The sequence below is a fragment of the gamma proteobacterium symbiont of Lampromicra miyakona genome, from assembly GCF_059730895.1.
In genome coordinates, this window is the sequence record NZ_AP035932.1 from 344,279 (window position 1) to 569,026 (window position 224,748).

At 57.2% G+C, this 224,748-nt stretch carries 226 protein-coding genes, 7 tRNA genes, 4 rRNA genes, 1 other RNA gene, 1 pseudogene and 1 riboswitch (2 of these 240 only partly in view); of the genes and pseudogenes, 152 read left to right on the forward strand and 87 right to left on the reverse strand.

Annotated elements, in window-relative coordinates:
- Nucleotides 1-52 carry the 3' portion of a LysE family translocator gene (locus AC6I8P_RS01530; protein ID WP_031279689.1) on the forward strand. The gene continues 551 nt to the left of window position 1, outside the view, so 52 of the gene's 603 nt are visible here — the last part of the coding sequence; its start codon lies off the left edge, out of view; it ends in the stop codon at nt 50-52.
- 1 nt (nt 53) lies between these two features.
- On the opposite strand, the gene AC6I8P_RS01535 is transcribed toward AC6I8P_RS01530, so the two are convergent.
- On the reverse strand, nt 54-1,034 hold the full coding sequence (locus AC6I8P_RS01535; RefSeq protein WP_021507445.1) for a LacI family DNA-binding transcriptional regulator: 981 nt from the start codon (nt 1,032-1,034) through the stop codon (nt 54-56).
- Nucleotides 1,035-1,269: 235 nt separating this feature from the next.
- Between AC6I8P_RS01535 and tauA the strand changes: the two genes are divergently transcribed.
- From tauA to tauD, 4 genes are read left to right on the forward strand one after another with little or no spacing between them, the layout of a single operon-like run.
- Complete coding sequence (gene tauA / locus AC6I8P_RS01540; RefSeq protein ID WP_040679688.1) at nt 1,270-2,250, forward strand: taurine ABC transporter substrate-binding protein; 981 nt, start codon at nt 1,270-1,272, stop codon at nt 2,248-2,250.
- A 10-nt stretch (nt 2,251-2,260) separates the two neighbouring features.
- On the forward strand, nt 2,261-3,028 hold the full coding sequence (tauB, locus tag AC6I8P_RS01545) for a taurine ABC transporter ATP-binding subunit (RefSeq protein ID WP_021507447.1): 768 nt from the start codon (nt 2,261-2,263) through the stop codon (nt 3,026-3,028).
- Nucleotides 3,025-3,855, forward strand: a complete 831-nt coding sequence (gene tauC, locus AC6I8P_RS01550) for a taurine ABC transporter permease TauC (protein ID WP_021507448.1) — start codon at nt 3,025-3,027, stop codon at nt 3,853-3,855. Before tauB ends, tauC begins: the two co-directional genes overlap by 4 nt.
- On the forward strand, nt 3,852-4,691 hold the full coding sequence (gene tauD / locus AC6I8P_RS01555) for a taurine dioxygenase (protein WP_498030926.1): 840 nt from the start codon (nt 3,852-3,854) through the stop codon (nt 4,689-4,691). Before tauC ends, tauD begins: the two co-directional genes overlap by 4 nt.
- Nucleotides 4,692-4,854: 163 nt before the next feature.
- Here the strand turns inward: tauD and AC6I8P_RS01560 are convergent, their stop codons facing one another.
- Nucleotides 4,855-6,759: an ABC transporter ATP-binding protein gene (locus AC6I8P_RS01560; protein ID WP_498030927.1), complete on the reverse strand. Its 1,905-nt coding sequence runs from the start codon at nt 6,757-6,759 to the stop codon at nt 4,855-4,857.
- Nucleotides 6,760-6,873: 114 nt separating this feature from the next.
- Between AC6I8P_RS01560 and kefG the strand changes: the two genes are divergently transcribed.
- From kefG to slyD, 4 genes are all read left to right on the forward strand, one after another.
- Nucleotides 6,874-7,425, forward strand: coding sequence for a glutathione-regulated potassium-efflux system ancillary protein KefG (gene kefG, locus AC6I8P_RS01565; protein ID WP_021507451.1), 552 nt, complete (start codon nt 6,874-6,876; stop codon nt 7,423-7,425).
- The gene (kefB, locus tag AC6I8P_RS01570) at nt 7,425-9,227 is read left to right on the forward strand and encodes a glutathione-regulated potassium-efflux system protein KefB (protein ID WP_021507452.1); all 1,803 of its coding nucleotides are present in this window, start codon (nt 7,425-7,427) and stop codon (nt 9,225-9,227) included. Before kefG ends, kefB begins: the two co-directional genes overlap by 1 nt.
- A 44-nt stretch (nt 9,228-9,271) precedes the next feature.
- Nucleotides 9,272-9,466, forward strand: a complete 195-nt coding sequence (locus tag AC6I8P_RS01575; RefSeq protein WP_021507453.1) for a YheV family putative zinc ribbon protein — start codon at nt 9,272-9,274, stop codon at nt 9,464-9,466.
- A 195-nt stretch (nt 9,467-9,661) separates the two neighbouring features.
- The gene (slyD, locus tag AC6I8P_RS01580) at nt 9,662-10,225 is read left to right on the forward strand and encodes a peptidylprolyl isomerase (RefSeq protein WP_021507454.1); all 564 of its coding nucleotides are present in this window, start codon (nt 9,662-9,664) and stop codon (nt 10,223-10,225) included.
- A gap of 55 nt (nt 10,226-10,280) precedes the next feature.
- On the opposite strand, the gene AC6I8P_RS01585 is transcribed toward slyD, so the two are convergent.
- Nucleotides 10,281-10,499: a SlyX family protein gene (locus AC6I8P_RS01585; protein ID WP_010616434.1), complete on the reverse strand. Its 219-nt coding sequence runs from the start codon at nt 10,497-10,499 to the stop codon at nt 10,281-10,283.
- 280 nt (nt 10,500-10,779) lie between these two features.
- Between AC6I8P_RS01585 and fkpA the strand changes: the two genes are divergently transcribed.
- The 42 genes from fkpA to AC6I8P_RS01795 all read left to right on the forward strand — a co-directional run bounded on the left by fkpA (nt 10,780) and on the right by AC6I8P_RS01795 (nt 34,195).
- Nucleotides 10,780-11,610: an FKBP-type peptidyl-prolyl cis-trans isomerase gene (gene fkpA / locus AC6I8P_RS01590; protein ID WP_021507456.1), complete on the forward strand. Its 831-nt coding sequence runs from the start codon at nt 10,780-10,782 to the stop codon at nt 11,608-11,610.
- A gap of 186 nt (nt 11,611-11,796) precedes the next feature.
- Complete coding sequence (locus AC6I8P_RS01595) at nt 11,797-12,519, forward strand: helix-turn-helix transcriptional regulator (protein ID WP_021507457.1); 723 nt, start codon at nt 11,797-11,799, stop codon at nt 12,517-12,519.
- Nucleotides 12,519-12,905: a sulfurtransferase complex subunit TusD gene (gene tusD / locus AC6I8P_RS01600; protein WP_021507458.1), complete on the forward strand. Its 387-nt coding sequence runs from the start codon at nt 12,519-12,521 to the stop codon at nt 12,903-12,905. The genes AC6I8P_RS01595 and tusD overlap by 1 nt, the downstream gene beginning before the upstream one ends.
- Nucleotides 12,905-13,264: a sulfurtransferase complex subunit TusC gene (gene tusC / locus AC6I8P_RS01605; RefSeq protein WP_021507459.1), complete on the forward strand. Its 360-nt coding sequence runs from the start codon at nt 12,905-12,907 to the stop codon at nt 13,262-13,264. The genes tusD and tusC overlap by 1 nt, the downstream gene beginning before the upstream one ends.
- 9 nt (nt 13,265-13,273) lie before the next feature.
- A complete protein-coding gene (gene tusB / locus AC6I8P_RS01610; protein ID WP_058759912.1) occupies nt 13,274-13,561 on the forward strand; it encodes a sulfurtransferase complex subunit TusB in 288 nt (95 codons plus the stop codon).
- A gap of 124 nt (nt 13,562-13,685) precedes the next feature.
- A complete protein-coding gene (rpsL, locus tag AC6I8P_RS01615; protein WP_010616440.1) occupies nt 13,686-14,060 on the forward strand; it encodes a 30S ribosomal protein S12 in 375 nt (124 codons plus the stop codon).
- A 96-nt stretch (nt 14,061-14,156) separates the two neighbouring features.
- Nucleotides 14,157-14,627, forward strand: coding sequence for a 30S ribosomal protein S7 (gene rpsG, locus AC6I8P_RS01620; RefSeq protein WP_007886246.1), 471 nt, complete (start codon nt 14,157-14,159; stop codon nt 14,625-14,627).
- Nucleotides 14,628-14,720: 93 nt separating this feature from the next.
- Nucleotides 14,721-16,835 carry an elongation factor G gene (fusA, locus tag AC6I8P_RS01625; protein ID WP_021507461.1) on the forward strand — a complete coding sequence of 705 codons (2,115 nt, stop codon included), beginning with the start codon at nt 14,721-14,723 and terminating at the stop codon, nt 16,833-16,835.
- 69 nt (nt 16,836-16,904) lie between these two features.
- Nucleotides 16,905-18,089, forward strand: coding sequence for an elongation factor Tu (gene tuf / locus AC6I8P_RS01630; RefSeq protein WP_058770981.1), 1,185 nt, complete (start codon nt 16,905-16,907; stop codon nt 18,087-18,089).
- Between the two features lie 177 nt (nt 18,090-18,266).
- A complete protein-coding gene (gene bfd / locus AC6I8P_RS01635) occupies nt 18,267-18,461 on the forward strand; it encodes a bacterioferritin-associated ferredoxin (protein ID WP_021508212.1) in 195 nt (64 codons plus the stop codon).
- A gap of 103 nt (nt 18,462-18,564) precedes the next feature.
- Nucleotides 18,565-19,047 (forward strand): bacterioferritin, encoded by a 483-nt coding sequence (gene bfr / locus AC6I8P_RS01640; protein ID WP_021508213.1) that lies wholly within the window; start codon nt 18,565-18,567, stop codon nt 19,045-19,047.
- A 306-nt stretch (nt 19,048-19,353) separates the two neighbouring features.
- Nucleotides 19,354-19,665 carry a 30S ribosomal protein S10 gene (gene rpsJ / locus AC6I8P_RS01645; RefSeq protein ID WP_006120582.1) on the forward strand — a complete coding sequence of 104 codons (312 nt, stop codon included), beginning with the start codon at nt 19,354-19,356 and terminating at the stop codon, nt 19,663-19,665.
- Between the two features lie 32 nt (nt 19,666-19,697).
- Nucleotides 19,698-20,324 (forward strand): 50S ribosomal protein L3, encoded by a 627-nt coding sequence (gene rplC / locus AC6I8P_RS01650; RefSeq protein WP_021508214.1) that lies wholly within the window; start codon nt 19,698-19,700, stop codon nt 20,322-20,324.
- 10 nt (nt 20,325-20,334) lie between these two features.
- A complete protein-coding gene (rplD, locus tag AC6I8P_RS01655; protein WP_021508215.1) occupies nt 20,335-20,940 on the forward strand; it encodes a 50S ribosomal protein L4 in 606 nt (201 codons plus the stop codon).
- A complete protein-coding gene (gene rplW, locus AC6I8P_RS01660; protein WP_010618574.1) occupies nt 20,937-21,239 on the forward strand; it encodes a 50S ribosomal protein L23 in 303 nt (100 codons plus the stop codon). Before rplD ends, rplW begins: the two co-directional genes overlap by 4 nt.
- A 17-nt stretch (nt 21,240-21,256) precedes the next feature.
- Nucleotides 21,257-22,078 carry a 50S ribosomal protein L2 gene (rplB, locus tag AC6I8P_RS01665; protein WP_010618573.1) on the forward strand — a complete coding sequence of 274 codons (822 nt, stop codon included), beginning with the start codon at nt 21,257-21,259 and terminating at the stop codon, nt 22,076-22,078.
- A gap of 16 nt (nt 22,079-22,094) precedes the next feature.
- Entirely contained in the window at nt 22,095-22,373 is a 279-nt protein-coding gene (rpsS, locus tag AC6I8P_RS01670; protein WP_001138115.1) for a 30S ribosomal protein S19, read from the forward strand.
- A 13-nt stretch (nt 22,374-22,386) separates the two neighbouring features.
- Nucleotides 22,387-22,719: a 50S ribosomal protein L22 gene (rplV, locus tag AC6I8P_RS01675; protein WP_007891659.1), complete on the forward strand. Its 333-nt coding sequence runs from the start codon at nt 22,387-22,389 to the stop codon at nt 22,717-22,719.
- Between the two features lie 17 nt (nt 22,720-22,736).
- Entirely contained in the window at nt 22,737-23,435 is a 699-nt protein-coding gene (rpsC, locus tag AC6I8P_RS01680) for a 30S ribosomal protein S3 (protein WP_021508216.1), read from the forward strand.
- A gap of 12 nt (nt 23,436-23,447) precedes the next feature.
- Entirely contained in the window at nt 23,448-23,858 is a 411-nt protein-coding gene (gene rplP / locus AC6I8P_RS01685; protein ID WP_002438716.1) for a 50S ribosomal protein L16, read from the forward strand.
- Nucleotides 23,858-24,046 (forward strand): 50S ribosomal protein L29, encoded by a 189-nt coding sequence (rpmC, locus tag AC6I8P_RS01690; RefSeq protein WP_021508217.1) that lies wholly within the window; start codon nt 23,858-23,860, stop codon nt 24,044-24,046. The genes rplP and rpmC overlap by 1 nt, the downstream gene beginning before the upstream one ends.
- A complete protein-coding gene (gene rpsQ / locus AC6I8P_RS01695; protein ID WP_010618568.1) occupies nt 24,046-24,300 on the forward strand; it encodes a 30S ribosomal protein S17 in 255 nt (84 codons plus the stop codon). Before rpmC ends, rpsQ begins: the two co-directional genes overlap by 1 nt.
- 168 nt (nt 24,301-24,468) lie before the next feature.
- Nucleotides 24,469-24,840, forward strand: a complete 372-nt coding sequence (gene rplN / locus AC6I8P_RS01700; RefSeq protein WP_006120590.1) for a 50S ribosomal protein L14 — start codon at nt 24,469-24,471, stop codon at nt 24,838-24,840.
- Nucleotides 24,841-24,850: 10 nt separating this feature from the next.
- Nucleotides 24,851-25,165, forward strand: a complete 315-nt coding sequence (rplX, locus tag AC6I8P_RS01705) for a 50S ribosomal protein L24 (protein ID WP_021508218.1) — start codon at nt 24,851-24,853, stop codon at nt 25,163-25,165.
- Nucleotides 25,166-25,179: 14 nt separating this feature from the next.
- The gene (rplE, locus tag AC6I8P_RS01710; RefSeq protein ID WP_013510763.1) at nt 25,180-25,719 is read left to right on the forward strand and encodes a 50S ribosomal protein L5; all 540 of its coding nucleotides are present in this window, start codon (nt 25,180-25,182) and stop codon (nt 25,717-25,719) included.
- Between the two features lie 14 nt (nt 25,720-25,733).
- Nucleotides 25,734-26,039 carry a 30S ribosomal protein S14 gene (gene rpsN, locus AC6I8P_RS01715; RefSeq protein WP_010618564.1) on the forward strand — a complete coding sequence of 102 codons (306 nt, stop codon included), beginning with the start codon at nt 25,734-25,736 and terminating at the stop codon, nt 26,037-26,039.
- Nucleotides 26,040-26,071: 32 nt separating this feature from the next.
- A complete protein-coding gene (gene rpsH / locus AC6I8P_RS01720) occupies nt 26,072-26,464 on the forward strand; it encodes a 30S ribosomal protein S8 (RefSeq protein WP_021508220.1) in 393 nt (130 codons plus the stop codon).
- Between the two features lie 12 nt (nt 26,465-26,476).
- Complete coding sequence (rplF, locus tag AC6I8P_RS01725; RefSeq protein WP_007891676.1) at nt 26,477-27,010, forward strand: 50S ribosomal protein L6; 534 nt, start codon at nt 26,477-26,479, stop codon at nt 27,008-27,010.
- A 9-nt stretch (nt 27,011-27,019) separates the two neighbouring features.
- The gene (gene rplR, locus AC6I8P_RS01730) at nt 27,020-27,373 is read left to right on the forward strand and encodes a 50S ribosomal protein L18 (protein WP_013510760.1); all 354 of its coding nucleotides are present in this window, start codon (nt 27,020-27,022) and stop codon (nt 27,371-27,373) included.
- A gap of 14 nt (nt 27,374-27,387) precedes the next feature.
- Nucleotides 27,388-27,888, forward strand: a complete 501-nt coding sequence (gene rpsE / locus AC6I8P_RS01735) for a 30S ribosomal protein S5 (RefSeq protein ID WP_010618560.1) — start codon at nt 27,388-27,390, stop codon at nt 27,886-27,888.
- A 5-nt stretch (nt 27,889-27,893) separates the two neighbouring features.
- Nucleotides 27,894-28,073: a 50S ribosomal protein L30 gene (gene rpmD / locus AC6I8P_RS01740; RefSeq protein WP_013510758.1), complete on the forward strand. Its 180-nt coding sequence runs from the start codon at nt 27,894-27,896 to the stop codon at nt 28,071-28,073.
- Between the two features lie 3 nt (nt 28,074-28,076).
- Nucleotides 28,077-28,511 (forward strand): 50S ribosomal protein L15, encoded by a 435-nt coding sequence (rplO, locus tag AC6I8P_RS01745; protein WP_021508221.1) that lies wholly within the window; start codon nt 28,077-28,079, stop codon nt 28,509-28,511.
- A 7-nt stretch (nt 28,512-28,518) separates the two neighbouring features.
- Complete coding sequence (gene secY / locus AC6I8P_RS01750) at nt 28,519-29,850, forward strand: preprotein translocase subunit SecY (protein ID WP_021508222.1); 1,332 nt, start codon at nt 28,519-28,521, stop codon at nt 29,848-29,850.
- 32 nt (nt 29,851-29,882) lie between these two features.
- Nucleotides 29,883-29,999, forward strand: a complete 117-nt coding sequence (gene rpmJ, locus AC6I8P_RS01755) for a 50S ribosomal protein L36 (protein WP_071813610.1) — start codon at nt 29,883-29,885, stop codon at nt 29,997-29,999.
- Nucleotides 30,000-30,145: 146 nt separating this feature from the next.
- Nucleotides 30,146-30,502 (forward strand): 30S ribosomal protein S13, encoded by a 357-nt coding sequence (gene rpsM / locus AC6I8P_RS01760; RefSeq protein WP_021508223.1) that lies wholly within the window; start codon nt 30,146-30,148, stop codon nt 30,500-30,502.
- 16 nt (nt 30,503-30,518) lie between these two features.
- The gene (rpsK, locus tag AC6I8P_RS01765; RefSeq protein ID WP_004160563.1) at nt 30,519-30,908 is read left to right on the forward strand and encodes a 30S ribosomal protein S11; all 390 of its coding nucleotides are present in this window, start codon (nt 30,519-30,521) and stop codon (nt 30,906-30,908) included.
- A 33-nt stretch (nt 30,909-30,941) separates the two neighbouring features.
- Nucleotides 30,942-31,562 (forward strand): 30S ribosomal protein S4, encoded by a 621-nt coding sequence (gene rpsD / locus AC6I8P_RS01770; RefSeq protein ID WP_010618555.1) that lies wholly within the window; start codon nt 30,942-30,944, stop codon nt 31,560-31,562.
- A gap of 25 nt (nt 31,563-31,587) precedes the next feature.
- Nucleotides 31,588-32,577 (forward strand): DNA-directed RNA polymerase subunit alpha, encoded by a 990-nt coding sequence (locus tag AC6I8P_RS01775; RefSeq protein WP_007891688.1) that lies wholly within the window; start codon nt 31,588-31,590, stop codon nt 32,575-32,577.
- 40 nt (nt 32,578-32,617) lie between these two features.
- On the forward strand, nt 32,618-33,004 hold the full coding sequence (rplQ, locus tag AC6I8P_RS01780; protein ID WP_003850180.1) for a 50S ribosomal protein L17: 387 nt from the start codon (nt 32,618-32,620) through the stop codon (nt 33,002-33,004).
- A gap of 111 nt (nt 33,005-33,115) precedes the next feature.
- Nucleotides 33,116-33,487 (forward strand): DnaJ family domain-containing protein, encoded by a 372-nt coding sequence (locus AC6I8P_RS01785; protein WP_150360732.1) that lies wholly within the window; start codon nt 33,116-33,118, stop codon nt 33,485-33,487.
- 1 nt (nt 33,488) lies between these two features.
- Nucleotides 33,489-33,926, forward strand: coding sequence for a Zn(2+)-responsive transcriptional regulator (gene zntR, locus AC6I8P_RS01790; protein WP_498030928.1), 438 nt, complete (start codon nt 33,489-33,491; stop codon nt 33,924-33,926).
- Between the two features lie 50 nt (nt 33,927-33,976).
- Nucleotides 33,977-34,195, forward strand: a complete 219-nt coding sequence (locus AC6I8P_RS01795; protein WP_498030929.1) for an alternative ribosome-rescue factor A — start codon at nt 33,977-33,979, stop codon at nt 34,193-34,195.
- A gap of 18 nt (nt 34,196-34,213) precedes the next feature.
- Here the strand turns inward: AC6I8P_RS01795 and mscL are convergent, their stop codons facing one another.
- The 5 genes from mscL to def all read right to left on the reverse strand — a co-directional run bounded on the left by mscL (nt 34,214) and on the right by def (nt 38,951).
- Nucleotides 34,214-34,624 (reverse strand): large-conductance mechanosensitive channel protein MscL, encoded by a 411-nt coding sequence (mscL, locus tag AC6I8P_RS01800; RefSeq protein ID WP_021508227.1) that lies wholly within the window; start codon nt 34,622-34,624, stop codon nt 34,214-34,216.
- Nucleotides 34,625-34,732: 108 nt separating this feature from the next.
- The gene (gene trkA, locus AC6I8P_RS01805) at nt 34,733-36,109 is read right to left on the reverse strand and encodes a Trk system potassium transporter TrkA (RefSeq protein WP_021508228.1); all 1,377 of its coding nucleotides are present in this window, start codon (nt 36,107-36,109) and stop codon (nt 34,733-34,735) included.
- Between the two features lie 31 nt (nt 36,110-36,140).
- Nucleotides 36,141-37,427 (reverse strand): 16S rRNA (cytosine(967)-C(5))-methyltransferase RsmB, encoded by a 1,287-nt coding sequence (gene rsmB, locus AC6I8P_RS01810; RefSeq protein ID WP_127834653.1) that lies wholly within the window; start codon nt 37,425-37,427, stop codon nt 36,141-36,143.
- A gap of 45 nt (nt 37,428-37,472) precedes the next feature.
- Nucleotides 37,473-38,417 carry a methionyl-tRNA formyltransferase gene (gene fmt / locus AC6I8P_RS01815; protein ID WP_058759898.1) on the reverse strand — a complete coding sequence of 315 codons (945 nt, stop codon included), beginning with the start codon at nt 38,415-38,417 and terminating at the stop codon, nt 37,473-37,475.
- Nucleotides 38,418-38,438: 21 nt separating this feature from the next.
- Entirely contained in the window at nt 38,439-38,951 is a 513-nt protein-coding gene (gene def / locus AC6I8P_RS01820) for a peptide deformylase (RefSeq protein ID WP_021508231.1), read from the reverse strand.
- 115 nt (nt 38,952-39,066) lie between these two features.
- On the opposite strand from def, the gene dprA reads away from it, so the two are divergent.
- The 6 genes from dprA to AC6I8P_RS01850 are packed head-to-tail and all read left to right on the forward strand — an operon-like array spanning nt 39,067 to nt 42,853.
- Nucleotides 39,067-40,191: a DNA-protecting protein DprA gene (gene dprA / locus AC6I8P_RS01825; RefSeq protein WP_058782021.1), complete on the forward strand. Its 1,125-nt coding sequence runs from the start codon at nt 39,067-39,069 to the stop codon at nt 40,189-40,191.
- A complete protein-coding gene (gene smg / locus AC6I8P_RS01830) occupies nt 40,163-40,636 on the forward strand; it encodes a DUF494 family protein Smg (protein ID WP_031279836.1) in 474 nt (157 codons plus the stop codon). The genes dprA and smg overlap by 29 nt, the downstream gene beginning before the upstream one ends.
- 24 nt (nt 40,637-40,660) lie before the next feature.
- Entirely contained in the window at nt 40,661-41,209 is a 549-nt protein-coding gene (locus tag AC6I8P_RS01835; RefSeq protein WP_058782020.1) for a DNA topoisomerase family protein, read from the forward strand.
- A gap of 2 nt (nt 41,210-41,211) precedes the next feature.
- Nucleotides 41,212-41,787, forward strand: a complete 576-nt coding sequence (tsaC, locus tag AC6I8P_RS01840; protein WP_058782019.1) for an L-threonylcarbamoyladenylate synthase type 1 TsaC — start codon at nt 41,212-41,214, stop codon at nt 41,785-41,787.
- A gap of 2 nt (nt 41,788-41,789) precedes the next feature.
- Nucleotides 41,790-42,608: a shikimate dehydrogenase gene (aroE, locus tag AC6I8P_RS01845; RefSeq protein WP_058759901.1), complete on the forward strand. Its 819-nt coding sequence runs from the start codon at nt 41,790-41,792 to the stop codon at nt 42,606-42,608.
- Nucleotides 42,605-42,853: a DUF1488 family protein gene (locus AC6I8P_RS01850; RefSeq protein ID WP_058782018.1), complete on the forward strand. Its 249-nt coding sequence runs from the start codon at nt 42,605-42,607 to the stop codon at nt 42,851-42,853. Before aroE ends, AC6I8P_RS01850 begins: the two co-directional genes overlap by 4 nt.
- On the opposite strand, the gene AC6I8P_RS01855 is transcribed toward AC6I8P_RS01850, so the two are convergent.
- Nucleotides 42,829-43,383, reverse strand: coding sequence for a gamma carbonic anhydrase family protein (locus tag AC6I8P_RS01855; protein ID WP_058759903.1), 555 nt, complete (start codon nt 43,381-43,383; stop codon nt 42,829-42,831). The two genes, AC6I8P_RS01850 and AC6I8P_RS01855, sit on opposite strands and share 25 nt — an antisense overlap.
- Before the next feature lie 494 nt (nt 43,384-43,877).
- Between AC6I8P_RS01855 and AC6I8P_RS01860 the strand changes: the two genes are divergently transcribed.
- From AC6I8P_RS01860 to rrf (AC6I8P_RS01890), 7 genes are all read left to right on the forward strand, one after another.
- Nucleotides 43,878-45,419: ribosomal RNA gene (locus AC6I8P_RS01860) — 16S ribosomal RNA — on the forward strand.
- 74 nt (nt 45,420-45,493) lie between these two features.
- Nucleotides 45,494-45,570 (forward strand) — tRNA-Ile (locus AC6I8P_RS01865).
- A gap of 149 nt (nt 45,571-45,719) precedes the next feature.
- Nucleotides 45,720-45,795 (forward strand) — tRNA-Ala (locus tag AC6I8P_RS01870).
- 198 nt (nt 45,796-45,993) lie between these two features.
- Nucleotides 45,994-48,898 (forward strand): 23S ribosomal RNA (locus tag AC6I8P_RS01875).
- Nucleotides 48,899-49,095: 197 nt separating this feature from the next.
- Nucleotides 49,096-49,211, forward strand: a 5S ribosomal RNA gene (gene rrf / locus AC6I8P_RS01880).
- Nucleotides 49,212-49,225: 14 nt separating this feature from the next.
- Nucleotides 49,226-49,301: transfer RNA gene (locus AC6I8P_RS01885), tRNA-Thr, on the forward strand.
- 33 nt (nt 49,302-49,334) lie between these two features.
- Nucleotides 49,335-49,450, forward strand: a 5S ribosomal RNA gene (rrf, locus tag AC6I8P_RS01890).
- The 16S, 23S and 5S rRNA genes sit together here with 3 tRNA genes alongside, the layout of an rRNA operon.
- Nucleotides 49,451-49,601: 151 nt before the next feature.
- Here rrf (AC6I8P_RS01890) and AC6I8P_RS01895 read toward each other — a convergent pair.
- The 15 genes from AC6I8P_RS01895 to msrP all read right to left on the reverse strand — a co-directional run bounded on the left by AC6I8P_RS01895 (nt 49,602) and on the right by msrP (nt 63,600).
- Nucleotides 49,602-50,363: an amino acid ABC transporter ATP-binding protein gene (locus tag AC6I8P_RS01895; RefSeq protein WP_283342576.1), complete on the reverse strand. Its 762-nt coding sequence runs from the start codon at nt 50,361-50,363 to the stop codon at nt 49,602-49,604.
- Nucleotides 50,364-50,371: 8 nt separating this feature from the next.
- Complete coding sequence (locus AC6I8P_RS01900) at nt 50,372-51,472, reverse strand: amino acid ABC transporter permease (protein ID WP_058781108.1); 1,101 nt, start codon at nt 51,470-51,472, stop codon at nt 50,372-50,374.
- A 15-nt stretch (nt 51,473-51,487) separates the two neighbouring features.
- A complete protein-coding gene (locus tag AC6I8P_RS01905; RefSeq protein WP_021508165.1) occupies nt 51,488-52,666 on the reverse strand; it encodes an amino acid ABC transporter permease in 1,179 nt (392 codons plus the stop codon).
- A 66-nt stretch (nt 52,667-52,732) separates the two neighbouring features.
- Entirely contained in the window at nt 52,733-53,758 is a 1,026-nt protein-coding gene (locus AC6I8P_RS01910; protein WP_058759887.1) for an amino acid ABC transporter substrate-binding protein, read from the reverse strand.
- Nucleotides 53,759-54,295: 537 nt separating this feature from the next.
- Nucleotides 54,296-54,592, reverse strand: a complete 297-nt coding sequence (gene fis / locus AC6I8P_RS01915; RefSeq protein WP_003855228.1) for a DNA-binding transcriptional regulator Fis — start codon at nt 54,590-54,592, stop codon at nt 54,296-54,298.
- A 24-nt stretch (nt 54,593-54,616) separates the two neighbouring features.
- Entirely contained in the window at nt 54,617-55,582 is a 966-nt protein-coding gene (gene dusB, locus AC6I8P_RS01920) for a tRNA dihydrouridine synthase DusB (RefSeq protein WP_040679767.1), read from the reverse strand.
- 308 nt (nt 55,583-55,890) lie between these two features.
- Nucleotides 55,891-56,619, reverse strand: coding sequence for a carbonic anhydrase (locus tag AC6I8P_RS01925; protein WP_031279827.1), 729 nt, complete (start codon nt 56,617-56,619; stop codon nt 55,891-55,893).
- A 195-nt stretch (nt 56,620-56,814) separates the two neighbouring features.
- Nucleotides 56,815-57,696, reverse strand: coding sequence for a 50S ribosomal protein L11 methyltransferase (prmA, locus tag AC6I8P_RS01930; protein WP_264441915.1), 882 nt, complete (start codon nt 57,694-57,696; stop codon nt 56,815-56,817).
- A 12-nt stretch (nt 57,697-57,708) separates the two neighbouring features.
- Complete coding sequence (gene panF, locus AC6I8P_RS01935; protein WP_498030930.1) at nt 57,709-59,154, reverse strand: sodium/pantothenate symporter; 1,446 nt, start codon at nt 59,152-59,154, stop codon at nt 57,709-57,711.
- Nucleotides 59,144-59,386, reverse strand: coding sequence for a YhdT family protein (locus AC6I8P_RS01940; protein WP_058775720.1), 243 nt, complete (start codon nt 59,384-59,386; stop codon nt 59,144-59,146). The genes panF and AC6I8P_RS01940 overlap by 11 nt, the downstream gene beginning before the upstream one ends.
- 71 nt (nt 59,387-59,457) lie before the next feature.
- A complete protein-coding gene (gene accC, locus AC6I8P_RS01945; RefSeq protein ID WP_021508158.1) occupies nt 59,458-60,807 on the reverse strand; it encodes an acetyl-CoA carboxylase biotin carboxylase subunit in 1,350 nt (449 codons plus the stop codon).
- Between the two features lie 11 nt (nt 60,808-60,818).
- Entirely contained in the window at nt 60,819-61,286 is a 468-nt protein-coding gene (accB, locus tag AC6I8P_RS01950) for an acetyl-CoA carboxylase biotin carboxyl carrier protein (protein ID WP_058759883.1), read from the reverse strand.
- A 21-nt stretch (nt 61,287-61,307) separates the two neighbouring features.
- Nucleotides 61,308-61,760 carry a type II 3-dehydroquinate dehydratase gene (gene aroQ / locus AC6I8P_RS01955; protein WP_021508156.1) on the reverse strand — a complete coding sequence of 151 codons (453 nt, stop codon included), beginning with the start codon at nt 61,758-61,760 and terminating at the stop codon, nt 61,308-61,310.
- A 232-nt stretch (nt 61,761-61,992) separates the two neighbouring features.
- Nucleotides 61,993-62,595 carry a protein-methionine-sulfoxide reductase heme-binding subunit MsrQ gene (msrQ, locus tag AC6I8P_RS01960; RefSeq protein WP_021508155.1) on the reverse strand — a complete coding sequence of 201 codons (603 nt, stop codon included), beginning with the start codon at nt 62,593-62,595 and terminating at the stop codon, nt 61,993-61,995.
- Nucleotides 62,596-63,600, reverse strand: a complete 1,005-nt coding sequence (gene msrP, locus AC6I8P_RS01965) for a protein-methionine-sulfoxide reductase catalytic subunit MsrP (protein ID WP_211725550.1) — start codon at nt 63,598-63,600, stop codon at nt 62,596-62,598.
- Between the two features lie 306 nt (nt 63,601-63,906).
- Between msrP and csrD the strand changes: the two genes are divergently transcribed.
- The 8 genes from csrD to tldD all read left to right on the forward strand — a co-directional run bounded on the left by csrD (nt 63,907) and on the right by tldD (nt 76,433).
- Nucleotides 63,907-65,853: an RNase E specificity factor CsrD gene (gene csrD, locus AC6I8P_RS01970; protein WP_211725551.1), complete on the forward strand. Its 1,947-nt coding sequence runs from the start codon at nt 63,907-63,909 to the stop codon at nt 65,851-65,853.
- A 311-nt stretch (nt 65,854-66,164) separates the two neighbouring features.
- Nucleotides 66,165-67,208: a rod shape-determining protein MreB gene (mreB, locus tag AC6I8P_RS01975; RefSeq protein ID WP_003855260.1), complete on the forward strand. Its 1,044-nt coding sequence runs from the start codon at nt 66,165-66,167 to the stop codon at nt 67,206-67,208.
- A gap of 268 nt (nt 67,209-67,476) precedes the next feature.
- Nucleotides 67,477-68,511 carry a rod shape-determining protein MreC gene (mreC, locus tag AC6I8P_RS01980; protein ID WP_021508152.1) on the forward strand — a complete coding sequence of 345 codons (1,035 nt, stop codon included), beginning with the start codon at nt 67,477-67,479 and terminating at the stop codon, nt 68,509-68,511.
- Complete coding sequence (gene mreD, locus AC6I8P_RS01985; protein WP_031279826.1) at nt 68,508-68,996, forward strand: rod shape-determining protein MreD; 489 nt, start codon at nt 68,508-68,510, stop codon at nt 68,994-68,996. Before mreC ends, mreD begins: the two co-directional genes overlap by 4 nt.
- An 8-nt stretch (nt 68,997-69,004) precedes the next feature.
- Nucleotides 69,005-69,598 carry a Maf family protein gene (locus tag AC6I8P_RS01990; RefSeq protein ID WP_498030931.1) on the forward strand — a complete coding sequence of 198 codons (594 nt, stop codon included), beginning with the start codon at nt 69,005-69,007 and terminating at the stop codon, nt 69,596-69,598.
- Complete coding sequence (gene rng, locus AC6I8P_RS01995; protein WP_021508149.1) at nt 69,588-71,057, forward strand: ribonuclease G; 1,470 nt, start codon at nt 69,588-69,590, stop codon at nt 71,055-71,057. The genes AC6I8P_RS01990 and rng overlap by 11 nt, the downstream gene beginning before the upstream one ends.
- Before the next feature lie 47 nt (nt 71,058-71,104).
- Nucleotides 71,105-74,923, forward strand: coding sequence for an AsmA2 domain-containing protein YhdP (gene yhdP / locus AC6I8P_RS02000; RefSeq protein WP_498030932.1), 3,819 nt, complete (start codon nt 71,105-71,107; stop codon nt 74,921-74,923).
- A 64-nt stretch (nt 74,924-74,987) separates the two neighbouring features.
- A complete protein-coding gene (gene tldD, locus AC6I8P_RS02005) occupies nt 74,988-76,433 on the forward strand; it encodes a metalloprotease TldD (RefSeq protein WP_498030933.1) in 1,446 nt (481 codons plus the stop codon).
- Between the two features lie 326 nt (nt 76,434-76,759).
- Here the strand turns inward: tldD and aaeR are convergent, their stop codons facing one another.
- Nucleotides 76,760-77,677 carry an HTH-type transcriptional activator AaeR gene (gene aaeR, locus AC6I8P_RS02010; protein WP_058771467.1) on the reverse strand — a complete coding sequence of 306 codons (918 nt, stop codon included), beginning with the start codon at nt 77,675-77,677 and terminating at the stop codon, nt 76,760-76,762.
- 258 nt (nt 77,678-77,935) lie between these two features.
- Between aaeR and aaeX the strand changes: the two genes are divergently transcribed.
- From aaeX to AC6I8P_RS02035, 5 genes are all read left to right on the forward strand, one after another.
- Complete coding sequence (aaeX, locus tag AC6I8P_RS02015; RefSeq protein WP_021508145.1) at nt 77,936-78,139, forward strand: p-hydroxybenzoic acid efflux pump operon protein AaeX; 204 nt, start codon at nt 77,936-77,938, stop codon at nt 78,137-78,139.
- 8 nt (nt 78,140-78,147) lie between these two features.
- A complete protein-coding gene (aaeA, locus tag AC6I8P_RS02020) occupies nt 78,148-79,077 on the forward strand; it encodes a p-hydroxybenzoic acid efflux pump subunit AaeA (RefSeq protein WP_498030934.1) in 930 nt (309 codons plus the stop codon).
- Nucleotides 79,078-79,088: 11 nt separating this feature from the next.
- The gene (aaeB, locus tag AC6I8P_RS02025) at nt 79,089-81,041 is read left to right on the forward strand and encodes a p-hydroxybenzoic acid efflux pump subunit AaeB (protein WP_021508143.1); all 1,953 of its coding nucleotides are present in this window, start codon (nt 79,089-79,091) and stop codon (nt 81,039-81,041) included.
- Between the two features lie 111 nt (nt 81,042-81,152).
- Nucleotides 81,153-82,607 carry an NAD-dependent succinate-semialdehyde dehydrogenase gene (locus AC6I8P_RS02030; RefSeq protein WP_104188187.1) on the forward strand — a complete coding sequence of 485 codons (1,455 nt, stop codon included), beginning with the start codon at nt 81,153-81,155 and terminating at the stop codon, nt 82,605-82,607.
- A gap of 15 nt (nt 82,608-82,622) precedes the next feature.
- Nucleotides 82,623-82,892, forward strand: coding sequence for a barstar family protein (locus tag AC6I8P_RS02035; protein ID WP_104188189.1), 270 nt, complete (start codon nt 82,623-82,625; stop codon nt 82,890-82,892).
- A 59-nt stretch (nt 82,893-82,951) separates the two neighbouring features.
- Here AC6I8P_RS02035 and yhcN (AC6I8P_RS02040) read toward each other — a convergent pair whose 3' ends face one another.
- From yhcN (AC6I8P_RS02040) to argR, 4 genes are all read right to left on the reverse strand, one after another.
- Nucleotides 82,952-83,218 carry a peroxide/acid stress response protein YhcN gene (yhcN, locus tag AC6I8P_RS02040; protein ID WP_021508140.1) on the reverse strand — a complete coding sequence of 89 codons (267 nt, stop codon included), beginning with the start codon at nt 83,216-83,218 and terminating at the stop codon, nt 82,952-82,954.
- 103 nt (nt 83,219-83,321) lie between these two features.
- Nucleotides 83,322-83,588, reverse strand: a complete 267-nt coding sequence (locus AC6I8P_RS02045; protein WP_021508139.1) for a YdgH/BhsA/McbA-like domain containing protein — start codon at nt 83,586-83,588, stop codon at nt 83,322-83,324.
- A gap of 90 nt (nt 83,589-83,678) precedes the next feature.
- Entirely contained in the window at nt 83,679-83,942 is a 264-nt protein-coding gene (yhcN, locus tag AC6I8P_RS02050) for a peroxide/acid stress response protein YhcN (RefSeq protein ID WP_477530183.1), read from the reverse strand.
- A 492-nt stretch (nt 83,943-84,434) separates the two neighbouring features.
- Nucleotides 84,435-84,905, reverse strand: a complete 471-nt coding sequence (gene argR / locus AC6I8P_RS02055) for a transcriptional regulator ArgR (protein ID WP_021508137.1) — start codon at nt 84,903-84,905, stop codon at nt 84,435-84,437.
- A gap of 420 nt (nt 84,906-85,325) precedes the next feature.
- On the opposite strand from argR, the gene mdh reads away from it, so the two are divergent.
- Nucleotides 85,326-86,261, forward strand: a complete 936-nt coding sequence (gene mdh / locus AC6I8P_RS02060; protein WP_021508136.1) for a malate dehydrogenase — start codon at nt 85,326-85,328, stop codon at nt 86,259-86,261.
- A gap of 46 nt (nt 86,262-86,307) precedes the next feature.
- Here mdh and mscM read toward each other — a convergent pair whose 3' ends face one another.
- The 3 genes from mscM to rsgA all read right to left on the reverse strand — a co-directional run bounded on the left by mscM (nt 86,308) and on the right by rsgA (nt 91,700).
- The gene (gene mscM / locus AC6I8P_RS02065; RefSeq protein ID WP_058759873.1) at nt 86,308-89,643 is read right to left on the reverse strand and encodes a miniconductance mechanosensitive channel MscM; all 3,336 of its coding nucleotides are present in this window, start codon (nt 89,641-89,643) and stop codon (nt 86,308-86,310) included.
- Nucleotides 89,644-89,660: 17 nt separating this feature from the next.
- A complete protein-coding gene (gene asd, locus AC6I8P_RS02070) occupies nt 89,661-90,557 on the reverse strand; it encodes an archaetidylserine decarboxylase (protein WP_021508134.1) in 897 nt (298 codons plus the stop codon).
- A gap of 93 nt (nt 90,558-90,650) precedes the next feature.
- Nucleotides 90,651-91,700, reverse strand: a complete 1,050-nt coding sequence (gene rsgA / locus AC6I8P_RS02075; protein ID WP_031279822.1) for a small ribosomal subunit biogenesis GTPase RsgA — start codon at nt 91,698-91,700, stop codon at nt 90,651-90,653.
- A 102-nt stretch (nt 91,701-91,802) separates the two neighbouring features.
- Here rsgA and orn point away from each other — a divergent pair, with 102 nt between their 5' ends.
- The 4 genes from orn to AC6I8P_RS02095 all read left to right on the forward strand — a co-directional run bounded on the left by orn (nt 91,803) and on the right by AC6I8P_RS02095 (nt 93,105).
- The gene (gene orn / locus AC6I8P_RS02080) at nt 91,803-92,351 is read left to right on the forward strand and encodes an oligoribonuclease (RefSeq protein ID WP_021508132.1); all 549 of its coding nucleotides are present in this window, start codon (nt 91,803-91,805) and stop codon (nt 92,349-92,351) included.
- Between the two features lie 236 nt (nt 92,352-92,587).
- Nucleotides 92,588-92,663 (forward strand) — tRNA-Gly (locus AC6I8P_RS02085).
- Nucleotides 92,664-92,754: 91 nt separating this feature from the next.
- Nucleotides 92,755-92,830: transfer RNA gene (locus tag AC6I8P_RS02090), tRNA-Gly, on the forward strand.
- A 199-nt stretch (nt 92,831-93,029) separates the two neighbouring features.
- A tRNA-Gly gene (locus AC6I8P_RS02095) sits at nt 93,030-93,105 on the forward strand.
- Nucleotides 93,106-93,536: 431 nt separating this feature from the next.
- Here the strand turns inward: AC6I8P_RS02095 and queG are convergent.
- Complete coding sequence (queG, locus tag AC6I8P_RS02100; protein ID WP_152390393.1) at nt 93,537-94,676, reverse strand: tRNA epoxyqueuosine(34) reductase QueG; 1,140 nt, start codon at nt 94,674-94,676, stop codon at nt 93,537-93,539.
- Here queG and nnr point away from each other — a divergent pair.
- The 15 genes from nnr (at nt 94,675) to AC6I8P_RS02175 (ending at nt 112,691) form a co-directional block, all read left to right on the forward strand.
- Nucleotides 94,675-96,192 carry a bifunctional ADP-dependent NAD(P)H-hydrate dehydratase/NAD(P)H-hydrate epimerase gene (gene nnr, locus AC6I8P_RS02105; protein ID WP_072217103.1) on the forward strand — a complete coding sequence of 506 codons (1,518 nt, stop codon included), beginning with the start codon at nt 94,675-94,677 and terminating at the stop codon, nt 96,190-96,192. The two genes, queG and nnr, sit on opposite strands and share 2 nt — an antisense overlap.
- A gap of 3 nt (nt 96,193-96,195) precedes the next feature.
- On the forward strand, nt 96,196-96,672 hold the full coding sequence (gene tsaE / locus AC6I8P_RS02110; RefSeq protein ID WP_059012451.1) for a tRNA (adenosine(37)-N6)-threonylcarbamoyltransferase complex ATPase subunit type 1 TsaE: 477 nt from the start codon (nt 96,196-96,198) through the stop codon (nt 96,670-96,672).
- Entirely contained in the window at nt 96,672-98,327 is a 1,656-nt protein-coding gene (gene amiB, locus AC6I8P_RS02115; RefSeq protein WP_371824683.1) for an N-acetylmuramoyl-L-alanine amidase AmiB, read from the forward strand. The genes tsaE and amiB overlap by 1 nt, the downstream gene beginning before the upstream one ends.
- Nucleotides 98,328-98,369: 42 nt before the next feature.
- Nucleotides 98,370-100,226 (forward strand): DNA mismatch repair endonuclease MutL, encoded by a 1,857-nt coding sequence (mutL, locus tag AC6I8P_RS02120; protein ID WP_498030935.1) that lies wholly within the window; start codon nt 98,370-98,372, stop codon nt 100,224-100,226.
- The gene (miaA, locus tag AC6I8P_RS02125) at nt 100,219-101,160 is read left to right on the forward strand and encodes a tRNA (adenosine(37)-N6)-dimethylallyltransferase MiaA (RefSeq protein WP_031280158.1); all 942 of its coding nucleotides are present in this window, start codon (nt 100,219-100,221) and stop codon (nt 101,158-101,160) included. The genes mutL and miaA overlap by 8 nt, the downstream gene beginning before the upstream one ends.
- Nucleotides 101,161-101,270: 110 nt before the next feature.
- Nucleotides 101,271-101,585, forward strand: coding sequence for an RNA chaperone Hfq (gene hfq, locus AC6I8P_RS02130; protein WP_010618006.1), 315 nt, complete (start codon nt 101,271-101,273; stop codon nt 101,583-101,585).
- 80 nt (nt 101,586-101,665) lie between these two features.
- Nucleotides 101,666-102,946 (forward strand): ribosome rescue GTPase HflX, encoded by a 1,281-nt coding sequence (hflX, locus tag AC6I8P_RS02135; protein WP_021509763.1) that lies wholly within the window; start codon nt 101,666-101,668, stop codon nt 102,944-102,946.
- 79 nt (nt 102,947-103,025) lie between these two features.
- On the forward strand, nt 103,026-104,261 hold the full coding sequence (gene hflK / locus AC6I8P_RS02140) for an FtsH protease activity modulator HflK (RefSeq protein ID WP_021509762.1): 1,236 nt from the start codon (nt 103,026-103,028) through the stop codon (nt 104,259-104,261).
- A gap of 3 nt (nt 104,262-104,264) precedes the next feature.
- Nucleotides 104,265-105,269, forward strand: a complete 1,005-nt coding sequence (gene hflC, locus AC6I8P_RS02145; protein ID WP_021509761.1) for a protease modulator HflC — start codon at nt 104,265-104,267, stop codon at nt 105,267-105,269.
- Between the two features lie 57 nt (nt 105,270-105,326).
- On the forward strand, nt 105,327-105,527 hold the full coding sequence (locus tag AC6I8P_RS02150; protein ID WP_031280157.1) for a DUF2065 domain-containing protein: 201 nt from the start codon (nt 105,327-105,329) through the stop codon (nt 105,525-105,527).
- A 175-nt stretch (nt 105,528-105,702) separates the two neighbouring features.
- Nucleotides 105,703-107,001: an adenylosuccinate synthase gene (locus AC6I8P_RS02155; RefSeq protein ID WP_058759868.1), complete on the forward strand. Its 1,299-nt coding sequence runs from the start codon at nt 105,703-105,705 to the stop codon at nt 106,999-107,001.
- Nucleotides 107,002-107,196: 195 nt separating this feature from the next.
- Entirely contained in the window at nt 107,197-107,640 is a 444-nt protein-coding gene (gene nsrR, locus AC6I8P_RS02160) for a nitric oxide-sensing transcriptional repressor NsrR (protein ID WP_021509758.1), read from the forward strand.
- 16 nt (nt 107,641-107,656) lie between these two features.
- Nucleotides 107,657-110,095 carry a ribonuclease R gene (gene rnr, locus AC6I8P_RS02165; protein WP_058781120.1) on the forward strand — a complete coding sequence of 813 codons (2,439 nt, stop codon included), beginning with the start codon at nt 107,657-107,659 and terminating at the stop codon, nt 110,093-110,095.
- A gap of 137 nt (nt 110,096-110,232) precedes the next feature.
- Entirely contained in the window at nt 110,233-110,967 is a 735-nt protein-coding gene (gene rlmB / locus AC6I8P_RS02170) for a 23S rRNA (guanosine(2251)-2'-O)-methyltransferase RlmB (RefSeq protein ID WP_021509756.1), read from the forward strand.
- A 95-nt stretch (nt 110,968-111,062) separates the two neighbouring features.
- Nucleotides 111,063-112,691, forward strand: a complete 1,629-nt coding sequence (locus AC6I8P_RS02175) for an isovaleryl-CoA dehydrogenase (protein ID WP_021509755.1) — start codon at nt 111,063-111,065, stop codon at nt 112,689-112,691.
- Here the strand turns inward: AC6I8P_RS02175 and bsmA are convergent.
- Together bsmA and AC6I8P_RS02185 are read right to left on the reverse strand one after the other, a co-directional pair.
- Complete coding sequence (gene bsmA / locus AC6I8P_RS02180; protein WP_021509754.1) at nt 112,665-112,991, reverse strand: biofilm peroxide resistance protein BsmA; 327 nt, start codon at nt 112,989-112,991, stop codon at nt 112,665-112,667. The genes AC6I8P_RS02175 and bsmA overlap by 27 nt on opposite strands.
- A 55-nt stretch (nt 112,992-113,046) precedes the next feature.
- Nucleotides 113,047-114,978 (reverse strand): methyl-accepting chemotaxis protein, encoded by a 1,932-nt coding sequence (locus tag AC6I8P_RS02185; protein ID WP_058759865.1) that lies wholly within the window; start codon nt 114,976-114,978, stop codon nt 113,047-113,049.
- Nucleotides 114,979-115,137: 159 nt separating this feature from the next.
- On the opposite strand from AC6I8P_RS02185, the gene yjfP reads away from it, so the two are divergent.
- Nucleotides 115,138-115,887 carry an esterase gene (gene yjfP / locus AC6I8P_RS02190; protein ID WP_021509752.1) on the forward strand — a complete coding sequence of 250 codons (750 nt, stop codon included), beginning with the start codon at nt 115,138-115,140 and terminating at the stop codon, nt 115,885-115,887.
- A 51-nt stretch (nt 115,888-115,938) separates the two neighbouring features.
- Here the strand turns inward: yjfP and AC6I8P_RS02195 are convergent, their stop codons facing one another.
- Nucleotides 115,939-116,145, reverse strand: a complete 207-nt coding sequence (locus AC6I8P_RS02195) for a hypothetical protein (protein WP_021509751.1) — start codon at nt 116,143-116,145, stop codon at nt 115,939-115,941.
- 386 nt (nt 116,146-116,531) lie between these two features.
- On the opposite strand from AC6I8P_RS02195, the gene rpsF reads away from it, so the two are divergent.
- From rpsF to rplI, 4 genes are read left to right on the forward strand one after another with little or no spacing between them, the layout of a single operon-like run.
- Nucleotides 116,532-116,927, forward strand: coding sequence for a 30S ribosomal protein S6 (rpsF, locus tag AC6I8P_RS02200; protein ID WP_021509750.1), 396 nt, complete (start codon nt 116,532-116,534; stop codon nt 116,925-116,927).
- A gap of 6 nt (nt 116,928-116,933) precedes the next feature.
- Nucleotides 116,934-117,251, forward strand: coding sequence for a primosomal replication protein N (gene priB, locus AC6I8P_RS02205; RefSeq protein ID WP_031280155.1), 318 nt, complete (start codon nt 116,934-116,936; stop codon nt 117,249-117,251).
- A gap of 4 nt (nt 117,252-117,255) precedes the next feature.
- Complete coding sequence (gene rpsR, locus AC6I8P_RS02210; RefSeq protein ID WP_000135199.1) at nt 117,256-117,483, forward strand: 30S ribosomal protein S18; 228 nt, start codon at nt 117,256-117,258, stop codon at nt 117,481-117,483.
- A gap of 39 nt (nt 117,484-117,522) precedes the next feature.
- Nucleotides 117,523-117,972: a 50S ribosomal protein L9 gene (gene rplI, locus AC6I8P_RS02215; RefSeq protein WP_021509748.1), complete on the forward strand. Its 450-nt coding sequence runs from the start codon at nt 117,523-117,525 to the stop codon at nt 117,970-117,972.
- Nucleotides 117,973-118,027: 55 nt separating this feature from the next.
- On the opposite strand, the gene AC6I8P_RS02220 is transcribed toward rplI, so the two are convergent.
- Complete coding sequence (locus AC6I8P_RS02220; protein WP_150360361.1) at nt 118,028-118,687, reverse strand: OapA family protein; 660 nt, start codon at nt 118,685-118,687, stop codon at nt 118,028-118,030.
- A gap of 184 nt (nt 118,688-118,871) precedes the next feature.
- Between AC6I8P_RS02220 and bamJ the strand changes: the two genes are divergently transcribed.
- A complete protein-coding gene (bamJ, locus tag AC6I8P_RS02225) occupies nt 118,872-119,492 on the forward strand; it encodes a BamJ family beta-barrel-assembly machinery protein (RefSeq protein ID WP_021509746.1) in 621 nt (206 codons plus the stop codon).
- A gap of 35 nt (nt 119,493-119,527) precedes the next feature.
- Here the strand turns inward: bamJ and AC6I8P_RS02230 are convergent, their stop codons facing one another.
- A complete protein-coding gene (locus AC6I8P_RS02230) occupies nt 119,528-121,486 on the reverse strand; it encodes a bifunctional 2',3'-cyclic-nucleotide 2'-phosphodiesterase/3'-nucleotidase (protein ID WP_104188203.1) in 1,959 nt (652 codons plus the stop codon).
- 280 nt (nt 121,487-121,766) lie between these two features.
- Between AC6I8P_RS02230 and cysQ the strand changes: the two genes are divergently transcribed.
- Nucleotides 121,767-122,513, forward strand: coding sequence for a 3'(2'),5'-bisphosphate nucleotidase CysQ (gene cysQ / locus AC6I8P_RS02235; RefSeq protein WP_021509744.1), 747 nt, complete (start codon nt 121,767-121,769; stop codon nt 122,511-122,513).
- Between the two features lie 31 nt (nt 122,514-122,544).
- On the opposite strand, the gene AC6I8P_RS02240 is transcribed toward cysQ, so the two are convergent.
- Nucleotides 122,545-123,102, reverse strand: coding sequence for a YtfJ family protein (locus tag AC6I8P_RS02240; protein ID WP_058759862.1), 558 nt, complete (start codon nt 123,100-123,102; stop codon nt 122,545-122,547).
- 313 nt (nt 123,103-123,415) lie between these two features.
- Between AC6I8P_RS02240 and AC6I8P_RS02245 the strand changes: the two genes are divergently transcribed.
- Nucleotides 123,416-123,622 (forward strand): DUF1107 domain-containing protein, encoded by a 207-nt coding sequence (locus tag AC6I8P_RS02245; protein ID WP_031280153.1) that lies wholly within the window; start codon nt 123,416-123,418, stop codon nt 123,620-123,622.
- Between the two features lie 56 nt (nt 123,623-123,678).
- On the opposite strand, the gene paeA is transcribed toward AC6I8P_RS02245, so the two are convergent.
- The gene (gene paeA / locus AC6I8P_RS02250; protein ID WP_021509741.1) at nt 123,679-125,022 is read right to left on the reverse strand and encodes a polyamine export protein PaeA; all 1,344 of its coding nucleotides are present in this window, start codon (nt 125,020-125,022) and stop codon (nt 123,679-123,681) included.
- Nucleotides 125,023-125,476: 454 nt separating this feature from the next.
- Between paeA and tamA the strand changes: the two genes are divergently transcribed.
- Genes tamA through AC6I8P_RS02265 form a run of 3 tightly spaced genes read left to right on the forward strand, consistent with a single transcriptional unit; the run spans nt 125,477 to nt 131,339 of the window.
- Nucleotides 125,477-127,216: an autotransporter assembly complex protein TamA gene (gene tamA / locus AC6I8P_RS02255; RefSeq protein WP_058781125.1), complete on the forward strand. Its 1,740-nt coding sequence runs from the start codon at nt 125,477-125,479 to the stop codon at nt 127,214-127,216.
- The gene (tamB, locus tag AC6I8P_RS02260; protein ID WP_498030936.1) at nt 127,213-130,983 is read left to right on the forward strand and encodes an autotransporter assembly complex protein TamB; all 3,771 of its coding nucleotides are present in this window, start codon (nt 127,213-127,215) and stop codon (nt 130,981-130,983) included. Before tamA ends, tamB begins: the two co-directional genes overlap by 4 nt.
- A gap of 2 nt (nt 130,984-130,985) precedes the next feature.
- Nucleotides 130,986-131,339 (forward strand): gamma-glutamylcyclotransferase family protein, encoded by a 354-nt coding sequence (locus tag AC6I8P_RS02265; RefSeq protein ID WP_031280151.1) that lies wholly within the window; start codon nt 130,986-130,988, stop codon nt 131,337-131,339.
- Between the two features lie 80 nt (nt 131,340-131,419).
- Here the strand turns inward: AC6I8P_RS02265 and ppa are convergent, their stop codons facing one another.
- The 3 genes from ppa to AC6I8P_RS02280 form a co-directional block, all read right to left on the reverse strand.
- Nucleotides 131,420-131,950, reverse strand: a complete 531-nt coding sequence (ppa, locus tag AC6I8P_RS02270) for an inorganic diphosphatase (RefSeq protein WP_021509737.1) — start codon at nt 131,948-131,950, stop codon at nt 131,420-131,422.
- 100 nt (nt 131,951-132,050) lie between these two features.
- Nucleotides 132,051-132,500, reverse strand: coding sequence for a DUF441 domain-containing protein (locus AC6I8P_RS02275; protein WP_021509736.1), 450 nt, complete (start codon nt 132,498-132,500; stop codon nt 132,051-132,053).
- Between the two features lie 67 nt (nt 132,501-132,567).
- Nucleotides 132,568-132,981: a lysozyme inhibitor LprI family protein gene (locus AC6I8P_RS02280; protein ID WP_338670694.1), complete on the reverse strand. Its 414-nt coding sequence runs from the start codon at nt 132,979-132,981 to the stop codon at nt 132,568-132,570.
- Between the two features lie 172 nt (nt 132,982-133,153).
- On the opposite strand from AC6I8P_RS02280, the gene AC6I8P_RS02285 reads away from it, so the two are divergent.
- Entirely contained in the window at nt 133,154-134,713 is a 1,560-nt protein-coding gene (locus AC6I8P_RS02285) for a methyl-accepting chemotaxis protein (protein ID WP_498031149.1), read from the forward strand.
- 97 nt (nt 134,714-134,810) lie between these two features.
- On the opposite strand, the gene AC6I8P_RS02290 is transcribed toward AC6I8P_RS02285, so the two are convergent.
- On the reverse strand, nt 134,811-135,101 hold the full coding sequence (locus AC6I8P_RS02290; protein ID WP_021509733.1) for a helix-turn-helix domain-containing protein: 291 nt from the start codon (nt 135,099-135,101) through the stop codon (nt 134,811-134,813).
- A gap of 91 nt (nt 135,102-135,192) precedes the next feature.
- Between AC6I8P_RS02290 and AC6I8P_RS02295 the strand changes: the two genes are divergently transcribed.
- Nucleotides 135,193-135,456: a helix-turn-helix domain-containing protein gene (locus tag AC6I8P_RS02295; protein ID WP_021509732.1), complete on the forward strand. Its 264-nt coding sequence runs from the start codon at nt 135,193-135,195 to the stop codon at nt 135,454-135,456.
- Between the two features lie 178 nt (nt 135,457-135,634).
- Here AC6I8P_RS02295 and fbp read toward each other — a convergent pair whose 3' ends face one another.
- Nucleotides 135,635-136,642 (reverse strand): class 1 fructose-bisphosphatase, encoded by a 1,008-nt coding sequence (gene fbp, locus AC6I8P_RS02300; protein ID WP_021509731.1) that lies wholly within the window; start codon nt 136,640-136,642, stop codon nt 135,635-135,637.
- Nucleotides 136,643-136,810: 168 nt separating this feature from the next.
- On the opposite strand from fbp, the gene mpl reads away from it, so the two are divergent.
- Nucleotides 136,811-138,166, forward strand: a complete 1,356-nt coding sequence (gene mpl, locus AC6I8P_RS02305; RefSeq protein WP_481657271.1) for a UDP-N-acetylmuramate:L-alanyl-gamma-D-glutamyl-meso-diaminopimelate ligase — start codon at nt 136,811-136,813, stop codon at nt 138,164-138,166.
- A 213-nt stretch (nt 138,167-138,379) separates the two neighbouring features.
- Here mpl and yjgA read toward each other — a convergent pair whose 3' ends face one another.
- Nucleotides 138,380-138,922, reverse strand: a complete 543-nt coding sequence (yjgA, locus tag AC6I8P_RS02310; protein ID WP_058759857.1) for a ribosome biogenesis factor YjgA — start codon at nt 138,920-138,922, stop codon at nt 138,380-138,382.
- A gap of 115 nt (nt 138,923-139,037) precedes the next feature.
- On the opposite strand from yjgA, the gene pmbA reads away from it, so the two are divergent.
- From pmbA to AC6I8P_RS02365, 11 genes are all read left to right on the forward strand, one after another.
- Nucleotides 139,038-140,378, forward strand: a complete 1,341-nt coding sequence (pmbA, locus tag AC6I8P_RS02315) for a metalloprotease PmbA (RefSeq protein WP_058771332.1) — start codon at nt 139,038-139,040, stop codon at nt 140,376-140,378.
- A 72-nt stretch (nt 140,379-140,450) separates the two neighbouring features.
- Complete coding sequence (cybC, locus tag AC6I8P_RS02320; protein ID WP_021509728.1) at nt 140,451-140,837, forward strand: cytochrome b562; 387 nt, start codon at nt 140,451-140,453, stop codon at nt 140,835-140,837.
- 263 nt (nt 140,838-141,100) lie between these two features.
- Entirely contained in the window at nt 141,101-141,439 is a 339-nt protein-coding gene (locus AC6I8P_RS02325) for a glycine dehydrogenase (RefSeq protein WP_010617110.1), read from the forward strand.
- Between the two features lie 19 nt (nt 141,440-141,458).
- Complete coding sequence (locus AC6I8P_RS02330) at nt 141,459-141,815, forward strand: SFCGS family glycine-rich protein (protein WP_021509727.1); 357 nt, start codon at nt 141,459-141,461, stop codon at nt 141,813-141,815.
- 2 nt (nt 141,816-141,817) lie between these two features.
- Entirely contained in the window at nt 141,818-142,114 is a 297-nt protein-coding gene (locus AC6I8P_RS02335; protein ID WP_021509726.1) for a DUF4312 family protein, read from the forward strand.
- A 25-nt stretch (nt 142,115-142,139) separates the two neighbouring features.
- Nucleotides 142,140-142,916 carry a DUF4311 domain-containing protein gene (locus tag AC6I8P_RS02340; RefSeq protein WP_021509725.1) on the forward strand — a complete coding sequence of 259 codons (777 nt, stop codon included), beginning with the start codon at nt 142,140-142,142 and terminating at the stop codon, nt 142,914-142,916.
- 12 nt (nt 142,917-142,928) lie between these two features.
- Nucleotides 142,929-143,576, forward strand: a complete 648-nt coding sequence (locus tag AC6I8P_RS02345) for a DUF4310 family protein (RefSeq protein WP_021509724.1) — start codon at nt 142,929-142,931, stop codon at nt 143,574-143,576.
- A gap of 92 nt (nt 143,577-143,668) precedes the next feature.
- Nucleotides 143,669-144,802, forward strand: a complete 1,134-nt coding sequence (locus AC6I8P_RS02350) for an amidohydrolase/deacetylase family metallohydrolase (RefSeq protein WP_021509723.1) — start codon at nt 143,669-143,671, stop codon at nt 144,800-144,802.
- Entirely contained in the window at nt 144,786-145,907 is a 1,122-nt protein-coding gene (locus tag AC6I8P_RS02355) for a DgaE family pyridoxal phosphate-dependent ammonia lyase (RefSeq protein WP_498030937.1), read from the forward strand. Before AC6I8P_RS02350 ends, AC6I8P_RS02355 begins: the two co-directional genes overlap by 17 nt.
- Nucleotides 145,904-146,641, forward strand: coding sequence for a 2-dehydro-3-deoxy-phosphogluconate aldolase (dagF, locus tag AC6I8P_RS02360; RefSeq protein WP_159378459.1), 738 nt, complete (start codon nt 145,904-145,906; stop codon nt 146,639-146,641). Before AC6I8P_RS02355 ends, dagF begins: the two co-directional genes overlap by 4 nt.
- Nucleotides 146,642-146,665: 24 nt before the next feature.
- On the forward strand, nt 146,666-148,576 hold the full coding sequence (locus AC6I8P_RS02365; protein WP_021509720.1) for a BglG family transcription antiterminator: 1,911 nt from the start codon (nt 146,666-146,668) through the stop codon (nt 148,574-148,576).
- 207 nt (nt 148,577-148,783) lie between these two features.
- Here the strand turns inward: AC6I8P_RS02365 and AC6I8P_RS02370 are convergent, their stop codons facing one another.
- Nucleotides 148,784-149,683 carry a LysR family transcriptional regulator gene (locus AC6I8P_RS02370; protein ID WP_021509719.1) on the reverse strand — a complete coding sequence of 300 codons (900 nt, stop codon included), beginning with the start codon at nt 149,681-149,683 and terminating at the stop codon, nt 148,784-148,786.
- Between the two features lie 129 nt (nt 149,684-149,812).
- Here AC6I8P_RS02370 and AC6I8P_RS02375 point away from each other — a divergent pair, with 129 nt between their 5' ends.
- Nucleotides 149,813-150,514, forward strand: coding sequence for a pirin family protein (locus tag AC6I8P_RS02375; RefSeq protein WP_125309915.1), 702 nt, complete (start codon nt 149,813-149,815; stop codon nt 150,512-150,514).
- Between the two features lie 30 nt (nt 150,515-150,544).
- Here AC6I8P_RS02375 and dolP read toward each other — a convergent pair whose 3' ends face one another.
- From dolP to AC6I8P_RS02395, 4 genes are read right to left on the reverse strand one after another with little or no spacing between them, the layout of a single operon-like run.
- A complete protein-coding gene (gene dolP / locus AC6I8P_RS02380; RefSeq protein ID WP_021509717.1) occupies nt 150,545-151,117 on the reverse strand; it encodes a division/outer membrane stress-associated lipid-binding lipoprotein in 573 nt (190 codons plus the stop codon).
- A 14-nt stretch (nt 151,118-151,131) separates the two neighbouring features.
- Nucleotides 151,132-151,719, reverse strand: coding sequence for a DnaA initiator-associating protein DiaA (gene diaA, locus AC6I8P_RS02385; protein WP_021509716.1), 588 nt, complete (start codon nt 151,717-151,719; stop codon nt 151,132-151,134).
- Between the two features lie 14 nt (nt 151,720-151,733).
- Nucleotides 151,734-152,129 carry a YraN family protein gene (locus tag AC6I8P_RS02390; RefSeq protein WP_021509715.1) on the reverse strand — a complete coding sequence of 132 codons (396 nt, stop codon included), beginning with the start codon at nt 152,127-152,129 and terminating at the stop codon, nt 151,734-151,736.
- Complete coding sequence (locus AC6I8P_RS02395) at nt 152,087-154,132, reverse strand: penicillin-binding protein activator (RefSeq protein ID WP_262264694.1); 2,046 nt, start codon at nt 154,130-154,132, stop codon at nt 152,087-152,089. The genes AC6I8P_RS02390 and AC6I8P_RS02395 overlap by 43 nt, the downstream gene beginning before the upstream one ends.
- A gap of 62 nt (nt 154,133-154,194) precedes the next feature.
- Here AC6I8P_RS02395 and rsmI point away from each other — a divergent pair, with 62 nt between their 5' ends.
- The 4 genes from rsmI (at nt 154,195) to mdtI (ending at nt 156,734) form a co-directional block, all read left to right on the forward strand.
- The gene (gene rsmI, locus AC6I8P_RS02400) at nt 154,195-155,058 is read left to right on the forward strand and encodes a 16S rRNA (cytidine(1402)-2'-O)-methyltransferase (RefSeq protein WP_262264693.1); all 864 of its coding nucleotides are present in this window, start codon (nt 154,195-154,197) and stop codon (nt 155,056-155,058) included.
- A gap of 33 nt (nt 155,059-155,091) precedes the next feature.
- Nucleotides 155,092-155,468, forward strand: an RNA gene (rnpB, locus tag AC6I8P_RS02405) — RNase P RNA component class A.
- A 599-nt stretch (nt 155,469-156,067) separates the two neighbouring features.
- Nucleotides 156,068-156,418 carry a multidrug/spermidine efflux SMR transporter subunit MdtJ gene (gene mdtJ, locus AC6I8P_RS02410; RefSeq protein WP_058759849.1) on the forward strand — a complete coding sequence of 117 codons (351 nt, stop codon included), beginning with the start codon at nt 156,068-156,070 and terminating at the stop codon, nt 156,416-156,418.
- On the forward strand, nt 156,405-156,734 hold the full coding sequence (gene mdtI / locus AC6I8P_RS02415) for a multidrug/spermidine efflux SMR transporter subunit MdtI (protein ID WP_058771326.1): 330 nt from the start codon (nt 156,405-156,407) through the stop codon (nt 156,732-156,734). Before mdtJ ends, mdtI begins: the two co-directional genes overlap by 14 nt.
- Before the next feature lie 70 nt (nt 156,735-156,804).
- Here mdtI and AC6I8P_RS02420 read toward each other — a convergent pair whose 3' ends face one another.
- The 9 genes from AC6I8P_RS02420 to exuR all read right to left on the reverse strand — a co-directional run bounded on the left by AC6I8P_RS02420 (nt 156,805) and on the right by exuR (nt 162,174).
- Nucleotides 156,805-157,779: a glutathione S-transferase family protein gene (locus AC6I8P_RS02420; RefSeq protein ID WP_021509710.1), complete on the reverse strand. Its 975-nt coding sequence runs from the start codon at nt 157,777-157,779 to the stop codon at nt 156,805-156,807.
- Between the two features lie 81 nt (nt 157,780-157,860).
- Nucleotides 157,861-158,271 (reverse strand): DoxX family protein, encoded by a 411-nt coding sequence (locus tag AC6I8P_RS02425; RefSeq protein ID WP_010618799.1) that lies wholly within the window; start codon nt 158,269-158,271, stop codon nt 157,861-157,863.
- A gap of 206 nt (nt 158,272-158,477) precedes the next feature.
- The gene (locus tag AC6I8P_RS02430) at nt 158,478-158,762 is read right to left on the reverse strand and encodes a YqjK-like family protein (RefSeq protein ID WP_010618800.1); all 285 of its coding nucleotides are present in this window, start codon (nt 158,760-158,762) and stop codon (nt 158,478-158,480) included.
- A complete protein-coding gene (locus tag AC6I8P_RS02435; protein ID WP_058775749.1) occupies nt 158,759-159,154 on the reverse strand; it encodes a phage holin family protein in 396 nt (131 codons plus the stop codon). Before AC6I8P_RS02435 ends, AC6I8P_RS02430 begins: the two co-directional genes overlap by 4 nt.
- Before the next feature lies 1 nt (nt 159,155).
- The gene (locus tag AC6I8P_RS02440; RefSeq protein WP_021509708.1) at nt 159,156-159,461 is read right to left on the reverse strand and encodes an ElaB/YgaM/YqjD family protein; all 306 of its coding nucleotides are present in this window, start codon (nt 159,459-159,461) and stop codon (nt 159,156-159,158) included.
- A 34-nt stretch (nt 159,462-159,495) separates the two neighbouring features.
- Complete coding sequence (locus tag AC6I8P_RS02445; protein ID WP_136546454.1) at nt 159,496-159,870, reverse strand: DUF1090 domain-containing protein; 375 nt, start codon at nt 159,868-159,870, stop codon at nt 159,496-159,498.
- A 173-nt stretch (nt 159,871-160,043) separates the two neighbouring features.
- Nucleotides 160,044-160,412, reverse strand: a complete 369-nt coding sequence (gene mzrA, locus AC6I8P_RS02450; RefSeq protein WP_031280145.1) for an EnvZ/OmpR regulon moderator MzrA — start codon at nt 160,410-160,412, stop codon at nt 160,044-160,046.
- Nucleotides 160,412-161,086 (reverse strand): DedA family protein, encoded by a 675-nt coding sequence (locus AC6I8P_RS02455; RefSeq protein ID WP_021509705.1) that lies wholly within the window; start codon nt 161,084-161,086, stop codon nt 160,412-160,414. The genes mzrA and AC6I8P_RS02455 overlap by 1 nt, the downstream gene beginning before the upstream one ends.
- A gap of 335 nt (nt 161,087-161,421) precedes the next feature.
- Nucleotides 161,422-162,174, reverse strand: coding sequence for a transcriptional regulator ExuR (gene exuR / locus AC6I8P_RS02460; RefSeq protein WP_262264692.1), 753 nt, complete (start codon nt 162,172-162,174; stop codon nt 161,422-161,424).
- Nucleotides 162,175-162,472: 298 nt separating this feature from the next.
- On the opposite strand from exuR, the gene AC6I8P_RS02465 reads away from it, so the two are divergent.
- Both AC6I8P_RS02465 and AC6I8P_RS02470 read left to right on the forward strand, forming a co-directional pair.
- Entirely contained in the window at nt 162,473-163,921 is a 1,449-nt protein-coding gene (locus tag AC6I8P_RS02465) for a tagaturonate reductase (RefSeq protein ID WP_498030938.1), read from the forward strand.
- Nucleotides 163,922-163,925: 4 nt separating this feature from the next.
- Nucleotides 163,926-165,416, forward strand: a complete 1,491-nt coding sequence (locus tag AC6I8P_RS02470; protein WP_262264690.1) for a UxaA family hydrolase — start codon at nt 163,926-163,928, stop codon at nt 165,414-165,416.
- 46 nt (nt 165,417-165,462) lie between these two features.
- Here the strand turns inward: AC6I8P_RS02470 and sstT are convergent, their stop codons facing one another.
- The 3 genes from sstT to AC6I8P_RS02485 all read right to left on the reverse strand — a co-directional run bounded on the left by sstT (nt 165,463) and on the right by AC6I8P_RS02485 (nt 169,139).
- The gene (gene sstT / locus AC6I8P_RS02475) at nt 165,463-166,698 is read right to left on the reverse strand and encodes a serine/threonine transporter SstT (RefSeq protein WP_262257038.1); all 1,236 of its coding nucleotides are present in this window, start codon (nt 166,696-166,698) and stop codon (nt 165,463-165,465) included.
- Between the two features lie 227 nt (nt 166,699-166,925).
- Nucleotides 166,926-167,897 (reverse strand): TerC family protein, encoded by a 972-nt coding sequence (locus AC6I8P_RS02480; RefSeq protein ID WP_262264689.1) that lies wholly within the window; start codon nt 167,895-167,897, stop codon nt 166,926-166,928.
- 255 nt (nt 167,898-168,152) lie between these two features.
- A complete protein-coding gene (locus AC6I8P_RS02485) occupies nt 168,153-169,139 on the reverse strand; it encodes a Gfo/Idh/MocA family protein (protein WP_211726963.1) in 987 nt (328 codons plus the stop codon).
- A 137-nt stretch (nt 169,140-169,276) separates the two neighbouring features.
- On the opposite strand from AC6I8P_RS02485, the gene AC6I8P_RS02490 reads away from it, so the two are divergent.
- The gene (locus AC6I8P_RS02490; RefSeq protein ID WP_058771350.1) at nt 169,277-170,965 is read left to right on the forward strand and encodes a chloride channel protein; all 1,689 of its coding nucleotides are present in this window, start codon (nt 169,277-169,279) and stop codon (nt 170,963-170,965) included.
- Here AC6I8P_RS02490 and AC6I8P_RS02495 read toward each other — a convergent pair.
- Entirely contained in the window at nt 170,962-171,462 is a 501-nt protein-coding gene (locus AC6I8P_RS02495; RefSeq protein WP_021509697.1) for a M48 family metallopeptidase, read from the reverse strand. The two genes, AC6I8P_RS02490 and AC6I8P_RS02495, sit on opposite strands and share 4 nt — an antisense overlap.
- 81 nt (nt 171,463-171,543) lie before the next feature.
- On the opposite strand from AC6I8P_RS02495, the gene rlmG reads away from it, so the two are divergent.
- Nucleotides 171,544-172,662, forward strand: a complete 1,119-nt coding sequence (rlmG, locus tag AC6I8P_RS02500; RefSeq protein ID WP_058771320.1) for a 23S rRNA (guanine(1835)-N(2))-methyltransferase RlmG — start codon at nt 171,544-171,546, stop codon at nt 172,660-172,662.
- On the opposite strand, the gene AC6I8P_RS02505 is transcribed toward rlmG, so the two are convergent.
- The 4 genes from AC6I8P_RS02505 to AC6I8P_RS02520 all read right to left on the reverse strand — a co-directional run bounded on the left by AC6I8P_RS02505 (nt 172,663) and on the right by AC6I8P_RS02520 (nt 179,589).
- Nucleotides 172,663-174,669: an NADPH-dependent 2,4-dienoyl-CoA reductase gene (locus tag AC6I8P_RS02505; protein WP_152390413.1), complete on the reverse strand. Its 2,007-nt coding sequence runs from the start codon at nt 174,667-174,669 to the stop codon at nt 172,663-172,665.
- Nucleotides 174,670-174,987: 318 nt separating this feature from the next.
- Complete coding sequence (locus AC6I8P_RS02510) at nt 174,988-175,611, reverse strand: response regulator transcription factor (RefSeq protein ID WP_021509694.1); 624 nt, start codon at nt 175,609-175,611, stop codon at nt 174,988-174,990.
- 99 nt (nt 175,612-175,710) lie between these two features.
- Nucleotides 175,711-179,388 (reverse strand): ATP-binding protein, encoded by a 3,678-nt coding sequence (locus AC6I8P_RS02515; RefSeq protein WP_481657275.1) that lies wholly within the window; start codon nt 179,386-179,388, stop codon nt 175,711-175,713.
- A 27-nt stretch (nt 179,389-179,415) separates the two neighbouring features.
- Nucleotides 179,416-179,589 (reverse strand): hypothetical protein, encoded by a 174-nt coding sequence (locus AC6I8P_RS02520; protein ID WP_158252665.1) that lies wholly within the window; start codon nt 179,587-179,589, stop codon nt 179,416-179,418.
- Between the two features lie 299 nt (nt 179,590-179,888).
- On the opposite strand from AC6I8P_RS02520, the gene AC6I8P_RS02525 reads away from it, so the two are divergent.
- From AC6I8P_RS02525 to AC6I8P_RS02540, 4 genes are all read left to right on the forward strand, one after another.
- Entirely contained in the window at nt 179,889-180,590 is a 702-nt protein-coding gene (locus tag AC6I8P_RS02525) for a response regulator (protein ID WP_058759838.1), read from the forward strand.
- 169 nt (nt 180,591-180,759) lie between these two features.
- A complete protein-coding gene (gene idnD / locus AC6I8P_RS02530) occupies nt 180,760-181,791 on the forward strand; it encodes an L-idonate 5-dehydrogenase (protein ID WP_058771317.1) in 1,032 nt (343 codons plus the stop codon).
- Between the two features lie 9 nt (nt 181,792-181,800).
- Nucleotides 181,801-182,565, forward strand: coding sequence for a gluconate 5-dehydrogenase (gene idnO, locus AC6I8P_RS02535; RefSeq protein ID WP_058759836.1), 765 nt, complete (start codon nt 181,801-181,803; stop codon nt 182,563-182,565).
- A gap of 79 nt (nt 182,566-182,644) precedes the next feature.
- Nucleotides 182,645-183,964 carry a gluconate:H+ symporter gene (locus tag AC6I8P_RS02540; RefSeq protein ID WP_481657277.1) on the forward strand — a complete coding sequence of 440 codons (1,320 nt, stop codon included), beginning with the start codon at nt 182,645-182,647 and terminating at the stop codon, nt 183,962-183,964.
- A 31-nt stretch (nt 183,965-183,995) separates the two neighbouring features.
- Here AC6I8P_RS02540 and AC6I8P_RS02545 read toward each other — a convergent pair whose 3' ends face one another.
- Nucleotides 183,996-184,706 (reverse strand): purine nucleoside phosphorylase YfiH/LACC1 family protein, encoded by a 711-nt coding sequence (locus AC6I8P_RS02545; RefSeq protein WP_421039849.1) that lies wholly within the window; start codon nt 184,704-184,706, stop codon nt 183,996-183,998.
- Between the two features lie 109 nt (nt 184,707-184,815).
- On the opposite strand from AC6I8P_RS02545, the gene AC6I8P_RS02550 reads away from it, so the two are divergent.
- The 4 genes from AC6I8P_RS02550 to AC6I8P_RS02565 all read left to right on the forward strand — a co-directional run bounded on the left by AC6I8P_RS02550 (nt 184,816) and on the right by AC6I8P_RS02565 (nt 190,036).
- Complete coding sequence (locus AC6I8P_RS02550) at nt 184,816-185,625, forward strand: 5'-nucleotidase, lipoprotein e(P4) family (RefSeq protein ID WP_127834803.1); 810 nt, start codon at nt 184,816-184,818, stop codon at nt 185,623-185,625.
- 580 nt (nt 185,626-186,205) lie between these two features.
- The gene (locus AC6I8P_RS02555; protein WP_058771348.1) at nt 186,206-186,847 is read left to right on the forward strand and encodes a carbonic anhydrase; all 642 of its coding nucleotides are present in this window, start codon (nt 186,206-186,208) and stop codon (nt 186,845-186,847) included.
- Nucleotides 186,844-188,319, forward strand: coding sequence for a SulP family inorganic anion transporter (locus tag AC6I8P_RS02560; RefSeq protein ID WP_477530163.1), 1,476 nt, complete (start codon nt 186,844-186,846; stop codon nt 188,317-188,319). Before AC6I8P_RS02555 ends, AC6I8P_RS02560 begins: the two co-directional genes overlap by 4 nt.
- A gap of 292 nt (nt 188,320-188,611) precedes the next feature.
- On the forward strand, nt 188,612-190,036 hold the full coding sequence (locus AC6I8P_RS02565) for a GGDEF domain-containing protein (RefSeq protein ID WP_058771312.1): 1,425 nt from the start codon (nt 188,612-188,614) through the stop codon (nt 190,034-190,036).
- A gap of 16 nt (nt 190,037-190,052) precedes the next feature.
- Here AC6I8P_RS02565 and ddlA read toward each other — a convergent pair whose 3' ends face one another.
- Nucleotides 190,053-191,147 (reverse strand): D-alanine--D-alanine ligase, encoded by a 1,095-nt coding sequence (ddlA, locus tag AC6I8P_RS02570; protein ID WP_282955096.1) that lies wholly within the window; start codon nt 191,145-191,147, stop codon nt 190,053-190,055.
- Nucleotides 191,148-191,416: 269 nt separating this feature from the next.
- On the opposite strand from ddlA, the gene AC6I8P_RS02575 reads away from it, so the two are divergent.
- From AC6I8P_RS02575 to AC6I8P_RS02585, 3 genes are read left to right on the forward strand one after another with little or no spacing between them, the layout of a single operon-like run.
- The gene (locus tag AC6I8P_RS02575) at nt 191,417-193,729 is read left to right on the forward strand and encodes a type I secretion system permease/ATPase (protein ID WP_021509682.1); all 2,313 of its coding nucleotides are present in this window, start codon (nt 191,417-191,419) and stop codon (nt 193,727-193,729) included.
- Nucleotides 193,726-194,967, forward strand: coding sequence for an HlyD family type I secretion periplasmic adaptor subunit (locus AC6I8P_RS02580; RefSeq protein ID WP_021509681.1), 1,242 nt, complete (start codon nt 193,726-193,728; stop codon nt 194,965-194,967). The genes AC6I8P_RS02575 and AC6I8P_RS02580 overlap by 4 nt, the downstream gene beginning before the upstream one ends.
- Before the next feature lie 5 nt (nt 194,968-194,972).
- Nucleotides 194,973-196,826 carry a TolC family protein gene (locus AC6I8P_RS02585; RefSeq protein ID WP_264441945.1) on the forward strand — a complete coding sequence of 618 codons (1,854 nt, stop codon included), beginning with the start codon at nt 194,973-194,975 and terminating at the stop codon, nt 196,824-196,826.
- On the opposite strand, the gene AC6I8P_RS02590 is transcribed toward AC6I8P_RS02585, so the two are convergent.
- The 8 genes and pseudogenes from AC6I8P_RS02590 to AC6I8P_RS02625 all read right to left on the reverse strand — a co-directional run bounded on the left by AC6I8P_RS02590 (nt 196,823) and on the right by AC6I8P_RS02625 (nt 204,263).
- On the reverse strand, nt 196,823-197,968 hold the full coding sequence (locus tag AC6I8P_RS02590) for an MFS transporter (RefSeq protein WP_498027537.1): 1,146 nt from the start codon (nt 197,966-197,968) through the stop codon (nt 196,823-196,825). The genes AC6I8P_RS02585 and AC6I8P_RS02590 overlap by 4 nt on opposite strands.
- Complete coding sequence (locus AC6I8P_RS02595) at nt 197,965-198,498, reverse strand: TetR/AcrR family transcriptional regulator (protein ID WP_104188237.1); 534 nt, start codon at nt 198,496-198,498, stop codon at nt 197,965-197,967. The genes AC6I8P_RS02590 and AC6I8P_RS02595 overlap by 4 nt, the downstream gene beginning before the upstream one ends.
- 127 nt (nt 198,499-198,625) lie before the next feature.
- Nucleotides 198,626-199,930 (reverse strand): type II toxin-antitoxin system HipA family toxin YjjJ, encoded by a 1,305-nt coding sequence (yjjJ, locus tag AC6I8P_RS02600; RefSeq protein ID WP_498030939.1) that lies wholly within the window; start codon nt 199,928-199,930, stop codon nt 198,626-198,628.
- Between the two features lie 711 nt (nt 199,931-200,641).
- Nucleotides 200,642-201,631, reverse strand: a complete 990-nt coding sequence (locus AC6I8P_RS02605; protein ID WP_247656311.1) for a hypothetical protein — start codon at nt 201,629-201,631, stop codon at nt 200,642-200,644.
- Nucleotides 201,628-201,951 (reverse strand): annotated as a pseudogene (locus AC6I8P_RS02610) (tyrosine-type recombinase/integrase); the annotation flags it as partial. The pseudogene AC6I8P_RS02610 and the gene AC6I8P_RS02605, both read right to left, overlap by 4 nt.
- A gap of 598 nt (nt 201,952-202,549) precedes the next feature.
- Complete coding sequence (locus AC6I8P_RS02615) at nt 202,550-203,035, reverse strand: DUF2778 domain-containing protein (RefSeq protein WP_104188241.1); 486 nt, start codon at nt 203,033-203,035, stop codon at nt 202,550-202,552.
- Between the two features lie 170 nt (nt 203,036-203,205).
- Nucleotides 203,206-203,281 (reverse strand) — tRNA-Ile (locus AC6I8P_RS02620).
- Nucleotides 203,282-203,480: 199 nt separating this feature from the next.
- Nucleotides 203,481-204,263, reverse strand: coding sequence for an SDR family NAD(P)-dependent oxidoreductase (locus AC6I8P_RS02625; RefSeq protein WP_497998224.1), 783 nt, complete (start codon nt 204,261-204,263; stop codon nt 203,481-203,483).
- 136 nt (nt 204,264-204,399) lie between these two features.
- On the opposite strand from AC6I8P_RS02625, the gene AC6I8P_RS02630 reads away from it, so the two are divergent.
- The 3 genes from AC6I8P_RS02630 to AC6I8P_RS02640 all read left to right on the forward strand — a co-directional run bounded on the left by AC6I8P_RS02630 (nt 204,400) and on the right by AC6I8P_RS02640 (nt 206,350).
- A complete protein-coding gene (locus AC6I8P_RS02630; protein WP_498030940.1) occupies nt 204,400-204,987 on the forward strand; it encodes a TetR/AcrR family transcriptional regulator in 588 nt (195 codons plus the stop codon).
- Nucleotides 204,984-205,499: a G/U mismatch-specific DNA glycosylase gene (gene mug / locus AC6I8P_RS02635; RefSeq protein WP_283342634.1), complete on the forward strand. Its 516-nt coding sequence runs from the start codon at nt 204,984-204,986 to the stop codon at nt 205,497-205,499. The genes AC6I8P_RS02630 and mug overlap by 4 nt, the downstream gene beginning before the upstream one ends.
- 89 nt (nt 205,500-205,588) lie before the next feature.
- Nucleotides 205,589-206,350, forward strand: a complete 762-nt coding sequence (locus AC6I8P_RS02640; RefSeq protein WP_498030941.1) for a substrate-binding domain-containing protein — start codon at nt 205,589-205,591, stop codon at nt 206,348-206,350.
- Between the two features lie 48 nt (nt 206,351-206,398).
- Here AC6I8P_RS02640 and rpoD read toward each other — a convergent pair whose 3' ends face one another.
- From rpoD to rpsU, 3 genes are all read right to left on the reverse strand, one after another.
- On the reverse strand, nt 206,399-208,243 hold the full coding sequence (rpoD, locus tag AC6I8P_RS02645) for an RNA polymerase sigma factor RpoD (RefSeq protein WP_058759769.1): 1,845 nt from the start codon (nt 208,241-208,243) through the stop codon (nt 206,399-206,401).
- 378 nt (nt 208,244-208,621) lie between these two features.
- Complete coding sequence (gene dnaG / locus AC6I8P_RS02650) at nt 208,622-210,367, reverse strand: DNA primase (RefSeq protein ID WP_498030942.1); 1,746 nt, start codon at nt 210,365-210,367, stop codon at nt 208,622-208,624.
- 118 nt (nt 210,368-210,485) lie between these two features.
- Complete coding sequence (gene rpsU / locus AC6I8P_RS02655) at nt 210,486-210,701, reverse strand: 30S ribosomal protein S21 (protein ID WP_001144069.1); 216 nt, start codon at nt 210,699-210,701, stop codon at nt 210,486-210,488.
- A gap of 281 nt (nt 210,702-210,982) precedes the next feature.
- On the opposite strand from rpsU, the gene tsaD reads away from it, so the two are divergent.
- Nucleotides 210,983-211,996, forward strand: coding sequence for a tRNA (adenosine(37)-N6)-threonylcarbamoyltransferase complex transferase subunit TsaD (gene tsaD / locus AC6I8P_RS02660; RefSeq protein WP_031280133.1), 1,014 nt, complete (start codon nt 210,983-210,985; stop codon nt 211,994-211,996).
- A gap of 30 nt (nt 211,997-212,026) precedes the next feature.
- Here tsaD and plsY read toward each other — a convergent pair whose 3' ends face one another.
- The gene (gene plsY, locus AC6I8P_RS02665) at nt 212,027-212,626 is read right to left on the reverse strand and encodes a glycerol-3-phosphate 1-O-acyltransferase PlsY (protein ID WP_021509626.1); all 600 of its coding nucleotides are present in this window, start codon (nt 212,624-212,626) and stop codon (nt 212,027-212,029) included.
- 107 nt (nt 212,627-212,733) lie between these two features.
- On the opposite strand from plsY, the gene folB reads away from it, so the two are divergent.
- A complete protein-coding gene (folB, locus tag AC6I8P_RS02670; protein WP_021509625.1) occupies nt 212,734-213,093 on the forward strand; it encodes a bifunctional dihydroneopterin aldolase/7,8-dihydroneopterin epimerase in 360 nt (119 codons plus the stop codon).
- Between the two features lie 191 nt (nt 213,094-213,284).
- Nucleotides 213,285-214,103, forward strand: coding sequence for an undecaprenyl-diphosphate phosphatase (gene bacA / locus AC6I8P_RS02675; protein WP_031280132.1), 819 nt, complete (start codon nt 213,285-213,287; stop codon nt 214,101-214,103).
- Between the two features lie 18 nt (nt 214,104-214,121).
- Here the strand turns inward: bacA and AC6I8P_RS02680 are convergent, their stop codons facing one another.
- On the reverse strand, nt 214,122-215,354 hold the full coding sequence (locus AC6I8P_RS02680) for a multifunctional CCA addition/repair protein (RefSeq protein WP_498030943.1): 1,233 nt from the start codon (nt 215,352-215,354) through the stop codon (nt 214,122-214,124).
- A 141-nt stretch (nt 215,355-215,495) separates the two neighbouring features.
- Nucleotides 215,496-216,119 carry a TIGR04211 family SH3 domain-containing protein gene (locus tag AC6I8P_RS02685; RefSeq protein WP_104188252.1) on the reverse strand — a complete coding sequence of 208 codons (624 nt, stop codon included), beginning with the start codon at nt 216,117-216,119 and terminating at the stop codon, nt 215,496-215,498.
- Nucleotides 216,120-216,324: 205 nt separating this feature from the next.
- Between AC6I8P_RS02685 and AC6I8P_RS02690 the strand changes: the two genes are divergently transcribed.
- The 3 genes from AC6I8P_RS02690 to hldE all read left to right on the forward strand — a co-directional run bounded on the left by AC6I8P_RS02690 (nt 216,325) and on the right by hldE (nt 222,019).
- A complete protein-coding gene (locus AC6I8P_RS02690) occupies nt 216,325-217,635 on the forward strand; it encodes a CYTH domain-containing protein (protein WP_498030944.1) in 1,311 nt (436 codons plus the stop codon).
- Between the two features lie 33 nt (nt 217,636-217,668).
- Entirely contained in the window at nt 217,669-220,527 is a 2,859-nt protein-coding gene (glnE, locus tag AC6I8P_RS02695) for a bifunctional [glutamate--ammonia ligase]-adenylyl-L-tyrosine phosphorylase/[glutamate--ammonia-ligase] adenylyltransferase (RefSeq protein ID WP_498030945.1), read from the forward strand.
- Between the two features lie 67 nt (nt 220,528-220,594).
- Nucleotides 220,595-222,019: a bifunctional D-glycero-beta-D-manno-heptose-7-phosphate kinase/D-glycero-beta-D-manno-heptose 1-phosphate adenylyltransferase HldE gene (hldE, locus tag AC6I8P_RS02700; RefSeq protein ID WP_021509620.1), complete on the forward strand. Its 1,425-nt coding sequence runs from the start codon at nt 220,595-220,597 to the stop codon at nt 222,017-222,019.
- Between the two features lie 39 nt (nt 222,020-222,058).
- On the opposite strand, the gene ubiK is transcribed toward hldE, so the two are convergent.
- Nucleotides 222,059-222,364, reverse strand: coding sequence for a ubiquinone biosynthesis accessory factor UbiK (gene ubiK / locus AC6I8P_RS02705; protein ID WP_010618705.1), 306 nt, complete (start codon nt 222,362-222,364; stop codon nt 222,059-222,061).
- A 171-nt stretch (nt 222,365-222,535) separates the two neighbouring features.
- A riboswitch (FMN riboswitch) is annotated at nt 222,536-222,685 on the forward strand.
- 109 nt (nt 222,686-222,794) lie between these two features.
- Here ubiK and ribB point away from each other — a divergent pair.
- Nucleotides 222,795-223,451 (forward strand): 3,4-dihydroxy-2-butanone-4-phosphate synthase, encoded by a 657-nt coding sequence (ribB, locus tag AC6I8P_RS02710; protein ID WP_010618704.1) that lies wholly within the window; start codon nt 222,795-222,797, stop codon nt 223,449-223,451.
- Nucleotides 223,452-223,504: 53 nt separating this feature from the next.
- Here the strand turns inward: ribB and AC6I8P_RS02715 are convergent, their stop codons facing one another.
- Nucleotides 223,505-223,888, reverse strand: a complete 384-nt coding sequence (locus AC6I8P_RS02715) for a cell wall hydrolase (RefSeq protein ID WP_021509619.1) — start codon at nt 223,886-223,888, stop codon at nt 223,505-223,507.
- 144 nt (nt 223,889-224,032) lie between these two features.
- Nucleotides 224,033-224,748: the 3' portion of a zinc transporter ZupT gene (gene zupT, locus AC6I8P_RS02720; protein WP_021509618.1), read on the reverse strand. Its footprint extends 52 nt past the window's final position; the window shows 716 of its 768 coding nt (coding positions 53-768); its start codon lies beyond the right edge, outside the window; the stop codon is at nt 224,033-224,035.

The window sequence follows — 224,748 nt, forward strand, 5'->3', positions numbered from 1 at the left end:
CCTCGCCATGGGTGCGCTGACCGCAGCCTGCGTGCTGTTGATCTGGCACTGAGTCAGCTGGAGGCGCGCTCAATGCGCGTCCACGGCAGCACTTCATGCACCACGGCCGCCTGACGCTGGCGGATGCGTGCCAGCAGGAGCTGCACGCTGCGGGCACCCATCTGGTTCATCGGCTGGGCAATGGTGGTCAGCGGCGGGTTGATGCTGCTGGTGAACGGAATGCCGTCAAAGCCGACCACCGCCAGATCCTCTGGCACGCGCAGTCCGGCTTCCAGAGCAGCGTGAATCACGCCAACCGCCAGCACGTCTGATACCGCAAACACCGCATCCGGCCGCTCTGGCTGCGTTAGCAGTTCGCGCAGCGCCGCGCTGCCCGCTTCGCAGGAGATGTCGCTGGCGTAAGCGACGCCGTGCCAGTCAAGCCCCAGCTGCGTGATGGCGTCGCGATAGCCGCTTTCGCGCTGGTGCGAATAGAGATAGCGCATATCGCAGTTGACCAGCGCAATGCGCTGACGCCCTTTGCCGGCCAGATAATGCACCGTGTCATAGGCCGCCTGACGGTTATCGATGGTGACGCTGGAGGCGTTCACCGAGGGATCGTACTCCGCACACTGCACCCACGGCGCATCACCAATCAACTCTTTCAGTCCCTGCAGACAGGCCGCGGCGTCCATGGTGATCACCCCATCCACCACTTTGCCGGCCAGCAGCGCCAGATAGGCGGTTTCCCGCCGCAGCTGTGACGCGGAATTACATAACAGGATGTGATAGCCGTGCGCTTCGGCCTCCGCCTCAATGCCCTGCACCACCCGTGAACAGAACGGATTGGTGATATCGGAAATCAGCACCAGCAACATGTTGCTTTGCGCGGTACGCAGCTGGCGCGCCAGCAGGTTGGGCTGGTATTCGCACACATTAATTGCGGCCAGCACCCGTTTACGCGTATCTGGCCGGACGCCAGGATGCTGGTTCAACACCCGTGAAACCGTGGCTTTCGACACGCCCGCGAGGCGCGCAACTTTCTCAATCGACATGGAGGCCAGTACCGCTGTAAAAGGGGGAAAAAATCAAGACGAGATCAATACCACAGTCGGCATGTGAGCGCCTGACATATTTGTTCCGAACCAGCGGTTTTGTATTTGCACTTTTTGCATAGCGTTAACCGATGTTGATCTAAGAACCGATTTTTATTAGGGATAATTTTTAATTCCTTTATGAAATCATTGCTGCTGGCGACACTGCCGTCACGACTCAACATTGGGGTGCATGATGATGGCAGTAACCAAAACAATAAGCGCGGTAGCAGCCGCGTTAGCGCTGATGACCTTTCAGGCGCAGGCGGTCAATGTGACCGTGGCTTATCAGACGTCGGCGGAACCGGCCAAAGTGGCGCAGGCTGACAATACCTTTGCCAAAGAGAGCGGTGCCACGGTTGACTGGCGCAAATTCGACAGCGGCGCCAGCGTCCTGCGCGCGTTAGCCTCGGGCGATGTGCAAATTGGCAACATCGGTTCCAGCCCGCTGGCGGTGGCCGCCACGCAACAGCTGCCGATTGAAGCTTTCCTGCTGGCTTCACAGCTGGGCAATTCTGAAGCGCTGGTGGTGAAAAAAGGCATCAGCTCACCCAAAGATTTGATCGGCAAACGCATTGCTGTTCCCTTCATCTCCACCACCCATTACAGCCTGCTGGCTGCGCTGAAACACTGGGGCATCAAACCGACCCAGGTGCAACTGGTTAATCTGCAGCCACCGGCGATCATTGCTGCCTGGCAGCGCGGTGATATCGACGGCGCCTATGTCTGGGCACCCGCCGTCAATGAACTGGAGAAAGACGGCAAGGTGCTGACCGACTCGTCGCAGGTCGGGCAGTGGGGCTCACCGACGCTCGACGTCTGGGTGGTGCGCAAGGATTTTGCCCGGCAGCATCCTGAAGTGGTCACCGCTTTCGCCCGCAGCGCGATTGCCGCGCAGCAGGCCTATATCGCCAATCCGGAACAGTGGCTGCAGCAGCCGGATAACCTCAGCAAGCTGTCGCGCCTGAGCGGCGTGCCGGAAAGTGACGTTCCCGGACTGGTGAAAGGCAACACCTACCTGACGGCGCAGCAGCAGGTGGAACAGCTGGGCAAACCAGTCAACAAGGCGATTGTCGATACCGCACAGTTTCTGAAAGAGCAGGGCAAAGTGCCGGATGCCGCCAGTGACTACAGCAGCTTTGTCACCACGCGCTTTGTTGCCCCCTTAGCCAAATAACGGAGGCCTTATGCTCAGCATCACCCATCTCAACGCACGTTACGCCGGGCAACCGGCGCTGCAGGATATCAATCTGCAGCTGGCCAGCCGCGAATTGCTGGTGGTGCTGGGGCCGTCCGGCTGTGGCAAAACCACGCTGCTGAACTTGATCGCCGGCTTTCTGCCGCTGGAGTCCGGCAGTATCACGTTGGATGGCAAGCCGGTACGCGGACCGGGCGCAGAGCGCGGCGTGGTCTTTCAGAACGAAGGGCTACTACCGTGGCGTAACGTCATCGATAACGTGGCGTTCGGCCTGCAGCTGGCGGGCATGGCAAAAGCTGAACGGCACGCGATCGCCCGCCGTCTGATCCGTAAGGTCGGGCTCGAGGGCGCAGAAAAGCGTTTTATCTGGCAGCTCTCTGGGGGTCAGCGTCAGCGCGTGGGGATTGCCCGTGCGCTGGCCGCTGATCCGCAGCTGCTGCTGTTAGATGAGCCGTTCGGTGCGCTGGATGCCTTCACGCGCGAGCAGATGCAGACGCTGCTGCTGACGTTATGGCGCGATACCGGCAAGCAGATTCTGCTGATCACCCATGACATCGAAGAAGCCGTCTTTCTCGCCAGCGAACTGGTGCTGCTGTCGCCGGGTCCGGGTCGCGTGGTGGAGCGGCTGAAGCTCGACTTTGGTCAGCGCTTCGCCGCGGGCGAGCCGTGCCGCAGCATCAAATCCGATCCGGCATTTATCGAACGACGTGAGTATGTCCTGAACCAGGTATTCGCGCAGCGGGAGGCGTTTGTATGAGTGCCGTTATTGATGACAAGCGCCGGACGTCCCGCGTTCGTCGCCTGCGCTGGCCGTTTTCCCGCCAGCTGTCGCTGAGCCTGCTGAGCGTAGCCGTGCTGCTGCTGCTGTGGTGGGGCGTGACCGCGCTGGGGCTGATTGCGCCCTTGTTCCTGCCGCCACCACAGCAGGTGCTGCATAAGCTGCTGGTTATTGCCGGTCCGCAGGGCTTTATGGATGCCACGCTATGGCAGCACCTTGGTGCCAGCCTGACGCGCATGCTGGTGGCGCTGTTCTTTGCCGCGCTGATCGGCATTCCGGTGGGCATTGCCATGGGGCTTAGCCCGGCGGTGCGCGGGCTGCTCGATCCGCTGATTGAACTCTATCGACCGGTACCGCCGCTGGCCTATTTGCCGCTGATGGTGATTTGGTTTGGCATTGGCGAAACCTCAAAGATTTTACTGATTTATCTGGCAATTTTCGCGCCGGTGACTTTATCCACCCTGGCCGGCGTGAAGAATACGCAGCAGGTGCGGATCCGCGCGGCTCAGGCGCTGGGGGCGACGCGCGGGCAGCTGCTGCGTTTTGTCATTCTGCCCGGAGCGTTGCCGGAGATTCTCACCGGTCTGCGCATCGGCCTGGGCGTGGGCTGGTCCACGCTGGTGGCGGCCGAACTGATTGCCGCGACGCGCGGACTGGGCTTTATGGTGCAGTCGGCTGGGGAGTTTCTCGCCACCGATGTGGTGCTGGCGGGCATCGCGGTGATCGCCCTGATTGCCTTTAGTTTAGAACTGGGTTTACGTGCGCTACAGCGCCGACTGACGCCCTGGAATGGAGAACAGCAATGAACGAACGAGTGAATTTTACCGCGCTGGGTCCGTATATCGGGGCGCAGGTCAGCGATGTCGATCTCAGCCGTCCGCTGAGTGACGCGCAGTTTGAGCAGCTTTATCACGGTCTGTTGCGTCACCAGGTGCTGTTTCTGCGCGATCAGCGCATTACGTCGGAGCAGCAGCGCGCGCTGGCGATCCGCTTCGGCGATTTGCACATTCATCCGGTTTATCCGCATGCCGAAGGCGTGGAAGAGATTATCGTGCTGGATACGCATCAGGATAATCCGCCGGACAACGATAACTGGCATACCGACGTCACCTTTATTCAGACGCCGCCGGCGATCGCCATTCTGGCCTCAAAGCTGCTGCCGGAGAGCGGTGGCGATACGCTGTGGACCAGCGGAATTGCCGCTTACGAGGCGCTGTCAGAGCCGTTCAAACAGCTGCTGAGTGGCCTGCAGGCGGAACACGACTTTAAGAAATCGTTCCAGGAGTATAAGTACCGTAAGACGGAAGAGGAGCATCAGCGCTGGCAGCAGGCCGTGGCGAAGCATCCGCCGGTGCAGCATCCGGTGATCCGCACCCATCCGGTGAGTGGACGCAAGGCGCTGTTTGTTAATGAAGGTTTTACCACCAGGCTGCTGGGCGTAAGCGAGAAGGAGAGCGAGGCGCTGCTGGGCTATCTGTTTGCGCACGCCACCAAGCCGGAGTTTCAGGTGCGCTGGCGCTGGCAGCCGAATGACGTGGCAATCTGGGATAACCGCGTGACGCAGCATTATGCCAACGCGGATTATTATCCGGCGCGGCGCGTGATGCATCGCGCGACGGTGTTAGGGGATGTGCCGGTGTGATTTCGGAGCGTTGATTGCCCTCACCCCAACCCTCTCCCGCCAGCGGGAGAGGGGGCCGACCGTGCGTAGCAGGTAAGGCGGAGTAAGGTTTGTTCCCTCTCCCGTGGGAGAGGGTCAGGGTGAGGGCATCATCGCGCACCCTCTATGACATCATCGCGCACCTTTACCCTGCGAGCATCTGCTCCAGCTGCTCCTGCGCCTCCAGCCACGCCATTTCGACCTCTTCCAGCGCCGATTTGCTCTCCGCCTGGCGCTGCAGGGCGGCGGTTAAATCGGCCTTACGGTTTTGCTCGTAAATGGCGCTGTCGGCCAGCTGTGCTTCGGCTTCGCTGAGCTGCGTCTGCCATTTGGCCATCTGCTTCTCCAGCTTTTCGATCTCTTTGCGCAGCGGCTGCGTCTGCGCGCGCAGCTCGGCGTCGCGGCGCTTCTGATCTTTGCGGGACTGCGCGCTGTTGACGTTGTCCTGCTTTGGCGCGGCATCCTGCTGCGTTTCCTGCTTCTGCAGGTCGCTCAGCCACTGCTGATAATCATCCAGATCGCCCTCGAACACATCCACTTTGTGGTCGTGCACCAGGTAAAGATCGTCGGTGGTCGAACGCAGAAGATGACGATCGTGCGACACCACTACCAGTGCGCCTTCAAAGTCGATCAGCGCTTCGGTCAGTGCCTGGCGCATATCCAAATCGAGGTGGTTGGTCGGTTCGTCGAGCAGCAGCAGATTCGGCCGCTGCCAGACGATCAGCGCCAGCACCAGCCGCGCTTTCTCGCCGCCGGAGAAACGCTCGGTGGCTTCGCTGACTTTGTCGCCCTGAAAACCAAAGCCACCCAGGTAGTCACGCAGCTGCTGCTCCAGCGTTTTCGGGGCGATGCGCGCCAGATGCTGCAGCGGCGACTCATCGGCGCGCAGATACTCAAGCTGATGCTGCGCGAAGTAACCCAGCTTGATCCCTTTCGCCAGACCCACCTTGCCCGCCAGCGGCTCCAGCTCGCCCGCCAGCAGTTTGATCAGCGTGGATTTACCGGCGCCGTTACGCCCCAGCAGGCCGATGCGTGAACCTGGCACCAGGTTGAGTTTGATGGCATCCAGAATCACCCGCTCACCGTAACCCGCTGAAACCTGCTCCATTTTCAGGATCGGGTTAGGCAGGCTTTCTGGCGCGCGGAAGCTGAAGCTGAACGGGTTATCGACATGCGCTGGGGCAATCAGCTCCATGCGCTCCAGCATCTTGATGCGGCTCTGCGCCTGTTTGGCTTTGGTGGCCTGCGCGCGGAAGCGATCGATGTACTTTTGCAGGTGCGTTACTTTTTCCTGCTGGCTCTGGTACAGCGCCTGCTGCTGCGCCAGTTTGGCTACGCGCTGACGCTCGAACGAGCTGTAGTTGCCGGTGTATTCGAACATCGTCTGCTGTTCGATATGGATGATTTTGTCCACCACCGGGTCGAGGAAGTCGCGGTCGTGCGAGATCAGGATCAGCGTGCCGGTATAACTCTTCAGCCAGCGCTCCAGCCAGATCACCGCGTCGAGATCGAGGTGGTTGGTCGGTTCATCGAGCAGCAGCAGGTCGGAACGGCATACCAGCGCCTGAGCAAGGTTGAGACGCATACGCCAGCCGCCGGAGAAATCGCTCACCGGCCGCATTAATTGTTCCTGGCTGAAGCCCAATCCGTGCAGCAGACTGGCGGCGCGTGCGTGTATGCTCCACGCCTGAATAGCATCCAGCTTGCCGTGCAGCAGCGCAATGGCGTTGCCATCGTCGCGCGCATTGGCTGCCGCTAATTCGGATTCGAGCTGACGATATTCGCGGTCGCCGTCGATAACATATTCCAGCGCGGCTTTACTCAGCGCCGGGGTTTCCTGATTCACCCACGCCAGCGCCCAGTTGCCGGGAAAGGTGACGTTGCCGGCATCGCTGCTGATTTCACCCTTCAGCAGTGACAGCAGCGTGGATTTACCGCAGCCGTTTTTACCCACCAGGCCGACTTTTTGCCCCGGGTTAATGGTGGCCGTTGCGTTATCCAGCAGCACATTAGTGCCGCGACGGATTTGTAATGCGGAAAAGACAATCATAAGCGCCGTATCGTCAGAATATGTTAATTTATCGGCAACATAATTCGATAATGTTTGTTGCGTCGAGCATGGTAGCGGAATTCCGCCGCGGTGACGACGCTTTGGAGGGGAACGATGTCGCAGCCGCCCAAAATATTGCTGCTTTACGCCCATCCGGAATCACAGGATTCGATTGCTAATCGGGTTTTGCTGCAGTCGGCTATGGAACTGGACCACGTCACGGTGCACGATTTATACGCCCACTATCCGGATTTCTTTATTGATATTCATTACGAGCAGCAACTGCTGCGCGACCATCAAATCGTGGTGTTTCAGCATCCACTTTATACCTATAGCTGTCCGGCACTACTGAAAGAGTGGCTGGATCGCGTACTGTCGCGCGGTTTTGCCAGCGGCCAGGACGGTAATGCGCTGGAAGGTAAATACTGGCGCAGCGTGGTGACGACCGGTGAGCCGGAGACGGCGTATCACCACAGCGGCCTCAATCGCTACCCGATGAGCGACATTATGCGACCGTTTGAGCTGACGGCGCAGATGTGTCGCATGCACTGGCTGACGCCGATGGTGATTTACTGGGCGCGTCGTCAGACACCCGAGGTGCTGCGCAATTTTGCGCGCGCCTATGGCGACTGGCTGGCGTCACCGCTGCCGAACGGAGGAGTGTGATGCAAGGCGAAACGTTACTCACCGCCGGCGTGATTTATCTGGTGGCGGCGGTGCTGGTGGTGCCGATTGCCGCCCGGCTCGGCATTGGTGCGGTGCTGGGCTATCTGCTGGCCGGTATCGCCATCGGCCCGTGGGGGCTGGGCTTCATCAGCGATGTGGACGAGATTCTGCACTTCTCGGAGCTTGGCGTGGTGTTCCTGATGTTCATCATCGGGCTGGAGCTGAACCCGGCCAAGCTGTGGGCGCTGCGGCGCTCTATTTTTGGCGTCGGTGCCGCGCAGGTGCTGGTATCGGCAGCGATTCTCGGCGTGCTGCTGTGGCTGACCGACTTCAGCTGGCAGGCCGCGGTGATTGGCGGTATCGGCCTGGCGATGTCCTCGACCGCCATGGCGCTGCAGCTGATGCGCGACAAAGGCATGAACCGCAGCGAAGCGGGCCAGCTGGGCTTCTCGGTGCTGCTGTTCCAGGACCTGGCGGTGATTCCGGCGCTGGCGCTGGTGCCACTGCTGGCCGGCAGCGACAGTGGCCACGTCGACTGGCTCAAGGTGGGCATGAAGGTGCTGGCATTCGCCGGTATGCTGGTGGGCGGACGCTATCTGCTGCGGCCGATTTTCCGTTTCATCGCCGCGTCCGGCGTGCGGGAAGTGTTTACCGCCGCCTCGCTGCTGCTGGTGCTCGGTTCCGCGCTGTTTATGGATGCGCTGGGCCTGTCGATGGCGCTGGGGACGTTCATCGCCGGTATTCTGCTGGCAGAGAGTGAGTATCGCCACGAACTGGAAGTCGCCATTGAGCCGTTTAAAGGGCTGCTGCTCGGACTGTTCTTTATTTCGGTGGGCATGGCGCTCAACCTCGGCGTGCTTTATACCCACATTCTCGAAATTCTGATTGGCGTGGTGCTGCTGGTGGCGGTGAAAACGCTGGTGCTTTATGTGCTGGCGCGTATTTATGGTCTGCGCAGTTCGGAGCGTCTGCAGTTTGCCGGCGTGCTGAGTCAGGGCGGTGAATTCGCCTTCGTGCTGTTTTCGGCGGCGTCGTCGGCAAAACTGTTTAGCGGCGATCAGCTGCCGCTGCTGCTGGTCACGGTGACGCTGTCGATGATGACCACGCCGCTGCTGATGCAGGGCGTGGATAAGATTCTGGCGCGCCGCTTCAACGAACCGGAAGAGGACGGCGAAAAGCCGTTTGTCGAGGACGATCAGCCCCAGGTGATTGTGGTGGGCTTTGGCCGTTTTGGTCAGGTGGTCGGGCGTTTGCTGATGGCCAACAACAAGCGCATCACCGTGCTGGAGCGCGATATCTCGGCGGTCAGCCTGATGCGCAAATATGGCTACAAGGTTTACTATGGCGATGCCACCGAGCTCGAGCTGCTGCGTGCCGCCGGGGCGGAGAATGCGCAGTCGATCGTCATCACCTGTAACGATCCGGAAGATTCGATGACCATCGTGCACTTGTGCCAGCAGCACTTCCCGCAACTGGAGATCCTGGCGCGGGCGCGCGGTCGTGTCGAGGCGCATGAGCTGCTGCAGGCGGGCGTCACGCTGTTCTCGCGTGAAACCTTCTCCAGCGCGCTGGAGTTAGGCCGCAAAGCGCTGATATCGCTGGGCATGCATCCGCATCAGGCGCAGCGCGCGCAGCAGCACTTCCGCCGGCTGGATATGCGCATGCTGCGTGAGCTGGTGCCGAGCCACGACGACAGCGTGCAGGTTTCACGCGTGCGTGAGGCGCGACGCGAGCTGGAGGACATTTTCCAGCGTGAAATGCAGCATGAAAAACGGCAGTTTGACGGCTGGGATGATGAGTAAGGCTACACTTAACGTATCCGTTCTGATGACGGGCAGGAAAGACTATGCGTAAACGTTTTATTGCCGGTGCGGTTTGTCCGCACTGTCAGGAGAAAGACACGCTGGCGATGTGGCGTGAAAACAATGTCGATGTGGTGGAGTGCGTGAAGTGCGGCCACCAGATGCGTGAGGCGGACAAGCAGGCGCGCGATCAGGTTCGCAGCACTGAGCAAGTGATTGGCATTTTTCATCCGGAGTAGCGCGATGGCGCAGCTTTTTTTAAGCTTAGCCTTACAGCGGTATTGAATTCCGCTACAATCGGCGCCATTAACGCTGAGCAGTATGGTCCAACAGCACTGTTGGCATCCTCAGTACTGAACCTTTCTGGTTGGTTATTGCACGCGAGAATAGACCAATGAGACGGGATTCTTTGTTCTCAACGGTTAGGAGATATCATGAAAGTAGCAAAAGACCTGGTGGTGAGCCTGGCGTATCAGGTTCGTACCGAAGACGGTGTGTTGGTTGACGAGTCACCGGTGAGTGCGCCGTTGGATTATCTGCACGGTCATGGTTCCCTGATTTCTGGTCTGGAAAAAGCGCTGGAAAATCACGCGGTCGGCGACAAGTTTGACGTGCATATCCCGGCAAACGACGCGTACGGCCAGTACGATGACAACCTGGTGCAGCGTGTACCGAAAGACGTGTTCATGGGCGTTGACGAGCTGCAGGTTGGCATGCGCTTCCTGGCAGAAACCGACCAGGGCCCGGTGCCGGTCGAGATCACCGAAGTGGAAGATGAGCACGTGGTGGTTGATGGTAACCACATGCTGGCGGGTCAGAACCTGAACTTCAATGTGGAAGTTGTTGCTATCCGTGAAGCCACGGAAGAAGAGATCGCTCACGGCCACGTTCATGGCGCTGACGGCCATCATCACGATCATGACCACGACCATGGTCACGATCATGAGCACGGTCATGGCGGCTGCGGCGGCCACGGTGGTTGCGGCTGCAACCACTAAGCGTAAAAAGGCCACCTGCGGGTGGCCTTTTTATTGGGCAGCAAAGCGCGCGACATTAATAGTGCGGCGGCGGGGTCTCTTCCGCTTGCGAAGCGACCATGGACGGGGCGGCGGCCTTCACTTTATCCACCAGCAGACGCACCTGCTCACGCAGTTTACTCATTTCCAGCTCGTGCTGAACCACCGTCTGATTGAGCTGCTCAATGGTATGTTCCTGGAAAGCCAGCTTGCTCTCCAGCGCCTCAAGGCGTTGATCCCATTCTGGTTGTTGCATCATCACTCCTCCTGTCACGGTGCTGCGCGTTGATCTTGTCGGGCGTGATTCTACGGTCTTTCGTGTCAGAATCACCTGATATTTCACCTTCGGTCTGGCGTATGCATTGAATTCCCGCGTTGCGCCTATATCTCTGATGAAACTTCCTGAAGCAAAAAAGGTCGGAGGTTGACCGGGTAATTACACTGTGGGAGTGTTCGCCACTGCCACGTAAAGTTATAGTGTGGGCCACTGTCCGCAATGATTCCCGAGGTTTTGAAGCTTCGGTTTTGGAGAAAGGATGAAATCACTGTTTAAAGTCACATTGTTAGCTACCACCATGGCCGTCGCGCTGAATGCACCGCTGGCAATGGCAGCAGAAACCACTGCGGCACCGGCTGACGCAGCGCAGGCTGCGCCACAGGCGCCGAAAAATGCTGCCTTCAAAAACGAAGACCAGCAGTCAGCCTATGCGCTGGGCGCCTCCCTGGGTCGCTACATGGACAACTCTCTGAAGGAGCAGGAGAAACTGGGTATCAAACTTGACAAAGACCAGCTGATTGCCGGTGTTCAGGATGCGTTTGGCGGCAAGAGCAAGCTGTCTGACGAAGAGATTGAGCAGACGCTGCAGGCGTTTGAAGGCCGCGTGAAAGGGGCCGCTCAGGCGAAGATGGAAAAAGACGCGAAAGAGAATGCCGACAAAGGCACCGCTTACGCGGACAAGTTCGCCAAAGAGAAGGGCGTGAAGAAAACCGAATCTGGCCTGCTGTATCAGGTAGAGAAAGAGGGCAGCGGTGAAACCCCGAAAGACAGCGATACCGTGGTGGTTAACTACAAAGGTACGCTGATTGACGGCACCGAGTTCGACAACTCTTACACCCGCGGCGAGCCGCTGTCGTTCCGTCTGGACGGCGTAATCCCGGGCTGGACCGAAGGTCTGAAGCACGTGAAGAAAGGCGGTAAGATCAAGCTGGTGATCCCACCGAACCTGGCTTACGGCAAAAACGGCGTACCGGGTATTCCGGCCAACTCAACGCTGGTGTTCGATGTTGAGCTGCTCGACATCAAGCCGGCGCCGAAAGCCGATGAGAAAGCGCAGGCTCCGGCCGCTGCTGACAAGAAAGCGCAGTAAGCTGACTTGCACCGCCGCCTTCGGGCGGCGGTTTTGTTTTCGCTCATCCTGAATTTGCGGCGCGATGAGTAAAGCTCTGGCTAAAAACGGCGACATTTGCCAGACTAGCGCCTGCACAATGATCATAAGATGAGTCTGCCCCAATGCTGTCGAGACAGGCTCCAGCCATTTAGGGTAATGTCTTCGATGTCTAATCCATTCAATCCCGGCGAACTGACTGACTTCGATTTACTGGAGCAGCGTCCGTTCGAACAAGCAGACTACGATATTCTGAAATCCTACGAAGCGGTGGTCGACGGTCTGGCGATGCTGATTGGCTCGCACTGCGAAATCGTGCTGCACTCTCTGGAAGATCTTAAATGCTCCGCCGTGCGTATCGCCAACGGCGAACATACCGGCCGCAAAGTGGGTTCCCCGATTACCGATCTGGCGCTGCGCATGCTGCATGATATGCACGGCGCGGAGAGCAATGTGTCGCGCGCCTACTTCACGCGAGCCAAAAGCGGTGTACTGATGAAGTCGGTAACCATTGCCATCCGTAACCGGCAGCAGCGGGTGATTGGTCTGCTGTGCATCAATATGAACCTGGACGTACCGTTTTCGCAGATTATGTCGACTTTCATGCCGCCGGAAACGCAGCAGGTGGATTCCAACGTCAACTTTGCCAGCTCGGTAGAGGATCTGGTCACCCAGACGCTGGAGTTCACTATTGAAGAGGTGAGCGCCGATCGCAACGTGTCGAATAACGCCAAGAATCGCCAGATCGTCCTCAATCTGTACGAGAAGGGCATTTTCGATATTAAGGACGCCATTAACCAGGTGGCCGATCGCCTCAATATTTCTAAGCACACCGTGTATCTGTATATCCGCCAGTTTAAGAGTGGCGATCTGCAGGGGCAGGATCGCTAATGCGCTACACGCTGCTGGTGACCGGGCCGGCTTACGGCACACAGCACGCCAGTAGCGCGCTGCTGTTTGCCCGTGCGCTGCTGGCGCAGGGACATCAGCTGGAAAGCGTGTTCTTTTACCGCGAAGGCGTGCTGAATGCTAACCAGCTCAGCGCGCCGGCCAGCGATGAAGTGGACATGGTGCGCGCCTGGCAGCAGCTGCGCGACGACAGTGGCGCGGCACTGAATATCTGTGTGGCAGCCGCGTTGCGGCGCGGCGTGACCGATGCGCAGGAGGCAGCGCGCCTGCAGCTGGCGGGCAGCAATCTGCAGCCCGGATTTACCCTTAGCGGCCTGGGCGCACTGGCGGAAGCCGCCCTGAGCTGCGATCGCCTGGTGCAGTTCTGATGAACCGCGTGGCGTTTCTGTTTACGCAGGCTCCGCACGGCAGCAGTGCTGGCCGGGAAGGGCTGGATGCCGTGCTGGCGACCGGCGCGCTGAGTGAGGATATCGGCCTGTTCTTTATTGGCGACGGCGTGCTGCAGCTCAACCGCGATCAGCAGCCGGCGCAGATTCTGGCGCGTGACTATATTGCGACCTTTGGCGTGCTGGCGCTATACGACATCGATCGCTGCTATATCTGTCAGGCGTCACTGCTGGCACGTGGCCAGAGCCTCACGGCAGCGCGCGTGCTGGATGCGCAGCTGCTGGAACCTGCCGCGCTGCGCCAGACGCTGGCAACTTATGACCGTATCCTCCGTTTCTGAGAACTGACCATGCTCTACACCCTGCTGCACTCTCCCTGGCAATGCGATTTCGATAGCCTGCTGCTGCTGTTACAGGAGGGCGATGACGTGCTGCTGTTACAGGATGGTGTGACGGCCGCGCTGGCAGGCAGTGAGAAGCTGCAGCAGCTGCTGGCGTCGCCCGCCACGCTGTGGGTATTAGAAGAAGACGTGATGGCGCGCGGGCTGACTGCGCAAATTTCGACCAATGTGTCGCGTCTGAACTATACTGGTTTCGTTACGCTGACGACGAAGCATCCACAACAAGTGGCCTGGTGAAGGGTAAAACCTGGTTATTTCTTGACACCCTATGGGCACAGCCCTAAAATTCTGCCTCCTCGTAGTAATACGAGGCGATTTATTACGTGTTTACGAAGCAAAAGCTAAATCCAGGAGCTATTTAATGGCAACAGTTAACCAGCTGGTTCGCAAACCACGCGTTCGTCAGGTTGCTAAAAGCAACGTGCCGGCGCTGGAAGCTTGCCCGCAAAAACGTGGTGTTTGTACTCGTGTTTACACCACTACCCCGAAAAAACCAAACTCCGCACTGCGTAAAGTCTGCCGTGTGCGTTTGACTAACGGTTTTGAAGTCACCTCCTACATCGGCGGTGAAGGTCATAACCTGCAGGAGCACTCCGTGATCCTGATCCGTGGCGGTCGTGTAAAAGACCTGCCAGGTGTGCGTTACCACACCGTTCGTGGCGCGCTGGACTGCTCAGGTGTTAAAGACCGTAAGCAGGCTCGCTCCAAGTACGGCGTGAAGAAGCCAAAGGCTTAATGGTTCTCCGTTAAGTAAGGCCAAACGTTTTAACTTTAATGTCAAAATAAACTCGTAGAGTTTTGGACAATCCTGAATTAACAACGGAGTATTTCCATGCCACGTCGTCGCGTCATTGGTCAGCGTAAAATTCTGCCGGATCCTAAGTTCGGATCAGAGCTGCTGGCTAAATTTGTAAATATCCTGATGGTAGATGGTAAAAAATCTACTGCTGAATCAATCGTCTATACCGCACTTGATACCCTGGCTCAACGTGCTGGTAAAGATGGTCTGGAAGCTTTCGAAGTTGCACTCGAAAACGTACGTCCGACTGTCGAAGTTAAGTCACGTCGCGTTGGTGGTTCAACCTACCAGGTTCCAGTTGAAGTCCGTCCGGTTCGTCGTAATGCCCTGGCAATGCGTTGGATCGTAGAAGCTGCTCGTAAACGCGGTGATAAATCGATGGCTCTCCGCCTGGCGAACGAACTTTCTGACGCTGCAGAAAACAAAGGTACTGCAGTGAAGAAACGTGAAGACGTTCACCGTATGGCTGAAGCCAACAAGGCGTTCGCACACTACCGCTGGTAATCGCCACGTAGTTGTTGTTAAACCAGCGGGCGCTCATTCAGCCAACCCGCTGGGGTCGACTTACATTGAACGTCCGAGAATCAGAGGAATCAAATGGCTCGTACAACACCCATTGCGCGCTACCGTAACATCGGTATCAGCGCACACATTGACGCCGGTAAAACCACTACCACCGAGCGTATCCTGTTCTACACCGGTGTTAACCACAAAATCGGTGAAGTGCACGATGGCGCTGCAACCATGGACTGGATGGCGCAGGAGCAGGAGCGTGGTATTACCATCACCTCTGCAGCGACCACTGCGTTCTGGTCAGGTATGGCGAAGCAGTTTGAGCCGCACCGCATCAACATCATCGACACCCCGGGACACGTTGACTTCACCATCGAAGTAGAACGTTCTATGCGTGTGCTCGACGGCGCAGTAATGGTTTACTGTGCAGTAGGTGGCGTGCAGCCGCAGTCTGAAACCGTATGGCGTCAGGCAAACAAATATAAAGTTCCACGTATCGCGTTCGTTAACAAAATGGACCGTATGGGTGCGAACTTCCTGAAAGTTGTTGGTCAGATCGAATCACGTCTGGGCGCGACTCCGGTTCCACTGCAGCTGGCTATCGGCGCAGAAGAGAACTTCACCGGTGTTGTTGACCTGATCAAGATGAAAGAGATCAACTGGAACGACGCCGATCAGGGTACTACCTTCGTTTACGAAGATATCCGTGCTGAGTTGCAGGAACTGGCTGAAGAGTGGCGTGGCAAGCTGATTGAAGCAGCTGCTGAAGCTTCTGAAGAGCTGATGGAGAAATTCTTTAGCGGTGAAGAACTGTCTGAAGAAGAGATCAAATCTGCTCTGCGTAAGCGCGTACTGAACAACGAGATCATCCTCGTGACCTGTGGTTCTGCATTTAAGAACAAAGGTGTTCAGGCGATGCTGGATGCAGTCGTTGAATATCTGCCAGCACCAACAGACGTTCCGGCGATCAATGGTATCCTGGACGACGGTAAAGATACCCCGGCTGAGCGTCACGCAACTGACGACGAGCCGTTCTCTGCACTGGCGTTCAAAATTGCCAACGACCCGTTCGTAGGTAACCTGACCTTCTTCCGCGTTTACTCGGGTGTGGTTAACTCGGGCGATACCGTACTGAACTCCGTGAAATCTGCACGTGAGCGTTTTGGTCGTATCGTTCAGATGCACGCTAACAAACGTGAAGAGATCAGCGAAGTTCGCGCAGGCGACATCGCTGCAGCAATCGGTCTGAAAGACGTGATCACCGGTGATACCCTGTGTGATCCATCTAACCCGATCATTCTGGAGCGTATGGAATTCCCTGAGCCGGTAATTTCTATCGCCGTTGAGCCGAAAACCAAAGCTGACCAGGAAAAAATGGGTCTGGCTCTGGGTCGTCTGGCGAAAGAAGACCCGTCATTCCGCGTATGGACTGACGAAGAGTCTAACCAGACCATCATCGCTGGTATGGGTGAACTGCACCTCGACATCATCGTTGACCGCATGAAGCGTGAATTCAACGTTGAAGCGAACGTCGGTAAACCTCAGGTTGCTTACCGCGAAGCGATTCGCTCTAAAGTTACCGATATCGAAGGTAAACACGCCAAGCAGTCTGGTGGTCGTGGTCAGTACGGTCATGTTGTTATCGACATGTACCCACTGGAGCCGGGTTCGAATCCGAAAGGCTACGAATTTGTCAACGATATCAAAGGTGGTGTGATTCCTGGTGAATACATCCCTGCGGTTGATAAAGGTATCCAGGAGCAGCTGAAGTCTGGTCCACTGGCCGGTTACCCGGTAGTTGATCTGGGCGTGCGTCTGCACTTCGGTTCTTACCATGACGTTGACTCCTCTGAGCTGGCGTTTAAACTGGCCGCTTCTATCGCCTTCAAAGATGGCTTTAAGAAAGCACAGCCGGTTCTGCTTGAGCCAATCATGAAGGTTGAAGTAGAAACCCCAGAAGAGAACACCGGTGACGTTATCGGTGACCTGAGCCGCCGTCGTGGTATGCTGAAAGGTCAGGAATCTAACGCGACTGGCGTTCAGATTCACGCTGAAGTTCCGCTGTCTGAAATGTTCGGATACGCGACTCAGTTGCGTTCTCTGACCAAAGGCCGTGCTTCTTACTCCATGGAGTTCCTGAAGTACGATGATGCGCCGAACAACGTCGCTCAGGCCGTTATTGAAGCTCGTAGCAAATAAGGCTACGGTTTAAAAATTGTGAACTGATGCCTTCATCACTGATGAAGGCATAACGTAAGGATTATCGCCATGGCGAAAGAGCAATTTCAACGTAACAAACTGCACGTAAACGTGGGCACCATCGGTCACGTTGACCACGGTAAAACCACCCTGACTGCAGCCATCACCACCGTTCTGGCTAAAACCTACGGCGGCCAGGCTCGTGCATTCGATCAGATCGATAACGCGCCAGAAGAGAAGGCTCGTGGTATCACCATCAACACCTCTCACGTTGAATATGAAACCCCGACCCGTCACTACGCACACGTTGACTGCCCAGGCCACGCCGACTATGTGAAAAACATGATCACCGGTGCTGCGCAGATGGACGGCGCGATCCTGGTTGTTGCTGCGACTGATGGCCCAATGCCTCAGACCCGTGAGCACATCCTGCTGGGCCGTCAGGTTGGCGTTCCTTACATCATCGTGTTCCTGAACAAGTGCGACATGGTTGATGACGAAGAGCTGCTGGAACTGGTTGAGATGGAAGTTCGCGATCTGCTGTCTCAGTACGACTTCCCAGGCGACGATACCCCAATCGTACGCGGTTCTGCGCTGAAAGCGCTGGAAGGCGACGCTGAGTGGGAAGCGAAAGTCGTTGAGCTGGCTGGTCACCTGGATACTTACATTCCAGATCCAGTACGTGCTATCGATCTGCCGTTCCTGCTGCCAATCGAAGACGTATTCTCAATCTCTGGCCGTGGTACCGTTGTTACCGGTCGTGTTGAGCGCGGCATCGTGAAAGTGGGCGACGAAGTAGAAATCGTAGGTATCAAAGCGACTGCTAAATCTACCTGTACCGGTGTTGAAATGTTCCGCAAACTGCTGGACCAGGGTCAGGCAGGCGAGAACTGTGGTGTTCTGCTGCGCGGTATCAAGCGTGAAGAGATCCAGCGTGGTCAGGTTCTGGCTAAGCCAGGCACCATCAAGCCACACACCAAGTTCGTATCAGAAGTGTACGTACTGTCTAAAGACGAAGGCGGCCGTCATACTCCGTTCTTCAAAGGCTACCGTCCACAGTTCTACTTCCGTACTACTGATGTGACCGGCAACATCGAACTGCCAGAAGGCGTTGAGATGGTAATGCCAGGCGACAACATCAAAATGACCGTTGAGCTGATCCACCCAATCGCGATGGACCAGGGTCTGCGTTTCGCAATCCGCGAAGGCGGCCGTACCGTTGGCGCGGGCGTTGTTGCTGAAGTTCTCGCTTAATTGCGTTAATAACGGTGGTAACTCCGGTTGCCACCGCAGCATGAAAAAGAGCACTTCGGTGCTCTTTTTTTTTGCTTTGCATTGACCGGCACGCCTAATCCCACACAAAAGCTACGTTGAAATAAAAACCATTCTCATTTACACTTTGATCAGAAATTGTACTGGAGTGGGCTGTAAATGTACGTCTGTCTGTGTAATGCCGTAAGCGACCGAACCCTGCGTGAAGTTGTCCGCCGTTATCAACCCAAATCGATTCAGCAACTGCGCCAGCTGGTGCCTATCGGCAAGCAATGCGGCAAGTGTATTCGCGTGGCGCGCGAGATTATGGATGATGAAATGCAAAACGTGCCTCTTTACAAAGAGATAGCGTAACTACGCATCCGCTTCGCCTGAATAACCCCAAAAACTGTCGCGTTTTTTTGACTTCTTTTTATCCGCATCTACGCTCTATTTATCTGCAAGCGGAGGAAGCACAATGAAGGGCGACGGCAAAATCATTACTCACCTCAATAAATTGCTGGGAAATGAACTGGTTGCAATCAATCAGTACTTTCTACATGCGCGCATGTTCAAAAACTGGGGCCTGATACGCCTCAACGATGTTGAATACCATGAATCCATTGATGAAATGAAACATGCGGACAAGTACATCGAACGCATTTTGTTTCTCGAAGGCATTCCTAATCTGCAGGATCTCGGCCGGCTGCGCATTGGTGAAGACGTACCGGAAATGCTGCAATCGGATCTGACGCTCGAACTGGAAGGGGCGAAAGACTTACGCGAAGCGATTGCGTACGCCGATAAAGTTCATGATTACGTCAGCCGCGACATGATGATCGAGATTCTGGCGGATGAAGAGCACCATATCGACTGGCTGGAAACCGAGCTCGACCTGATTCAGAAACTGGGTCTGCAAAACTATCTGCAGGCCCAGCTGAAAGAAGAGGGCGACAAGTAGCGTTTGCCGTGCCGTTCCACCTGTTGATTGCAGCCCGCCCCGTGCGGGCTTTTTTACCGGCGCGTGCTTTTGCGGTTAAAAACGCAGCATGGGTTGCTTCCTGAACAGATTTGCGTATAATGCGCGGGCCTGCCGATATTGGTGTGGCGCGATTCGAGCAGAATCGCAGGCGATAGCGATTAGTGTATCGCCTGACAATACTCCCGATTGGGGAGTTATATGCTGAACGATTACACTCCCCCATCAATCGTAATGGGTGCGGGTAGTAATTTTTTTCGTTTATAAAATGTTTGGAGCCTTGGTCTCATGTCGAACCAAAGAATCCGTATCCGTCTTAAAGCGTTTGATCATCGCCTGATCGATCAATCAACCGCGGAAATCGTCGAGACTGCCAAGCGCACTGGTGCGCAGGTACGTGGTCCGATCCCGCTGCCGACTCGCAAAGAGCGCTTCACCGTTCTGATCTCTCCGCACGTTAACAAAGATGCGCGTGATCAGTACGAAATCCGCACTCACAAGCGTCTGGTAGACATCGTTGAGCCAACTGAAAAAACCGTTGATGCTCTGATGCGTCTGGATCTGGCTGCCGGTGTTGACGTGCAGATCAGCCTGGGTTAATCAGGTCATCGAGCGATTGAGAGGTTGATACAATGATTGGTTTAGTCGGTAAAAAAGTGGGCATGACGCGCATCTTCACTGAAGAAGGCGTTTCAATCCCAGTAACCGTAATCGAAGTTGAAGCAAACCGCGTTACCCAGGTCAAAGGTCTGGAAAACGATGGTTACCAGGCGATCCAGGTTACCACCGGTGCGAAAAAAGCAAACCGTGTTGGTAAGCCGGAAGCAGGTCATTTTGCTAAAGCTGGCGTTGAAGCTGGCCGTGGTCTATGGGAATTCCGCACCGAAGGTGAAGAATACTCTGTTGGCCAGAGCATCAGTGTTGAAATTTTCGCTGACGTTAAAAAAGTAGACGTTACCGGTACCTCTAAAGGTAAAGGTTTCGCAGGTACCGTTAAGCGCTGGAACTTCCGTACCCAGGACGCTACGCACGGTAACTCCTTGTCTCACCGCGTTCCGGGTTCTATCGGTCAGAACCAGACTCCGGGCAAAGTGTTTAAAGGCAAGAAAATGGCTGGTCAGCTGGGTAATGAGCGCGTAACCGTTCAGAGCCTGGAAGTAGTACGTGTTGACGCTGAGCGCAACCTGCTGCTGGTCAAAGGTGCTGTCCCGGGTGCAACCGGCAGCGACCTGATTGTTAAACCAGCTGTGAAGGCGTAAGGGGATAGCAATGGAATTAGTACTGAAAGACGCGCAGAGCGCGCTGACTGTTTCCGAAACTACCTTCGGTCGTGATTTCAACGAAGCGCTGGTTCACCAGGTTGTTGTTGCTTACGCTGCAGGTGCTCGTCAGGGTACTCGCGCGCAGAAAACTCGTGCTGAAGTAACTGGTTCAGGCAAAAAGCCATGGCGTCAGAAAGGCACCGGCCGTGCGCGTTCAGGTTCTATCAAGAGCCCGATCTGGCGTTCAGGTGGCGTGACCTTCGCTGCGCGTCCACAGGACCACAGTCAAAAAGTTAACAAAAAGATGTACCGCGGCGCGCTGAAAAGCATCCTGTCCGAGCTGGTACGTCAGGACCGTCTGATCGTTGTCGAGTCGTTCTCTGTTGAAGCGCCTAAAACTAAGCTGCTGGTACAGAAACTGAAAGACATGGCGCTGGAAGACGTGCTGATCATCACCGGTGAACTTGATGAGAATCTGTTCCTGGCTGCGCGTAACCTGTACAAGGTTGACGTGCGTGATGCAGCGGGTATCGACCCAGTTAGCCTGATCGCCTTCGACAAAGTCGTTATGACTGCAGAAGCAGTTAAGCAAGTTGAGGAGATGCTGGCATGATCCGTGAAGAACGTCTGCTGAAAGTACTGCGCGCGCCGCACGTATCTGAAAAAGCATCAACCGCGATGGAAAAAACCAATACCATCGTTCTCAAAGTTGCCAAAGACGCGACCAAAGCAGAGATCGTTGCTGCTGTTGAGAAACTGTTCGAAGTAGAAGTGAAAGACGTAAACACCCTGGTTGTTAAGGGTAAAGTTAAGCGTCACGGACAGCGTATCGGTCGTCGTAGCGACTGGAAAAAAGCTTACGTCACCCTGAAAGAAGGCCAGAACCTGGACTTCGTCGGCGGCGCTGAGTAAGTCGGAGGAGAAAGACAATGGCAGTTGTTAAATGTAAACCGACATCTCCGGGTCGTCGTCACGTTGTTAAAGTGGTGAACCCTGAGCTGCACAAAGGCAAGCCTTTTGCCGCGCTGGTTGAAAAAAACAGCAAATCCGGTGGTCGTAACAACAATGGTCGTATCACTACCCGTCATATCGGTGGTGGTCACAAGCAGGCTTACCGTATTGTTGACTTCAAACGCAACAAAGATGGTATCCCGGCAGTTGTTGAGCGTCTTGAGTACGATCCGAACCGTTCTGCGAACATCGCACTGGTTCTGTACAAAGATGGCGAGCGCCGTTACATCCTGGCCCCTAAAGGCCTGAAAGCTGGCGACCAGATTCAGTCTGGCGTTGATGCTGCGATCAAAGCAGGTAACACCCTGCCGATGCGTAACATCCCGGTTGGTTCAACCGTGCATAACGTAGAAATGAAACCAGGTAAAGGCGGTCAGATTGCCCGTTCTGCTGGTGCTTACGTGCAGATCGTTGCGCGTGAAGGTTCCTACGTTACCCTGCGTCTGCGTTCAGGCGAAATGCGTAAAGTCGAAGCTGACTGCCGCGCAACCCTGGGCGAAGTCGGTAACGCTGAGCACATGCTGCGCGTTCTGGGTAAAGCCGGTGCAACCCGTTGGCGTGGTGTTCGTCCTACCGTTCGCGGTACTGCGATGAACCCAGTCGATCACCCGCACGGTGGTGGTGAAGGTCGTAACTTTGGTAAGCACCCGGTAACTCCGTGGGGCGTTCAGACCAAAGGTAAGAAGACCCGTAGCAACAAGCGTACTGATAAATTTATCGTACGTCGCCGTAGCAAATAATTTTAGAGGATAAGCCATGCCACGTTCTCTCAAGAAAGGTCCTTTTATTGACCTGCACTTGCTGAAGAAGGTAGAGAAAGCGGTGGAAAGCGGTGACAAGAAGCCCCTGCGCACTTGGTCCCGTCGTTCAACGATCTTCCCTAACATGATCGGTTTGACCATCGCTGTCCATAATGGTCGTCAGCACGTTCCTGTCTTTGTTTCCGACGAAATGGTCGGCCACAAGCTGGGTGAATTTGCACCGACACGTACTTATCGCGGCCACGCTGCTGATAAGAAAGCCAAGAAGAAATAAGTAGGAGGAAGAGATGGAAACTATTGCTCAACATCGCCATGCTCGTTCTTCTGCTCAGAAGGTTCGCCTTGTTGCTGACCTGATTCGCGGTAAGAAAGTGTCGCAGGCTCTGGATATTCTGACTTACACCAACAAGAAAGCGGCTGTACTGGTTAAGAAAGTCCTGGAATCTGCCATTGCTAACGCCGAACACAACGATGGCGCTGATATCGACGATCTGAAAGTTGCGAAAATTTTCGTAGATGAAGGCCCTAGCATGAAGCGCATTATGCCGCGTGCTAAAGGTCGTGCAGATCGCATCCTGAAGCGCACCAGCCACATTACTGTGGTTGTGTCCGATCGCTGAGACTCTGGAGACTAGCAATGGGTCAGAAAGTACATCCTAATGGTATTCGCCTGGGTATTGTAAAACCATGGAACTCTACCTGGTTTGCGAACACCAAAGAATTCGCTGACAACCTGGACAGCGACTTTAAAGTACGTCAGTTCCTGAACAAAGAACTGGCAAAAGCGTCTGTATCTCGCATCGTTATCGAGCGTCCGGCTAAGAGCATCCGTGTGACCATTCACACCGCTCGCCCGGGTATCGTTATCGGTAAAAAAGGTGAAGACGTTGAAAAACTGCGCACGGTCGTAGCGAACATCGCTGGCGTTCCTGCACAGATCAATATCGCCGAAGTCCGTAAACCGGAACTGGACGCAAAACTGGTTGCTGACAGCATCACTTCACAGCTGGAGCGTCGTGTGATGTTCCGTCGTGCGATGAAGCGTGCTGTACAGAACGCAATGCGTCTGGGCGCTAAAGGTATCAAAGTTGAAGTTAGCGGCCGTCTGGGCGGTGCTGAGATCGCACGTACCGAATGGTACCGTGAAGGTCGTGTACCGCTGCACACTCTGCGTGCTGACATTGACTACAACACCTCTGAAGCGCACACCACTTATGGTGTAATCGGCGTTAAGGTATGGATCTTCAAAGGTGAGATCCTGGGTGGTATGGCTGCTGTTGAACAACCGGAACCGGCTGCTCAACCTAAAAAGCAGCAGCGTAAAGGCCGTAAGTAAGGAGAGTCGCTGATGTTACAACCAAAGCGTACGAAATTCCGTAAAGTGCACAAAGGCCGTAACCGCGGTCTGGCGCAGGGTACGGATGTTAGCTTCGGTACTTTCGGTCTGAAAGCTGTTGGCCGTGGTCGTCTGACTGCTCGTCAGATCGAAGCAGCACGTCGTGCTATGACCCGTGCAGTTAAGCGTCAAGGTAAGATTTGGATCCGTGTATTCCCGGACAAACCAATCACCGAGAAGCCGCTGGAAGTGCGTATGGGTAAAGGTAAGGGTAACGTGGAGTATTGGGTTGCCCTGATCCAGCCTGGTAAAGTCCTGTATGAAATGGACGGTGTACCGGAAGAGCTGGCCCGTGAAGCATTCAAGCTGGCAGCAGCAAAACTGCCTATCAAAACCACCTTTGTAACTAAGACGGTGATGTAATGAAAGCAACTGAGCTGCGTGAAAAAAGCGTTGAAGAGCTGAACACTGAGCTGCTTAACCTCCTGCGCGAGCAGTTTAACCTGCGCATGCAGGCAGCATCTGGCCAGCTGCAGCAGACCCATCTGCTGAAGCAAGTTCGCCGTGATGTTGCACGCGTTAAGACTTTACTGACTGAGAAGGCGGCGTAATGACCGATAAAATCCGTACTCTGCAGGGTCGTGTTGTTAGTGACAAAATGCAGAAATCTGCTGTTGTTGCTATCGAGCGTTTCGTGAAGCACCCGATCTACGGTAAATTCATTAAGCGTACGACTAAGCTGCACATCCATGACGAGAACAACGAGTGTGGTATTGGTGACGTGGTTGAAATCCGCGAAACCCGTCCACTGTCCAAGACTAAGTCCTGGACTCTGGTTCGCGTTGTAGAGAAAGCGATTCTGTAATAGAATCCGCTTCCTCTAAAAACAAAATGAACGGCTCTATGGAGCCGTTCATTTTTTCTACCCATCTGCGAGAACCGGTGTTATAATGCCGCGCCCTCAATTATGGGGCTTTTTAACGACCTGAGGTTTGGGTCCCGAAGTAGTAGTTGACATTAGCGGAGCACTAAAATGATCCAAGAACAGACTATGCTGAACGTCGCCGACAACTCCGGTGCACGTCGCGTAATGTGTATCAAGGTTCTGGGTGGCTCGCACCGTCGCTACGCAGGCGTCGGCGATATCATCAAAGTGACCATCAAGGAAGCAATTCCGCGTGGCAAGGTGAAAAAAGGTGATGTCCTGAAAGCGGTAGTGGTGCGCACCAGGAAGGGTGTTCGTCGCCCGGACGGTTCTGTCATTCGCTTCGATGGTAATGCATGCGTTATTCTGAACAATAACAGCGAGCAGCCTATCGGAACGCGTATTTTTGGGCCGGTAACTCGTGAACTTCGTACTGAAAAGTTCATGAAAATTATCTCTCTGGCACCAGAAGTACTCTAAGGAGCGAACAATGGCAGCGAAAATCCGTCGTAACGACGAAGTTATCGTGCTTACCGGTAAAGACAAAGGTAAACGCGGTAAAGTAAAGAATGTCCTGACTTCTGGTAAGGTCATCGTTGAAGGTATCAACCTGGTTAAGAAACACCAGAAGCCGGTTCCGGCTCTGAACCAACCAGGCGGCATCGTTGAAAAAGAAGCTGCTATTCAGGTTTCTAACGTTGCAATCTTCAATGCGGCAACCGGCAAGGCTGACCGTGTAGGCTTTAGATTCGAAGACGGTAAAAAAGTCCGTTTCTTCAAGTCTAACAGCGAAACTATCAAGTAATTTGGAGTAGTACGATGGCGAAACTGCATGATTACTACAAAGACGAAGTAGTCCAGAAACTCATGACAGAGTTTGGCTACAATTCTGTCATGCAAGTCCCTCGGGTCGAGAAGATCACCCTGAACATGGGTGTTGGTGAAGCGATCGCTGACAAGAAACTGCTGGATAACGCAGCAGCTGACCTGGCAGCAATCTCCGGTCAAAAACCGCTGATCACCAAAGCACGCAAATCAGTTGCAGGCTTCAAAATCCGTCAGGGCTATCCGATCGGCTGTAAAGTAACTCTGCGTGGCGAGCGCATGTGGGAGTTCTTTGAGCGTCTGATCACTATTGCTGTACCGCGTATCCGTGACTTCCGTGGTCTGTCCGCGAAGTCTTTCGACGGTCGTGGTAACTACAGCATGGGCGTTCGTGAGCAGATCATCTTCCCAGAAATCGACTACGACAAAGTCGATCGCGTTCGTGGTTTGGATATCACCATTACCACTACTGCGAAATCTGATGATGAAGGCCGTGCTCTGCTGGCTGCCTTTGACTTCCCGTTCCGCAAGTAAGGTAGGGTTACTTAATGGCTAAGCAATCTATGAAAGCACGCGAAGTTAAGCGTGTGAAATTAGCAGACAAGTTCTTCGCAAAACGCGCTGAACTGAAAGCGATCATTTCTGATGTGAACGCATCCGACGAAGACCGTTGGAACGCCGTTCTCAAGCTGCAGAGTCTGCCGCGTGATTCCAGCCCTTCACGTCAGCGTAACCGCTGCCGTCAGACAGGTCGTCCGCACGGTTTCCTGCGGAAGTTTGGGTTGAGCCGTATCAAGGTCCGTGAAGCCGCAATGCGCGGTGAAATCCCGGGTCTGAAAAAGGCTAGCTGGTAATTGTCACCATTTGAATCACGGGAGTAACACAGATGAGCATGCAAGATCCGATCGCGGATATGCTGACCCGTATCCGTAACGGTCAGGCCGCGAACAAAGTTGCGGTCTCTATGCCTTCCTCCAAGCTGAAAGTGGCAATTGCCAACGTGCTGAAGGAAGAAGGCTATATTCAAGATTTTAAAATCGAAGGCGACATCAAGCCGGAACTGGAACTGACTCTTAAGTACTTCCAGGGTAAAGCTGTTGTAGAAAGCATTCAGCGTGTTAGCCGTCCAGGTCTGCGCATCTATAAGAAAAAAGATGAGCTGCCAAAAGTTATGGCCGGTCTGGGCATTGCTGTAATTTCTACCTCTAAAGGTGTCATGACTGATCGTGCAGCGCGCCAGGCTGGTCTTGGTGGCGAAATTATCTGCTACGTAGCGTAATCGGAGGATAAAATGTCTCGTGTTGCAAAAGCACCTGTCGTTGTTCCTGCCGGCGTAGAGGTAAAACTCAACGGTCAGGAAGTTTCGATCAAAGGCAAAAACGGCGAGCTGACTCGTACTATCAACAGTGCTGTAGAAGTTAAGCATGCAGACAACGCCCTAACTTTCGCTCCACGCGAAGGTTATGCGGATGGTTGGGCACAGGCAGGTACTGCCCGTGCGCTGCTGAACGGCATGGTTATCGGTGTTACCGAAGGCTTCACCAAGAAGCTGCAACTGGTTGGTGTTGGTTATCGTGCAGCTGTTAAAGGCAACTCTGTGAGTCTGGCCCTGGGCTTCTCTCACCCGGTTGACCATGCACTGCCGGCCGGCATCACTGCTGAATGTCCAACTCAGACTGAGATCGTGCTGAAAGGCGCTGATAAACAGCTGATTGGTCAGGTTGCAGCTGATCTGCGCGCCTACCGTCGTCCTGAGCCTTACAAAGGCAAGGGTGTTCGTTACGCCGACGAAGTCGTGCGTACCAAAGAGGCTAAGAAGAAGTAAGGTAACACTATGGATAAGAAATCTGCTCGTATCCGTCGTGCGACCCGTGCACGTCGCAAGCTCAAAGAGCTGGGTGCTACTCGCCTGGTGGTACATCGTACCCCGCGTCACATTTACGCACAGGTAATCGCCCCGAACGGTTCCGAAGTTCTGGTTGCTGCTTCTACTGTAGAAAAAGCTATCGCTGAACAACTGAAGTATACCGGTAACAAAGACGCCGCTGCAGCTGTAGGTAAAGCTCTGGCTGAGCGCGCTATCGAAAAAGGCATCAAAGATGTTTCTTTCGACCGTTCCGGTTTCCAATATCATGGTCGCGTCCAGGCACTTGCAGATGCTGCTCGTGAAGCTGGCCTTCAGTTCTAAGGTAGAGGTCTAAGATGGCACACATCGAGAAACAAGCTGGCGACCTGCAGGAAAAACTGATCGCGGTAAACCGTGTCTCTAAAACTGTGAAAGGTGGTCGTATTTTCTCCTTCACCGCTCTGACTGTAGTGGGTGATGGTAACGGCCGCGTTGGTTTTGGTTACGGTAAAGCGCGTGAAGTTCCAGCAGCGATCCAGAAAGCGATGGAAAAAGCTCGTCGCAATATGGTTAATGTCGCGCTGACTCACGGCACCCTGCAGCACCCGGTTAAAGGTGCGCACACGGGTTCTCGTGTGTTCATGCAGCCGGCTTCTGAAGGTACCGGTATCATCGCCGGCGGTGCAATGCGCGCCGTTCTGGAAGTCGCTGGAGTTCATAACGTTCTGGCTAAAGCCTATGGTTCCACCAACCCGATCAACGTGGTTCGTGCAACTATCGACGGCCTGGGCAATATGAAGTCTCCGGATATGGTTGCTGCCAAGCGTGGTAAATCCGTTGAAGAAATTCTGGGGTAATCACGATGGCTAAGACAATCAAAATTACACAAACCCGTAGCTCAATCGGCCGCCTGCCTAAGCACAAAGCCACTCTGGTTGGTCTGGGTCTGCGTCGTATTGGTCACACCGTTGAGCGTGAAGACACGCCAGCTGTACGCGGTATGATCAACGCGATTTCTTACATGCTGAAAGTGGAGGAGTAAGAGATGCGTTTAAACACTCTGTCTCCGGCCGAAGGGTCTAAACACGCTTCCAAGCGTCTGGGCCGTGGTATCGGTTCTGGCCTCGGTAAAACCGGCGGTCGTGGTCACAAAGGTCAGAAGTCTCGTTCTGGCGGTGGCGTACGTCGTGGTTTCGAGGGTGGTCAGATGCCTCTGTACCGTCGTCTGCCGAAGTTCGGCTTCACCTCGCGCAAATCATTCGTGACTGCAGAAGTGCGTCTGTCTGATCTGGCGAAAGTGGAAGGCGGTATCGTCGACCTGAACACGCTGAAAGCAGCTAACATCATCGGTGTACAGATTGAGTTCGCGAAAGTGATCCTGTCTGGTGAAGTATCTGCACCTGTTACGATTCGTGGTCTGCGTGTCACCAAAGGTGCTCGTGCTGCAATCGAAGCTGCTGGCGGTAAAATCGAGGAATAAGTAGCAGATGGCAAAGCAACCGGGATTAGATTTTCAAAGTGCCAAAGGTGGCTTTGGTGAACTGAAGCGCAGACTGTTGTTTGTAATCGGTGCACTGATTGTCTTCCGTATTGGCTCTTTTATTCCAATCCCCGGTATCGATGCCACTGTACTTGCCAAACTGCTTGAGCAACAGCGTGGCACCATCATTGAAATGTTTAACATGTTCTCTGGTGGTGCTCTCAGTCGTGCCTCAATCTTCGCGCTGGGTATTATGCCGTATATTTCGGCCTCTATTATTATCCAGCTGCTGACGGTGGTTCATCCCGCGTTGGCCGAGATTAAGAAAGAGGGTGAAGCTGGTCGTCGTAAGATCAGCCAGTACACTCGCTACGGCACACTGGTTCTGGCTATATTCCAGTCGATCGGTATTGCTACCGGTCTGCCGAATATGCCTGGAATGCAGGGCCTGGTATTAAATCCAGGCTTTGCTTTCTACTTTACCGCTGTTGTAAGTCTGGTCACCGGAACCATGTTCCTGATGTGGCTGGGCGAACAGATTACTGAACGAGGTATCGGTAACGGTATTTCGATCATTATCTTCGCGGGTATTGTTGCGGGTTTACCGCCGGCCATTGGCCATACCATCGAGCAAGCGCGGCAAGGCGACCTGCACTTCCTTCTGTTGCTGTTGGTTGCAGTTCTTGTATTTGCAGTGACGTTCTTTGTTATTTTCGTTGAGCGTGGCCAGCGCCGCATTGTGGTCAACTACGCTAAACGTCAGCAAGGTCGTCGTGTATATGCTGCACAGAGCACACATTTACCGTTGAAAGTGAACATGGCGGGCGTAATCCCAGCCATCTTTGCTTCCAGCATTATCCTGTTCCCGGCGACGATAGCATCCTGGTTCGGGGGCGGTACCGGTTGGAACTGGCTGACAACAATTTCGCTGTATTTGCAGCCAGGACAGCCGCTTTATGTGCTACTCTATGCGACTGCAATCATCTTCTTCTGTTTCTTCTACACGGCGTTGGTTTTCAACCCGCGTGAAACAGCAGATAACCTGAAGAAGTCTGGTGCATTCGTACCGGGAATTCGTCCGGGAGAGCAAACGGCGAAGTACATCGATAAAGTAATGACACGTCTGACCTTAATCGGCGCACTGTATATTACTTTTATCTGCCTGATCCCGGAGTTCATGCGTGATGCCATGAAGGTTCCCTTCTACTTTGGCGGCACCTCGCTGCTGATTGTAGTGGTTGTCATCATGGACTTTATGGCTCAAGTGCAAACTCTGATGATGTCCAGTCAGTACGAGTCTGCATTGAAGAAAGCTAACCTGAAAGGCTATGGCCGTTAATTCAGTAGCTTGAGAAGTTACGGAGAGTAAAAATGAAAGTTCGTGCTTCCGTCAAGAAATTATGTCGTAACTGCAAAATCATTCGTCGCGACGGTGTCGTACGTGTGATCTGCAGCTCCGAGCCTAAGCATAAACAGCGCCAGGGCTGATTAAGTCACATATTTTTCTTGCAAAGTCGGGTTGAGCTGGCTAGATTAGCCAGCCAATCTTTTGTATGTCGATGCGTTTCCATTTGAGTATCCTGAAAACGGGCTTTTCAGCATGGTACGCATTTATTTAATTATAGGAGTGCATAGTGGCCCGTATAGCAGGCATTAACATTCCTGATCAAAAACATACCGTTATCGCATTAACTTCGATCTTCGGTATCGGCAAAACCCGTTCTAAAGCCATCTGCGCTGAAACGGGCATCGCTGAAAATGTTAAGATCAGTGAGCTGTCTGAAGAACAAATTGATCAGCTGCGTGAAGCAGTTGGTAAATTCGTTGTTGAAGGTGATCTGCGCCGTGAAATCACCCTGAGCATCAAGCGTCTGATGGACCTTGGTTGCTACCGTGGTTTACGCCATCGTCGTGGTCTGCCGGTGCGCGGTCAGCGTACTAAGACCAACGCACGTACCCGTAAGGGTCCGCGTAAACCGATCAAGAAATAATCGGGGTGAGTAAATAATGGCAAAGGCACCAGTTCGTGCACGTAAGCGTGTAAGAAAACAAGTCTCAGATGGCGTGGCTCATGTCCATGCGTCTTTTAACAACACCATCGTTACTATTACTGATCGTCAGGGTAACGCACTGGGTTGGGCAACCGCCGGTGGTTCCGGTTTCCGCGGTTCACGTAAATCTACTCCGTTTGCTGCTCAGGTCGCTGCAGAGCGCTGTGCAGAAGCCGTGAAAGATTACGGTATTAAGAACCTGGAAGTTATGGTTAAGGGTCCGGGTCCAGGCCGCGAATCTACTATTCGTGCTCTGAACGCCGCTGGTTTCCGCATCACTAATATTACTGATGTGACTCCGATCCCTCACAACGGTTGTCGTCCGCCGAAAAAACGTCGCGTTTAACGTTCCGTTTTTTAGGTTAGTTGGAGAAAGAAAATGGCAAGATATTTGGGTCCTAAGCTCAAGCTGAGCCGTCGTGAGGGCACTGACTTATTCCTTAAGTCTGGCGTTCGCGCGATTGATTCCAAGTGCAAAATTGAACAAGCCCCTGGTCAGCATGGTGCGCGTAAACCGCGTCTGTCTGATTACGGCGGCCAGTTACGTGAAAAGCAAAAAGTTCGTCGTATCTACGGCGTGCTGGAGCGTCAGTTCCGTAACTACTATAAAGAAGCAGCGCGTCTGAAAGGCAACACCGGTGAAAACCTGTTAGCTCTGCTGGAAGGTCGTCTGGATAACGTAGTTTACCGTATGGGCTTTGGTGCCACTCGTGCAGAAGCACGTCAGCTGGTTAGCCACAAATCTGTAATGGTAAACGGTCGCGTTGTTAACATCGCTTCTTATCAGGTATCTCCGAATGATGTCGTAAGCATCCGTGAGAAAGCCAAAAAGCAATCTCGCGTGAAGGCCGCTCTGGAGCTGGCTGAGCAGCGTGAAAAGCCAACCTGGCTGGAAGTTGATGCGACTAAGATGGAAGGTGTGTTCAAGCGTATTCCTGAGCGTACCGATCTGTCTGCGGACATTAACGAACACCTGATCGTCGAGCTTTACTCTAAGTAAAGCTTAGTACCAAAGAGAGGACACAATGCAGGGTTCTGTGACAGAGTTTCTAAAACCGCGCCTGGTAGATATCGAGCAAGTGAGTTCGACGCACGCCAAGGTGACCCTTGAGCCGTTAGAGCGTGGCTTTGGCCATACTCTTGGTAACGCACTGCGCCGTATTCTGCTTTCTTCCATGCCGGGTTGCGCGGTGACCGAGGTTGAGATTGATGGCGTGCTGCACGAGTACTCCACCAAAGAGGGCGTACAGGAAGATATCCTGGAAATCCTGCTCAATCTGAAAGGGCTGGCGGTAAGAGTTCAGGGTAAAGATGAAGTCATCCTTACGCTGAATAAATCTGGCATTGGCCCTGTGACTGCAGCCGACATTACCCACGACGGTGATGTCGAAATCGTCAAGCCGCAGCATGTGATCTGCCATCTGACCGATGAAAACGCGTCTATTAGCATGCGTATCAAAGTTCAGCGTGGTCGTGGTTATGTGCCGGCTTCTGCCCGAATTCATTCGGAAGAAGATGAGCGCCCAATCGGCCGTCTGTTGGTTGACGCTTGCTACAGCCCTGTAGACCGTATCGCCTACAATGTTGAAGCAGCGCGTGTAGAACAGCGCACCGACCTGGACAAGCTGGTCATCGAAATGGAAACCAACGGCACAATCGATCCTGAAGAGGCGATTCGTCGTGCGGCAACCATCCTGGCAGAACAACTGGAAGCTTTCGTTGACTTACGTGATGTACGTCAGCCGGAAGTCAAAGAAGAGAAACCAGAATTCGATCCGATCCTGCTGCGCCCTGTTGACGATCTGGAATTGACTGTCCGCTCTGCTAACTGCCTCAAGGCAGAAGCTATCCACTACATCGGTGATCTGGTACAGCGTACCGAGGTTGAGCTGCTTAAAACGCCTAACCTGGGTAAAAAATCTCTTACCGAGATTAAAGACGTGCTCGCATCACGTGGTCTGTCTCTGGGCATGCGCCTGGAAAACTGGCCACCGGCAAGCATTGCTGATGAATAACCGGATCGCAGGTTAAGGTTTCACTGAGAAGGATAAGGTCATGCGCCATCGTAAGAGTGGTCGTCAACTGAACCGCAACAGCAGCCATCGTCAGGCTATGTTCCGCAACATGGCTGGTTCTCTGGTTCGTCATGAGATCATTAAGACGACTCTGCCGAAAGCCAAAGAGCTGCGTCGCGTAGTTGAGCCGCTGATTACTCTTGCCAAGACCGACAGCGTAGCTAATCGTCGTCTGGCATTCGCCCGTACTCGTGATAACGAGATCGTGGCAAAACTGTTTAACGAGCTGGGCCCGCGTTTCGCGAGCCGTGCCGGTGGTTACACTCGCATTCTGAAGTGTGGCTTCCGTGCTGGTGACAACGCTCCGATGGCTTACATCGAGCTGGTTGATCGTCCAGAAGCTCAAGCAGAAGCTGCTGCAGAGTAATTTGCAGTAACGTAAAAAACCCGCTTCGGCGGGTTTTTTATTGCCTGTCATTTCTTCCCATTTCCCCTCCATTCGCTATGCTGTTGGCAGACATGCCTGCAGGAGGTTTCTATGTGGCTTATCGATCAGCTGGCTGAGCAACACATCCGCGCCGCGCAGGAAAAGGGTGAGCTGAGCAATCTGCCTGGTGAAGGTGCGCCGCTCACGCTGGACGATGACTGTGGTGTGCCGGCGGAATTGCGCAGTGCCTGGCGACTGCTGAAAAACGCCGGCTATCTCCCACCGGAACTGGAGATGCGCCGCGACGCGCTGGCACTGAGCGATTTGCTTCGCGAACTCGATCCTGATGACAACGAGGCGCGCGAACTGGCCAAGCGCCTGACATTGCTGGAAATGAAACTGCAGCAGGCCGGCATGAGCACCGATTTTCTGCGTGGCGAATACCGCCCGGCGATCGGTCAGCGGCTACAGCAGGAGAAATAGTATGTATCGCATTGGCCAGCTGGCAAAACTGGCGGACGTGACGCCGGATACCATTCGCTTTTATGAAAAGCAGCAGATGATGGATCATGAGGTACGCACCGAGGGCGGCTTCCGCCTGTACAGCGATAACGATCTGCAGCGCCTGCGTTTTATCCGTTACGGCCGGCAGCTTGGTTTCAGCCTGGAATCGATCCGCGACCTGCTGTCGATCCGCATCGATCCAGAGCATCACACCTGTGAAGAGTCAAAAGCGATCGTGGCGAAACGGCTGGATGAGGTGAACAGTATGATTGGCGAACTGCAAATCATTCAGCGCTCACTGCAACGGCTGGCGGAAACCTGTTGTGGCGACCGCCACAGTAGCGCCTGCTGTTCGATCCTCGAGGCACTGGAAACCGGTGAAGATCCGCATCCTGAAATTTGTTGTAGTAAGGATTGAATTCTGGCGCACAGGGACTATAGTTGCGCCATCACTAACCGGAGGACGATATGAGTCACTATCAGCATCGAAAAGGCAAAATTAACGATAACGCCCTGGAAGCCCTGTTACACGATCCGCTGTATCGCCAGCGAGTTGAGCGCAATCAGAAGGGGAAAGGCAGCTACAGGCGTAAAGATAAACACGCGAAGGGAGCGAATCAGGAGGTCAGCGGTAAGCAACAGTGTTTACCTCTGGCCTTCTGCTTTAGTGACAAAAAAGCCGCCTGAACAGGCGGCTTTTATTCATCACACTTTATTATTTTGTTGCTTAAGCAGGTCGCGAATCTCGGTCAGCAGCACTTCTTCATTAGTCGGTTTAGGCGCTGGTTTTTCCACTTCTTTCTTTTTATACAGTTTATTCATTACTTTGATGGCAATGAAGATAGCAAACGCCACGATGATGAAATCAAATACCGTCTGAATAAAGTTACCGTATTCCATCACCACCGCGGGGATATCGCCTTCTGCTGGCTTGAGTACCCATTTAAACTGCTTAAAGTCGACGCCGCCAATCAGTAAACCGAGCGGTGGCATAATGATGTTCGCAACCAGTGACGATACGATCTTACCGAACGCAGCACCGATGATCACACCGACCGCCAGGTCCACTACGTTGCCGCGCATCGCGAAATCACGAAACTCTTTGAATAAACTCATTGTTATCTCCTTGCCTTGGCCAATGGCTAAAGTCTAACAAACCTTCGTGTAATTGCCATTATAACAATGGATTAAACACCACTCTCACTTCAGCCCAATCACAACGCGTTACAGGAAGAACGGGCTCGGCTGGAACAGACGCTCAACGTCCGGCACAAACTTTTTGTCGGTGAGGAACATGATCACGTGGTCGCCTTGCTCAATACGCACATTATCATTGGCGATGATCACGTCATCACCACGCACCACCGCGCCGATAATCGTGCCCGGCGGCAGTTTAATATCTTCAATCAGGCGGCCGACCACGCGCGAAGTGGTTTCATCACCGTGGGCAATGGCCTCGATGGCTTCCGCAATACCGCGGCGCAGTGAAGAGACGCCGACAATATCGGCTTTGCGCACGTGGCCAAGCAGCGCAGAAATCGTGGCCTGCTGCGGTGAGATCGCAATGTCGATCACGCTGCCCTGCACCAGATCGACATAGGCGCGACGCTGGATCAGCACCATCACCTTTTTCGCGCCCATCTTTTTGGCCAGCATCGCTGACATGATATTGGCTTCATCGTCGTTGGTGACGGCGATAAACAGATCAACCTGATCGACATGCTCTTCTGCCAGCAGTTCCTGATCCGAGGCATCGCCATAGAACACGATGGTATCCTGCAGATGTTCAGCCAGTTCAGCTGCGCGCTGCTGATTACGTTCAATCAGCTTAACGCTGTACTGCTTCTCCAGCCGTTGCGCCAGGCCAAAGCCGATATTACCGCCGCCGACCAGCATAATGCGTTTATAGGGCTTTTCGAGCCGCTGCATCTCGCTCATCACCGCACGAATATGCTGACTGGCGGCAATGAAAAACACTTCATCGCCAGCTTCGACGATCGTCGATCCCTGCGGGCGGATCGGACGATCCTGACGGAAAATCGCGGCTACGCGGGTATCGATATGCGGCATATGTTCACGCAGGATCGACAGCGGATTGCCCACCAGCGGTCCGCCGTAATAGGCTTTGACCACTGCCAGGCTGACTTTGCCCTCGGCAAAATTCACCACCTGCAACGCGCCAGGGTACTGAATCAGCCGATAGATATTGTCGATCACCAGCTGTTCAGGCGAGATCAAATGGTCGATGGGTACCGCTTCCGGCACGAACAGCTTTTCCGCATCGCGCAGATAATCGGCGGCGCGGATACGGGCAATGCGGTTTGGCGTGTTAAACAGCGAGTAAGCAATCTGACAGGCAATCATGTTGGTTTCGTCAGAACTGGTGACCGCCACCAGCATATCCGCATCTTCGGCGCCGGCTTCACGCAACACGCGCGGGTGCGAACCATGGCCCTGCACCACGCGCAGGTCAAACTTATCCTGCAGCACGCGTAAGCGTGAGGGATCGCTATCAACCACGGTGATGTCATTGTTTTCGCCCACCAGGTTTTCAGCGAGCGTGCCGCCCACCTGGCCGGCGCCGAGGATAATAATTTTCATGGATACGTTGCTCTTGTCACTGTGCGCTGCACTATTTTTTCATCAGCTTAGCGTAGAAGAAACCGTCGCCGCCATCGATGGCAGGGAAAACCTGCCAGCCGTTAAGTTGCCCCTGTGGCAGTGCCTGCGGCACCGCATCGTCATGCGTCGCGAGGAAAGCCTCGATCTGCTGCTGGTTCTCCTGCGGCAGCACTGAGCAGGTGGCATAAAGCAGCGTACCGCCCGATTTCAGGCGTGGCCAGATGGCCGCCAGAATCTCACGCTGTAGCGCGGCGAGTTCGTCGATATCGCGATCGCGGCGTAGCCATTTGATATCCGGATGGCGTCGAATAACGCCGGTGGCCGAGCAGGGCGCATCCAGCAGGATGCGGTCGAATTGCTGCTCGTCGCACCAGGCCGCTGGCGTGCGGCCATCGCCCTGACGCACGTCAGCCTGCATCCCCAGACGCTGCAGGTTTTCCGTCACGCGCGAAAGGCGCTGCGCATCGATATCCACCGCCATCACGCGGGCCTGCGGCGCAATTTCGAGAATATGGGTGGTTTTGCCGCCGGGCGCAGCGCACAGGTCGAGAATGGTTTCGCCGTTTTCCGGCGCCAGCAGCAGGGCACAACGCTGAGCAGAGAGATCCTGCACCGTCACCCAGCCCTGCTCAAAGCCTGGCAGTTGACTGACCGGAGCCGGTGCTTCAAGACGCAGCGCATCCGGCGCGTCAGCACTAAACGCATTTTGATTCTGCTGAGTTAATAGCGCCAGCCAGGCGTCACGGCTGTGATGCTGACGATTCACGCGCAGCCACATTGGTGGTCGCTGATTGTTTGCTTCCACAATCTGCTGCCACTGCTCCGGCCACGCGGTCTGCAGCCGTTTCAGCAGCCAGCCCGGATGCCAGTAGCGCTGCGGGCCCTGATTGACCTCCGCCAGCAGTGCGTCCTGCTGACGCTGGAACTGACGCAGCACGCCGTTAAGCAAGCCTTTCAGATTTGCCCGCTTCAGTGCTTCAGCCCCGGCCACGGTTTCGGCCAGCGCGGCGTGCGGCGGAACGCGGGTATACAGCAGCTGATACAGGCCCACCATGATCAGATAGTGCAGCACGCGCTGTTTGCCGGTTAACGGCCGCGCCATCAGCTTATTAATCAACGCTTCCAGCTGCGGCAGCGTGCGCGTCACGCCAAAACACAACTCCTGCAGCAGCGCGCCATCGTTGTTTGCCAGCGTTTTTTGCGCAGCGGGCAGAATCGCGCTCAGCGATTCCCCTTTATCCACCACGCGTTCAATCAGTTGCGCGGCAAGGCTGCGCAGGTTGGTCGCTTTTTTCATATTCATTCATCAAACAAAAAGCCCGGCGGAAACCGGGCTGGAGAATCAGGCCAGAACGGTGCCGGGTGTAAACCATTCACGACGCGAATTGAGCAGATCCTGCGCCGCCATGGCTTTTTTGCCGGCAGGCTGCAGTGAGAGCAGATTCAGCACGCCGTCAGCGGTCGCGATCTGGATGCCGTGTTTGTCAGCCTGCAGAATTTCTCCCGGCTGGGCGCTGCGGTGTGGTAACACGCTGGCCTGCCAGACTTTAACCGGCTGATCGTCGATGAGGAAATAACTCACCGGCCACGGATTGAAGGCGCGAATGCACCGTTCCAGCTGAACAGCAGAGAGCGACCAGTCAAGACGTGCCTCTTCTTTGCTGAGCTTTTCCGCGTAAGTTACCAGGGTCTCATCCTGCACTTCGGGCTGCGCGCTGCCGGCGGCCAGCAGACTGAGCGTGGTCAGCATCCCCTGCGGGCCCAGCTGCGCCAGCTTGTCGTACAGCGATGCGCTGGTATCGTCGGCATTAATCGGGCAGGTTATTTTGTGCAGCATATCGCCGGTATCCAGACCCACGTCCATCTGCATGATGGTCACACCGGTTTCGTTATCGCCGGCCCACAGTGAGCGCTGAATCGGCGCCGCACCGCGCCAGCGCGGCAGCAGCGAGCCGTGTACGTTGATGCAGCCAAGGCGCGGCATCGTCAGCACCGCCTGAGGCAGGATCAGACCATAAGCGACGACCACCATCACATCGGCCTGTAGCCCGGCAACCAGCTGCTGATTCTCTTCCGGCTTCAGGGACTTTGGCTGAAACACGGGGATATCATGCGCCTGAGCCAGCACTTTTACCGGGCCCGGCGTGAGTTTGTTGCCACGTCCGGCAGGGCGGTCGGGCTGAGTAAAGACGCCAACCACCTGATGCTCAGAAGCAAGCAGCGCGTCGAGATGACGCGCTGCGAAGTCAGGAGTACCGGCAAAGATGATTTTTAACGGTGCAGACACAGTTCAACCTTCTGTTCGCTCTCAGGATGCGCGCGCATTCTGGCGGGCCAGTTTTTCCAGTTTCTGTTTAATACGCTGACGCTTCAGCGGCGACAGATAATCAATAAACAGTTTACCGTCGAGATGGTCGATCTCATGCTGGATGCAGATCGCCAGCAGACCGTCGGTTTCCAGCTCGAAGCTGTTACCGTCGCGATCCAGCGCGCGCACTTTGACCCGCTCGGCACGCGGCACAAACGCCCGCTGTTCCGGGATCGACAGGCAACCCTCTTCGATACCGGTTTCGCCGCTTTTTTCCAGCAGCTCCGGGTTAATCAGCACCAGGCGCTCTTCGCGGCTTTCAGAAACATCAATCACGATGATGCGCTGGTGAATGTCCACCTGCGTCGCCGCCAGACCAATGCCTTCTTCGGCGTACATGGTCTCAAACATATCGTCGACAATACGCTGAACGTCAGCATTCACAGCCGCAACGGGTGCAGCAATTTTGCGAAGGCGATCGTCAGGGAAATGTAATACCTGCAAAACTGACATAAATATCCAGATCTGTATGCGTTAAAGAAAAGATTACTGCCTCATATTGTAGACTTTTTAGGGCTTGATTGACAGCATTGTGCCGCATCAGAGCACGGCTGACAGGGAGCGCAGCATGGAACGCAGTGAAAGGATTATCAGGCTGACTTACGTCTGGGGTTTAAGCGGTGAGCGCGCCTGTCAGTTCATCATGGCGCTTCTGGCCGCCAGCCACGTTGACGACGCGTGGCTGCAGCAGCACGGGCTGGACGACACGCAGCGGCAGCAGTTTCTCGCCCTCTGTCCACGCCAGCTGGAAAAAACGCAGCGCTGGCTGCAACAGGCGCAACATCATCTGATCGCCTGCACCGACGCACATTATCCCGCCCGGCTGCGGGAAATCAGCCGCTATCCGGCTGCCCTTTATATAGCGGGTGACCTCTCTGCACTGGCGACCCCGCAGTTGGCGGTGGTCGGCAGTCGTCACTGTTCACCGTATGGCAGAGAATGGGGCAGCTGGTTTACCCAGCAGCTGGCGCTAAGCGGTTTGACCATCACCAGCGGGCTGGCGCGCGGTATTGATGGCGTGGCGCATCGTGCCGCGCTGGAAGTGCAGGGCAAAACTCTGGCCGTGCTGGGCAGCGGGCTGAATCATCTCTATCCGAAAAGCCATCAGCCGCTGGCACAGGAGATCATCGCCAGCGGCGGCGCGCTGGTTTCAGAACTGCCGCTGTCGATGGCGCCCCATGCGGTAAATTTCCCGCGGCGTAATCGTATTATCAGCGGCCTGAGCCATGGCGTGCTGGTGGTTGAAGCGTCACTGAAGAGTGGCTCGCTGGTAACGGCGCGGTATGCGCTGGAACAAAACCGTAACGTGTATGCGCTGCCTGGCGCACTGGGTAACCCTGGCTGTGAAGGCACGCACTGGCTGATTCAGCAGGGGGCGCTGCTGGTGGCGCATCCCAACAATATCCTTGAGGATTTGCATTCTGCCCTGCAATGGTTGCCGGCCAGCATCTCAGAAACAATATATTCACAACTCAGTGATGATGTGCCATTGCCATTTCCCAGCGTGTTGGCTAACGTAGGTGATGAGGTTACACCTGTTGACGTCGTCGCTGAACGTGCCGGCCAACCTGTGCCAGTTATCGCAGCGCAATTGCTGGAGCTGGAGTTAGCAGGATGGATCGCAGCTGTACCCGGCGGCTATGTCCGATTGAGGAGGGCATGCCATGTTCGACGTACTTATGTACTTGTTTGAGACGTATATCCACAACGAGGCTGAAATGCGCGTTGACCAGGATAAATTGACCGATGACTTAACCGATGCCGGTTTTCATCGCGAAGATATCTACAATGCGTTGAATTGGCTTGAGCGGTTAGCGGATTATCAGGATGGCCTGGTCGCGCCAGTGTTGCTGGCTAACGATCCGCTCTCCATGCGAATCTACACGGAAGAAGAGAGCCAGCGTTTAGATGCCGAGTGTCGTGGTTTTATTCTGTTCCTGGAACAAATCCAGGTGCTGAATATGGAAACGCGCGAAATGGTCATCGAACGGGTTATGGCGCTTGATACGCTGGAATTCGATCTGGAAGATCTCAAATGGGTGGTGCTGATGGTGCTGTTTAACATCCCCGGGTGTGAAAATGCCTATCAGCAGATGGAAGAACTGTTATTCGACGTCAATGAAGGTATGCTGCATTAATTTGCGATTAATGCATTCGGTAATATGAGTAAATCAGCACTATTTACCGTGCGTAAACACGATCCCTGCCCCGCCTGCGGGGCAGAATTAGTGATACGTGCCGGCAAACACGGGCCTTTTCTCGGCTGTGTGAATTATCCAACCTGTGACTATATCCGCCCGCTGAAAAGTCAGGGTGATGGCCATATTGTCAAAGTGCTGGAAGGCCATGCCTGCCCGCAGTGTGGTGCGGACAAAGTGCTGCGCCAGGGGCGATTCGGCATGTTTGTCGGCTGTAGCCACTATCCGGAGTGTGATTACACGGAAACCATCGATAAGCCGGACGAAACCGCAATTGCCTGCCCGCAGTGCGCCAGCGGCAAGCTGGTGCAGCGCCGTTCACGCTATGGCAAAACCTTCCATGCCTGCGATCGATATCCCGACTGCCAGTTCGCGATCAACGCCACGCCGCTGGAAGGTGTCTGCCCCCATTGCCAGTTCCCGTTATTAATAGAAAAGAAAACCGCACAGGGCATGAAGCGCTTCTGCGCCAGCAAACGCTGCGGCAAGCCCATCGCCCAGGATGAAGAGTGATCATGAACCAGAGCCAGCATGCACCCGGAAGCCTCGACTTCTGCATCGAACAACTTCAGCAACAGCAAGTGATTGCTTACCCTACCGAAGCCGTATTCGGCCTTGGCTGCGATCCGGACAGCGAAAGCGCGGTGATGGCCCTGCTGGAGCTGAAACAGCGCCCGGTAGAAAAGGGGCTGATCCTGATCGCCGCTGATTATACGCAGCTTGAGCCTTATATTGCCGATCGCGAACTCACCGTGCTGCAGCGCGAACGTATGTTTGCCAGCTGGCCGGGTCCGGTCACCTATGTGGTGCCTGCTTCGCCGCATACGCCGCGCTGGTTAACCGGCCGCTTTGATTCGCTGGCGATTCGCGTCAGCGATCATCCGCAGGTCCAGGCGCTGTGTCGCGGATTTGGCAAGCCGCTGGTCTCAACCAGCGCGAATTTAACCGGTCAGCCGCCGTGCCGCAGCGCCGCCGAAGTGGCAGAGCAGTTTGGCTCGCAGTTCCCGGTGTTGCAGGCGGCCACCGGCGGTCGCCTGAATCCTTCTGAAATCCGCGATGCCATCAGCGGTGAACTCATTCGTCAGGGCTGATTATGGAAAAGTTTGCCGTTTTTGGTCATCCCATCGCCCACAGCAAATCTCCGTTTATTCACGCCGCTTTTGCTGAGCAGACCGGTATTGAACATCCTTACGGACGCATCTGCGCACCGCTGGAAGGGTTCCCGCAGGCGATAGAGGCGTTTTTTGCGGCCGGTGGCAAAGGCGCCAATGTTACGCTGCCGTTTAAACAGCAGGCATGGGAATTCGCGGATGAGCTCAGCGAACGCGCGGCATTATCCGGCGCGGTAAATACCTTAAAGAAGAGAGCCGATGGTTCGATTCTGGGTGATAACACGGACGGTATCGGCCTGCTGAGCGATCTGCAACGGCTGCAGCTGATCCGGCCGGGCGATCGTATTCTGCTGGTGGGCGCGGGCGGCGCGGCGCGTGGGGTGATCCTGCCGCTGCTCTCGACGGGCTGCGCGCTGGTGGTGGTAAACCGCACGGCAGAACGCGCGCAACAGCTGGCTGAGCTATTCCAGCACAGTGGGGCGATCCAGGCGATGAGCTTTGATCAACTGGCCGGTGAACGTTTTGATCTGATCATCAATGCCACCTCTAGCGGCGTAGCGGGCGACGTGCCGCCGCTGCCGGTTACGCTGATTGATGCGCAGGTGCGCTGTTACGACATGTTTTATCAGCAGGGGCTGACGCCATTTCTGGCGTGGTGCCAGCAGCACGGCACACAGCAGCTGGCGGATGGACTCGGCATGCTGGTGGGCCAGGCGGCGCATGCGTTTCAGCTGTGGCATGGCGTTATGCCGGAGATCGCGCCGGTCATCGATCAACTTAAACAGGCGATGCAGGCATGAATCAGGCAATCCAGTTTCCCGATCGGGAAAGCTGGGACGCAGTCCTGCAGGCGGTGCTGTTCCCGGTATTAGTGAATGGTATGGGACTGAACTGCGCAATATCGCTGCCGGCGCTGCAGCAGCGTTTTGGTGCCGGAGAGGCGATGGCGCTGTTTAGCGCGCATCGCTGGGATCTGGAGGAAGAGGCGGAACAGCTGCTCCGGGCGGAGCAGGCCGACGATCAGGGCTGGCTGTGGCTGCCCTGAGCCAGATATTCATCTTTCCAGCCGACATAATTGCTGGCGGAGTAAAGCAGTCCGGCTATTTCCGCTTCGCTTAGTGGCCTGATCTGCTTCACCGGGCTGCCTAAATAGAGATAGCCGCTTTGCAGGCGTTTACCAGGTGGCACCAGGCTGCCGGCGCCAATCATCACCTCATCTTCGACGATCGCGCCATCCAGCAGGATCGAGCCCATACCCACCAGCACGCGGTTGCCAATGGTGCAGCCGTGCAGCATTGCTTTATGGCCCACCGTCACGTCTTCACCGATGATCAATGGAAAGCCATCGGGATTACTGCTGGATTTATGCGTAACGTGCAGCACGCTGCCATCCTGGATATTGCTGCGTTTACCAATCACCACTTTATTCACGTCACCGCGAATTGCTACCAGTGGCCAGATGCTGACATCATCAGCCAGTTCGACTTCGCCAACGACCACGCTGCTGCTATCCACCATCACGCGCTCGCCGGTATGGGGAATATGTTGCTTATAAGGGCGCAGGGCTACAGACATTCTATTTCTCCTTTTCTGATGTTTCCCGCTAGCCTGCGGCTTCCGGTGCGGGTAAACAAGCTGATTTTTGCGCGGATCGCTCGCGATCGCAGCGAAAAGAGTGAAAACTCGCCAGTCGATAAAAAAGATCGAAAAAAGGGGTTGTGCAAAAAATCCGGATCCCTATAATGCGCCACCACTGAGACGGCAAAGCGGCAACGCAGGCGGCTCAGCAGGGCGTGAAGCGATTCACCCCGCCGGAGAAAAACGCTGAAAAAAGTGTTTGACTCTGAAGGAGGAAAGTGTAATATACGCCACCTCGCGACAGCAGGCCGAACGCCGCGTCGCACCGCTCTTTAACAATTTATCAGACAATCTGTGTGGGCACTCGCAGGATTGATATCACAAGCCTACGGGCTTTAAAAAATATCAAGTCTTTGCTGAGTGAACACGTAATTCATTACGAAGTTTAATTCACAGAGCATCGCTGCACTCGTTGCAGCAAATCAAACTTTAAATTGAAGAGTTTGATCATGGCTCAGATTGAACGCTGGCGGCAGGCCTAACACATGCAAGTCGAACGGCAGCACAGAAGAGCTTGCTCTTTGGGTGGCGAGTGGCGGACGGGTGAGTAATGTCTGGGAAACTGCCCGATGGAGGGGGATAACTACTGGAAACGGTAGCTAATACCGCATAACGTCGCAAGACCAAAGTGGGGGACCTTCGGGCCTCACACCATCGGATGTGCCCAGATGGGATTAGCTAGTAGGTGGGGTAATGGCTCACCTAGGCGACGATCCCTAGCTGGTCTGAGAGGATGACCAGCCACACTGGAACTGAGACACGGTCCAGACTCCTACGGGAGGCAGCAGTGGGGAATATTGCACAATGGGCGCAAGCCTGATGCAGCCATGCCGCGTGTATGAAGAAGGCCTTCGGGTTGTAAAGTACTTTCAGCGGGGAGGAAGGCGGTGAGGTTAATAACCTTGCCGATTGACGTTACCCGCAGAAGAAGCACCGGCTAACTCCGTGCCAGCAGCCGCGGTAATACGGAGGGTGCAAGCGTTAATCGGAATTACTGGGCGTAAAGCGCACGCAGGCGGTCTGTTAAGTCAGATGTGAAATCCCCGGGCTTAACCTGGGAACTGCATTTGAAACTGGCAGGCTTGAGTCTCGTAGAGGGGGGTAGAATTCCAGGTGTAGCGGTGAAATGCGTAGAGATCTGGAGGAATACCGGTGGCGAAGGCGGCCCCCTGGACGAAGACTGACGCTCAGGTGCGAAAGCGTGGGGAGCAAACAGGATTAGATACCCTGGTAGTCCACGCCGTAAACGATGTCGACTTGGAGGTTGTGCCCTTGAGGCGTGGCTTCCGGAGCTAACGCGTTAAGTCGACCGCCTGGGGAGTACGGCCGCAAGGTTAAAACTCAAATGAATTGACGGGGGCCCGCACAAGCGGTGGAGCATGTGGTTTAATTCGATGCAACGCGAAGAACCTTACCTGGCCTTGACATCCAGAGAACTTAGCAGAGATGCTTTGGTGCCTTCGGGAACTCTGAGACAGGTGCTGCATGGCTGTCGTCAGCTCGTGTTGTGAAATGTTGGGTTAAGTCCCGCAACGAGCGCAACCCTTATCCTTTGTTGCCAGCGGCTCGGCCGGGAACTCAAAGGAGACTGCCGGTGATAAACCGGAGGAAGGTGGGGATGACGTCAAGTCATCATGGCCCTTACGGCCAGGGCTACACACGTGCTACAATGGCGCATACAAAGAGAAGCGACCTCGCGAGAGCAAGCGGACCTCATAAAGTGCGTCGTAGTCCGGATTGGAGTCTGCAACTCGACTCCATGAAGTCGGAATCGCTAGTAATCGTAGATCAGAATGCTACGGTGAATACGTTCCCGGGCCTTGTACACACCGCCCGTCACACCATGGGAGTGGGTTGCAAAAGAAGTAGGTAGCTTAACCTTCGGGAGGGCGCTTACCACTTTGTGATTCATGACTGGGGTGAAGTCGTAACAAGGTAACCGTAGGGGAACCTGCGGTTGGATCACCTCCTTACCTGAAGATACCTTCCCGCGAAGTGCTCACACAGATTGTCTGATAGAAAAGTAACGAGCAGAAAAAACCTCTACAGGCTTGTAGCTCAGGTGGTTAGAGCGCACCCCTGATAAGGGTGAGGTCGGTGGTTCAAGTCCACTCAGGCCTACCAGATTTCTTCTCATGCCGCGTTATGTTTCCGGCTCGCATAGTTCACTATGCTTCGCGAAAACATGCCTTGCCTGAGACGAAATCACATTTCCCGTGTGAGAAACGTGACTCCTGGTGAGTGGATGTAGATGGTCTCTGCAGTGACTGTATGGGGCTATAGCTCAGCTGGGAGAGCGCCTGCCTTGCACGCAGGAGGTCAGCGGTTCGATCCCGCTTAGCTCCACCATTACAGTACTGAAACTTACTTCAGAGTATACCGGCGACGGTGTGCTGCGAAGTATTTGCTCTTTAACAATCCGGAACAAGCTGAAAATTTGAAACGACGCGTCGTATTCATTCTCCGTAATAAGAATGAAGCAACGATGCGTTCGGGTCTCTCAAATGCTTGCAGTCTGCAGCGTTGCAAAACGCCTGTGGGTTGTGAGGTTAAGCGACTAAGCGTACACGGTGGATGCCCTGGCAGTCAGAGGCGATGAAGGACGTGCTAATCTGCGAAAAGCGACGGTAAGGTGATATGAACCGCTACAGCCGTCGATGTCCGAATGGGGAAACCCGGTGCACTCTGTGCATCATCGTTTGATGAATACATAGTCAAACGAGGCGAACCGGGGGAACTGAAACATCTAAGTACCCCGAGGAAAAGAAATCAACCGAGATTCCCCCAGTAGCGGCGAGCGAACGGGGAGCAGCCCAGGACCTGAATCAGCTTGTGCATCAGTGGAAGCGTCTGGAAAGTCGCGCGATACCGGGTGACAGCCCCGTACACGAAGATGCATGAGCTGTGAGTCCGACGAGTAGGGCGGGACACGTGGTATCCTGTCTGAACATGGGGGGACCATCCTCCAAGGCTAAATACTCCTGACTGACCGATAGTGAACCAGTACCGTGAGGGAAAGGCGAAAAGAACCCCGGCGAGGGGAGTGAAACAGAACCTGAAACCGTGTACGTACAAGCAGTGGGAGCCTACCTGTTAGGTGACTGCGTACCTTTTGTATAATGGGTCAGCGACTTATATTCTGTAGCAAGGTTAACCGCATAGGGGAGCCGAAGGGAAACCGAGTCTTAATTGGGCGTTAAGTTGCAGGGTATAGACCCGAAACCCGGTGATCTAGCCATGGGCAGGTTGAAGGTTGGGTAACACTAACTGGAGGACCGAACCGACTAATGTTGAAAAATTAGCGGATGACTTGTGGCTGGGGGTGAAAGGCCAATCAAACCGGGAGATAGCTGGTTCTCCCCGAAAGCTATTTAGGTAGCGCCTCGTGAACTCATCTCCGGGGGTAGAGCACTGTTTCGGCTAGGGGGCCATCCCGGCTTACCAACCCGATGCAAACTGCGAATACCGGAGAATGTTATCACGGGAGACACACGGCGGGTGCTAACGTCCGTCGTGAAGAGGGAAACAACCCAGACCGCCAGCTAAGGTCCCAAAGTCATGGTTAAGTGGGAAACGATGTGGGAAGGCACAGACAGCCAGGATGTTGGCTTAGAAGCAGCCATCATTTAAAGAAAGCGTAATAGCTCACTGGTCGAGTCGGCCTGCGCGGAAGATGTAACGGGGCTAAACCATGCACCGAAGCTGCGGCAGCGACACTATGTGTTGTTGGGTAGGGGAGCGTTCTGTAAGCCGCTGAAGGTGTGCTGTGAGGCATGCTGGAGGTATCAGAAGTGCGAATGCTGACATAAGTAACGATAAAGCGGGTGAAAAGCCCGCTCGCCGGAAGACCAAGGGTTCCTGTCCAACGTTAATCGGGGCAGGGTGAGTCGACCCCTAAGGCGAGGCTGAAAAGCGTAGTCGATGGGAAACAGGTTAATATTCCTGTACTTGGTGTTACTGCGAAGGGGGGACGGAGAAGGCTAGGTTATCCGGGCGACGGTTGTCCCGGTTTAAGCGTGCAGGTGTGAAGACCAGGCAAATCCGGTCTTCTTTAACACTGAGGCGTGACGACGAGCCGCCACGGCGGTGAAGTAACTGATGCCCTGCTTCCAGGAAAAGCCTCTAAGCTCCAGGTAACACGAAATCGTACCCCAAACCGACACAGGTGGTCAGGTAGAGAATACCAAGGCGCTTGAGAGAACTCGGGTGAAGGAACTAGGCAAAATGGTGCCGTAACTTCGGGAGAAGGCACGCTGGCGCGTAGGTGAAGGGACTTGCTCCCGGAGCCGAGGCCAGTCGAAGATACCAGCTGGCTGCAACTGTTTATTAAAAACACAGCACTGTGCAAACACGAAAGTGGACGTATACGGTGTGACGCCTGCCCGGTGCCGGAAGGTTAATTGATGGGGTTATCCGCAAGGAGAAGCTCTTGATCGAAGCCCCGGTAAACGGCGGCCGTAACTATAACGGTCCTAAGGTAGCGAAATTCCTTGTCGGGTAAGTTCCGACCTGCACGAATGGCGTAATGATGGCCAGGCTGTCTCCACCCGAGACTCAGTGAAATTGAAATCGCTGTGAAGATGCAGTGTACCCGCGGCAAGACGGAAAGACCCCGTGAACCTTTACTATAGCTTGACACTGAACATTGAGCCTTGATGTGTAGGATAGGTGGGAGGCTTTGAAGCGCGGACGCCAGTCTGCGTGGAGCCAACCTTGAAATACCACCCTTTAATGTTTGATGTTCTAACGTAGGCCCGTAATCCGGGCTGCGGACAGTGTCTGGTGGGTAGTTTGACTGGGGCGGTCTCCTCCCAAAGCGTAACGGAGGAGCACGAAGGTTGGCTAATTCTGGTCGGACATCAGGAGGTTAGTGCAATGGCATAAGCCAGCTTGACTGCGAGAGTGACGGCTCGAGCAGGTGCGAAAGCAGGTCATAGTGATCCGGTGGTTCTGAATGGAAGGGCCATCGCTCAACGGATAAAAGGTACTCCGGGGATAACAGGCTGATACCGCCCAAGAGTTCATATCGACGGCGGTGTTTGGCACCTCGATGTCGGCTCATCACATCCTGGGGCTGAAGTAGGTCCCAAGGGTACGGCTGTTCGCCGTTTAAAGTGGTACGCGAGCTGGGTTTAGAACGTCGTGAGACAGTTCGGTCCCTATCTGCCGTGGGCGCTGGAGAATTGAGGGGGGTTGCTCCTAGTACGAGAGGACCGGAGTGAACGCACCGCTGGTGTTCGGGTTGTCATGCCAATGGCACTGCCCGGTAGCTAAGTGCGGAAGAGATAAGTGCTGAAAGCATCTAAGCACGAAACTTGCCCCGAGATGAGTTCTCCCTGACCCTTTAAGGGTCCTGAAGGGACGTTGAAGACGACGACGTTGATAGGCCGGGTGTGTAAGCGCAGCGATGCGTTGAGCTAACCGGTACTAATGACCCGTGAGGCTTAACCTTACAACGCCAGAGGCGTTTTGGTCTGAGAGACCGAAAGAATTTTCAGCATTGTTCACCGGATTACGTCCAGTGGATTTTGTGCTGTGACAAGGCGGCACGCGAGACGACGTGAAGGAGCATACACGAGTATGTGACTGAGCGGCGCGAGCGGGGCAACGCAGTCAGAGCGCGAAAGACGCGGACGAAAACAGAATTTGCCTGGCGGCAACAGCGCGGTGGTCCCACCTGACCCCATGCCGAACTCAGAAGTGAAACGCCGTAGCGCCGATGGTAGTGTGGGGCCTCCCCATGCGAGAGTAGGGAACTGCCAGGCATCAAATTTAGTGTGCTGATATGGCTCAGTTGGTAGAGCGCACCCTTGGTAAGGGTGAGGTCCCCAGTTCGACTCTGGGTATCAGCACCAGTTATGGCATGAGTTCGGTTTAAAAAGAATTTGCCTGGCGGCAACAGCGCGGTGGTCCCACCTGACCCCATGCCGAACTCAGAAGTGAAACGCCGTAGCGCCGATGGTAGTGTGGGGTCTCCCCATGCGAGAGTAGGGAACTGCCAGGCATCAAACACGAAAGCCCTGAACAGATGTTCAGGGCTTTTTTGTTTTCCGCGGTGACCTTTATCGCAATAAAAACGCTCGATAAAATCCACAGACATAAAAAAGCCCCTGCCAGGCTGGCAAGGGCTGAATGATGCGGCGAATCGTGTTCGCTTAGTGGATAACCTGTGACAGAAACGCCCGGGTCCGCTCGGATTTTGGATTCGCAAAGAACTCATCCGGCGGCGCCATCTCGACAATTTCACCGCGATCCATGAAGATCACCCGATCGGCAACCGTACGCGCAAAGCCCATCTCATGCGTCACACACAGCATCGTCATCCCGTCTTCCGCCAGACCGATCATGGTATCCAGCACCTCTTTAACCATCTCAGGATCGAGCGCGGAGGTGGGCTCATCGAATAACATAATCTTCGGCTTCATACACAGCGAACGGGCGATGGCCACGCGCTGCTGCTGTCCGCCAGAGAGCTGCCCGGGAAACTTATGGGCATGCTCAGCAATGCGCACGCGCTGCAGATAGTGCATCGCCAGCTCTTCGGCCTCTTTCTTTGGCATCTTGCGTACCCACATCGGTGCCAGCGTGCAGTTCTGCAGAACGGTCAGATGCGGGAAGAGATTGAAGTGCTGAAATACCATGCCGACTTCAGTGCGCACGCGTTCAATATTGCGCACATCATCATTCAGGTGGATGCCGTCTACGACAATCCGTCCCTGCTGATGCTCTTCCAGATGGTTGATGCAGCGAATGGTGGTGGATTTACCGGAACCCGAAGGGCCGCACAGCACGATACGCTCGCGCGGTTTCACCTGCAGGTTGATATCTTTCAGCACGTGGAATTGACCGTACCATTTGTTCACGTTTTCGAGCGTAATCATCATGGCGTTAGCCGCCGTTGTCATTGTTTGTGTCATGTAAAACCTCAGTGCGATTTACGCCCGGTGTGGAAGCGCTTCTCCAGATACTGGCTATAGCGCGACATGCTAAAACAGAAAATCCAGTAAACCAGTGCAGCGAAGACATAGCCTTCGGTCGACATACCCAACCATGTAGGGTCGACGGTTGCCTGCTGCACGCTACTGAACAGATCGAACAGGCCGATGATGATCACCAGGCTGGTATCTTTAAACAGCGCGATGATGGTGTTCACCAGACCGGGAATGGTCAGCTTGAGCGCCTGCGGTAAAATCACCAGCGCCTGGGTTTTCCAGTAGCCGAGCGCCAGCGACTCTGCCGCTTCGTACTGGCCTTTAGGCAGGGCCTGCAGCCCGCCACGTACCACTTCGGCGACATACGCCGACTGGAACAGGATCACGCCAACCAGCGCACGCACCAGTTTGTCTATCGTGGTGCCTTCCGCCATAAACAGCGGCAGCATCACTGAAGACATGAACAGTACGGTAATCAGCGGTACGCCACGCCAGAACTCAATGAAAATCACCGACAGGGTGCGCACCACCGGCATTTTAGAGCGACGGCCCAGCGCCAGCAGAATGCCGAGCGGCAGCGCCCCGGCAATGCCGACAGATGCGATAATCAGCGTCAGCGTCAGGCCGCCCCACTGGCGCGTTTCCACGCGGTCCAGCCCGAAATAGCCGCCATACAGCAGCAGCCAGACGACGACCGGATAGAGCACCGCCCAGCAGGCGATATAGCGGCCGCGGCGCGGCATGGATTTGATAAACATCGGCACAATCGACAGCAGGCCAATCACCAGCGCCAGATTGATGCGCCAGCGCAGCTCATGCGGATAGAGCCCGTACATGAACTGGCCAAAGCGCGCGTGGATAAAGACCCAGCAGGCGCCCGCTTTCGTACAGTCCGCTCGGGTTTCGCCAATCCAGTTAGCCTGGAAGATCAACCAGTTCAGCGCCGGCGGGATAACGCTCCAGATAATCCACAGGCTGAGTAACGTGAGCAGCGTATTCAGCCAGCTGGAGAACAGGTTTTTACGCGCCCAGAGCCAGGCTTTACCCAGTGGATTGCCCGACACCGGCGGCGTTTCGTGTGTGGTCACAGACATAATGGTTCCGTTCTCTTAACGCTCAACCAGCGCAATTTTGCGGTTATAGAGGTTCATCAGCAGCGAAATGAGCAGACTGATAATCAGATAAACCGCCATGGTGATGGCAATGGTTTCAATTGCCTGGCCGGTCTGATTCAGTACGGTGCCGGCAAACAGCGACACCATATCCGGATAGCCTATCGCGGCCGCCAGCGAGGAGTTTTTTACGATGTTAAGGTACTGGCTGGTGAGCGGCGGGATAATCACGCGCATCGCCTGCGGAATGATCACCTGACGCAGCGTAACCGGGTTGGGCAGCCCGAGCGAACGTGCTGCTTCGCTCTGACCATGCGGTACTGACTGAATCCCGGCGCGAATCACCTCAGCAATAAAGGAAGAGGTGTAGATCGACAGTGCCAGCGTCAGCGCTGCCAGTTCCGGAATCATGGCAAAGCCACCGCGGAAGTTGAAACCGCGCAGCTCGGGCACATCCCAGTGCGTGGCGGCACCAAACAGCGTATGGGCGATCAGCGGCAGCAGCACAATTAAACCGGCCGCCGCGGGCCAGGTGCGGCGCAGCTGACCGGTTTTCAGCTGATGCTTGCGGTTGAAGCGGAACAGCGCGGCGCTGGCGGCGATGGCAATCGCCAGCGCGATCAGGAATGGCCAGGTGCCGGGCGCATACTCCGGCCACGGTATATACAGACCGCGGTTGCTGACAAAAGCCAGATCGAACGCGTTCAGCGCCTGACGCGGGCCCGGCAGATTGCGCAGCACGGCAAAGTACCAGAAGAAGATTTGCAGCAGCGGCGGGATATTACGGAACGTCTCGATATAAATGGTCGACAGCTTGCGCAGCAGCCAGTTATCCGACAGGCGCGCCAGACCGATGGCGAAGCCGAGGATGGAGGCGAAGACAATACAGAGCGCGGAGACCAGCAGGGTGTTGGTTAACCCGACCATAAACACGCGCGCGTAGGTATCGCCTTCGCTGTAATCGATCAGATGCTGGACGATGCCGAAACCGGCGTTGCGCTCAAGAAAGCCAAAGCCGGAGGTGATACCGCGATTGGCAAGGTTGATCACCGTGTTGTGGATCAGATAACCCACCACAGCAAACACCGCCACAATCGCGACAATCTGGTAAAGCCAGGCGCGAACCGTAGGATTACCGAACGAAAAATCCCTTTTCACGGTTGGGCGTTGCGACATGTTAAAACCTCAGTGAAGAATACGCGTGGGCACCGCAGGATGCGGTGCCCGACTGGCAGGAGACAATTAACGCACTGGTGGAGCGTACTGGATGCCGCCCTGGTTCCAGAGCGCATTCTGGCCGCGTGCAATTTTCAGCGCGCTGTCTTTACCAACGTTACGATCGAACACTTCCTGATAGTTGCCAACCTGCTTGATGATGTTGTACGCCCACTTGTTGTCGAGCTTAAGGTCTTTACCGAAATCACCTTCTGCGCCCAGCAGGTGTGCCATATCTGGCGTGGTTGGTTTCGCCGCCATCTCATCAACGTTCTTCGAGCTGATGCCCATCTCTTCCGCATTCAGCATGGCGAACAGCGACCATTTCACGATGGTGAACCAGTCATCATCACCGCGACGGACGACCGGGCCCAGCGGCTCTTTCGAAATCACTTCTGGCAGTACGATAAAGTCATCCGGCTTGCCCAGCTTGATGCGCAGCGCATACAGCTGTGACTGGTCAGAAGAGAGGGTATCGCAGCGGCCGCTATCCAGCGCTTTAGCAGACTCATCAGAGCGGTCGAAGGTGACCGGCGTGTACTGCATTTTGTTAGCTTTAAAGTAGTCGGCCACGTTCAGCTCGGTATCGGTACCGGCCTGGATACACACGGTGGCACCATCCAGCTCTTTGGCACTTTTCAGACCGGCTTTCTTATGGGTCAGGAAGCCGATGCCGTCATAATAGTTTACGCCGGCGAACAGGAAGCCCATGCCGCCATCACGTGATGAGGTCCAGGTGGTGTTACGCGACAGGATATCCACCTCGCCTGACTGCAGCGCAGTGAAGCGTTCTTTAGCGGTCAGCGGGGTGTATTTTACTTTGCTGGCATCGCCGAAGACCGCAGCAGCAGCGGCGCGGCACACGTCAACATCGATACCGGTGAATTTGCCGCTGGCGTCAGCGTAGGAGAACCCTGGCAGACCATCGCTGATACCGCACTGTATAAACCCTTTCTTCTTAATGGCGTCCAGCGTGGTGCCTGCGTGCGCCTGCTGGGTCACGGCGAACAGCGAGGCGGCAGCAATCAGGGTGGAAAGCATCATCTTTTTCATAAAGCATCCTGTGTGGCGAGATCGTGTGTTGTTATGTTTGCGCGCACTTTACTGTGCGCTTATTTCTTTCTGTGGCGTTTAGCCATCCACGACACTGCAAAGCTGATGCCAGGTTTGCAGAATCCTGAATTCACTGGAAAGATCTTTTAATAAACGGACGTATCCGGAAAGTTGTCGCTACTATCGCGCACCAAAAGGCAGCATGACGAGTCGCCACGATCACAAATAGTGCAAAAAGTTTCACTATATGGAAGCAGTGTGAGCTAACGCTCATGAACAGGTGTACGGCAAAGTGGAATTACCGCTGAAGCGGTTCAGGATCACAAACAAAGCGGGCTGAGGGGCGATCGGAAGGATTTTTTCTGCGCAAAAACAGGGCAGGGCAGCGGCCCTGAGAGAGATGAGCTATCACGCCGGCGATTGCAACTATCGTTACCATTTTGACGATAATCGTTTCACGCGGTGTTAACGCACAAACAGCAGCAACAAAAACGCCAGCCCAAAGGCTGGCGTTATCGCAGCAAGGAACCAGAACGCTTAGTTCATGCCGTATTTTTTCAGCTTCTTACGCAGCGTACCGCGGTTGATGCCCATCATCAGGGCAGCGCGGGTCTGGTTGCCACGGGTATACTGCATCACCATGTCCAACAGAGGCTGCTCGACTTCAGCCAGTACCAGCTCATACAGGTCACTTACATCCTGACCGTTCAGTTGAGCAAAATAGTTCTTCAGTGCCTGTTTAACCGAATCACGCAGAGGCTTTTGCGTCACCTGATCCTGTGAGTTAACGGTAGAAACGGTCAGTACGTCAGAATTTACGCGTTGTTCGAACATAGTTCTTTCAGCTCTTTATTTCGTTTACGCAAGATTTTCGAAGTATGCCTCCAACGCCTCCAGCTGTTCGCTGGCATCCTCTATGGCGTTGAATGTGCGCCGAAACTGGTCGTCAGGGGCACTTTCCTGCAAATACCAGGAAACGTGTTTTCGGGCAATACGGTATCCCTTGCGCTGACCGTAAAAGTCGTGCAGCTCCCGTATGTGTCCAATCAGCATATGCTTCACTTCAGCCAGCGGCTTCGGTGCCAGCAGCTCCCCTGTGTCCAGATAATGCTGGATTTCCCGGAAGATCCACGGTCTTCCCTGAGCAGCGCGTCCCACCATCAGAGCATCGGCTCCGGTGTAGTCGAGCACTGCCCTGGCTTTGTGCGGGTCAGTAATGTCACCATTCGCGATAATCGGAATAGCGACGCTCTGCTTAACTGTCCGAATGCTGTCGTATTCAGCTTGCCCTTCAAACAAACAGGCGCGCGTGCGGCCATGAATGGTCAGGGCCTGAATACCACAGCGTTCAGCCAATTGGGCAATCTCTACACAATTACGATTTTCTTTGTCCCAGCCGGTGCGAATCTTCAGCGTAACCGGTACATCGACTGCGTTCACCACCGCACGGAGGATTGACTCCACCAGCTGCGGATGCTGCAGCAGCGCTGAACCTGCCATCTTACGATTCACTTTTTTAGCCGGGCAGCCCATGTTGATGTCGATAACCTGTGCACCGGACGCAACATTAATGCGCGCGGCGGCGGCCATCTCATCGGGATCGCAACCCGCAATTTGCACGGCGCGAATACCGGGCTCGTCACTATGCACCATACGCAAACGCGATTTGTCACTGGCCCAGACTTCCGGGTTCGATGACAGCATCTCGGAGACAGTCATACCGGCGCCGTTGTCATAACACAGAGTGCGAAATGGCTTGTCGGATACTCCGGCCATAGGCGCAGCGATGAGTCGATTACGTAGCTGGTGATGTCCAATGCGCATGAAAAAGAAGTGACCCTAACTGTTCGCAAGGCGGCGTATATTACGCATTTTTTCCGGAAGATGAAAGGCCAAACTTTGAACAATTCGCCGTTTAAGATCAGGGAAATGGGGCTTAGCAGCGGGGTATTAGTCATTACTTGTTTAAATTCAGTGTATTACAAAAATACGCTGAAATTGTGAGCAAAAGTTTTTCCAAAAATATGCGCTGAATCACAACATAAAAACCGCCACTTCCGCGAATCGGCAAGAGAAATGGCGGTGATTTGATTGAAAAGTGAACGCTTTATTTACGTTTGGTGAGTATTTCGTTACTCAACCACCAGCCGGCCATTGAGCGGCTGCACCGGGCGGCTGTTACCGTGTTCACCCAGCACCGCGCTAAAGGCCTGCAACTGCTGTGCGGAAGCCGTTACCGGTTGCTTCATCACCAGCCAGCGCACGCCTTCACTGCACGGTGGCGTGGTGAGTGAACCGCTGAAGCGGTAGTAACGGCGATCGGCGGGTAGCAGTGGCGTAATATCGACATCCTGCTGCAGCGTAGCCGGCTGATTGACCTGCGCCGGCAGCGTATCCAGCAGCGTCGTCAGCACCGGATTTGCCGCACCGGCTTCGAACATCACCCCGATCACCGCCAGCTGCTGCTGCTCGTCACTGAATACAAAGTGGCCCTCAAGCGGATAGCGTTTGCCGTCGATCAGGTTTTCGCTCGGGGTGTGGAAGTGAAACTGCTTCAGCGTGAAGGTCTCGCCGTCCAGCGTCAGCGTATCGCCCTGCTGCAGGTTGATCTGCACGGTGTGGCCGTTGTTAACAATGGCGGCCTGGCGCGCCTGCAGTTCCAGCGTCAGCGCCGGCAGACTGGCATGCAGCGCCTGGCGAATATCAATCGGCGACTGATTCACGCCCTGCTTGCAGACGTGAAAATCAGGGGACAGGTCGCCCCACTGCTGTGGCTGAGCATAATCCCAGGCGGCAGCCTGAACGTGAGCAAAAGGCGCTGCTGCCAGCAGCAGAGCGATCAGTGTGTGTTTGCTTTTCATCATCATTTATTCACTAAGCGATATATCAGTGTTATGTGCCGCGCACGGCACGGTTAACAGGGATAGCGCTATCGCCTGGTGCAGCAGTCTACTGATTTCAATGTAAAGAAACGGCAGGAAAACGGGGCTGGCGGGGATTTGAGACAGGTCTCAGGCGGGGAAAATCGGGCCAGCAGTCGCTGGCCCATGCGTCGGTTAGCGGCGCACGCCAGTGATGCGACACCACTCTTCTTTTTCCGCCACGGCGTCCAGCGCAAAGCGCTCCGCATAGGCTTCACACACGCTTTCCGCCTGGCTGGCCAGCACGCCGGACAGGCCGAGATGGCCGCCGGCTTTCGGCAGCACGCCAATCAGCGGCGCCAGTTCGCGCAGCGGACCGGCGAGGATATTGGCGACCACCACATCCGCCTGCAGGTTTTCCGGCTGCTGGTGCGGCAGATACAGCGACAGGCGGTCGGCCACGCCGTTGCGCTCCGCGTTATCGCGGCTGGCCTGGATCGCCTGCGGATCGATATCAATGCCGATCGCCTGAGCTGCGCCGAGTTTCAGCGCGGCGATGGCCAGAATGCCGGAGCCACAGCCGAAATCGATCACCGTTTTGCCCTGCAGATCGAGACCATCCAGCCAGCTCAGACACAGCGACGTGGTGGGATGGGTGCCGGTACCAAAGGCCAGACCGGGATCAAGCATCACGTTGACTGCATCCGGATCCGGCACGTCGCGCCAGCTTGGGCAGATCCACAGGCGTTCACCGAAGCGCATCGGATGGAAGTTATCCATCCATTCGCGCTCCCAGTCTTTATCCTCGATCTGTTCGATCTTATGGCGGAAACCCGATCCCAGCAGCGGATGCTGGCTCAGTTCAGCCACAACATCATCCATGGCGGTTTCCGCGTCGAACAGGCCAATCACATCGGTATCGCCCCACAGGCGGGTTTCACCGGGCAGCGGCTCATATACCGGGTTGTCGTGCGTGTCCTGAAAGGTGACTGACACCGCACCGGCGTCCATCAGCGCATCACTGAGGGTTTCGGCGTGCTCGCCGGTGCTGTTAATTTTGATTTGAATCCATGGCATAGCGTTTCTCTTTTATTCCAGGGCAGCATCGCGTGCGTCAGGCGCGCTGCCGAACATATTACCTACCAGGAAGGCCAGCAGGCTTAATGTCAACGATGGCACGATAGGGTGAAAGCCCCACAGTTCGATTTTCAGGCTGGCAAGCAGCGTATAACATCCGGCTCCCACCAGCATGCTACTGATGGCGCCCGCCGCATTGGCGCGCTCCCAGTACAGTCCCAGCACCAGCGGCCACAGAAAGACCGCTTCAAGGCCACCGAACGCCAGCAGGTTGAGCCAGATAATCATATCTGGCGGATTCCAGGCCGCCAGCAGCAGCAGCAGGCCGAGCACAAAGGTGATGGTGCCGGAGAGCAGCCGCAGACGCGCCTCGTTCTCGCTGTGCTGCGGCGCGATACGCAGGTAAAGATCTTTGATCAGCGTAGCGGACGATTGCAGCAGCTGCGCGTTAATCGTCGACATGATCGCCGCCATTGGCGCCGCGAGGAACACGCCAGCCGCCATCGGTGGCAGCACGGTGATCATCAGCGTCGGGATCACGCGATCCGGAATCGCCAGATCCGGCAGTACCGCGCGGCCGAGTGCGCCGGCCAGATGCATGCCGAGCATCAGTATCACTACCACGATAGTGCCAAGGATAATTCCACGGTGCAGCGCTTTGCTGTCTTTGTAGGAAATACAGCGCACGGCGGTATGCGGCAGCCCAATCACGCCAAAGCACACCAGCACGGCAAACGAGCTGAGGAAGGTCGGATTGATGACGTTGCCGACGCCTTCCGGTGACACCAGCTGCGGATCGATGCTGCGCAGTTTGGTGACCGCCGTTGCCAGGCCGCCTGCCTGGTGGATGACGGCAAACAGCAGCAGGAAGGTGCCAATCAGCATCACCAGCCCTTGCATGGCATCGTTAAGTACGCTGGCACGAAAGCCGCCAAACGCGGTATACAGCGCGATGGTGCCGCCAAAAATCAGCAGGCCGGTGTCATAAGGAATACCGGCGGCGGTTTCCAGCAGGCGTGCGCCGCCGATAAACTGCACCGTCATGGCACCAATAAACGCCACCAGCAGGCTGATACTGGCCAGCCAGATAAGCAGCGGGCTGCGGTAGCGGCCATACAGCATGTCGTTGAGCGTCACCGCGTTGTAGCGTCGCGCCAGAATCGCGAATTTTTTGCCCAGCACGCCGAGCGACAGCCAGACCGCCGGCACCTGGATCATCGCCAGCAGTACCCAGCCCAGGCCGTATTTATACGCCGCGCCCGGCCCGCCAATAAATGAGCTGGCGCTGATGTAAGTGGTGGTGATGGTCATCGCCAGCACAAAGCCACCCATTGAGCGACTACCGAGGAAATATTCGGTGAGAAAGTTGCCCTGACGCTGCTTGCGCATGGCAAATACTGACAGCCCGGCGATTACCACCAGATAGGCCAGCAGCGGCAGAATGATTTCAGTTTCCATTGTGGTCCTCCAGAGACATATCGCGGAACACCACGCGCACCATCAGCCAGCACAGGCCGATGAACAGCACGGGCGCGAACACGCAGGAGAACTCAAACCAGCGCGGTAAGCCGGTGATACCGCTTTGTGTGCCGCCGAGCCAGGCGGACACGCCCCAGACGGCGAGGTACGCCAGCGTCAGGTACAGCGACCAGCGCGCCTCTTTGTTAGCTTGCAAAAAACGCCCATCCATCATGCAACCTCAAAGGCAACAAAAATGAAAAAGGCCGGTTTAACCGGCCTCTGCATTGCTCTGCGCTGCGCTTACTTCTCGTGCAGGCCGAGTTTTTTCTCCAGATAGTGGATGTTAGTACCACCCTGCTGGAAGTTTTCGTCGGTCATGATGCGCATCTGCAGATCGACGTTGGTCTTGATGCCGTCGATGATCAGTTCCGCCAGCGCATTTTTCATGCGCGCGATAGCCACGTCACGGTTTTCGCCGTAGGTGATCAGCTTACCAATCATTGAGTCGTAATACGGCGGCACGCTGTAGCCGGCATAGATGTGCGATTCCCAGCGCACGCCAAAACCGCCTGGCGCGTGGAAACGGGTGATCTTGCCCGGGCTCGGCAGGAAGGTGTTTGGGTCTTCGGCGTTGATACGGCACTCGACCGCATGACCGCGCACCACCACATCTTCCTGTTTGATTGACAGCGGCTGACCGGCAGCAATACGCAGCTGCTCTTTGATCAGGTCGACGCCAGTGATCATCTCGGTGACCGGATGTTCCACCTGAATACGGGTGTTCATCTCGATGAAGTAGAACTCACCGTTTTCATACAGGAACTCGAAGGTACCGGCACCGCGATAGCCGATCTCCACGCAGGCGTTAGAGCAGCGCTCGCCGATGTAGCGACGCAGTTCCGGCGTGATGCCGGGTGCTGGTGCTTCTTCGACCACTTTCTGGTGGCGGCGCTGCATGGAGCAGTCACGTTCGGCCAGATAGATGGCGTTGCCCTGACCGTCGGCCAGAACCTGAATCTCGATGTGGCGTGGATTCTCGAGGAATTTCTCCATGTACACCATGTCGTTGTTGAAAGCCGCTTTGGCTTCCGCTTTCGTCATGTTGATGGACTGCTCAAGATCCTTGTCGCTGCGCACAACGCGCATACCACGACCGCCGCCGCCGCCAGAGGCTTTGATGATCACCGGATAGCCGATGCGCTTAGCGATGGCACGGTTTTTCTCCATGTCGTCGGTCAGCGAACCGTCAGAGCCTGGTACGGTCGGTACGCCGGCTTTTTTCATCGCGTTGATCGCTGACACTTTGTCGCCCATCAGGCGAATGGTGTCGGCTTTCGGACCGATGAAGATAAAGCCAGAGCGCTCAACCTGCTCGGCGAAATCGGCGTTCTCAGAAAGGAAGCCGTAGCCCGGGTGGATCGCAACCGCGCCGGTGATTTCGGCGGCGGAGATCAGCGCCGGGATATTAAGATAACTTTTGACCGACTGCGCCGGGCCGATGCAGACGGTTTCGTCCGCCAGCAGCACGTGCTTCAGGTCGCGGTCTGCCGTGGAGTGTACCGCCACAGTCTTGATGCCCAGTTCTTTACAGGCACGCAGAATGCGCAGCGCAATCTCACCACGGTTAGCAATGACAATTTTATCCAGCATGCTTCGCCTCGTTATTCGATGACGACCAGCGGCTCGTCGAATTCAACCGGCTGGCCGCTTTCCACCAGGATCGCCTTCACAACGCCGGATTTATCGGCTTCGATCTGGTTCATCATTTTCATCGCTTCAACGATGCACAGGGTGTCGCCAGCGTTCACTTTCTGACCCACTTCCACAAACGCTTTGGCGTCCGGGCTTGGGGTGCGATAGAAGGTACCGACCATCGGCGAACGCACGATGTGGCCGCTGACTTCAGGTTTAGCCGCTTCTGCAGCGACAGGCGCAGCAGCAGGTGCAACCGCAGCAGCCAGCGCAGGCTGTGGAGCCGGAACAGCATAAGCCTGCTGCATCATAGGGTAACCGACATTGGCAGGTGAACGGCTGATGCGAACTGACTCTTCGCCTTCAGAGATTTCCAGCTCAGCGATGCCGGACTCTTCAACCAGTTCGATCAGTTTCTTAATTTTACGAATATCCATGAGTGTGGTTCCGTACTCTGTTTAATTGGAATGTGACAGGCGTTTTACGGCCGTTTGTAAAGCCCACGAGTAGCCGTCGGCGCCCAGTCCGCAGATGACGCCGGCAGATACATCGGAAAGATAGGAGTGATGTCGGAACGGTTCGCGTGCATGCACATTTGAGAGATGCACCTCAATAAAAGGAATGCTAACCGCCAACAGCGCATCGCGCAGGGCAACGCTGGTGTGCGTAAACGCAGCCGGGTTGATGATGATGTAATCGACGTTGCCGCGGGCTTCGTGAATACGATCAATCAGCTGGTATTCCGCATTCGATTGCAAATGACTCAATTTCACATGGTGCTGGTCGGCCTGTTGCGTCAGATCGCTGACAATCTGCGCCAGCGTGGTGTGACCATACTTGTCAGGCTCGCGCGTTCCCAACAGGTTCAGGTTGGGTCCGTTTAACAGCAGTATGTGAAATTTATGCGCCATCTTGCGGCTATCTCCTGCAATCAGTGAGGCATCGCGTAAAATACCGCGACATCCTTCATTTGTCACTCTTCAGAGTGAAAAAGAAGACTTCGCTTGCAATAAAGCCGGGCATTATATCCGTTTCGAGGCAATTCGCAGCAAAATACTGGTCTTATCTGCGAAGTTGATCCGGCGAGGCCCGAAGGCCACACCTTTTAACAGATCTCGCAGCAGGAAAACAACCTTGCGGGGATTATCGGCGCAGAAGTTTACGCAACTTATTGTAACGCCAGCCTAACAGCGCCAGCGCCAGCAGGGCATAAATCCACGGCTGCGGTGACAGCACTTTCACTGACCAAAGATAGTGGACAGGCGCGAGGATCGCGACCAGATAGATGCCGTTGTGCAGCGTTTGCCAGCGGCGTCCCAGTTTGCGCTGGGCGCGCTGAAAAGAGGTGATGGCGAGAGCAAACAGAATAATCCAGCTGATCATGCCCAGTAACAAATAGGGGCGCGAGACAATCTCACTGCCGAGTAATCGCAGATGATCGTAGCCCAGTTCCAGCAGATAGTAGCTGGTGAGATGCAGACAGGCCCAGGCAAAGCACCATAGGCCGAGCAGCCGGCGGGTACGAATCAGCAGCGGCTGCTTCAGATAACGCGTCAGCGGGCTCACCAGCAGCGTCGCCAGCAGCAGCTTCAGCGCCATGCGGCCGGTAAAATGCTGGATATCTTTCGCCGGATCGGCGCTCAGCCAGCCCTGATTTGCCGCCAGAAACAGGTACACCAGCGGCAGAAACGCCGCCAGATGCAGCACCACTTTCAGCAGCGTAACGTGGCGTAATGTCAGGCGCACTCAGTAGTTCTCCCGTAAATCGAGACCGCGATACAGCGAGGCCACCTCTTTAGCATAACCGTTGAACAGCAGCGTCGGCTGGCGTTCCACCTTGAGAATGCCGCCCGCACCGATAAAGCGCTCAGTAGCCTGCGACCAGCGCGGGTGGTTGACGTGCGGATTCACGTTAGCGTAGAAGCCATACTCGTTAGCGGCGATCTGGCTCCAGGTGGTGGGCGGACGATCGTGCGTCAGGGTAATTTTGACGATCGACTTAATCCCTTTGAAGCCATATTTCCACGGCACCGTCAGGCGAATCGGCGCGCCGTTTTGCGGCGGCAGCGCTTTGCCGTAAACGCCGGTGCTGAGCAGCGTCAGCGGATGCATCGCTTCGTCCAGCCGCAAGCCTTCAACATAGGGATAATCCAGCCCGCCGCCGATAAAGCGGTCCTTTTGTCCTGGCATCTGATCGGGCGCGTATAGCGTCTGGAAGGCGACATAGCGGGCATTGCTGGTGGGTTCAGCCAGCAGCAGCAGCTTGTTGAGTTCAAAGCCTACCCAGGGAATCACCATCGACCAGGCTTCAACGCAGCGCATGCGATAGATACGCTGCTCCATGGCGAAGCGTTTGAAGATGTCGTCCATATCCAGCGTCATCGGCTTCGCCACTTCGCCCTCAATGCGCAATTGCCACGGGTCAGTTTTCAGCGTGCCGGCATTGGCGGCAGGATCGGCTTTGTCGAGACCAAATTCGTAGAAGTTGTTGTAGCCAGCGACTTTATCAAACGGCGTCAGCGGCAGGTCCGCCTGCCACTGGGCCGGTTTACTGAACTGCAGATCGCGTCCGGCAGGCGCCGGCGGCCTGTCATTGCCCTTAAACCAGCTCAGCACATCGGCCTGTGCGCCGCCGGGCAGACTGGCCGCGGCAGCGCCTAGCCCCAGCGCTTTCAGCACCTGGCGGCGGCGCAAATTAAAAATGCTTTCCGGCGTAACATCGGCTTCGGTAAGGATGTGCGTGCGCTTCATGGCGTTCTCCGGCAAATCGATTAACTGCAGCTAGCATGATCAAACGCTGCCCGGCGCGCCACTTTCGCTGGCAAAATGTGAAATTTCCTGGCCGGTGCGTTCTGTTGAGAATAGGACGAAAAAGCCGCCCCGGAAGCCAGCGCTTCACACTTTGACGTTATACTCGCGCCGCAGGGTGGCGAAACCCGGCGCCGGGCGGGCGCTGATTTGGATCGGTAATTGTGATAATTTGCTCAGGTTTGCACCAGCGCGGCTGGCGCGAACCGTGGGCTGGCGTTCATAAACCGCAGTGATACAGGCACAGGGATGCGATTAACAACCAAGTTTTCTGCGTTTATTACCTTATTAAGCTTACTGGCGATGTTACTGATGCTGGTAGGCTGCGCTTTTAGTTTTATCTGGCTGTCGCAGCAGCGCGTAGAGAACCGCGTGCAGACGCTGGCGACGGAAGTCGATAAAGCGCTGGCCAGCCAGTCACCGCAGGAACTGACGCAGTGGCTGACGCGCCTGATGCCCGTCATCAATGCCGAACAGCTGGAACTGCATCACGATGATAGCGTGCTGTTCCGCCTCGCGCGTCATGAAAATCCGATGCTGGAAGACGAGCCCAACCGTTTCATTCAACTGGATGTGCCGCTGGTGCACGCGCCGGGCATGGCGCTGCGCGTGGTGGTGCTCGATCCCGCCAAAACCTGGTTCCGCTCGTTCACCGGTGCCTACACGCTGATTATCCTGCTGACGGTGGTGGCGATCATGTCGGCGCTGCTGGTGATGACGCACCGCTGGCTTAACCGCCGCTGGCAGCATATGGAGCGGCTGGAGGCGCGCGCGGAGCGCATTCTGGCTGGCGAGCGCGCGCCACGCAGCGATACCATCGCCGAATGGCCGCCGAAAGCCAGCCGCGCTATCGATCTGCTGCTGGGGGATTTACAGGAAGCCGGCGAGCAGCGTCTGCGTATCGACACCTTAATCCGCACCTTTGCCGCGCAGGATTCGCGTACCGGCCTGAATAATCGCCTGTTTTTCGATAACCAACTGGCCACGTTGCTGGAAGACCAGGAAGACGTTGGCACGCACGGTGTGGTGATGATGGTGCGGCTGCCGGACCTCGATACCCTGCATGAAACCCTCGGACCGACGCTGGTCGATGAATACCTGTTCGACCTGGTAAACATGCTCTCCACCTTCGTGCTGCGCTATCCGGGTGCGCTGCTGGCGCGCTATTTCCGCAGCGACTTTGCCGTACTGCTGCCGCACCGCACTTTGAAAGAGGCCAACAGCATTGCCGACCAGCTGATCAACGCGGTGGATTCGCTGCCGCCGATGCGCATGGTGGATCGCGATGATCTGATCCACATTGGCATCAGCGCCTGGCGCAGCGGCGAGTCGGTGTCGCAGGTGATGGAGAATGTCGAACTGGCCACGCGGCGGGCGGCGCTGCAGGGCGGCAACAACTGGTCGGTGGGCGAGGGCAATACGCTGGAGATGGGGCGCGGCAGCGTGCGCTGGCGCACCCTGCTGGAAAACACCGTGAACCGCGGCGGCCCGCGTCTGTACCAGAAACCGGCGGTGCTGCTGGACGGCAAAGTGCATCACCGTGAAATGCTGGCGCGCGTGTTCGACGGCGATAAAGAGGTGGTGTCGGCAGAATTCATGCCGCTGGTGCTGCAGCTTGGCATGGCCGACAGCTGGGATCGCCAGCTGGTCATGCGTATTGCGGCGCTGTCGGAGGTCTGGCCGGATGAAACGCTGGCGCTGCCGGTGAATATCGATTCGCTGCTGCAACGGCCGTTCCAGCGCTGGCTGCAAAAATTGCTGCTGCAGTGCAGTAAATCGCAAAGAAAACGATTTTTATTTGAACTTGCTGAGGCGGATGTTTGTCAACACATCAATCGTTTAGTGCCGGTTTTCCGTATGCTGACCGCGTTTGGCTGTCGGATTGCGGTAGATCAGGCCGGATTAACGGTAGTGAGTAGCGCTTACATCAAGCAGTTCCCGATTGAGCTGATCAAGCTCGACCCGGGTCTGATTCGCAACATTGAGCGCCGTACAGAAAATCAGCTGTTCGTGCAAAGTTTGCTGGAGGTGTGTAAATCCACGCCCACCAAAGTCTTTGCCGCCGGAGTACGCACGCGCGCGGAGTGGCAAACGCTGGCCGGGCTGGGCGTCGCGGGCGGCCAGGGCGACTTTTTTGCTCCTTCGCTGCCGGTGAACAGTAACGTGAAGAAACACTCACAACGTTACCGGATTTAGCGCGTCAGCCACAGATACGGCAGCAGGCGGCTATTTTTCGCCTTTATGCCGTGCGCAGCCGGCGCGATCGGCGGCGGGAAATGTTAGATTTTATGTCGGAATTCACCCGCGACCGGCGGGTGAATTTGCGTTTAGAGCGGCAGCTTAGCGCCGTTTAACGCCGGTGTCGGACGGCAGCACCGCCGCGAAAAATTATTCAGCCTGGTTTTTCACCGAAGCAGAACGTTTTTGCGCCTTGTAGCGGCTTCGCGTGGTTGGTAAAGTAGGCGGATTTTATTTTCCGCCCCCAGCTTGCAGGATTATCCCTTAGTATGTTTAAAAAATTTCGTGGCATGTTTTCCAATGACTTGTCCATTGACCTGGGTACCGCGAATACCCTGATTTACGTAAAAGGACAAGGCATCGTGCTGAACGAGCCTTCTGTGGTTGCCATTCGTCAGGATCGCGCCGGCTCCCCAAAGAGCGTAGCGGCTGTTGGTCATGATGCAAAGCAGATGCTTGGCCGTACGCCGGGTAACATCGCAGCAATCCGTCCGATGAAAGATGGCGTTATCGCCGACTTCTTCGTGACTGAAAAAATGCTCCAGCACTTCATCAAGCAAGTGCACAGCAACAGCTTTATGCGCCCCAGCCCACGCGTGCTGGTGTGCGTGCCGGTCGGTGCGACCCAGGTTGAGCGTCGTGCCATCCGCGAATCGGCGCAGGGCGCCGGTGCCCGTGAAGTGTTCCTGATTGAAGAACCCATGGCCGCAGCAATCGGCGCGGGTCTGCCAGTGTCAGAAGCGACCGGCTCGATGGTGGTGGATATCGGTGGCGGTACGACCGAAGTCGCGGTTATCTCCCTGAACGGCGTGGTTTACTCTTCTTCTGTGCGTATTGGTGGCGATCGCTTCGATGAAGCTATCATTAACTACGTGCGCCGTAATTACGGCTCGCTGATTGGTGAAGCCACCGCTGAGCGTATCAAGCATGAGATCGGTTCTGCTTATCCGGGTGACGAAGTGCGCGAGATCGAAGTGCGCGGCCGTAACCTGGCTGAGGGCGTGCCGCGTGGCTTTACGCTGAACTCGAATGAAATCCTGGAAGCGCTGCAGGAGCCACTGACCGGTATCGTCAGTGCCGTGATGGTCGCGCTGGAGCAGTGCCCGCCGGAGCTGGCGTCTGACATCTCCGAGCGCGGTATGGTGCTGACCGGTGGCGGCGCGCTGCTGCGTAACCTGGATCGTCTGCTGATGGAAGAGACCGGTATTCCGGTGGTAGTCGCAGAAGATCCGCTGACCTGCGTAGCGCGCGGCGGCGGTAAAGCACTGGAAATGATCGACATGCATGGCGGCGATTTGTTCAGCGAGGAGTAATTCCTCTCCGGCTGAGACCGTGGTCAAATTGCGCAGGGAATAGCGACGATACCCAAAATCAGCACAACGGCAGGACGATGGCCATCGCATGCCGCACGGCAGCCTCAGCAGCAGGCACCGGGCAGCAGCGGCACAACGTCGTCACTGCGGTTTGCAGGATGCGGGGTAACTGGCGACGCTGCGCACGACGGCGTATAGCGTCCAGCCCTGGAGGCGTGAGTGCTGACACTCACGCTTCTTCCCTGATGTCGAGGAATTCGCAGAATTTATGAAGCCGATTTTTAGCAGGGGACCTTCCCTGCAGTTGCGCCTGTTTCTGGCCGTGATTGTGGCTATCGCGATTATTGTCGCCGACAGCCGGATCAGCACGTTCTCCCAGATCCGCAACTACCTGGACACGTCGGTCAGTCCATTTTACTTCCTGGCCAACGGGCCACGACAGCTTCTTGACGGTGTTTCCGAAACGCTGGCCTCGCGCCAGCAGCTGGAGCTGGAAAACAAAGCGCTGCGCCGTGAGCTCTTCCTGAAAAACAGTGACCTGCTGATGCTGGGGCAATACAAGCAGGAAAACGCGCGTCTGCGCGAGCTGCTCGGCTCGCCGCTGCGTCAGGATGAGCACAAAATGGTGACCCAGGTGATCTCCACCGGCACCGATCCTTACACCGATCAGGTGATCATCGATAAAGGCAGCGTCAACGGCGTGTATGAAGGCCAGCCGGTGATCAGCGATAAAGGCGTGGTCGGCCAGGTGGTGGCGGTAGGGCAGATGACCAGCCGCGTGCTGCTGATTTGTGATGCCTCGCACGCCCTGCCGATTCAGGTGCTGCGTAACGATATTCGCGTCATCGCCGCCGGTAACGGCTGCAGCGAAGATCTGCAACTGGAGCATCTGCCGGGCAATACGGATATTCGCGTCGGTGATGTGCTGGTGACGTCGGGCCTGGGCGGACGCTTCCCGGAAGGGTATCCGGTCGGCGTGGTGTCGTCAGTGAAAGTGGATACGCAGCGTGCCTATACCGTGATTCAGGCGCGTCCGACTGCCGGTCTGCAGCGTCTGCGCTACCTGCTGCTGCTGTGGGGTGCGGATAAGAACGGCGACATGCCGATGGCACCGGACGAAGTGCATCGCGTGGCCAACGAACGCCTGATGCAGATGATGCCGCAGGTGCTGCCGCCCGCGGGCGAAATGGGGCCGCCGGCACCCGCCATGATGCAGCAAAATCAGCAGATGGGGCCGCCACAGCCCGCCGCCAGCAGCCGTTCGCAGGGTAATCCGGCGAACTCGCGCGGAGGCCAGCCTTGAGTCGATATCGCAGCCAGGGGCGTTGGGTGATCTGGCTGTCCTTCCTTGTTGCGCTTATCCTGCAAATCATGCCGTGGCCGGATCAGATTTACATGTTCCGGCCATCGTGGCTATTGCTGATCCTGATCTACTGGGTGCTGGCGCTGCCGCACCGGGTCAATGTGGGCACCGGCTTTTTCCTCGGCGCCATTATGGATCTGGTCGCCGGCTCAACGCTGGGCGTGCGTGCGCTGGCGTTCAGCATTATCGCCTATCTGGTGGCCTTTAAATTTCAGCTATTCCGTAATCTGGCGTTGTGGCAGCAGGCATTAATGGTTATGGTGCTGTCGCTGGCGGTTGATGTGATTGTTTTCTGGGCAGAATTTCTGGTCATCAACGTCTCCTTCCGCCCGGAAATCTTCTGGAGTAGCGTGGTCGACGGTATCCTGTGGCCCTGGCTATTCTTACTGATGAGAAAGATTCGCCGTCAGTTTGCTGTGCAATAAGGAATACAATGATAACCCTCTACCTGGCTTCCGGCTCACCGCGTCGGCGCGAGCTGTTAACGCAGCTTGGCCTGCAGTTTGAGCGCCTGATTACCAATGTTGAAGAGCAGCGTCAGCCGGGCGAAGCGGCGGAGTCTTATGTGCGGCGTCTGGCCAGCGATAAGGCGCGGGCCGGCGTGCAGATAGCACCGCAGGATCTGCCGGTGCTGGGCGCTGACACCATCGTGGTGCTAAATGGCGAAGTGCTGGAGAAACCGCGCGATGCGGCGCATGCCGCGCAGATGCTGGGTAAACTGGCCGGGCAAACCCATCAGGTCATGACGGCCGTGGCGCTGGCCGATGCGCAGGGCGAGCTGGATTGCCTGGTGACCACAGACGTGACATTCCGCACTATCACGGCAGAGGAAATTTCGCACTATATCGCCAGCGGCGAGCCGATGGATAAAGCCGGCGCGTACGGAATTCAGGGCCTGGGCGGCAACTTTGTGCGCCGCATCAATGGAAGTTATCACGCCGTAGTGGGATTGCCGCTGGTGGAAACCAGCGAACTGCTGAGCCATTTTCAGTCGCTGCGTGCGTTAAGGGGACAAGATGACGGCTGAACTGCTGGTAAATGTGACACCTTCTGAAACCCGTGTTGCCTATATTGACGGCGGCATTCTGCAGGAAATCCATATTGAGCGCGAAGCGCGGCGCGGTATTGTCGGCAATATCTACAAAGGGCGCGTCAGCCGGGTACTGCCGGGCATGCAGGCGGCATTTGTCGATATCGGGATGGACAAAGCGGCCTTTCTGCACGCCTCGGACATCATGCCGCACACCGAATGCGTGGCGGGTGATGAGAAGAAGAACTTTATCGTGCGCGATATCGCCGAGCTGGTGCGTCAGGGACAGGATTTAATGGTGCAGGTGGTGAAAGATCCGCTCGGCACCAAAGGTGCCCGTCTCACCACCGATATTACGCTGCCGTCGCGCTACCTGGTCTTTATGCCGGGGGCTTCGCACGTGGGCGTCTCACAGCGCATTGAAAGCGAAGCCGAACGTGAGCGGCTGAAAGCGGTGGTTGCCGCTTACTGTGACGATCTCGGCGGCTTTATTATTCGTACCGCCGCAGAAGGCATTGGCGCAGAAGAGCTGGCGCAGGACGCGGCATTTTTAAAGCGCCTGTGGACCAAAGTCAGCGAGCGTAAAAAGCGCAACCAGACGCGCTGCCTGCTGTACGGCGAGCTGGCGCTGGCGCAGCGCGTGCTGCGCGATTTCGCCGGCGCAGCGCTGGATCGCATCCGCGTCGATTCGCGCCTGACCTGCGATCTGCTGGTGGAATTTACCAGTGAATATATTCCGGAGATGGCCAGCAAGCTGGAGCTGTACAACGGCAAGCAGCCGATTTTCGATCTCTATGATGTGGAAAACGAGATTCAGCGCTCGCTGGAGCGCAAGGTGGAACTGAAATCTGGCGGTTACCTGATTATCGACCAGACCGAAGCGATGACCACGGTGGACATTAACACCGGTGCGTTTGTCGGCCACCGCAACCTCGACGAAACCATTTTTAATACTAATATCGAAGCCACGCAGGCGATTGCGCGCCAGCTGCGGCTGCGTAATCTCGGCGGCATTATCATCATCGACTTTATCGACATGAATAATGACGATCATCGCCGGCGCGTGCTGCACTCGCTGGAGAGCGCGCTGAGCAAAGATCGCGTCAAGACCAGCATCAACGGCTTCTCCGCGCTGGGGCTGGTCGAGATGACGCGCAAACGCACGCGCGAAAGCATTGAGCATGTGCTGTGTGCCGATTGCCCGGTGTGCCAGGGACGCGGTTCGCTGAAGACGGTGGAGACCGTGTGCTATGAAATCATGCGTGAAATCGTCCGCGTCCATCACGCTTACGACTCCGACAGCTTCCTGGTGTACGTGTCGCCCGCAGTGGGTGAAGCGCTGAAAAGCGATGAGTCGCACGCGCTGGCCGAAGTGGAAATTTTTGTCGGCAAGCAGGTCAAAGTACAGGTTGAACCGCTCTACACGCAGGAGCAGTTTGACGTCGTCATGATGTAAGTCGTGAGGTTGAACGCCGTAACCCAACGGAAAGCAAGGAGAGGTGTGTGAGGCGGTTGCCGGGGATTTTGTTACTGCTGCTCGCCGCAATCATCGTCATTGTGGCGCTGCTGGTCAGCGGGCTGCGCCTTGTGATGCCGCATCTCAACAGCTATCGCGGCGAGGTGCTGCACACCCTTTCGCGCGTCAGCGGCGTCACCATCGATGCCAGTGAAGTTCAGGGAAAATGGGAGAATTTTGGCCCGACCCTGCAGGTGCGCGATCTGCGTATCGACATGGATAAAGATGGCGAGCTGCAGATTGGCCGCGTTACGCTGGCGCTCAATGTGTGGCAGTCGCTGCTGCACTGGCGCTGGCAGTTCCGCGATCTCACCTTCTGGCAGCTGCGGCTGGCAACCAACCGTCCGTTGCTCACCAGCGACGAGCAAAAAAACAGCTTCAAACCGGCCCAAATCAACGATCTGTTCTTACGCCAGTTTGACCATTTCGATCTGCGCGACAGCAGCATCCGTTTTCTCACGCCATCCGGCCAGCATGCCGAACTGGCGATTCCCCGCCTTACCTGGCTGAACGAGGACAACCGCCATCGCGCCGAAGGCGAAGTGAGCCTGTCCAGCTTCACCGGCCAGCACGGCGTGGTGCAGGTACGGCTCGATCTTAACGATACTAACGGCTTACTCAACGACGGCCGCATCTGGATGCAGGCCGATGACGTGGACGTGCGCCCGTGGATTGGCCGCTGGCTGCGTGATAATACCAGCCTGCAAAGCGCGCGTTTCAGCCTGGCCGCGTGGGTCAACCTGCGCGACGGTGAGGTGTACGCAGGCGATCTGCTGCTGAGCAAAGGCGGCGCACGCTGGCGCGGCGAGCAGGGTGATCATCAGCTGCAGGTGGATGGCCTGACCGCGCATCTGGCGCGCTACCAGAATGGCTGGAGCCTGACGGTGCCGCAAACCCGGCTGATGACTGACGGCGTGGCCTGGGATGCCGGCCATATCGCCCTGCTGTGGAAGCCGGAAGATAAACAGATGATCGGCGCGAACAGTGCAGCGGAAGTGCGGGTGCGCGCCACCCGTCTTGATCTGCAGCGTCTGGCACCGCTGGTGCCGCTGTTTGCGCCGCTCTCACCTACACTGCTGGACAACTGGCGGGCGCTGCAGCCGCGCGGCTATATCGACGCGCTGGCGCTGGATATTCCGCTGGCGCAGCCGGAGCAGACGCGTTTGCAGGCGCGCTGGCGCGATCTGGCGTGGCAGCACTGGCAGCTTTTGCCGGGCATCAGCAATCTGAGCGGCAGCGCCAGCGGCAGTCTGAACCACGGCCAGCTGGATGTGCAGATGGGCCAGGCAGAAGTGCCGTACGGCGATATGTTCCAGGCGCCGTTACAGATTCAGCAGGTCACCGGCAGGATTAACTGGCTGCGCGATGGCAACGGCCTGACGCTGGATGGCCAGCAGCTGGACGTGCAGGCACGTTCGCTGTGGGCGCGCGGCGATTTCCGCTATCAGCAAAATGTCGGTAAAGCGCCGCGGCTCGACATTCTTGCCGGGATCCGCGTCACCGACGCCGGTGATGCCTGGCGCTACTTCCCCGAGCCGCTGATGGGCCACGATCTGACGCAGTATCTCAGCGAAGCGGTCAAAGGCGGCCAGGTGGAGAATGCCACGCTGCTGTTTGCCGGCGATCCGCGTCTGTTCCCGTTCAAGCACCACGACGGCATGTTTGAAGTGGCCGTGCCGGTGCGCAATGCTACCTTCCAGTTCCAGCCAGGCTGGCCGGCGCTGCAAAATCTCGATATCGACCTCGATTTTATCAACGACGGTCTGTGGATGAAGGCGGCGCAAACCCGGCTGGGCACGGTGGACGCGCGCAACGTCAGTGCGGTAATCCCGGATTACCTGAAAGAGAAGCTGATCATTGACGGTGATTTGAGCGGCGAAGGTAAAGATATCGCCGACTATTTCGCCCGCACGCCACTTAAATCCACGCTGGGTGCGGCGCTGGAGCAGCTGCAGATTGGCGGCAACGTGCGTGGTTCGCTCAACCTGGATATTCCGCTGGATGGGGAACTGGTGCACGCCAGCGGTAACGTGGTGCTGAATAACAGCAGCCTGCACATTAAGCCGCTCAACACCACGCTGAAAAACCTGACCGGACGTTTCCGCTACAACAACGGGAACCTGGAGAGTGAAGAGCTGCAGGCCAACTGGTTCGGTCAGCCCACCGGCGTGCGTTTCAGCACCACGGAAAATCCCGATGATTTTGGCGTTAACGTCAAACTGCTGGGCGACTGGCAGCCGGCAAAACTGGCCATGCTGCCTGTCAGCGTAAGCAGTAAGCTGGGCGGCAGTCTGGCGTGGCAGGGCAATGTCGACATCACGCTGCCGCATCAGGGTGGGGCGCGCTACAAGGTTGATATCAACGGTGACGGCAAGACAGTGAGCAGTCACTTACCTCCACCACTGGATAAAGAGGCCGGTGAGGCACTGCCCATCGCCATTAATGCCAGCGGCGATTTGCACAGTTTTAACCTCAGCGGCAGCGTGCGTGAGCACCATCGCTTTAACAGCCGCTGGCTGCTGGAGCCGCAGCTGCGCGTCGATCGCGGTATCTGGCTGAATGATGCCAAAAGCACGCCGGCGCTACCGGATCGGCGCGGGATGGTACTCAATCTGCCGGCGCTGGACGGCGAAGCCTGGCTGGGGCTGATGACCGGCGCGACGGGTTCACGCAATGCGCAGGGCGAGACGGACATCGGCGGCGCACTGCTGCCGGGCGATGTGACGTTGCGCACCCCGGCCCTGACGCTCGGCGGCCAGCAGTGGCACGATGTTAATGCCACGGTGACTCAGGGGGCGGGCGGCAGCACGCAACTGCAGCTGGAGAGCCGCGAAGCGCGCGGCAGCCTGCGAACTGCACAACACGCGCCGTGGCAAATCGACCTGAGCTATCTTTATTACAATCCGCAATGGAGTGACGACGAAGCGGGCAAGGCCTCCTCGCCGTTCAGCGGGGACAGCGGCATTGATTTCCGCAGCTGGCCAGCGCTGCAGCTCAACTGCGCTGAGTGCTGGCTGCGCGGGCAGAAGTTCGGCCACATCCAGGCCAGGCTCCAGCCGCAGGGAGAGACGTTAGCACTCACTAACGGCAGCGTCGATACCGGCAGCTCGAAGCTCAATGTCGCGGGTGAATGGGTGAACAAAGCGGGCGAGCAGCGCACCTCGTTAAAAGGCAGCCTGAGCGGCAAAAATATCAATGATGCCACCAACTGGTTTGGCATGAACACGCCGCTGCGCGATGCGCCGTTTAAAATTGATTATGACCTGCACTGGCGCTCCGCACCGTGGCAGCCTTCAGAAAAGACGCTGAGCGGCACGCTGAAAACTCACTTCGGCAAAGGGCAGATTGCGGATGTGAACACCGGTCGTGCCGGACAGTTGTTGCGGCTGGTGAGCTTCGATGCCCTGCTGCGTAAGCTGCGCTTCGATTTTAGCGATACCTTTAATGAAGGTTTCTGGTTTGATTCGATCAACGGCACGGCGTGGATTGAAAACGGCGTGATGCGTACCGATAACCTGCTGGTGGATGGCCTCGAAGCGGATATCGCCATGCAGGGCAAAATAGATCTGGTGCAGCGGCAAATCGACATGGAAGCGGTGGTGGCACCAGAGATCGGCGCCTCGGTTGGCGTGGCCACCGCGTTTGTGATTAACCCGGTGGTCGGCGCGGCGGTATTTGCCGCCAGCAAGGTGCTGGCACCGTTGTGGAATAAGATTTCGCTGCTGCGCTATCACATCAGTGGACCGCTGGATAAGCCGGAAATCAATGAAGTGCTGCGCAAACCGCGCGAAGCCGATAAGAAGTGAATTTGACGCCGTCGGGGAATTGCCGCAGGCTATGACTATCCGAGCACATAATGAGTGAGAAACGATGACTCTGAATCTGGTAAGTGAGCAGTTACTAGCTGCGAACAGCATTAATCAGCAGGACCTTTTTTCCCTGTTAGGGCAGCTTTCAGAACGTCGTCTGGACTATGCCGATCTCTATTTTCAGTCCAGCTTCCATGAATCCTGGGTGCTGGAAGACAAAATCATTAAAGATGGCTCTTATCACATCGATCAGGGCGTGGGCGTCCGCGCGGTAAGCGGGGAGAAAACCGGTTTTGCCTATGCCGATCAAATCAGCCTCAACGCCCTGCGCCAGTCGTCCGAAGCGGCGCGCAGTATCGTGCGCGAGCAGGGCAATGGCAAAGCGCACGCGCTCTCCGCGGTGCTTAACCGTTCGCTGTACGCGCCGGTCAATCCGCTGGACAGCCTGACGCGCGAAGACAAAATCGCGCTGCTGCACCGGGTTGATAAAGTGGCACGCGCTGCCGATCCGCGCGTGCAGGAAGTGAATGCCAGCCTGAGCGGCGTCTACGAGCAGGTGCTGGTCGCCGCCACCGACGGTACGCTGGCGGCGGATATTCGCCCGCTGGTGCGCCTGTCCATTAGCGTTCAGGTCGAAGATCAAGGTAAACGCGAGCGCGGCGCCAGCGGCGGCGGTGCGCGTACCGGCTACGAATTCTTCCTTGCCGATGAGAGCGGTGATGTACGGGCCGATGTCTGGGCGCGCGAAGCGGTGCGCATGGCGCTGGTTAACCTGTCCGCCGTCGCGGCGCCAGCCGGTACGCTGCCGGTGGTGCTGGGTGCGGGCTGGCCAGGCGTGCTACTGCACGAAGCGGTGGGCCACGGTCTGGAAGGGGATTTCAACCGCCGCGAGACTTCCGTCTTCAGCGGTAAGATGGGCCAGCTGGTGGCGTCCGAACTCTGCACCGTGGTTGACGACGGTACCCTTGAAGGGCTGCGCGGTTCGCTGGCGGTGGATGATGAAGGCGTGCCGGGACAGTACAACGTGCTGATCGAAAACGGCGTGCTGAAAGGCTACATGCAGGATAAGCTTAATGCGCGTCTGATGGGCGTGCCGCCTACCGGTAACGGGCGTCGTGAATCCTATGCGCACCTGCCGATGCCGCGCATGACCAACACCTATATGCTGGCGGGCAAATCGACGCCGCAGGAGATCATTGAGAGTGTGGAGTATGGTCTGTATGCCCCTAACTTTGGCGGCGGCCAGGTCGATATCACCTCCGGCAAGTTTGTATTCTCCACCTCCGAGGCTTATCTGATCGAGAACGGCAAAGTCACCAAACCGGTGAAAGGCGCTACGCTGATCGGCTCCGGCATTGAGGCGATGCAGCAGATTTCCATGGTCGGGAACGATCTGGCGCTGGATAAGGGCGTCGGCGTGTGCGGTAAAGAGGGCCAGAGCGTGCCGGTCGGCGTAGGTCAGCCCACGCTGAAGCTGGATAAAATTACCGTGGGCGGAACGGCTTAAGGTTCATGCTGGTGCGCATCAGTGCGCACCCTGTCAAAACCGCGCAATGGGTTTGTACAATGCTTGTCAGTTATGAGTAAACAGCACGCACACTTTGGTAGCGGCGCAATTTATTGCGCGAAGCATGGATGGGAACGGTGCTGCTAGTAGTACGCGCGATTAATCGCGCCGCTACGAAATCTGCGGTAATTGAATTTGGTACTTAACTGATCGGCATTACGCAATTGTTTTGCCAGGTCACCTTTCAGGGTGACCTGGCATGCATAACTGCCCCGCATTTTCCCGTATGCACCCTTCAGGCCGACCACACCAGCGCCAGACGGCGGCTAACTTTTGCGGTGCTGCTGATACTGCCTCGCCACCTGCCTGAAATACTCGGTCAGATAATTGATGCACACCTGCACCTTGAGCGGCAGCTTATCCTTCTCGGTATAGACGGCATACACCGGGCGCGGCTCCGAGTGATACTGCGGGAACAAAATATCGATCTCACCGGCGTTAATCTCATCAATCACCCACATTAGCGGCACATAGGCGATACCGCAGCCCGCTTTCAGCCAGCGAATCAGCGTCTGCGAATCATTGGTGACAAAACGGCCCTGCGGTGTCAGGCGCGTCACCAGGCCTTCCGGCGCCACCAGCTCGAAGGTGTTATCCGGGCGCACGCTGTACTCCAGCCAGGAAAAGTTGTCGATTTCAGCCGGCTTTTCCGGCGTGCCGTGCTGGGCCAGGTAACTCTTCGCCGCGCATACCACCATCGGCATGGCACCCAGCCGGCGCGAGAACAGGTTGGAATCCTGCAGCTCACCGACGCGTATCACCACATCCAGCCCGTTAGCAATCAGGTCCGGCGCCGGTATGCCGGTCATCAGGTTGACGCTCAGTCCCGGGTATTCGTGCAGCATCTCGCTGGTCATGGCGGACAGGACATTTTGCGCCATGGTGGTTGAGCAGCCGATGCGTAAAATCCCGATCGGCGTATTGTTGAAGGCGTACAGCTGTTCGTGCACCTGTGAGGCCTCTGCCAGCATGCGGCGGCAGCCCTGATAATAAATCTTACCGGCTTCGGTCAGGCCCAGACTGCGGGTGCTGCGGTTAAGCAGTTTCACCTGCAGCTCATCTTCCAGTCTGGCAACAATCTGGCTGATTGACGAGACGCTGAGCTGTAGCTGGCGTGCGGCGGCGGTAAATGAGCCCAATTCAACCACTTTGGCGAAAATGGACATGCCTTTGAGTCGTTCCATTGTTTACTCTGGCTAAAAAGTGATTTAGCTCACAATATGTAGAAAACGTATAGTCAAGCGCGTTACTATACGCACGCTGGGTCTCTTCACCGCACCTGAACACGGCAGTGTTTACCCGATGATACGCTATGATTAGCTCAACGCGGCCTGAATGTTGTCATCAGATTATCCGTCATCCCACTATCATCAACCCGACGTGCCAGAGGGCATGAGGGCAGGTATCGGTGCAATCCGGCAAGGTCGAACTAAGGAACCGAAATGAGTGTGCTTCCGGTATTTGTCGTATTCGGGCTGTCTTTTCCGCCCATCTTCATTGAACTACTGGTTTCGCTGGCGCTGTTCTGGCTGGTGAAACGCGTGCTGACGCCCAGCGGGATTTACGATCTGGTGTGGCACCCGGCACTTTTTAACACAGCGCTGTATTGCTGTGTGTTTTACCTTGTATCCCGTCTATTCGTCTGAGGTTTTAAGTGAAAGCGCTAATAAGAAAAATCGCGCGTTACGCCATTACGCTCCTGCTGGTTATCATCGCTGTTGTTATCATCTTCCGCGCCTGGGTGTTCTATACCGAGTCGCCGTGGACGCGTGACGCCAAATTCTCCGCCGACGTGGTGGCGATCTCCCCGGACGTGACCGGACTGATCACCGACGTCCCGGTACACGACAACCAGCTGGTGAAAAAAGGCGATACGCTGTTTATCGTCGACCGTCCGCGCTACCAGAAAGCGCTGGATGAGGCGCAGGCGGATGTCGAATATTACCAGGCGCTGGTTAGTGAAAAACGCCGTGAAGCGGCGCGCCGTAACCAGCTCGGTACCAGCGCGATGTCGCGTGAAGCTATTGAGCAGTCGAACAGCGACCTGCAGACCAGTGAACATCAGCTGGCCAAAGCGGTGGCGACGCGCGATCTGGCGGTGATCGACCTCGATCGCACCACCATCAAAGCACCGTCCGACGGCTGGGTCACCAACCTCAACGTCTACCAGGGTGAATTCATCACGCGCGGCTCGGTGGCCGTGGCGCTGGTGCAGCAGCACTCGTTCTACGTGCTGGCCTACATGGAAGAGACCAAGCTGGATGGCGTGCGTCCCGGCTTCCACGCGGAGATTACCCCGCTGGGCAGCAACACGGTGCTGCGCGGCACGGTTGACAGTATCGCGGCTGGCGTGACCAACAGCAGCAGCAGCGTTGACAGTAAAGGCATGGCCACCGTGGACTCCAACCTCGAGTGGGTGCGTCTGGCGCAGCGCGTACCGGTGCGTATTCGCCTTGACGATCAACCCGGCAACCGCTTCCCGGCGGGGACCACCGCCACCGTGGTGATCACCGGTGATAAAGACCGCCAGACCAAAGTGTCGCCGATGGCGCAGCTGTTCAACCGCCTGCGTGAGTTTGGTTAAGCGGGGGCGTTATGATTGAGTTTTTGCGTTTCCCGGTAAAGCTGACCTTCGCGCTGGTGGCGGCGCTGATGATTGGCTTTCACTTCAATCTGGAAACGCCGCGCTGGGCGGTGATGACCGCCGGCATCGTGGCTGGCGGCACCGCCTTTGCCGCGGGCGGCGATCCCTACTCTGGCGCGCTGCGCTACCGTGGCGTTCTGCGTATTATCGGCACCTTTATCGGCTGTATCGCGGCACTCACCATCATGATTGCGACGGTGCGCGCGCCGGTGGTGATGCTGCTGCTGTGCTGCCTGTGGGCCGGCATGTGCGTCTGGCTCTCATCGCTGATTAAAGTCGAAAACTCCTACGCGCTGGGCCTCGCCGGCTACACTGCGCTGATTATCGTGGTGACCGCAGATGCCAGCGGCGGTCTGACGCTGGCGCCGCAGTTCGCCGTGGAGCGCTGCAGCGAAATTGTGCTCGGTATCCTGTGCGCCATTCTCGCCGACATGCTGTTCTCTCCGCGCTCGATCAAGAAAGTGATTGATGCGGAAGTGGATGCGCTGCTGGTAGCGCACTACCGCCTGCTGCAGCTGTGCGTGGCACACGAGGATAAAGAGGAAGTCGACAAAGCCTGGAGCGCACTGGTGCGCCGCACGACCGCGCTCAACGGTATGCGCAGCCAGCTGCTGATGGAGTCGTCGCGCTGGAGCAACACCAGCCGCCGGCTGCAAATGCTCAACACGCTATCGCTGACGCTGATTACTCAGGCCGCTGAGACCTTCCTGATTCAGAATTCGCGCCCGGATTACATCCCGCCGCAGTATCGCCTGCTGATTGAAAAAGAGGTAACCAGCGTCAGTGACGTACATAAGCGCATGAAGCTGATGCGCCGCGTTATCGGCGTCAGCAGTAAAAGCGTGCCGTTTACCCTGGCCAGCTGGGTCGGCGCAGCAACCGAATATCTGCTGCTGATCAATGGCGTCAAAAGTAACAGCCGTATCACCACGCTGGAGGAGAGCATTCTGCAGCGTGAAGTGGTGATCCAGGCGCGTTCAGCGGAGACGCATCATGCGATGATCAATGGCGTGCGCACTTTTGTCGCCACCGCGCTCGGTTCGCTGTTCTGGCTGTATACCGGCTGGACTTCCGGCAGCGGCTGCATGGTGATGCTGGCGGTGATTACCGCGCTGGCGATGCGTATGCCGAATCCGCTGATGATGGCGAAAGACTTCTTCTACGGCATGGCCTTTGCGGTGCCGCTGGGCATGCTCTACTTCATCTGGGTATTGCCGGGCACCCAGCAAAGTGCCTTGCTGTTGTGTATCGCGATTGGCGCACTCGGCTTTATCGGCGGCATCTTTGTACAGCGGCGGCAGATTGGTACGCTGGGCGCGCTGATCGGCACCATCAACGTGCTGGTGCTGGATAACCCGATGAAGTTTGAGTTCAACGTGTTTCTCGACAACGCGCTCGGCCAGTGGATTGGCAGCTTTGTGGCGATGATGGTGATTTTACTGATTCGTGACAAATCCAAAGCCCGCACCGGACGCAAGCTGCTGAATCGCTTTATGTATGCTGCGGTGGCAGCGCTGACCACCAATCAGGCGCGCCGGCGGGAAAACCATTTACCGGCGCTTTATCAGCAGCTGTTCCTGCTGCTTAATTTGTTCCCGGGCGATATCGACAAGTACCGGATTGCGCTCACGCTGATTATTGGTCATCAGCGCCTGCGCAACGCGGAGGTACCGGTCAATGCCGACCTGTCGGCGTATCACCGCCAGCTGCGCGCCACCGCCGACCGCATTATTGCGGCCAGCAGCGATGATAAACGGCGCTACTACTTTGAGCGCCTGCTGCAGGAGCTGGACGTTTATCAGCAGAAGCTGCAGCACTATGCCGCCCCGGCCAGCGTGACGGAACCGGTGAAACGGCTGTCGATGATGCTGGATAAGTACCAGAACACCCTCATCCAAATCTGAAACTGGCCGCTGCCTGGCGCAGCGGCTGGCCTGATGCCACGCTGACCCTCATTGCCCGATTATTGCCATCTATACTTTCCTGACAGGATGCTTACTGACAGGAGAATAACGATGTCCACTTCCCTGCAACAACACGAACTGTTCAACACTGGCTACTTCGCTGACGGCCAGTGGCACACCGCCAGCAGCACCTTTGATGTCACCAATCCGGCCACCGGCGAGGTACTGGCGCAGGTGGCGAAAGCCGGCAAGGCTGAAACCGAACAGGCGATTGCCGCCGCACAGCGCGCTTTTCCGGCGTGGCGCGACAAAACCGCCAAACAGCGCAGCGAAATCCTATATCGCTGGTACCAGCTGATCATTGAGCACAAAAGCTGGCTGGGCCAGCTGATGACCGCCGAGCAGGGCAAACCGCTGCAGGAAGCCGAGGGGGAAGTAGAGTACGCCGCCAGCTTTATTCAATGGTTTGCCGAGCAGGCGAAGCGCGCCAACGGCGAAATTATCCCGCCGGCCAAAGCCGGTTCACGCATTCTGGCGACGCGCGAGCCGATTGGCGTCGTCGCGGCCATCACGCCGTGGAATTTCCCGATGGCGATGCTGACGCGCAAACTCGGACCGGCGCTGGCGGTCGGCTGCACCGGCATCATCAAGCCGGCCAATAACACCCCGCTCAGCGCCTTTGCGCTGGTGGCGCTGGCACAAAAGGCGGGCGTGCCGGACGGCGTGCTGAACGCGGTAGCTGGCGACACGCACGCCATCAGCGACGCCATTATGGCTTCCCGCGCGGTGCGTAAAATCTCCTTTACCGGTTCCACCGCAGTGGGGAAAACGCTGATGCGGAACGCGGCCGAAACCATGAAGAAAGTCTCGATGGAGCTGGGCGGCAACGCGCCCTATATCGTGTTTGACGATGCCGATATCGACGCGGCGGTGCAGGGGGCTATCGCCAACAAATTCCGTAACGCCGGCCAGGTGTGCGTCAGCGTTAACCGCTTCTATATCCACAACGCAATATACGACCGCTTTGTGCATCAGTTGGCTGAGGCGGTGGGCAAACTAAAAGTGGGCAATGGCGTGGAGCCGGGCGTGGTGGTCGGGCCGCTGATTGAGCCGTCTGCGGTGGAGAAAGTGGCGGAGCATGTCAAAGATGCGCTGAGCAAAGGCGGGAAACTGCTGGTGGGCGGCGAGCGCCATCCGCTGGGCGGCAACTTCTGGCAGCCGACGGTGATTGCCGATGCGCATGAAGAGATGCAGCTGGCGCGGGAAGAGACCTTCGGTCCGGTGGCCGCCTGCTTCCGCTTTGACGATGAAGCTGAGGTAATCGCGCGCGCCAACAACACCGAATACGGTCTGGCGGCTTACTTCTATACGCAGAATCTGCAGCGCGTGTTTCGCGTTTCGGCGGCGCTGGAAGCCGGCATGATTGGGATCAACGAGTGCGCGGTCTCGACCGAGCTGGCGCCGTTTGGCGGCGTGAAAGAGTCCGGACTGGGACGCGAAGGATCGGTGCTGGGCATGGAAGAGTATCTGGAAGTCAAAGCGCTGCACCTCGGCGGTCTGGCGTAGCGAGAGGATGTCACCATGAGAACCGAGCGTTTCGACTTCAATGAAATCGTCGATCAGGCTCATTTCTACCGTCAGTTTTGCGAACGTTTCGCGCTGGCGGATCGCACCATTCAGGATCTGGACGATCTGTGGGAAATGATCATCGGCGAGCAGATCCCGCTGCCGCTGGAAATTGCGTTCATCAATCTGGGAAAAGGGCAGAAACGCCGCTATGGTGCGCTGATATTGCTATTCGATGAGGCAGAAGAGGAGCTGGAAGGCCAGCTCCGCTTTAATGTTCAGTAGCACAACCAAAAAGGGCCCCGGCAGGCGGGGCCAAAGGGTTCGTCAGAATTGACGAGGAATTATTTGTACAGCTCTGCAGTCAGGTGATAGCTGTCACCGGTGCGCGCTTCAATCACTTTATACGCGCTGGCACCCTGCTCATCGGCTTTCTGAGAAAGCTGAGCGCGGTAATCCATAGGTGAGCCGCCTGTTCCGCTAACGGTAATGGTCTGGCCGGTAGATTGCAGATTCTGCGCGGATTCATCCGTTACCAGTTGGGCAGCCGAAGCGCCAAAAGCGAACAGAGAAAGCAGCGTAGCGGTTGCGATGGTTGTTTTGATTTTCATAATTCGTCTCCTCATTAGAATCAACAACCTGCGGCACGAAGAGGGTAAGCGGGTCGTCGATCTTCTCCCGGCGACTGCATAACGCCGGATCGATAGTTAAAGTTTATTTGTACAGTTCAGCCGTCACGTGGAAGGTGTTGTCCTGATTGTTCTCAATGATGCGGTAATGGCTCGCACCCTGAGCATCGGCTTTCTGGGACAGTTCCTGACGGATATTGGTCTGGTCGCCGTCGACGCCGCTCACGCTAATGGTCTGATTCAGCGGCTGCAGATTTTCAGCCTGGGTGTTGGTTACCAGGGTGGCAGCACTGGCGCCAAAAGACAGAACGGAAGCCAGACTCAGTACAGCAATAGATAATTTGGTTTTCATGATTCACTCTCCTGAAATGGGGTGGGCAACCTGAGAGGCAAACGCCTCTCAAACGGGTCGCCGTTCACACTGCATCTTGTTCCGGCAAACTTATTTATAAAGTTCCGCGGTTGCGTGGTAGCTGTTGTCGTTATAAGCCTCAACAACGCGATAGGCTTTAGCACCTTGCGCTTCAGCTTTGGCGTTCAGCTGCTGATGGATATCCATCGGTGAGCCGCCAATGCCGCTGACGCTGATGGTGCCGACCGGCTGCAGGTTCACTGCCTGTTCGGCATTGATAGAATCTGCGGCGAAAGCACCAAATGACAGGGCAGATAGAACACTCAGGGTGGCGATAGTAGTTTTAACGTTCATGGTATTTTTCCTCGTCTTCTGTTTTTCTCTTTTTGATTTCGTGTGATTTGCATCACGAAAAGAATTATAGATCTAATCACCCATGAAATTAATATCCCGCTAATAATGATTGGTTGTAATTCTTTATCCTTATGGCACATTTTTATAACGCAAAGTTATTAGAACCGCCTGGATCTTAACCAGGAGGGTGTATTTCCATGCAAAAACAATGATCTGCATCAAATTATCTTTTTGTGCGAAACAATGTGGTTGATCAAGCTGGCTGTGCGCTAAAAGCAAGAGATAACCGCTGAGCACTAATTGTAAAGCAGCGTAAAATAGCGCAAAGGGTTAAGCAGGCGAAAAGGTCGTACCAATACTTTCGCGCATTGAGAACCCGGCGGAATATGGCTAAGCGGTTATTTTGTAAGGTGTTGGCGATAAAACAGCGGGAGAAACGCGGGCGGGCGGGCAAGGTTACCGGCAGGTGAACCGCCGGTAACAGACAGGGTTTTATAGTTCCTGTTCGAATAACACCAGCACGGCGTCATACAGCTGCTTCACCGTAAAGGCGCGCGCTGGTGTAATAAAAATGGTGTCGTCACCGGCGATGGTGCCGAGAATGCCTTCGGCTTTGCCGAGGGAGTCGAGCAGGCGGGCGATCAGCTGGGCCGCGCCCGGGCTGGTATGAATCACTACCAGCGCATCGTTATAGTCGATATCCAGCACCAGATTCTTCAGCGGGCTGGTGGTGGTAGGCACGCCCAGTTCGGCAGGCAGGCAGTACACCATCTCCATTTTGGCGTTACGCGTGCGCACCGCGCCAAACTTGGTCAGCATACGAGAAACTTTTGACTGGTTGATGTTGCCGAAGCCGTCTTCCTGCAGCGCCTGGACGATTTCGCCCTGAGAGCTGAACTTTTCTTCTTTCAGTAAGGCTTTGAACGCCTTTATCAGATCGTCTTGTTTAGATGGGTTTCGCATAAGCTACCAATAAAAGAGGGTTGCAGCAGGCAACAGGCCCGTCGCAGATAAATTATTATGCATTTAGATGAATTTTTATGCAATAAGCGGATGCGTGAATTCACGGCAAGCGCGTGTGGGGCGGGCATGATAACAGAGTTTTATCCTGCACCAAAATCGCGCGCTGGCGCGCAAAGCGAAGGTTGCAAAGTTGTTATATTATTGAAGTGGTAACAACAAAACGATGATCATTGCCGTCCATAGTCTTCTGGCTGCGACTGGATCATTCAGGCGACTTCTGAAGTGGAGATGTCTCGGGAGCCGATTGCGGCGTAATGTTATTGCGCGACAGGTGTGTCGCTATCGCCTGAGAAGTTGATTAAACTCGTAACCTGATGGATTTCCGGCATATCTCTGCCCCACCTTAATAAGGAGTTCAGGATGAAAGTTGCCGTTCTCGGTGCAGCTGGTGGTATTGGCCAGGCACTCGCTCTGCTGCTCAAGACCCAATTACCCGCAGGTTCAGCCCTCTCACTGTATGACATTGCCCCGGTGACGCCAGGCGTCGCGGTTGATCTCAGCCACATTCCTACCGCCGTGAAAGTTGAAGGGTTCAGTGGCGAAGATGCGACGCCGGCTCTGCACGGCGCCGATGTGGTGCTGATCTCGGCCGGTGTGGCACGCAAACCTGGCATGGACCGCGCCGATCTGTTTAACGTCAACGCCGGTATCGTGCGTAACCTGATTGAACAGGTGGCGACCACCGCGCCAAAAGCGCTGATTGGCGTCATCACTAACCCGGTAAATACCACGGTGGCGATTGCCGCCGAAGTGCTGAAAAAAGCCGGTGTGTACGATAAAAACCGTCTGTTTGGCGTCTCAACGCTGGATGTGATTCGCGCCAACACCTTTGTCGCTGCCCTGAAGGGCAAACAGCCTACGGAGATTGAAGTGCCGGTGGTCGGCGGGCATTCAGGCGTGACCATTCTGCCGTTGCTGTCGCAGGTTAAAGGCGTCAGCTTCAGCGAGCAGGAGATCGCCGACCTGACGAAACGTATTCAGAATGCCGGTACCGAAGTGGTGGAAGCCAAAGCCGGTGGCGGCTCGGCGACGCTGTCGATGGGCCAGGCGGCTGCGCGCTTTGGTCTGTCGCTGATTCGTGCACTGCAGGGCGAAGCCAATGTCGTTGAATGCGCCTATGTGGAAGGCGACGGCGAGTACGCGCGCTTCTTCTCGCAGCCGCTGCTGCTGGGCAAAAACGGTATCGCCGAACGCCGTCCGCTCGGGCCGCTCAGTGATTTCGAACAGCAGGCGCTTAACGGCATGCTGGAGACGCTGAAAAAAGATATCGCGCAGGGCGAAGAGTTTGTGAAGTAACTCGCGCGTAAAGAAAAAACGCCCGGCGCATGCCGGGCGTTTTGTTTTACAGGCCTCCGGATTTGAAGGTCCGGCTGGCAGTCGAACCGTTGCTGGCCGGCGTTTTGCGCCCCAGCGTTTCCATGCGAACCTGGAACGGCGGGAACGGCATCTCAATGCCATGCTCTTCAAAGCCGCGCAGAATCAGCTGATGCAGCTCATGACGCAGCGGCATGCGATGACCCATCTCCGCCGCGTGCACGCGCAGCTCAAACAGCTGAATGCCCTGCTGCAGATCCACCAGGAACACATCCGGCGCTGGCATATCCAGCACGTAGGTACAGCGATCGGCCGCCTGCTTCAGGATGGTCGTCACCTCTTCGCTGTTAACGTGGGCCGGTGCCGGAATGGTCAGCACCACGCGCGTCACCGAATCCGACAGCGACCAGTTGACGAACTGCTCGGTGATAAAGGCCTTGTTCGGCACAATAATCTCTTTGCGGTCCCAGTCGGTAATGGTGGTGGCGCGCGTATTGATGCGGGTGATGCTGCCGGTCAAATCGCGAATTGTCACGGTATCGCCGATACGGATCGGTTTCTCAAACAGGATGATCAGGCCGGAGATAAAGTTGGCAAAGATCTCCTGCATCCCAAAGCCCAGTCCCAGACCCAGCGCCGCTACCAGCCACTGCAGTTTTGACCACTCCACGCCAATAATCGAAAAGCCAATCAGACCGCCGACCAGCATCAGCGCGTATTTGGTCAGGGTGGTAATGGCGTAACCGGTACCGGGCGACAGGCTGAGGTGTTGCAGCAGCGCCAGCTCCAGCAGCGCCGGCATATTGCGCACCAGCTGGGTGGTAATGATAAAGATCAGGATGGCGATCAGCACGGCACCCAGCGTAATGGGCTGTACGCTCTCGACGCCCTGCACCGTGGTGCTGGCATCCCACAGCGGAATGTTGTCGAGGAAGCTGAACGCGGAGTGAATCTCAGACCACAGCACAATCACCGACACCAGCGCAATCAGCGTCAGAATCGAGCGGACCAGCCGCAGCGACTGCGCGCTGATCGCATCCAGATCGATGATCGGCTCTTCGACTTCCACGGTATCGGTGCTGACGGCAGACTGCTGCTCTTTTTCCTCTTCGCTGCGCGCGCGGTTGGCCAGCATATCGGCACGACGCTGGCGCGCGCGGTCAAAGGCGATGCGGCGGCGCTGAATCAGCATCCAGCGGCGAATGATGTGGTAAATCACCAGCAGGAAGAACCAGATGCCGACCGAGGTTTCCAGACGCGCCAGCAGCGCCTGCGCGGTGGCCAGATAGCCAATGCAGGAGGCCAGCGCCGCCACCAGCGGGATGGCGATCATCAGGTTCCACAGAATCCGGTTAACGAAGTTGTCGCCGTTGCCCTCTTTATCTAAATAGAGCGGGATACCGGCGCGTTTCAGGCTGACGGTGACAATGCTCAGCGCCCCGCAGATCAGAATAAAGCACAGGCGCCCCAGCGTGGCGGAGAACTGCGGATCGTCGAGGTTGGCGAAAGCAATCAGCAGCATAATCAGCGGTACGATCAGGCCGACCGTCAGCGAGTAATAACGCATGGCGCGCGCGACCCGCGCCTGCGGCCAGCGGAAGTGCACGACAAACAGGCCGTCAGGACGGGCAAAAGCCGCGCTAATCATGAATGCCCACAGCAGCGGCAGGGTGGCAGTGATGCCATCGCCAATCGCCACGGCAAACGGGTAAGGCCAGGCGTGCTGCAGGCCAAAGCCGAGCGCGGCCCACAGCACCGGCAGCGGCACCGCGACCAGAATCGACCAGAAGACGGTGCGCAGCGTCAGGCTGAAGCGGTCCTGCGTTACTTTCCCCACGCGGCTGGCCGCGCGCGCCATAAAGGCGTTGTAGTGACGACGCGTGCTGATGCTAAAGCCCACCAGCAGAATGGCACCAATAATCGGCAGCACCGTTTCGCGGTTAGTGAACATCATCGCCAGCGCTTTGCCTAGCTGGCCCAGCGTGTCCAGCGACAGCAGGCGCGTCAGGTCGGTGGCCACATCCAGCGGATATTTCAGGCCAACCGGGCTGACGTCGGCGGTCCAGAACAGATAGCGGTGCGTCGCCTCTTTGACTTCACTCAGCGCGTCCTGCAGCTGCGTATTGGAAACCTTCAGCTTGGTAATTTCCAGAATCAGCGTGTCGCAGCCGGAAATCAGTGAGTTCAGCAGTTCACGCTGGGTTTTCAGCTGGGCATCCAGAATGCGCGTCTGTTCACTGGTGAACGGCGTGCCGTCCGCCTGTTTCTCTTTGCGCAGCGCCTGCTGGCGCTCCAGCAGGTCTTCATAATGCAGCCGCTGCACGCGCAGCTGGCCCATTTCACTGTCGATCTGCTGGGATTTCGGCATCTCCGGCAGGCGCGCCACCTGCGCGCGCAGCGCTTCTCCCAGCAGGTTCGACACGCCCAGCCACTGTGACTGCTCGCGCAGCGTGCTCAGCGCCTGTCGCACCTGCAATGTCTGATTGGTGGCGAGACGCTGCTGCGAGGCCACCAGATCCATACGCTGCGCCTGCTGATTCAGATCGGCGGAGAGCTCGCGGTTAACGCGGAACTGATCGCTGATGGAGGCCGGCAGATCGCCGCTGTTTTCCGCCAGCTGTTCGGTGCGCTCCAGCGCCAGTTCGGCTTCACGCTGGCGCTGGTTATTGAGCTGATTGCGCAGCGCCTGCAGATAGTTATCCAGCTGGGTGGCTTTGCGCTGATGCACTTCCGCGCGCATGCGTGCCAGCTCCTGACGGTTATTGGCCGACAGCTGCGCCAGCTCCAGCTCATCTACCCGCGCTTTACTGGCAGCGCTCTCGGTCTGACGCGCATAAATCTGCGCCTGTGCCAGCGGGGTAGCGGCAGCCGCCACGCCCTGTGCGCGCCGTTCGCTTTCGGTCATGGCGCGCCGCGCATCGGTCTGCTGCTGCGGCAGCTGCGACAGAGAATCGCTGATTTCGCGGGCGCGATCCTGCTCCTGCTGCGCCTGGCGGCTCTCCTCCAGCAGCTGGCTGCTAACCTGCAGGATCTCCTGATCCAGCTCGGCATTGCTCATGTTGCTGCGCACTGGCTTGCTGCTGTCGGTCAGCGTGGCGATTTGCTGACGTAGCTCGCGCGCCAGCCGCGGGAAATCATCGATCACCTGCTGATACTGTTTCGCCCGTTCCAGCGAGTCGTCGCGTTCGGACAGAAAGTTAATTGCTGCTTCCAGCGCCTGCACCTGTTCGGCCTGGCTGGGCGAGCTTTTCGCGGATTTCGCCGTTTCCAGATCCTGTTTCAGCTGGCTGGCGGGTGGAACGGTGGCGGCAAAGACGGTGCTGCTGAGCACCAGGCTCAGCAGCAGAAAAAGAGAGGCGCGCACGGCGGTGTTTCCCGGAATTAGTCGATGAGCGGAGCGCTGTCGCCGGGCTGCGGCAGGGCGATAGCCAGCGGCTGACCCAGGCGGGTTTTGCTTTCGGCTTCAAGGCTTTCAGCCAGCTTAACGCGGTTCGGCGCAAACAGGTTGATCACCGTCGAGCCCAGCTTAAAGCGGCCCATCTCCTGACCTTTCAGCAGCACGACCGCGCCATCATGATCGGCCGATGGGTAGCGCCAGCGTTTGATCACCCCTTCGCGCGGCGGCGTCACGGTGCCGGCCCAGACGGTTTCGATGCTGCCGACGATGGTGGCGCCCACCAGAATTTGCACCATCGGGCCGTGATCGGTATCGAATACGCAGATCACGCGTTCGTTACGGGCAAACAGGTTCGGGATGTTGCGCGCGGTCAGCGGGTTAACCGAGTAGAGATCGCCCGGCACGTAGATCATTTCGCGCAGGATGCCGTTACACGGCATGTGCACGCGGTGGTAGTCGCGCGGCGCGAGGTACGTGGTAACGAACTCACCGTCGACAAATTTTTCCGCCAGGTCGTCATTGCCGGCCAGCAGCGCCTGCAGCGAGTAGGTGTGGCCTTTGGCCTGGAAGATCTGATCGCCAGCAATACGGCCCAGCTGGCTGATGGCGCCATCCGCTGGCAAGGCCAGCAGCGAAGCGTCCGGATCGATAGGGCGCGCACCCTCTTTTAACGGGCGTACAAAGAAGTCATTAAAGGTGCGGTAGCTGCCGGTGTGCGGCTTGCTGGCTTCCGCCATATCCACTTTGTAGAACCAGACAAAAATGTCGATGACCGCTTTGGTCAGCCAGCCAGCGCGGCGGCTGGCGCCCCAACCGGCGAGTTCGGTCAGCGCTTTTTTAGGCAGAATGTGATTCAGGCCGAGTTTAAAACGATCAAACACCGTTGCCTCCTGGCTTAATAACGTTTGGTTTACACAAAAGGGGGCGGATTGTAGCAGCGCCCCGGTCAGTTGGCGAATGTGCCGTTGTACCCGTTAATCTTCGCTGGCGGAAAAGTTTTTACGCGTTTTTACCTGCGCCATGCTCTCCAGAATACGGTGGTAGTTATCGAAGCGTGAAATGTCGATGATCCCGTTCTCCACCGCTTCGCGGATGGCGCAGCCTGGGTCGTTGTCGTGCTTGCAGTCACGGAACTTGCAACCGCCGAGAAATTCACGAAATTCGACAAATCCCTGGGTAATTTGTTCCGGCTCCAGATGCCACAAACCGAACTCGCGCACGCCAGGTGAATCGATGACATCGCCGCCGTGCGGGAAGTGATACAGCCGTGAGGCGGTGGTGGTGTGCTGGCCGAGGCCGGACACGTCCGACACATCATTGGTCAGGATCTCATCGCCTGCCAGGTCGAGGCCGAGCAGATTGTTCAGCAGGCTGGATTTACCCACGCCTGACTGGCCGGCAAAAATGCTGACCCGGCCGGTGAGCGCCGCTTCCAGATCCTTCAGTCCATCTTTGGCGCGGCTCGACACCATCAGTACGCGATAGCCAATGTGGCGATAGATATCCATCTGCTCATCGACAAACGCCCGCGCGTCGTCATCCAGCAGATCGGTTTTATTCAGTACCAGCAGCGGCTCCACGCCGAGCGTTTCGCTGGCCACCAGATAGCGATCGATAATGTTCAGCGACAGCTCTGGCAGGATCGCCGACACAATTATGATCTGATCAATGTTAGCGGCGATTGGTTTCACGCCGTCATAGAAGTCCGGGCGCGTCAGCACCGTCTGGCGCGGGTGTACGGCTTCAACAATACCTTTGCCGCCGTTTTCACCCGCGGCGCGCCACACCACGCGGTCGCCGGTGACCAGCGAGCGAATGGTGCGGCGGATATTACAGCGATGTACCTCGCCGGCGCTGTCTTCCACATCCGCGTGCATGCCAAAGCGGCTGATCACTACGCCCTCAGAGGCTTCACCAAACAGGCTGTCGTCCGGTTCCGGCTTTTCGTTCCGTTGCTGCAGACGACGCTGATGGTTGGCGCTGACGCGACGTTGTTGACCCTTCGACAATTTATTTTTGCTCACGCATCCTCTCACGCTTTCGCCAGGCTTCGCCCCGCTGGGCAAAACGTCTATGATACACCTTAATTCAGGCTAATGACGACTTTGGCAACAGGCGGGAAATGCATGACAGCGGGAAATGAAAACAATCTGATTTGGATCGACCTGGAAATGACCGGACTGGATCCGGAGCGCGATCGCATTATTGAGATCGCCACCATTGTAACGGACGCCAACCTCAACATTCTGGCTGAAGGGCCGGTGCTGGCGGTGCATCAGTCCGATGCGCAGCTGGCGCTGATGGATGACTGGAATGTACGCACTCACACCAATAGCGGGCTGGTTGCGCGCGTGAAGGCCAGCCAGCATGACGATCGTGCGGCGGAGCAGGCGACGATTGCGTTTCTGCAGCAGTGGGTTCCGGCCAACACCTCACCGATTTGCGGCAACAGCATTGGCCAGGATCGCCGCTTCCTGTTTAAGTACATGCCAGAGCTGGAAGCCTATTTCCACTACCGCTATCTGGATGTCAGCACGCTTAAAGAGCTGGCGCGCCGCTGGAAGCCAGAGATTCTGCCAGGCTTTAAAAAGGCCGGTACGCATCAGGCGCTGGACGACATTCGTGAGTCCATTGCCGAGCTGGCCTACTACCGCGAGCACTTCCTGCAGCTGTAAATCAACGCGGGTGCGCAGGAAAGCAGCAGTTTGCCGATTAAAACAGCAAACGCGCGCAAAGCGCAAAATTTTGCTTTGCAACGCTTGCGGCGGGAAGGAATTCTCGTATAATGCGCACCCCGTACCGGTGAAGAATTTACAACAGGTACGGAGCAGTAAAAGTAACAAATGTTCTGAATCAGGTAGTTCAGTTGCGCTAAGGCGGTCAACGCCGCAGCAGATTGAAAGACAATGATGCGGGAATAGCTCAGTTGGTAGAGCACGACCTTGCCAAGGTCGGGGTCGCGAGTTCGAGTCTCGTTTCCCGCTCCAGAACGTGCAGTAAAAAGTAATGCATCAGAATTAAGGATTTCAACTGCGTCCAGGCCGTTAAAGCCGCAGCGCAATGAAAGACGACGATTATGCGGGAATAGCTCAGTTGGTAGAGCACGACCTTGCCAAGGTCGGGGTCGCGAGTTCGAGTCTCGTTTCCCGCTCCAGTCTCTGTTGCAGTACGCCATCCAAATCACGGATTTAGTCTTTTTGCGGTTGTTGTGACTTAAGAATGCCGGTACATAATCGAGTCTTTGAGTTTGCAACAAGGCGGCAACTGAGCGAATCCCTGGGAGCTTACACGAGTAAGTGACCTGGGTGAGCGAAGGCAGCCAACGCCGTGGCAGACTAAAATACGAAGATTATGCGGGAATAGCTCAGTTGGTAGAGCACGACCTTGCCAAGGTCGGGGTCGCGAGTTCGAGTCTCGTTTCCCGCTCCAGATTTTCATATTCACTAAAGTTATTTGCCCCCGGGCACAATCAGACATACAACTGCTGCAGTCGTTTTACCTGTGCGGTTCCGTTTGTTATCTGGAAATTTTGCACGCCGCGTGAGTGCCTGAGATGTCTGCGTCTGTTGCAGTAATCTTACAGGTTATCCACAATGCGCCCGCAACGTGCTGACGGCGTTTTACCCTATCTGCAAAACCGTTTTGAACAGAGTTATCCACAAGATCTGGACAAGCCCCTGCGCGCAAAACCCGACGTAAATGTTTACAGTAATTATCTAACTCTATGTTTTTTATTGGGTAAATGATATTTCAGACTGTGAATGCCCCTTTTAGACGAAATAACGATCCACGTCACTATTCGGGGAAATAATTTTATTCACAGCATGTGGAAAAGCATAATATCCTGCGCGATTGCTCAATCATGCATCACGCGGTAACCCTTTCTCGACGGCGCGCACCAGCCGCTGCTGCTGTGCCGATTGCACCTCTATCGCCTGCGCCGCGCGCTTTTGCCGCTGCTGCGCTATCGCCCAGTCAATGTGCTCATCCAGCAGCGGATGTTCACCGCGCCGCTGTTCTAATGCCGTAAGATTCTCGGGTGCCCAGGGCGCATTACCCAGCGCCACCGCTACGTTACGCAGCCAGCGCAGATGGCCGATGCGGCGAATGGCAGAGCCTTCCGTGACGCGCAGAAAACGGGCTTCATCCCAGCCGAACAGTTCGACCAGCTGCGGCGCGTGCAGCACAGCGCGCGGCGAAAAATCCTCTTCATCGGTCAGCTGACCATAGCGGTTCCACGGACAGATCAGCTGGCAGTCGTCACAGCCGTAAATGCGGTTGCCGATCAGCGGACGCAGCGCTTCGGGAATGGCGCCTTCCAGTTCAATGGTGAGATAGGAGATGCAGCGGCGCGCATCGACGACATAAGGTTCGACGATGGCGCCGGTCGGGCAGATGGTCATGCAGGCGACGCAGCGGCCGCACTGCTCTTGCTGCGGCTCATCCACCGGCAGCGGTAGATCAATCAGCAGTTCGCCGAGGAAAAACCACGAGCCGGCTTCGCGATTCAGCACCAGCGAATGTTTGCCGGTCCAGCCGAGTCCGGCTTTGACGGCAATCGGCCGCTCCAGAATCGGTGCGGAGTCGACAAACGGACGAAAATTGAGTTCGCCGCAGTGGGCATGGATTTTTTCTCCGAGCTTTTTCAGTCGATTGCGCAATACTTTGTGGTAATCGCGGCCCAGCGCGTAGCGGCTGACATAACCCAGCTGTGGGTTTTTTAACGTGCTGGCAAACGCGGCTTTGGCCGGAAGATAGTTCATGCGTACGCTGATCACGCGCAGCGTGCCGGGCAGCAGTTCATGCGGACGGGCGCGCATCATGCCGTGATGCGCCATCCAGTCCATCTCGCCGTGATACTGTTTCTCCAGCCACTGCTGCAGTTTCGGCTCTTCGGCGCTCAGGTCGGTATCGCAAATCCCCACCTGCTGAAAGCCGAGTTCGCGCCCCCACTGTTTAATCTGTTGAGCGAGCTGTTGAAGATCGAGAGGGTATGACATGAGAGACCAGGCAATTGAAGCAAACGCACGCAGTTTACCACACTCTGTCTGGCCTGCGCAGGCCATGCCGCAACTGGAGTGCGACGCCGCCGATAGCCTGGGACTGACGCTGTATGAACTGATGCAGCGTGCCGGGCAGGCCAGTTATGAACGGATTCGCCAGCAGTGGCCGCAGGCGCAGCACTGGCTGATTTTATGCGGCCACGGTAATAACGGCGGCGATGGCTACGTGGTGGCGCGGCTGGCGCAGGCCGCCGGGCTGAGCGTGACGCTGCTGGCCTGTGACAGCGAACGTCCGCTGCCGGAAGAAGCACAGCAGGCGCGCGACGGCTGGCTGGCGGCGGGCGGCGTGATTCATGCCGCCGACGCTGCCTGGCCGGAACACATCGACGTAATTGTTGATGCGCTGCTGGGCACCGGGCTGAATCGCGCGCCTGCCGCGCCTTATCAGTCGCTGATCGAACAGATCAATGCGCACGCCGCGCCGGTGTTTGCCGTCGATATCCCTTCCGGGCTGGTGGCGGCGACCGGCACCACGCCAGGGGCGGCGGTCGTGGCGGACTGTACGTTAAGTATGATTGCGCTGAAGCCCGGTCAGCTCACCGGCAAAGCGCGTGACCACGTCGGCGTGCTGCATTGCGCGACGCTTGGTCTGGACGCGTTTCTGGCTGGCGAGCCGGCGCCGATTCATCGCTACGCTGCAGCGGATTTACCGCGCTGGCTGAAGCCGCGCAAAGCCACCTCGCATAAGGGCGATCACGGCCGTTTGCTGGTGGTTGGCGGCGACAGCGGTACGGCCGGCGCCATCCGCATGACCGGCGAAGCGGCGCTGCGCAGCGGTGCCGGGCTTGTGCGGGTGTTAACGCATGAAGATAATATTGGTCCGATTCTCAGCGCACGACCGGAGCTAATGGTGGATGCCCTGAGCGACGCGCGGCTGGACGACGCGCTGGCGTGGGCGGATGTCATCGCCATCGGCCCCGGTCTTGGCCAGCGTGAATGGGCTCAGAAGGCACTGAAAAAGGTGGCACTGAGTGAAAAGCCGATGCTTTGGGATGCTGATGCGCTTAACCTGCTGGCAATCAATGCAGATAACCGTCAGAATCGCATCATTACGCCGCATCCCGGCGAGGCAGCACGCCTGCTCGGGGTGAAAACCGCAGAGATTGAGAGTGACCGCTTACACGCCGCGCAAACCCTGGCAAACCGCTATGGCGGCGTGGTGGTGCTGAAAGGTGCCGGTACGGTAATTGCCAGCGCGACGGGCGACATGGCGATTGCGGATGTCGGCAATGCAGGCATGGCGTCCGGCGGTATGGGCGATGTGCTAAGCGGTATTATCGCCGCCCTGTTGGGCCAGCAGGCCACCCTGTTTGACGCCGCCTGTGCGGGCTGTGTCGCGCATGGTGCCGCGGCGGATGCGGTAGCGCGACAGCGCGGGACGCGCGGCATGTTAGCCACTGATTTGTTCGCACTGCTGTGGCAGTTTGTTAATCCAGAGATGATCCAACAATAAAGCATGAAGACCTGTGTTATTCCTTTGCCCGATGAGGCGGCAACCCTGAATCTGGGTGCGCAACTGGCCCGCGTTTGCAGCAGCGCGGTGGTGATCTATCTGTATGGCGATCTGGGTGCCGGTAAAACCACCTTCAGCCGCGGCTTTTTGCAGGCGCTTGGCCATCAGGGCAACGTCAAAAGTCCAACCTATACGCTGGTTGAGCCCTATCAGCTGGGCGACCGCAGCCTGTACCATTTCGATCTCTATCGCCTCGCCGACCCGGAAGAGCTGGAGTTTATGGGCATCCGTGACTACTTCAGCGGCGACGCGCTGTGCCTGGTTGAGTGGCCGCAGCAGGGCGCGGGTGTGCTGCCAGAGCCGGATCTGGCACTGACGCTAAGCTACGTTGCCAGCGCGCGCGCAGCGGAAATCAGCGCGCATTCGCCGCTGGGCGATACGCTGCTGCAGCAGTTTCAGCAGGGCAGGGAACCGGCATGATGTCACGCGTTACCGGGATGATGCTCGCCCTGCTGTGTCTGTTCTCCTCGTCGGCGCTGGCCGCGACACTATCGGATATCAAAGTCGATAACGGCGACAGCCAGGCGACGGTGACCCTGAGCTTCAACGGCCAGCCGGTGTATGGCTTCTTTCCGCTGCACAACCCGAACCGGGTGGTGCTGGATATTCGCCAGAGCGGCAATATTCAGGGGCTGCCGCTCAACTTTAGCGGCGAAAACATCGTTAAACGGATTCGTAATAGCCAGCCAAAGGATAAGCAAAGCATCCGGCTGGTGTTTGAGCTGACCCAGGCGGCGAAAACGCGCGCCAGTACGCAGCGCGACGGCAATCAGTACCGCGTGGTCTTCACCATCAGCGGCACCCAGCCTGCCAGACGCAGCACCGCGGCGGCACCGGTGACGCGTGCGCGCCAGAGCGACAGCGCTACGACCAGCCAGGGCAATCCGTTCAACGCCAATCCGGTGACGGCGGTGACCAGCAGCAACACCACGGTGCGTCCGGGCGGTGCTGTCAGCCGTAATGATGCGGTGATCGTGGCGATTGATGCCGGTCACGGCGGTCAGGATCCTGGCGCGTCGGGCCAGCACGGCTTACATGAAAAGAATGTCACCATCGCTATCGCGCGGAAGCTCAAAGCGCTGATGGATCAGGACCCGATGTTTAAACCGGTGCTGACGCGTAACGGCGACTACTTTATTTCGGTGATGGGCCGTTCCGAGGTGGCGCGTAAAGAGAACGCTAACCTGCTGGTATCGATTCACGCCGACGCCGCACCGAATCACTCTGCCACCGGGGCTTCGGTTTGGGTGCTGTCCAACCGTCGCGCCAACAGCGAAATGGCTAACTGGCTGGAGCAGAAAGAGAAACAGTCTGAGCTGCTGGGCGGCGCGGGCGATCTGCTGGCGAACAGCCAGGCCGATCCTTACCTGAGCCAGGCGGTGCTGGATCTGCAGTTTGGCCATTCACAGCGCGTCGGCTATGACGTGGCGGTCAAAGTATTGCAGCAGCTGCGCGGCGTAACGCCGCTGCACAAGCGTCTGCCGGAACATGCCAGCCTCGGCGTGCTGCGTTCGCCGGACATCCCTTCTTTACTGGTTGAAACCGGCTTTATCAGTAACGCCGGGGAGGAGCGGCTGCTAGGCAGCAGCGCGTATCAGGAAAAGATTGCCCAGTCGATTTACAAAGGACTGCGCAACTATTTCCTCGCGCATCCGCTGCAATCGGTCCCAAAGGAGGAAAACCGGCCGCTGGATCGCGCACCAGCGGTTAGCGTCGCCAGCAACCCGGCGACCGGCACCGTGCAGTACACCGGTGCTACCCAGCGCCATACCGTGACGCGCGGCGAGACGCTATCCGGCATCGCCGCGCGATACGGTGTCAGCATGGCGACGCTGCGCGAGCTGAATAACCTGAAGCGCGATGTGGTGTGGGTCGGCCAGCGGCTGAAAGTGCCGGCCGGTTCCGGCGTCAGCAGCGCGGCCAGCCGTCCGGCGCGGCACAAAGTGGTGCGCGGGGATTCGCTGACGGCGATTGCCGCGAAGTACGGCGTCAGCCCGAAAGCCATCATGCAGGCGAATAACATGAAGTCGAGCAACGTGATGCTGGGGCAAAATTTAAAGATTCCACAATCCTGATGAGGGGCTGCGCGCAGCCCATACCTGATAAGGATCACCACCATGCCAATACAGATTTTACCGCCTCAGCTGGCGAACCAGATTGCCGCTGGCGAAGTGGTTGAGCGCCCGGCCTCGGTCGTAAAAGAGCTGGTGGAAAACAGCCTTGATGCCGGAGCGACGCGCATTGAGGTCGATATTGAGAAGGGCGGTGCAAAGCTGATCCGCATCCGCGACAACGGCTGCGGCATTGCCAGAGATGAACTGGCGATGGCGCTGGCCCGCCATGCCACCAGCAAGATCGCCTCGCTGGATGATCTGGAGGCGATTGTCAGCCTCGGCTTTCGCGGCGAAGCGCTGGCGAGTATCAGCTCGGTGTCGCGCCTGACGCTAACGTCGCGCACCGCCGATCAGCAGGAAGCCTGGCAGGCCTATGCCGAAGGGCGCGATATGGCGGTGACGGTCAAACCCGCCGCCCACCCGGTGGGAACCTCGCTGGAAGTGCTCGATCTGTTCTACAACACGCCTGCCCGCCGTAAATTCATGCGCACCGAAAAGACCGAGTTCACCCATATTGATGAGGTGATTCGCCGCATTGCGCTGGCGCGTTTCGACGTCGCCATTTCGCTGACGCACAACGGCAAGCTGGTGCGTCAGTATCGCGGCGCGCAGGAGGCGCAGCGAGAGCGGCGTCTGGGCGCCATCTGCGGAACGCCTTTCATGCAGCACGCGCTGCGCATTGACTGGCAGCACGACGATCTGGCGCTGCGCGGCTGGGTGGCCGATCCGGCGGGGTCGCGTCAGGTTACCGACCTGCAGTACTGCTACGTTAACGGTCGCATGATGCGCGACAAGCTGATTAATCACGCCATCCGCCAGGCCTATCAAACCCAGCTCGGTGAAGATCAGCAGCCAGCCTATGTGCTGTATCTGGAGATTGACCCGCACCAGGTGGATGTCAACGTGCATCCCGCGAAGCATGAGGTGCGTTTTCATCAGTCGCGTCTGGTGCATGACTTTATCTGGCAGGGCGTGATGAGCGTGCTGCAGGCCAGTCGCAGCGCCGAATTGCCGCTGGCCCATGCCGAAGAGCCACCGCCGCAGTGGCAGCCTGAGAACCGCCAGGCCGCCGGAGCGAATCACTTTGCCCAGCCGGCAACCGGCGCGCGCAGCGGTGGCAGTGCGGCATCCGGCGGCACGGGCGGCCAGTGGCAGCCGAAAGAGCCGGGCTATCGCGCGCGTGAAGGGGCGGTTTATCAGCAGCTGATAAAAACACCGGCGGCGGAGACGCCACGCGCACCGGCCGCTGAACCCGCGCCCGCGCCACGCCCGGCACCCGCGCGTGAAGCGCCGCTGGCCGCCCATATGCAAAGTTTTGGCCGGGTGCTCAGCGTGGTACGCGAGCGCTATGCGCTGCTGGAGCGCGGGGAGACATTGCAGCTGCTGTCATTAAGCGTGGCGGCGCGCTGGCTCAAACAGGCCCAGCTGCAACCCGGCGATGAGAGGCTCAAACCGCAGCCGCTGCTGATCCCGGTACGGCTGAAAATCGCTCACGAAGAGTTAAGCGTGATTGATGCCCAGGCGGCGCTGTTAAGCCAGATGGGCATTGATTTACAACGGGAAGGACAGCATGTGACGCTGCGCGCTGTCCCTTTACCGTTACGAACACAAAATTTACAAATCTTGATTCCAGACCTGTTAGGCTATCTCGCCCGGCAGCAAGAGGTTTCTGCTTCCGCACTGGCCCAGTGGCTGGCGCGACGCGACGATGCGGCAGAACCTCACTGGAATCACTCGCAGGCGATCACGCTGCTGGCAGAGCTCGAACGGCTCTGTCCGCATCTGCTGAAATCGCCGCCTTCAGGTCTGTTACAGACCCTTGAGATTGAGAGCGCGCTAAACGCGTTGAAGCATGAGTGAACTGAACCAGGCTAGCCGGCCAAAGGCAATTTTTTTGATGGGGCCGACCGCCTCCGGTAAGACGGCATTAGCCATTGCGCTGCGTCAGCAACTTCCGGTGGAACTTATTAGCGTTGACTCTGCCTTAATCTATCGCGGGATGGATATTGGCACGGCGAAACCGTCGGCACAGGAGTTGGCGCAGGCACCCCATCGCTTGCTGGACATTCGCGACCCGGCGGAGAGCTATTCCGCTGCTGAGTTTCGTCGCGATGCGCTGGCAGAAATGGCGGAGATTACCCAAAAAGGTAAGATTCCGCTGCTTGTTGGTGGAACCATGCTTTACTTCAAAGCGTTGCTGGAAGGATTGTCGCCGCTGCCCTCGGCCGATCCGGAAGTGCGTCAGCGAATAGAGCAAATGGCGGCGGAAAAAGGCTGGGAAGCCCTGCACCGCCAGCTGTGTGAAATCGATCCGGTCGCCGGTAGTCGTATTCATCCGAATGATCCGCAGAGACTTTCGCGAGCACTGGAAGTTTTTTTTATTTCGGGTAAAACTTTAACGGAACTGACAAAAACGGCCGGTGAAGCGTTACCCTACGATGTGTACCAGTTTGCTATCGCTCCGGCGAGCCGCGAACTGTTACACCAGCGCATCGCGTTGCGTTACGACCAGATGTTAGCGTCAGGTTTTGAAGCGGAGGCTCGGGCACTGTTTGCACGAGGTGATTTGCATACGGACATGCCTTCCATTCGCTGTGTTGGTTACCGTCAGATGTGGTCTTATCTGTCTGGCGAAATCGATTACGACGAAATGGTTTATCGGGGAATTTGCGCCACCCGGCAGCTCGCTAAACGCCAGATGACCTGGTTACGTGGCTGGCCCGACGTCCACTGGTTAGACAGTGACGCGCCAGAATTAGCGCGTAATGCGGTGCTTCAGGTTGTTAGTGCGTAGCAGGGATGATTGTGTACAATTGGTCCGTTATCGTGCGCAAATTTTTACGCAGTTTTTCTGAACCACGGTTCACAAAGTAACAAACAACAAGCATATAAGGAAAAGATAGAATGGCTAAGGGGCAATCATTACAAGACCCGTTTTTGAACGCATTGCGTCGTGAACGTGTACCGGTTTCGATCTATTTGGTGAATGGTATTAAGCTGCAGGGACAAATTGAATCCTTTGATCAGTTCGTCATTCTGTTGAAAAACACGGTAAGCCAGATGGTGTATAAGCACGCCATCTCTACAGTGGTTCCTTCTCGTCCGGTTTCGCACCATAGCAACAACGCGGGCGGCAGCGGTGGCAGTAACTACCACCATGGCGGAAGCAACCAGGGCGCTCAGTCGCAGCCACAACAAGACGGCGATAACGCAGAGTAATTCTGCACGGCCGTAAAGCCAGGGCTGGGGAGCGAGTGCGTTTTCCCGTCCTGGTTATTTTATTTTAGCGAGGTTATAGCTTGTTTGACCGTTATGATGCCGGTGAGCAGGCCGTACTGGTACACATCTGGTTCTCCCAAGACAAAGAGCTGGAAGATTTGCAGGAGTTTGAAACTCTTGTCTCTTCTGCGGGCGTCGATGCGCTGCAAGTGATTACCGGCAGCCGTAAAGCGCCACATCCCAAATATTTTGTCGGTGAAGGAAAGGCAGTTGAAATTGCCGATGCGGTGAAAGCGAGTGGAGCATCGGTCGTTTTATTCGATCATGCCTTATCCCCTGCTCAGGAACGTAATCTTGAGCGGCTGTGCGAATGTCGCGTAATCGATCGCACCGGCTTAATTCTCGATATTTTTGCCCAGCGCGCCCGCACCCATGAAGGGAAATTGCAGGTCGAGCTGGCACAGTTACGCCATCTTGCCACCCGTCTGGTGCGCGGATGGACTCACCTTGAGCGGCAGAAAGGCGGTATCGGCCTGCGTGGACCGGGTGAAACCCAGCTGGAAACCGACCGTCGCTTACTGCGCGGCCGCATCAGCCAGATTCTGTCCCGCCTTGAACGCGTGGAAAAACAGCGTGAGCAGGGACGTCAGGCGCGTGCGAAAGCCGATGTGCCGACCGTCTCCCTGGTGGGCTACACCAACGCCGGCAAATCCACCCTGTTCAACGCCATCACTTCAGCCAACGTGTATGCTGCCGACCAGCTGTTCGCCACGCTGGACCCGACGCTGCGCCGCCTGAATGTGGCCGATGTCGGCGAAGTGGTGCTGGCGGATACGGTAGGCTTTATCCGTCACCTGCCGCATGACTTAGTGGCGGCATTTAAAGCCACCCTGCAGGAAACCCGTCAGGCGTCGCTGCTGCTGCACGTGATTGACGCCGCGGATTTGCGCGTCAATGACAACATCGACGCCGTAAACGAAGTGCTGGCAGAGATTGAAGCCGATGAGATTCCGGTGCTGCTGGTGATGAACAAGATCGATATGCTGGATGGCTTTGAGCCGCGTATCGATCGCGACGAGGAGAACCGGCCGACGCGCGTGTGGCTGTCGGCGCAGAGCGGTGCCGGTTTGCCGCTGCTGTGGCAGGCGCTGTCCGAGCGCTTAGCCGGTGAAGTGGCGCAGTATGATTTACGTCTGCCGCCGGAAGCGGGCCGCCTGCGCAGCCGCTTCTATCAGCTGCAGGCGATTGAAAAAGAGTGGAATGAAGAAGATGGCTGCGTAGGTTTGCAGGTGCGAATGCCGATTGTTGACTGGCGCCGCTTGTGCAAGCAGGAACCGCAGCTCGCCAGTTATATTGTTTGACCGTTGCCCAACTCATTTACCCCAAGACGTGCCCGGCACGTGGCAGGGTAAACTTATATACAATAAATGGAGTAGAGACATGGCGTGGAATCAGCCCGGAAATAACGGACAGGACCGCGACCCGTGGGGAAGCAGCAATAACCAAGGCGGCAACTCTGGGGGAAATAAAGGAGGTCGCGATCAGGGACCTCCTGATCTGGATGATATCTTCCGTAAGCTGAGTAAAAAACTCGGCGGACTGGGCGGTGGCAAACAGAGCGATAACGGCCAGCGCAGCGGCGGCAGCGGTGGCAAACTGGTTGGCATTGTCGCCGTGGCGGCAGTGGTCATCTGGGCAGCCAGTGGTTTCTACACCATCAAAGAAGCGGAACGCGGGGTCGTGACGCGTTTCGGCAAATTCAGCCATCTGGTTGAGCCTGGCCTCAACTGGAAACCGACCTTTATCGATCAGGTGCGGGCCGTCAACGTCGAAGCGGTGCGTGAGCTGGCGGCGTCGGGCGTGATGCTGACTTCGGACGAGAACGTGGTGCGCGTGGAGATGAACGTGCAGTACCGCGTGACCGATCCGGAGCGCTACCTGTATGCGGTGACCAGTGCCGATGACAGCCTGCGTCAGGCCACTGACAGCGCGCTGCGCGGCGTGATTGGCCGCTCGACCATGGACCGTATCCTCACTGAAGGCCGTACCGTCGTGCGTAGCGATACCCAGCGTGAAATCGACGAAACCATTCGTCCTTACAACATGGGTATTACGCTGCTTGACGTCAACTTCCAGGCGGCGCGTCCACCGGAAGAGGTCAAAGCCGCGTTTGACGATGCGATTGCCGCTCGCGAAAACCGCGAGCAGTACGTGCGTGAAGCTGAAGCGTACGCCAACGAAGTGCAGCCGCGTGCAAACGGCCAGGCGCAGCGTATTCTTGAAGAGGCGCGTGCCTACAAAGAGCGTACCGTGCTGGAAGCGCAGGGTGAAGTGGCGCGGTTCGCGCGTCTGCTGCCGGAGTACAAAGCCGCACCGCAGATCACCAAAGAACGTCTCTACATTGAAAGCATGGAGCGCGTGCTCAGCCATACCCGCAAAGTGCTGGTTAACGACCGTGGCAACAGCCTGATGGTGCTGCCGCTGGATCAGCTGATGCGCGGCGGCCAGGCAGGCGGCCAGAGCGGTCAGAACAATGCCAATCTGATGAAGTTACCGTCGTCACCGGGCAGCAATGCCGGCCGCGGCGACACTTCATCCTACAGTCCGGACAGCATCATGGATCAGCGTCGCGCCAATGCGCTGCGTAACGATACCCAGCGCGAAGGGAGGGAGTAATCGATGCGTAAGCCAATCATCGCCGTAATTATTGTTGTTCTGGTGGTGCTGTACGCCTCACTGTTCGTGGTGCAGGAAGGCCAGCGCGGTATCGTGCTGCGCTTTGGTAAAGTACTGCGTGATGATGAGAACAAGCCGCAGGTGTACGCACCGGGCCTGCACTTCAAAATTCCGTTTATTGAAACCGTGAAGTCGCTGGATGCGCGCATCCAGACCATGGATAACCAGGCCGATCGTTTCGTCACCAAAGAGAAGAAAGACCTGATTGTGGACTCTTACATCAAGTGGCGCATCAGCGATTTCAGCCGTTACTACCTTGCGACCGGCGGTGGCGACGTTTCTCAGGCGGAAGTGCTGCTGAAACGTAAGTTCAGCGACCGTCTGCGTTCAGAAATGGGCCGTCTTGATGTGAAAGACATCGTCACCGACTCGCGTGGCCGTCTGACCACCGACGTGCGCGATGCGCTGAACACCGGCAGTGCCGGCAATGACGACGAAGTGCAGACGCCAGCCGCTGACGATGCGATTGCCAGCGCGGCTGCCCGCGTTGAGCGCGAGACCAACAGCAATGAGCCAGCGCCAAACCCGAACAGTATGGCGGCGCTGGGTATTCAGGTGGTCGACGTGCGCATCAAGCAGATCAACCTGCCGACCGAAGTGTCGGACGCGATCTACAACCGTATGCGCGCCGAGCGTGAAGCGGTAGCACGTAGCCAGCGCTCACAGGGTCAGGAAGAGGCGGAAAAACTGCGCGCCCAGGCCGATTATCAGGTAACCCGTACGCTGGCAGAAGCGCAGCGTCAGGCGCTGATCAGCCGTGGTGAAGGGGATGGTGAAGCGGCCAAGCTGTTCGCTGACGCCTTCAGCCAGGATCCTGATTTCTATGCCTTTATCCGCAGCCTGCGTGCCTATGAGAACAGCTTCGCGGACAATCAGGACGTGATGGTGCTGAGCCCGGATAGCGATTTCTTCCGCTATATGAAGGCGCCAACTAACGTCTCGCGTTAATAACTGTTATAACCTTGAGGCCGACACTGATGTCGGCCTTTTTTTTGGGAAAACAGAATGAACACAACCGTCTGGATGGCGCTGGCTTTGGTGCTGGTGCTGGAGGGATTAGGACCGATGCTGCTGCCGCGTCTGTGGCGTCGCATGATTCTGGCGATGACGCAGTTACCGGACCGTATACTGCACCGTTTTGGCGGCGGGCTGGTGGTGGCGGGCGTGGTGATTTACGCCATGCTGAGCACGCACGCGAATGGCTGAGCAATAATCTGCGCGCTGCCGCACGGCTAAATTGTGTCTGCTGCAGAGCATTGCCCCCAACATGTTGTAGTGATCAAAACTCAGGCAAAAAACAGCGCAATCGTATGCTAAAAGTGCTGAAAGAGTGAAAATCCGATGGTAGAATCCATTTTTAAGCAATCGGTGATTTTAGAAAATGGGTAAGAACGTCGTCGTACTGGGCACCCAATGGGGTGATGAAGGTAAAGGTAAGATCGTAGACCTTCTGACTGAACGCGCGAAATATGTTGTGCGTTACCAGGGTGGCCACAATGCAGGCCATACACTTGTCATCAACGGTGAGAAAACCGTCCTCCACTTAATTCCCTCTGGCATCCTGCGTGAAAACGTCACCAGCATCATTGGTAATGGTGTTGTGCTGTCGCCTGAAGCCCTGATGAAAGAGATGAACGGTCTGGAAGCGCGCGGTGTGCCGGTACGTGAACGTCTGCTGATCTCTGAAGCTTGTCCGCTGATTCTGCAATACCATGTGGCGATGGACCTGGCGCGTGAAAAAGCGCGCGGTGCCAAAGCTATCGGTACCACCGGTCGTGGTATCGGCCCAGCCTACGAAGATAAAGTTGCCCGTCGCGGTCTGCGCGTCAGCGACCTGTTCAACAAAGAAACCTTCGCCGTGAAGCTGAAAGAGATCGTTGATTTCTACAACTTCCAGCTGGTGAACTACTACAAAGAAGATGCAGTAGACTACGATAAAGTGCTGAGCGATGTACTGGCGGTGGCCGACATCCTGACCGGCATGGTCGTCGACGTGTCTGAACTGCTGGACGGCGCGCGTAAGCGTGGCGACCTGATCATGTTCGAAGGCGCACAGGGTACGCTGCTGGATATCGACCACGGTACGTATCCGTACGTGACTTCGTCCAACACCACTGCCGGTGGCGTGGCGACCGGTTCAGGTATCGGTCCACGCTACGTGGATTACGTGCTGGGCATCGTCAAAGCTTACTCCACCCGCGTTGGTGCCGGTCCATTCCCGACCGAACTGTTTGATGAAACTGGCGAGTTCCTGTGTGAGAAAGGTAATGAGTTCGGTGCCACCACCGGCCGTCGTCGTCGTACCGGCTGGCTGGATGCGGTAGCTGTGCGCCGCGCGGTGCAGATCAACTCCCTGTCCGGCTTCTGCATGACCAAACTGGACGTGCTGGATGGCCTGAAAGAGGTGAAAATCTGCGTCGGTTACCGTATGCCGGATGGCCGCGAGATGACCACCACGCCGCTGGCGGCAGAAGGCTGGGAAGGCATCGAGCCGATTTATGAAACTCTGCCGGGCTGGAGTGAAAACACCTTTGGTGTTAAAACACTGGAAGGCCTGCCGCAGGCAGCACGTGATTACATCAAACGTGTTGAAGAAGTGACTGGCGTGCCGATTGATATTATTTCAACCGGTCCCGACCGTAGTGAGACCATGATTCTGCGCGATCCGTTCGACGCTTAATCACGTTTTGCAGGCCGGACACTGTCCGGCCTTCGTTTATCTGCTCTTTGACTCCGCTCACTTCATTTTTTCCTGCTGGTTTCGGGAGTTGCAGGAAAAAAGCGCTCCGGGTTTTCCACACTGGTTTATCATCAATGTTAATCGAAGCGCTCACGGGCGTTATAACAACAATATCGATGATTCACTGAGGTACATGTGCAGCTAACAAGTTTTACCGATTTCGGTCTGCGCGCCCTGATTTACATGGCGACATTGCCGCAAGGTCAGCAGACCAACATTACCGAAGTCACCGATACCTACGGGGTATCGCGTAACCATATGGTTAAAATCATCAATCAACTGAGCCGGGCCGGCTTTGTTGCCGCGACACGCGGTAAAAACGGCGGAATTCGTTTAGGCATGGACCCGGAAAAAATCGTCATTGGCGATGTCGTGAGAAAAATGGAGCCTTTGCAGCTGGTAAACTGTAAAGAGTGTGCGATAAATCCCGCCTGTCGCCTGCGTAGCGCGCTGAATAATGCGGTCCAGCTGTTCCTGCAGGAGCTGGATAAATATACGCTCGCCGACCTGGTGCAAAACAACGATTCGCTTTACCACATCTTATTGTCCGAACCGCCGGTGGCAATTCCACATAAATGACATCGGAGGAACCGTAATGTCAAAAGATCCCTTTCAGGATAGAGAAGCTGAAAAGTACGAAAATCCTATTCCCAGTCGGGAATTTATCCTCGCGCTATTAGAAAAGCGTGAAAAGCCGGCGAGTCGCGAAGAGATCGCCGAAGAGTTAAACATCACCAGCGAAGATCAGCTTGAAGCGCTGCGTCGCCGCCTGCGCGCCATGGAGCGTGACGGCCAGCTGGTGTTCACCCGTCGCCAGTGCTACGCCCTGCCGGAGCGTCTGGATTTACTGCGCGGCAAAGTGATTGGCCATCGCGATGGCTACGGCTTCCTGCGCGTTGATGGTCAGAAAGATGACTTCTACCTCTCGGCGGAGCAGATGAAGTTCTGTCTGCACGGTGATGTCATCCTCGCCCAGCCGGGCGGCTCCGATCGCAAAGGGCGGCGTGAAGCGCGCGTGGTCCGCGTGCTGGAACCGCGCAACAGCCAGATTGTTGGCCGCTACTTCACCGATGCCGGCACCGGCTTCGTGGTACCGGACGACAGCCGTCTGAGTTTTGACATTCTGATCCCGGCGGAAGAGACGCTGAATGCGCGCATGGGATCGGTGGTTGTGGTGGAGATCGTGCAGCGCGCGACGCGCCGCAGCAAAGCTATCGGCAAAATTACAGAAATTCTCGGCGACAACATGGGCACCGGTCTGGCCGTGGATATGGCGCTGCGCACCCATGAAATTCCCCACTCATGGCCGGAAGAAGTTGAGAAAGAGATTTCCAGGCTGAAAGAGCAGGTACCGGAATCGGCGAAAAAAGGCCGTGTCGACCTGCGTGAACTGCCGCTGGTGACCATCGACGGTGAAGACGCGCGTGACTTCGATGACGCCGTTTACTGCGAGAAAAAACGCGGCGGCGGCTGGCGCCTGTGGGTGGCGATTGCCGACGTCAGCTATTACGTGCGTCCCGGCACCGCGCTGGATAACGAAGCGCAGCAGCGCGGCACCTCGGTCTACTTCCCGTCGCAGGTGATACCGATGCTGCCGGAGATCCTCTCGAACGGCCTGTGCTCGCTCAATCCGCAGGTGGATCGCCTGTGCATGGTGTGCGAGATGACCATCTCGGCCAGCGGTAAACTCACCGGCTTCAAACATTACGAAGCGGTGATGAACTCACATGCGCGTCTGACCTACAACAAAGTGTGGAGCATTCTGCAGGGCAACCCGGAGCTGCGTGAACAGTATGCGGCGCAGGTGAAGCACCTCGAAGAGCTGCACCGCATGTATGAGGTGCTGGAAACCGCCCGCGAACAGCGCGGTGGCATCTCGTTTGAAACCGACGAAGCCAAATTCATCTTCAACGCTGAGCGTCGCATTGAGCGCGTGGAGCGCACCGTACGTAACGATGCGCACAAGCTGATTGAAGAGTGCATGATTCTGGCCAACATCGCCTCCGCGCGTTTCGTTGAGAAACATCAGGAGCCGGCGCTGTTCCGCGATCACGATCGCCCGAGCGAAGACAGCATCACCAGCTTCCGTACCGTGCTGGGCGAGCTGGGCCTCAGCCTGCCGGGTGGGTCGAAACCGCAGCCGATCGATTATGCCGATCTGCTGACGCAGATTGCCGACCGTCCGGATGCTGAAATGCTGCAAACCATGCTGCTGCGTTCGATGAAGCAGGCGGTGTACGATCCGGAAAATCGCGGTCACTTTGGCCTGGCGCTGGCGTCGTATGCGCACTTTACCTCGCCAATCCGTCGCTATCCGGATCTGCTGCTGCACCGTGCCATCAAGTACCTGCTGGCTAAAGAGCAGGGCACGGTAAAAGGCAACACCACGGCAACCGGTGGTTATCATTACGATATGCAGCAGATGCTGCAGCTGGGTCAGCACTGTTCGATGACCGAACGCCGTGCCGATGAAGCGACGCGCGATGTGGCCGACTGGCTGAAGTGTGACTTTATGCAGGATCAGGTGGGTAACGTATTCAACGGCGTGATCTCCAGCGTGACCGGCTTTGGCTTCTTTGTTCGCCTCAACGATCTGTTCATTGATGGCCTGGTGCACGTCTCCACGCTGGACAATGATTACTACCGCTTCGATCCGGTGGGCCAGCGTCTGATTGGCGAATCCGGCGGTCGCACTTACCGTCTGGGTGATGCGGTGGAAGTGCGCGTTGACGCGGTGCACATGGATGAGCGCAAGATCGATTTCGCGCTGATCTCCAGCAAACGCGTACCGCGCGGTGAAGGGAAAACCGCGCGCGAGCGTGAGAAGCGTGGCGGCAAGCCACCGGCGAAGCGGCGTCGCGACGCGGGTCGCAAGGGCAACTTTGAGCCGGACGCCGCTTTCCGCGGTGAGAAGCAGCCACCTGCGGCGAATAAAAGCGAGAAAAAAAGCAAAAAAGTCTCCGAAAAAACCCGTAAAATCGCCGCCGCAACCAAGGCGAAGCGCGCAGTGAAGAAGAAGGCCAGCGAAGCCTGATGGCCTCTTCACCCGCCAGCGGCCAGGTGCGTCAGCGCTGACGCACCTTGCTCAACCTGTTTCGCAGGCTGCGCCCCAACGCGCAGCCTGATTAATGTTCTGTATTCAACGATATACATCCAACCTTGAGCAAAGTAATGAGTGAAATAATTTTTGGCATTCACGCCGTGCAGGCGCTGCTGGAGCGTGATCCCCAGCGTTTTCAGGAAGTCTTTATCCTTAAAGGCCGCGATGATCGCCGCCTGCAGCCGCTGATCGCCGCACTGGAAGCTCAGGGAATTGTGATTCAGCTGGCCAACCGCCAGTGGCTCGACGGCCAGGTCGAAGGCGGCGTGCACCAGGGCATCGTGGCGCGCGTTAAGCCGGGTAAAAACTATCAGGAAGGCGATCTGCCGGATCTGCTGGCCTCACTGGATCAGCCGTTCCTGCTGATTCTGGATGGCGTCACCGATCCGCATAACCTGGGCGCCTGCCTGCGCAGCGCCGATGCGGCGGGTGTGCATGCGGTGATCGTACCGAAAGACCGTTCGGCACCACTCAACGCCACGGCGAAAAAAGTCGCCAGCGGGGCGGCGGAAAACGTGCCGCTGATTCGCGTCACCAATCTGGCGCGCACCATGCGTCTGCTGCAGGAGTACAACGTCTGGATCGTCGGCACGGCTGGTGAAGCAGACCACACGCTGTATCAGAGCAAAATGACCGGCGCGATGGCGCTGGTGATGGGTGCGGAAGGAGAGGGCATGCGCCGCCTGACGCGCGAACACTGCGATGAGCTGATCAGCATCCCGATGGCCGGCAGCGTCTCTTCCCTCAACGTTTCGGTGGCCACCGGCGTTTGTCTGTTCGAAGCGGTGCGTCAGCGCCAGGCGTGATCGCCGCCGCAAAACCTCAGCTGTACCAGGCATAACTGCACATCCTCTCCATACTTATAGCCACATCAGTACGGGCAACAGGAGAGGAGAGTGCCATGGCCTGGACCACTCACAGCGTATTCAATCAACCATCTCCGCTCAGCAACAGCAATCTCTTCACCGGCGATAGCGCGCTGTGCGAGGCGGTGGTGCGTGAAGGGGCCGGCTGGGACCGCGAATGGCTGGCGTCCGTCGGCCTGCAGCTCGGCAGCGCGGAGTCACTGGAATTAGGTCGCCTGGCCAATGCACAGCCGCCGGAGCTGCTGCGTTACGACGCGCGCGGTGAGCGACTCGACGAGGTGCGCTTTCATCCTGCCTGGCATCTGCTGATGCAGGGCGTGTGCGCCAGCCGGTTACATAACCTGAGCTGGCAGCCTGACGTGCAGGGCAGCGCCATGGTAGCGCGCGCGGCGCGTTTCATTCTGCATGCGCAGGTGGAAGCCGGTTCACTCTGCCCGGTAACCATGACTCACGCCGCGATCCCGCTGCTGCAAACCCATCTGCCCGCTCCCTACGCCGACTGGCACGATCGACTGCTGAGCGATCGGTATGATGCGCATCATCTGCCCGGCAGCCAGAAGCGCGGCCTGCTGATTGGCATGGGCATGACGGAGAAGCAGGGCGGCACCGATGTGCTGAGCAACACCACACGCGCCGAACCGCCTGGCACGCGTGCGCCGGGCGAACCCTGGCGCATCACCGGCCACAAGTGGTTTTTCTCGGTGCCGCAAAGCGACGCGCACCTGATTCTGGCGCAGACCGCCGCGGGGCTGAGCTGCTTCTTTCTGCCGCGCCTGCTGCCGGACGGCACGCGCAACGCCATTCGTCTTGAACGTCTGAAAGACAAGCTGGGCAACCGCGCCAATGCCAGTGCCGAAGTGGAGTTTCAGGATGCCTTCGGCTGGTTGATGGGTGAGGAGGGCGATGGCGTGCGGCTGATCCTGAAAATGGGCGGTATGACGCGCTTTGACTGCGCGCTCGGCAGCCATGGCCAGATGCGACGCGCGCTGGCGATTGCGCTGCATCACGCCGGTCAGCGCCAGGTGATGGGCAAAAACCTTAGCGATCAGCCGCTGATGCGCGCGGTGCTGGCGCAGCAGGCACTGCAGCTGGAGGGACAAACCGCGCTGCTGCTGCGTCTGGCGCGTGCCTGGTCAACGCCGGCCAGCGCGCATGAACGGCTGTATGCACGCCTGTTCACCCCGGCGGCCAAGTTCGTGATCTGCAAAGCCGGTATGCCGTTTGTGGCTGAAGCCATGGAGGTGCTGGGCGGCATTGGCTACTGCGAAGAGAGTGAACTGCCGCGCCTGTATCGCGAGATGCCGGTGAACAGCATCTGGGAGGGCTCGGGTAACGTGATGTGCCTGGATGTGCTGCGTGTACTGGGACGGCATGCAGAGGTGCTTAGCATGTTGCAGGATGAGTTTGATGCGGTGAAGGGCAGCAATCGCCACTTCGATCGCTGCTGGCGTCAGCTGCGGTTGCAACTCGGCAACCTGCGCGAAGAGCAGGGACGGCAGGTCAGCGACATGCTGATTCGGCTGGCGAGTGCCGCGGTGCTGCTGAAAGCGGCAGAACCGCCGCTGGCGGACAGCTGGTGCGCGCGTTATCTCTCCTCGCGCCCGGCACAGGCGCTGAGTGATGATCTGAGCGCACGCTTACTGCAGCGTGCTACTGCCGCCTGAGGGCGCGCCGTACAGAATGGCGGTGGCATACCAGAAGCCAGGCATGGTGGTCTCATCGACCATCAGGATCTGATAGTAAACCGCACCGCTCTGATTGGCGCGTGCAGCGATTGCACGCTGCACATCATCCGGCGAGCCGCGTGAATGGGCGCTGACGGTGCCAAGCTTCGGCAGGCCATAGCTTTGCGCGCGGGTGATCTCCTGCGCCTGAGTGGTGGGCGCTGGCGGGGGTTGTGGCGTGGTGTGCAGTGCGGCACAGCCGCTCAGCAGCAGGCCCAGCAGCAGAATAAGCGTACGCATGGTGGCTCCGGAAAACAGGCAGATGACTCAAGTGTAAGCCATCTGCCCGTGCTCATCAGTCGTTGAGACGGAAAATACTCACCAGCTGGGTCAGATGGTGGCCTTTCTGACTCAGGTGCTGCGCTGTGTGCTCGGACTGGTTAATCATATCGCTGCTCTGATGGGTCGCATGGCTGATGTGGTTCATCGCCAGATTGACCTGACCAATGCCCGCAGCCTGCTCCTGGGCAGCGATATTGATTTCCCCCATCAGGGTTTTCACCTGTTCGATATGGCTGACAATATGGCTCATGGCGTCACGTGTTTGTTCCGAGAGCGCATGGCCGGCGGCCACTTTGTCGATCGAACTGGCAATCAGCCCGTCAATCTCCTTCGCCGCATTAGCGCTGCGCTGCGCCAGCGCACGCACTTCCGCAGCGACGACCGCGAAGCCTTTGCCGTGCTCACCGGCGCGCGCCGCCTCAACCGCAGCGTTGAGCGCCAGAATATTGGTCTGGAAGGCAATCGACTCGATCACGTGGGTAATGTCGGCGATGCTCTGCGAGGCAATGCGAATCTCCGCCATGGTCTCTACCGAGCGCGCCACGGTGCTGCCGCCCTGGCTGACGGTGCTGGCGGCTTCACCGACCAGCGCCATCGCCTGACGCACATTAGCGGCGGTTTGCGCCACGGTTGCGCCAAACTGCTCCATGCTGGCCGAGGTCTCTTCGACGCTGCTCGCCTGGCGGCCAATCTGCTCGCTGATGCTGGAACTGCTGGCCGCAATGGTGTCGGTGCCGTCGCTGATCTCACGCGCGGCGGCGCGTACCTGGCCTACCACTTTCTCCAGGCCGTCGCCAATGCCGTTAATCGCGCTCACCAGCTGGCCGATCTCGTCGCGGCGCGCTGAGTCGAGGTGCGCCTGCAGATTACCCGCCGCATACTGCTCGGCCAGATGGATCACCTGCTGCAGCGGCCGGGTAATGGCGCGCCGGCTATACAGCACAAAGCCAATGGCAAAGGCGAGCACCAGCGCCAGGCCAATCAGCATGAACAGATTGCGGCTGTGGGTGATCGGTGCCAGCAGGCTGGCGCGGCTGACTTCACCGGCGATAATCCAGTTCCAGCCCGGCAGTTGCTGCCACGCCAGCAGGCGGGTTTCGCCCTGATGCGCGATCTCCAGCAGGCCGTGCGGCTGCGTCAGGATCTGCTGCTGTACGCTGCGATCCCAGTCCGGCAGCTTGCCTTCTGACTGACGGGCAAACAGATACTGGCCCTGTGCGCTGCCCGGCGTGCCGTTCAGCACGAAGAAGCTGCCGCTGTCGCCGAGACGTCGCGCCAGCACTTTCTCTCGCATCAGCGCGTACTGTTTATCAATCTGCACGCCAACAAACAGAATGGCGATGACTGCGCCGCTGTCGTCCTGCACCGGCTGGTATTGGGTGATATAGCGATGGCCGAACAGCGTCGCCAGGCCGCGATACACTTCGCCCTTATTCACGCTGCGCCACGCCGCGCTGCTGCGATCAAGCTGGGTGCCCACCGCGCGGCTGCCATCCTCTTTCTTCAGTGAGGTCGCGATGCGAATGTAATCCTCGCCGTCGCGCACAAAAATGGTGGAGACTGCACCGGTACGATCGAGAAAATCGTCCACGGCGATCTGATCGAGGTTGAGGGTTTTCAGCCCGGCACGCAGCGTCGGCGTGCTGAACGATCCCACCTGAATGCGTGAGCTGTCGTCACGGCTGAATCGCTTGGGTAAAAAGCTTTGAAACAGCCGGGTATAGTTCGCCACTTCTTCCGATAAGGTCGCGTTAAACATCGTGGCCATTTCATTAATGCCGAGCACCTGGTTTTGCATATCGTCGACAGCCAGCTGCTCCAGCTGGCGCGCGGCGTTATGGCTGAGCGTTAACGTCAGGGCAAACAGCACGATTGCCACACTGAAAGACGTCAATACAGACAGCTTAATTCCGAGACTCATGGCGCTGAGAGAGAGACGCTTCATAAAGTACCTTTAATAAATAACTGGAGGGGTACAGGATCAACGGCAAAATGCGGCAAATGTTTAGGGCAGAAATTAATCGAAATAAATGTGATGTGGCTCGCGTTTTGGCCGGCAGCACGTACACTGAGACCAGTGATAATCATTCTCAACGGAGACGGTATGATTGAGTTGGCAACGGAGAACCTGGCGGGCATTGAGTGTATTCACGCGGCACCGGCCGGACAGCGGCTGGCGCGCTTACCCACCATCCTGTTTTATCACGGCTTTACCTCATCGAAAGAGGTCTACAGCTACTTCGCCGTGGCGCTGGCACAGGCCGGTTTCCGTGTGGTGATGCCGGATGCAGAGATGCATGGCGCGCGCTACAACGGTGATACCGACGCGCGCATGACGCACTTCTGGGAGATTTTGCGCCAGAACATCGATGAAGTGCCGCTGCTGGAAGCAGCGCTGCGCGACAACGATTGGGTGGCGGATGAGCGTTTCGCCATTGCCGGCGCCTCAATGGGCGGCATGACCGCGCTGGGCGCGATGGCGCGCTATCCACACCTGCACAGCGTTGCCTGTCTGATGGGCTCCGGCTACTTCATGCAGCTCAGTCAGACGCTGTTCCCGCCGCTGGTGGCGCACACGCCAGAGCAAAAAGCGGCGTTACAGGCGCGGCTGGCCCCGCTGGCAGCCTACGATCCCTGTCAGCAGCTGGCGCAGCTGGCTAACCGGCCGCTGCTGTTATGGCACGGTGAAGCGGATGAAGTCGTACCGTTTGCCGAAACGGTACGACTGGAGAAGGCGTTGCGCGAGGCGCAGCTAGACAGTCGGCTCACTTTTCTGGCAGAAAAGCAGATCGGGCACAAAATCACGCCGCCAGCGCTCACCGCGCTGGTCAGTTTCTTTAAACATCATTTGTAAAACGGAACGGGCTGGCGGCGCGGAGCACGCCAGCCCTAAAGACAGGCCGGACTACAGTTGTGACGACAAGCGGTCGGCGGCGCTGGTGTTCGCGCTGACCGGGTTACCGCCTGGCGCATCCAGCCGGTTAACGTAGACATAGCCTGAAGCCGCTTTGCTGCTGTTACTTCTCATCTGCAGCGCCTGGTCAGCGGAGCTGGCAAGAGCGGGGGTAGACAGGAAGAGACCCAGTAAAGTGGCGATAATGACTGCTTTCATAATCGACTCCTCACTCCAGGGATTTCACTCTCAGGCGCGCTGATTAAGCCAAACCGTTGCGCCTGTAGAGAGTTTAGTTCTTCACCAGTACGACGCCAGATCGTCGTGCTGAACGCCTCGTTCAGGGATTTTGAACAATCTCTGACTAACCTGCTGAATCTCAATCCTTAGCACGAAAGGTGTCCCCGCCTGGCACGGCAGCGACAATTTGATGAATTGTGCGCTTGAGTTTCCCCGGCGAGGTCAGTATGATTACGCGTCAATTTTTCAGCTGCATTCAGAGGTGTGTTTCATCTTTTGGGTGATTCGCAACCTATAACGTTCCTTGCTTCCGTGGGCCGCAGCTGACCCTGACAGGAGGCTGAATAATCCGTAAGGAGCTATCGATGCGTCATTACGAAATCGTATTTATGGTCCATCCTGACCAGAGCGAGCAGGTTCCGGGCATGATCGAGCGTTACACTGGTGCTATCACTGGTGCACAGGGCACGATCCACCGTCTGGAAGACTGGGGTCGCCGTCAGCTGGCTTACCCGATCAACAAACTGCACAAAGCACACTACGTTCTGCTGAACGTAGAAGCACCGCAGGAAGTGATCGACGAGCTGGAAACTAACTTCCGCTTCAACGACGCCGTTATCCGCAGCATGGTTATGCGCGTTAAGCACGCGGTAACTGAAGCTTCTCCGATGGTTAAAGCGAAAGACGAGCGTCGTGAGCGCCGCGAAGACTTCGCTAACGAATCGGCAGAAGACTCAGATGCTGGGGATTCTGAAGAGTAATCCACGATGACGGCCAATCGGCTGCGCCTGTCTGGCACCGTGTGCAAGACGCCAGTTCGAAAAGTCAGTCCGTCAGGGATTCCTCACTGCCAGTTCGTGCTTGAGCATCGTTCTGTGCAGGAGGAAGCCGGGTTTCACCGGCAAGCCTGGTGTCAGATGCCGGTGATTATCAGCGGCAGCGCCCATCAGGCGATTACTCAACATATAACGGTCGGCACGCAACTCACACTCGAAGGTTTTATTAGCTGCCATCAGGCACGCAATGGCCAGAGCAAACTTGTGTTACATGCCGAGCAGATTGAATTGATAGATTCTGGAGACTAGCCAAATGGCACGTTATTTCCGTCGTCGCAAGTTCTGCCGTTTCACCGCGGAAGGCGTTCAAGAGATCGATTATAAAGATATCGCAACGCTGAAAAACTACATCACTGAAAGCGGCAAGATTGTTCCAAGCCGTATCACCGGTACTCGTGCAAAATACCAGCGTCAGCTGGCTCGTGCTATCAAGCGCGCGCGTTACCTGTCTCTGCTGCCGTACACTGATCGTCATCAGTAATCGGCAACTGTCCATTAACGACTTTAAGAGGATAAGGTAATGCAAGTTATTCTGCTTGATAAAGTAGCAAACCTGGGCAGCCTGGGTGATCAGGTTAACGTTAAAGCGGGCTACGCTCGTAACTTCCTGGTTCCACAGGGTAAAGCTGTTCCTGCTACAAAGAAAAACGTTGAGTTCTTCGAAGCGCGTCGCGCTGAACTGGAAGCCAAACTGGCTGACGTTCTGGCTGCTGCTAACGCACGTGCAGAGAAAATCAATGCACTGGGCACCGTTACTCTCGCGTCTAAAGCAGGCGACGAAGGTAAACTGTTCGGTTCCATCGGTACCCGCGACATCGCTGATGCAGTTACTGCCGCTGGCGTTGAAGTGGCGAAGAGCGAAGTTCGCCTGCCAAACGGCGTTCTGCGCACCACCGGTGAGCACGAAGTTGACTTCCAGGTTCACAGCGAAGTATTCGCGAAACTGGTTGTGAATGTAGTAGCTGAGTAATTTTTTACTTAGTTTGAAAGCGCCGGCCTTGTGCCGGCGTTTTTGTTTCTGTCGCTTACTGTGCGCGGATAAAGCTGCCGTCCGGCTGGCGGGTAAACAACACCGGACCGTTACTGCTCTCGACCGTTAAGCCGGTCACCACGCCCTGCGCGTTCTGACGAATCTTCACCTGCTGACCACTCTGCAGCGCGCTCAGCGGCTGCCCATCGCCTTCCACCCGCGCCATGGCAAACACATCATTGACTGGCAGATTGTTGTCACGGAACAGCTGTGCCAGCGTCTGGCCCGAGGCCACGGTATAGCTGTGCCATTCGCCCTGGGCATCACTTTTCGGCGTCGTATTCTGCGGCGGCTGCGCATTGTTATCGTAGATTTCCGCCTGCATCGGCACCTCTTTGCCGCTGCTCTCTGCCGGACGTTCCACCGGATACTGCGGCGTGCTGGCAGGCCAGAGAAACGCCAGCAGCATCACCAGCAGGGCAATAACGATACCGCGTCGGTGCAGCGGCGGCAGCGGATCCATCCAGCGTACGTTATCCAGCAGATGCCAGATGCGCTGCAGCACAGCGGGTATACGCGACGGGGTTTCAGAAGCCATTCTTTCCTCCTCCTCGCTGGCGGTCGTGACGCGCCTGTCAGGCAGCCAGCGTTGCAACCGGGAAAATAAGGTACGCGGTGCGCGCGTCCTGCGACGTCGTGGGGCGATTTGGCCCATGGATGCTCTCTTGTTCTATAGTATGGGCAAAGCGGGCGCGAAGTGCCTGCCAGCATTGAAAAATTTGACCTGCATATTGTTTCTCTTTCCCCGGGAAATGTCATCCGCGGCGCGCGAGATTTTACGCCAGCCGCCTGCGCTGTTATGCTGCCGGTTCTATTTTCTCCGGGATTAAGGAAACAAGATGACGACCCCTTCATTTGACAGCGTCGAATCACAAGCAAGTTACGGTATCGGTTTACAGGTTGGTCAGCAGCTGCAAGAGTCTGGACTGCAGGGTCTGCAGCCAGAAGCGCTGCTTGCGGGCCTGCGCGACGCGCTGGAAGGGAACTCACCGGCAGTTCCGGTTGACGTGGTACACCGTGCGCTGCGTGAAGTCCACGAGCGTGCCGAAGGCGTACGTCGTGAGCGCGTCGAAGCCATGGCGGCCGAAGGTCAGCAGTTCCTCGAGCAGAATGCACAGCGTGAAGGTGTGAGCAGCACCGAATCCGGCCTGCAGTTCAGCGTCATCACCCAGGGCGATGGTCCGATCCCATCACGTCAGGATCGCGTACGCGTGCACTACACCGGTAAGCTGATTGACGGCACCGTGTTTGATAGCTCCGTTGCCCGTGGCGAACCGGCTGAATTCCCGGTCAGCGGCGTGATTGCCGGCTGGATTGAAGCGCTGACCCTGATGCCGGTTGGTTCGAAGTGGGAGCTGGCCATTCCGCACAATCTCGCTTACGGCGAGCGCGGCGCGGGTGCCTCTATCCCGCCATTCAGCACCCTGATTTTCGAAGTCGAGCTGCTGGAAATCCTGTAATAAACAGCGGGCGCCATATCTGGCGCCCGCGGTCACTACTTCTTCTCTGCCTGCTTCTGTAGATCTACCTGCCAGATGGCAAAGCCCGTTTCATCACTGCCGACGGCTTTCATCGGATAATCAGCATACTTCTCAATAAACTGCGTGGCTTTTGCGCCCGGCGCGGTCTCAAAGCGAATATCCAGCGGCGTTGCGCTGGCGATCGGTGCCAGCCGCCAGTTGTGATCGGCCTGTGGCTGCACCGCGCCGTGGGCGCGGGTTTCGCTGCTGATGTAGGCGGCCACCACCGAGCGGTTCTCATCCGGCGAAGCAAACGCAACATACTGCTCACCGGTACCGGCAAATTTCCCGCCCCAGGCACGGTAATTATTGGTGGCAACGAGGAAGGTCGCTTTGGGGTCGATCGGTTTGCCCTGCCAGCGCAGATCCTGAATACGTGATGCCGCCGGGTTAATCAGTTGGCATTCGGCGTCGTAGCGCGCCGGTTGCGTTACATCGATCTGATACTGCACGCCGTCAATTACATCAAAATTGTAGGTGCGGAAATCCCAGTTGATCAGCGACTGCGGCTGACGACGATGCACGTCGATCTGATTAAACTGCGCTGCCGAGCACTCCAGCCACTCTTTCACCTGCGCGCCGCTGACTTTCATCACCACCAGCGTATTCGGGTAGAGATAGAGATCGGCGGCATTACGGAAGGTAAGATCGCCTTTTTCCACTTCAACGTAGCTGGCCGGATCGTTCTTACGGCCGCCGGCCTTGAACGGGGCCGCTGCCGAGAGCACCGGTAAGCGGCCCAGATCGGGATCGCCCTGAATGAAGCGTTCGACGTAAGCACGCTGCGCATTATTGACGATCTGCACGGTGGGATCGTCCTGCACCAGCGACAGATAGCTGTACATCACATCCGCCGACTTGCCGATCGGTTTTGCCACAAACTCACGCGTAGCGCGATGATCGTCGGCCAGCACTTTCACCAGATCGGCATCTTCCGCCGCCAGCGATTTTTTCGCCACCGCATCATAAACTGGCCGCGCTTCGGCTTTACCCAGGGTCACCTGCCAGTTGCCGCTGTCATTTTTCAGCACCAGGTCAACTACGCCGAGATGATCGCCCCACATGCCGGGCATTACCGCCGGTACGCCGTTAAGCGTGCCCTGAGCGATATCCGCGCCTTTAATCTCCGCAAACTCTTTGCCGGGAAACACCGCGTGCGCATGGCCGAACATGATGGCATTGATACCTGGCACCTGACTGAGGTAATACACCGAGTTTTCCGCCATGGCATGGTACGGCTCACTGCTCAGACCGGAGTGCGGAATAGCGATGATTATTTCAGCACCTTTTGCGCGCATTTCCGGCACATAGCGCTTCGCTGTCTCGGTGATGTCATCAACGCGCACTTTACCCTGCAGATTGTTGCGATCCCACACCATAATCTGCGGTGGTACGAAGCCGATATAGCCGATTTTCAGCGTATGCGGCTTGCCGTCGCGGTCTTTTACCGTGGTTTCTTTAATTAAATAGGGGGTAAACAGCGGCTTGCCACTGGTTTCATCGATAACGTTGGCATTGATGTAGGGAAAACGTGCCCCGGCAATCGCCTGCTGCAGATAGGGCAGGCCGTAGTTAAATTCGTGGTTACCCAGATTGCCTACCGCATAATCCAGCGTATTAAGGGCTTTATACACCGGATGGATTTCTCCCGGCTGCAGGCCTTTGGCCGCCATGTAATCACCCAGCGGGCTGCCCTGAATAATGTCGCCGTTATCCACCAGCACGCTGTTTGCTACTTCGCCGCGCGCCTGCTGGATGAGCGTGGCGGTGCGCACCAGACCAAACTTTTCGGTCGGCGTGTCTTTGTAGTAATCGAAATCCATCATGTTGCTGTGCAGATCGGTGGTTTCCAGAATGCGTAAATCCACCGTGGCAGCCTGCACCGTGGCGGCTGCAACGCACAGTGCCAGTAACGACATGCTCGCTTTGAACATGGCTTGCTCCTTGTTCGCTTTAATGGGCCTCTCAAAATAATGTAAAACCATGACGAATTATCATTTCAATTTGTGATGAGGCTCGGGGTTTTGCCTCTTTCCTGGGCAAGCTGACGGAGTGCCTGCCATTCAGCATTGCGCCATAGCCGTCACGAGCGAACTATGATATTGATAATCAAAGCGAATACGCTTAGCTGCGGCTGTCACAGCGCACCTGCTAAAATATCTGGAGACGGGCTGCCGGGGTTCAGCGGCAGCATCAGCCGAAATGAGGTGAACAATGTTAGATAAAATTTGCCAGCTGGCGCGCAGCGCGGGCGATGCCATTATGCAGGTCTACGATGGCGCACAACCGCTGGACGTGACGCGTAAATCGGATGATTCACCGGTCACGGCGGCCGATCTGGCGGCACATCAGGTTATCGTGCAGGGCTTAGCGGCCCTGACGCCTGACGTGCCGGTGCTGTCGGAAGAGGATCCACCCGGCTGGGATGTGCGTCAGCACTGGCAGCAATACTGGCTGGTCGATCCGCTCGACGGCACCAAAGAGTTCATCAAGCGTAACGGCGAGTTCACGGTCAATATCGCGCTGATTGAGCACGGCAAACCGGTGCTGGGCGTGGTGTACGCGCCGGCGCTGGGGGTGATGTATTCTGCGGCCGAAGGCAAAGCGTGGAAAGAAGAGGGCGGCCACACCACGCAGATCCACGTGCGTGAAGCGCGACCGCTGCTGGTGGTGGTGAGCCGTTCGCACGCCGATAAAGACGAAGAGCTGAAAGAGTATCTGACCCAGCTGGGCGAGCATCAGACCACCGCTATTGGCTCCTCGCTCAAGTTCTGCCTGGTGGCAGAGGGCAAGGCGCAGCTCTATCCGCGCTTCGGGCCGACCAATATCTGGGATACCGGTGCCGGCCATGCGGTAGCCATTGCCGCTGGCGCGCACGTACATGACTGGCAGGGCAAAACCCTCGACTACGCCCCGCGCGAGTCGTTCCTGAATCCGGGCTTCCGCGTCTCGCTGTTCTGATACGCTATGCGCGCCACCCGCTGTGGCGCGATCACGCCTGCAGCAGCTGATGGATCAGTTTCATCGCCTGCTGCACTTCATCCTGCGTCAGCGGACCGTCCTTGGCGTAACGCACATGGCCGGTCTTATCCAGAATCACAATCGCCGAACCGCCTTTCTCCAGCTGCCACGCCTTGCGCGCGTTGCCGTTGCTGTCGACAATAAACTGTGACCACGGATACTGCTGTTTATTGCTCTCAATGCTGCTGCGCACAAACATCCCGGTGCCGGGAATGGCATCATCGGTATTAACCACCGTGGTGGTTTGATAGCGGTCGTGCGGCAGCTGGGCGGCTTTGATGGCTTCAATCAGCGCGGCGTTCTGTTCTTTGGCTGACGAGCGTCCGGCAATATGCAGGATGACCCGCACTTTGCCACTCAGCTGGGCGCTGTTCCAGGGCTGGTAGCGAAACTTCTCCTGCTGATACAGCAGTTCTCCTTTGTCGTTAACACCGACTGCCGGTACGCGCTCGCCAACCTTAAACGCGTGGGCTGAGGCAAGGCTGGGCAGCAGCAGCGCCAGGGCTATCACGGAATGTGCCAAACGCATGGTAATGCTCCTTAGTGATCCGACCAGTTATTCATGTTTTTGCAATATTAGGCGTGGATGATGCGCCTGTCGCGATGAGATAGCAGCTTTGTAACCCATGCCACAATTCCTTAACCAATGAAGGTTTATACTGGATTTTGTGATCGTTATGACAGAGTTCTCTGTAATGATGTGTCAATTCAGTAAAAAATCCATTTTTTCGGAACATCGGCAAGGAATCATGTTCTATAGTTATGCCTCATTTGCGCTTCAAGGGCTCGTACCGAATTTGGCAACGGCGAAGCGTATTACATCTGTTCAGGAGTTAAACAGCATGAAGATCTTCCAGCGCTATAATCCGCTGCAAATTGCGAAATATGTAAAGACGCTATTTAAAGGAAGGTTGTACATCAAGGATGTTGGCGCGTTTGAGTTCGACAAAGGCAAAGTCATGTTGCCGCGCGTCAAGGATAAACAGCACCTTAGCGTGATGTCAGAAATCAACCGCCAGGTGCTGCGGCTGCAAGCCGAGTACAACTAAGCAAAAGAAAGGGCGCCGCTGGCGCCCTGAATCTTTCTGTAACCGCACGATCACTGCTATGCGGCAGGCCCTTCAGACTCATCCAGCGTACTCTTCGACACATTCAGCACCGGCGGGCGGTCATCAATGCGCGTCACCAGCAGCTGGTCGATGCGGTAGCTGTCGATATCCACCACCTCGAATTTGTAGCCGGAGAATTTGACGAAATCGGTGCGTTTGGGGATCTTACGCAGCATATACATCATGAAGCCGCCGATGGTCTCGTAGTTGCCGGACTGCGGGAACTCGTCGATATCCAGCACGCGCATCACGTCATCAATCGGCGTACCGCCTTCCACCAGCCAGGAGTTCTCGTCACGCGCTACAATCTGCTCTTCCAGCCCCTGACCGACCAGATCGCCCATCAGCGTGGTCATCACGTCGTTAAGCGTGATAATCCCGACCACCAGCGCATATTCGTTCATGATCACCGCGAAGTCTTCGCCGGCGGTTTTAAAACTCTCCAGCGCCTCTGACAGCGTCAGCGTATCCGGCACAATCAGCGCCGAACGAATCTGCACGCCGCTGTTGAGCGTCATGCTCTGGTTGCCCAGCACGCGCAGCAGCAGCTCTTTGGAATCAACGTAACCGACGATATGGTCGATATCGCCGTCGCACACCAGAAACTTCGAATGCGGGTGTTGCGCGATTTTGGTTTTCAGGCTGGTTTCGTCTTCGTGCAGATCGAACCACACGATATTTTCACGCGAGGTCATGGACGAAGGCACGGTGCGTGATTCCAGCTCAAACACGTTCTCGATCAGCTCGTGCTCCTGCTTGCGCAGCACGCCGGCCAGCGCGCCCGCTTCTACCACCGCGTAAATGTCATCTGAGGTGATGTCATCTTTACGCACCATCGGCAGCTTAAAGATGCGAAAGAACACGTTGGCCAGGCCATTGAACAGCCATACCAGCGGGCGGAAAACCAGCAGGCAGAAGCGCATCGGATTGATGATGCGCAGCGCGATGGCTTCCGGCGCGATCATGCCGACGCGTTTTGGCGTCAGGTCGGCAAACAGAATAAACAGGCTGGTGACGATGGTGAAGGAGCAGATAAAGCTGAGTTGATCCGCCAGTTCCGGCTCCATAAAGCGATTGAACAGGCTGCTGAAGGCGGGCGAAAACGCCGCATCGCCGACGATACCGCCGAGAATCGCGACGGCGTTGAGGCCAATCTGTACCACGGTGAAGAACATGCCAGGCTGTTCCTGCATCTTCAGCACGCGCTGCGCGTTGATGTTGCCTTCATCGGCCAGCAGTTTCAGTTTGATCTTACGGGCAGCCGCCAGCGAGATCTCCGACAGAGAAAAAAATGAACTGATTACGATCAGTAAAAGAATGACAAGCAGGCTATCAAGCATAAAAGATCCGTTGGGTTAATCACTTGTCATTTTTGGCCTGGGCAGCGCGAAGAGGCGTACATCCGGTACTTACCCGTCAAACAGGGCTATCCGTGCCAAAAATGTCTGCGCCAGTTCGACAAAGTCACGTTAACGTCGGGGCAGAAATGCGTGCAGGCGAGGCCTGCTGGTCGCTGATTATAGCAGCAGCGCTATTGCTGCCGCCAGCGGCGTGATTGGCTGGCTCGGATTAATCCGAGTGGCGGCTGGCGGTGCGCAGAAGCACGGCTTCGCTGTTGTATCGGTACGCACATTTACCGACAATAGCAGTCGATTTGGCTTAGCGGCCGTTTTTACGCAGCCGCTCGCAAAAAAGAGCGGCTATGCTGATGGGTATGCAAGGTGTGGTGATACCCTTTCCACCAGAGTTAACGCCCCTGCGGAATAGGGGCAGGCATTATTAACAGGAGTACGCGTGCCGCGATTTCATGCTTATTGCTTGGCCAGCCTGCTGCTTGCCGCACCTGCTGTTGAGGCAGCCAAAGTGCGACTGCAGCTGGAAGGCCTGACCGGGGAGTTACAGAAAAACGTCAGGGCGCGCTTGTCCACTATCGGCAGTGACGAGGTGTCGAACGACGGCCGTTTCCAGGCGCGCGTGGCTGCCGCGATCAAAGAAGGCCTACGCGCGCTCGGCTATTACGAGCCGCAGATCGACTTTGAATCACGCCCGGCACCGCCGCAGGGTGGCCGTCCAGTGCTGATTGCCCGCGTCACCGCCGGTGAGCCGGTGAAGATTGGCGGCAGCACCATTGTGGTGGAAGGTGCCGCAAAAGACGATCCTGATTATCAGGCGTGGGTGAAGCAGGGCAGGCCGAAAGTCGGCAGCCAGCTTAATCACGGCGACTACGATAAATTCAAAAACGGCTTCTCCAGCCTGGCGCTGCGTAATGGTTACTTCGACGGTGACTTTAAGCAGAGCCAGCTTGGCGTTTCGGTAGAACGGCGCTTAGCGTTCTGGGATATCGACTACGACAGCGGCCCGCGCTATCGCTTCGGCGATGTCAGCTTTGAAGGCTCGCAAATCAATGAAGCCTATCTGCGCAACCTGGTGCCGTTTAAAAAGGGCGATCCCTACAGCTCACGCGATCTGGCCGAACTCAATCGTCGCCTCTCCGCCACCGGCTGGTTTAATTCTGTCGTCGTGGCGCCCGAGTTCGATAAAGGGCGCCAGACCAAAGTGCTGCCGCTCAGCGCCGCCGTGTCGCCGCGCGTGGAGAACACCATCGAAGCCGGCGTCGGTTACTCGACGGACGTCGGACCGCGGCTGAAAGGCACGTGGAAAAAGCCGTGGATCAACGACAGCGGCCACAGCCTGACCTCCAGCGCCTATATCTCCGCGCCGGAGCAGCAGCTTGATCTCAGCTATAAAGTGCCGCTGCTGAAAAGTCCGCTGGAGCAGTACTACACCTTCTCCGGCGGCCTGAAACGCACCGATCTCAACGACACCAAATCGGACACTACCACGCTGGCGATGTCGCGTAACTGGGACAGCAGCTCCGGCTGGCAGCGCGCGGTTAACCTGCGCTGGAGCCTCGACCACTTTACTCAGGGCAGCGTCACCAACACCACCATGCTGCTCTATCCGGGCGTCAGCCTGAACCGCACCCGTTCGCGCGGCGGCCTGATGCCGACCTGGGGCGATTCACAGCGCTACTCGGTAGACGTGTCGGACACCACCTGGGGCTCGGACGTCGACTTCCTGATCCTGCAGGCGCAGAACGTGTGGATCCGCACGCTGGGCGAGAAGCATCGCTTTGTGGCGCGCGGTAACCTTGGCTGGATTGAAACCAACAATTTCGAAAAAGTGCCGCCCGATCTGCGCTTCTTCGCCGGCGGTGACCGCAGCATTCGCGGCTATAAATACAAAGATATCTCGCCGCGCGATGACGAAGGCAAACTCACCGGTGCCTCAAAACTGGCCACCGGCTCGCTCGAGTATCAGTACAACGTCTCCGGCAAATGGTGGGGCGCGGTATTCGTCGACTCCGGTGAAGCGGTCAACGACATCAAGCAGAGTAACGTTAAAACCGGTGCAGGCTTCGGCGTGCGCTGGTCTTCTCCGGTAGGGCCGATCAAGTTTGATATCGCGCGCCCGATTGGTGACGACAAGGAGCATGGATTGCAATTTTATGTAGGACTGGGGCCTGAACTATGAAGCTGTGGAAAAAGGTCCTGATCGGTATTGGTATTTTCCTGCTGGTGCTGTTGGCCAGCGTGGCGTTTCTGGTGGGCACCACGCCCGGATTGCATCTGTTGTTTAAAGGTGCCGATCGCTGGGTGCCGGGCCTGTCGATTAACAAGGTGGAAGGCGGCTGGCGCGATCTGACGCTGAGCGGCGTGAAATACCAGATGCCGGGCGTCAGCGTGGATGCCGGGCGCTTCCATCTGGCGCTCAACCTCAACTGCCTGCTGCACTCCTCGGTGTGCGTGAACGATATCGCGCTGCAGGACGTCAGCGTGGTGGTCGACAGCAAAAAAATGACGCCCGCCAGTGCGCCGCCGCCGGAAGAGGAGAGCGGCAGCAGCAATCTCAGCACGCCATACCCGATTACCCTGAGCCGGGTCAGCCTGCATAACATCAACGTTAAAGTCGATGACACCGCCATTTCGCTGCTCGACTTCACCAGTGGCCTGCAGTGGCAGGATCGCGCGCTGACGCTCAACCCCACCCATATCCAGAGCCTGCTGATCGCGCTGCCGAAGGCGGCGAAAGTGGCGGACGAACAGGTGGTGCAGCCTAAAGTGCAGCAGCCGCAGCCGGATGAGAAACCGCTGGGCGAAACGCTGCGGGCGATGTTTGCCGAGCCGCTGCTGCCGGCACTGCCGGATTTCCAGTTGCCGCTCGATATCAACGTGCAGCAGCTGTTGGGTGAGCAGTTGCGCATCACTGGCGATACGGATGTGGCGATTACGCGTCTGCTGCTGAAGGCCAAAACTACCGACCGGCATGTGCAGCTGGAGACCTTTGACGTCGACTCGCCGCAGGGACAGATCAACGCCAGCGGCGATGCCCGGCTGGCGGATAACTGGCCGGTCAATTTTGTGCTCAACGGCTCGCTGAATCTCGATCCGATTAAAGGCGAGAAGATCAAACTGAACCTCGCCGGGGCGATGCGTGACGAGCTGAAGCTGGGCCTGAATCTCTCGGGGCCGGTGCGTGCCCAGCTGGACGCCGCCGCGCAGCCGGCGGTCGCCGGTCTGCCGCTGTCGCTCAAACTCACCAGCCCGCAGCTGCGCTGGCCGCTGACCGGTCCGGTGCAGTATCAGGCGGATAATCTCGACTACCAGTTCAGCGGCAAAGCTACCGACTACGTGATGTCGCTGCGCACCGCGGTGAAGGGCGAAGCGGTGCCGCCGGCCACCATTACGCTGGACGGTAAAGGCAACGTGCAGCAGTTCAGTCTGGATAAACTGCGTGTGGCGGCGCTGCAGGGCAACATTGACCTTAGCGCGCTGGTGGACTGGAGCAAAGCCATCAGCTGGCGCAGCGAACTGACGCTGGCGGGCATCAATACCGCTAAACAGTATCCTGACTGGCCGGCGAAGCTCGACGGTAAAATCACCACGCGCGGCAGCCTGTACGGCGGAAGCTGGCAGCTCAGCGTGCCGCAGCTGGCGCTGAAGGGCAATGTGAAGCAGAACGCGGTGAGCGCCGAAGGCTCGCTAACCGGCAACAGTTACAACCAGTGGAAAATCCCGGGCATTAACATTGCGCTGGGGCGCAACCATCTCGACGTGAAGGGCGAACTGGGCGATGCGCTAAATCTCGATGCCAGTGTCGATGCGCCGCATCTGGATAACGCGCTGCCGGGCCTCGGCGGCGTAGCCAAAGGCACCATCAAAGCGCGCGGTACGCTGCAGGCGCCCCAGCTGCTGGCCGATCTTACCGCCAGCGGTCTGCGCTGGCAGCAGTTGCAGATCCGCCGTGTCACGCTGCAGAGCGACGTGAAATCCAGCGACCAGGTCGCCGGTAAACTGCAGCTGCGCGTGGAGCAGCTGCAGCAGGACGCGTTTAAGATCGGCCTGCTGACGCTCAGCGCCGACGGTAACGAGAAGCAGCATCAGCTGAAACTCAACGTGCAGGGCGAGCCGGTCTCCGGCCAGCTGGCGCTCAACGGCAGCTTTGACCGCCAGACGCAGCGCTGGCAGGGCAATCTCAACAATACGCGTTTTGACACGCCGGTGGGCGAATGGCGCCTGACGCGCGCGATGACGATTGACTACCTGAACAGCAAACAGAGCGCCACCATCGGGCCGCACTGCTGGCAAAACCCCAACGCGCAGCTGTGCGTGCCGGAGCCGATCGAGGCCGGTGCCAGCGGCCATGCGCACGTGGTGCTGAACCGCTTCGATCTGGCGATGGTTAAGCCGTTCCTTACCGATGCCACCCAGCTGAACGGCGTATTCAGCGGTGATGCGCGCGTGAACTGGACCGCCGACGGCGCGCTGCCGACCGGCACGGTATCGCTTAAAGGAAACGGCGTAAAAGTGGTGCAGGATGTGCAGGGGAATAACCTGCCGATCGCCTTCGACACGCTCAACCTGAATGCGGCGCTGCGTAATGGACGCGCGCAGCTCGACTGGCTGATTCACATCGTGAATAACGGTCAGCTGAGCGGCAACGTGCAGATCGCCGATCCGGAGAATCGCCGCCAGCTGTCAGGCAACATCGGCATCAGCAACATTTCGCTGGCGATGCTCAACCCGGCGCTGATGCAGGGCGAGAAGATCAAAGGCAACCTCAACAGCAATCTGCGTCTCGGCGGCACGTTGCAGCAGCCGCAGATCTTTGGTCAGCTGGGACTGAGCGATGTTGATGTGGACGGCAGCTTTATGCCAGTCGATCTCACCTCGGCCAATCTCAACCTGGTGTTTAACGGCATGAGTTCCACGCTCAACGGCCTGATCCAGACGCAGCAGGGTAACCTCAATCTGGGTGGCAACGCGGACTGGAGCCAGCTGGATAACTGGCGCGCGCGCGTTACTGCGCAGGGCAGCCGTATTCGCGTTACCGTTCCGCCGATGGTGCGGATGGACGTTTCGCCGGACCTGGCGTTTGAAGCCACACCGGCGGCGTTCAATCTTGACGGCAAGGTTGATATTCCGTGGGCGCGCATCACGGTGCAGGAAGTGCCGGAGAGCGCTACCGGCGTGTCGTCGGATGAGGTGATGCTGGATGAGAACCTCAAGCCGATTCAGCCGAAAACTGCCGCAATCCCGATCAACAGCAATCTGGTGATCCACGTCGGCAACGATGTGCGCCTCTCGGCCTTTGGCCTGAAAGCGCGCCTCAACGGCGATCTCAAACTGGTGCAGGATAAAACCGGCCTGGGCTTAAACGGACAAATCAATATTCCTTCTGGCCGTTTCCACGCGTATGGTCAGGATCTGATTGTGCGTAAAGGCGAGCTGCAGTTCGCCGGTCCGCCGGATCAGCCGTACGTCAACCTGGAGGCGATTCGTAACCCGGAAGCCACCGAGGATGATGTGACAGCCGGTCTGCGCGTCACCGGGCTGGCCGACGAGCCGAAGGTGGAGGTCTTCTCCGACCCGGCAATGTCGCAGCAGGAGGCGCTGTCTTACCTGTTACGCGGTCAGGGACTCAGCAGCGATGGCGACAGCAACGCCTTAACCTCGGCGCTGGTTGGACTGGGGGTTGCACAAAGTGGTCAGGTTATGGGTAAAATCGGCGAGACCTTCGGCGTCAGTAACCTTGCGCTTGATACCACCGGTGTCGGCGACAGCCAGCAGGTGCAGGTGAGTGGTTATGTGCTGCCGGGTCTGCAGGTAAAATACGGTGTTGGCATATTTGATTCACTGGCGACGCTCACTTTGCGTTATCGCCTGATGCCCAAACTCTATTTGGAAGCCGTGTCGGGTCTCGATCAGGCACTGGATTTGCTCTATCAGTTTGAGTTTTAGCAATGCGAATAATTGTCTACGGCAGTTTACGGCGCAAACAGGGAAATAGTCATTGGATGACCAATGCGCAATGGCTCGGCGACCATCAGATTGAAGGGTTTGCGCTCTACAATCTCGGTCACTATCCGGGCGTGGTTGAGGGGGACGGCACGGTGTACTGCGAAGTGTATCGCATCGACGCCAGCACCCTCGGCGAACTGGATGCCTTGCGCAGCAAGAACGGCGAGTATAAGCGCCAGCTGATCCAGACGCCCTACGGCAGCGCCTGGCTGTACGTGTATCAGCGTTCGATTGCCGGTCGCACCCGCATCGCGAGTGGCGACTGGTTACGGCGCGATGACGCCGCAGAAGCGTAAATAAAAACACCGCCCAGTGGGCGGTGTTTTTTTATCTGCCGATCGCCATACATAGCGATGCGGCAGCGCTGACAGAAAACTTACTTCTTCTGTGCGCGCTCGAAAGAGGAGATGATTTCAGCTTTAGCCGCTTCCGCGTTGTCCCAGCCGTCAACCTTCACCCATTTGCCTTTTTCCAGATCTTTGTAGTGCTCGAAGAAGTGGGTGATCTGCGCTTTCAGCAGTTCTGGCAGGTCGTTCACATCTTTAATGTGATCGTACTCTTTGCTCAGCTTGGTGTGCGGAACCGCTACCAGTTTGGCATCTTCACCTGATTCGTCGGTCATCTTCAGCACGCCCACCGGACGGCAGCGGATCACTGAACCTGGCTGCAGCGGATACGGGGTTGGCACCAGTACGTCAACCGGGTCACCATCCAGAGACAGCGTGTGGTTGATGTAACCGTAGTTGCACGGATAGAACATGGCGGTAGACATGAAACGGTCTACAAACAGGGCGCCAGACTCTTTGTCCACTTCATATTTGATCGGATCGGCGTTGGCCGGGATCTCGATGACGACATAGATATCTTCTGGCAGATCTTTACCTGCAGGCACCTGGTTCAAACTCATCTGGCTTTCCTTCATTAGTCGTAAGTTGAGTGACGGCTATTATAGCCAACTGACTCTGAAAGTATGCCCCCTTTTTGGCGTTTCGGAATGGTCCAGCAGGCTACTTCGTGGTGACAAACAGCGACACAATCCCTGCGGCGATTAGCGGCCCGACCGGCACGCCACGAAAGAACGCCACACCAATCACCGTGCCAATCAGCAACCCGCCAATCACCGACGGCTGCACGCTCATTAAACTGACGCCGCGACCGCCGAGCCAGGCAACAAACACACCAACGATAATCGCCACAATGGATTGCCAGTTAGCAAAGGATTTCAGCAGCGACGAGGCTGGCAGCGTGCCGCTTGCCAGCGGTGCCATGACGGCCACGGTGAGAATAATGATACCAATCTGGATGCCCTGCTTTTCGACGTAGGGAAAGAACTGTGCCAGCGGCGTGAGCTTAATCACCAGCAGGATGAGAATCGAAATGGTGACGGCGCTGTTGTGGACGAAGTAGCTCAGGATGGCGAGGCAGATAAGTATGAGGGTCGAGGCGTAGGCAGCCATGGTTTCTCCGTGAATAATGGGCGCGCTGACCGTGGCCAGCGCTAAGCGTGTTTAACGCCCCCATTTATCAACAATCATCAGGATTGGCGCAACTGCCTTTGTTGATTGATTGCAGCATCAGTGCCTGGTTGCGCACCAGACTGACGCCCTGCGCGCCCACTGACAGCGCCGCCATGGAGCCCTGACTGCTGAGGAAATAGCTGCGGCTGGCATCGGTCCAGCTATCACGGAAGGCCAGCCAGGCGCGCTGCGCATTGCGCAGTTTGTCTTTGGGCTCACCGGTTAATTTCTTCATCAGCTGGCTATATTGCGCATTCATCTCTTTGTCCCACGCCTTATTGGCCGAGCTGTAGCACTGCGACATGCCGGCGGTGCTGGACTCTTTATTCAGGCATTGATTGAGCTGCTGATCGATAGGGTTTTGCTGTGCCATTGCCACGCTGGACGCGAACAGACAGGCGAGCGGAAGCCATTTTTTCATCGTTACATTCCTTGCTTTTAGCGCTACGAACTTCAGGAAATCTGAAGCGTAGATGATCGTAATCAGGTTGACCATCAATGAAGGATAAAGTTTCCCCCGGTCACTGCCGATAATCTCTCCGTTTTAGGGCTACTGGATTCTCCCTTTTTTAAAGCGCACGGGAATTATCATGATCACACAGCTATCTATACGCACGGCTTTACTCTCTCTTCTGGCCTTTATGACGCTGCTGCTGCTGGCAGTGAGCGCTATGGGCATCTACGCCATCAATTCCGGCAACCAGTCACTTGACGCCATCAACCGTATTCAGGGCATTGAACTCAACAGCCTGTATCAGAGCAACGCCGATCTGATGCGTGCCCGCGCCAGCGCCGCGCTGGCGGTGCGCAAAATCGAAATCGGCCTGCTGGATGAGGGCGCCACAGTTACTAAACAAGCGCAGGCAGATGTCGCCAGCTCGCAACGCCATCTGACCGCGTTTATTGATGCCGGTACCGTCACCGCGCAGGGCAAAAGCCTCGCCGATGCGGTCGCGGCCGCGTTCAACGCGTATCAGAAAGGTGCCATGGCACCCATGATGGATGCGCTGCAAAAGCAGTATACCGATGAGTATTACCAGGTGCTGGAAGGCAACCTGTCGCAGCTGGCGGCTAACTATTCGAAGGCAGTGAACGACTTCAGCCTGTATGCCGACGAAGTCTCTGCCGCACGTCTGGCGGCAGCGGCGCACAATGAACTGCAGATGAAGATCATGATTGGCGTCGCCGTCGCGCTGACCCTGTTGCTGATTGCGCTGGCCTGGCTGCTGCTGCGCCGCGCGCTACTGCATCCGCTGGACGGGGCGATCCAGCATCTGGAGCAGATTGCAGACGGCGATCTGTCGCAGCCGCTGCCGGCAGCGGCCAATAACGAAATCGGCCGCCTGAACCAGGCGCTGACGGGAATGCAGCTGGCGCTGCGCAACTCGGTCAGCCAGGTGCGTGAAGCCAGCCTGCAGATTGACGTCGGCAGCCGCGAGCTGTCCGCGGGCACGGTGCATCTGTCGCAGCGCACGGAAGAGTCGGCGGCCTCGCTGGAGCAGACTGCCGCCAGCATGGAGCAGCTCACGGCTACCGTCCGGCTTAACGCCAGCAACGCGCAGCAGGCCAACCAGCTGGCCAGTAGCGTGTCCGATACCGCCGATCGCGGCGCAGAAGTGGTGTGCTACGTGATGGAGAAGATGCGTGAGATCACCCACAGCTCCGATCGGATCGCCGATATTCTCAGCGTGATCGACGGCATTGCGTTCCAGACCAACATCCTGGCGCTCAACGCCTCGGTGGAAGCGGCGCGTGCCGGTGAGCAGGGGCGCGGTTTTGCCGTGGTTGCCAACGAAGTGCGCACCCTGGCCGGGCGCAGCGCCAGCGCCGCCAAAGAGATTCGTGAGTTGATCAGCGAATCACAGACGCGGGTCAAAGAGGGCAGTGACATGGCCACGCGCGCCGGCAAAACCATGGATGAGATCTCCAGTGAAGTGATGCGGGTCACCGCGCTGATGAAGGAGATCTCCATCGCCTCGGAAGAGCAGAGCCGCGGTATTGAACAGGTTAACCAGGCGGTGACGCAGATGGATGAAGCCGCACAGCAAAACGCGGCGCTGGTGGAGCAGGCCAGCGCCGCTACGCAGTCGCTCGAAGCGCAGTCGCAGCAGTTGCAGGCATCCATGGCACAGTTCCGCGTGCAGGCGGCATAGTTATGATGTGGTCAGGGATGACCGGTAACGTTGCCTGTGTTCGCCCTGATGGATGGCGACGCGGGAGAAGGTAAAGCGGTAATTTACGCGGTGCGCCTTATGGCGCACCGCTGTTCAGACCGGCGGGAAATGCCAGAATCATGGCGGCCAGCCGATCATCTTCCGCCAGAAAATAGGCTGCCGGCACTTCCAGCACCTGCGCCAGTAATTGCAGCGTTAATAAGTCCGGTTTATGCACGCCCAGTTCATAGCGATTAATACGCGCGCTGGCAGAAAACTCTTCAATCCCTGCGGCAATACCCAATCCTTTCTGCGACAAACCTTTCGCCAGACGCGCTTGTTTCAGGCGTCGACAAAAAGTGTCTTGCAGCGAGGAGGTCGGTTTCATGACTACGAGAATCGTAGATTTAGCGCTTGTCAGATACTACGAGTAACGTAGTATCGTTACGGGAATGGATAAGCGAACTAAGGAGAGTTGCGTGAATAATGCGAAGTCAGACTGGCATCCGGCCGATATCATTGCGGCGCTGCGTAAAAAGGGAACCTCAATGGCGGCGTTATCCCGACAGGCGGGATTATGTTCCACCACGTTAGCCAACGCGCTGGCGCGTCCGTGGCCGAAAGGGGAATTAATTATTGCCGAAGCAATTGGTATTTCGCCGGCTGAGATCTGGCCGAGTCGTTATTATGCGGAGAATGGTGAATTAATTAATCGTCAGGCAAGAATCAGAAATAAAAAATAATTAAGCCTGGGCGCCGGCGTAATGCCGATTAAGTGGCAATTAATTTCTGTATGCCGGTGCGCATTCATGCGCACCCAACATAAACCGTGCCATCGACCTGTAGGGTCGCCATTAATGGCGACCGAAAATCATTTACTGACAGGCATCACACACGCAGGCATTTTAACTGCCCGCTTACTTACGCCTGATGTTCGTCCGGGAACTCACGCATAAAGCGTTCAACGTCGTCGACCATCGCATCATTACCGCAGAAGAACGGGCAGCGCTGGTGCAGCGTTTCCGGCTGAATATCAAGGATACGGTTTTTACCGTCGCTGGCTTTACCGCCCGCCTGTTCGGCGAGGAAGGCCATCGGGTTGCACTCATACAGCAGGCGCAGCTTGCCTTTCGGGTGGCTGGCGGTGCTGGGATAGAGATAAATGCCGCCTTTCAGCAGGTTACGGTGGAAATCCGCCACCAGCGAACCGATGTATCGCGAGGTGTAAGGGCGCTTCGTTGAAACATCTTCTTCCTGGCAGAACTTCAGGTACTTTTTCACGCCCTGCGGGAAGCGGATGTAGTTCCCTTCGTTGATCGAGTAGGTGTAGCCTTTTTCCGGGAAGGTCATGCGTTCGTGGCTCAGGCAGAACACGCCGAGCGACGGATCGTAAGTGAAGGCATGAACGCCCACGCCGGTGGTGTACACCATCATGGTTGAGGAACCGTACACCACGTAACCTGCGGCAACCTGCTTGTGGCCCGGTTGCATGAAATCGGCTTCAGTGATTGGCGTGCCTGGCTCACTAATACGATGATAAATCGAGAAAATGGTGCCGACGGAAACGTTAACGTCGATGTTCGAGGAACCATCCAGCGGGTCCATCAATACTACGTACTTACCGTTCTCCGAACCTTCAAAGATGACAAACTCATCTTCTTCTTCGGAAGCAATCCCCGCGACCACACCGCGCGCCTTCAGTGCCGCTTTCAGCTTTTCGTTAGCGAACAGATCCAGCTTCATCTGCTGCTCACCCTGCACGTTCTCTACGCCGCTGGCACCAAGAATATCCACCAGACCCGCTTTGTTGATGTCGCGGTGGATGATTTTTGCGCCCAGCTTGATGGAGGAAATCAGCGCCGTCAGTTCACCTGTGGCGTGAGGAAAGTCGTGTTGCTTCTCGACGATGAATTCGCCTAACGTTTTCATAACACATTCCCTGAATCTACGATGGAGTGGCAGCAGCTGTAACAAGCTACCAACGTATGCGTACGCAGTTTAGCCGATTGAACTTCAAAAACCATAGTCCTAATCCGTTTCTTCCCTCCGGACTCGGCGTTACACTGTGCGCCGAACTTTTGAGTAATGGATCTTTTTATGCGCATTCACATCCTTGGGATTTGTGGCACTTTTATGGGCGGACTGGCGATGCTGGCCCGCTCGCTCGGACACGAAGTGACCGGTTCAGATGCCAATGTCTATCCGCCGATGAGCACGCTGCTGCAACAGCAAGGCATTGAATTAACTGAAGGTTACGACGCCTCGCAGCTGGATCCGGCACCGGACCTGGTGATCATCGGCAACGCCATGACGCGCGGCAACCCGTGCGTGGAAGCGGTGCTGGAACGCAACATTCCTTACCTCTCCGGACCGCAATGGCTGCACGATTTCGTGCTGCGCGATCGCTGGGTGATGGCGGTGGCCGGTACCCATGGCAAAACCACCACAGCCGGCATGGCAGCGTGGATTCTCGAGGCCTGCGGCCTGGAACCGGGCTTTATTATTGGTGGGGTGCCGGGTAACTTCGACGTATCGGCAAAATTAGGAAAAAGTCCATTCTTCGTCATTGAGGCGGATGAGTACGACTGCGCGTTTTTCGACAAGCGTTCCAAGTTTGTACATTACTGCCCGCGCACCCTGATCCTCAACAATCTTGAGTTCGATCATGCCGACATCTTCGACGATCTGCGGGCGATCCAGAAGCAGTTCCACCATCTGGTGCGCATCGTGCCGGGTCAGGGCAAGATCCTGCTGCCGGAACACGATCACAACATTAAGCAGGTGATGGCGATGGGCTGCTGGAGCGAGCAGGAGAGCGTGGGCGACAACGGCCGCTGGCAGGCGAAGAAGCTGGTGCCGGATGCCTCGCGCTGGGAAGCCTGGCTCGACGGTGAGAAAGTGGCGGAAGTGAACTGGGCGCTGGTCGGCGAACACAATATGCACAACGGCCTGATGGCGATTGCCGCCGCACGTCATGTTGGCGTGAAGCCGTGCGATGCCGGTGAGGCGCTGAACAGCTTCATTAACGCGCGTCGTCGCCTCGAGCTACGCGGCGAAGTGAACGCGATTAAGGTGTATGACGATTTTGCCCATCACCCAACGGCTATTCTCGCTACGCTGGCGGCGCTGCGCAGTAAAGTCGGCGGCACCGCACGCATTCTGGCGGTGCTTGAGCCGCGCTCTAATACCATGAAGATGGGTGTGAGCAAGAACGAACTGGCCCCTTCGTTAGGGCGTGCCGATGAGGTGTTCCTGTTCCAGCCGCACCACATTCCGTGGCAGGTTGCGGACGTTGCGGACGCCTGCATTCAGCCGGCGCACTGGAGCGCGGACATTGATACGCTGGTGGAGATGGTGGCTAAAGCGGCGCAGCCGGGTGATTCGATTCTGGTGATGAGCAACGGCGGCTTTGGCGGGATTCATCAGAAACTGCTGGAGCGGTTAGGTAAGTAATGCGTGGCCGGTTTAGGGCCGAGAGGCGATCTGCCCTCATCCCAGCCTTCTCCCGCAAGCGGGAGAAGGGGTCGCCCGGTGCGGACGTCACATCCAGCGCTCGTCCTCAGCTACCTCAGCACTCTGCTTCTAACCCGGCACTGTACTTTATATCCCCTCTCCCGCTTGCGGGAGAGGGTTAGGGTGAGGGCAGGGCAGCCGTCCGCAGCGGACTTACGCTTCAGCCAGCTCGCGCAGGTACTGGAAAATCTGGCGGGCGGCTTTTGGCGGCTTACTGGCGGCTTTCTCTTTCTGCGCGTTGCGGATCATACTGCGCAGCTGCTGACGGTCAGCGTGCGGATAGAGATTCAGCACTTCCGCCACCGCGTCATCACCCTGTTCAATCAGCCGATCGCGCAGCTGCTCCAGCTTATGGAACAGCGCAACCTGCTGGTTGTGGCGGTTCTTCAGCTTATCCAGCGCCAGGCGGATTGGCTCTTCGTCGCGCTGACGCAGCATTTTACCAATCAGCTGCAGCTGGCGGCGGCGGCCTTCCTTCTTAATGCGCTGCGCCAGTTCAATGGCGTCACGCAGCTGTTCATCAAGCGGGATCTTATCCAGGGAGTTTTTCCCTAAATCCACTAACTCGGCGCCCAGGCGTTTCAGCTCCTCGGCGTCGCGTTTAATTTCACTTTTACTGACCCAGATAATCTCTTCGTCTTCTTCTTCCTGATTATCCGGCACATCGTCGAGCCAGTCTTCGGGCTGCTTCGTCATCTGTTGGCTCCCTAAAAAAAGAGGCTAATCCTACCAGTTTATCGGGCGACTGCGAAATTGTTCTCTGAGTCTGATAGACTCAATAAATTCATACTTAAGATTAGACGGCAGGTCGATGAACGTATCTACTCAGGTTGCAGAACAACGTAAAGTGTTGGAACAGGCTGTCGCGCAGGCGCTGGAACTGGCGCAAGCCAGCACCGACGGAGCAGAAGTGGCGGTCACCAAAACCACCGGAATCGGTGTCAGTACCCGCTACGGCGAAGTGGAAAACGTCGAATTCAACAGCGATGGCGCGCTTGGCATCACCGTCTATCACCAAAACCGCAAAGGCAGTGCTTCCTCGACCGATCTCAGCCCGGACGCGATTAAACGCACCGTGCAGGCGGCGATCGATATCGCGCGCTACACCTCGCCCGATCCCTGTGCTGCGCCGGCCGAGCGCGATCTGCTGGCGTTCGAGGCGCCGGATCTCGATCTCTATCACCCGTGGGAGATCGACGCCGATCGCGCCATTGAGCTGGCCGCGCAGGCCGAGCAGGCCGCGCTGCAGGCTGATAAGCGCATCACCAATACTGAAGGTGGCAGCTTTAACAGCCACGTCGGCATCAAAGTCTTTGGTAACAGCCACGGCATGCTGCAGAGCTACTGCTCGAGCCGGCATTCGCTGTCGAGCTGCGTCATTGCCGAGCACAACGGTGACATGGAGCGCGACTACGCCTACACCATCGGCCGCGCGATGGGCGATCTGCAAAGCGCCGACTGGGTGGGCGCGGAGTGCGCGCGCCGCGTGCTGTCACGTCTTTCGCCACGTAAGCTGCCGACCATGAAAGCGCCGGTGCTGTTTGCGCCGGAAGTGGCCACTGGCCTGTTCGGCCATCTGGTGGGCATGATCAGCGGCAGCAGCGTTTACCGCAAATCCACCTTCCTGCTCGACGCGCTGGGCCAGCAGATTCTGCCGTCGTGGCTGACGATTGAAGAGAAGCCGCACCTGCTGAAAGGGCTGGCCTCGACGCCGTTCGACAGCGAAGGCGTACGCACCGAAGCGCGCGAAATCGTGAAAGATGGCGTGCTGCAGAACTGGCTGCTGACCAGCTATTCGGCGCGTAAGCTTGGCCTGCAAAGCACCGGCCACGCGGGCGGCATTCATAACTGGCGCATCGCCGGTCAGGGCCACAGCTTTGACGATCTGGTGAAGCAGATGGGGCGCGGTTTGATCGTTACCGAGATGATGGGTTCCAGCGTCAGCGCCATGACCGGCGACTACTCACGCGGTGCGGCTGGCTTCTGGGTTGAAAACGGTGAAATTCAATACCCTGTGAGCGAGATCACAATTGCGGGCAACCTCAAAGATATGTGGCTCAATATGGTAACGGTCGGTAACGACATTGAAACGCGCAGCAATATACAATGCGGATCGGTGCTGCTGCCGGAGATGAAAATCGCCGGACAATAAAGACATCGCTTGATGAAAGCAGCCCACAGCGGCTGCTTTTTTTTCGCCTGATAATAATTAAAGGAAAACGTTATGCGTAAGCATGTGATTGCTATGTTGTCTTTGTCGTTGCTGTTCTCTTCAGCCAGCCTGTTCGCGGCTGACCTGGAGCAGGATATGGATACCCTGAAAGACGGGCTGAGTGTCGTTAAGAAAACCTCTGACGCCCAGGAAATGCACGCTGCACTGGGCAAGATGCGTGCCGCTGCGCAGGATGCAAAAAAATCCACGCCGGAAAAACTCGAAGGTCAGGGCGCTGACAGCGCACAGATCAAGGATTACCACGCCGGTCTGGACTCACTGATTGCCCAGATCGACGTTGTCGACCAGCTGGCGCAGGCTAACAAGCTGGACGAGGCGAAAACCGAAGCGAAGAAACTGGAAGACATCCGTAACGCCAACCATAAGAAATTCCGCTGATAAACCGGGCCAGCCTGCAGGCTGGCCTTATTCCTGCCGCGGCCTCGCGTCATTCCACCGTTTTTATCCCGCTTTTTACCTCATTTCATGCATTTCGTGAGCGAACTCGCATAGTTCGTGCATCGTGCGATCTGGCGCACAGTCGCCCGTGGGATTTCCACTTTGAGGTGGAAATGTTGCGTCTCCACACTCCCAGGCAGACAGCGTAATTTCTTCTCAACGCGAATTATCTGACATTGTCCGCTGTAAACAGGAGTAACAAGGTGAGGAGTGATGCTGTCCCGCTGAAACCGAGCACGCCGGAGGCAATCCAGGCGCTGGCGGATAAGGTGATGAATCAAATCGCGGCGCTGTATGCCGCGCACCACATTGCAGCCAATGCGGTGCAACAGCAAATGCTGGCCTCACATGTCCGCGCCATGGCGGCTCGCTCTCTCACCGGAGAGGCGCTGCCGGACGTCGAAGCCGAACTGTTTGAGGACATCTCGCCTGAGACCATGGCGCTGGCGCAGCAGGTGGTGGATCTGTTTGGCAATTTGCCTGTCGAAGAAGCCTGGCTGCTGTCGGTGCATATCGAAGTGGCGAAATCGAACGAAGCATGAATTGAGAGAGGAACGGAATATGGTAACGGTAGTGATTGGCGATCGTCTGGGTAAAGGACAGAAAGTGGCAGCTGGCGTGGAAAAAGCCGGCGGCCGGGCAGTAGTGGTGCCGGGCGTGGCGGCGGATATGAAACTGGGCGATGTGATGAAGGCGGAAAACGCTGATTTCGGCATCTCCTTCTGCGGCAGCGGCGGTGCCGGTGCCATCACCGCGCAGAACAAGTACGGCTACAAAGCCAAACACGGCATGCGTTCGGTTGACGAAGGGGTAACCGCCATCAACGAAGGTGCCACCGTGCTCGGTTTTGGCTTCATGGATAAAGAAGAGCTGGGTGAGCGTCTGGTGCAGGCCTGGAATAAAAAACACGGCAGCTAAGCATGAAACAACAGTATGAGACGCAGGTCACGGTGCAGGGCAAAGGCGACAGCAAAGCAAAAGCCTTCGCCGATGCGCTCAGCAAGGTGCAGCAGCAGGTGCTGCGCACCAGCCAGAAAATTCTGTTGCGCATTGAACCGCTCGATGTGCGGGTGCTGCGCGCGCAGGAGAGCGTGCGGAAGGAGAAATTTCTGTTCTTCTTCCTCGCGCGTGAACGGCGGAATTACAGCGTGGAGCTGGAAATTACTGTCAGCGTCACTGTGATCGACACCGAGAGCGTGACCTTCACAGCAACGTAAGAATAACGACAACAAGGGTAACAATATGTTTTTAATCATTTTGTTTAAGTCGTTGATCATCGGTGGATTAGTCGGCGTGGGCGTTGGAGCGGGCGCGGCGCGCATGTTCCACGCGCCCGTCACGCAGGGGATGGGTGCCTTCCGTACGCTGGGCGAGCTCAACTCCTGCGAGGGCGATCCGGCTTCGCACTTCTCCTTTGGTCTCGGCTTCTTCTTTAACGCCTGGGCATCCTCCGTTGCCGCGGGCTCCTTCACGCAGGATGTGGATCACCGCATTCTGCCGAACTGGGGCGCGGCCGCACTGATGGTAAAGAACCGCAACGTCGCGGAAACGCTGCATAACCCGAAGCGCATGGCGATTGCCTGCGGCATCATCGGCATGATCGTGGTGGCCTTCCTGAACAGTACCGCTTCTGCCGTACCGGCTGCGCTGCAGGTGACCGCGGTAAAAGTGCTGGTGCCGGCGGCGAATCTGCTGGTGAACACGGTGATGCCGGTGATCTTCTGGCTGGCGGCGATAGATGCCGGTAAGAAATCGGGCTTCTGGGCAACCATTTTTGGTGGTCTGGCGCAGTTGATCATGGGTAACGCCGTGCCGGGTCTGGTGCTGGGCATTCTGATCGGTAAAGGCGTGGAAGAGAGCGGCTGGAACAAAGTCACCAAAGTGATGATGGCTGCGATTGTCCTGCTGTTTGTGCTGAGCGGCTTCTTCCGTGGCTTCGATGTGAAACTGCTGCAATCCTTCCAGCTCGGCATCCCTGGCTGGCTCGACATGATCCACAACAGCCTGAGTGGCAAATAAGGAGCCTTCAGTATGAACGAGAACGAAAACAAAGGGTTCTGGTACGCCGACTGGTCTTTTCCGCTGTTTGTCGGCCTGCTCTCCTCCGGCGTATTCGCCGGGACGCACATGTACTACCTGTACGGCATCGGTGCTTTTAACGAAGTGGCATTCGTTTCGATGCTGCGCTCCGGCATGGAGACCGGCGTGTACGGTGCGGTGGCGGCGTTTGGTGCCAGCTTCTTGTTTGCGCGCATCATTGAAGGCTCGCTGGTAGGGATTCTGGATATCGGCGGCGCGATTCAGACCGGCGTCGGCCTCGGTGTGCCAGCGCTGCTGCTGGGAGCCGGTATCGTGTTTCCGGTGGCGAACTTTGCCGCCTCGCTGGCAACCGGGCTGGTGATTGGCGTGGCGATTGGCTACGTGATTATCCTTGCACGCAAATTCACCATCAACCAGAGCGATTCCACCTACGGCGCGGACGTAATGATGGGCGCCGGGAATGCCTCCGGTCGCTTCCTTGGTCCACTGATTATTCTGTCCGCTATGGCGGCGTCGATTCCGATCGGCCTCGGTTCGCTGGTCGGTGCACTGCTGTTTTACCTGTGGAACAAGCCGATTACCGGCGGCGCAATTCTCGGTGCCATGGTGCTCGGCGCTATCTTCCCGGTTTCGCTGTAAGCGCGAAATGGCTGCACAATCCCGTAGCGGCGCGATTTATCGCGCAATAAATTGCGCCGCTACGGCATGTGCGCTCTGTAAATGGGGGTTTTATGTTTGATCTGATTCTGCGCCGCGCGCGTCTGTGTGATGAACAGCTGGTGGATATCGCGATTCGCGCCGGCAAAATCGCGGCGGTCGGTAAGGTGGACGGCGCAGCGCAACAGGAGCGCGATCTCGGCGGCCGCTACTACGTCAGCGCCGGCTGGATTGACAGCCACGTACACTGCTATCCCAAATCACCGATTTACCACGACGAAGCCGACGCGATTGGCGTGGCGCAGGGCGTCACCACCGTGGTGGATGCGGGCAGCACCGGTGCCGATCACATCGACGACTTTTATCAGCTGACGCGCAGCGCGAAGACCGAAGTGCGCGCGCTGATCAACATCTCGCGCACCGGCATCGTCACGCAGAACGAGCTGGCCGACATGGCGCAGATTGATGGCGAAGCGGTGGTGCAGGCGGTACAGCGTCGCCCGGACTTTATCGTCGGCCTGAAGGCACGCATGAGCAGCAGCGTGGTCGGCGACAACGGCATTCAGCCGCTGGTGCGCGCCAAAGCCATTCAGCAGGCGGCGGGCAATCTGCCGCTGATGGTGCACATCGGTAACAACCCGCCGGTGCTGGAGGAGATAGCCGCGCTGCTCACTTCCGGCGACATCATCACTCACTGCTTCAACGGCAAGCCGAACCGCATTCTGTCACCGCAGGGCGAGCTGAAAGCGGCGGTTAAGCAGGCGATCGCGCGCGGCGTGAAGCTGGATATCGGCCACGGCAGCGCCAGCTTCAGTTTTGCGGTGGCGCGCGAGGCGATTGCCCAGGGCATTCTGCCGGACACCATCAGCTCCGATATCTATTGTCGCAACCGCATCAACGGCCCGGTGCACAGCCTGGCGCACGTGATGTCGAAATTTTTCTCCATCGGCATGACGCTGCCGCAGGTGATCGCCTGCGTCACCGTTAATGCCGCAGCGGGTCTGCGTCTGGCCGGTAAAGGGCATCTGACCGCCGGTTATGACGCCGATCTGACCATTTTTACCGTCAAAGAGGAAGCCCGCCCGTTCGTCGATGCTGAAGGCGAACGGGTCACGGGTGAGCAACATTTGCTGCCGCTGGCCGTGGTGATCGCGGGCCAGTGGCATCTGACTGAGGAAGGGAAAGCGCATCATGTCTTCGATTTATGAGAAATATGACCTGAAACAGGTGATCAACGCCTCCGGCCGTATGACCATTCTTGGCGTGTCGACGCCGTCCGCCAACGTGGTGGATACCGTCAGCTACGGCCTCAATCACTACTTTGAGATCAAAGATCTGGTCAACAAAACCGGTGCCTACATCGCGCGCCTGCTGGAAGTCGAAAACGCGGTGGTGGTGTCCTGCGCCTCGGCCGGTATTGCCCAGTGCGTAGCGGCGGTGATCGTTAAAGATAACGACTGGCTGCTGGATAACCTGCACGCCGCGCCGCTCAGCGTGCCGCACGACATTGTGGTGCCGAAAGGCCATAACGTGAACTACGGCGCGCCGGTGGGCAGCATGGTGGCGCTGGGCGGCGGACGCCTGATTGAGGCCGGCTACAGCAACGAGTGCTCGCCAGAACAGCTGGCGGCGGCCATCACGCCGACCACCGCGGCGCTGCTGTACGTCAAGTCGCATCACTGTGTGCAGAAAAGCCATCTCAGCGTCGAACAGGCGGCAGTAGTCGCGCGCAAACACGGTATTCCGCTGATTGTCGATGCGGCGGCCGAAGAGGATTTGCAGTGCTATTACCAGATGGGGGCCGACCTGGTGATCTACAGCGGTGCCAAAGCGATTGAAGGGCCAACCAGCGGCCTGGTGATTGGCCGCAGCCAGTACGTCGAGTGGGTGAAACGCCAGAGCAACGGCATTGGCCGCGCGATGAAAGTTGGCAAAGAGGGCATTCTCGGTCTGACTCAGGCGATTGAAAACTATCTGCTGCAGAGCAAAACCAGCGGTGCCGACATGGTGGCGAAGATGACGCCCTTTATCGATAACCTCAACACGCTGAACGGCGTCAGCGCGCGCGTGGTGTGGGATGCGGCCGGTCGTGATATCGCCCGCGCTGAGATCAAATTTGATGAAGCGGTGACGGGCTGGCCAACCGGCGAGCTGGTGCAGGCGCTGAAAAACGGCGACATCGCCATCTATTTCCGCGGCTATAAAGCCAACGAAGGCATTATCGAAGCGGATGTGCGCAGCGTCAGCGCGGAACAGCTGCACATCATCTTTAGCCGCATCCAGGCGCTGCTCAGCGGAGGAAAACGCGCATGAATCTCAACCCCAATTTCTATCAGGGCCGTCTGTGCCTCAACGTGCTGGCCGGTTCAAAGCAGAATGCGCAGGCGATCTGGCAGGCGGCAGAAGGGCATGTGCTGGTCGGCGTTTTGTCGAAGAACTATGCCTCGAATGAGGCCGCGATTGCCGATATGCGCGAGTATGCGGCGCTGATTGATAATGCGCTGTCGGTCGGGCTGGGCGCGGGCGACCCGAATCAGTCGGCGATGGTCAGTGAAATCTCGGCAGAACTGCAGCCGCAGCACGTTAATCAGGTCTTTACCGGCGTGGCCACCAGCCGCGCGCTGCTCGGACAGCCACACACCATCGTGAACGGTCTGGTTTCACCAACCGGCACGCCGGGCAAGGTGAAAATCTCCACCGGTCCGCGCAGTTCGCAGGCGGCGGACGGCATTGTGCCGATCGCCACAGCGATCGCCATGCTGCAGGATATGGGCGGCAGTTCGGTAAAGTATTTCCCGATGGGCGGCCTGAACGCGGTGGAGGAGTATCGCGCGGTGGCGGACGCCTGTGCGCGCCATGATTTCTGGCTGGAGCCGACCGGCGGTATCGATCTCAGTAATTTCGAAGAGATTGTGCGGATTGCTCTGGAGGCCGGGGTCAGTAAAGTCATCCCGCACGTTTACAGCTCAATTATTGATAGCGCCAGCGGCGACACGCGCATTGACGATGTGCGTCAGCTTCTGGCAACGTGCAAGAAACTGCTGTAACAAATGAGTAACAGGTGAGGCTCCGTGAGATTTCCCAATCAGCGTTTAGCTCAACTCTTCGCGGCGCTGCAAAGCGAAACGCTGCCACAGGATGAGCTGGCGCGGCGTTTTTCCGTTTCAACGCGCACGGTGCGCACCGACATCACCGCGCTCAATGCGCTGCTGGAACAGCACGGCGCTCAGTTCGTGCTGGCGCGCGGCGCGGGCTATCAGCTAAAAATCGACGACGCGGTGCGCTTCGGCCGCCTGCAGCAGGAGAGTGCGGCACCGCTGCGGGTGCCGCGCACCTCGCAGGATCGGGTGCGCTATTTGCTGAGCCGCTTTCTCACCGCCGCGTATTCGCTCAAGCTGGAAGATCTGTCGGAAGAGTGGTTCGTCAGCCGCGCCACGCTGCAGAGCGATATGGCGGAAGTGCGCGAGTGGCTGGGCCGCTATCATCTCAATATCGAAACCAAGCCGCGCTACGGTATGAAACTGTTTGGCAGCGAGGCGGCGATTCGCACCTGCCTGACCGATCTGCTGTGGCAAATCGACCAGCAGACGCCGGACAGCCCGCTGCTGACGGTCGAGGCGCTGCACAGCGGCATGCTGGCGCAGCTGCAGCCGCTGCTGGCGCAGTGCTTCACGCAACACGCCATCCGGCTGAGCGATGAAGGCGAGCGCTATCTGCTGATTTACTGCGCGGTGGCGGTGCGCCGCATCAGCGAAGGCTTCCCGCTCAGCGATCCCGGCGCGGAGGATGTCGGCGAGGAGATACGCGAGGCGGCGCACGATCTGGTTAATCTGATGCGTCCGCTGGTGGGCAAAGGCATCTCGCAGGCGGAAGAGAACTGGCTGCGCGTTAACATTGCGGCGCGGCAGATTCAGGCGCTGGCCCCCAGCACCATCAACGCCGATGACGCGGATGCGCTGGTGGATTACCTGCTTAACTACATCAACACCCATTACAACTACCGGCTGCAGCAGGATGAGCAGCTGCGCGCCGATCTGCTCACGCACATCAAAACCATGATCACCCGCGTGCGCTATCAGATCCACATCCCTAATCCGCTGCTGAGTAACATCAAGCAGCACTATCCGATGGCCTACGATGTAACGCTGGCGGCCGTCACCAGCTGGGGCAAATACACGCCGTATACCATCAGCGAAAACGAGATTGGCTTTCTGGTGCTGCACATTGGCGTCGGGCTGGAGCGACATTACGATGTCGGCTATCAGCGACACCCGCAGGTGTTGCTGGTTTGCGACAGCGGCAACTCCACGCTGCGCATGATCGAGGCGCTGCTGCTGCGCAAATACCCGCAGCTGGTGGTGACGGCGCGGCTGTCGCAGCGTGACTACGAAGTGCGTGCGCACATTGATGAAGATTTTGTTATTTCAACCGCGCGGCTCAGCGAGAAGAACAAGCCGGTAGTGATGATGTCGCCGTTCCCTACGGAGTTTCAGCTGGAACAGCTCGGCAAGCTGGTGCTGGTGGATCGCACCCGGCCTTACATGCTGGAGAAGTACTTCGACGCGCAGCATTTCATGGTGCTCGACCGGCCAATGAGCCAGTCGGCGCTGTTCCGCCTGCTGTGCGATCGGCTCGAGGCGGAGGGCTATGTCGATGCTGATTTTTATCCTTCAGTCGAAGAGCGTGAAGCGATTGTCAGTACCATGCTGGGCGAAGGGATTGCGCTGCCACACTCGCTGGGATTACTGGCTAAAAAAACCGTGGTTTATACCGTGCTGGCACCGCACGGCGTGAGCTGGGGCGATGAGACGGCCTCAGTGATTTTCCTGCTGGCGATCAGTAAGAGTGAATATGAGGAGGCGATGGCGATTTACGATCTGTTTGTCACCTTCCTGCGCGAAAGGGCGGTGACAAGATTGCGCGACTGCGCTGATTTCGTCAGCTTTAAAGCGGTGGCAATGGATTGTCTGAGCCGGTTGTGATGGGGGATGGGTGCGGTTTGTCCCTCACGCTAACCCTCTCCCGCAAGCGGGCGAGGGGACCGATCCAGCGGCGTGTGAGTTCAGTTGCTGATCCTTAGCGCCCGGTGGATTGACTGAATTCTGGCCCTCAAACCACGCCAGGACGGCTCCCTCTCCCGCGTGCGGGAGAGGGCTGGGGTGAGGGCGAAATGCCGCCAGCACCCAAAATCAGCCGCGTTTCGCCAGCAGTTTTGGAATCTCACGCAGGCACCAGGCTTTGGCTTCACCCATGCTATCGCGGCGCCACGCCATAATAATATCCACCTCACGGGTATACTCGGCGCTGACAACGCGCAGGCGGCCTTCGGCGATATCTTTCTCCACCATCGGATAGGGCATGGTCGCTACGCCGAGACCGGCCAGCAGCGCGCGGCGTTTATCATCCATGCTGCTTACCGTCAGACGCTGCTGTTTGTCCAGCAGCTGCACCGTCAACACCGGACGTTCGCGCGCGGTGTCCGCCACAGCGATGCCGCGATACTTAACGCGCGTGACCTCGGACAGCGGCTCGGCTTCCTGATGAATCGGGTGATCCGGACTGGCAACATACACGCTCATAATGCTGTACAGCTTGCGCGTGTTGATTTCGGTGGACGCGCGAAAATGCAAATCCGGCGCGATCACGATGTCGGCGCGCCCCTGTTCCAGGCGTTCCCACGCGCCCGCCAGTACTTCGGTGACCAGCGAAATCTGCGTATTGGCTTTCTCGGCCAGCTTCTCTACCAGCGGGAACAGCAGCTCGGTCGGGATCAGCGCTTCGGCCACGATGGTCAGATGGGTTTCCCAGCCGCGCGCCAGCGCTTCGGCATCGGTGGTGAGTTTATCGGCGGCTTCCAGCAGCACGCGGCCGCGTTCCAGCAGCATTCGCCCGACGTTGGTGAATTTGGTGCGATGGCCGGAGCGGTCAAACAGCACTACATCCAGCTCCTCTTCCAGCTTCTGCATGGTGTAGCTCAGCGCCGATGGCACGCGTCCCAGCTCGTCGGCCGCCGCGGCGAAGCTGCCGCGACGGTCAATAGCATCCATCACACGTAAAGCTTCCAGGGTTAACGCGCGCTCTTTAGCCATGCCGACTCTCTGTCAGTAAATTTGAATATGCCAGGCAGATTAACTGGCTAACAATCCGGCGTCCAGCCTTTTACCATTGACGTATAAAGCCTGTGGTGGATTCTCACCGCAGTGCGTCGGAGGTAAAGCATGATGACAACCCGCTGCGCGTCCGCATGTGGCCAGGCCGATTTCGGTTGGTTGCAGGCGCGCTATAGCTTCTCATTTGGCCACTATTTTGATCCCCAGCTGATGGGCTACGCCTCGCTGCGCGTGCTGAATCAGGAAGTGCTGGCACCCGGTGCGGCATTTCAGCCGCGCACCTATCCGCAGGTGGATGTGCTCAACCTGGTGCTGCAGGGTGAAGCCGAATACCGCGACAGCGAAGGCAATCACCTGGTGGCGCGCGAGGGCGAAGCGATGCTGCTGTCGGCTCGCCAGGGCGTCAATTACAGCGAACACAATATCAGCAAGGAGCGCCCACTGACGCGCATGCAGCTGTGGCTGGCCGCCTGTCCGGAACGGGAAAATCCGCTGCTGCAAAAACGCGCGCTGCCGCAGCAAACCCATGTACTGATTGCGTCACCGGATGGCGCGGACGGCAGTTTGCAGCTGCGCCAGCAGGTGTGGGTACATCAGGTCACGCTGGCACCGGGCGAGCAGTACAGCCTGGCGCTGCACGGACCGCGCGCCTATTTGCAGTCGATTCACGGTGCGCTTGAGGTACGGGCCAGCAGTGCGCATCAGGAACAGCTGCGCTGTGGTGATGGGGCGTTTGTCAGTGAAGAGGCGCAGATTACGCTGCAGGCGGAAACGCCGCTGCGCGCGCTGGTGATTGATATTCCGGTATAAAAAAGGCGGCCCTGCTGGCCGCCTGTGGCATTATTTCAGAATGGTAAAGGCGGTGGTGACGTGCTTCACGCCGCTGACACGGCTGGCGATATCCGCTGCTGCCTTCGCTTCTTCCTGCGTTACCAGACCCAGCAGGAACACTTCCCCGTTCTCAGTGGTGACTTTCACGTTGGACGATTTCACCTGATCGCTGCCCAGCAGCTGCGAGCGGATTTTGGTGGTGATCCACGTATCTGATGAAGACGTGCCGAGGCTCACTTTCTGCCCGGTGCGAATCTCGTTATACACCTCTGTCGCGCCATCAACGCCCATGGCGATCTGTTTCGCCCGGCTGGCGAGATCGGCTGACGGTGCCTGACCGGTCAGCAGTACTTTGCCCTGATACGCGGTCACGACCACGCGCGCCTGATTTTTGATCTGTTCATCTTTTGCCAGCGCGTTAGTGACGCGCAGCTCCAGCGTGCCGTCATCAACCTGCGTGCCCACGGTACGTGGGTCGGTGGCGGTTTTGGTGGCGACCGCAGCGCCGCCGGCGACAACCGCCACGCAGCCCTGCAGCAGCATGGCGGTTAACAGAATGGCGATAGCGTTCAATGCTTTCATTTGAGCTCCTTCAGTCATTCCTGGTGTGGGAACAAGGTGTTATCAATCAAATCGCACAGGCAGTTTAGCGTCAGCATATGCATCTCCTGAATGCGTGCGCTGCGATGTGACGGAATGCGAATTTCCACATCGTGCGGACCGAGCAGGCCCGCCAGCTCACCGCCGTCATGGCCGGTCAGCGCGACGATAGTCATATCGCGGGTAACCGCAGCTTCCACCGCTTTAACAATATCGCGGGTGTTGCCACGGGTGGAGATGGCCAGCAGAACGTCGCCGGCCTGTCCAAGCGCACGAACCTGCTTGGCATAAATTTCGTCGTGCAGACGGTCGTTACCGATTGCCGTCAGCATCACATTGTCCGCACTCAGCGCCAGCGCCGGCAGGCTGGGACGCTCAGTCTCAAAACGGTTAATCATGCTGGCGGCAAAATGCTGGGCGTTAGCCGCCGAGGCGCCGTTACCGCAGCTGAGGATTTTGTTGCCGTTCAGCAGTGACTGCACCAGCGTCATCGCGGCGCGGGAAATCGCATCTGGCAGCGCTTCGGCTGCGGCGATTTGCGTCTGAATACTTTCGGTAAAACACGCTTTAATTCTGTCCTGCACAAGACCACCTGGTTCTATCCATCCGCACGAAAGGCATCGGCCAGCCACACCAGTTCGCGCCCGGTGATGGCGATGATGTCAAAACGGCAATTCACCGTATCAAAACTGCCGCCGCGTGCCAGCAACCACAGCGCAGCGGTACGCAGCAGCTTTTGTTGTTTCTGACGCGTCACGCTGGCAGCCGCGCCACCAAAACGTGCATCGCGCCGATAGCGCACTTCAACAAACACCCAGCAATCCGCGTCGCGCATAATCAGGTCGATTTCACCGCTGCGGCAGCGCACATTGCTGGCTTCCCACTGCAGTCCGGCGCGCTCAAGGTAGCGACGCGCCTGCTGCTCCTGCTCAGCGCCGAGGCGCTGGCGGTTTACTGCACCGGAACGATTTGTCCCTGACGATACTGGTTCCATGCCAACTTCCTGTTGATCACGCAATCCGTGTCGGCGCTCAGCTTGCCGGTGTTGCCATCAATGGCGAAGCCCGGTACCTGACGCATCTGGTTAAACTGGTTCGCCAGCGTCCAGGCATCAATGCCCATCGCATACAGGCGTACCAGCGAATAGTCGTTGTTAAAGCTACGCGCCGCCTGCTGCATCAGGCCTGGATTGGCGCCGGACAGCAGCGGAATATCGCTGAACTGCAGGCCATCCATCTCCAGCCGGAAGTCCGGACCGGCACCAGCCTGCGCGCTGCGCGAGCTGGCATACAGGGCGATGTTATTGCGGCTGCTGGTGCGCATGGCAATCATCGGCTTGATCAGCTGCAGTTCGTCCTGAGTGGCAATAATGTAAACCGCATCAACGCTGCCGCTGCTGCTGGCGCTCTCAGGTGCCGGAGCGCTGGTCTGCGGTGCCGGAATCGTCAGACCGGCGACCGCCACGCCCTGCGGCTGGTCCGGCTGTACCGTCAGCGGCGTGCCGCTCAGTGCAATACCGGCGCCGCTGTTGATGCCCTGTTTCAGCTCGCCCACGCCGCCGAAACGCTGCTGCAGCACGGTTGCGCCGCCCAGCTTCTGCCACTCCTGCGCAAACGCTTTGCCCACGCGGTCGCCATAGCTACTGCGCGGCATCAGCAGCAACGGCTGGCGTTTGCCCTGATCCCAGATATGGTGCGCGGCATCGCGCGCTTCGTCTTCAGGAGAAAGCGCAAAATAGCAAATATTCGGATGGTTCTGGATCTGCTCTGGTTCGTTGAGCGCCAGCACGTTCAGCGGTGTCTGGCTGTTGGCGACCTGTTCCACGTTATTTTTCAGCAGCGGACCAACCACCAGGGTGGCACCATCCTGCTGCGCCTGCTGCATCACCTGAGCAATCGGCTGGCTGCTGGTGTCATACACTTTCACCTGGGCGCTGCTGGCAGGCTGCGCGACGGCTGGCTGTGCGGCGGGCTGCTGCGGCTGTGCGCTGTCTGACGGCGTGATGGCCGCGGCCGACGGACTGACTACCGCGTTGGCATCGCCACTGGCTGGTGTTGCCGTGCTGGCGGGCTGTTGCGTGGAGGCGCTGGCATCGCTGCTGGCGGGTGCGGCAGGGGCTGCCGGCGCAGTCAGCACACCGTTTTTCGCATCGTTGAAGCCTTTCTGGATGGCACTGGCGAACACCTGCGCCTGACCATTAAGCGGCAGCAGCAGCGCGATAGTGCTGGTCGAAGCTTTAGTGAAGTTCTGCACCTGGCTGAGCTGGGTCGGCAGGGTTTTCGCGCCAGGGTTTTGCGGATAGCGCGTCTGCCAGTCGCTAATGGCGGCTTTCAGCATCTGGGCATCCTGACTGTTGGCGTGCCAGGTATTCAGCAGGTCGAGCCAGCCCTGCAGCGTATTTTCGTCGGCGTTGATCACCACGCTGTTGAGCTGATCCTGGGTTAGCTGGGTCAGCGCCTGCCAGGTGGCGTCAATATTGCTCTGGTGATCGGCGCCTTTCAGCAGCGGTTCCTGAGCAATATAGGCGCGCAGCAGCGCGAGCGAAGGTCGATTTTGCGCAGCGGCAATCTGCAGCGCGTAGTAGCGCACCTGCTGATCCTGCGACAGATCAGCGGCTTTTATCTGTCCCAGCAGCTGCTGAGCACCGTTGAAATCCTGCTGGGCAATTTGCAGCTGGGCGCGCAGCAGCAGCAGTTCCTGCTGTTGTACGTCAGAGAGCTGCTGTGGCAGCTGACCGAGCTGATTTTGCGCCTGCGGATACTTTCCTTCCTTCAGCAGGGCACGGATGGCAAGTAATTGCCAGTCGGTCTTGCTATCATCGCTGCTTTGCTGCACCTGCTGCAGATAATAGTCAGAGCGGCCCGTGGCAGGACCCTGCACGTTTACGCTTGAGGTTTGCTGCGGTCCCTGGCCGCTACAGGCGGCCAGAATCAGGCCCGCGAGCAAAACAGGGACCAGGCGTCCTGATTTATGACGTACGACTTTCGAAGGAAGCATACTGTATCCAGTGATGTTTTTTTCAAGATGCTCAATATTAAATCGGCAATTCGGATGAAACAATGAAACAACTCGATCGGGCAGAGATTTCTGCCAGCACGCTCTATATCGTTCCTACCCCGATCGGTAACCTGGGTGATATCACGCAGCGTGCGCTGACGGTGCTTGCGAGCGTCGATCTGGTCGCTGCGGAAGATACACGTCATACCGGGCTGTTGCTACAACATTTCGCCATCAATGCGCGACTGTTCGCACTTCACGACCATAACGAACAGCAGAAGGCCGACGTGCTGTTAGCGAAGCTGCAGGAGGGCCAGAGCATTGCGCTGGTTTCCGATGCGGGCACGCCGTTAATCAACGATCCGGGCTACCATCTGGTGCGTCGTTGCCGCGAGGCCGGGGTGCGTGTGGTGCCGTTGCCCGGTGCCTGCGCGGCGATCACAGCATTGAGTGCGGCGGGATTACCGTCCGATCGTTTCTGTTACGAAGGGTTTCTGCCGGCCAAAAGTAAAGGGCGTTGCGATGCGCTGCGTGCCCTGAGTGATGAGCCGCGCACGCTGATTTTCTACGAATCGACCCATCGCGTGCTGGATACGCTACAGGATATGGTCAGCGTATGGGGCGCGGCGCGCTACGTGGTGCTGGCACGAGAGCTGACCAAAACCTGGGAGTCATTGTACGGTGCGCCGGTAGGTGAATTGCTGGCGTGGGTGCAGGCGGATGAGAATCGCCGCAAGGGCGAGATGGTGCTGATTGTCGAAGGCCATAAAGCGGATGAAGAGACGCTGCCGGCAGAGGCGTTGCGCACGCTGGCGCTGCTGCAGACTGAACTGCCGCTGAAAAAGGCGGCGGCGCTGACGGCGGAAATTCATGGGGTTAAGAAAAACGCCCTGTACAAGTATGCGCTGGAGCAGCAAGAGGCGTGACAAACGCGGGCGGATCGCCTATTATCCCGCGCCGAAGCTGACCAGACAGTCGCCGCTTTGTCGTCGTCCCTTTCGGGGGAGACGGGCAGAGGGGAGGAAAGTCCGGGCTCCATAGGGCAGGGTGCCAGGTAACGCCTGGGGGGCGCAAGCCTACGACCAGTGCAACAGAGAGCAAACCGCCGATGGCCCAGTAATGGGATCAGGTAAGGGTGAAAGGGTGCGGTAAGAGCGCACCGCGCGGCTGGCAACAGTCCGTGGCACGGTAAACTCCACCCGGAGCAAGGCCAAATAGGGGTTCACATGGTACGGCCCGTACTGAACCCGGGTAGGCTGCTTGAGCCAGTGAGCGATTGCTGGCCTAGATGAATGACTGTCCACGACAGAACCCGGCTTATCGGTCAGTTTCGACTTTTTTATAAAGACGCCCGCAGGTGAGAATCTGCGGGCGTCTTGTTTTTGGGGAAGGTGCGTGCTGTCCCTCATCCTAATCTTCTCCCGCAGGCGGGAGAAGGGACCGATTGTGCGTGTGGCGAGTTGAGTACTCGCCCTGCCAGACCGCATCTGACTATTCCCTCATGTGGCACGAGGTCAGAAAACCGCAGCAGACTATTCCCTCTCCCCATGGGAGAGGGTTAGGGTGAGGGCAGAAAACCGCACGAAGCCAGATAAAACCGCACAAAAACCCCTTTCCCTGCGTAAAGAAAAGCAAATCCGCAAAAACATTCTTTTCCCTGTGCCAGAATAGGCGCGTGTTCAACTACTGAGGACAATTTTTCATCCACACCGGGAAAAGCAACAACGTGGATAAGTTGTAAAATTATGGATAACCATTTCGTTACACTTTACGTATTAACCTCTTCACCCACCTGCGTTTTCTCCTGCTCACTGAGCGATCGGCACTGGCGCTTCGCGCTGTAGTTTTTTCTCTCCTTCTTAGCTTTTTATCTTTTTCAGCTATCACGCTGCGGTTTGCGCGTGGATGGCGTTTATTTCTCACAGGAGAGAAATCATGCTGTACTGGATTTTATTAGCGTTAGCGATTGCTGCCGAAATTACAGGCACCGTGTCAATGAAATGGGCCAGCGTCAATGGCGGCAGCGCCGGCTATATTTTTATGCTGTTGATGATCGCCCTGTCATACATCTTCCTCACCTTTGCCGTTAAACGTATTGCCCTTGGCGTGGCTTATGCCATGTGGGAAGGCGTCGGTATTCTGTTTATCACCCTGTTCAGCGTGATGCTGTTTGACGAGGCGCTGTCGGTGATGAAGGCGGCGGGTTTGATCACGCTGATCGCGGGTATCGCGCTGATCAAAGCAGGGACATTCAGCCGTAAGGAGCTGCGTCATGACCACGCTTAACGTCGTGCATCTGGCCTGGCTGGCACTGGCCATCGTGCTGGAAATTGTGGCGAACATCGCGCTGAAATACGCCAACGGCTTCCGTCGTCCGCTGTATGGCGTGGTATCGCTGGTGGCTGTCCTGGCGGCATTCAGTGCCCTGTCGCAGGCAGTGAAGGGGATCGATCTCTCGGTGGCCTACGCCTTGTGGGGCGGTTTCGGTCTGGTGGCTACCGTAGCGGCAGGCTGGATCCTGTTCGGACAACGTCTGAACACCCGCGGCTGGCTGGGCGTGGTACTGCTGCTGGCCGGGATGGTGTTGATCAAATTTGCCTGAGGCAGCGCAATACAGCCTGCCTTCCTTTCCCAATAGTGGGAGAGAAGGGCAGGCATGCGTAAGCCAGCCGTTAACCGCGGCCGTGCGGCTCATCCCAGTCAAAAGCCGGTCCCAGCGAAATAACGCCGTTCGGATTGATGGTCTTGTGGCTGCAGTAGTAGTGATGGCGGATGTGCGGCAGGTTCACCGTATCGGCAATGCCCGGCATCTGATAAATATCGCGCAGGAAGCCGTTCAGGTTACGGTAATCGCTGATGCGATGACGATCGCACTTAAAGTGGGTCACGTAGACCGGGTCAAAGCGCACCAGCGTGGTCCACAGGCGCAGATCGGCTTCGGTGAGGCGATCGCCGGTCAGATAGCGATGCTGACCCAAAATCTGCTCCAGCCGTGCCAGCGAATGGAACAGCGCGGTTACGGCTTCATCATAAGCCGACTGTGACGTGGCAAACCCACTTTTGTAGACGCCGTTATTGACGGTGTCATAAATCCAGCCGTTGAGTTCGTCGATCTTGTCACGCAGCTCGGGCGGGTAGTAATCGCCGGCGCGAGCGCCCTGTGCGTCGAAGGCGCTGTTGAACATACGGATGATATCGGCGGATTCATTACTGACGATAGTGTGCTGCTTTTTATCCCACAGCACCGGCACGGTCACGCGCCCGCTGTACTGCGGATCGGCATGCAGATAGAGCTGATAGAGGAATTCGTTCTGATACAGCGAATCGCCGGTCGCGGCGGGGAAATCATCGTCGAAGGTCCAGCCGTTCTCCAGCATCAGCGGGTGCACCACTGACACCGAAATCATCTCTTCTAACCCTTTCAGCTGACGCATCAGCAGGGTGCGATGCGCCCACGGGCAGGCCAGCGAAACGTATAAATGATAACGATCGCGCTCGGCGGCAAAGCCGGCTTTGCCGGTTGGCCCGGCGCTGCCGTCTGCCGTGATCCAGTTACGCCAGACTGCTTCTGTGCGTTTGAAGCGGCCACCGGTTGACTTCGTATCGTACCAGGTATCATGCCAGACACCGTCAATCAGTTGTCCCATAAGCCCTCCATAAAAAAAACGGGGCGAGGAAAATCCCCGCCCCTGCTATTCAGTATATGTGCTGTTGCACGGCTTGTGTGCTTAGCGTGCGGTTGCTGGCATAAAGCGCTGACGAATCAGGCGGTCAATGCTGTAGGCGCCCGGACCCACCAGACCCAGCACCAGGAAACCACCGGCGATGGACAGGTTTTTCATGAACATCAGCTGGTTAACGCCTTCCGCAAAGTTGCTGTGGAACAGGAACGCGGTCAGCAGCGTGAAGCCGGCGGTGAACAGCGCGGTGAAGCGCGTCAGGAAACCGAACAGAATCGCCAGGCCGCCGCCCAGTTCCAGCAGAATCACCAGCGGCAGCAGGAAGCCGGGCACGCCCATCGCCTGCATGTACTGTGCGGTGCCTGCATAGGCGGTGATTTTGCCCCAGCCGGCAGTAATAAACAGGATGGTCATTAATACGCGTGCCAGCAGCAGGCCTGAGTCTTCGAATTTTTTCATCATTTACTCCAACAAGGTTTTTGGCGCAGGTTGTTGGCCTGCCGGGTTATTTTCCCGCTAAACCGCGTTAAACAGTTCGTCGGGCTGATGGAGGGAGATGATAGTCGCGCGCAGCAATAGTTGTAAGCGAGATAAACTGTCGATGTTATTCAGGAATTCTGAAGGAGGAAAACCGAACCTTTTCGATCCGGTTTAAGGTGAGGAAGTTAGCGTGGCGGCATTGCCGATTTGATCATGCGCCAGGTGCTCCACAGGCCGAGTCCGCGTTTGGCCCAGCGCATGATGCGGTTGGGGCTGCGGATCGACCAGATGGCGAGCGCGCTGCTGCCAATCGCCAGATAGCGGCGCAGGCTGAGAAACGTCAGCCAGCCGCGATCATACTGCGCGGTGCTTTCCAGCCAGTCGCGGCGGGCAGCGCTGAGATCCAGCCGCTGCTGCTGTACCTGATTAAGCAATTCATGAATGCGTGCTTCACGTTCACGCTGACTCATGAGCGATGCTCCTCGAGTAAGGTGCGATCGGTGTCCAGCTCTTTGCGCGTATGGCGCAGCAGCGTGGACTGCCGGGATTTACGCAACGTCCATAAACCAAAAATCAGCGCCAGCGCGAACAGTACGCCGGTGGTGATGGCAATCGCCATCAGCCGGTACTGCGCATCCACCGCCCAGATAATCAGCACCATCAGGCTCATCAATCCGAAAGCGGTAAACAGCATGGTCAGGCCTATCATGAGCAGCATCTGGATCAGATTGGCCTTTTCCTCTTCCAGCTCGGCAACGGCCAGCCGCACGCGTGTCTCGACCATGCCAACCAGCGTTGTCACCACGCGCTGACCTACATTGAAGACCCCTTTGCCTGGGCCGTGGCTCTGATTCTCGCTCATATCAACGACGTGAAATCAGGATGCCGATCAGCACGCCGACTGCTGCGCCGATACCCACGCCGTGCCACGGATTTTCACGCACGTAGACGTCCGCTTTTTCCGCCGCTTCACGCGTGGTCTGCGCGATGCGTTCGCCGGATTCGCCCAGCCGCTCGCGTGAACTTTCAATGGCACCGCGTGCTTTGTGACGCAGTTTATCCAGCTCGCTTTTCGACTTATCAGCCGAGCTGCTCAGCACTTCTTCCAGGGTGTCGGCAAGGTTTTTCAGTTCCGCACGCAGATGTTCAGATGTGGTGTCTTTAGCCATGGTGTTCTCCATTACATCATTTATTTAAGTCCGATTAATAAGGCTCGGCCTGCAGCTTTTTCAGCTCCTGGCGTGCCTCTTCCAGCTTCCGTTCGCGCTTACCGATCTTCTCCTGGTCTTTGCCTTCCTGGCGATCCTGCTGCAGTTCGCGCTCGCGCTCAGCCACTTTATGCTGCTGGGCTTCAATGCGTTCAGCGTGGGCGGATTTCAGTTTCTCGTCAGTGCAGTTGGCGCGGACTTCAGTCAGTGCGCGTTCCAGTCCGGTGACCCGGCGCTGGTTGTCGTGCTGTTTCGCCATCTCAATTTCACGCTGAATATCCTGCTGTTTTTGCTGACACAGCGATTCCGCTGCCAGCAGTGAACCCGAGAGAGAGAAAAGAATCGCACCCAGCAGTAGTTGTTGTTTCATCAGGTTTTTACCTTCCATTGTTGACGACCTGTCGCAAACCGGACAGGAGGGGCATCCCAGCTTGTCGTCTGCTCGCGCTTACTTAAGAATAGACAGCAGACGAAAAAATTCAAAAAACACGCGGGGATAGCGAGGATTGAGGTGCCGCCGGGCGATGAACCCGACGGCGGGGATCAGCTATAGGTGGGGCGATTAGCGTCCACCACCTGCTGTGACGCCTGCGGACCCGCCGCCACGACAAAGCCCTGTGGCAGCAGGCGGCGCAGTACTTTCTGCGCGGCCAGGCTCTGCTCTTCATTCTCAAAATGAATGACCAGCGCATCGCCTGCCGAGGTAATGCTTTTAATCCGCACGCCCTGCGCCGAAAGCTGCTGGTAGAGATAAAAGCCGTCCGGCAGATTGGTGCCGCTGTGTGCCACGCGGATCTTCACCACCGTTTCATGCTGCATCAGTTTGGGCACAATGCCGATAGCCAGCAGCGCCAGCACACCAGCGCACAGCCAGGGGAGTAAACGCCTGGGGAAATTACGCAACCCTGTCATTACTGTGACTTCCCGTTCTGACCCGCCTGACGTTTACGCCACAGCACTACCAGTGAACCCACCAGACCGATGACCAGCAGCACCAGCGGCAGCAGCATCAGGCAGAACATCAGCTCATCTTCATAGCGGCGGAAAATGGGGGTTTTCCCCAGCGCAAAGCCGAGCACGGTAAGAATCAGCACCCACAGGAAGCCGCTCATCCAGTTAAAGAACTGGAAGCGGGCATTGCTCAGGCCAGAGAGGCCGGCAATGGTCGGTAGCAGGGTACGGACAAACGCGATAAAGCGGCCAATCAGCAGCGCAGACAAGCCGTGGCGGTGGAACAGACTATGGGCGCGCTGATGATACTGCGCGGGCAGATGGGAGAGCCATTTCTGCACCGTCGGCGTATTGCCAAGCCAGCGGCCCTGAATGTAACTGACCCAGCAGCCAAGGCTGGCGCCGGTGGTCAGCACCAGCAGGGTCAGCGGAAAGCTCATGGTGCCTTTCGCGATCAGCACGCCGACCAGAATCAGCAGACTATCACCGGGCAGAAACGCGGCGGGCAGCAGGCCATTTTCGAGAAACAGAATCATGAACAACACGCCATAAATCGCCCACACCAGCGTGGGGTCGGAGAGCATTTCGTAATCCTGCTGCCACAGGGCATGCAGCAATGCTTGCAAAATATCCATCAATCATTCCTGAACATCATTGTTAAACGTGCCCGTGAGGGGCTTAGGCGCAGGCGGGTTAAGTTATACATTTTAGGTATGCCACCTGAGCAGGATTTCCGGATCCATCCAGAATTGATTGTTAAATCAGCGACTTTTTATAGCCCTGTCGCAAAGGGTAAGAAAAGGGCGATAACTGTAACAAAAATCGCGGGATTCAGACAGTGTAAAGTCGCGGTCGCACAGGAGTTTTACCTTTTGACGCAGATGGTCAAAAGGAGCTTTACACGAGCTGACACTATTGCAGATTAACTGACTTTTTAGCCTGAAAATGCAGCGTTTCTGCCATTGCGGCTTCAGGGCAGGATCACCGGATTTTCTGCGAACATGTAGCGGTCGACGTTGAATTCGAAATCATCGGCGGTGGCGTCGAACAGCATCTGTTTAGTATTTTCCAGATGCTGCCACATCGCCAGTTTGCTGGCGGCGGGATCTTTGCGCATCAGCGCTTTTAAGATCTGATCGTGATCGTCGCACCAGCTGGTGATATGGCGCGCGTCAATGTGCTCGTGCAGTTTGAGCCAGTAAGGATTATGCAGCCGGTGCCGCCACATTTTCTCTACGATGGTGGCCAGCGCGCTGTTTTGGGTGGCCTGGGCAATGCGCACGTGAAACTCCATATCCCATGTCGAATCGCGCGCGTGATCTTCCTGCCGGGCTTTTTCCTGAATTGCCAGCAGCGCCACGATGTCCTGTGGACGGATCTGCGTGGCGGCAAATTCGGCGACATTGCTCTCAATCAGCTGGCGCGCCTGCAGCAGTTCAAAGGGGCCATAGCTGGCAAACTCCAGCTGATCGGCGGCGCTGTCGCGCGGTTGTGGCTGGTCGCTGATCACATGAATGCCGGACCCTTTGCGCACCTCCACGTAGCCTTCCACCTCCAGCATGATGATCGCTTCCCTTACCACTGTGCGGCTCACCTGGTGCGCCTCCGCAATCATCCGCTCTGCCGGTAACTTTGCCCCCACGGCATAACTGCCCGCTTCGATGCGCTGCTTGAGTTCGCTGGCGAGTTGCTGGTAGAGGCGGCGGGATTCGTTCAGATCCATGATTTTTCGGTTCTGTGAAAGACGGTAAGTTGTTATACCACTTACTCTGCGATGTCGCAAAGCTCTGAAGCTATTATACCATCTGGCAAGTTAAAAACCTGCGCTCATGCTCAGGTTTTATCTTTAATTTATATAATATACATAGGTTTAAGTTTATTGAAATAAGATGCACGCCGGCTTTCGCCGTATGGCAATGATGGATAATGTGACGCAGTTGGCAAACAAATCTCCCTTTCGCTGAAATTGGTATGATAACTTTTGCGCATTAGCTGACCGATTTCATCTTCAAGGAAGCGACATGTTGCGACTCAACCGCCGCGATTTCCCCGGCGCACGCTATAGCGAACGCGTGATCCAGTTCGGCGAAGGCAACTTTTTACGTGCCTTTATCGACTGGCAGCTCGACTGGCTTAATGAACATCAGGGCACCGATGCCGGTGTGGTGGTGGTGCGACCGCGCAACCGGATGCAGACGGAGACGCTCAATCAGCAGGATGGCCTCTACACCACGCTGCTGCGCGGCCTGAATGAAGCGGGGCAACCGCTCAGTGAAACCCGGCTGATCCGCAGCCTTAATCGTGAAATCCAGCCTTATCAGCAGTTCGAAGAATTCCTGGCTCTGGCACGCGCGCCGCAGATGCGTTTTGTGTTCTCCAATACCACCGAGGCCGGCATCGCGTATGCCGAACAGGATCGGCTGGAGGATCAACCCGCGTCGTCGTTTCCCGGCAAACTGACGCAGCTGCTGTGGGCGCGTTATCAGCACTTTGCCGGCGCCACCGATAAAGGCTGGCTGATCGTGCCGTGTGAGCTAATCGACCATAACGGCGACACGCTGCGCGCGCTGGTGCTGCGTTACAGCCAGCAGTGGCAGTTGCCCGCGGCCTTTACGCAGTGGGTGACGCAGCACTGCGCCTTTTACAACACGCTGGTGGATCGCATTGTAAGCGGCTATCCGCCGGATGGCGCACAGATCGCGGCCCAACTGGGTTATGACGACCGCTATCTGGTGGCCGGGGAGCGCGACTACCAGCTGGTGCTTGAGGGACCGGATGCGCTGATGCACGAGCTGCAGCTGACGGCGCTGGCGCCAGCCGTCAGGCGGGTAGATGACATCACGCCGTACAAAGCGCAGAAGGTGGCGATCCTCAACGGGGCGCACACTGCGCTGGTGCCGGTGGCGTTTCAGGCCGGGCTGGCGAGCGTGGGCGAGGCCATGAACGATGCGCAGCTGGCAGCGTTCGTCAATGTGCTGCTGCGCGAAGAGGTGATTCCGACGCTGAATTTGCCGCGTGATGAGCTGCACGCCTTTGCCGATGCGGTGCAGCGCCGCTTTCGCAATCCGTTTGTTCACCATGCGCTGCTGGCGATTGCGCTCAACGGCATGACCAAATTCCGCACGCGCCTGCTGCCGGCGCTGTTACAGGCGCAACAGCAGTGCGGCGACTGGCCACCGCGGCTCACCTTTGCCTTTGCCGCGCTGCTGGCGTTTTATCGCGGCCAGCAGGATGACCGGCAGTGGCCGCTGCAGGATGACGCGCACTGGCTGCAGCGTTTTGCCCGGCTGTGGCCGGCGGTCCTCACCGATGAACTCACCCCGCAGCAGCTGGTGAGCGACGTACTGAGCGACGCGCAGCACTGGGGCGAAGATTTAACCCAGCGGCCCGGCCTGGTCCCGGCGGTCAGCCAGCAGCTGCATAACATTCTCGTCCACGGCATGCGGACGGCCCTTAGCCAACTGAGATAACGCGATGCAAGATGCGATCAAAATACACTCACGCGACAACGTCGCCGTGGCGCTGCAGGATTTAGTTGCCGGTATGCAGGTTGCCGTGGCTGAACAGCTTATTGCGCTGCAGCAGGATATTGGGCGCGGCCACAAGTTTGCGCTGCAATCGCTCAACAGTGGCGAGCAGGTGATTAAGTATGGGCTGCCGATTGCCCATGCCACTCAACCGATCGCCGTCGGCGAGCTGATTCACTCCAGCAACGCGCGCACCAATCTGAGCGATGTTGATGAGTATGAATACCAGCCGGAATACATTGCGCTGCCAGCGCAGGCGGCGGATCGTGAGGTGCAGATTTATCGTCGCGCCACGGGCGAGGTTGGCATTCGTAACGAGCTGTGGATTTTACCGACCGTCGGCTGCGTGAACGGTATCGCCCGGCAGATTGTGTCACGTTTTCTGCGGGAAAGTGACGACGCGGCCGGCATCGACGGCTTGCACCTGTTCAGCCATCCCTTCGGCTGTTCACAGCTGGGGCAGGATCACGAAAATACCCGCACCATGCTGCAAAATATGGTGCGTCATCCCAATGCCGGCGCGGTGCTGGTGATTGGACTCGGCTGCGAAAACAATCAGGTCGATATCTTTCGCGACACGCTGGGCGACTTCGACAGTCAGCGCGTGCAGTTTATGGAGTGTCAGAAACAGGATGATGAAGTGGAAGCCGGCCTGCAGCGGTTGCATGCGCTGTACAACGTGATGCGTCACGACCGCCGCCAGCCGGGCAAACTGAGCGAGCTGAAGTTTGGTCTCGAATGCGGTGGCTCGGACGGCTTTTCCGGCATCACCGCCAATCCGCTGCTCGGCTGTTTCTCTGACCAGATGATCGCCAACGGCGGCACCACGGTGCTGACCGAAGTACCAGAGATGTTTGGTGCCGAGCGCATCCTGATGAGCCGCTGCCGTGATGCGGCGATTTTCGACAAAACGGTGGCGATGATTAACGACTTCAAGCGCTATTTTATCGATCATCAGCAGCCGATTTATGAAAATCCATCGCCGGGCAACAAGGCGGGCGGCATCACCACGCTGGAGGAGAAGTCGCTGGGCTGTACGCAAAAAGCCGGGCAGAGTCAGGTGGTGGATGTGCTGAAATACGGTGAGCGGCTGCGCACGCCGGGGCTCAATTTGCTCAGCGCGCCCGGTAATGATGCGGTCGCCACCAGCGCGCTGGCCGGAGCCGGCTGCCATATGGTGCTGTTTACCACCGGACGCGGCACGCCGTACGGTGGCTTCGTGCCCACCGTGAAAATCGCCACCAACACGCCGCTGGCGGAGAAAAAGCCGCACTGGATTGATTTCAATGCCGGGCGACTGCTGGAGGGCACCAGCATGGAGACGCTGCTGGCGGAGTTTGTTGAGACTATTGTGGCGATTGCGAACGGCCAGCCGGCGCGTAATGAAGCGAATGATTTCCGCGAGCTGGCGATTTTCAAAAGTGGCGTGACGCTTTAATGCGTCAGCGGTTAAAGCGCGGCACCGGAGCGTGCCGCGACGCGGGTTAACCGGCAGTACGCGGCTGACGTTCCGCTTCCGCCTGACATACGGCGGCGGTAAACAGAATGTCGGTTGAGGAGTTCAGTGCGGTTTCGGCGGAATCCTGCAGTACGCCGATGATAAAACCGACCGCAACCACCTGCATCGCCAGATCGTTAGGGATGCCAAACATGTTGCAGGCAACCGGAATCAGCAGCAGCGAACCGCCCGCCACGCCGGACGCACCGCAGGCACACAGCGAGGCGACAAGGCTCAGCAGAATAGCGGTGGGTACGTCCACGGCAATGCCCAGCGTGTGCACCGCAGCCAGCGTCAGTACGGTAATGGTGATTGACGCGCCCGCCATGCTGATGGTGGCACCGAGCGGAATCGATACCGAATAGGTGTCTTCATCCAGATTCAGGCGTTTCGCCAGCGCCATGTTGACCGGAATATTCGCGGCCGAGCTGCGGGTAAAGAACGCCGTTACGCCGCTTTCGCGCAGGCAGGTAAACACCAGCGGATAAGGATTGCGGCGGATTTTCTGAAACACCAGCATCGGGTTGACCACCAGCGCCATAATCAGCATGCAGCCAATCAGCAGCGTCAGCAGGTGGGCATATTGCCACAGCGCACCGAAGCCGGTTGAGGCCAGAATCGATGCCACCAGGCCAAAAATGCCCAGCGGCGCGCAGCGAATCACACAGCGCACCACCCAGGTCGCGGCATTCGACGCGTCGTTCAGGAAGGCTTTGCTGCTCGGGCTGGCATGACGAAACGCCAGGCCAAGACCAATCGCCCACACCAGAATGCCAATGTAGTTGGCGTTCATCAGCGCTTCAATCGGATTGGCGACCATGCTCATCAGCAGGCCGTGCAGCACTTCGGTGATGCCGGACGGCGGGGTAATTTCGGTCGCGCCGACGTCCATCGACAGCGTCTGCGGGAACAGATGGCTGAAAATTACCGCGACCACCGCCGCGAAGAAGGTACTGAGCAGATACAGCATAATGATCGGGCGAATTCTGGTTTTTTGCCCCTGCTGATGGTTGGCAATCGAAGAGATCACCAGCACCAGCACCAGCAGCGGTGCCACGGCTTTCAGCGCGCGCACGAACAGTTCGCCCAGCAGACCGACGGCTAACGCGGCATCGCGTGAAAGCCACGCCAGCGCCACGCCGGCAACCAGGCCGATCATGATTTGTTTTACCAGACTGCCTGAGAACAGGATGCCCAGCGGTCGAAGAAGATTATTTAGCATATTACGGTCTTTTATTGCGGTATGAGTGTTGTGCGCGGTTGCTCCGCGCCAAACGGTTTGCCCGGCGGAGTATAAGGAAAAGTCCTGGCGAGAAAAGAGATAATTCTGTCGGTGCGCGCCAGATCGGTTTTTTGATCTGCTGATGACGGGAAGTGTGACAGAGATATGAAACGCGAAGGTTGGCGCTGGCGAAACAAAGCAGGGGCGATTAGCGCCCCTGCAGAAGATTATTGTGAGATGCCTTTCTGGTCGTTTCTGTGGTTTACCCAGGCGTTAATCAGCAGCGTACCGCCGAGAATCACGCCGACCACCGTCAGCGAGATCGCCACCGGAATGTGATAGAACTCGACAATCAGCATCTTGATACCGATAAACACCAGCACGATCGCCAGACCGTACTTCAGCATCGAGAAGCGCTCTGCCACGTTGGCCAGCAGGAAGTACATAGCGCGCAGGCCAAGGATGGCGAACAGGTTAGAGGTCAGCACGATGAACGGGTCGGTAGTGACGGCAAAAATAGCCGGAATACTGTCGACAGCGAAAATAACATCGCTCAGCTCCACCATAATCAGCACCAGCAGCAGCGGTGTGGCAAACAGCACGCCGTTTTTGCGGGTGAAGAACTTTTCGCCGTGCAGTTCATCGGTCATGCGCAGATGCTTACGCAGCCAGCGCACCACCGGCTTATCGCCGACAGCAGCATCATCGTCCTCTTTCGCGAAGGCCATTTTGATGCCGGTAAACAGCAGGAAAGCGCCGAAGATGTAGAGGATCCAGCTGAACTGTGTGACCAGCCAGCTGCCGGCAAAGATCATGATGGTACGCAGCACAATCGCGCCCAGCACGCCGTAAATCAGCACGCGGCGCTGAATATTAGACGGAATGGCGAAGTAGCTGAACAGCATCAGCCAGACGAAGACGTTATCGACCGCCAGCGCTTTTTCCAGCACGTAACCGGTGAGGAACGCCAGGGTTTGTGCCGTCGCGACTTCGCGCCCGGCGCTGCCGTCGAGATACCACCAGAACGCGGCGGCAAACAGCAAAGAAACGGAGATCCACACCAGCGACCAGACGGCGGCCTGTTTGAATGACATGGTTTGTGCGCCGCGTCGTCCCTGTAAGAAGAGATCGATCGCCAGCATGATGAGCACGACGACAGCGAAGCTGCCCCAGAGTAACGGTGTGCCTACAGAGTGCATAGTCGTATCCTGTCCTGAAAATGAAAAAACGGCTGAGTCAGAAGACGTCAGCCGCTTTATAGAGCTGCAAGCAAACCTCGCCTTCCGGCAAGGTCTCACTTACAACACAGAATCAATTCCGGGTTGCCTGACGACCGGATGCGCTACGCATCGTAATGACGATCGGTCAGCTTACAAGTTACTCCCCTTTGCTGCGGCCAACATACGTGCAACCGCGAGCAGATTCAATGGGGGAGCTGTAATATTTTGCAATATTTACACTTCTTTCCGATCCGCCGGAAACACCACGCCGGTCTGGCGACGAATCTCTGTCAGCAACCGGGCGGTAATGCGTGACACCTCCAGCGCAGGGTGCTCCACCTGGCGCGTTTCCACCAGCCGGGCGAAGGTCTCTGCTTCATACAGCATAGTATTGATGTGCTGTGGCTGCGTCAGGTTCTGGCTCTCGCCGCCGCGCGGAATCAGGCGCAGCTGCTGGCACTCGGAAATTTTCTCAATCACTATCGAGCCGGCTTCGCCCTGGATTTCGCTGGGAATCAGGGAATCACTGACTTTCGAGTGCAGCAGCGTGACGTCGAAATCGCTGTAGTCCAGCACTACCACGCCGTGCGCATCGACGCCGCTTGCCAGCAGCGAGGCCTCCGCTTTCACCTGCTGCGGCGCACCCCACAGGGTAACGGCAGCGGCGAGACAGTAGTAGCCAATATCCATGATCGAACCGTTGGACCAGCGCGGGTTAAAGGTATTCGGGTTCTCACCGTCGAGATAGCGCTGATAGCGTGATGAGTACTGACAGTAGTTGAACAGCGCTTTGCGCAGTGTGCCCAGCTGCGGCAATGCCTGTTGCAGGCGCAGGAACGTCGGCAGACTGGCGGTTTTGAACGCCTCAAACAGCACCACCTGATGCTGACGCGCACAGGCAATCATCGCCTCAGCTTCACGCAGGTTAGAGGCCAGCGGTTTTTCGCAGATGACGTGTTTGCCGTGCGACATGAACAGCAGCGCCTGCTCACAGTGCAGCGCATTGGGGCTGGCGATATACACCGCGTCGATTTCCGGACTTGCCGCCAGCGCCTCCAGTGAGGTAAAGGTCAGCGGACAGGGATAATCCGCGACAAAGGCGTCGGCCTGCTGCTGGCTGCGTGAATAGACGGCGCTCAGTTTCATTTTGCCGCTCTCATGCGCGGCATCGATAAACTGGCGGGTAATCCAGTTGGTTCCCACAATGGCAAAACGTATCACGGCTGGCTCTCCTGCACTCTGAAAGCGGCAGAGTAGCATGTTCCCTGGCGGCGCAGGCAGGCGAAATTTGATCCTGCGATCCGCATTCCAATATGATGATGCCAAACCCTTTTTTAACCGACATGCGGGGACGCCGGGTGAGCGGAAGCAAACACGCACTGAACTGGACCACACTGCTGATCGCCATTCCGGTGGGCCTGGTGGCCTCACTGGTCACGCTGGCGTTTCGCGGCATCATCGATCTCATCAATCATCTGCTGTTTCACAGCGACAGCGAAATCACGGTCGCGATGCACGTCTGGCCGTGGATCTTCTGGCCGCTGCTGGTGGGCGCAGGCGGGCTGCTGGCCGGCTGGTTCCTGCGCTACGCGGTGGCGATTGAGCAGCAGGAGACGGTGAAAACCGATTACCTTGAAGTGATTAACGCGCGGCTGGATGCGGTGCCCACCAAAACCTCGCTGTTTCGCGCACTGTCGTCGATTGCCAGTATCGGCAGCGGGGCGTCGATTGGTAAAGAGGGGCCGATGGTGCAGTTGTCGGCGCTGAGCGGCAGCCTGCTGGGGCGCTGGCTGCCAGCGTCCCTCAATATGCGCAACAGCGACATCGTCGCGATGGCCGCCGCCGCCGGTCTGTCGTCGGTGTATCACGCCCCGCTGGCGTCGGCGATTTTTGTCGCGGAAATTGCGTTTGGTATCTCTGCGCTACAGCGGCTGATTCCGCTGATTGTCGCCTCGGCAGTGGCGGTGATGACCATGTGGTCACTGGGCTTTCGCAGCGCGCTCTATCCGCTCTCCGACACGCTGTTTCAAATGGATCTCACCAGCCTGCTGATGACGGTAATCATTGGGTTTGCTGCGGGCGTGGCAGGCTGGCTGTTAATCAAGCTGATTGCGCGCAGCAAAGCGTTATTCAGCCGCGTGCACTCGCTGCCGTTCAGGCTGGGCGCAGGCGGCTTTGCGGTTGGCTTACTGGCGCTGATCTCCACCGATATCCTCGGTAACGGCTATGAAGTGATCGTGAAAATCATTGAAGGCAACTATCTGCTGGCGGGTCTGCTCGGCCTGCTGGTGCTGAAAATGCTGGCGACCACGCTCTCGGTCGGCTCCAACGCGGTAGGCGGCCTGTTCACGCCCTCATTATTGATTGGTGCGCTGCTCGGCGTGGCGCTGGCGCAGACTGGCGTGCTGCTGCATTTGCCGGTGGGCAATACACTGCTGTATGCGGCGGTGGGCATGGCGGCGGTGCTGGCAGCGGTCAGTCAGGCGCCGCTGATGGCGATGCTGATGGTGCTGGAGATGACGCTCAACAGCAGCCTGCTGTTCCCACTGATGATCGCCTCGGTGCTGGCGTCAATGCTGGTCTACCGGCTGCAGTCTGCCAGTACCTATCCGGTGGTAAGCCATCACCTTAATCGTTCAGAAGCGAAATATGATTTTGATAATATGCGGGTTGATCAGCTGATCATCCCCGGCGCGGCGCTGCAGCCGGCGGAATCGGTCGGGCAGGCGCTGGCGGTGAGTTCGCTCAAGCGCGAGCGCTACGTCTACGTCATTAATCAGGCCGGTCAGTTTCTCGGCGTAGTATCAATTCATGACATTTCGCGCAAAGTGCTGGCACAGGAGATCACGCTGGATTCGCCGGTCAGCAGCGTGATGGATGATAATTTCCCCTGCATTTACCAGCACCAGAGCATGCGTGAAGGCTGGGAGGCGTTTGCGCGCGTGACGCTGGAGCGTTTACCGGTGCTGAATAATGCGCAGGAGCGTCGCTTCCTTGGCGCATTGACCAAAACCAGTCTGATTCAGAAAGCGCAGGAGTTTCTTTAGGCTGCGTTGCCGCGCAGCGCCTGTTCGGTCATCCACAGGCGCGCGTCGAACTCCAGCTGGTGGTAGTCCGGTTCCATGTGGCAGCACAGCTGATAAAAGGCTTTGCTGTGATCTTTCTCTTTCAGGTGCGCCAGTTCGTGCACCACGATCATGCGCAGAAAGGGTTCCGGCGCGAGGCGGAAAAAGGTCGAGATGCGAATTTCGGCCTTGGCTTTCAGGTTACCGCCCTGTACGCGGGAAATGGCGGTATGCAGGCCAAGTGCATGCTTCATCACTTTGATTTTATTATCCCAGATGACCTTGCTCACCGGCGGTGCGCTGCGCATATAGCGGTTTTTCAGCGCCTGCGTGTAGTCATAAAGCGCGCGGTCGCTGACGACGTCGTGCGTATCGGGATAGCGCTGCTGCAAAAAGGCGGCTAATCGCTGATTATCAATCAGCACTTGCACCTGTTCGAGGATGTTTTCAGGGTAACCCTGCAGATAGATTAATGACATTGGGATTCCCGACGAAAGACAGTATACTGCGCCCCCTTTTCAGGGCGAAAATCGCGCAAAGTGTACCACGCCGGAGATTCCATGAGCCAACTTGAACTGACCGATCGCACGCTGACGCTTCAGCGCTTCCCGCCGATGCGCGAAGAGAGCCCGCTACAGGCGTGGGACGCCGCAGATGAATATTTGCTTCAGCAGGCGCTGCCGGCAGGCCCGGTGCTGGTATTCAATGACAGCTTTGGCGCGCTGACCTGCGGGCTGAACGATCGGGAAATCTGGCACGTCAGCGACTCGTGGCTCAGCCAGCAGGCCGCCCGGCAGAATCTGCGTCTCAACGGTCTGGATGAAGCGTCGGTACACTTTCTTGATAGCCTGGCGCCGTTGCCGGCTGCCCCGGCGGCGGTACTGATTAAGCTGCCCAAAGCGCTGGCGCTGCTTGAGCACCAGCTGCGCGCGCTGCGGACGGTCGTCACGCCGGATACCCTGATTCTGGCGGCCGGTAAAGCCAAAGATATCCATAATTCCACGCTGCAGCTGTTTGAACGCATTCTCGGTGAGAGCAAAACCTCACTGGCGTGGAAAAAAGCGCGTCTGATTTACAGCCATTTCAGCGCGCCGGCGCTGGCGGACGTGCCGGCGACCACCGTGTGGCCGCTCGACGAGACGCCGTATCATATCCACAATCACGCCAATGTGTTCGCCCGCGCGGCGCTGGATATTGGCGCGCGCTTCTTTCTGCAACACCTGCCGCACGATATTGAGGGCGAAATCGTCGATCTCGGCTGCGGTAACGGCGTGATCGGCCTGCAGGCACTGGAACAGAATCCGCAGGCCGAGGTGCTGTTCGTCGATGAATCTTACATGGCGGTGGCTTCCAGCCAGCTTAACGTTGAGCTCAACCGGCCACAGGATCTGGCGCGCTGCCAGTTTCGGGTTAACAACGTGCTGAGCGGTTTTCCGTCGGACCGGCTGCATGCGGTGCTGTGCAATCCGCCGTTCCATCAGCAGCACGCGGTGACCGACCACCTGGCGTGGCAGATGCTGCGTGACGCCAAACGCTGCCTGCAGTATGGCGGCGAGCTGCGCATCGTCGGCAACCGCCACCTTGGCTATCATCAGAAAATGAAGAAGCTGTTTGGCAACTGCGAGCTGGTGGCCTCTAACGCCAAATTTGTGGTGCTGCGTTCGGTCAAGCTGCGTTAATCACAGGCTGAGCGCCAGTTCGGTGGCCTGAGCAATGGCGCGCCGTGCATCCAGCTCCTGCGCGACGTCGGCACCGCCGATCAGCCGCACGGCTTTGCCGCGTGCGGCCAGCGCCTGCGCCAGCGTACGCAGCGGTTCCTGACCGGCGCAAATCACGACGTTATCTACCGCCAGCGTCAGCGCTTCCCCCTGATGGCGCAGGTGCAGCCCGTCATCATCAATCTTCAGATACTCGACATCGCCCCACATCTGCACGCCGTGCGCCTGCAGGCTGGCGCGATGGATCCAGCCGGTGGTTTTCGCCAGCCCGGCGCCCGGCTTGCCGGATTTACGCTGCAGCAGCCAGATCTGGCGATCGGCAGGAGCCGGCTGTGGACGCACTAAACCGCCGCGCGCCTGCAGGCTGCGATCGATGCCCCAGCTTTGGTAGAAGTCTTCCTCGCGATCGGCGTGCTGCAGCAGAAACTCCGCGGTGTCGAAACCAATGCCGCCGGCACCGATAATCGCCACGCGCCGGCCAACCGGTTTTTTGTCGCGTATCACCTCGAGATAGCTCAGCACGCTGGGGTGATCGATGCCCGGAATCGCCAGCTGGCGCGGTGTGATGCCGGTCGCGATGATGACTTCATCCGCCTGTTCCAGTTCGTCGGCGCTGACGCGATGATTCAGGCACAGCTCAACACCTGCGGCTGCCAGCTGATGGCGGAAATAGCGCAGCGTTTCGCTGAACTCCGCCTTGCCGGGGATCTGGCGGGCAATATTAAACTGGCCGCCAATCTGCGCATCGGCTTCATACAGGGTGACGTGATGGCCGCGCTGCGCCGCCTGCAGCGCGAACGCCATACCGGCCGGACCGGCACCTACCACCGCCAGGCGTTTTGGCTGCGCGGCGGCGATGACCGGCATCAGCGTTTCATGACAGGCGCGCGGATTGACCAGGCAGGAAGTGACCTTGCCGGCAAAGATTTGATCGAGACAGGCCTGATTACAGGCGATGCAGGTATTGATGGCGTCGGGCTGGCCCGCCTGCGCTTTGCTGACAAACGCGGCATCGGCAAGAAATGGCCGCGCCATCGACACCATGTCGGCAATACCGTCGCGCACAATCTCCTCCGCTACCTGAGGATGATTGATACGGTTGGTAGCGATAACCGGTACGCTGACGTGCTGGCGCAGATGCTGCGTGACCCAGGCGAAACCGGCACGCGGCACGCAGGTGGCAATGGTGGGAATGCGTGCTTCATGCCAGCCAATGCCGCTGTTGAACAGCGTCACGCCGCGTTGCTCCAGCGCCGTGGCAAGCTGCAGCGTCTCCTGCAGTGAGCTGCCGTTATTCACCAGGTCGAGCATCGACAGGCGAAAAATAATGATGAAGGCTTCGCCGACGGCGGCGCGCACCGCCTGCGTCACTTCCAGTGCAAAGCGCTGCCGCCGCGCCACATCACCGCCCCAGCCGTCGTCGCGCTGATTGGTATGGGCGACCAGGAACTGATTAATCAGGTAGCCTTCGGAACCCATGATTTCGACACCGTCGTAACCGGCCTGCTGCGCCAGCCGGGCGCAGCGCGCGAAATCCGCGATGGTTTGTTCAATCTGCGCTTCGCTCAGTGCCTGCGGTGTAAACGGGTTGATGGGCGCCTGTAACGCCGAGGGCGCCACCAGATCGCGCTGATAGCTGTAACGTCCGGCGTGCAGGATCTGCAGCGCAATTTTGCCCCCCTGTGCATGTACCGCATCGGTTATCTGGCGGTGCCAGCCGCACTGGGTTTCGTCCGTGAGCATGGCTCCGCCCTGCGCCACCACGCCCTGCGCATTGGGCGCGATGCCGCCGGTCACAATCAGCGCAACGCCTTCCCGGGCGCGCTCGGCGTAGAAGGCAGCGAGGCGCTGAGCGCCATCAGCATGCTCTTCCAGACCGGTGTGCATTGAGCCCATCAGGAAACGGTTTTTCAGTTGCGTAAAGCCCAGATCCAGCGGGGCAAACAGATGCGGATAACGCTCAGTCATGATCACTTACTCAGTGAGTGGTCGGATGAGTGAACTCTAGCGGGAAAAGTGCGGGCTGGAAATTTGCGGCGCTCAGCCTGTGAGAAACATCAAAAAAAAGCAGGGCGGCAAGTCGCAGACGAAAGTATCGGACCACTTTCGCCAGGCACGGGAAGAAACCTGCGCGCCCTGTAATGGCATGAAGATTGGGCTAATAAATTAGCTCTGTGGTTATAAATTCCTGTATGACTCAATCTCTATAACAATCCCGGGTGAGGACGAGGTGATGATGCCATGCCTCAGTCGAATTAATCCGCAAGACTGGTCTTGATTTTGGCTTCAGCAGGCACCGTTTCGCCGTGCCAGTTCGATAATATCGACCAGATTCTTTGATTCGAGCTTTTGAAAAATTTTAGTTTTATAAGTACTGATAGTTTTGTTATTTAATCCTAATTCACAGGCAATGATTTTATTGGATTTTCCCTGCGCCAGCTGACGTAAAATAAGCGTTTCCCGCTCGGTCAGGCGCGACAGCATATCCTGTTCATTAACATAACGCTGGCGCCGGTCAAGAATATCGCCGGGCAGATAATTTACATTGTTAAATACGCAGCCAATGGCGGCGATCAGCGTCTGAATCGGATCGTATTTCGACACGAAGCCGTTAGCACCCTGACTAAGCGATTGTATAAGCAGGTGATTGTTACTGCTCTGACTGAGCAGAATGACTTTCATCCAGGTTTTAGATTTTACGATATCGCGTAAAAAGGCGATGCCATTTTTCTCTTTGAAATCAGGATCTAAAATCAGGATGTCGATGTGCTGATGAATAACATCGTCAATACCATCATTAATTGTGTTTGCTGTAGTGACACAATTAAAGCCATTCATTAATAATAAAGCCTGCACCCCAGCCGCAACAAGGCGATGCTCATCAACGATGAGAATTTTTGCATTAAACATAGATCTCCCTTTTACGACACCGATATGATGGCGCTGGCGGACATTATGTCTGGCGGCTTATCCCGGCGAACCGAGAAATGTCTTGATAAGATTATGTTTTTATAAAACCTGCTGATTTTTCAGCCGATATTGTTCAAAGATAATTAATGTTTCATTGACGGCGTTAATTTCGCACGCGATGGCGGCAATCAGCTGCGCGACATCGTGTCCTTCCTGCTGGTGTTTCTCCAGCTTGCGCCCCAGCTCCATCAGCGCGCTGGCATTAAGAATACTGGCACCGCCTTTCAGCTTATGGCCAAGCTGTGACAGCGCGTGAGCATCAGTGGTTTGCTGCAGCGCCGCCAGCAATTCATCGTGGCTGGTGCGAATACTTTCCAGCAGGGTGATGCAGCTGGCGGGATCGCGCTCAGCCAGCTGCATCAGCAGCGGCGCAAAAGTCGGAACCGCCACAGGGGCCGGCAGCGCGGCGACGGCGGTATCAGCAACAGGTTGCCCGGTTACGCCGGCTGCAGCCTCGCTGTCAGGAGCGTTTGGCGTGCGGCGCGGACAGTGGGTGATTTGCGCCAGCAACGTATCCAGATTCAGCGGCTTGAACAGACAGTCGTTCATGCCAGCCTGCAGGCAGCGCTGCATGATGTGCTGCTCGGCGGAGGCGGTCAGGCCGTATAGCGTGATCGGCGGCAGATGATGGTGGCGTTCATGCTGGCGCAGCGCCTGGGCAAATTCAAACCCGTTCATACCGGGCATATTGCAGTCGGTAATGATCAAGTCAAAGCGCAGCGGATCCTGCTGCCACAGTTTCAGCGCTTCGACGGCGCTTTCGCTCACCACCACCTGATGGCCCGCCAGCTCCAGCTGTTTACCCAGCAGCAGGCGATTAGGCGCATGATCATCAATCACCAGCACTGACAGCTTGTCGGTGACCAGCGGCTGTGACAGATGCGGTTGGGTTTGATCGCGCGGTTCGCCGGCCGGCGCGCGGAAGTAGAAGGAGAACACCGATCCTTCACCTGGCGTACTCTCCACAATCAGTTCGCCATCCAGCAGCTCTGCCAGATTGCGGCAGATGCTCAGGCCAAGACCGGTGCCAATCTGCTGCTGCTGACGTTCACCGACCTGGACAAATGGCTCAAAGATCGCCTGCTGCTGCTCCTCAGTCATGCCGCAGCCGTCATCGCTCACTTCTATGACGAACTCACAACCTTCCTCTTCCTGGCCAATCCCCTGCATCAGCACCACGGTTACGCTGCCGCGATCGGTAAATTTAATGGCGTTACTCAACAGGTTAGACAGGATCTGGTTGATCATCAGCGGATCGGTCTGTACCCAGTAGGCCGCGATGTCCATCTCTACGCGCAGATCGATCCCTTTGCTTTCGGCCTTGTTGCGGAACAGCGTCACCGCCTGATCGATCACATCCGGCAGGTAAACGGTTTCCGGCGTGGGTTGATACTGGCCAGATTCGATCTTTGACAGATCGAGGATATCGCCGATCAGCGACAGCAGCGCACGCGCCGAACTGTAGGCGACGCGAATATTCTCTGACAGCGTCTCACACGGCTGCGAGCGGGTTTCCAGCTCCAGCAAACCAATGATGGCGTGCAGCGGCGTGCGGATCTCATGGCTCATGCTGGCGAGAAACTCACTTTTGGAGCGGTTGGCTTTGTCTGCGGTGTCCTTGGCCAGCTGCAGCTCCTGCAACAGCGCGTTACGTTCGGTGACATCGACCCAGCCGCCGATCACCCCGGCAACTTCCCCCAGCCGATCGCGAAATGGCAGCGTCCAGTGATACAGATGGAAGGCCTGCTGGCCAAACATCAGCTGGACGTCGCGCATTACCGCTTCACCATCCAGCAGTGTCTGCTGATAACCATCTTCGATTGTGTGAATGCTGGCGTTATTGGTGTTGAATACGTCCGACAGTCGTTTGCCGATTACCTCGTCGCGTTTGATGTGCAAAAAGCGCAGATAGGCATTGTTACAGTCCACCAGCCGCGTTTGCTTATCGCGGATGTACATTGCCACCGGCGAGTCATTAAACAGCGTGTGGGTAAAATTGAGCTGATTTTTCAGCGCATTCTCTGCCTGCATTCGCTGCTGAATCACTTTGCGCAGATGGTGGTTCCACAGCAGGATCAACAGAATCAATCCCAGCGATACCGAAACAATCAGCAGAATCGTTTGCTTATAGTTCTGCCACGAGCCGCTGAGAAACGGCGGTTCCGCCTGACGCCACTGCGCCATCAGCTTAAACAGCGTTTCCGGCGGGATGGCCAGCAGCGCTTTATCGAGAATGCTGACCAGCGTCTCATTGCCTGGCTCTACGCGCATCACAAAGCGCGCGGGATCGGCGCCCAGCGTACCCTCGACGATCAGCCCGCTGCCAAAATGGTTGCGCAGATGGTAGTCGGCAAAAATTTTCGGCACGATCACCGCATCGACCTTGCGCGCCAGCAGCTGGCGCAGCGCATCCAGCGGACGATCGGTATCGCTGACCGACAGGTGCGGATAGTGCTCCTGCAGCCAGCTTTTCATTAGCGGATTTTTTAGCATCAGCGCCGAACCAAACGGAAAGGTGTCGCGCGCCATAATGTTTCCCGGCTGCTGATTGCGGATGATCACCCAATGCGAAACCAGCCACGGACGCGTAATCAGAGCCGGTTGTGCTTCGAACTGAGGCTCCAGAATTTCCAGCGGAAACAGCTTTGGCAAAGAACGTCCGCCGGGGTGTTCATTACTGGCGTGCGCCACAAAATTCAGGCCGGTCTGGCTGGTGATCAGCTCCAGCACGTCCGGCGCCATGCCGCGAAACTGCTCTGCCGGCGTCCGGCTACTGAGCGGTGCCTGTGCCAGCGGCAAGGTGGTCTCGATGTGTATGTTGTTTTGCAGCCACTGCTCTTCGTCGGCGGTCAGCGCCAGCGGATTGCGTTGTAGTACATGATGGGGATCGAGCTGCCAGCGTTTGGCAATCTGCATGCGGATAGACAGCGGAATCTGCGGCAGCGCCTGGTTGATGGCGTCGGCCAGCGCAGGATACAGCGGACTGATGCCGAAACCGACGTTGAGCGGAATCGTATGCTCATCGGCCAGAATAGTAAGCGCGTTGGCAAACAGATAGCGGTTGAGGTGTGTCAGCGTCGCCGCATTTCCCCAGACGCGCGCCGTCTGACCATAAACGGTGGCGGCGACGGCATCATAGTAGCCCGGGAAACGCACCAGCTGCGCGTTTTCGTATGTCTCTTCCAGGTACTGGCGCTGCAGCGGCGTGCCTGACCAGGCGATTTGCTCGGGCATGCCGTTATTGAGAAAAAGGTCGCTGTCGGTCTTCAATCCCATCACGCTGTAATCCAGCATCCACGGGGCGCTGGCCAGCAGCGGCTGCGACTGTGACGATGGCTGGGCGACGTAAATCGCCAGCATATGCATTTCGCCTTTCAGCACCGCCTGCTGCGCGGCGCTATGACTCGGGAAGTGATAAAGCTCAATACTGGTCTCCAGCATGCTTTGAATCAGCGACAGGTAGTCGGCGCTCAGGCCTTCGAAGCGGCGCGTATCGGTATCCATATATATTGGTGGCTGTGATTTACCGGCCACTGCGACTTTAATCACTTTATTTCGAAAGGCAGAAGAGATGGGCTCAGCCAGCTGCAGCGCGGGCTGTGCGGTATCGTAACGCGCTAAAAGCTGCAATGGTTTGACCTGCGCCTGCAGCGCGCCGGCAAAAAAAATAAACAGGACCACGCCCGTCAGACGGATGAAATTAACAGGATTAAACACCGTGCGTTCCTGAAGAAAATAAAGTCATTAATGCCGATAAGGGAAAAGGAGTATAAAGAGATTTTTCCCGCCTGCCTGATCTAATGCCGCATTAAGGATATTTTGCGACCATTCTCGAATGTTTAACTTATTATTAACATCCGTGGTTTTTTTTAGATATTGCTTTTGCTTTGATTTCAAATATTTCAACGGTTTATCCATAAAATGACCTTTCAAGACAATTCTTATGTGGTCCATTCGCAGAGTTACGTCAGAATTTTCGCAGTTTTTCCGGGGCCGCTAACCGCTGCTGTCCATTCATCTGGTAAAACTACCTTTTAATTAGCGGTAATAAGTTAAACGCGTAAGCAAAATTCTAATTTTTGTTAACCTGGTGACGTTTGGTTTAAACCGTTGCAAGCGATTTTCCCGGCAGCGGTCAGCGCATACTTTCAGGTCATTTTCACTGGTGTGGTTATCAGTACTGGACAAAATTGAGACTGTAATAAAGGAATAAAAGAATGGTATATGCACATAATAAACAGGTGCGTGTCGCTGTCCTTGATGATCACCCGATGGTTCGTACCGTTTTCGAGTTATGCCTGAAACACGAACCCGATATTCATCTGGTCGGGACCTGGTCTTCAAGTAATGAATTGTTTAGTCAGCTGCGCAGCACTACGGTGGATGTGCTGGTGCTGGACTTTTTGCTGGGCGAGCGGGAACTGGATGGCCTGGCCCTGGTGAAACAGCTGCGAAATCACTATCCGCAGCAAAAGATTTTGATCTCATCGTCCATGGAGAGTCCGGCGATTGTCAAAATGGTGCTGAGCGCCGGCGTTAAGGGCTTTATTGGAAAAAGCCACAATATGCAGGAGATCGTCCAGGCGATTCGTCAGGTGGCGCAGGGGCGGCTATTTTTGTCGCAGGAAGTGGCGTACGAGGTGGAAAACCTCTACGTGATGAATGAAGACGCCATCAACGAAAACCTCGATCTCTCCAGCAAAGGCAATATGTATGAGAAGGTCAAAACCCTCAGCCCGCGCGAAGTAGAAGTGGTGCGCTGTTTTCTCGATGGGCTCAGCGTGTCGCAAATCGCCGTGAAGTTTAAGCGCAGCCGTAAAACCGTGAGCGGACAAAAGCAGTCGGCGCTGAAAAAGCTCGGCCTGCGCTCGGATTCGGAATTGTTCAAATACAGCCACGACCTGATGTCGGGCAGCTAATCTTTCTTTAAGGCGGTCAGGGATGGCCGCCGTCTGCTTTTCCGCCTCTCTGCATCACGTTCCCGGTAACAGCCGTTTTGTAACATCGCTTTGAGTGATGTCCGTCACAGTTTCGCCGGCCGTATCCCGCTGTGATAGCCCCCATTGCTACAGCACTGAAGGGGCTACAATGAACATTGAAACGCAATCCTGCGTCATTACCGGCAAAAAACAGGTCAGCGTCGCACAGCAGCAGGTGCAGTGGGACGGCACCGGCACGCTGGTGCGCATCACGCGCGGCGGCATCTGCGGGTCCGATCTGCACTACTATCAGGAAGGTAAAGTCGGCAGCTTCGAAGTGAAGATGCCGATGATCCTCGGCCATGAAGTGATCGGCTACGTGGTGGAGAGCGACGATCCGCAGCTCCAGCCCAACCAGAAAGTGGCGGTCAATCCCTCAAAGCCGTGCGGCAGTTGTAAATACTGCCTGCGCGAGCAGCAAAATCAGTGCACCTCAATGCGCTTTTTCGGCAGCGCCATGTATCTGCCGCACGTGGATGGCGGCTTCACGCAATACAAAGTGGTCGATAGCGCGCAGTGCGTGCCGTTTCCGCAGGAGGCAGATGACAGCGTAATGGTGTTTGCTGAACCACTGGCCGTGTGCATCCACGCCACGCAGCAGGCGGGCGATCTGAGCGGCAAAACCGTGTTCATTTCCGGCGTCGGGCCGATTGGCTGTCTGATTGCCGCCGCTGCCAAAGCCCGCGGAGCCGCGGAGATTATTTGCAGCGATATCAGTGAACGCTCGCTCAGCCTGGCACAGCAGATGGGTGCGACCGGCGTGATCCACGCGGCTAACGGTGATTTCACGCCCTACCTTGCAGATAAAGGCTTCTTTGATGTCGCTTTCGAGGCTTCCGGCCATCCATCTTCGCTGCAGCGCTGTCTCGACGTGGTGTGCGCCAAAGGCACGCTGGTACAGGTTGGCATGGGCGGCACCATTCCGGATTTTCCGCTGATGACGCTGATCGCCAAAGAGATCAATCTGGTCGGTTCTTTCCGTTTCACCCACGAATTCAACACGGCGGTTGACTGGCTGGCACGCGGCGTGGTCAATCCGCTGCCGCTGTTCAGCGGGGAGTATGACTTACAGGATATCGACGCGGCGCTGCAGTTTGCCGGTGATAAAACCCGGGCGGCGAAAGTCCAGTTAACGTTTTAAGGAGTCAGTATGAGTCAGCTATTTTCCCTGGCGGGCAAGCGTGTGCTGCTCACCGGTTCGGCGCGCGGCATCGGTTTTCTGCTGGCGCGCGGTCTGGCGGAGGCGGGCGCGGAAGTGATCATCAACGCCACCACCGAGGGCGGCGCAGAGCAGGGCGCGGCGAAACTGCGCGAGCTGGGTTATCACGCGCGGGCGAAGGCCTTCGACGTCACGCAGTCGGCGCAGGTTCAGCAGGCGGTGGAGGAGATTGAAAGTCAGTGGGGCGCGATTGATATCCTGGTGAACAATGCCGGCATTCAGCGCCGCCGGCCGTTTCTTGAGTTTCCCGAGCAGGACTGGAACGACGTGATTGCCGTCAACCAGACAGCAGTGTTTCTGGTGTCACAAACCGTGGCGAAAAGAATGGTGCAGCGTCAGCGCGGAAAAATCATCAACATCGGCTCAATGCAGAGCGAACTGGGGCGCGACACCATCACGCCGTATGCCGCCTCCAAGGGCGCGGTCACCATGCTGACGCGCGGCATGTGCGTGGAGCTGGCGCGCCACAATATTCAGGTTAACGCCATTGCGCCGGGCTATTTCGTCACCGAGATGACCCAGACGCTGGCTGACGATCCGGCCTTCACCGGCTGGCTGACTAAACGTACACCGGCCGCACGCTGGGGCAAGCCGGAAGAGCTGATTGGCGCGGCGGTGTTCCTGGCGTCGGGCGCATCTGATTTCGTCAATGGCCATCTGCTGTTTGTTGATGGCGGTATGCGCGTCGCCGTGTAATGCCGTGGCGCGGCTGGCGTAATTGCCGGCGCGCGCCTAAACCTTAAACACCCCTCTGTCTTCCTAAGGATAATAAAAAATGCCAATAACCATAATTGTGCTGGGTGTGATACTGCTGCTGGTTCTGATGATTGTCTTCAAGGTCAACGGCTTCATTGCGCTGGTGTTTGTCTCGGCGGTGGTAGGTATCGCCGAAGGCATGACGCCGCTCAATGTGATGGCCTCGATTCAGAAAGGTATTGGTTCCACGCTCGGCGGCCTGGCGATGATCCTCGGCTTTGGTGCCATGCTCGGGCGGCTGGTGTCCGACACCGGCGCTGCCCAGCGGGTGGCCACCACGCTGATTGCCGCGTTTGGTAAACAGCGGCTGCAGTGGGCGCTGGTGGTCACCGGACTGATCGTTGGTCTGGCGATGTTCTATGAAGTCGGTTTTGTACTGTTGCTGCCGCTGGTGTTCACCATCGTTGCGGCAGCCGGACTGCCGCTGCTGTACGTCGGCGTGCCAATGGTGGCAGCGCTGTCGGTGACGCACTGCTTCCTGCCGCCGCATCCCGGCCCAACCGCCATTGCCACCATCTTTGGTGCCAATCTCGGCACCACGCTGCTGTACGGCTTAATCATTACCATCCCGACGGTGATCATTGCCGGCCCGCTCTTCTCAAAGTTTCTTAAAAGCTTTGAAAAGTCGCCGCCGGAAGGGCTGTATAACCCTAAAATCTTCACCGAAGAGGAGATGCCGGGCTTCTTTATCAGCATCTTTGCCGCAGTGATTCCGGTGGTACTGATGGCGATTGCGGCAGTCTGCGAACTGACGATGCCGAAAGAGAATGCGCTGCGCCAGTTCTTTGAATTTATCGGCAACCCGGCGGTGGCGCTGTTTATCGCCGTGGTAATTGCGGTGTTTACCCTCGGTCTGCGCAACGGGCGCAAAATGGAGCAGGTGATGGATATGTGTGGCGATTCGATTGCCGCCATCGCCATGATCGTCTTTATCATTGCCGGCGGCGGCGCCTTTAAGCAGGTGCTGGTGGATAGCGGTGTCGGTAATTACATCGCCGATCTGATGAAAGGATCATCGCTGTCACCGCTGCTGATGTGCTGGACGGTGGCGGCAATGCTGCGCATCGCGCTGGGATCGGCCACCGTCGCGGCGATCACCACCGCCGGCATCGTGACGCCGATCATTGCCGCCACCCATACCGATCCGGCGCTGATGGTGCTGGCGGTTGGTTCAGGCAGCGTGATCGCTTCGCACGTGAACGATCCGGGTTTCTGGCTGTTCAAAGGCTATTTCAACCTGAGCGTGGTTGAAACCCTGAAAACCTGGACGGTAATGGAAACGCTGATCTCCATCCTCGGCCTCGCCGGTGTGCTGGCGCTCAACGCCATCATTCACTAAGGCCCGCGCTTCACAGGGAGGTGAAGCGTGCTTACGCGCGGCGGCGAATCCACGAGAAACGTGACTGATAGCCGCTGTCAAAATGGGTGTTATAGCGATAGCTCGAACCCGCCTCCGCCATGCAATAAGTACACACCGCCACGCGATCAATCTGCGCCGCCGGAATGCCGCGCTGTAACAGCAGGCTCTGCGCCAGCTGAGGCAAATCAAACCATACTCCCTGATGATGCGCCTGTGCCTGAGGTCGGATCGCCTGCGGATTATGCGGCTGTTGCTGTGACCAGCTTAGCGCCGGCAGGTCCGGGCGCTGCTGCATCTGTGCGATGCGATCAACGCCCAGTTCATAGCAGCACGGGCCGATTGCCGGACCGATCGCCACCAGCAGGGATGCCGGCGTCGCGCCACCCGCCATCAGTTGATCGAGGGCACTGCTCAGCACGCCGCCGAGCGTACCCTGCAAGCCGGCATGTACCGCCGCCACCTGATGCGTTTTCACATCGGCGAACAGCACCGGCAGACAGTCAGCGGTGTAAACCGCAACCGGCTGATGATCGTCACCGATCACCCCATCGGATTCACAACTTTTCGGCGGCCGGTTTTGTCCGGCCAGCACCACTTTTGCGCTGTGCCGCTGCTGTCCGTACGCCGCAGCGGCCGGTGCCGGCTGACCGGCAGGCTGGAAGGCATACTCCAGCCAGCGTTGACTCTCCAGCAGCGCCGAGCGCGGCCCGCGATTATCCATAAGTGTCTCCTGTGACCTGTCCCCGGTTTTCCTCTGCCCACAGCTTACGTTAACTGCTACATTTTTAAAGCTTTACAAAAACTGACCATAATCACTTAAGGACGACATGATGAAAAACACCTCCTGGCTAACCGCGGCAGGCCTGATTGCCCTGACGCTCACCGGCTGTGCCCAACCGCAAAAACAGCAGGCTCAGCAGCAACTTGGTCAGCAGTCGGTGCTGGCAGTCAACTGGTTTCAGCAGTCTGGCGAGTATCAGGCGCTGAGCTGGCAGGCGTTCAACACGGCACGCATGGCGTTTGATAACGCTCCTTCGCTCACCGGCAAACCCAAAGCGGTGATTGTTGATCTGGATGAAACCATGATCGATAACAGTGCCTACAGCGCGTGGCAGGCAAAAAACGGCCAGCCGTTCTCCGGGAAAACCTGGTCAGCGTGGACGCAGGCGCGCCAGGCGACCGCGGTGCCCGGTGCCGTCGAATTTGCCAACTACGTGAATAGCCACGGCGGCACCATGTTCTACGTCTCGAACCGCGATCAGAAAGACTACGCGGCCACGGTCGATAACCTCAACAAGCTGGGCTTCAGCGGCGTAAGCGACAAAACTGTGCGTCTCAGTACCGGCAACTCCAACAAACAGGCGCGTTTCGACGCAATTAAAAATGCCGGCTACAACGTGGTGCTGTATATCGGCGATAACCTGAATGACTTCGGCGGCGCCACCTGGCATCAGGGCAACGCGCAGCGCCAGCAGTTTGTCACGCTCAACCATCAGCGTTTTGGCACCCAGTTCATTGTGCTGCCCAATCCACTGTACGGCGACTGGGAGAGCGGCATGGCTGAAAACTACAATAAGTTAACCCCGGAACAGCAGCTGCAGGTGCGTGAATCCCGCATGAAAGCCTGGAACGGTAAATAATTCGTCAAGCGAAATAGCGCCTGCCCTGGCGGGCGCTTATTACAGGCGGTCAGCGCCAGTGATATTTACGTTTCTTTGTAATTATTATTCTGCTTATCATTTTCCCGATCTCTTACTTAATCTTTCCGCCGCCTTCAGTGAAATATCACCGCAAATAACGTTAAAACCAGCTGATAACACTATTCATAAATTTAGTAATTAGGATTTTTCTCAGCGAGCAGAGCATAATCCACCATACCAGCGTAAAGGCGCAAAAGTTTTACGTGTATATATTTGTCAGCGCATCCGAAAGGCGTTTTAAAAATTAATTTTAATAATCTGATTATATTGATTTTTAATAAGGGACTCTCTTTTTGCGTCACTTGCATTAACTTACTTTGCCATGACATTTGCTGACACTTATTTTACATAAGGTCGCTTCTTCTGCCTGGCTGAAATATTCCTGGTGCAAACCAATTCATAAGCGTCTATAACCAATTTCTGTGAGAAAGCGCCGTATTCACCTGCCACAGAACGCTAAAACCGTGCTGCGCCATGCATTTATTTGCCCGGAAGCGCTATTTGCGGATACAGAGAGAAGATAATTGTGACGACCCTTAAACCCTTATTAGCGAAAAATCGCAGTTGGGCACTCCAGCGCCGCGAGCGTAATCCAGATTACTTTGAACAATATCTGCATCAGCAGAAACCCCACTCCTTATGGATTGGCTGTTCCGACAGTCGCGTACCGGCAGAAGTGCTGACCGGCTCGCATCCGGGCGAGCTATTCGTGCACCGCAATATCGCCAATATGGTACTACCCGATGATGACAACTTTCTCAGCGTGCTGCAGTACGCGATTTTTTATCTCGGCGTCGAGCGCATTGTGCTGTGCGGTCACTACGGCTGCGGCGGCGTGCAGGCGGCGCTGGGTCTGCCTGCCAGCCCGTTAGCGCAGGAGGATTCGGCGCTTGCCCGGCGCATTGCCGCGCTGCGCCGCGCGTTGCAGCAGGGATTAGTGGCGTATCACGCCAGTCCCGCGCAGGAAGAGGAGAGCAGCAAGCTTAACCGGCTGGTTGAAGCCAATGTTATCGCCCAGTTTAGCCAGCTGGTGCGCTGCGAGCCGGTGCAACAGGCCTGGCAGGCCGGACAGCAGCTGGATGTATTTGGCTGCGTATATGACCTGCAGTCCGGCCATCTGAAAGAGTTAATACAGCAATCGTCAGAGGAACCCTCATCATGAATCTGCAAACGCTTCGTCAGGATATTCCTGCTGGTCTGGTGGTGTTTCTGGTGGCGCTGCCACTGTGTCTGGGCATCGCGCAGGCCAGCGGTCTGCCGCCCTTTGCCGGTCTGCTCACCGGGGTGATCGGCGGTCTGCTGGTTACCGCGCTCAGTCCCTCGCGCTTTGCCGTGAGCGGCCCGGCGGCGGGGCTGGTGACTATTGTTGTGGCGTCAATCCAGACGCTCGGCAGCTTTTCCGCGTTTCTCACCGCGCTGATTCTGGCTGGCGTGCTGCAGTGCATGCTCGGCCTGCTGCGCGCCGGTCGTTTTATCTCACTGGTGCCAGGCAGCGTCATCAAAGGGATGCTGGCGGCCATTGGCCTGCTGTTGATTATGCAGCAGATTCCCGTGGCGCTGGGCGCAGCGAGCGATGCCGGTCTGCAGTCGCTGGTTAGCGGGGAGTTTTCGTTTTCGCTCAGCGCGATGCTGGTGGCTGGTAGCGGGCTGCTGATTCTGTGGCTATGGACCACGCCCGCGATCAAGGCGGTTAAAGCGCTGAGCTGGATCCCCGGCCCGCTGGTGGCGGTGCTGTTTGGCTGCCTCGCCACGGTGTTGGGCGATCGCCTGTTTCCCAGCCTCGGCGAAGGCCTGCCGCGTATCGTACTGCCGGCGTTTGACAGTATGTCGGCGCTGGTGGCGGAGCTGGAAACCCCAGACTGGCTGGCGTGGCAGAATCCGTCGGTGTGGGTAGTAGCGATTACGCTGGCGCTGGTGGCCAGCCTTGAAACGCTGCTCAGCCAGGAGGCGCTGAAAAAACTGCGTCCGCAGCACCCGGCGGCGTCACCGAATAAAGAGATGTTCGCGCAGGGCATCGGTAACCTGACCGCTGGCTTGCTCGGCGCGATGCCCATTACCGCGGTGATTGTGCGCAGTTCGGTCAACGTCAGCGTGGGTGCCCAAACCAAACTGTCGATTCTGCTGCACGGCGTGCTGCTGCTGATTTGTGGCTTGTGGTTCAGCGCCCTGCTTAACGCGATTCCGCTCGCCAGCCTGGCGGCGGTGCTGCTGTATACCGGCTATAAGCTGGCAACGCCGCGCCTGTTCGTCGAACAGATTCGCATGGGCGCGCAGCAGTACGTGCCGTTTCTTGCCACCATCGGCGGCATCATTGTGTTTGGCATGCTGGCCGGGATTGGTATCGGTATCGCGACGCAGATTCTGTGCAGCATCTACCAAAGCCACCGCAACGCGCTGCAGCTTACCCGCTATGACGACCATTACGTGCTGCGCTTTCAGCAAAACCTGACCTTTATGCACAACCCGAAGTTGCAGGGGCTGCTGGCGGAGATCCCGGAAAATAGCGTGGTGATTGTCGATCACGATAACGCCGAGTATATGGATCCGGACGTGAAAGCGGTGCTGCAGGATTTCGGGGATAGCGCCGGTGAGCGCGGCATCCGGCTGAGCCAGTGGCCGGTGGCGGTGAAATAACGTTCCCGCGCGCACTCATGCAGTTTTTTTCGCCAGAATCGGATATCCCGGATATCCGATTTTTTTATTTATACGGCATAATTGCCGCTCACTGCGCCTGCCTGTTTCACATGCTGCCGGCGGGGCTGGTAGCTCGTCTCTGGCTTTCATGGCAGAGTGAGCGCCGCTCAGTCGCAGAGCAGGGCGACGAATACCGGGTTAATTAGCGAATTATCGCACGGATTTTTCAGGTTAAATGATTGCTGATGCCAGCGACGGATGGCAGCGATTTCAGGTTACAGGGTTCAGACGTATGCGCGTTAAGCTGTTTGAAGAGAATAATGTTAAAAAGAATGCTCTTTCGCTGTGTCTTATTACGCTGTTCTTCTGCTTTATTGGCAGCCACCTGCGTATTCCCGAAGAGTTTTCCCTGTTCTGGCCGGTGAATGCCCTCATCGCCGGTTTGATGGTGCGCAACCCGTTTTTACACACCACCTCCAGTTATCTGGTGTGTTTTGCCGCCATGATTTTCAACGATACGGTCTTTTCCGGCTGGGCACTGCCAGCGGTGACGATTAATTTTGCCAATATCCTGTTTATTCTGGTGTCAGTCAGCATGCTGATTAAGCATCTGCAATCGCCAACCGCAAACAGCCAGGTGTTCAACGCCATGCGCATCTTTCCGGCGTGCCTGCTCGGCGCGGCAGCCTGCGCCACCTGGGGGGCGTGGGCGCAGGATATCGACTTCAACGCGCGCTTTGTGGTGGCGTGGGCCGACTGGTTCAGCGAGCAGTTCTCCACCTCGCTGATGCTGCTGCCGGTGATGCTGACGCGTCCGCTGCGCAGCGTGCCGCTGCGGACGCTGATTCATCCGGCCAGGCTGCTGCCGCTGCTCGCCGTGGCGCTGTCGCTCACGGTGGGGGCGCTGATTGGTGGCGCGGGCAGTCTGACCTTCCCGGTACCGGCGCTGATCTGGTGCGCCATTGTTCTGCCGATTCCGATCACCAGCCTGGTGATTCTGTTCACCGGCATCACCGAGATTGTGCTGGTCTCGCACGGCGTGATGAATATTCAGGGCGATGATTCGCTGCTGCCCATCAGCCATCTCACTTCTGCACGGCTCGGCGTGGCCACCGTGGCGCTCAGCCCGCTGCTGGTGGCAGTGAGCATGGACGCCATTCGCCAGCTTAACCATCGGCTGGCATTGCGCGCCAATTACGATTTCCTCACCCAGCTACTGTCGCGCTCCGGCCTGTATGAAAACCTGCGCCAGCAGCCGTTTTCCCTGCAGCGTGAAGCCGGCGTGATTATGCTGGATGTCGACTACTTCAAAGCCATTAATGACAATTTCGGCCATGATGCCGGCGATGGCGTGCTTGAGGAGATTGCGCGTCGTATTCAGCACGTGGTCGGCAGTCGTGGCCTGGTGTGCCGCTTTGGCGGCGAAGAATTCGTGGTGGTGGTGTTTGATTACACCCACAGCCAGCTGTTTCAGCTGGCTGAAGTGATTCGTCAGGCAATGGTGAAAGAGAAGTTCTGGATTCAGGGCAACACCGTGACCGTGACGGTCAGCCTCGGCCTGGCGCGCGGCGGTGCGGTTAACGAACGTGAATGGCCGGGGGTAATCAACCGGCTGGTGTCAGCGGCTGATAAACACCTTTACGTTGCCAAGCGCAACGGCCGCAATCAGACCTCACCGGCAATCGCGCCGCGCAGCATGGCGCATGACGTGGCCTGAGCCACGCCATCGCAGGTTACACGCTGCTTTTCAGCTGGCTGGATTGCTGATGCCGCTGCTGCGCCAGCTCAATCAGGCGGGTAATCAGATCGCTGTAGCTCAGGCCGGCCGCCTGCCACAGTTTGGGATACATGCTGATGTTGGTGAAGCCGGGTAAAGTATTCACTTCGTTGACAATAATGTCGCCCGTTTCGGTGAGGAACACATCGACGCGCGCCATGCCAAAGCACTCCAGCGCCTGGAACGCGGTAATCGCTACAGCCCGAATGGCCTCGCTGGCTTCCGCACTGATGTCAGCCGGGACAACCACCTGCGCGCCGCTCTCGCTGATATATTTGGTGTCATACGAGTAGAAGGCGTCGTGCACCACAATTTCACCGCACGGGCTGGCTTCTGGCGCCTCGTTACCCAGCACCGCGCACTCAATCTCACGGCCGCTGATGCCCTGTTCAATCAGCACCTTGCGGTCAAAGCGGAACGCCAGATCCAGCGCTGCGTCGAATTCGTCCGGCTGCGTCACTTTGCTCACCCCAACGGATGATCCCTGATTGGCTGGCTTGATAAACAGCGGCAGGCCAAAGCGCGCGATCACCGCCTGCACATCCAGCGTCGCGCGCTGCGTCTGGGTGACGCTTAGCCACGGCGCCACTTTCAGGCCGGCATCGCGCAGCAGGCGTTTGGTGAAATCTTTGTCCATGCTGACCGCGGAACCCAGCACATCCGACCCGACAAACGGCAGATTGGCCATGCGCAGCAGTCCCTGCAGCGAGCCATCTTCGCCCAGCGTGCCGTGCACAATCGGGAAGATGACATCCAGCTGCGACAGCGGCTGCGCCTGCTGCCGCGTAATCAGCTGTTCCGCGCGGCTGCCGGGCACCAGCGCCACGTTTTCACCGGAGCGGTTCAGGGCAATCAGCGCCGGATTGTCGGCGTTGAGCAGAAAGCCTGAAGCGTCATTGAGATGCCACTCGCCCTGTTTGTCGATCCCCAGCAGAACCACGTCGTATTTGTTTTTATCGATCGCCTCAAGAATATTTTTGGCCGACTGTAACGACACTTCATGTTCAGCCGACTTGCCGCCAAATACGATACCTACCCGCTGTTTTGCCATTGCTCTTTGTCCGGTTGCAGTAAAGCGAGCAGCTAAGATAACACGCCCAGGACAGCGCTCAACAGCGCCGCGATTATTCTGCAATCGATCGGTCGCCAGACCGCATTCAATCGGGCTTTGCCCACTTTATTCATAAATATTCTCCACCGTTTGAGACAAGTCTTGGACGGCCTGAAAGCTGCCTTCTGTCAGAATTTTCCCAATTCAAAGAAAAGTCTGCGGTGGACGATGCGTCCACCGTTTTTTGTCAGGTTTACAGGAGTCGGGAAATGATGGACCAGAAGCAGAATGCCGTGGAGCAGGATGCGCGTTCTGTTGCTCGTATCGAAACCACCGTGGATGACACGCTGTTAAAAAGCGTGGCGTGGATTTGCAAACACTACAAACGCGAGAAGAGTGAAGAGGCGCTGGTCGCCGGCCTGCCGAAAGCGACGCTGCTGTCGCCGTCACAGGCCATGACCGCCCTGGAGAACGCTGGCATTACCGGCGGCATGGTCGAACGCCGCCTGCAGGATCTGCCGGAGCAGCTGATGCCGATGATACTGCTGCGGCAGAACGGCGGCGGCTGCATTGTGCTGTCGCGGCGCATTCACACCAATGAGGAGAATCAGCGCGAGCTGCGCTTCCAGCTGATCATGCCGGAGGTGAGTGATAAAGCGGTGGAGATGAGCCTGGCGGAGCTCAACGAGATTTACGCCGGCTTTGCGGTGATGGCGAAACCGGCGGCGGTACTGGATGAGCGCGCCAGCGAAATGCTGCCGGAGGTCAAAGGCCACTGGCTGTTCAGCACCCTGTGGCGCTACCGCCGTTACTACCGCAGCGCCGCCATCGCCGCCGTGCTGATCAACGTACTGGCACTTTCCAGCATCTTCTTCACCATGAACGTCTACGATCGCGTGGTGCCGAACCAGGCGTTTGTTACGCTGTGGTCGCTGGCGATTGGCGTCACCATCGCCATGATCTTCGAAGCCATTACCCGCTTTGTGCGGGCGCATCTGCTGGACATGGCGGGCAAAAAGGCCGACCTGGTGCTGGGCAGCATGCTGTTCCGTCAGGCGTTGTCGATCCAGATGGAGCACAAGCCGGCCTCATCAGGCACTTTCGCCAACCAGATCCGTGAATACGAATCGGTGCGCGATTTTGTTGCTTCGGCGACGCTGGCGGCGATTTCGGATCTGCCGTTTATCCTGATGTTCGTCGGCGTGATCTTCTTTATCAGCGGTCCGCTGGCGATTATTCCGTTGATGATGATCCCGCTGATCATCATCGTCAGCGCCGCGATCCAGTGGCCGCTGGCGCGCATCATGAAAGAGAATCTGCGCGATGCGTCGCTGAAACAGGGCGTGCTGATTGAGTCGGTTGAAGGCATGGAAACGCTGAAAGCCGTGGGCGGTGAAGCGCATATGCAGCGCCGCTGGGAGAACTTCAGCGCGCTGCAGTCGGCTAACTCAATGAAGTCAAAACGCTATTCGACGCTGGCAACCGGCGTGGTGACCTTTCTGCAGCAGTTTCAGACCGTGATGCTGGTGGTGGCCGGGGTTTATCTGATCAACGCTGGCACCTTCACCATGGGTGCGATGATCGCCACCGTGATGCTGGCCAGCCGCGCCACTGGCCCGCTGGGTCAGGTGATTGGTCTGGCGGTGCGTTATCAGCAGGCCAAAGCGGCGCTGACCTCGCTGAATAAGCTGATGGAGATGCCGGTCGATCGCGACAGCAGCAAAACCTACCTGACCGATCCGCCGCTGACCGGCGAGATCTCGCTGAGCAATGTCAGCTTCTCCTATCCGGCACCGCCGATGAAGCCCAATCCGGAAATCCTCAAAGATATCTCGCTGACCATTAAGGCCGGTGAGCGCGTGGCGATTCTTGGCCGCATCGGTAGCGGTAAATCGACGCTGTTACGCGTGATGGCGCGTCTGTATCAGCCGGTGAAAGGGCAGATCTCCGCCGACGGACTCGATGTTAACCAGATCGATCCGGCCGACTGGCGCAAAGCAGTGGGCTTCGTCAGCCAGGATGCGCGCCTGTTCTACGGCACGCTGCGCGAGAACGTGATGATTGGCCGGCCGGATGCCACCGCGAATGAACTGCTGCGTGTGCTGAATCTGACCGGTCTCGATCACGTGGCGGCGCGCCATCCGAGCGGCATCAACCTGTCGGTCGGTGAGGGCGGTGAAGGGCTGTCGGGCGGTCAGCGTCAGTTAGTGTCGCTGGCGCGAACCCTGCTGACGCGGCCCAAAGTGCTGCTGATGGATGAACCGACCAGCGCCATGGACAGCATGACCGAAAGCCAGTTCCTTGCGCATCTGCGTCGCGCCAGCGAAGGCCACACGCTGATCGTCGTGACGCATCGTCCGTCAATTCTGGCGCTGGTCGACCGCATCATCGTGGTTGAGGAAGGAAAAATTGTCGCGGATGGCCCGAAAGAGCAGGTGCTGGCCGCGCTGGAAGGTAAAGGTAAAACCCGCCAGCCGCCGCGTCAGGCGGTAGAGCAGGCGGCGCGCGCACCCGCGCCGGCTAACGATGCTTCGGCAACGTCAGAGCCCGCCGTCGCCGCGGCAGAGGAGGCCGCAGTATGATCAAGTTAATGCCATGGCGCAGCCGCAGCAAAAATCTCTCAGCTGCGGATGCCGAATTCATGAATGACGTGCAGGCGTCCCTGCTGTCGCAAACCACGCCGGGATCGAAACTGGTGATGTGGATCATCATCGCGGTGATTGGCATCGGTCTCACCTGGGCAAACTATGCGCGGGTAGAGGAGATCACCAAAGGCGACGGAAAAGTGATTTCCCGCAGCCGCGAGCAGGTGATTCAGAGTCTGGAAGGTGGCATTCTCGCCGAAATGAACGTGCGTGAAGGCACGGTGGTCAACCGGGGCGACGTCCTGCTGAAAATCGATCCGACGCGTGCGCAATCAAGCTATCGTGAGGCGCTGAGCAAGGTGATTGGCCTGAAGGGCAGCATTGCGCGTCTGCGTGCCGAAGCCTACGCGCAGCCGCTGACGTTTGACGAGCAAGTGCAGAGCGATCCCGCCGTGGTTGCGCAGGAGACCAAAGCCTATGAATCACGCAAGCGCGCGCTGAACGACAGCATTAACTCACTGCAGCGCAGCTATGCCCTGTCGATGCGTGAAATTCGCCTGGCGGAGCCGCTGGCGGCGAAAGGATTACTGTCTGAGGTTGAACTGCTGCGCATGCAGCGCCAGGCGAACGACATCCAGGCGCAGATTGTCGAGCGGCGTAACCGTTACCAGTCTGATGCCAACACCGAACTGGCGCGGCTGGAGCTGGAGCTCAGCCAGGTAAGCGAAAACCTGATTGGCCGCGCGGACGTGGTCGAGCGCACCACCATTACCGCACCGGTGCGCGGCACGGTGAAAAACGTGCGCGTCAACACCATCGGCGGCGTCATTCAGCCCGGTGAGCACATCCTGGAAATCGTGCCGCTGGAAGAGCAACTGCTGGTGGAGGGGAAAATCCGTCCTTCTGATGTCGCCTTCCTGCGTCCGGGGCTGCCGGCCAAAGTGAAAATCACCGCCTACGACTTCGCCATCTACGGTGGACTGGATGGCCATGTGGAATACATCAGTCCGGATACGCTGAAAGACGATCAGAAAGCCGCTTCCGGCCGCCCGGATGACACTTATTACCGCGTGTTGATCCTCACCGATAAAAGCACGCTGCACGCAGGCAATAAAGATCTGCCGATCATTCCCGGCATGGTGGCCACGGTGGAAATCCGCACCGGCGAGAAAACCATCCTTGATTACCTGCTGAAGCCGGTACTTAAGGCGAAAGAAGCCTTCCGCGAGCGTTAATAACCATGAAAAATAATAATATGCACCGTCGCGCAGCGGCGCGGCGCCTCTCTTTGCTTGCCGGTTGCATTACGGTCATGATGGCTCCGGCCATCAGCGTAATGGCCGATTCGACCAGTGAACTGATGATGTTTGCCGAGATGAGCGGACATCGCCCGGCCGCCCCCGCTGCGGCACCGGTACGCAGCGTGCCGGTACAGCGCGTGCCCGTTGCGCCAGCCCAGCGCTTTGCAACCGCGCCGGCACCGCAACCGATGTTTACGCAACCTCAGGCCGCGCCGGTTGCACCACCGGTCGCCGCGCCACGCGCTCAGCCGGCACCAGCGCCGGCACCTTCACCGGCCCCAGCGCCAGCAGCGCCGATTGCACCACCGCCAGTGCAGCCGGTACAGGGCGGCGGTTTTCTGACGGAGGAGCAGCGCCAGCCGGAACCCAGGCAGACGAATCCGCTGCTGAAATCGGTACGCACTTTCAACCCACAGCAGCCTGCGCCGGTGCCGGTGAATGAAGCAGAAGTAAAAGCACAGAGCGAGTTCAGTTATGTCAGTCCGCCAGTAGCGGAAACCAGAACCACTGCCGCCGATGCCGCCGTGGCGCGTTCACCGGTCAGCCTGAGCGGCGCGGTGGATGAAACCGTGGCTGAATCCGAGCTGCGGCAGAAATTCCTCTCGGCCGCGCGCATCACCTGGCGCATCAGCCCGGCGCTGAAATCGTCCGTGGCGCAGACCGATGCCGCCGCCGCCAGCGTGGATGAGGCGAAAGGGCAGCGCTGGCCGCAGCTGGATGTCAGCGCCAGCTCGGCGACCAAAGAGTTTGGTGGCGGGGTAAAAAGCGACGGTAGTCAGAGCAACGTGCCGGCGCTCGGCGTGTCGATGGCGACCAACCTGATTGATTTCGGTCAGACCAGCCGCACCATCGAGAGCCGCGAAGAGCGCGTGACCTCGGCGCAGCAGGCGGCGCAGGCGCAGCGTGAAGAGCTGGCGATGCAGGTCAGCAACGCGCTGATTGAGTGGAACAAGCAGCAGCGGATCATTGCCATCAGCCAGCAGTACGTGGCGCGCATGACCGAACTGACTACCATGCTGAGCGGCATTGTGCAGTCGGATACAGGCCGCCGCAGCGAGCTGACGCAGGCCAAAGGCCGATTGCTGCAGGCGCAGAGCTATCTGGAGAATGCCGAGTCGCGCGCGCGCGATGTCGAGATCACGCTGAACCGCCTGATGGGCAACAGTCGCGTGACGCTGCCAGCCAGCGATCGCTGGGCGATGAATTTTGGCGATCTCAATCGTCAGCTGGCCAGCCTGGATTATCATCCGCTGATCCTGCGCGCCAGCGCGGAAACGCGAGCGGGGTTTAAAGAAGCGGAGGCGATTAAAGCTTCCGGCCTGCCAAAACTCAACTGGACGGTAACCAAAAGCACGCGTGAGGATCAGCTCGGTCGCCAGCAGGCGTGGCAAACCGGCATCAACGTTAGCTGGGGCCTGTTCCGCGGTGGTTCAACCAACGCGCAGGAGATTGCGGCGATTAAACGCGCCGAAGCCAGCCGTCAGCAGGTACAGGAGCAGCGACGTGATCTGGAAAATCGCGTGCGCGCCGCCAGCCAGGATGCACACTCCATGGCCGATCGCGCCGCGCTGTATAAGAGTCTGATTGTCGAGTCTGACCGCATCCGCAAAGACTTTTTCGATCAGTGGTATCACCTCGGACGCCGCTCGCTGCTGGATGTCCTGAGCGCCGAGAGCGATCTGTATAACAACCAGGTGAGCGAAGTGAGCAATCGCTTTGACAGCTACGCGGCGATCATTCGCGGCTACTCCAGTGCCGGCATCCTCAGCCGCTGGCTCACCACCGGACGTTAAGCGTCAGCGCGCTGTGGCGGGTTAGCCGGTATCAGAAACAGCAGCGCAACCGGGATGGCAGCGAACGGCAGCAGGGCTGTGGCGGCGCTGCTGCTGTAGATCTGCGCAAAGAGTATCGCCCCGACAATTTGCCCAATCGCCAGCGTCAGAAACGCCGCCGCCACGCCAGAGGCCGCATTCTGTGGCGTGGCGGCGGCACCCGCAACCAGCAGAATACCCGACAGCGTGACATATCCCGCGCCGCACAGTGCCGCCGCCGGTACCAGCCAGTAGCTAAAGTGGGTGAGTGCCGCCAGCAATAGCAGCGGAACGGCCATCGCCAGCTGCGCCAGCCAGTATACCTGACGCATACCGATGCAGCGTGCCAGCGGGCCGGTCAGCGCGCCGAGAATGCCGGCCGCGCCGCTAACCAGCCACAGCATACTGGCGTGGCCTTCGTTCAGGTGGCTGTGCTGGCGTAACACATCCGGTCCAAAACACCACCACGCCGCGCTGGCGACACCGCTAAGAAAAGCGATGATAATCACCCGCTGCAGCGCATGATTGTGCAGCCGATCGCGCCAGCCAACCGGCGATCCCGGTGGATCGGCACGACCGGCGGGCAGGCAATAGCGTGCCAGCAACAGGCTGATTAACGCCAGCGCGGCAAAACAGCAGCAGGCCGCGCGCCAGCCGCCGGGCATCAGCATAAAAATGGGCACTGACACAATAATGCCCGCGCCGGTGCCGGCGTTGATGAGCGTATTAGCGGCGGTTTGCCGCGACGCGTCAATTTGCCGGCTCACGGCACTGGCGAGCGCCGGCGAAGCCAGTCCGGCACCGAGACCGGCGATAAGCAGCCCACCGGCAATCAGCCATGCGCTGCTGGCAGCGGCCAGCAGCAGTAAGCCGAACATAGCCGTCAGCGCTGCCAGTATGGCGGTGCTGCGCACGCCCCAGCGCGCCAGCAGCAGCGTGGCGCCGGGCGTGGCCAGGCAGTAAGCCAGATAGCTGCAGGCGGCCAGCATGCCCGATGCGCGCGGGCTGAAGCTGATCTGCTGCGCCACCTGCGGCATCATCATTCCCCAGGCAAAACGTGCCAGTCCGTAGGTCACGGCGATCAGCATAAAGCCGCTTAGCGTCAGGCGGAGTGAAGCTTTCATGGCGTATTCGCCATCAGTTGCTCAGCCGCCAGACGCGCAGTGACCGCGGCCTGCGGACCGTCAACCAACCCGGCCATAATCGCCCCTTCAAACAGTATCCAGATGGCATCGGCCAGCGCTGACGGCGAATTTCTGTGCGAGTGCGCCACGCAGGCACGGATGTAGCCGCGCTGCCAGTAGCGATAATCCAGCGCCTGCGCCGCCAGCTCAGCATCCTGCTCCGCATACTCACCGTACGCTTTGGCAAAAAAGCAGCCGAGCGATCCTTCCGCCTGCATCCACTGTTCCAGCACCGAAAACAGCTGGCTGATGGCTACCGGATCGTCTGGCTCTGACAATAAATCGGCAAAGCGCTGCCGGCGCGCGGTCATCACCGCGGCAGTTAACCGCTCGCGCGACGGAAAGTGCTGATAGAGCGTACGCGTGGAGACCTTCGCCTCACGGCAAATGTAATCGGTGCTGGTGGCATGAAAACCGTTGTTGTAGAACAGCCGCTCGGCAGCGTTCAGGATGTGTTGTTTTTTACGCATACCTTAAAAAGTAAACCGATCGTTTTACTTTTGCAAAGTTGCGGGAGCGAAAAACGGGTGCGAGGCGGTTAATCACCGCCTGTTTCGAGGATGCAGCTTTGAAGAAATTATCAATCAGGAAACGCGCTTAGCCCAGTCGGGCGATGCGCGATCGGGCCTCATCCAGATGCTGTTGTAACGCGGCTAGGCAGGGCACAAAATGATCGGAGAAGCCATCGCAACTGTTCGCCAGAGACAAAAATTCCTCCGCCAAAGCTAGCGCTTCCCGCCATGTATCGCTGCTGACCACTTCCGGCAGGGACGCAGGCCGCAGCGTATTCACGATGGCGCCGCCCGCTCTGGGCGCAAAGCCCATCGGCAGAATGTCATAAGCCGGCGCGAGGTGGTATGGACGGCCATGGCGACTGATGAATGACAGGTTACCGGCGTGCATGTCGGTATTGCCGATCAGCATGCCGAATGCCCAAAGCCTTGCCGTGCTATTAGCGGCCTCAGAATGGACACACTTTTCCGCCACAAGCTGGTTGACGAGGACCGGCCAGCTTGCGCTGGCATTGCCGACGAACTCCGCATCAAGCGCCCGCAGCGAAAACACGCCGATACGGCCCATTTTGCCCACCCGATCAAAGCGGGGGATTTCGAGGAAGCGCTGCCCTGCAATATCAAACACGTCGGTCTCAACATCCAGTACTTTCAGGGCCAGATGTTCAGCCATCAGCAGATCGCGCCAGCGTTCGCTGACTGGGTTGTCATCTGCTGCGGTGAATTTCACCAGCACATGACCGCGTTCGGTATAGGTGCAGAATTTTGGCTGCTCGCCACCCGCAGATGAGCCCGGCACCTCACCAGCGCCCGCGGCCCGCGCCAGCTCGGGATACGCCGTCTCGCGCTCCACGGGAGTCGGTTCGGGCATTTCCAGGAAACGGCTGCGCGCCTGCTCGCCGATCAGCAGGTTGCCGATCGCATCATGACCTTGCGCCAGCAGCGCTCTGACCACATCTGCGTCCGCCCATTGTTCGGGATTTGCCGGCAGACCGAGCCCGCTGGCATAAGTCGAGGCATACGCTCTGCCGAGATAGCCCTGTGGTCGCATGTCAAACAGCCACCACGGCAGCCCGTCACTGTGAAAGCTTTTATGGTCCGCCTGCACCATCACGAACCCTTCCGGACGAACCGGAATCAGCTCGCCGAGAGGTTTGATTTGCCCCTCATCGGTAACGCGGTAAATCGGGGCCGAGCGGAATCCGCGAAACGCATCCCGCAGGGCATATTGAATAGATGGACCCGCCCCGATTTTGACTATGCCATCACCCAGTTCTCTAATCGCACGGGAAAGCGTAGGCTGGCTTATACCCATTTTTTCAATGATTTGCCTTGCTGTCATCGGCCCGCTATAGAGAAGCTGGCGTATGTTTTTTGAATGTAATGACATGTGTTTGAGTAGCTTTTGAATAGTTTTGTGAATAGATATATGAATAGTTTTTGAGTAGTTATGTTAGCAAGTAAATAGCTGGCAGTCACTGGGATGTGCCACGCTTGGTGTGCAAATGTGTGGTTCTGTAGGAAGTTGAGGCTGCATGCAGGCTTAATGAGATAGATTCTCGCGTCGTTGTTTGTAAGTGGCGATTGTTAACACAATGACAGCGTGAGGCAGTATGAGCCGGAAAGGCCGGCAAGACAGGTGATTTCAGGTTGAAAGTGGGAAGGGTGCTGCGCATTGGAGTTTTAACTGTATCAGCAAAAAGCGCTGACCTTACATCGCTATTGTTTAAATCTAAATAGCAAAGCCACCTGTTTAAGGGTGACTTAAGTCAATCAGATGAACAAGTGATTGGCGGCCTTCGCCAAGTTCGAACCACCGAACAAGCGATTATGAGTCCCAATTTGAAGTGAATTAAATCAGTAATTTACTGATTTTTATATTTTTTTGGCTGAATAGTGATGAAAAGTGACACATAGCGTTGAGCTCTGCTGCCACTTTGGTGCCACTTCAAATAGTCATCTTAAGTTTGATTTACATAAATATTACAGTCAAATTGAGGTAGGCAGCCTGTTTAAATGAGGAGGCAATTAAGAAATTGGCATCATCTATGGCTCTCACTTTTTACACTCCCCTAGAATTTATTAAAACATTGAATGCATTTTACTCGTTACCCTTACTCTTTGCCTCTGACTTGATTGCTTTTGCAAAGTGAGACATCGTTTCAATTGCCTCCCTGGCAAAACTTACTTCTGATTTCTTCAATAGATAGGTTTCGGGCCATTTCAATTCTTCTTCAAGTATTTTAAGCATGGCTTTATATTTTATATCATTACTACTACTTTCGTCACTAAGGCTTTTAATAGCCAAATATGACATCATGTATTTGTCAAAAATAGACTTCACTTTTATATGATAGGTCGAGGTATCAACAAAGTGACGATATTGTTTAAGAAACCAAGCAGATAAAAATTCGATGAAGATAAATAATAAAGAGCAAGATACCATTCCATAGATATATTGTTCTTTGAAGTCTGTGAGCCATGATAAAGTTTGCCACGTTATAATGGATATTATAAAAAAAGTTATCCCGCCTTTTGAATAAGATGTTCCCTTATCTAAAAGAATTGAAGCTTTCTTATCTGAAGTATAAGCTTGCTCTAATAAAACACGGCGAATTTCATTAAAGTAATTTTCGAATGAGTCAAACATGTTTCCTTGATCTAATGTCTTGGATTCAATTACTTTAGATACAATCTCTTCAATGCTTTGCTCAGAGAAGTTGTTAGAATTTGCTTTGAGATAATTCAACTCATTGAGTATTTTTTTTTCAAAAATTTGAGATTCATTGTCTCTACTGTCGTCTACATCAATAAACTTGTCTTCTCTTCTTAGCTTGGTCAACTTGCTCATCTCGCCGCTTATCATTATAAACCCTGGGATGGCAATGCATACTCCTAACATGATTGGGCCAAATTTCTCAATAAAATATGATGGGCCCATATCTGAGCTAAATAGAATTGCAATGCCCAATCCTACATAAATTAAAATGCCGGAGAGTATAACTTTTGGTCTTGTGGCAAATTTATGGAAAATTGGTATTCCAGTGCGTTTGGTTCGAACAGAGTTATTATCTTCTTCAATTTCATTCATTTTTCTTTTTCCATTTTCTGTAGAGGATTGAGTAACGCTGCTTCAGCTAAATGATCTGGCGCAAAATGTGCATATCGCATAGTTACCTTTATGTCCGTATGGCCTAATATTCGCTGAAGTACAAGAATGTTTCCGCCGTTCATCATAAAATGAGAGGCAAATGTGTGGCATAAAACGTGCGTTAGCTGCCCGGCAGGTGTCTCGATACCAGCGTGTTGCATAGCCTTTCTAAATGCTGAATAGCATGGTTTGAATAGCTTCTGCGCTTTCCTGCTTGATGGCAATTCAGCCGGTAATTTTTCGGTTATCGGCACCGTCTGGCTTACCTTTAGCTCATTTTTACACAGAGAAATCTGACCAGATTGGCTCTCATCCTCCCTAAAACACCGTTTTATGTTCGAACAAAATTCGACAATTCAAAAGTTATCTCACTTTGCATATGATTTTCACCGAAAAAAGGGATATAAGCTCAGTAAAATTATTTGTAAAAGCATTATTGCGCGATAGCTAAGGTACGACAAAAACAAGCGTAGTTAGTCTATTACGAATTGGTAATCAAAATCCTCAATACGCTTCTACTTCATATTCCTGGGCTGATCACTGTTACGTAGTGGGTGACTACAGCAACGACAACACCTTTAAAAATCTCTTAAACCGGCTCTCAGTTGATGAAACCTGGCTCCGGAGCCTCTTATCTTCATTTTTTACGCTTTAGAAGGATTACCAGTATTAGAGAAAGCAGAATCGATATAGAAATATTGACTATTAATATAAAATCAATAACCGACTCATCACCATAGATCTGCAGGGCGTTGGCGATTGAATAAAATATTGATGCAGGAACTAATAACGCGATCGCTTTAGAGATTGCCACGCAACAGATGATAAATAACAAAATGAGTAAAATAATACGCATCATCAGTACACCTTTACCGTTCCATAGGCTTTCAATTGACTACCTGGAATATTGAGAGTGGGGCCGGCTCGCAGGAACATATCGCGCATGTACTGAAACTGGATAGGATGAGCAAGTGTAATACAGCCTTCGCTAAGACCGAGCGGTCCTATGGGATGGAGCCTGAAATTCCCACGTCTGACGCCCTCCACAAACGTGTAATCATCAATTTTGCCGTCATCGCGGTAAAGACCAAACCAGGTAGTCCGATCCGTTCCGTATATTTCTTTCAAAAACCTCTCACGCCAGGGACCTAATCTTCCACCTGATGGCCGCTCAACGATGTAATAACGTCCGCGCACTAATGGGCCAATATCGGGGACATGAGTTTTATCAGGATTATTACGGCCATCTTTCTGGCCTGAAAATGCGGGAAAAACACCAATGCCCGGACAATTGAGTGAAGTCATTTCACGACGATTTAATAACAGATAGCAGCTGTAAGACATAACGATTCCTTTTGTTAAGTCATTTCATAAGCTTACTAATCACCATTCAATCATTTAAAGCGATTAGTCTGGTCAGGCTTTGCAGTTACATATATTTAAAGCGGCACCATCCAAAATGAGGACGGAAAAATCACCATAGAAGTGATTTAAATACATGATTTATGAAGATTTGGTGGCCCCTGCTGGGTTTGAACCAGCGACCAAGCGATTATGAGTCGCCTGCTCTAACCACTGAGCTAAGGGGCCAGCGGAGCGGGGATTATAAAGTATCTCGGTGGGGCGATCCAGCGTTGCGCAATCGGTTGGTGAAAATTCCCGCAATCACTGAGTCCTTGATCTCACAGCAAAAAATCCCGCAACCCTGACAGATGCGCGCAATAAGCGCCCACTGCTGTCGCGTTTTTGAGACAAGGCTTGCTGCTGCCTTGTCTCCGGATGCGCAGGTTCAGCGATAGCGCGTGGCGGGCTTATTCAGCGAGATAAATGGCAGGATGGCGCCGCGCGCCTGCTCAAAGCTGTGCCACAGGCCCATATCTTCTACCGAAGGGATGGTGATCGCTTCGCCGTCATCCAGACCGCGCAGCGCGGCGGCGACTAAGTCGTCGACCTCCATTACCATCTCTGCCGGCAGGTCATCCACCGAGCGCCCGGTGCGCTGAAAGATTTCGGTGCGCGTCAGGCCCGGCAGCAGCGCCTGCACGCGTACGTTGTGGCCCGCCAGCTCACGCTGCATATTCCGCGTCAGCGAGAGCACAAAAGCTTTTGTCGCATTGTAGGCTCCGTTCGCCTGTTCGTTGACCAGCGCCAGTACCGACGCCACGTTCACGATGGTGCCCGCGTTGCGGCTGCGGAAAACCTGCGCAGCCGTATGAGAGAGCTGCGTCAGCGCCACCACGTTCAGTGCCAGCATGGTTTGCGTCTGGTCGATGCTGGCGTCGATAAACTCGCCTTCCACCGTCATGCCCGCATTGTTGATCAGCGTGGTAATACGCGTATTGTCTCGCAGCTCGCTATCAATACGCGCCAGATCCTCATGGCGCGTCAGATCCGCGGCCAGCACGCTGACTTCCACGCCGTGCGCTTCGTGCAGCGACTGCGCCAGTGCGCTCAGACGTGCAGCATCGCGCGCCACCAGAATCAGGTCGTTGCCGCGTGCGGCCAGCTGTTTAGCGTAAGTTGCGCCGATACCGCTGGAAGCGCCGGTGATTAAAGCCAGTTGGTGTGACATGGAAAAGCCCTCTGTATGATGGTCGTCATATTGGTGTGCTGATAATATGACGACCATCATATGCATCGTCAAGCTGGAATATGACGATCGTAATAATTACACTGATTGCCATTAGCGATGAGCAGGGTGATAACCGATGGAAAAGCTAAGCCATAAGGCGCGCACGCGGCAGCGCATTCTGGAAGAAGCGGCGGTGGTGATGCGCGAATGCGGCACCGAAGGCATTGGCGTGGCAGCGCTGATGAAGCGCGTCGGCCTGACGCACGGCGGGTTTTATGCACACTTTGCCTCACGTGAAGCGCTGGTCGAAGCGGTGATTAGCGAGATGTTTGCCGACTCGGCGCAGCGTTTTGCCGCCGTGCTGGCGGTTGAGGACCCGGCTGAACGGCTGAACCAGTGGATCGACCGCTATCTGTCGGACCAGCACTGTGGCGCGCCGGGTGAGGGCTGTCCGATACCGGCGCTGGTCAGCGAAGTGGCGCATTTACCGCCGGATGCGCGGGCGCTGTTTTCGGCGAAGCGCGAAGCGGTGCGGCGGCAGCTGGTGCAGGCGCTGCAGCAGCTGGGACATGCGCAGGCGGAGAGTATCGCCAGCAGCATGCAGGCCGAAATGGTTGGTGCGCTGGCGCTGGCGCGCGCCTGCACCGATGAAGCGGAAGCGCGCCAGATGCTGGATGTGACGCGTCAGGCAGTCAAACTGCGCGCCGGGCTGGTGACAGCATGAGCGATCACGACATCCGCGACATTATCGCACCCGATTTGCAGGTGCTGTTTTGCGGCATCAATCCGGGCAAATCCTCGGCGCATACCGGCTTTCACTTTGCGCATCCCGGCAACCGCTTCTGGAAGGTGATCCATCAGGCCGGATTCACCCGCGAGCAGCTGCTGCCGGAGCAGGAACAGCGGCTGCTGGAGACCGGCTGCGGCATCACCATGCTGGTAGAGCGCCCCACCATTCAGGCCAGCGAGCTGGCGGGCGCGGAGCTGCGTGACGGCGGCGCGCGTCTGCAGGAAAAGGTGCTGCGCTTTCAGCCGCGCGCGCTGGCGGTGCTGGGTAAGGATGCGTTTCAGAAGGCGTTTCGTCAGCGCAATGTGGCGTGGGGCGAGCAGCCGCAGTTGCTGGGCGAAACCCGTTTATGGGTGCTGCCCAATCCCAGCGGATTAAACCGCGCTTCGCTGGAGGAGATGGTCTCCGCTTATCGCCAGCTTCATGATTGGTTACAGAATAAGGCGTGAGCTGGCTCTGTTTCACAAAGTAATAACGTTGTTCATCGTTTTGTTTCTGGCTACACCGAATGCTCCACGCGAAAAAAAGGAGCAGGGAGATGAAGCAACGCACCATGGTTCTGGCGGCACTGCTGCTGGCGGCGCAACCGGGCGTCCAGGCCGCAACGCTGAAGGTATTCAGTTCCGGCGGTATGTACCCGGTGATTGAAAGCCTGAAGCAGGATTATCAGCAGCAGAGCGGTGACAGCATTGAGCTGGAAGCGGCGCCGTCGATGGGTGACACGGCGCAGGCGATTCCTAATCGCCTCAAACGCCATGAAAGCGCGGATGTGCTGGTGATGGTGGATTACGCCATCAAGCCGCTGGAGCAGGCGAAATGGGTGGATAGCGCCAGCCATCAGGTGCTGGCGCACTCGTATATTGCCATGGCGGTGAAGCAGGGCACCACGCCGCCGGATATCAGTACCGTCGCGAAGTTCAAACAGGTGCTGACCTCCGCCTCAAGTATCGCCGTGTCTGACAGCGCCAGCGGCAAATATATTCAGAGCAAGATGCTGGATAAGCTGCAGCTGGGCCCAAAAACGGCGGCGAAGATCACCGTGATTCCGGCCACGCCGGTGGGTGAGGCGGTCGCGCAGGGCAAAGCCGAGCTGGGCTTCCAGCAGAACAGCGAGCTGAAGGCGGTGAAGGGTATTACTGTCGTGGGACTGATTCCGTCGGCGGCACAGCAGGATACGCTGTACGGTGCGGTGATCACGCGCAGCAGCCAGCAGCAGCAGGCCGCGGCGAAGTTCGTGAAATACCTGCAGAGCGACAAAGCGCGCAGCGTGATGCAGGAGAAAGGGCTGACGCCATACTGAAGGCAATAAAAAACCCCGGCAAGCCGGGGTTTTTACTGACCACGACGATTAATCGTCGAGGAAGCTACGCAGCACTTCCGAGCGGCTCGGATGGCGCAGTTTACGCAGCGCTTTGGCTTCAATCTGACGGATACGCTCACGCGTTACGTCAAACTGTTTGCCCACCTCTTCCAGCGTGTGGTCGGTATTCATATCGATACCGAAACGCATACGCAGGACTTTGGCTTCACGCGCGGTCAGGCCAGCCAGCACGTCGTGGGTGGCAGAACGCAGGCTTTCCGAGGTCGCGGAATCCAGCGGCAACTCCAGCGTGGTGTCTTCGATAAAGTCGCCCAGATGCGAATCTTCATCATCACCAATCGGCGTCTCCATGGAGATCGGCTCTTTAGCGATTTTCAGCACCTTACGGATTTTATCTTCCGGCATCAGCATGCGCTCAGCCAGCTCTTCCGGCGTTGGCTCGCGGCCCATCTCCTGCAGCATCTGGCGCGAAATACGGTTGAGTTTGTTAATGGTCTCAATCATGTGCACCGGAATACGGATGGTACGCGCCTGGTCGGCGATAGAACGGGTGATAGCCTGACGGATCCACCAGGTGGCGTAAGTTGAGAACTTATAGCCACGGCGATATTCAAACTTATCCACCGCTTTCATCAGACCGATGTTGCCTTCCTGAATCAGATCGAGGAACTGCAGGCCACGGTTGGTGTACTTCTTGGCGATGGAGATCACCAGACGCAGGTTAGCCTCAACCATCTCTTTCTTCGCACGACGCGCTTTGGCTTCGCCGATCGACATACGACGGTTGATGTCTTTCACCTGCTCAATGGTCAGGCCGGTCTCTTCTTCAATCTGCAGCAGTTTCTGCAGCGAACGCATGACATCTTCTTCCACTTCCTGCAGTTTTTCTGACCACGGTTTGTTCATGGCCAGTGCCGCTTTGAACCAGCTTTCGCTGGTTTCATTACCGGTAAACAGGGTGATGAAGTTTTTCTTCGGCATTTTGCACAGTTCAACACACAGCTTCATGATCAGGCGCTCTTGCGTGCGCACGCGCTCCATCATTTCACGCATGTTGTTCACCAGGTAGTCGAACTGCTTCGGCACCAGGCGGAACTGTTTAAACACTTCAGAGAGATTATTAATCTCGGCCACGGCGTCCGCATGGCTGCGGCCTTTGGCTTTGATCACGTTGCGCGTGGTTTCGTACTGCGTACGCAGGTCGTTAAACTTCTCGCGCGCCAGTTCCGGATCGATAGAGTTATCGTCGTCGGAGCTGTCGTCGTCGCTCTCTTCGTCTTCCTCTTCGTCGTCGTCGCGGTCTTCTTCTGACAGCTCAGAACCAACGTGGGTCGCGGTCGGTGCCAGATCTTCCTCGGCGTTCGGATCGACGAAACCGGTGATCAGGTCAGACAGGCGTGACTCGCCCGCTTCAACGCGATCGTACTGATCGAGCAGGTAGGTGATTGCTTCCGGGTATTCGGCGACAGAGCATTGCACCTGGTTGATACCGTCTTCGATACGCTTGGCGATGTCGATTTCGCCTTCGCGCGTCAGCAGCTCAACGGTACCCATTTCACGCATGTACATGCGCACCGGGTCGGTGGTACGGCCAATTTCAGATTCAACGCTGGATAATACCTGAGCGGCAGCTTCCGCGGCATCTTCGTCAGTATCGGTGCTGTTTTCATTCAGCATCAGATCATCGGCATCCGGGGCTTCTTCCACCACCTGAATACCCATATCGTTGATCATTTGGATGATGTCTTCGATCTGATCGGAGTCGACGATATCTTCCGGCAGATGGTCATTGACCTCAGCATAGGTCAGATAGCCCTGCTCCTTACCACGGGTGACAAGCAGCTTAAGCTGTGACTGCGGGTTTTGCTCCATAAGACGGTATCCACACTTCTGTTAATTAGATTGGTGTCGGTCGGCAGCGAGCCAACTATAACAGTGAAGGCGTTGTGTTTTTGCCGCTGCCTTCAACGCGGCCAGGGCTTTGGCCCATCGTAAATCGGCACTTAAGCCGCTTAATATTCTGTCCGGCGCTAACTCACTTGCCATTTTCAATGCTGGCAGTGCCCGCAATCCTCACGTACGCCAGTACGCTCCGGTTGCTGCGCGCTGGCAGCCTTGAAACTGACAGCGACGTTAACGCCTCTGGTATGTATGCATTGCTTCCGGCTTCGCTTACAGCGACCATAAACCAGAAACATCAGGCAAGAACGGCGGCGCTATCAGCCTTCATCGTTCTGACCCGGTAAAATCTTATTTTTTGGCTAATGCCTGGCTTAATGCCCAGAATTCACGGCGTTCGGCGGCGCTCAGGCCCTCAGTCCGATCGCGCGCAATCAGTGCTTCGAGGCGCTGCTCCAGCGCAGCATCATAGATGCTTGCCAGCGAGTCCTGGAACACTTCTTCCGCTTCGTCATCTACGATCATGTGGTTCCAGGTGGCCAGTGTTTCAAGGGGCTGGCTAAATTCTGTCCCGCGATATAACTCTAGTAGCTGTCCGGTGGTCAGGCCAGGATTCTCAGTACAACGGCGGACTAACTCCACAAACAGTGGCAATCCCGCTAATTTAGACTGCTCCAGCCCGTCCAGCGCAGGCACGATGGCGGCAAATTGCGGATTCTGCACCAGCAACGCAATCAGCACGCGCATGGTGGTGCGTTTCATCGGTGGCGCCACCGGCGCGGTACCGCTTTCCGCCTGCTTCGGCATCAGCTTGTCTAACTGGTTATCGTCCAGAATGCCGAGTTTATTACCCAGCGTCTGACGCATATAAATCCGCAGCGTTTCGCCCGGAATCTGGCTAATCAGCGGCAGCGCGAGCGTTGCCAGCTTGGTACGGCCGTCGCGCGTACTCAGATCCACCTGCGGCATCAGGCTGTCGAACAGAAACGTGGAGAGCGGCATAGCCTGCTCCATCCGCGCTTCGAACACTGCTTTGCCCTCTTTACGCACCAGGGTATCCGGGTCTTCGCCATCGGGCAAAAACATAAAGCGTAGCTGACGACCGTCATTCATGTAAGGCAATGCGGTTTCCAGCGCACGCCATGCAGCTTCACGACCGGCGCGGTCGCCGTCGTAGCAGCAGATCACGTTATCGGTCGAGCGGAACAAAAGCTGGATATGTTCCGCTGTGGTCGAGGTGCCCAGCGAGGCGACAGCATAATCAATGCCGAACTGCGCCAGCGCAACCACGTCCATATAGCCTTCCACCACCAGCAGACGTGCCGGTTGCGGATGATTTTTTTGCGCTTCATACAGGCCGTATAACTGGCGGCCTTTATGGAAAATCGGTGTTTCCGGTGAGTTCAGGTACTTGGGCGTATCGTTGCCCAGCACGCGGCCACCAAAACCAATCACGCGTCCGCGCTTGTCGCGAATCGGAAACATCACGCGATCGCGGAAACGATCGTAGGTGCGGCCGCTGTCATTGCTGACCAGCATGCCCGCTTCCATCAGCGATTCACGATCTTCTTTCTGCTGACCGAAACGCTTCAGGACGTTGTCCCAGCCGGCTGGCGCATAGCCAATGGCAAAGTGATCGATCACCTGCTGGCTTAGCCCGCGTGTGGCGAGATACTGTTGTGCTGATTTTGCCTGCGGATTGCGCAGGCTCTGCTGATAAAAGCTGTCTAAACCTTCCAGCAGCTGATACAGGCTCTGGCGCTGATGGCGCTCCATCGGGCTCGGACCATTGCCCGCTTCGTACGGCACTTCTAAGCCGTGCTGCGTGGCAAGTTCCTCAACGCTCTCGACGAAATCCAGACGATCGTGATTCATCAGGAAGTCGATGGCGTTGCCTTTGGCACCACAGCCAAAGCAGTAGTAGAACTGCTTTTCACCGCTTACGGTGAAAGAGGGGTTTTTTTCGTTATGGAAAGGACAGCACGCGTGATAGTTCTTACCCTGCTTTTTCAGCTTAACGCGGGCATCGATAAGATCCACGATGTCCGTGCGGGCAAGTAAATCATTGATAAATACGCGTGGAATTCGTCCAGCCATAAGCCCCGGTTTTTCAGCTCATAAACGGCAACAAGCCGCGCTTCCTTTCGGAAAGCACGGCCTCTTACTTGACTCTGTCTGCGTTTAACACGCGGCGGAAGCGAACTTCCGAAAGAAATTAGTACAGACGAGTGCGGCGTGCGTTTTCGCGAGCCAGTTTCTTGGCGTGACGCTTAACAGCAGACGCTTTAGCGCGCTTACGTTCAGTCGTTGGTTTTTCATAGAACTCACGACGACGAACTTCAGCCAGAACGCCTGCTTTCTCGCAGGAACGCTTGAAGCGACGCAGTGCTACGTCGAATGGCTCGTTTTCACGTACTTTAATTACCGGCATGTAACTCTCACCTCGATAAAATTCGGTTTTTGCTGCTGACTGCGGCGCCAGCACTTTTCAAAATGGTGCAGCATTTTACTCCAGGCGCGGCTGGCTTGTAAAGCACCATGGACAATTTAGAACCAACAGGAGCGTTTGCCTGTGCGGCTGCCGGTTTTTTCAGGCCGTGGAGTATAGCGCACTCTTTGCGCGACAGAAAAACACTTTTTCGCGTGCGGAAGGGGGCAGGCGTCAGCCGGCCTGTGCTACACTGCGCGCCGCAAGAAGAGGGTGATAAAGCTATGCGAGTTCTGGGTATTGAAACGTCCTGCGATGAAACCGGCATCGCGATTTATGACGATGCGTCCGGTCTGCTGGCGAATCAATTATATAGCCAGGTGAAATTACATGCCGATTACGGTGGCGTGGTGCCGGAACTGGCCTCGCGCGATCACGTGCGGAAAACCGTGCCGTTGATTCAGGCCGCGCTGAAACAGGCGGGCTTGCAGGCCGGAGAGATTGACGCCGTGGCGTACACCGCCGGTCCCGGCCTGGTCGGTGCGCTGCTGGTTGGTGCCACCATTGGCCGCGCGCTGGCGTTCGCCTGGAACGTGCCGGCGGTGCCGGTGCATCACATGGAAGGCCATCTGCTGGCGCCGATGCTGGAAGACAACCCACCGGCATTCCCGTTCGTGGCACTGCTGGTCTCCGGCGGCCACACGCAGCTGATCAGCGTCACCGGTATTGGTGAATATACGCTGCTGGGCGAATCGATTGATGATGCCGCCGGGGAAGCGTTCGATAAAACCGCCAAGCTGCTGGGGCTGGATTATCCGGGCGGCCCGATGCTGTCGCGCATGGCACAGCAGGGCACGCCGGATCGCTTTAAGTTCCCGCGCCCGATGACCGATCGTCCGGGACTGGACTTCAGCTTCTCCGGCCTGAAAACCTTTGCGGCGAATACCATTCGCGAACATGACGGTGACGAACAGGCGCGCGCCGATATCGCCCGCGCCTTTGAAGATGCGGTAGTGGATACGCTGATGATCAAATGCAAGCGTGCGCTGGAGCAGACCGGCTTCAAACGCCTGGTGATTGCCGGCGGCGTGAGTGCCAACCGCACGCTGCGTGAACGCATGGCAACCATGATGAGCGCGCGCGGCGGCGAGGTGTTTTATGCTCGTCCGGAGTTCTGCACCGACAACGGCGCGATGATTGCCTATGCCGGCATGGTGCGGCTGAAAGGCGGCACGCGCGGTGAGCTGGGCGTCAGCGTGCGGCCACGCTGGCCGCTGGCGGAATTACCGGCCATCTGATGATAAAAAACCGGCTGCGCGCCGGTTTTTTTATTTCTTCTTTTTACGCTTCCACACGCGGTTTTCCTGACCGCGCCACAGGCGCTGAATATTGTCGTGATGGCGCAGCAAAATCAGGCATGACAGCATCGACACCGGAAAGGTGAACTGCGGCTTAAACCACCAGACATAAAACGGGGCAATTAACGCGCTGACGATCGCGCCCAGCGATGAGTAGCCGCTGAGCAGCACCGTCAGCAGCCAGGTGCCGGTCATCAGGCCGGTCAGGTCCCAGCCAATCGGCGCGATGGCCCCAAACGCGGTGGCCACACCTTTGCCGCCACGAAAGCGGAAAAACACCGGATAGATATGGCCGAGGCAGGCGGCGATGGCCGTGAGGCCAAGATACATCGGCGTGACGTGCAGCCACCAGGCGATCCATACCGGCACCATTCCCTTCGCCACGTCGAAAATCAGTACCGCGGCAGCGGCGGCTTTACCGCCAATACGTAACACGTTGGTGGCGCCTGGATTGCCAGAGCCTGCGCTGCGGGGATCGGGTAAACCAGCGAGTTTACAAACCAGGATCGCACTGGAAATCGAGCCGCAAAGATACGCGAAAATAATCATACCAAGCGCGATAGCACTCATAGCTTCGTACCGTTCCTTTTGGGTCGTTTTGTTCTCGATAAGCGTGGATAATACGCATAATCCGCCGGAAGTGGTATCCGGCTAAGCCAAAAACAGAGAGTGACATCATGGATATCGTATTTATAGAACAACTCACCGTGTTCACCACCATTGGCGTTTACGACTGGGAACAGGGCATGCAGCAGAAGCTGGTGCTCGATGTCGAAATGGCGTGGGACAACCGTCAGGCGGCGGTGAGCGACGATGTGAACCACTGTCTGAGCTACGCCGATGTCACCGAAGCAATCCTCAGTCATCTGCAGGGGCAGCGTTTTGCGCTGGTCGAACGGGTGGCAGAAGAAATCGCCGATCTGTTGATGAATCGTTTCAAAACGCCCGGTGTACGCGTGAAGGTAGGTAAACCGGGGGCTGTCGCCCAGGCGGCGAGCGTGGGCGTGAGAATTGAGCGCGGGACTATTCCTAAATAAATCCTGCGTGATTGCCATCACAATGAAACCAAACCAAATTATGGTGTGTCTCAGTGGAGGCCGCTGCGCTGATGAAGGGGAAGTGACCGAAATCCTTAAGGTTTCCTTCAGCAAGGTGCAGGCATAATTTCAGGCGGTAGCGGTGCGCGACCGCCTTTTTACTGTTTAAAACGGATAGAGGGTAAAATTTGATGGCAGACATTCATCAGCTATGGGTAGCTGCAATCCTGGGGGTTGTGGAAGGCCTTACGGAGTTCCTGCCGGTCTCATCCACAGGCCACATGATTATTGTTGGCCATTTGCTGGGGTTCGAGGGTGAGAAGGCGGAAACCTTTGAAGTGGTAATCCAGCTGGGCTCCATCCTCGCCGTAGTGGTGATGTTCTGGCGCAGGCTGTTTGGCCTGATCGGCATTCACTTCGGCCAGGAGCGCCACGAAGGCGTCGGCAGCGGAAAACTGACGCTGATTCACATCCTGCTGGGTATGGTGCCGGCGGTAGTGATTGGCCTGGTACTGCATGACCAGATTAAAACCCTGTTTAACCCGATCAACGTGATGTACGCGCTGGTGGTGGGCGGCGTGCTGCTGCTGGCGGCGGAATATCTCAAGCCAAAGCAGCCGAAAGCGGTCGGCATTGATGACATCACCTATCGCCAGGCGTTTATGATTGGCTGCTTCCAGTGTCTGGCGCTGTGGCCGGGCTTCTCGCGTTCCGGTGCCACCATTTCCGGCGGTATGCTGATGGGCGTCAGCCGCTATGCGGCGTCCGAGTTTTCCTTCATCCTCGCGGTACCGATGATGATCGGTGCTACCGGACTCGATCTCTACAAGAGCATGGGTTTCCTGACGATGCAGGATTTCCCGATGTTTGCCGTGGGCTTCGTGACCGCCTTTATTGTCGCGCTGCTGGCGATCAAAGTGTTCCTTGAGCTGATCAAACGTATCTCGTTTGTGTCGTTTGCCATCTACCGCTTTATCGTCGCGGCAGCGGTTTACGCCATCTTTATGTAATACGCGAGGCGCGGCCGGTTACGCTGGCCGCGCGTCGATTAACCCTTCCTGCAACGCCAGCACGCGCCGACGCGTCAGCTCTTCCCGCACCGCCGCGCCTGTGAAACCGGCCTCGACCACCGCTTTGGTGGGCACCGCCTGCGCCAGCGCAAACGCGCGCCGCAGATAATCGCCCTGCGGATAAGCCATGCTCTCCAGCGTCGTGCGCCCACGTGCGTCGGCTTCGCTGGTCAGTGCCATCTTTTCCACGCGATCGGGCTTGCGCCAGGCGTCGATGCGGTCAAACAGTGCCACCAGCGCGTCAGCCGGCTGGCGTTCAATGGTGTGCACCACATCGTGAAACTCCGTCACTACCAGGGCCAGATCGCGCACCTGGTTCGGCACGCGCAGTCGCCGGCACAGCGCTTCAACAATCGGTACACCGGCCGGGCCGTGACCATGATGGCTCGGCCACTTCTCTGGCGGCGTCAGCGCTTTACCCACATCGTGGAACAGCGTGGCGAAGCGCACGTCAAGCTGGTCGGAGAGCGCTGCGGCCATGGTCAGCGTCATCAGCGCGTGGACGCCGGTATCGATCTCCGGATGCCACTTAACGGGGGCCGGAATGCCGTACAGGTTGTCGATTTCCGGGAACAGCACCTGCAATGCATCGCAGTCGCGCAGCAGCTGGAAATAGACCTGAGGATTGCGCGTCAGCAGCGCTTTTTCCGTCTCTTTCCACACCCGCTCTGCAGTGAGATGCGCCAGTTCACCGCTGTGCGCCATCTCGCGCATCAGCGCCTGGGTTTCGGGGGCCACACGGAAATTGAGGTGGGCGAAACGGGCAGCAAAACGCGCCACGCGCAGCACGCGCAGCGGATCTTCATTAAAAGCTGCCGACACGTGACGCAGGGTGCGCTGCTGCAAATCCTGCTGGCCGTGATAAGGGTCGATCAGCGTGCCGTCAGCGGCCTGCGCGATGGCATTGATGGTCAGATCGCGACGCTGTAAATCCTGCTCCAGCGTCACGTCCGGCGCGAACTGGGTCACGAAGCCGGTATAACCGTTGCCGCTTTTGCGCTCGGTGCGCGCCAGCGCATACTCTTCGCGGCTTTCAGGGTGTAAAAAAACCGGAAAATCCCGGCCCACCTGCTGATAGCCCTGCGCCAGCATGCTGTCGGGCGTTGCGCCCACCACCACCCAATCTCTATCTTTTACCGGCAAACGCAGTAAGGCATCACGCACTGCGCCACCGACCAGAAACGTCTTCACTCAACCACTCCAGAGGCAATCCACTTTTGCGTGCTGCGCACGCTTGTTACGTTATTGTTGCATACTTTGGCGAAAAAGCGGGCATGCCAAAAGGGGCATCTTACGATCCCCTCCAGGCAAACCACAAATGGCGTGGTGGCTTTAATTCATCCAGCGATCGTTTTTCTTGCGGCGCGGCACCATGTGCGGCAGCAGCAGACCGAGCAGCAGACCGACGCCGAGCACGCCGCCGCCATACATAAACCACTGCATGATGATGGTGCGCTGTTTGTCATCCAGCTGAACGTTAGCGGCGCTGACCTTCTTCTGCGCCACAATCAGCTCGTTGCGCAGCTTCTGATTCTCTTCTTTCAGGCCGTTGATGGTGCCGTCGCTGTTGGCCACCTTGTTCTGCATCTCTGACGTACGCTGATTCCAGCTGTTATCAATGTTCGCCAGTTTGTCGGTCAGCTCTTTGACCTGCTGCTCCAGCTGCGGCACGCGGGTGCGCAGGCTGGGGGAGGCGCTGAGCTGCGACAGCGGGATCCAGTTAGTTTTGCCTTCTGCATCGCGGATTTGCGCGTACTGCGAGTCATTATTGGTTTGCAGCAGCGTGACTTCCTCCCCGGCATTCAGCTTGCCAACCAGGCGATACTGATCGCCAGGGCCGCTGCGTACCCAGGTGGATAATTCGTCGGAGATGTAACGTTTTTCATCGGCCGCGTGGGCCGGTGCGATGGCGCTGAAAGCCAGCAAAGAGAGGGCGGCAAGTGAGATTTTTTTCATTCGATATCGTTTTTTCATGATGGGCGTAAATTTACCGGCACAGTCTGGAGTCGCTTCGCATAAATCTGAATGAGAACTATCCTGGTCTCAATGCGGTGCGAAAAGGGTCGTAAAAGCACAAGAAAGCAGAGACAGCAGGCTTGCGGTGCATTACTCTTCGCCAGATTAAACTCGTAAGTGCCAGCAGCGTATTGAATAAAAAATTATGACCATCGAAATCGAATTAAAGTTCATTGCCACCCCGCAAGCCGCCGAAAAACTGGCGCAGACGCTTGCCGCCTGGCCACATCAGCACCACGCCGCGCGTGAGCTGACCAACATCTATTACGAAACCGATGACAACCAGCTGCGCCGCTGGGATATGGGCCTGCGGATTCGCGGCGTGGATCAGCGCTATGAAATGACGCTGAAAACCGCCGGCAAAACGCTGGGCGGCCTGCATCAGCGTCCGGAATACAACGTCGACCTCAGCGAGCCGCAGCTGGACATTGCCCGCCTGCCGGCAGAGATCTGGCCGCAGGGTACCGATATTGCCGCGCTGCAGCCGCGTTTGCAGCCGCTGTTCAGCACCCATTTCCAGCGTGAAACCTGGCTGGTGAGCGTTGGCGACAGCGAAATTGAAGTGGCTTTCGATTGCGGCAGCGTTGCCGCAGGGGAGCTGAGCGAGCCGTTGTATGAAGTGGAGCTGGAGCTTAAGCGTGGAACCCGCAGCGATATGCTGACCTTCGCCAGTGCGCTGATCGCCACGGGCGGCCTGCGCCTCGGCAGCCTGAGCAAAGCGGCACGCGGTTATCAGCTGGCGCAGGGCAACGCGCCGCGACCGCTGCGCGCGCTGCCGCTGCAGAAAATTGCCGCCAAAGCCACAGTGGAGCAGGGCATGGTTCACGCCATGAGCGCGGCGCTCGGCCACTGGCAGTACCATGAAGAGGTCTGGCTGCGCGGTAACGAAGACGCCCGGGCACGGGTAATTGAAGCGCTGGAAACGCTGCGTCAGGCGTTTTCCCTGTTTGGCACGCTGGTGCCGCGCAAGGCCAATAGCGAACTGCGTCAGAAGCTGACCCGGCTGGAAGAGCTGCTGGCGGACAGCGAGGCCAGCGTAGAAACCGTCTGCTTCTCACCGACCTCGGTTGAAGCCCAGTTAGCACTTACTCACTGGCTGGTGGAGTCGCAGTGGCAGCCGTGGCTGGACGAGAAGAACAAAAGCAAGCTACAGGGCTCGTTTAAACGCTTCAGCGACATCATGCTGGGGCGCATCGGCGCGGATCTGCGTGAAACCTTCGTCGACGTGCAGCTGTTCAATGAATTTCAGGACAAAGCTACGCGCCTGAACCGCCAGCTGCTGGCGGTGCATCTGCTGGCGGGTGCATATCCGGCTGAAGAAGTCAGCCAGTGGCTGGCAGGCTGGCAGGAGTTGCAGCACGCCATTCGTGAAAAACAGGAGCGCGGTCTGATTCAGCTGGTCAATCTGGCGATCCGTCAACCGCCGTTCTGGCTAAATAACGGTGCGAAACGCTAAGGCTACGGCACCATCAATCATCAGGGAGGGAAGATGTCGTTACCGTTACCGGCGCTGATGCAGGCGCAGCTCGCCAGCGTGGCAGAACGTCTGGGCCTGCCGCTGACGGCGATCACGCCGCAGCAGGCTGCCGCACTGACCTTTAGTGACTTTATCGTGGACAACCTGCAGCAGCATCCGGCGTGGTGGCAACAGCTGCAGCAGCAACCGCCGCAGCCCGAAGAGTGGCAGCACTATGCGGCCTGGCTGGCAGCGGCGCTGCAGCCGGTGGATAACGAAGCCTCCCTGATGCGCGAACTGCGCCTGTTCCGTCGTCATATGCTGGTGCGCATCGCGTGGATGCAGGCGCTGGAGCAGGCCAGCACCGGGCAGAGCCTGACGCAGCTCAGCACGCTGGCGGAAGTGCTGATTACCGCCGCGCGCGACTGGGTGTGGCAGGATTGCTGCCGCGATTTCGGTACGCCGTGCAACGCCGCCGGCGAAGCCCAGCCGATGCTGATTCTCGGTATGGGCAAGCTGGGCGGCGGTGAACTCAACTTCTCTTCCGATATTGACCTGATCTTTGCCTGGCCGGAAAACGGCGTCACCCGCGGCGGCCGGCGCGAGCTCGACAACGCGCAGTTCTTTACCCGCATGGGGCAGCGCCTGATCAAGGTGCTGGATCAACCTACCGTCGATGCCTTTGTTTATCGCGTGGATATGCGCCTGCGCCCGTTCGGTGACAGCGGTCCGCTGGTGCTGAGCTTTGCCGCGCTGGAGGATTACTACCAGGAGCAGGGTCGTGACTGGGAGCGCTACGCGATGGTGAAAGCGCGCCTGATGGGCGACGACGGCGGCCACTGGAGCCAGGAGCTGCAGCAGATGTTGCGCCCGTTCGTCTATCGCCGCTACATTGATTTCAGTGTGATCCAGTCGCTGCGTAACATGAAAGGCATGATTGCCCGCGAAGTACGGCGGCGCGGCCTGAAGGACAACATCAAACTCGGCGCCGGCGGCATTCGCGAAACCGAATTCATTGTCCAGGTGTTTCAACTGATTCGAGGTGGACGTGAGCGCTCACTTCAGCTGCGTTCGCTGCTGCCGACGCTGCAGGCCATCGGTGAGCTGGCACTGTTAATGCCGGAGCAGGTTGACCATCTGCGTGACGCCTACCTGTTTTTACGCCGGCTGGAGAATCTGCTGCAGAGCATCAACGATGAGCAGACGCAGACGCTGCCGGAAAATCCGCTCGATCGCCAGCGCCTGGCCTGGGCGATGGGCATGGCGGACTGGGCGACGCTGCTGGCACAGCTGGAACAGCACATGGCCGGCGTGCGCCACATTTTCGACGAGCTGATAGGCGATGATGCGCCGGATATCGACGATCAGCCGCAGCTGGCGGAGTTCGCCAGCCTGTGGCAGGACGCGCTGGAAGAGAGCGATTTGCTGCCGGTGGTACCGCAGCTGCAGGCGGAACAGCGCCATGCGCTGTATCGGGCGCTGAATGATTTCCGTCAGGATGTCAGTCGCCGCACCATCGGCCCGCGCGGCCGGCTGGCGCTCGATCAATTAATGCCGCGCCTGCTAAGCGAAGTGTGCGCGCGTGACGATGCCGATGTGGTGCTGGCGCGCCTGACACCGCTGCTGCTTGGCGTATTAACGCGCAGCACCTATCTCGAGTTATTGACCGAGTATCACGGCGCGCTGCGTCATCTGATTCGCCTGTGTGGCGCTTCGCCGATGATTGCCAGCCAGCTGGCGCGCTATCCGCTGCTGCTGGATGAACTGCTCGATCCGGCCACGTTGTATCAGCCCACTGCCACCGATGCCTATCGTGATGAACTGCGCCAGTATCTGCTGCGCATTCCCACCGATGATGAAGAGCAGCAGCTGGAAGCGCTGCGCCAGTTCAAGCAGGCACAGCATCTGCGTATCGCCGCCGCCGACATCGCCGGAACCCTGCCGGTGATGAAAGTGAGCGATCACTTAACCTGGCTGGCGGAAGCGATCATTGAATCGGTGGTGCAGCAGGCGTGGCAGATGATGGTGCAGCGCTATGGTCGCCCTTCGCACCTCACCAGCGACAGCGAGCGCGGCTTCGCCGTGGTCGGCTACGGCAAACTGGGCGGCTGGGAACTGGGTTACAGCTCGGATCTCGATCTGGTGTTTCTGCATGACTGTCCGGACGATGCCGAAACCGACGGTGAACGCGTTATCGACGGGCGTCAGTTTTACCTGCGTCTCGCCCAGCGCGTCATGCATCTGTTCAGCACCCGCACCTCGTCCGGCATTTTGTATGAGGTGGACGCGCGCCTGCGCCCCTCTGGCGCGGCCGGCATGCTGGTCAGCACCTTTGCTGCCTTTGACGACTATCAGCGCCATGAAGCCTGGACGTGGGAACATCAGGCGCTGGTGCGCGCGCGCATCGTGTTTGGCGAACCGGCGCTGTGTGAGCGCTTCGATGCGATCCGGCGCGGTATTCTGTGCCTGCCGCGTGAAGGCGCGAAGCTGCAAACCGAAGTGCGTGAGATGCGTGAGAAAATGCGCGCGCACCTCAGTAACAAGCACAAAGGCCGCTGGGAGATTAAAACCGATGAGGGCGGTATCACCGATATTGAATTCATTGCGCAGTATCTGGTCTTAGGTTACGCCGCCAGCCAGCCGGCGCTGACGCGCTGGTCGGATAACGTGCGCATTTTTGAACTGATGGCGCGCCACGGCATCATGGCTGATGAGGAAGCGCAGGCGCTGACGCACGCTTACGTCACGCTGCGCGATGCGCTGCACCATCTGGCGCTGCAGGAACTGCCGGGTCATGTCGATCCGGCATCGTTCGCTGACGAACGCGCCGTGGTGCACGCCAGCTGGCAGCGCTGGCTGGCCGCGAGCGACGCGGATGACACGGAGCAGTGAGCCTGGCGGCTTCTATGCTATTATCCGCGCATTATTTTGACTGAACGTTGAAGTCTGGAGTCTCTGCATGAAAGTAACACTGCCCGCGTTTGGCAAGGCCGCTGTGCTGGTTGTCGGCGATGTGATGTTAGACCGCTACTGGTACGGCCCGACCAGCCGGATCTCACCGGAAGCCCCGGTGCCGGTGGTTAAAGTGGATACCATTGAAGAGCGTCCGGGCGGCGCGGCCAACGTGGCGATGAATATCGCTGCACTCGGTGCGGACTCGCGCCTTATCGGCCTGACCGGTGCAGATGACGCTGCGCGCGTGCTGCGCGAAACGCTGGCGCAGGTGAAGGTTGAGTGCGATTTCGTCGCCCTTGATAGCCATCCGACCATCACCAAGCTGCGCGTGCTGTCGCGCAACCAGCAGCTGATTCGCCTCGACTTTGAAGAGGGCTTTGAGCAGGTCGACCCGCAGCCGATTCACGATCGCCTGCGTCAGTCGCTGGCACAGGCGGGCGCGCTGGTGCTGTCTGATTATGCCAAAGGCGCGCTGAGCAGCGTGCAGACCATGATTCAGCTGGCGCGTGCGGCGCAGGTGCCTGTACTGATCGACCCGAAAGGCACCGATTTTGAACGCTATCGCGGCGCGACGCTGCTGACGCCCAATCTGTCCGAGTTCGAAGCGGTGGTGGGCAAGTGCAAAAGCGAAGAGGAGATTGTCAGCCGCGGTATGCAGCTGATTGCCGATTACGATCTCTCCGCGCTGCTGGTGACGCGTTCGGAAAACGGGATGACGCTGCTGCAGCCGGGCAAAGCGCCGCTGCATCTGCCCACTCAGGCGCAGGAAGTGTATGACGTCACCGGTGCCGGCGATACGGTGATCGGCGTGCTGGCCGCAGTGCTGGCTGCCGGTGAAAGTCTGGAGGATGCCTGCTTCCTCGCCAATGCTGCGGCTGGCGTGGTGGTCGGCAAGCTCGGGACTTCAACCGTCAGTACCGTGGAGCTGGAGAATGCGATTCACGCGCGGCCGGACAGCGGCTTTGGCGTGATGACCGAAGCCGAGCTGAAAGTGGCGGTGGCGCAGGCGCGCCAGCGCGGTGAGAAAGTAGTAATGACCAACGGCGTGTTCGACATTTTACACGCCGGCCATGTCTCTTACCTGGCCAACGCGCGCAAACTGGGCGATCGCCTGATCGTGGCGGTCAACAGCGATGCTTCCACCAAACGTCTTAAGGGCGAAACCCGCCCGGTGAACCCGCAGGAAAACCGCATGATCGTGCTGGGTGCGCTGGAAGCCGTAGACTGGGTGGTGCTGTTTGAAGAGGATACGCCACAGCGGCTGATTGCCGAAGTGCTGCCGGATCTGCTGGTGAAAGGCGGTGATTATAAGCCGGAAGATATCGCGGGCAGTAAAGAGGTGTGGGCCAACGGCGGTGACGTGCGGGTGCTCAACTTTGAAGACGGTATCTCCACCACCAACATCATCAAAACCATTCGCAATCAGTAAACACGTAGCCGGCGGGAGCGAACTCCCGCCGCGTAAACCTTATTGAGGCGTATCGATTTTGCCTGCCGGATCTGGCGTGATCACCGCCGGAGCCGGGGCCGCCGGACTTTCACTTTCCAGCTTCGCCAGACGCTGCTCCAGCGCCGCCAGTTTTTCACGCGTGCGCAGCAAAACCTGGGTCTGCACGTCAAACTCTTCACGATTAACCAGATCCATGCGGGTTAACTGCGCCTGCAATACCTGACGAATTTTCTTTTCCACATCGTCGCCAAAGTCGCGAATACCTTTTGGCATCGCTTCGTGCACCTGGCGCGCCAGTTGTTCAATTTTTTTCGTGTCGATCATGGTTGTTTCCTGGTTACGGTGGCTGATAACAGCGCGTGTTCCGACTCATCAAGCATTAAGTGTAATGCCAGAAACGAAAAGGTTAAACCCGAAATCCGCAACGCATGAAGTGCAAAAGCATTTGCACTTTTGTTGATTGCCCGACCAGGTGATTGGCGCTATAGTAATTCCGCTTATTCTCAGGGCGGGGCGAAATTCCCCACCGGCGGTAAATCAGCTTCGGCTGAAAGCCCGCGAGCGCTTTCGCTGTACAGTGAAAGGTCAGCAGATCCGGTGTAATTCCGGGGCCGACGGTTAAAGTCCGGATGGGAGAGGGTAACGACATCAGCCGGGCTGCGCCCGCGTCACGTTATTGCCATGTGTTTTCTACGCACTCCTAAGCTCGCCCTGGTTCTGGTAACTCATATTTTATTAATAAGGTTTTTTTACCATGAATCAGACGCTTCTTTCTGAATTTGGCACGCCGGAACAGCGTGTAGAACGCGCCATTGATGCGCTGCGCAACGGGCGCGGCGTGATGGTGCTGGACGATGAAAATCGCGAAAACGAAGGCGATATGATCTTCGCCGCCGAAACCATGACCGTGGAACAGATGGCGCTGAGCATTCGTCACGGCAGCGGCATTGTCTGCCTGTGCATTAACGAAGCGCGCCGCCAGCAGCTGGATCTGCCGATGATGGTAGAGAACAACACCAGCTCTTACGGCACCGGTTTCACCGTGACTATTGAAGCGGCCAGCGGCGTGACGACCGGCGTATCGGCCTCCGACCGTATTACCACCATCCGCGCGGCGATTGCCGATGACGCTAAACCGTCCGATCTGAATCGTCCCGGCCACGTATTCCCGCTGCGCGCGCGCGACGGCGGCGTACTGGCACGCGGCGGCCACACCGAAGCGACGCTCGATCTGGTGACGCTGGCGGGCTTCAAACCTGCGGGTGTGCTGTGCGAACTGACCAATGATGACGGCAGCATGGCGCACGCGCCGGAAGTGATTGCGTTTGCGAAGCAGCACGCCATGCCGGTGGTGACCATTGAAGACCTGGTGGCCTGGCGCCGCCAGCATGAAACCCGTCAGGCCAGTTAAGCCGACGTGAAATAAATAAGGCCGGATGTGATGCATCCGGCCTTTTTTTATGATTAACGGCTGGCGTAAAAAACGTGATTACCTATCACCACGGTACGCTGGAAGGCGTGGCGCCACGCCGGTCTGGCGCTGTGCGCATGAAAGAAGGTCGCGCCCTTTGTCACATCCGCCAGCTTACCCTCGACAATCCGCTGGGCCAGGCGCTGCGCGCGCTGCCAGCTTTTGTCATGCTGCGGCGGATGGCGATGGGGATGTTTGTGCAGAGACGTCCAGGAGAACTGTTTGGGTGCGTACACCACCGGACAGATCTCTTTGACGTCCCAGTTAGCCCGGTTCATGGTGACAGTGCCGACGGCAATCTGCCCCTTTACCGGTTCGCCGCGCGCTTCATGATAGATATTCATCGCCAGGCATAAAATGGCTCCCTGAATTAACATAACACTCCACTGCTTTCTAAGAGTCGCGTGGAGTGTAATGAGCCCGCCGTCGGGTGTTAACAAGACCCGTCTCGACTACGCCTTAACAAGCCTAACCCGTTGAGAGATAAGGCCGAAGTGGTGATGAATGAGACGAATCTCGCGTCAGCCTACCCCGCTGGTTTGCAGCAACGTCAGGCTCAGGCCCATCACCGTCATGCCGCACAGTACGCCGTAGCTGGGATTGTTATGCGGGTCGATTTCGCGCGCCAGCGGCATCAGTTCATCCACGGACAGCGCCACCATAATGCCCGCCACCGCCGCCATAATCGCCGCAATCATCACCGGTGAGACCGCCGGCCCCAGCAGCAGAAAGGCGATGATGCCACCAAGAATCTCCGCCATGCCGGACAGGCAGGCCCAGAACAGCGCTTTGGCTTTCGAGCCGGTGGCGGCGTACATCGGTCCGGCCACCGCCAGCCCTTCCGGAATATTATGGATCGCGACGGCCAGCGCGATGCCCAGCCCCAGTTCCATGTCGCTGCTGGCGGTGACAAAGGTGGCAATGCCTTCGGGAAAGTTATGCAGGCTGATACCGAGCGTCAGCAGGATCGCGGTGCGTTTCAGGTTGGTGGGGCGGCGATTGACCGCCATCAGGTCCTGCGGATGCTGGTGCGGCAGCAGGCGATCCATGGCGAAATAACCCAGTAAGCCGAGCATGAACATGCCGTAGCCAAGCACCGGCGACATCCCTTCCGCATGCAGCGCGGCGGGCAGCATCTCCATCAGGGAAATCAGCAACATGATGCCGGCGGCAAAGCCGAGCGCAAAGGCCAGTACGCGGTTCGACGGCTTTTGACCGAGCACGCCAAAAATAGCGC

Bases quoted from the DNA above. Each gene is read 5' to 3' on its own strand.
- AC6I8P_RS01535 (WP_021507445.1), bottom strand. From the start codon at position 1,034: ATGTCGATTGAGAAAGTTGCGCGCCTCGCGGGCGTGTCGAAAGCCACG.
- tauA (WP_040679688.1), top strand. From the start codon at position 1,270: ATGATGGCAGTAACCAAAACAATAAGCGCGGTAGCAGCCGCGTTAGCG.
- tauB (WP_021507447.1), top strand. From the start codon at position 2,261: ATGCTCAGCATCACCCATCTCAACGCACGTTACGCCGGGCAACCGGCG.
- tauC (WP_021507448.1), top strand. From the start codon at position 3,025: ATGAGTGCCGTTATTGATGACAAGCGCCGGACGTCCCGCGTTCGTCGC.
- tauD (WP_498030926.1), top strand. From the start codon at position 3,852: ATGAACGAACGAGTGAATTTTACCGCGCTGGGTCCGTATATCGGGGCG.
- AC6I8P_RS01560 (WP_498030927.1), bottom strand. From the start codon at position 6,759: ATGATTGTCTTTTCCGCATTACAAATCCGTCGCGGCACTAATGTGCTG.
- kefG (WP_021507451.1), top strand. From the start codon at position 6,874: ATGTCGCAGCCGCCCAAAATATTGCTGCTTTACGCCCATCCGGAATCA.
- kefB (WP_021507452.1), top strand. From the start codon at position 7,425: ATGCAAGGCGAAACGTTACTCACCGCCGGCGTGATTTATCTGGTGGCG.
- AC6I8P_RS01575 (WP_021507453.1), top strand. From the start codon at position 9,272: ATGCGTAAACGTTTTATTGCCGGTGCGGTTTGTCCGCACTGTCAGGAG.
- slyD (WP_021507454.1), top strand. From the start codon at position 9,662: ATGAAAGTAGCAAAAGACCTGGTGGTGAGCCTGGCGTATCAGGTTCGT.
- AC6I8P_RS01585 (WP_010616434.1), bottom strand. From the start codon at position 10,499: ATGCAACAACCAGAATGGGATCAACGCCTTGAGGCGCTGGAGAGCAAG.
- fkpA (WP_021507456.1), top strand. From the start codon at position 10,780: ATGAAATCACTGTTTAAAGTCACATTGTTAGCTACCACCATGGCCGTC.
- AC6I8P_RS01595 (WP_021507457.1), top strand. From the start codon at position 11,797: ATGTCTAATCCATTCAATCCCGGCGAACTGACTGACTTCGATTTACTG.
- tusD (WP_021507458.1), top strand. From the start codon at position 12,519: ATGCGCTACACGCTGCTGGTGACCGGGCCGGCTTACGGCACACAGCAC.
- tusC (WP_021507459.1), top strand. From the start codon at position 12,905: ATGAACCGCGTGGCGTTTCTGTTTACGCAGGCTCCGCACGGCAGCAGT.
- tusB (WP_058759912.1), top strand. From the start codon at position 13,274: ATGCTCTACACCCTGCTGCACTCTCCCTGGCAATGCGATTTCGATAGC.
- rpsL (WP_010616440.1), top strand. From the start codon at position 13,686: ATGGCAACAGTTAACCAGCTGGTTCGCAAACCACGCGTTCGTCAGGTT.
- rpsG (WP_007886246.1), top strand. From the start codon at position 14,157: ATGCCACGTCGTCGCGTCATTGGTCAGCGTAAAATTCTGCCGGATCCT.
- fusA (WP_021507461.1), top strand. From the start codon at position 14,721: ATGGCTCGTACAACACCCATTGCGCGCTACCGTAACATCGGTATCAGC.
- tuf (WP_058770981.1), top strand. From the start codon at position 16,905: ATGGCGAAAGAGCAATTTCAACGTAACAAACTGCACGTAAACGTGGGC.
- bfd (WP_021508212.1), top strand. From the start codon at position 18,267: ATGTACGTCTGTCTGTGTAATGCCGTAAGCGACCGAACCCTGCGTGAA.
- bfr (WP_021508213.1), top strand. From the start codon at position 18,565: ATGAAGGGCGACGGCAAAATCATTACTCACCTCAATAAATTGCTGGGA.
- rpsJ (WP_006120582.1), top strand. From the start codon at position 19,354: ATGTCGAACCAAAGAATCCGTATCCGTCTTAAAGCGTTTGATCATCGC.
- rplC (WP_021508214.1), top strand. From the start codon at position 19,698: ATGATTGGTTTAGTCGGTAAAAAAGTGGGCATGACGCGCATCTTCACT.
- rplD (WP_021508215.1), top strand. From the start codon at position 20,335: ATGGAATTAGTACTGAAAGACGCGCAGAGCGCGCTGACTGTTTCCGAA.
- rplW (WP_010618574.1), top strand. From the start codon at position 20,937: ATGATCCGTGAAGAACGTCTGCTGAAAGTACTGCGCGCGCCGCACGTA.
- rplB (WP_010618573.1), top strand. From the start codon at position 21,257: ATGGCAGTTGTTAAATGTAAACCGACATCTCCGGGTCGTCGTCACGTT.
- rpsS (WP_001138115.1), top strand. From the start codon at position 22,095: ATGCCACGTTCTCTCAAGAAAGGTCCTTTTATTGACCTGCACTTGCTG.
- rplV (WP_007891659.1), top strand. From the start codon at position 22,387: ATGGAAACTATTGCTCAACATCGCCATGCTCGTTCTTCTGCTCAGAAG.
- rpsC (WP_021508216.1), top strand. From the start codon at position 22,737: ATGGGTCAGAAAGTACATCCTAATGGTATTCGCCTGGGTATTGTAAAA.
- rplP (WP_002438716.1), top strand. From the start codon at position 23,448: ATGTTACAACCAAAGCGTACGAAATTCCGTAAAGTGCACAAAGGCCGT.
- rpmC (WP_021508217.1), top strand. From the start codon at position 23,858: ATGAAAGCAACTGAGCTGCGTGAAAAAAGCGTTGAAGAGCTGAACACT.
- rpsQ (WP_010618568.1), top strand. From the start codon at position 24,046: ATGACCGATAAAATCCGTACTCTGCAGGGTCGTGTTGTTAGTGACAAA.
- rplN (WP_006120590.1), top strand. From the start codon at position 24,469: ATGATCCAAGAACAGACTATGCTGAACGTCGCCGACAACTCCGGTGCA.
- rplX (WP_021508218.1), top strand. From the start codon at position 24,851: ATGGCAGCGAAAATCCGTCGTAACGACGAAGTTATCGTGCTTACCGGT.
- rplE (WP_013510763.1), top strand. From the start codon at position 25,180: ATGGCGAAACTGCATGATTACTACAAAGACGAAGTAGTCCAGAAACTC.
- rpsN (WP_010618564.1), top strand. From the start codon at position 25,734: ATGGCTAAGCAATCTATGAAAGCACGCGAAGTTAAGCGTGTGAAATTA.
- rpsH (WP_021508220.1), top strand. From the start codon at position 26,072: ATGAGCATGCAAGATCCGATCGCGGATATGCTGACCCGTATCCGTAAC.
- rplF (WP_007891676.1), top strand. From the start codon at position 26,477: ATGTCTCGTGTTGCAAAAGCACCTGTCGTTGTTCCTGCCGGCGTAGAG.
- rplR (WP_013510760.1), top strand. From the start codon at position 27,020: ATGGATAAGAAATCTGCTCGTATCCGTCGTGCGACCCGTGCACGTCGC.
- rpsE (WP_010618560.1), top strand. From the start codon at position 27,388: ATGGCACACATCGAGAAACAAGCTGGCGACCTGCAGGAAAAACTGATC.
- rpmD (WP_013510758.1), top strand. From the start codon at position 27,894: ATGGCTAAGACAATCAAAATTACACAAACCCGTAGCTCAATCGGCCGC.
- rplO (WP_021508221.1), top strand. From the start codon at position 28,077: ATGCGTTTAAACACTCTGTCTCCGGCCGAAGGGTCTAAACACGCTTCC.
- secY (WP_021508222.1), top strand. From the start codon at position 28,519: ATGGCAAAGCAACCGGGATTAGATTTTCAAAGTGCCAAAGGTGGCTTT.
- rpmJ (WP_071813610.1), top strand. From the start codon at position 29,883: ATGAAAGTTCGTGCTTCCGTCAAGAAATTATGTCGTAACTGCAAAATC.
- rpsK (WP_004160563.1), top strand. From the start codon at position 30,519: ATGGCAAAGGCACCAGTTCGTGCACGTAAGCGTGTAAGAAAACAAGTC.
- rpsD (WP_010618555.1), top strand. From the start codon at position 30,942: ATGGCAAGATATTTGGGTCCTAAGCTCAAGCTGAGCCGTCGTGAGGGC.
- AC6I8P_RS01775 (WP_007891688.1), top strand. From the start codon at position 31,588: ATGCAGGGTTCTGTGACAGAGTTTCTAAAACCGCGCCTGGTAGATATC.
- rplQ (WP_003850180.1), top strand. From the start codon at position 32,618: ATGCGCCATCGTAAGAGTGGTCGTCAACTGAACCGCAACAGCAGCCAT.
- AC6I8P_RS01785 (WP_150360732.1), top strand. From the start codon at position 33,116: ATGTGGCTTATCGATCAGCTGGCTGAGCAACACATCCGCGCCGCGCAG.
- zntR (WP_498030928.1), top strand. From the start codon at position 33,489: ATGTATCGCATTGGCCAGCTGGCAAAACTGGCGGACGTGACGCCGGAT.
- AC6I8P_RS01795 (WP_498030929.1), top strand. From the start codon at position 33,977: ATGAGTCACTATCAGCATCGAAAAGGCAAAATTAACGATAACGCCCTG.
- mscL (WP_021508227.1), bottom strand. From the start codon at position 34,624: ATGAGTTTATTCAAAGAGTTTCGTGATTTCGCGATGCGCGGCAACGTA.
- trkA (WP_021508228.1), bottom strand. From the start codon at position 36,109: ATGAAAATTATTATCCTCGGCGCCGGCCAGGTGGGCGGCACGCTCGCT.
- rsmB (WP_127834653.1), bottom strand. From the start codon at position 37,427: ATGAAAAAAGCGACCAACCTGCGCAGCCTTGCCGCGCAACTGATTGAA.
- def (WP_021508231.1), bottom strand. From the start codon at position 38,951: ATGTCAGTTTTGCAGGTATTACATTTCCCTGACGATCGCCTTCGCAAA.
- dprA (WP_058782021.1), top strand. From the start codon at position 39,067: ATGGAACGCAGTGAAAGGATTATCAGGCTGACTTACGTCTGGGGTTTA.
- smg (WP_031279836.1), top strand. From the start codon at position 40,163: ATGTTCGACGTACTTATGTACTTGTTTGAGACGTATATCCACAACGAG.
- AC6I8P_RS01835 (WP_058782020.1), top strand. From the start codon at position 40,661: ATGAGTAAATCAGCACTATTTACCGTGCGTAAACACGATCCCTGCCCC.
- tsaC (WP_058782019.1), top strand. From the start codon at position 41,212: ATGAACCAGAGCCAGCATGCACCCGGAAGCCTCGACTTCTGCATCGAA.
- aroE (WP_058759901.1), top strand. From the start codon at position 41,790: ATGGAAAAGTTTGCCGTTTTTGGTCATCCCATCGCCCACAGCAAATCT.
- AC6I8P_RS01850 (WP_058782018.1), top strand. From the start codon at position 42,605: ATGAATCAGGCAATCCAGTTTCCCGATCGGGAAAGCTGGGACGCAGTC.
- AC6I8P_RS01855 (WP_058759903.1), bottom strand. From the start codon at position 43,383: ATGTCTGTAGCCCTGCGCCCTTATAAGCAACATATTCCCCATACCGGC.
- AC6I8P_RS01895 (WP_283342576.1), bottom strand. From the start codon at position 50,363: ATGACACAAACAATGACAACGGCGGCTAACGCCATGATGATTACGCTC.
- AC6I8P_RS01900 (WP_058781108.1), bottom strand. From the start codon at position 51,472: ATGTCTGTGACCACACACGAAACGCCGCCGGTGTCGGGCAATCCACTG.
- AC6I8P_RS01905 (WP_021508165.1), bottom strand. From the start codon at position 52,666: ATGTCGCAACGCCCAACCGTGAAAAGGGATTTTTCGTTCGGTAATCCT.
- AC6I8P_RS01910 (WP_058759887.1), bottom strand. From the start codon at position 53,758: ATGAAAAAGATGATGCTTTCCACCCTGATTGCTGCCGCCTCGCTGTTC.
- fis (WP_003855228.1), bottom strand. From the start codon at position 54,592: ATGTTCGAACAACGCGTAAATTCTGACGTACTGACCGTTTCTACCGTT.
- dusB (WP_040679767.1), bottom strand. From the start codon at position 55,582: ATGCGCATTGGACATCACCAGCTACGTAATCGACTCATCGCTGCGCCT.
- AC6I8P_RS01925 (WP_031279827.1), bottom strand. From the start codon at position 56,619: ATGAAAAGCAAACACACACTGATCGCTCTGCTGCTGGCAGCAGCGCCT.
- prmA (WP_264441915.1), bottom strand. From the start codon at position 57,696: ATGCCATGGATTCAAATCAAAATTAACAGCACCGGCGAGCACGCCGAA.
- panF (WP_498030930.1), bottom strand. From the start codon at position 59,154: ATGGAAACTGAAATCATTCTGCCGCTGCTGGCCTATCTGGTGGTAATC.
- AC6I8P_RS01940 (WP_058775720.1), bottom strand. From the start codon at position 59,386: ATGGATGGGCGTTTTTTGCAAGCTAACAAAGAGGCGCGCTGGTCGCTG.
- accC (WP_021508158.1), bottom strand. From the start codon at position 60,807: ATGCTGGATAAAATTGTCATTGCTAACCGTGGTGAGATTGCGCTGCGC.
- accB (WP_058759883.1), bottom strand. From the start codon at position 61,286: ATGGATATTCGTAAAATTAAGAAACTGATCGAACTGGTTGAAGAGTCC.
- aroQ (WP_021508156.1), bottom strand. From the start codon at position 61,760: ATGGCGCATAAATTTCACATACTGCTGTTAAACGGACCCAACCTGAAC.
- msrP (WP_211725550.1), bottom strand. From the start codon at position 63,600: ATGAAGCGCACGCACATCCTTACCGAAGCCGATGTTACGCCGGAAAGC.
- csrD (WP_211725551.1), top strand. From the start codon at position 63,907: ATGCGATTAACAACCAAGTTTTCTGCGTTTATTACCTTATTAAGCTTA.
- mreB (WP_003855260.1), top strand. From the start codon at position 66,165: ATGTTTAAAAAATTTCGTGGCATGTTTTCCAATGACTTGTCCATTGAC.
- mreC (WP_021508152.1), top strand. From the start codon at position 67,477: ATGAAGCCGATTTTTAGCAGGGGACCTTCCCTGCAGTTGCGCCTGTTT.
- AC6I8P_RS01990 (WP_498030931.1), top strand. From the start codon at position 69,005: ATGATAACCCTCTACCTGGCTTCCGGCTCACCGCGTCGGCGCGAGCTG.
- rng (WP_021508149.1), top strand. From the start codon at position 69,588: ATGACGGCTGAACTGCTGGTAAATGTGACACCTTCTGAAACCCGTGTT.
- tldD (WP_498030933.1), top strand. From the start codon at position 74,988: ATGACTCTGAATCTGGTAAGTGAGCAGTTACTAGCTGCGAACAGCATT.
- aaeR (WP_058771467.1), bottom strand. From the start codon at position 77,677: ATGGAACGACTCAAAGGCATGTCCATTTTCGCCAAAGTGGTTGAATTG.
- aaeX (WP_021508145.1), top strand. From the start codon at position 77,936: ATGAGTGTGCTTCCGGTATTTGTCGTATTCGGGCTGTCTTTTCCGCCC.
- aaeB (WP_021508143.1), top strand. From the start codon at position 79,089: ATGATTGAGTTTTTGCGTTTCCCGGTAAAGCTGACCTTCGCGCTGGTG.
- AC6I8P_RS02030 (WP_104188187.1), top strand. From the start codon at position 81,153: ATGTCCACTTCCCTGCAACAACACGAACTGTTCAACACTGGCTACTTC.
- AC6I8P_RS02035 (WP_104188189.1), top strand. From the start codon at position 82,623: ATGAGAACCGAGCGTTTCGACTTCAATGAAATCGTCGATCAGGCTCAT.
- yhcN (WP_021508140.1), bottom strand. From the start codon at position 83,218: ATGAAAATCAAAACAACCATCGCAACCGCTACGCTGCTTTCTCTGTTC.
- AC6I8P_RS02045 (WP_021508139.1), bottom strand. From the start codon at position 83,588: ATGAAAACCAAATTATCTATTGCTGTACTGAGTCTGGCTTCCGTTCTG.
- yhcN (WP_477530183.1), bottom strand. From the start codon at position 83,942: ATGAACGTTAAAACTACTATCGCCACCCTGAGTGTTCTATCTGCCCTG.
- argR (WP_021508137.1), bottom strand. From the start codon at position 84,905: ATGCGAAACCCATCTAAACAAGACGATCTGATAAAGGCGTTCAAAGCC.
- mdh (WP_021508136.1), top strand. From the start codon at position 85,326: ATGAAAGTTGCCGTTCTCGGTGCAGCTGGTGGTATTGGCCAGGCACTC.
- orn (WP_021508132.1), top strand. From the start codon at position 91,803: ATGACAGCGGGAAATGAAAACAATCTGATTTGGATCGACCTGGAAATG.
- nnr (WP_072217103.1), top strand. From the start codon at position 94,675: ATGAGAGACCAGGCAATTGAAGCAAACGCACGCAGTTTACCACACTCT.
- queG (WP_152390393.1), bottom strand. From the start codon at position 94,676: ATGTCATACCCTCTCGATCTTCAACAGCTCGCTCAACAGATTAAACAG.
- tsaE (WP_059012451.1), top strand. From the start codon at position 96,196: ATGAAGACCTGTGTTATTCCTTTGCCCGATGAGGCGGCAACCCTGAAT.
- amiB (WP_371824683.1), top strand. From the start codon at position 96,672: ATGTCACGCGTTACCGGGATGATGCTCGCCCTGCTGTGTCTGTTCTCC.
- mutL (WP_498030935.1), top strand. From the start codon at position 98,370: ATGCCAATACAGATTTTACCGCCTCAGCTGGCGAACCAGATTGCCGCT.
- miaA (WP_031280158.1), top strand. From the start codon at position 100,219: ATGAGTGAACTGAACCAGGCTAGCCGGCCAAAGGCAATTTTTTTGATG.
- hfq (WP_010618006.1), top strand. From the start codon at position 101,271: ATGGCTAAGGGGCAATCATTACAAGACCCGTTTTTGAACGCATTGCGT.
- hflK (WP_021509762.1), top strand. From the start codon at position 103,026: ATGGCGTGGAATCAGCCCGGAAATAACGGACAGGACCGCGACCCGTGG.
- hflC (WP_021509761.1), top strand. From the start codon at position 104,265: ATGCGTAAGCCAATCATCGCCGTAATTATTGTTGTTCTGGTGGTGCTG.
- AC6I8P_RS02150 (WP_031280157.1), top strand. From the start codon at position 105,327: ATGAACACAACCGTCTGGATGGCGCTGGCTTTGGTGCTGGTGCTGGAG.
- AC6I8P_RS02155 (WP_058759868.1), top strand. From the start codon at position 105,703: ATGGGTAAGAACGTCGTCGTACTGGGCACCCAATGGGGTGATGAAGGT.
- rnr (WP_058781120.1), top strand. From the start codon at position 107,657: ATGTCAAAAGATCCCTTTCAGGATAGAGAAGCTGAAAAGTACGAAAAT.
- rlmB (WP_021509756.1), top strand. From the start codon at position 110,233: ATGAGTGAAATAATTTTTGGCATTCACGCCGTGCAGGCGCTGCTGGAG.
- AC6I8P_RS02175 (WP_021509755.1), top strand. From the start codon at position 111,063: ATGGCCTGGACCACTCACAGCGTATTCAATCAACCATCTCCGCTCAGC.
- bsmA (WP_021509754.1), bottom strand. From the start codon at position 112,991: ATGCGTACGCTTATTCTGCTGCTGGGCCTGCTGCTGAGCGGCTGTGCC.
- AC6I8P_RS02185 (WP_058759865.1), bottom strand. From the start codon at position 114,978: ATGAAGCGTCTCTCTCTCAGCGCCATGAGTCTCGGAATTAAGCTGTCT.
- yjfP (WP_021509752.1), top strand. From the start codon at position 115,138: ATGATTGAGTTGGCAACGGAGAACCTGGCGGGCATTGAGTGTATTCAC.
- AC6I8P_RS02195 (WP_021509751.1), bottom strand. From the start codon at position 116,145: ATGAAAGCAGTCATTATCGCCACTTTACTGGGTCTCTTCCTGTCTACC.
- rpsF (WP_021509750.1), top strand. From the start codon at position 116,532: ATGCGTCATTACGAAATCGTATTTATGGTCCATCCTGACCAGAGCGAG.
- priB (WP_031280155.1), top strand. From the start codon at position 116,934: ATGACGGCCAATCGGCTGCGCCTGTCTGGCACCGTGTGCAAGACGCCA.
- rpsR (WP_000135199.1), top strand. From the start codon at position 117,256: ATGGCACGTTATTTCCGTCGTCGCAAGTTCTGCCGTTTCACCGCGGAA.
- rplI (WP_021509748.1), top strand. From the start codon at position 117,523: ATGCAAGTTATTCTGCTTGATAAAGTAGCAAACCTGGGCAGCCTGGGT.
- AC6I8P_RS02220 (WP_150360361.1), bottom strand. From the start codon at position 118,687: ATGGGCCAAATCGCCCCACGACGTCGCAGGACGCGCGCACCGCGTACC.
- bamJ (WP_021509746.1), top strand. From the start codon at position 118,872: ATGACGACCCCTTCATTTGACAGCGTCGAATCACAAGCAAGTTACGGT.
- AC6I8P_RS02230 (WP_104188203.1), bottom strand. From the start codon at position 121,486: ATGTTCAAAGCGAGCATGTCGTTACTGGCACTGTGCGTTGCAGCCGCC.
- cysQ (WP_021509744.1), top strand. From the start codon at position 121,767: ATGTTAGATAAAATTTGCCAGCTGGCGCGCAGCGCGGGCGATGCCATT.
- AC6I8P_RS02240 (WP_058759862.1), bottom strand. From the start codon at position 123,102: ATGCGTTTGGCACATTCCGTGATAGCCCTGGCGCTGCTGCTGCCCAGC.
- AC6I8P_RS02245 (WP_031280153.1), top strand. From the start codon at position 123,416: ATGAAGATCTTCCAGCGCTATAATCCGCTGCAAATTGCGAAATATGTA.
- paeA (WP_021509741.1), bottom strand. From the start codon at position 125,022: ATGCTTGATAGCCTGCTTGTCATTCTTTTACTGATCGTAATCAGTTCA.
- tamB (WP_498030936.1), top strand. From the start codon at position 127,213: ATGAAGCTGTGGAAAAAGGTCCTGATCGGTATTGGTATTTTCCTGCTG.
- AC6I8P_RS02265 (WP_031280151.1), top strand. From the start codon at position 130,986: ATGCGAATAATTGTCTACGGCAGTTTACGGCGCAAACAGGGAAATAGT.
- ppa (WP_021509737.1), bottom strand. From the start codon at position 131,950: ATGAGTTTGAACCAGGTGCCTGCAGGTAAAGATCTGCCAGAAGATATC.
- AC6I8P_RS02275 (WP_021509736.1), bottom strand. From the start codon at position 132,500: ATGGCTGCCTACGCCTCGACCCTCATACTTATCTGCCTCGCCATCCTG.
- AC6I8P_RS02280 (WP_338670694.1), bottom strand. From the start codon at position 132,981: ATGAAAAAATGGCTTCCGCTCGCCTGTCTGTTCGCGTCCAGCGTGGCA.
- AC6I8P_RS02290 (WP_021509733.1), bottom strand. From the start codon at position 135,101: ATGAAACCGACCTCCTCGCTGCAAGACACTTTTTGTCGACGCCTGAAA.
- fbp (WP_021509731.1), bottom strand. From the start codon at position 136,642: ATGAAAACGTTAGGCGAATTCATCGTCGAGAAGCAACACGACTTTCCT.
- mpl (WP_481657271.1), top strand. From the start codon at position 136,811: ATGCGCATTCACATCCTTGGGATTTGTGGCACTTTTATGGGCGGACTG.
- yjgA (WP_058759857.1), bottom strand. From the start codon at position 138,922: ATGACGAAGCAGCCCGAAGACTGGCTCGACGATGTGCCGGATAATCAG.
- pmbA (WP_058771332.1), top strand. From the start codon at position 139,038: ATGAACGTATCTACTCAGGTTGCAGAACAACGTAAAGTGTTGGAACAG.
- cybC (WP_021509728.1), top strand. From the start codon at position 140,451: ATGCGTAAGCATGTGATTGCTATGTTGTCTTTGTCGTTGCTGTTCTCT.
- AC6I8P_RS02330 (WP_021509727.1), top strand. From the start codon at position 141,459: ATGGTAACGGTAGTGATTGGCGATCGTCTGGGTAAAGGACAGAAAGTG.
- AC6I8P_RS02335 (WP_021509726.1), top strand. From the start codon at position 141,818: ATGAAACAACAGTATGAGACGCAGGTCACGGTGCAGGGCAAAGGCGAC.
- AC6I8P_RS02340 (WP_021509725.1), top strand. From the start codon at position 142,140: ATGTTTTTAATCATTTTGTTTAAGTCGTTGATCATCGGTGGATTAGTC.
- AC6I8P_RS02345 (WP_021509724.1), top strand. From the start codon at position 142,929: ATGAACGAGAACGAAAACAAAGGGTTCTGGTACGCCGACTGGTCTTTT.
- AC6I8P_RS02350 (WP_021509723.1), top strand. From the start codon at position 143,669: ATGTTTGATCTGATTCTGCGCCGCGCGCGTCTGTGTGATGAACAGCTG.
- AC6I8P_RS02355 (WP_498030937.1), top strand. From the start codon at position 144,786: ATGTCTTCGATTTATGAGAAATATGACCTGAAACAGGTGATCAACGCC.
- dagF (WP_159378459.1), top strand. From the start codon at position 145,904: ATGAATCTCAACCCCAATTTCTATCAGGGCCGTCTGTGCCTCAACGTG.
- AC6I8P_RS02370 (WP_021509719.1), bottom strand. From the start codon at position 149,683: ATGGCTAAAGAGCGCGCGTTAACCCTGGAAGCTTTACGTGTGATGGAT.
- AC6I8P_RS02375 (WP_125309915.1), top strand. From the start codon at position 149,813: ATGATGACAACCCGCTGCGCGTCCGCATGTGGCCAGGCCGATTTCGGT.
- dolP (WP_021509717.1), bottom strand. From the start codon at position 151,117: ATGAAAGCATTGAACGCTATCGCCATTCTGTTAACCGCCATGCTGCTG.
- AC6I8P_RS02390 (WP_021509715.1), bottom strand. From the start codon at position 152,129: ATGGAACCAGTATCGTCAGGGACAAATCGTTCCGGTGCAGTAAACCGC.
- AC6I8P_RS02395 (WP_262264694.1), bottom strand. From the start codon at position 154,132: ATGCTTCCTTCGAAAGTCGTACGTCATAAATCAGGACGCCTGGTCCCT.
- rsmI (WP_262264693.1), top strand. From the start codon at position 154,195: ATGAAACAACTCGATCGGGCAGAGATTTCTGCCAGCACGCTCTATATC.
- mdtJ (WP_058759849.1), top strand. From the start codon at position 156,068: ATGCTGTACTGGATTTTATTAGCGTTAGCGATTGCTGCCGAAATTACA.
- mdtI (WP_058771326.1), top strand. From the start codon at position 156,405: ATGACCACGCTTAACGTCGTGCATCTGGCCTGGCTGGCACTGGCCATC.
- AC6I8P_RS02420 (WP_021509710.1), bottom strand. From the start codon at position 157,779: ATGGGACAACTGATTGACGGTGTCTGGCATGATACCTGGTACGATACG.
- AC6I8P_RS02425 (WP_010618799.1), bottom strand. From the start codon at position 158,271: ATGAAAAAATTCGAAGACTCAGGCCTGCTGCTGGCACGCGTATTAATG.
- AC6I8P_RS02430 (WP_010618800.1), bottom strand. From the start codon at position 158,762: ATGAGTCAGCGTGAACGTGAAGCACGCATTCATGAATTGCTTAATCAG.
- AC6I8P_RS02435 (WP_058775749.1), bottom strand. From the start codon at position 159,154: ATGAGCGAGAATCAGAGCCACGGCCCAGGCAAAGGGGTCTTCAATGTA.
- AC6I8P_RS02440 (WP_021509708.1), bottom strand. From the start codon at position 159,461: ATGGCTAAAGACACCACATCTGAACATCTGCGTGCGGAACTGAAAAAC.
- AC6I8P_RS02445 (WP_136546454.1), bottom strand. From the start codon at position 159,870: ATGAAACAACAACTACTGCTGGGTGCGATTCTTTTCTCTCTCTCGGGT.
- mzrA (WP_031280145.1), bottom strand. From the start codon at position 160,412: ATGACAGGGTTGCGTAATTTCCCCAGGCGTTTACTCCCCTGGCTGTGC.
- AC6I8P_RS02455 (WP_021509705.1), bottom strand. From the start codon at position 161,086: ATGGATATTTTGCAAGCATTGCTGCATGCCCTGTGGCAGCAGGATTAC.
- exuR (WP_262264692.1), bottom strand. From the start codon at position 162,174: ATGGATCTGAACGAATCCCGCCGCCTCTACCAGCAACTCGCCAGCGAA.
- AC6I8P_RS02465 (WP_498030938.1), top strand. From the start codon at position 162,473: ATGTTGCGACTCAACCGCCGCGATTTCCCCGGCGCACGCTATAGCGAA.
- AC6I8P_RS02470 (WP_262264690.1), top strand. From the start codon at position 163,926: ATGCAAGATGCGATCAAAATACACTCACGCGACAACGTCGCCGTGGCG.
- sstT (WP_262257038.1), bottom strand. From the start codon at position 166,698: ATGCTAAATAATCTTCTTCGACCGCTGGGCATCCTGTTCTCAGGCAGT.
- AC6I8P_RS02480 (WP_262264689.1), bottom strand. From the start codon at position 167,897: ATGCACTCTGTAGGCACACCGTTACTCTGGGGCAGCTTCGCTGTCGTC.
- AC6I8P_RS02495 (WP_021509697.1), bottom strand. From the start codon at position 171,462: ATGTCATTAATCTATCTGCAGGGTTACCCTGAAAACATCCTCGAACAG.
- rlmG (WP_058771320.1), top strand. From the start codon at position 171,544: ATGAGCCAACTTGAACTGACCGATCGCACGCTGACGCTTCAGCGCTTC.
- AC6I8P_RS02505 (WP_152390413.1), bottom strand. From the start codon at position 174,669: ATGACTGAGCGTTATCCGCATCTGTTTGCCCCGCTGGATCTGGGCTTT.
- AC6I8P_RS02510 (WP_021509694.1), bottom strand. From the start codon at position 175,611: ATGTTTAATGCAAAAATTCTCATCGTTGATGAGCATCGCCTTGTTGCG.
- AC6I8P_RS02520 (WP_158252665.1), bottom strand. From the start codon at position 179,589: ATGGATAAACCGTTGAAATATTTGAAATCAAAGCAAAAGCAATATCTA.
- AC6I8P_RS02525 (WP_058759838.1), top strand. From the start codon at position 179,889: ATGGTATATGCACATAATAAACAGGTGCGTGTCGCTGTCCTTGATGAT.
- idnD (WP_058771317.1), top strand. From the start codon at position 180,760: ATGAACATTGAAACGCAATCCTGCGTCATTACCGGCAAAAAACAGGTC.
- idnO (WP_058759836.1), top strand. From the start codon at position 181,801: ATGAGTCAGCTATTTTCCCTGGCGGGCAAGCGTGTGCTGCTCACCGGT.
- AC6I8P_RS02540 (WP_481657277.1), top strand. From the start codon at position 182,645: ATGCCAATAACCATAATTGTGCTGGGTGTGATACTGCTGCTGGTTCTG.
- AC6I8P_RS02545 (WP_421039849.1), bottom strand. From the start codon at position 184,706: ATGGATAATCGCGGGCCGCGCTCGGCGCTGCTGGAGAGTCAACGCTGG.
- AC6I8P_RS02550 (WP_127834803.1), top strand. From the start codon at position 184,816: ATGAAAAACACCTCCTGGCTAACCGCGGCAGGCCTGATTGCCCTGACG.
- AC6I8P_RS02560 (WP_477530163.1), top strand. From the start codon at position 186,844: ATGAATCTGCAAACGCTTCGTCAGGATATTCCTGCTGGTCTGGTGGTG.
- AC6I8P_RS02565 (WP_058771312.1), top strand. From the start codon at position 188,612: ATGCGCGTTAAGCTGTTTGAAGAGAATAATGTTAAAAAGAATGCTCTT.
- ddlA (WP_282955096.1), bottom strand. From the start codon at position 191,147: ATGGCAAAACAGCGGGTAGGTATCGTATTTGGCGGCAAGTCGGCTGAA.
- AC6I8P_RS02575 (WP_021509682.1), top strand. From the start codon at position 191,417: ATGATGGACCAGAAGCAGAATGCCGTGGAGCAGGATGCGCGTTCTGTT.
- AC6I8P_RS02580 (WP_021509681.1), top strand. From the start codon at position 193,726: ATGATCAAGTTAATGCCATGGCGCAGCCGCAGCAAAAATCTCTCAGCT.
- AC6I8P_RS02585 (WP_264441945.1), top strand. From the start codon at position 194,973: ATGAAAAATAATAATATGCACCGTCGCGCAGCGGCGCGGCGCCTCTCT.
- AC6I8P_RS02590 (WP_498027537.1), bottom strand. From the start codon at position 197,968: ATGAAAGCTTCACTCCGCCTGACGCTAAGCGGCTTTATGCTGATCGCC.
- AC6I8P_RS02595 (WP_104188237.1), bottom strand. From the start codon at position 198,498: ATGCGTAAAAAACAACACATCCTGAACGCTGCCGAGCGGCTGTTCTAC.
- yjjJ (WP_498030939.1), bottom strand. From the start codon at position 199,930: ATGTCATTACATTCAAAAAACATACGCCAGCTTCTCTATAGCGGGCCG.
- AC6I8P_RS02605 (WP_247656311.1), bottom strand. From the start codon at position 201,631: ATGAATGAAATTGAAGAAGATAATAACTCTGTTCGAACCAAACGCACT.
- AC6I8P_RS02615 (WP_104188241.1), bottom strand. From the start codon at position 203,035: ATGTCTTACAGCTGCTATCTGTTATTAAATCGTCGTGAAATGACTTCA.
- AC6I8P_RS02625 (WP_497998224.1), bottom strand. From the start codon at position 204,263: ATGTCACACCAACTGGCTTTAATCACCGGCGCTTCCAGCGGTATCGGC.
- AC6I8P_RS02630 (WP_498030940.1), top strand. From the start codon at position 204,400: ATGGAAAAGCTAAGCCATAAGGCGCGCACGCGGCAGCGCATTCTGGAA.
- mug (WP_283342634.1), top strand. From the start codon at position 204,984: ATGAGCGATCACGACATCCGCGACATTATCGCACCCGATTTGCAGGTG.
- AC6I8P_RS02640 (WP_498030941.1), top strand. From the start codon at position 205,589: ATGAAGCAACGCACCATGGTTCTGGCGGCACTGCTGCTGGCGGCGCAA.
- rpoD (WP_058759769.1), bottom strand. From the start codon at position 208,243: ATGGAGCAAAACCCGCAGTCACAGCTTAAGCTGCTTGTCACCCGTGGT.
- dnaG (WP_498030942.1), bottom strand. From the start codon at position 210,367: ATGGCTGGACGAATTCCACGCGTATTTATCAATGATTTACTTGCCCGC.
- rpsU (WP_001144069.1), bottom strand. From the start codon at position 210,701: ATGCCGGTAATTAAAGTACGTGAAAACGAGCCATTCGACGTAGCACTG.
- tsaD (WP_031280133.1), top strand. From the start codon at position 210,983: ATGCGAGTTCTGGGTATTGAAACGTCCTGCGATGAAACCGGCATCGCG.
- plsY (WP_021509626.1), bottom strand. From the start codon at position 212,626: ATGAGTGCTATCGCGCTTGGTATGATTATTTTCGCGTATCTTTGCGGC.
- folB (WP_021509625.1), top strand. From the start codon at position 212,734: ATGGATATCGTATTTATAGAACAACTCACCGTGTTCACCACCATTGGC.
- bacA (WP_031280132.1), top strand. From the start codon at position 213,285: ATGGCAGACATTCATCAGCTATGGGTAGCTGCAATCCTGGGGGTTGTG.
- AC6I8P_RS02685 (WP_104188252.1), bottom strand. From the start codon at position 216,119: ATGAAAAAAATCTCACTTGCCGCCCTCTCTTTGCTGGCTTTCAGCGCC.
- AC6I8P_RS02690 (WP_498030944.1), top strand. From the start codon at position 216,325: ATGACCATCGAAATCGAATTAAAGTTCATTGCCACCCCGCAAGCCGCC.
- glnE (WP_498030945.1), top strand. From the start codon at position 217,669: ATGTCGTTACCGTTACCGGCGCTGATGCAGGCGCAGCTCGCCAGCGTG.
- hldE (WP_021509620.1), top strand. From the start codon at position 220,595: ATGAAAGTAACACTGCCCGCGTTTGGCAAGGCCGCTGTGCTGGTTGTC.
- ubiK (WP_010618705.1), bottom strand. From the start codon at position 222,364: ATGATCGACACGAAAAAAATTGAACAACTGGCGCGCCAGGTGCACGAA.
- ribB (WP_010618704.1), top strand. From the start codon at position 222,795: ATGAATCAGACGCTTCTTTCTGAATTTGGCACGCCGGAACAGCGTGTA.
- AC6I8P_RS02715 (WP_021509619.1), bottom strand. From the start codon at position 223,888: ATGTTAATTCAGGGAGCCATTTTATGCCTGGCGATGAATATCTATCAT.